Genomic DNA, 200,844 nt, shown 5'->3' on the forward strand with positions numbered 1-200,844 from the left:
CGAGACCACAAACGTCGGGTCGCCGTAAATCGAGAGCTGCGGAAGAACCTCTCCCACAGTGATATCCGTCGTCAAAGTCATCGTCACTCCTTCACCGCAGAAACCGCAGACACAGAAACCGGCTGCCAGGCGTACAGAGTCCAGGGAGTTCCCCCGGTCTCGTCGTCTCCGGGGAAGTCGAGGTAGATCGCCTCCACCTCCATCCCGATCGACACACTCGACGGATCGATACCGCGCAATTCGCCGAGCATCCGCACACCCTCGGGCAGTTCGACCAGGGCCACGACGAACGGCAACGACCGACCAGGAACCTTGGGGGCGTGGTGAACGACAAAGCTGAAGACCGTTCCCCGACCTGACGCGACCACGTAGTCGGTCTGCTCCGACTTGTCTTTCCAGATCGCGGGCACCGGCGGGTGCTGTACCGAACCATCCGCACGCAGTTGAATACGCAACTCGTGTGCGGCGACACCGTCCCAGAAGAACTGTGTGTCGAGAGACGCCGTCGGGCGCAGCATCCGAGATGCGTCCAGGTCCGCAGGCACGTCAGTGGAGGAACTCTCGCTGACTGGCGGCGCGAACTTCAAGATCCGGAACATCATCTCCGAGACCAGTTCCTCGCCGACCCGCCAGAAGCTACGGGTAGTGAAGAACCACCCTTCACCAAGACCTGTCTTCTTAGGTCCCACAACGTCTTCCAACACCGAGGAGATGGTGACTTCTTCACCCGGCTTCAAGTAGCGGTGGTAGATCTGATCGCAGTTGGTCGCGACGACGGAGGTGAATCCGGCCTCGTCGAGGATGTCCGTCATCCGGCCCAACGGATCGTCGGCTTCTCGAATTGCCCCCAGACCGCGCATCGTCCATACCTGCGCCATCGCCGGCGGTGCGACTATTCCGTCGTGTCCGGCGGCGCGGGCGGCCGATTCGTCGACATAGATCGGGTTCTCGTCACCGATCGCCTCGACCCAGTTGCGGATCATCGGCAGGTTCACGGGGTCCCGGCCGGCGCGAGGAGCGCTTGGCCCGTCCTCTCGAACCCGCTCGGCAGCAGTGAGAATGGGATCTGACACGATTTGTTTCCTATCTCGGAACGCGAGGAAGCTTCAGGCCGGCGGTCGCAATCAGTTCGCGCATCACCTCGTTGACTCCACCGCCGAAGGTGATCACCAGGTTGCGCTTGATCTGCATGTCCAACCACTCCATGAGATCAGCAGTTTCGGGATCGATCGGATTTCCGTACCGCCCGACGATCTCTTCCGCCAGTCGACCGACCCGCTGGATACGCTCGGTCGCAAACACTTTGGTTGCCGAAGCGTCGGCGATATCCACCGAATCCGAATCACTCGACGCCACTTGCCAGTTGAGCAGCTCGTTGAGGCGGTACGTCGCATGAATTTCGCCGAGCGCGCGCCGTACGTCAACGTGATCAAGCAGGTTTTCACGCTTGGCCCAATCGAAGACGTGGTCGTAAATCCCTGCGACACGACCTGCCGGACCGAGCATGACGCGTTCGTGGTTGAGCTGCGTCGTGATCAGGCGCCAGCCCTGATTCTCCTCACCCACAAGCATGTTCGCCGGAACGCGAACGTCCTCGTAGTAGGTAGCGTTGACATGATGCGCACCGTCGCAGGTGATGATCGGGGTCCAGGTGTAGCCGGGATCTTTGGTGTCCATGATCAGGATGGAGATGCCGCGGTGCCGTGAATCGGCAGACCCTGTCCGCACGGCGAGCCACACGTAATCGGCGTCATGCCCGCCGGTGGTGAAAATCTTCTGGCCGTTGACGACGTACTCGTCGCCATTTCGTGCCGCCGAAGTGCGCAGTGCTGCAAGGTCGGTGCCGGCTTCCGGTTCGGTGTAGCCGATCGCGAAATGCACTTCACCGGCGAGGATCGCGGGCAGGAATTTCTGCTTCTGCTCCTCACTGCCGTACTTCTGCAGAGTCGGGCCGACGGTCTGCAACGTCACCGAAGGCAGTGGGACATCCGCCCGCACAGCCTCGTTGACAAAAATCTGCTGCTCGACTTCACCGAACCCACGTCCGCCGAACTCCACCGGCCAGCCGACGCCGAGCCAGCCGTCCTTGCCCATACGACGGATGACCTCGCGATAGGTAGGGCCATGCCGCTCCACGCGCATGATCTTGGCCTCTTCGGGCGAGATCAGCGTCGAGAAGTAGCGTCGAAGTTCAGCTTGCAATGCGCGCTGACTGTCGGTCAGATCGATGAACACCGGGCCCCCACGAGGTCGAGTCGCTGCGAAGCACCGCCGAGCAGGCGTGCCAGGTCTTTTGCAGTCGAGTAGTAACGATGAAGTGGATACGTGACGTCGACGCCCAGACCGCCGTGCAGGTGGTGAAGCACCTGCATCGTGGCAGGCACTTCTTGGGCGATCCAGTACGCCATGACGTCGAGGTCCGACTGGGCGTCCAGGCCCTCCGACACGCGCCAGGACGCCGACAACGCCGCGACGTGAAGGGTCCGGGAGGTGACGTACGCGTCGGCTATCTGTTGTGAGACTGCCTGGAACGTGGCGAGCGGCTTACCGAATTGCTCACGCGAGCCGACATGTGCCGCAGTTAGATCGACGGCGCCGGACACCAAACCGTCTGCAACGGCTCCGATGCTTGCCGTGGCGATCCGGTACAGCGTCTGGACGGCTTCCTCGCCGGCACCGAGAAGTTCACCGACGGCCTCGTCCAGGGTGACTGCGAACTCCGGACTGCCGGACGCACTGGGAGTCGGCGTCAATGCGACGCCGGCGGCGGTCGGATCGACGAGAACGACTCCGGCGTCGGTGGGCACAAGGATTCTGTGTGCGCTCGCCGCGAAAGGCACGGCAAGCACCGTCCCGCTGACGCGATACCAGTCGCCCGACTGATGGGCGGTGGTCGACGGCTGTGCCGGGAACTGCTGACCCGGCTCACCGAGCGCCGCGGTGAACACCCGTCCGGCGCCGACTCCGGTGAGCAATTCGTCCTGTTGAGCGTCGGTCCCCAGAGCGACTATGGGGAGTACACCGAAGCCGAGGGTTGCGAGAGCCGGAATTGGAGCGGCGGCCCGGCCGACCTCGACGAGGAGGGAACCGACGTCGGCGACGGAGAGTCCCTCGCCGCCCAGACGCTCGGGCAGGGCCAACGTGAGCAGGTCGGCATCGGCGAATGCCGCCCAGAGCGCGTCCGGCTCCAGTTCGCGGGCAAGGAGCGCGGTAGCCACCTCGGCTACCGCTTCCTGGGTTTCATCGGGAGTGAAGTCCACGCTGGCAATCCTGTCTCTGATGTAGAACGTGTTCTAGTTGTATCACCAACGTGGACATTTCTAAAGGCCTCTACTCACGCCGTCTAATCACGGGGCAGGCCCAGAATTCTCTCCGCGGCGACGGTCAACAGAATCTGCGTAGTTCCGCCGGCAATCGACAGGCATCGCGTGTTGAGGAACTCACGCGAGAGCGGACCCTCCACCCATCCGGCCGGGCCACCCAATTCCATGGCGAACTCTGCGACATTCTGACGCTGGCGCACGCCCACCAGCTTGCGGACGCTCGACGCCGGGCCCGGATCCTGACCGTCCAATTGCCGCAGTGTCGTGCGCAATTCCAGCAACGAGCCCACCATGGCGGTTCCGATCAGCCCACCGAGCTTGTCTGCAACCACAGGATCGGGATCGCCCGCCAGCTCGAGCAATTCCTCCATCGCACCGCCGAGCGAAGAGCCACCGCTCATTGCGACCCGCTCGTTGGCGAGGGTCGTTCGGGCCAGTTTCCAGCCTCCACCGAGCTGGCCGACGACGCACTCGTCCGGGACGAAGACGTCGTCGAGGAAGACTTCGTTGAACAGGGCATCTCCGGTGATCTCGCGCAGCGGCGAGATTCGAATCCCAGCCGTCTTCATGTCGAGAAGGAAGTACGTGATGCCCTTGTGCTTGGGAACCTCGCGATCGGTCCTGGCGAGGCAGATGGCCCAGTCAGCTTCACGCGCAAGCGAAGTCCAGACTTTCTGGCCGTTCAGCTTCCAACCGCCGTCGACCTTTTCCGCGGTCGTGCGCAGTGCCGCAAGATCCGAACCTGCGCCGGGTTCACTGAAGAGCTGGCACCAGGTGATCTCGCCCTTGAGCGTCGGAGTCGCAAATCTTTCGATCTGCTCCGCACTGCCGTGCTCGAGGATGGTCGGCACTGCCCACCAGCCGATCACCAGATCGGGTCGGCCGATACCGACGGCCGCCAACTCTTCTTCGATCAGAATCTGTTGCGCGGCCTTGGCGCCCCGGCCGTACGGCTTGGGCCAGTGCGGCGCAAGGTAGCCCGATTCGGCCAACGCGTTGCGCTGCTCGGATTCGGGCAGCGCCACCAATTGCGCTACCTCTTCGCGAATTTCGGACCGGTCGGATTCGAGCTCACTCAAGTCGATCTGAAGGTGACGCCGTGCGCCGCCGATCGTCAATTCCGCGACGCGTGCGCGCCAATGAGACGATCCGCCCAGAATCTGCCGGAGCGACAGTGCTCGACGAAGGTAGAAGTGCGCCTCGTGCTCCCAGGTGAATCCGATGCCGCCGAGCACTTGAATGCAGTCCTTTGCCGTGTCGACAGCGGCATCCAGCGACACCGCGGCGGCCACTGCTGCGGCGATCGGAAGTTCGTCGCCCGACTCGGCAGCGACCGCACCATCCCAGGCGACGGCTCCGGCATTCTCTACGCGACACAGCATTTCGGCGCAGATGTGTTTGATCGCCTGGAACGAGCCGATGGGCTTTCCGAATTGTTCGCGAATCTTCGCGTACTCCACCGCAGTACGCAGGCTCCACGCCGCAATTCCGGCAGCTTCGGCAGCCCCAAGTACCGCCGCTAGGTCGGAAACCGATCCTGGCGCAATGTCATCGAGGATTCGGTCGGCATCGACCGTCACTCGATCGAAGGAGACTCGCGCCAGTGGTCGCGACTTGTCGATCGTGTCGACCGCTTCGTAGGTCACGCCTTCGCTGTCTCCGTCGACGAGAGCCCAGACGACACGCGAGCCTTCGTCTTCGGACACGACGCCCGCCGACACGAGTACCGATACGCCTGAATCGCCGCCCCAGGCGTAACCTCCTTCGCCATGAAGCTCGATGCCGCCGGACGCATTCGCCGTTGCCGCAACTGGACTTTCGTCCAATACGACGGCACACGGCAGCGCACCGTCGGCGAGCGTTTCGGACCATCGCTTGGCAGCGGGCGACGAACTACGCCCCACCACCAGAGCTGCGAGTGCAGTCGTGAGAACAGGACCCGGCACGAGTTCGATTGCCGCCTGCTCGAGCATTGCTGCGAGATCGACGATTTCGGCCCCGGCTCCGCCTACCGCTTCGGGAACGGCGACCGAAAATATCCCGAGAGACGCGAACTCGGACCATTTCTCCCGCCACGAAACTGCTGGTCCACGGCGTACCATGTCCATCGGCGTGGCCGAGCGAGCCCAGGCCTCTATCGATTCCTGGACCGCCCGCTGTTCATCGGTCGTGGCGATTGTCACAACTGGTTCCCGCCTCTCGATAAGTGACACAATTGTTTAGAACGTGTTCTAATATGACACCTGGCCAAGAGTCAAGGCGCGAAGGAATTTGTCGATGACCACAACATCCCGATCCCGCTCCAACGCGGTTGCTTCTGCAACGCTCGGGGACGACGATCTCAGCTCCAACGCGCAACGTGAACGCCGCAAGCGGATTCTCGACGCAACACTCGCCTTGGCGTCCAAGGGGGGCTACGAGGCTGTTCAGATGCGCGCCGTGGCCGAGCGTGCCGACGTCGCAGTCGGAACGCTCTATCGCTACTTCCCGTCCAAGGTTCACCTACTGGTGTCCGCCCTGGCACGCGAATTCGAGAAGATCGATTCCAAGGGCAAGATCCCGCCTGGAACCAGTCCGCTCGAGCGGATGCAGCTGATCCTCAGCCTCATCACCCGCGCGATGCAGCGCGATCCGCTCCTCACCGAAGCGATGACTCGCGCGTTCATGTTCGCCGACGCCTCCGCAGCGGCCGAGGTCGATCAGGTGGGCCAGTTGATGGACCGCCTCTTCGCACGAGCGATGACCGAAGAGGAGCCAACCGAAGAGCAGTTGGCGATCGCGCGCGTGATCTCCGATGTGTGGCTGTCCAATTTGGTGGCATGGCTCACGCGACGCTCTTCGGCTACCGATGTCGCCAATCGACTGGAATTGACGGTTGAACTGCTGCTCGGTGACGGAACTCGGAAACCCGAATAGACATCCTTTGTCGCATCTGTCATTTTTGCACTGATCGGCCGGAAACGTATCGAGCCAGGAGTCGCTGCATCACCTAGATTTGAAGAGGTGAGCGCACAAGATCTGTCCATCGAACTCCGCCGAGCGCTGTCAGGCGTGGCACGCACGCCGCGTCTGCTCGTAGCCTCCGACTACGACGGGACGATGGCACCCATCGTCGCCAACCCGGACAAGGCGTATCCCCGGGCGGAAACGGTGCGTGCGCTTCGCTCTCTCGCCAGCCTCGCGTCGACGACGGCTGCCGTGATCTCGGGCCGCGCCCTCAAGGATCTGGCTGCGCTGTCCCGACTTCCCGCCGAAGTGCAATTGGTCGGCAGCCACGGCTCCGAGTTCGACATCGGATTCGTTCACGCGATCGACGCCGACGCCAGGAAACTGCTCGACGAGATCGTCACCGAGTTGGGCCGAATCGCCGCCGACACCCCTGGGGCAACGGTGGAGAAGAAGCCCGCCAGCGTTGCACTGCACGTACGCAACACCAGTGCCGACGACGCCGAGAAGGCGCTCATCGCCGTCCGCACCGAATCGGCACTCTGGCCAGGCGTTCAGGTCACCGAGGGCAAATCGGTGGTCGAGTTGGCTGTCATCGCCACCGACAAGGGGCACGCACTCGACTTGATTCGCCATCAGGACGGCGCAACCGCTGCCGTCTTCATCGGCGACGACGTGACCGACGAAAAGGCGTTCAGCAGGCTTCAGGGGCCGGACATCGGAATCAAGGTCGGCAGCGGGGACACCGTCGCCGACTATCGCGTCGACAGCACCGAGGACGTCGCTGCCGCTCTGGCATTCCTGCTCGACGAGCGTCGTACGTGGCTTTCCGGCGCCGACGCTCCGCCCATCGAGCGACTCTCGATGCTCGCCAGTCCGCGCACCGTCGCTTTGGTGACCCCGGATGCGACGCTGACCTGGTTGTGTCACCCGGAACCGGATTCAGCGGCCGTCTTCGCACACCTTCTCGGCGGAACCGGGGCCGGCCACTTCTCGGTCGGGCCTCGACGCACAGCCTTGCCGCTGAGCCAGAAGTACATCGACAGCACGATGACAGTTCAGACCCGCTGGGCGAGCCTGTCCGTCACCGACTACCTCCCCCACGACGTCCCACAGGGACGAACCGACCTGACCCGCATCATTTCCGGTCAGGCCGACGCGATCGTCTCGTTTGCACCCCGTCCCGAGTTCGGCCAGGGTCAGGTCACGCTCGAGGTCGTCGACGAGGGCATTCGGGTCCTCGGCACCAACGAGCCGTACGTACTCCGCTCCCCCGGCGTGCTGTGGAACATCGCCACCGACGGAAACCAGCAGACCGCCCACGCCATCGTCGAGCCGTCCAAGGGTGACGTCGTCCTCGAATTGCGCTGCGGAACAGAAGAAATCGGCCCTTCCGACGTTCCGGAGCTGGAGCGTCGAGCGACCTCGGAGGCCTACTGGTCCGATTGGGCCAAGACGCTCGAACTCCCGAAGCTGAAGCCGGACTTGATGAAACGCTCTGCACTGACCTTGCGCGGGCTGGTCCACGCCGATTCGGGTTCCATCATGGCTGCCGCGACGACGTCCCTGCCGGAAGAGATCGGCGGAGTCCGCAACTGGGACTACCGCTATTGCTGGTTGCGCGACGCCGCCCTCACCGCAACAGCTCTCGTGAGCGTCGGATCCACCGACGAGGCCGAGAACTACCTGGACTGGGTCCACCGCGTGCTCGAAACACTGCCGGGACCCGAGCGCCTGCACCCCCTCTACACGCTCTACGGGACTTCGCTACCGCCAGAGGCCGTCATCGATTCACTCCCCGGATACGCCGGCTCCCGGCCGGTCCGCGTCGGAAACGCCGCGAATCAGCAGGTTCAACTGGACGTGTTCGGCCCGATCGTCGAGCTCATCGTCGAACTGGCGAATGCACGCGAAAAGGCCGGTGATCCCGATCCTTTGAGCGACCGCGACTGGGAACTGGTGTGCGCCATGGTCGAAGCAGTGCAGCGGCGCTGGTTCGAACCCGATCACGGCATCTGGGAAATTCGCGACAACCCGCGCCACCACGTCTATTCCAAGGTTATGGGCTGGGTCACCGTCGACCGCGCCGTCGATCTTGCGACCCGCTTTTCTCGCGAGGCTCTGCCGGAATGGGCGGAACTGCGTGACCAGATCGCCGACGAAGTACGACACAAAGGCTGGAAGGACGACGTCCAGTCGTACACCGCGGCCTACGACGGCACCGATCTCGACGCGGCGACTCTGCACATCGGACTGTCGGGGCTGATCGATCCGACGGATCCGCGCTTTGCAGCGACCGTCGTAGCCACCGAGGCCGAACTACGCAGCGGCTCAACGGTATACCGCTACCATCACGACGACGGCCTGCCCGGCATCGAAGGTGGATTTCATCTCTGTGCCGCCTGGCTCGTCGAGGCATACCTACTGATCGGGCAACGCCTGCAAGCAGAGGCACTGTTCGACCAGTTGGTCGCGGCAGCGGGTCCCACCGGACTGCTCGCGGAGGAGTACGACCCCATCGCGGAACGCTCACTGGGCAACCACCCCCAGGCGTACAGCCATCTGGGCTTGTTGCGCTGCGCCCAACTCCTGGCGTGAGCGCTACCCCTTGATCCGACCTGATGTTCGCCCGGCCAGTAGTTCGGTGTCGAGCATCTCGACTATCGGAACGCCGGATCCGGACGGCGACATCAAGAGCGCACCGGCACGCCGGCCCTTCTCTTCCTGGGGCTGGCGCACCGTTGTGAGTGATTCACGCAGCGCCTCGTCAACGCCGTCGAATCCGGTGATCGACAGTTGGCCAGGTACATCGATGCCCTGCCAGCGCGCCCAGTCCAAAGCGCCGAGAGCCAGCACGTCGGTGGTGCAGACCAGTGCGGTGATCTCGGGGTTGGTCGCGAGAGCTTCCGCCGCCGCCGAGTGCCCGGACTGCGATGTGTGGACGTACCGCTCGATCACGGTGAGTGAGAGTGGGTCCATGTCGGCCGCCACCATCGCGTCGCGCACTCCTTCGATCCGCTCACGCTGGACGTGGAAGTGTGGGGACTTGAGTCGTTCCTGGCTGACGACGCCGTCCATCCGGTCGCGCCCCAGCCTCATGCAGAGCACGCCGATGTCACGGTGTCCGAGACCGATGAGGTAGTCGGCGACCTTGCGCATGGCAGCGCGGTCGTCGATGCCCACGAGGGATGCACCGGGAATCTCGCGGGGCTGGTCGCAGACGACGATCGGAATGTGACGCTCGAGCACGGCGGCAAGATACGGGTCGTCGTCGGCCACGGAGTAGACGACAAAGCCGTCGACGCCCGCCTGCTGGACCACGGCCGCAGCATCCACCTCGTCGCGCCCGGGCCCGGCCGGGATGAGCAGCAAGCCCTGGCCGGCGTCCTCACATGATTCCGAGAGACCGGCCAGGAAGCTCATGGCAGCCGGGTCACGGAACGAATAACTGAGTGCTTCGGTAAGCAGGAGACCGACGGCGCCGGCTTTGCGAGTTCGCAAGGAGCGGGCGACCGGATCAGGTCCGGGGTATCCGCGTCGCTTGGCCGCTTGGAGCACTCGATCCCGCAGCTCGACGGAGAGCTGATCGGGTCGGTTGTACGCGTTCGAGACTGTAGTTCTCGACACATTGAGCTCGGCGGCAAGCGACGCCAAAGTGGCTTGACGGCGTGGCTGACGGGACCGGGGCATAAACGGACGTTAGCCGTAGTGCCCGCAGACGGCGCGTTGGGGCTGAACCGAAGGTGAACTACCAGCGACTATGCGCTAATGTGTAACGGTAACGGTTTCCAATAGCATTTAGCCCAGCCTTTGTTCAGGAGAAAAGCACGTGCGTTCGTCGTCGAAATTCCGCACCGCCACCGCCCTCGCGGCCGTCTCGGTCGCCGCAGCATTCGCGCTCACCGCGTGCAGCTCAACCTCCTCGAAGGACGACAGCATCACCGTCGTCGCATCGACGAACGTGTGGGGCGACGTCGCGCAGGCCGTCGCCGGCGACAAGCTGACCGTGACGTCGATCATCAACGAGCCGTCCGCGGACCCGCACTCGTTCGAGGCGACTCCCGCCGATGCCGCCAAGATCACCGACGCATCGCTCGTCGTCTACAACGGTGGCGGCTACGACCAGTTCATCACCGACGTCCTCGACGCAGGCAAGGGCGAGCAGAAGACGGTCAACGCCTACAACCTGCTCGACGGCGGCATCCACGCCGGCGAAACCGCGGGCGAATCGCATGACGGTCACACCCACGGCGCAGTCAACGAACACGTCTGGTTCGACATCCCGACCGTCGACGCCGTCGCACATTCGGTGGCCGATCAGCTGAGCGCTCTCGATCCGGACAACGCGGCGACCTACGAGGACAACGCGAAGGCATACAGCCAGAAGCTCGCCGGCGTCACAGCGATCACCGATTCCATCGCCGCTGCCCACGCAGGCGCACCGGTGGCGCAGACCGAGCCGATCGCGCACTACCTCCTGGTCGCAGCTGAACTGAAGGACGCAACTCCCGAAGAGTTCACCAGTGCCATCGAAGACGGCAACGATCCTTCACCGGCCGCAATCGCCGCAACGCGCCAGCTCCTCTCGGAGAAGCAGGCCCGCGCACTGGTCTACAACATCCAGACGCAGGACAAAGTGACCCAGGACATGCGCACCACAGCCGAAACCGCCGGCGTGCCCGTCGTCGAGGTTACGGAGACTCTCCCCGAGGGCCTGGACTACATTCAGTGGCAGACGCAGACCGCGGAGTCGCTCGCAAACGCCCTCTCTGCCCAGTAATTATTTGCCCCACCATTTCCGAGAAGAACCGATCGGCTTGTGACAGAAACTTCCGCGAATACTCCTGTGCCCCCTGGTAACACCGTGCCTTCTGGTAATTCCGCGCCTTCAGAGGCCTCCGTGCCCGCTGTGACGCTGAAGGACGCTCGATTGTCCTTCGGCGCCCGCACATTGTGGGACGGGCTCGATCTCGAGGTACAGCCAGGTGAGTTCATCGCCGTACTCGGGCCGAACGGGTCGGGCAAGACCTCGCTCCTGAAGATTCTGCTGGGCCAACTACAACTCAGCGGCGGTAGTGCACAGATCGTCGGCACGCCGGCACGGGCCGGGAACTCACACGTCGGGTACATCCCGCAGCAGAAATCGATCGACGACGGCCTCCCGCTCCGCGGCCGCGACCTGGTCGGCCTCGGCGTCGACGGTCACCAGTGGGGTACGGGCCTACTGCGTCGGGGTCGTCGCCGCAAGATCGTCGACGACGCCATCGCACAGGTCAGCGCCCAGTCGTTCGCCGACGCTCCCATCGGTTCCATGTCCGGCGGTGAGCAGCAGCGACTGCGGATCGCACAGGCTTTGGTCGGCGACCCGCGGATACTGTTGTGCGACGAGCCGCTGCTCAGCCTCGACCTCGCCAACCAGCACCTGGTCTCGACGCTGATCGACAAGCGGCGGCGCAGCCATGACACCGCGGTGCTGTTCGTGACGCACGAGATCAATCCGATCCTGCCGTTGGTGGATCGAGTGCTCTATCTGGTGGACGGTAAATTCCGGATCGGGACGCCGGCCGAAGTGATGACGTCCGAGGTTCTCTCGGATCTGTACAACACCGACGTTGAAGTGTTGCAGGTTCGTGGCCGCCTCGTCGTGATCGGCACCGGAGACGCCATCGACGCGCTCGGCAGCGCAGGCGGACTACGCCCGGGAGAAGGCGTTCACCATTCTGATGAGGATCACCACCAGTGAGTAACAAGTTCACCGACGCGATGTCGCGGATGTTCGACGTGTCCGCCACCGTCGACCTACTGCAGTACGACTTCGTCCAACAGGCGTTGATTGCCGGTGCCATCCTCGGATTGTTGGCCGGCATCATCGGGCCGCTGATCGTGAGCCGTCAGATGTCGTTCTCGGTGCACGGAACGAGTGAGCTGTCACTGACGGGCGCATCCGCCGCACTTCTCGTCGGTGTGGGCGTCGGCTTCGGTGCCATCGTCGGATCCGTGGTCGCGGCAGTGCTGTTCGGACTGCTCGGAGCCAAAGCGCGCGACCGAGATTCGGTGATCGGCGTGATCATGGCTTTCGGCCTCGGCCTGTCGGTGTTGTTCCTCTGGGCGTACGACGGTCGCACGGGAACCAGCTTCTCGTTGTTGGTCGGACAGATCGTGGCGCCGGGAAACAGTGGTCTCGAACTTCTGCTGCTGTGCGCGGTCATCGTGATCGGCACACTCGGATTCATCTACCGCCCTTTGCTGTTCGCAAGCACCGACCCCGAAGTTGCTGCAGCTCGCGGTGTTCCGGTCCGGGCACTGTCGATCGTGTTCGCAGTGTTGGTCGGCATCACCGCAGCACTCGGCGTACAGATCGTCGGTGCTCTGCTGGTGATGTCGCTGCTGATCACCCCCGCAGCGGCCGCCGCGTACGTCACGGCAAGCCCACTCAAGGCCACGATCCTCTCCGTCGTGTTCGCCGAACTGGCAGCCGTCGGCGGCATCCTTCTCTCGCTGGCCCCCGGCGTTCCCGTCTCGAGTTTCGTCACCTCGGTCTCGTTCGTGATCTACCTGATATGCCGACTCTTCGGATCCGCACGTCGCAAGAATGCCGGACGGATTCCGGCGCAGGCCTGAACACCGAGAGCCCATACCTACCTAGAATCGAGGTATGGGCTACAGCGTTGATCTGAACAGCGACCTCGGCGAGGGCTTCGGAGCCTGGACCCTGGGCGACGACGACGCCATGCTCGAACTTGTCACCAGCGCGAACATCGCCTGCGGATTCCATGCCGGCGACCCGACAACGCTGTTGGCGACTTGCGAATCCGCCGCCGCCCGCGGCGTCCGGATCGGCGCGCAGGTGGGGTACCGAGACCTCGCCGGTTTCGGCAGACGCTTCATCGACGTGTCCCCGAAGGACCTCACCGCCGACGTCATTTATCAAATAGGGGCACTCGACGGTTTGGCTCGTGTCGCCGGATCGCGGGTCACGTACGTCAAACCCCACGGCGCGCTCTACAACGCAATAGTCCATCACCGACGGCAGGCGCGGGCCGTGGTCGCCGCCGTCGTTGCCTATGACAGTTCGCTACCTGTTCTCGGACTACCTGGTTCGGTGTTTCTGGAAGAGGCGCGCGAGGCCGGTCTCGACGCGGTCGCCGAGGCTTTTGCCGATCGTGCGTACACGGCGGAAGGCACCCTGGTCCCCCGCACCGAGTCGGGCGCCGTTCTGCACGACCCGACGCTTGTTGCAGAACGGGTTCGGCGAATGGTCGTCGACGGCGAGTTGGACGCAGTCGACGGGAGCACGTTGAAAGTCGCTGCCGCATCGGTGTGCGTGCACGGTGACAGTCCGGCAGCCGTCGACATGGCCGTGGCAATCCGTGCTCTCCTCGAATCTTCCGACGTCGAGATCACGCCGTTCACATGATCACGATCCTGCCCGCCGGTGAATCCGCAGTCCTCGTCGAGTACGACGAACTGCCGAGCGTGCTGGGCAACTTCAGGGCTCTCGACGCCAGTCGGATCCCCGGCGTGATCGACCTGATTCCCGCGGCGCGAACCATCTTGATCGAGTACGACAACACGATCACCGCGCACCAACTGGTGGAGAAATGGGTACGTGGGGCCGTACCGATCGAACTCACAGCAGACGAGAGCGGGTCTGCTGTCGAGATTCCGGTCCGCTACGACGGCCCCGATCTCGTAGAGGTGGGCAAGCTGACCGGACTCGGGGTCGACGGTGTGATCGATGCTCACACGTCTGCGTCGTGGACCGTCGCGTTCATCGGTTTCGCCCCCGGCTTCGCGTATCTGACCAGCAACGAGAGAAAGCTCGAAGTTCCACGTCGATCGGACCCGCGCAGGCAGGTCCCGGCCGGTGCAGTCGGGTTGGCCGGACCGTTCTCGGGCGTCTACCCGCGTAGCTCCCCGGGCGGCTGGCAGTTGATCGGAACGACGGAACTGTCGGTGTGGGATGCCGAGCGCCGCCCGCCGGCGCTGCTTCTACCCGGCACCACAGTCACCTTTGTCCGTGCATGATTTTGGTGCAAGCATGATTTTGGTGTCTTCACCGCGCTGTTGCGGGACAATGGATTCATGGCCTGGCTCGAGGTTGCGCGTACCGGCCCGCTCGCCACAGTTCAGGACCGCGGGCGGAGAGGCTACGGCGCTCTCGGGGTCGGCAGATCCGGCGCCGTCGACATGATCTCGCACGACAGCGCTAACAGACTCGTAGGCAACACTTTTCGAGCAGCAACCATCGAAGTCACCGCTGGGGGTTTCGCTATGCGGGCCGTCGGTTCGATGACGGTGGCAGCGACAGGCGCGCGGGTGCCGCTGGCCGTCGACGGACGGCCGGCACCTGACTACGCGAGCATCCATCTGGGTAGTGGCAGCATTCTCGAATTGGGTTACAGCACAACCGGGTTGAGAACGTACATCTCTGCACGCGGTGGCGTCGACGTCCCGCAGGTACTCGGCAGCAGATCCACCGACACGCTCTCCGGACTCGGGCCGCCGCCGCTCGCCGCCGGCGATCTGCTCCTCCTCGGGGCCGAGGAAGGGACGTGGCCCACCGAAGAGTTGATTCCACCGCCCGCACCTGCACTCGGCGCGGTTCCGATCGAGATCACGCTCGGCCCCCGAAATTCCTGGTTCACCGCCGCATCCGTTCACGCGCTCCTTCACACCACGTGGAAAGTCACCGAACACACCAACCGAGTCGGGGTCCGGCTACAGGGCCAAGGGCCTTTGCATCGCTCACGCACCGGGGAATTGCCGAGCGAAGGCGTCGTGACGGGATCCATCCAGGTGCCACCAGGCGGCCAGCCCGTCGTGTCCCTCGCCGACCATCCCGTGACCGGCGGATACCCGGTCATCGCCGTCGTTTCCGACGCCGGGATTGCGTCGCTGGCACAGCTGCGGCCCGGCAGCACCATTACCTTCAAGGCCACTACTCGGCCGTCGTAGCGCTGATAGTCTCAGCCGCGCCAGCAATGCTGCCGGCGGCGCTCGGCCGTCGCCAGAACCTGAAGGACTGTCACACTATGAGCCCTAAGAGCAGCACACTTGCTCTCGGAATAGCGTCACTGATCACTGCTGCACTCGTCTTGTCCGGATGCAGCAGTTCGGAAAGCGGCGACGCCGTCTCCAGTGATACCAACACCAGTGAGACCACTGCTTCCGAAAGTTCTGCATCCTCGCCGTCTGCCGCTGCCGCGACGCCGACTTTACGGGACGGAACACCGTTCATCGGTGAGCGGACGACGATCGAAACCGGCGACGACCCCGAAGCGCCGAGCATCAGCGTCAGCCTCCCGCCGAGCTGGACTCACGGCGAGAACATCCCTGCCGGCGTTACGGACGCATTGTCCAGCAACAGCCAGGAACCCAGCGGTTTCATGCCGAACACCACGGTGACGGTCGAAAATCAAGGCACCGCAACAAAAGACGAGGTTCTTGCCGCTGCGCGTGAAACGATCGCCACTCTCGACGGGTGGACCGAGGTGAAGTACACCGAGATCGACGTCGACGGACAGCAGGGTTTCCGCCTCTCCGGAACTTGGACCGCCCCAAACCTGGACGTTCCGCTCTACGCCGTCATGACGGTCGTCGCTTACCAAGCCGACGACAACTCGCCGGTCTACCTGGTCAGCTTTGCAAACCAGTTCACCGACACGACGAACATGCAGACCTCCAACCAGGTGGAAGAAATCAACACCTCGATCGAATTCGGCTGAGCACCTGATGGTTTGAATACCCGATCTCCGAACAACCGCGGCGGGCCGAGACTACGACAGTCTCGGCCCGCCGTTTCACAACTCTCGCCTAGCTCGAACCGAACAGGCCGCTGAGGGAACCGAGGCCACCACTCAACGAGCCGAGCGATCCGATTCCGCCACCGGTTCCGGGGCCAGTGGGATCAACCGGATCAACGGGATCGACCGGGTCAACCGGATCGACCACATCCGCGGCGCGGACAGTGATGGACGGGCCCAAGTTGGCGAAATTCGCACTCGACTGGAATCCGTTGCCCATCACCGTGGCACCTACCGCCAATCCACTTCCGTACACGGTTCCCGGCGCACACGAAGCAGTAACCGTGTAGCTGGTCTTCATGGTCACCGGTTTGCTGCCGTTGTTGATCCAGCCGGCACTGGTCACCTCGAGCGTCGTGGGTGTCAGTTCCGGCGTTTCAGTGGTTTCGGTCATCGTCCCGCCAACGTGAAACTTCGTGACCTTCGCCGAGCCCGGGACAAAGGTCGAGCATGCGGCATGCGTCTCGGTGAACCTGCTGATATACCCGTCGATTCCGCTCTTCTTCGACACTGTCGTGTAGGTGATCGTGTCACCGATCTTCGGCGACGCATTGTCCACGGTGCGAGTAAATGTGTAGGCACCGGAAGTTGCTGTCTCGGCAGTCGCGACTCCCGCACCCAGCGCGCTTGCGCCCACAGCAAGAGCAATCACCCCCAAACCAGCTCCAACGGTGGACAGACTACGATTCCTGGATCCAAACTTTGCCACGAACAATCTCCACTCTGTGTGGTTCCAGGACAACCGAATTCATTGATTACTGGAACTTGTTGCAAACCGACTCTCGAAGTACGATACAGTCGACCTGGACATTCGCCCAGCTTTTCGTCGAAATAGTCGACAATCAGTTAACGGCAGGCAATCGACACCGAAAAAGTCCTCTTAATTCGGACTTTTCCGCAAATTCTGCCGAACTGATACATAGGCAAGCGTCCGATAGGTTTCAATGGTTACCGCGGCGCAACCTTTGAAGAGTCATCCCATCGCCGTCAGCGTGAACCCCTCGAACGGAGAATTTCATGTCACGTTTTTCAATGCGCAAAACACTCACCGGAATCGCAATCGCTGCACTTGCCACCAGCGGACTCGTGATGACCGCAGGCACCGCGAGCGCCGATGCCACCCACCCGTCCGCGGCAACGGTCAACTCCTCCAACGTCCGAATCACCAAGAGCATCGTGGGCGACGGCGAAGTTGCACCCGGCGGCAAAGTCACCGTGCGCACGGTCATCTCCACAACAGGCCACCCCGAGCGTTACGTCGACCAGTTCGTCGACCGCTACCCCGCCACGTTCAAGTACATCCAGGGCACGGCAACGGTCAACGCGTGGCACTTGATCGGCGGTCAGAAGACCGAATCCGTCACGCCTTCGGTTGACACTGCCGCCCGAACCGTGAATGTGCCCAGCACCGGCTGGCTGATCTCACCCACCGGAAGCAAGACCGTGACGATCGAGGCGCAGTACCTCGTCGCCGACGATGCACCGATCGGCTCGTACCAGGAAATGTCGAGCTCGATCGGTATCTCGACGTTCAATACCGAACAGAACATCAGCGGCGTCTACGCCAAGATCCGCGCCAAGAACCCCGGCGAGGCGGCCGCATCGGGCTCGGCAGATCTGGGCTTCGGCTCTTCTGACGGCGAGGGCGGAACCGGTTCGGCCGGATCCTCCATCCTCGACAACCCGGCCGGCTTCATCTCCGACATCATCAGCGGTGTCCTGGCCAACGGCAGCTGATTCACTCGCTCCGCCTGCTCCACCTGTAAACACTCCGTCGGGGAATGTGTTCGAGGGTGGCATCGAGTCTTCGGACTCGGTGCCACCCTCGATCTTTTGTGGCGATCACACTCCGTCGCGCCTGCATCAAAGAACCAAATAGGAAAGCATTACCTAAGTCATTCGCGGTATGATCCACCGATGAGTTCCACAGGATTTCCGTACTGGGCTGTGCCGGCAGGCCGGTACGTTCCGCTCCCCTTCTCGATGACGACGTCCACCATCGGGCGTGATCAGAAGCGCGCGTGGCGTGAGATCCGCCATCCCGAACACGAACTCCTCTGGGGCGCTTCCGGCGAGATGAGCGCGTACATCGACGACGTTCGTTGGCAGATACCACCGACGGTCGGCATGTGGATTCCGGCTGGAACTCCACGGCGCATCACGCTCGGCGCATCCACCGAGGCTCGTTTCACCTATTTCCGGCCCGAGTCGTTCCCCCACCCGTGGACAAAACCCGCGATCATCGGCATCGACGACGTCGTCAAGACGATGCTCATCCATCTGCACCAGCGAAATATGCCTACCGAGGCTCGCTTGCGCGCCGAATCCGTAGTCTTCGACACGCTCGCGCCCATCGAGGCGGCTGATGTCGCAGTACCGATGCCCGCCGATCCCCGGGCCCTCGCCGTCGCACGCCGCCTGATCGCCGACCCCGCCGATCAACGCGGGCTTGCCGATTGGGCCTACGTGGTCGGCGGAAGCCCCCGCACCCTGAGCCGCGTGTTCTCTCAAGGCACGGGGATGTCCTTCACCGAGTGGCGAATTCAAGTTCGCGTCCGCGCTGCGATGTCCTATCTCGCTGCGGGCGTTCCTGTTTCGACGGTAAGCCGTCGCGTCGGATACGAAACCCCCAGCGCCTTCACCAGCGTGTTCCGCAAGGTCACCGGACGCACACCGAAGAACTACTACTCGGACGCGTGCGAGTTGTCAGCCTAACTGGTCAGAACCCGTTCATCTTCGAGACCAGTTCCGCGAAAGCATATTTGACGCTCAGCGACGTGGGTGACGCCAAGGCCATGACTCGCGCCAGACCGAGCTGCTGAATCAGCCTGCCGTCCTTGACTGCCGGCAGGTCGGCAAACAACTTGTCCCCCATCAATCCGGGTAGCCCCTGACCACTCGCGTCGTTGAGCACGATCACGTCCGCGTCCAGTTCGTTGTACTGTTCGCGCGATGCAGTCACCGACCCCTGGGTGTCGCCGCACAGCTCTGCGCTTCCGGCCGACTGCTTCAGTCCGAGCTGGGACATCAGGATGACTCGGCCGTCGTCAGCGCAGTAATTGGTGAGGCCGTCGATGTTTCCCGAGAGGAAGGTCAAGGTTTTCCCGTTCAGATTGGGGGATCCGGCAGCCAGGTCGGCTATGGAATCGTCAGTTTCCTCGATCAGCTCGGCAGCCCGCTTCGGTTGGCCGAGTACTGATCCGATGGTCGACAACTGTTCCTGCCACGTGGTCGCCCATGCGGTCTCCTTGAACGGAATGGTGGGTGCGATCTGGGAAAGACGTGCATAGTCGTCTTCGGTGATTCCCGAGACCACTGCGATGATCACGTCCGGCTCCAACGCCAGGATCTGCTCGAACGGCACACCGGACGTGCTGTCGAGCAACGTGGGTTCGACATCGCCCAACAATTCTTCGTCCCACGGCAGGATGCCGTTCTCCAAGCCTGCCCCACTGAACGACTCCATGGCGACGGGTGTCTTGCCCAGTGCGAGGACCGAATCCTGGCTGTTCCAGCCGATAGTCACGATCCGCTGAGGTTCGGTCTCGATGGTGGTCGACCCGTACGCGTGATCAACGGTGACCGGCAGCGCGCCGGCCTCGGCCAACTGCGTCGTGCCCTCCGACGCTGTTGACTCGGTGCTGCTCTGGCAGCCTGCGAGCAGGGCAATCGCGGCCAACGCAGCCACTATTCGGGTAGTGCTCTTCATCTTCTGTCAGCTCTCTTCGCAAACGTACTTTGTTTCGACCAGCCAGGTATATCGAGACCCGATCCCGGTAATGGGGTGTCGATACTCCATCTGGCCGCTGCCGCGTAGCCCTTGGCATCTGCGAGCACTTTCCGCACTCGCACCGGCTCTACCGTAGAACTGCACAACGAGTGTTCAGATCTGGGCGAGGAGTTTCACGAGTGTCAGCGCTGCCCGAAACTCGTTCCGGTCCGATGGAGATGATCCGAGTCGGATCATTCTCCGCCGGACGCGGCCCGCGACTGGTTGCAGCCGTCACCGGGCAGGCGTCGTATCAGGTAGCTCAAGCCCTCATCCCGGTGCTGATCGGCACCGTCGTCGACCGGGCAATCGGAAAGTCCGACAGCACAGCACTTCTCGTGTGGCTTGCGGTGCTGTGTGCTCTGTTCGTGGGACTCGCTCTGTCGTGGCGCATCGCAGTTCGCCTGAACACGCAGGTCTTCGTCTACGGCGAACACGACCTACGACTGAATGCTGCCAGACGAATACTCGATGCCAGGGGGATGAAAGCTCAGCGTTCGACCGGTGAGGTTCTCACCATCTCTACCTCGGATGCCTCACACGTCTCGGGCTTCTCCTGGGTTGTCGCCGAACAGGGCTCGGCATTTGCGGGGCTCGCCGCGGCAGTGATTTCGCTTGCCTTCGTCTCGTGGCCGCTCGCACTGATCGTCGTACTCATCACCGCTGCGCAGCTCAAATTCATCCACAAGATCAGCGGTCCGTTGGACGAGCGCGTGTATGCAGAGCAGAAGAAGGCAGCCGAGGCAGGCATGCTTGCAACGGATTTCACGCTGGGACTGCGGGTACTGAAGGGTTTCGGGGCTGAACCCACCGCCCTGTCGCGATACGTCAACGCGAGCCGGGAGTCGATGAAGGCAGCGATCCGGACGGTCAGAGCAATGTCCAGCCTGACCGCGCTCAATTCCGGGGTCTCCGCGTTGGTGCTGGCTTCGGTTGCGCTTGGAGCCGCGTGGATGGCGCATCAAGGCACGATCACCGTGGGCAACTTCGTCACCGTTGTCGGCTTGAGCAGAGTGATTGCCGGTCCGATGGAAACGCTGGGGTTCTTCGGTGCCGAACTCGCTGCCAAGCGAGGTTCCGCGCGCAGACTTTCCGAACTGTTGGCCGAGCCACACCTGATCGAATCGCTGGCCGCCACGGCCACGACCGAACCTGCCAGAAGTGGAGACGCCCTATTGATTTCGGCGGACAACGGAACTGTCGTCTCAGCTCGACGCGGAGAAGTGGTGGGCGTGCGCGCTGACGATTCCGCCGACCGACTGGCACGACAACTCGCCTATCAGACCCCGCTCGCCCCCGACTCTTACTTCGTATTCGGCACCGATGCAACCGACCTCGGCCCGGACGGAGTTCGTGATCAGGTGTTCGTCTCCGCCCATGAAGGAACCGTGTTCACCGGCACCGTCTTCGACAATCTGGCTGCACCGAACGTCGACTCGTCGGCAATGACGTCATCTGCGCTCGACGACGTGTTGACGCATCTGCCCGACGGCCACCTCTCCGAGGTAGGCGAGCAAGGAAAGAAACTCTCCGGAGGTCAACGCCAACGCCTTCTCCTCGCCCGCGCTCTCCATCAACCCCAGCCGATCCTGGTCCTCCACGAACCCACCACTTCCGTGGACTCTGTCACCGAGCATCGAATTGCACACTCGCTGAGAAACTTCCCCGACAAGGCCATTCTGGTGATCACCTCGAGCCCGACCCTGCTCCATTCGTGTGACCGTGTCGTCACGATCGACCACGGCGTTCGGGAGGGAGAGTCGCTGTGACCGATACCCTTCCGGATGCATCTGCTGTTCCGGTTGTATCTGCCCTGCCGATCGCGTCGACCAAGCAGACCGTCCGCGCATTGATCGCACTGCTTCGGCCACGCAAGCGAGCGCTCGCACTCACGACCGTCGTGCTTCTCTCTGCTACGGCCTGCGGCCTGTCCACCCCGGCACTGCTCGGACTCATGGTCGATGCGGTCACGGAGGGCAAACCGTTTGCCTCACTCCTGCGTATCACCGCGTTCATGCTCGGCGCAGCGGCAGCAGGGGTTGCGCTGACCTGGTGGAGCACACAGCTTCTGGCGAACGTCGCGCAGAACGTGCTGGCCGATCTTCGTGAGGACGTGTTCGCCGCCACCCTCGCGCAGCCGTCGTCACTGGTCGAGGATGCCGGAACCGGTGATCTGATTTCCCGGGTCTCGGGCGACGTCGAAGCGGTAAACACCGTCATCGCGCGAGTACTACCCGCCACCGTGTCTGCCCTGTTCATGATTTCACTGACGCTTGTCGGTGTGGGAGTGATCGATTGGCGCTTCACCGTGGCAATCGTTGCCGTTGCGCCGATTCACTATTTCGCTCTTCGTCATTTCCTCCGACGCTCCGGACCCGTCTACCGACGCTCTCGCGCTGCGCAGGCCAGGCGGGGACAACAGCTCATCGAAACTCTCGGAGGCGCAGGCACTGTCACTGCCCTGCGGCGAACAGACGAGCACATCGACCGAATCGCCGAGACCTCCGAGCATGCCATCAGCTTCGACATGCAGGCAGTTCGCCTGCGCACCAACTTCTTCGCCCAACTCAACGGCGCCGAACTGCTCGGACTGGCCGCCGTCCTGAGCGTCGGCTACTGGCTCGTGACCACAGACTCGGTGTCCATCGGGGCCGCTACCGCCGCCGCCCTCTACTTCCACAGTCTGTTCAGCCCCATCGCGGTATTTCTCTCGAACATCGACGAATTGCAGGATGCGGGTGCCAGCCTGGCTCGCCTGATCGGAGTCACCGCGATGCCCGGGCGGCCCACGAGCATTCCTGCCTCGGCTCGGTCCGAACCCATCGGCGTCGAGGTGGACCGGGTTTCCTACTCGTACGACAACTCCACCCCGGTGATCGATTCGATCTCGATCTCGATCGCACCGGGGGAACGAATCGCCGTCGTCGGAAGCAGCGGCGCCGGAAAGACCACGCTCGCCAAACTGATTGCCGGCATCATTCCCGTCGGGGACGGGCGAATCACCGTCGACGGCACACTGATTGACGGCCTGAGTGATGCCGAACTTCGGCACGAAGTCGTCCTCGTCAGCCAGGAAGTTCACGTGTTCGTCGGGACGATCGCCGACGATCTCCGGTTGTGTGCACCAGATTCGGACGATGCGAAGATCGCCGAAGCCGTCGACACGATGAAAGCTCAATGGATTCATGAACTTCCGGACGGACTCGAGACCAGGGTCGGGGCCGGTGGGTACCAGTTGACGGCGGCGCAGGCACAGCACATAGCCCTCGTCCGACTGGCTCTGCTCGATCCTCCCGTCGTCATCCTCGACGAGGCGACTGCCGAAGCCGGAACCACCGCAGCCGGTCTACTCGATCAGGCAGCCGAGCTCGCAGTCGCCGGCAGGACCGCCGTGGTGATCGCACACCGGCTGAGCCAAGCAGTCCGCGCCGATCGCATACTCGTCATGAGCGGTGGCCGCGTAGTCGAGAGCGGGACACATGACGAACTGATCGGCGCGGACGGTTCCTACGCTGCACTGTGGGAAGCCTGGTCGGTACGGAGCTAGAACCCCGCCAGACTCACCCGAAAGCCGTTACAACTCAGCTGCTACGACGCCTGCGGGCGATGTCCGCCAGGACGACTCCGGCGGCAACCGAGGCGTTGAGCGACTCGACCGGACCGGCCATCGGAATCGACAGGATCGCGTCGCAGTTCTCGCGGACGAGGCGCGAAAGGCCCTTGCCCTCGGAACCGACCACGATCACAACGGGACCGCTGCCGTCGAAATCGTCGAGAGTGGTGTCGCCCTCGGCGTCGAGACCGACGACCTGAACACCCTTCGATGCCCAGTCCTTGAGCGTGCGGGTGAGGTTGGTTGCCCGAGCAATCGGCAAACGAGCGGCAGCGCCGGCGCTGGTACGCCAAGCGACAGCACTCACGCTCGCGCTACGACGCTCCGGAATCACGACGCCGTGTCCACCGAAAGCTGCGACCGAGCGCACGACGGCACCCAGGTTGCGGGGATCGGTGATGTTGTCCAGCGCGACGAGCAGCTGCGGCTCGGCATGCTTGCGTGCCTCCGACAGAAGATCGTCCGGGTGCGCGTAGCGGTACGGCGGAACCTGCAGGGCGATGCCCTGGTGAAGACCGTTGGCGCTGAGGCGATCCAGATCGGTGCGGGGGACCTCGAGGATCGAGATGCCGGCATCCGCAGCGAGCTGAACGGATTCCTTCAGTCGATCGTCGCTCTCGGTGCCGACGGCGACCCACAGTGCAGTCGCCGGAACGCCGGCGCGTAGGCACTCGACCACCGGGTTGCGTCCGAGCACTGTCTCGGGACCGTCGAGAACCTTGCGGCCCGGACCCGGACGGCCACCGCGGCCCTGCTTCTCGTCGGCACGTGCGGCGCGCGCTGCACGCTTTGCCGCGGGATGCTTGGTGCGTGCCTCGGCGGGCGGCGTAGCGCCACGCCCTTCGAGACCGCGACGGTGCTTACCGCCGGAACCGGCAACCTGGCCCTTCTTGGTGCCGCCCTTACGGACTGCGCCGCGCCTGCTCGAGTTTCCAGCCATTGTTACTGCCCTGCCTTAAGGGACCATTCGGGTCCGTCGGGAGTATCGGTTACTTCGATACCCGCCTTGATGAGGCGATCGCGGACCTCGTCCGCCACCGCCCAGTTCTTTTCCGTACGTGCCTGCTGCCGACGATCGAGATCGGCCCGCACCAACACGTCCAAAGCTTCCATTGCCGTCTCGGTGTCGCCACCGGACTGCGTCCAATGCTCGTCGAGTGGGTCGACGCCCAGGATCGCGAGCATGGCCCGCACCTGGCCGGCAGCCACCCGAGCCGCGTCGAGATCACCGGCAGCGAGCGCGGAATTACCCTCGCTCGCCTTGCCGTGAATCTCGGCCAACGCGATCGGCACCGACAAGTCGTTGTCGAGAGCCGCCGCGAAACCTTCGGTCCACGTACCGAGTTCGACGCCGCCCGCACGCTTGTGTGTGCGCAGGACGAACGACTCGAGCCCCTGGTAGGACTTCGCACTTTCGTCCAACGCCTCGTCCGAGTACTCGAGATTGGAACGGTAGTGCGCACTACCGAGGTAGTACCGAAGTTCTTGCGGACGAACCTTCTTGAGCACGTTCGGCACCGAGAGAACGTTGCCCAACGACTTGGACATCTTCTCGCCACTCATCGTGACCCAGCCGTTGTGCAACCAGTACTGAGCGAAATCGTCGCCGGCGCACTTGGCCTGCGCAATTTCGTTCTCGTGGTGCGGGAAGACGAGATCGCGTCCACCACAATGGATGTCGAATGCCGCCCCGAGATAGAACTCCGCCATGGCCGAGCACTCGAGGTGCCAGCCCGGACGGCCGGGTCCCCACGGTGTCGGCCACGAGGGCTCACCGGGCTTGACGGCCTTCCAGAGGGTGAAGTCGCGAGGATCGCGCTTGCCCTCGGCCGCACTCTCGCCCTGATGAACGTCGTCGAGTTTGTGGCCGGACAGTGCGCCGTACTCGGGGTAGCTCTGCACGTCGAAGTAGACGTCGCCGCCCGCCGCGTACGCGTGGCCGTTCTCGATCAGACGTTCCATCATCTCGACCATCTGCGTCACGTGGCCGGTGGCCCGTGGCTCGATGGACGGTGGCAGCACACCCAGTTGGTCGTAGGCCCACGTGAACGACCGCTCGAACGTCGCCGCCCACTCCCACCAAGGTCGACCGGCGCCGGCGGCCTTGTTGAGAATCTTGTCGTCGATGTCCGTCACGTTGCGCACGAAGGCAACGTCGTTGCCGTGCGCCAACAGCCAGCGTCGCAGCACGTCGAAAGCGACGCCGCTACGAACGTGTCCGATGTGAGGATCGCCCTGAACTGTCGCCCCACACAGGTACACCGATGCATGTCCGGGGGCCAACGGAACAAAATCCCGAAGGGCCCGCGTACCGGTGTCGTATAGGCGCAGGGTCACGACCAGCGATCTTACCTGTCGTGTTCGGTTGTCATGACCAACGCGGTGGCCATGGCGGCGATCCCCTCGCCGCGACCGGTCAAGCCGAGGCCGTCCGTGGTGGTCGCGGACACCGAAACAGGCGCGCCGAGAATGTCCGAGAGCACCTTCTGTGCCTCGTCGCGACGTGGCCCGATCTTCGGACGGTTGCCGATGACCTGCACCGCGGCGTTGCCGACGGCGAACTGGTTCTCTTCGAGCAGTCGGCGAACCTCGGCAAGCATTCGAGCGCCGCTCACGCCGTCCCATTCGGGCCTGCCGGTGCCGAAAACCGAACCGAGGTCACCGAGGCCCGCCGCAGAGAGCAACGCGTCACACAGCGCGTGGACGGCGACGTCGCCGTCCGAATGGCCCGAGCACCCGTCTGCTTCCTCGAACAGCAACCCGGCCATCCAGCAAGGACGACCGACCTCGATGGGATGAACATCCGTGCCGAGACCGACGCGCATCTAATTTCCGTCCTGTGAATCCGCACTCAACGCTGTCTCCGAGCTCAGGAGCGCCCGTGCAAGGACCAGGTCGAGCGGAGTGGTGATCTTGAAGGCGAGGGCGTCGCCGGGAATCGTCTGCACCGAAACACCGAGACGCTCGACCAGAGCGGCGTCGTCGGTCGCGGCGACGTCACCGGCGTCGTACGCACTGCGCAGGACGTCGGTGGAGAATCCTTGGGGAGTTTGAACCGCACGCAACTCCGAACGCAGAGGCGTACCGGTGACTGCGCCGAGTACGTCGACCGACTTGATCGTGTCGGTAACCGGAAGTACCGGGATGACAGCGGAGCTGCCGGCTCGGAGAGTGTCGACGACGCGCGCGATCAACGCCGGCGGTGTCAATGCCCGTGCGGCATCGTGCACGAGTACAAAATCTGCGTCGCCGGCAGCGCTGAGGCCGGCTCGAACCGAATCGGTTCTTTCGGCACCACCGCCGACGACGTCGACGTCCGCTGCACGACCGAGGTCGGCTACGACGGATTCGACCAGTTCAGGCGGCACAATGACAACAACGCGGTCGATCGCTCCGGATTTCCGGAGTCCATCGACCGCGCGTGCAAGCATGGTGCACCCACCGAGTTCGACAAATGCCTTGGGCAATTTCTCGCCCAATCGCACTCCCCGACCTGCGGCAGGTACCAGGGCTACTACTGCCACTGTCAGCTTTGTTGTGTTGCAGTCAGGACGCGGCCGCGAGGACCTCGTCGAGAATGGTCTCTGCCTTCTCGGTGTCAGTGCCCTCGGCGAGCGCGAGCTCTCCGACGAGAATCTGACGAGCCTTGGCGAGCATGCGCTTCTCACCAGCGGAAAGTCCGCGGTCCTGCTCACGACGCCACAGGTCACGAACAACTTCTGCAACCTTGTTCACGTCACCTGAGGCAAGCTTCTCGAGATTTGCCTTGTATCGACGAGACCAGTTGGTGGGCTCTTCGGTGTGCGGTGCTCGCAGAACCTGGAAAACCTTGTCGAGGCCTTCTTGGCCGACCACGTCACGAACTCCGACGTACTCTGCGTTGTCTGCAGGAACCCGTACTGTGAGATCGCCTTGAGCGACCTTCAGAACCAGGTACTCCTTCTGCTCACCCTTGATGGTGCGGGTTTCGATAGCTTCGATCAGCGCCGCACCGTGATGGGGGTATACGACGGTGTCTCCGACCTTGAAAATCATGTGTCCCGTGCCCCTTTCGATTCCACTAGTTTAACACGTGAAAGAACCGACCACTCATCAACTGTGCAGGTCAGGGGCATCCTTGCTCGAGCGTAGGGGTTGACAGGGCTTGTTGTACGTGCATTCAACTGGTCTGGAGCACCCCTGCGTAACGGACTGAAAGCCCACGCAGACAACCGTTGTGGCGACCCGACGGCCAGCCCGCGGGACCTTATCTACTACTCTGCCTAGTGGAGTGCGAACCTGACGCCGTGGAGGACAAATCGTGACTGCTATCCGTAAGCCGACTCGTCGAGTCGCTACCGCCATTGCACTGGCTGCAGGCGCAGCCATCGCGCTGTCCGCTTGCGGTTCCGGACAGGTGAGCCAGACCGCCGTCCAGCAGGCCGCCGTGAACGGCAACAGCGCCGACCTCGGTGAGATCGCACTGCGCAACGTGCACATCGCTTACCCCTCGTCCGAGGAGTACAGCATCGAGCCGGGCGGCAACGCCGTGCTCGCGTTCACCGTCGTGAACGACAGCGCCGAGACCACGGACAAGCTCGTCAGCATCACCACCGATTACGCAGCACGCGTCATCGCAGGTGAAGAGGTAGGTGGCTTGACGATCAAGCCGCAGACGTCGCTGCAGGCCGGTCAGTTGCCCGCAGGCGAAGGCGCCGCGACCGAGGCCGAGACCCAGATCAAGAACAACGAAGAGAACGACGACGCACCCGCTGCGCTCTCTCTCGTCGTTCTGCAGGACATCAAGGCAGGCGTTCGCCCCGGCTTGACCGTCCCGATCACCTTCAAGTTCGAGAAGGCCGGATCGGTCACCGTCGACGTACCTGTCGACGCCGGCCCGCAGCTCGAGCGCAACGAGTCGGACAAGTCACCCGACGTTGCAGAAGCTGGGCACTGAGCCTCGAATTATCAAGGCGCACAATGCGCCTCGCAGAACAAATTCAGAATCACACCAGAGGCGGGGTCCATGTCGGACCCCGCCTCTAGTCTGTCCCGGTGGCCAAAGTGAAATCGAACTACCGCTGCTCCGAATGCCAGTCGGTAGTGCCCAAGTGGGTCGGTAGATGTCCGGACTGCGATTCGTGGGGCTCGATGACCGAGGTCGCCGTAGTGGCACCCGTCGCCAGTCGCGCCGGCGCCTCACTCGCCAAAGCAGGATCAAGCGCCGTGCTGCCTACGACGCCGGCCACACCGCTGACACAGATCGACAGCACCTCGACGCAGGCCAAACCCACGGGGATCGGTGAGTTGGACCGCGTCCTCGGCGGTGGCGTCGTACCGGGTTCGGTGGTGCTGCTCGCGGGCGAGCCCGGCGTCGGAAAATCGACGCTACTTCTCGAGGTCGTCTACCGCTGGGCGATGCGCAGCGCGGATGATCGAGCGTTGTACGTCACGGGCGAGGAGTCTGCCGGTCAGGTTCGGCTTCGGGCAGATCGCACCAACTCTGTCCACGAACGGATGTATCTGGCGGCCGAATCCGATCTCGCGACCATCCTCGGCCACATCGAGCAGGTCAAACCGACACTGGTCATCGTCGACTCGGTGCAGACCATGCTTGCTGCCGACGTCGACGGGGTCGTCGGCGGCGTGACTCAGGTCAAGGCCGTCACCAGCGCCCTGACCTCCCTGGCCAAGGCCAGTGGAATCCCGGTGCTTCTGATCGGCCACGTCACCAAGGACGGCGCCGTCGCCGGTCCGCGCTCGCTCGAGCATCTCGTGGACGTGGTTCTGCACTTCGAAGGTGACAAGCACTCCACCCTGCGCATGGTCCGCGGCGTCAAGAACAGATTCGGTGCGGCCGACGAGGTCGGATGCTTCGAGCTGAGCGAGCAGGGCATCAACGAGATCAGCGATCCGTCCGGCCTGTTCCTGCATCACCGTGAAGAAGCTGTGGAAGGCACTGCCGTCACCGTGATGATGGACGGTAAGCGACCTCTACTCGGTGAAGTTCAGGCGCTCGTCGCCGCCACGCCGCTACCGACACCCCGCCGAGCCGTCAGCGGGCTCGACACCGCCCGTGTGGCCATGGTTCTCGCCGTGTTGGAACGCCGCGTCGGAGTGTCGATCTCGAAGGCCGACGTCTACGCCGCGACCGTCGGCGGTATGCGGATGACCGAGCCGGGTGCCGATCTGGCTCTCGCCATTGCGGTCGCTTCCGCCGTGAAAGCCAAACCCGTCCCCAAGGGGCTCGTCATCCTCGGCGAGGTCGGACTCGCCGGGGAGGTTCGACGGGTTGCCGGGGTGAACCGACGGCTGATCGAAGCTGCCCGACTGGGATTCACCAGCGCCATCGTGCCGGTCGATTCCGGCCCGAACATTCCCGGCATGCGCGTCAACGAAGTGGCGAATCTGGCCGAGGCACTGGCCTACGCCGGATTGATGGGCGGCAAACAAGCCCCGTCTCGCCCCAAGCTCACGCCGGTGAAGTGATCGTCGTTCGGCCGACTACCTCGTCAGACCGACGAGGTGCCGAACGGGGACGTCGGTTCGCCGTCCACGAACTCCTTGGTCTTGGCGAAGTGTTCCGAGGTGATGGTCAGAAACAGTCCGCGGGAGGTTCCCACCACCGTGTCCGGATCCGCTGTCGGACCTTCGACGATCACCGCTTCTGCACTGGTGTAGACCTTGCGGCGTACAACACCGTCGATGCGAGCCCGGAATTCGAGCACCGATCCCAACGGGATCGGCCGGGCGAAGTCGATCTCGAGGTGCCCGGTCACCACCGGCGAGCCGAGAGCCATACATGCCATACCTTGAGCCTCGTCGAATGCCGTCGACAGAATGCCGCCGTGAATGACACCTGGACCGCCCTGATACTTCTTGGCGACCTCCAGACGACCGGTCACTTCCAGTCCGTTACCAGCCCTGAAACTCATCGCCATTCCCGCAGGCTGGTCGTCGCCGCAGCCGAAGCATTTCGACCAGTGCTGAGGCAGCTTCTCGCCGGCGGCCGGAAAGAATTCGACCGGCTCCGGGACAGTCAGGTCATCAGGCAGGGTCCAGGTACTACTCATGGATAGGTAATCTAAACGGGGATCCGTCCGGCGCAGGCATCGGACCCGACCGAAGTGACATCGACCTCAGCAGGGAGTTTCTCAATGATCAGTGCGATGGCGGACACACAGTCGTCGTCGGCATTGCGAGAGACCATCGCCAGGTTGGCGCCGGGTACCGCTTTGCGAGACGGGCTCGAACGAATTCTGCGCGGCCGTACCGGCGCGCTGATCGTCCTCGGATACGACGAGGAAATGGAAGCGCTGTGTGACGGCGGATTCAACCTCGACGTGGAGTTCGCACCGACCCGATTGCGCGAGCTGTCGAAGATGGACGGCGCGGTTGTCCTCTCGACGGACGGCACACGCATCGTGCGTGCCAACGTCCAGCTGGTTCCCGATCACAAGATTCCCACCGTCGAATCCGGCACGAGGCACCGCGCTGCCGAGCGCACGGCAATTCAGACCGGCTATCCCGTGGTCTCGGTCAGTCAGTCGATGTCGATCGTCAGTGTGTACGTCGGCGGCATCCGGCACGTCATCGACGGCTCGGCCACCATACTTTCGCGCGCCAACCAGGCCGTCGCGACGCTCGAACGATACAAAGCGCGACTCGACGAAGTGACACGGCAACTGTCGGTCGTCGAGATCGAGGATTTCGTGACTCTGCGCGACGCGTTGACCGTCGTACAGCGCTTGGAAATGGTTCGCCGCGTGTCGATCGAAATCGAACAGGATGTCCTCGAGCTCGGCACCGACGGTCGCCAGTTGGCACTGCAGCTCGAAGAACTGGTCGGCGACAACGACATTGCACGTCAACTCATCGTTCGGGACTATCTTGCCGGTCCCGAACCCATCGGCACCGCGGCGATGGACAACGTCCTCGTCGCACTCGATCGCGTCACCGACGCCGATCTACTCGATCTCACGACTCTTGCGCGTGTTCTCGGTTATCCAGGCACGATCGAAGCTCTCGACACTCCGATGACTCCTCGCGGATATCGCGTGCTGATGCGTGTACCTCGATTGCAGTTCCATCAGATCCACCGGTTGGTCGGATCCTTCGGCACTCTCCAGTCGCTGCTGGCCGCTACGGCTGCCGATCTGCAGTCGGTCGAGGGCATCGGCGGGCTGTGGGCTCGTCACATCCGTGAGGGACTTTCCCGGCTCGCGGAGACGTCGATCACCGGATCCTTCAACTAGCGGGCCTGTTCGGGCTTGCCCGCGCTCATGCGATGTTGAACGGCTCCGGGGAGCTTCGCAGTGCACCGAGCTGCCCGACAACCGTGTAAGCGCCTGCGCCCACCGGATTGCGCTCGGGGTTCTGCGCGGTCGCGCACTCGGGGGTCGACGTCGTGGCCGACCAGGCGACCTTGAACGCAGCTTGCTCGCCGGGCGCGAGATTGCGTACGTCGGCTGCGGGCTGTGGGTAGCAGTCGACGTTGGACCACAACCGGGTCTTGCCGTCGATGCTGTAGACGAGCACCTGCTGAAGGCCGCCCGCCAGATCTCGATCACAGGGTGCCGAACCGATGTTGGTGATGACGATCGTGAACGACGGCTCTTCGCCGGGAGCGAAGGTCGCCTTGTCTGCGGTGGCCTTGACTGCCAGCGACGAGTCGGCGCACTGACCGGCCGGGACCGGAGCCCCGGTGGTCGACGAAGAGGAAGAAGACGAAGACGATCCCGAAGCCTGCGTGCCCGAGCCACCTGATCCACCGGCAGCGCCGCCACCCGAGCCACCGCCACCGTCCGGCGCGTTGGAGCCGGAAGGGTTGGGGGTGAAGGAGACGTCCGTCGTCAGCGAGGAACTCGCAGCGGCCGAATCGGCCTCCGGGGTATCACTTCCACCGCCGAAGAGGGCGGATGCCGCCCAGATGATCAACGCCAGTGCAATGACGGCGGCACCAATGGCCAGCGCCCGGCGACGCCAGTAGATCTCGGGGGGCAGTGGTCCATTAGGTTCCAACACGGACTCAACGGTAGTTGGCGCAGGGTCCACTAACCGTCAGCTGAGGCGGCGTGTCGGTACCCATTGTCTGCTGCCAGGTACCACTGCCCCGGAAGATCTAACCCTCGACGGTCTCGACGCTCTCGCCGATGTCGCCGACCGCGCCCTGAACTCGCATGTGACCGTCGGACAACGTGTACGTGACGCCGACGATCGCGCACGCACCCTTGTCCACCTTGTCGGCGATGATCCGCGACCTCTGCATGATCAGCGAGCCGGTCTCCACGACGTGACGGCCTTCGAGTTCGTCCACGGTGGACAAGCCCTCGTTGCGGCCCATCAGGATGGACGGAGCAACACGCTCGACCACACTGCGGATGAATCCGTCGGGAACTGCGCCCTCGTCCAGGGCGTCGAGCGTTGCCTTCACGGCACCGCAACCGTCGTGCCCGAGGACGACGATGAGCGGCACGTTGAGCACGTGAACCGCGTACTCGATGGAACCGAGCACCGAATCGTCGAGCACGTGACCTGCAGTGCGCACGACGAACATGTCGCCGAGACCCTGGTCGAAGATGATCTCGGCGGCTACGCGCGAATCACCGCAACCGAACAGCACCGCTGTGGGGTGCTGCCCATCGACGAGTTTCGCGCGGTCCGCGATTCCCTGGCTGGGGTGAATGGACGCGTCGTTGACAAATCGCTCGTTGCCTTCGCGAAGGGACTTCCAAGCGGAAATGGGGCTTGATCGTGGCATTCACTCATTGTGCACCCGCCGCATTTCGGGCTCTCGCCGGGAAGGTTGCGTGGACGCAAACGAAAGTTCCGCGTCGACATTCGCGCCCGGTGATGAAGTGGCCGAAATGGAACTTACTTCAGAGTCAGTTTCCTGATACCGTCTCCGAACGTGACCTGGAGCACTTCGAGCTCCCTAGTGTGATCGAAGAAACCCGACCAGAACGATTCGGCCGGAGAGGGGGATGGCGTGAGCACCGAAGCTACGACGACCGGGAATGGAACAACCGGGGAAACAACTGCTGTCTCCCCCGCCAAGACGAACATGTTCTCGAACCTGCTCTCCGAGATCGGACTGCTCTTCACCTTCACCGTTCGCGTGTGCGTTGCGGCGTTCACATCTCTTCGACACAAGCGCCTCGCCTGGCGTGAGGCGCTCGACCAGATGTGGTTTCTCGCCCACGTCACCTCGGTCGCGTCCGCTCTGGTGATGATTCCCCTCGGTGTCGGGGTAGCACTGCAGATCGGTGCGCTCGCAGATCAAATCGGCGCGGGTGCGTACAGCGGTGCCGTCGTCGCGTTCCTCATCATCGGACAGGCCGGCCCCCTGGTGTGCGCCCTGATCATCGCCGGTGTCGGCGGTTCCGCAATCTGCGCAGATTTGGGAGCGCGAACGATACGCGAGGAAATCGATGCACTCGAAGTGCTCGGTCTACCCGTGCTCGAACGCCTGGTCGTACCCCGGATGATCGCCATTGCCGTCGTCTGCCTCCTACTGAACTCGATAGTTCTCGTAATCGGTTTGGGCGCAAGCCTCTTCGTTCACGTCCTGATACTCGACGGCAACGCACAGAGTTTCCTGCGCAATCTCGTTCAATTCAGTCAACCCAGCGACTTCGTCGTCTCCGGCATCAAAGCCGTTGCCTTTGCTCTCATCTCGGGAATCGTGGCCTGCTACAAGGGCCTGACCGTCAAGCGCGGAGCTCAAGGCGTCGGCGACGCAGTCAACGAGACCGTCGTGCTCTCGTTTGTCCTCGTGTTTGTCGCCAACCTCGCAATTACTCAGTTCTACCCACTGTTCGTCTCGGTGAAAGGTGCCTATTGATGCACCTGCCCATCGCAATTCGTGCCAAGCGGGTCAGTTCGCGGACCGTCGACGGCCTGAGTCGACTCGGCGATCAGTTCACGTTCCACGCGCGTGTCATCACCTCGATTCCCGCAACCCTCAAGCGCTATTGGCGTGAAGTCGCCCGTCTCGTCGCCCAGGTGGCATTCGGTTCGGGCACCCTGCTCGCCGGAGGCGGCAGCGTCGTCGTGATCTTCGCGATCTCGTTCTTCGCCGGTTCCCAGATCGGACTCGAGGGCTACCGCGGACTCAACCTCGTCGGCCTCGCACCGCTGTCCGGCGTGATGTCCGCCATCGCGAATACTCGCGAGGTGGCACCACTCGTTGCCGCAATCACCCTGGCAGCCAAGGTCGGAACCGGATTCACCGCGCAGCTCGGAGCGATGCGGATCTCCGAGGAAATCGACGCGCTCGAAGTCATGGCGATTCCCTCGCTGCGGTACCTGGTCACCACCCGAATGATCGCGGCGCTCATCGCGGTGGTCCCGCTGTACCTGGTCGGCCTGTTTGCTTCGTACATGGCAACGGCGCTTGCGGTGATCCGGGTCAAAGGCCAGTCGGAGGGAACGTACGGCTACTACTTCAGTCTTTTCCTCTCTCCCAACGACATCTGGTTGTCCTTGATAAAAGTCATGGTGTTCGCGGTCGTCGTGACCCTCGTGCACTGCTACTACGGTTACACCGCGACGGGTGGACCCGAAGGCGTCGGACGAGCCGCCGGACGAGCGTTGCGCACCAGCATCGTCTTCCTTGCATTCACCGACGTCGCGATGACCATTGCGCTGTGGGGACTCAAACCTCACGTACCCGGGCTGACCGGATGATCGTCACGAATTCCAGCCGAATCACCCTGGCACTGCGGGGTTTACTCGCCGTGGTCATCCTGATCCTCGCCTACGTCTTCTTGTTCAGCAGAGGTACGGACTCCACCGGTTCCACACCGCAGGTCAGTGCTGTCGTCCCCGCCAGTGCCGGTGCGCTGCGAGTCGGATCCTCGGTACAGTACCGCGGCGTCGTCGTCGGCGCTGTGGCCGAGATCGAGCCGGGCACCACCGCTTCGACTGTCTCACTCGCGATCGACGAGGGAGCGTTCGAGGACATACCGTCGACAAGTCAGGTGCGACTGATGCCCCGCAACATCTTCGGTGACTTCTTCGTAGACTTGATTCAACCTGACGGACTCTCGCGTGGTCCTGCTCTCGTGCCGGGTACCGAATTGGTATCCGATCAGTCCGAAGTCGCGGTCCAGCTCTACCAATCGATCTCACGGATCTACTCGCTCGTTTCTTCCCTCGACCCCGCCGACATCAACGTCGCACTCACGGCAGTCTCGGACGCGTTGAGCGGCAAGGGAAACCAGATCGGCGAATCGCTCGATTCAGTCCACCAAGCGTTGGTCGGTGCGCAGCCCGTCATCGACGGACTCGGTGACGACCTCGACGACATAGCCACCCTCGCCGACAGTCTCTCGACGAGTGCGCCGGACATGCTCGCCGCATTCGAGAACTCCATCACCACATCCAAGACCGTCGTCGAGAAATCCGACGGGTTGGCGGGGCTTCTGCGTGCCGGCACCAGCACGGGAGCTGCTGCCACGAGTCTGATCGGTGACAATCGCGACCGCATGATCACCTTGGTCGACGACGCCGATTCCCTGACCGGCGCAATCACTTCGCGGCCGGACCACATCACCACCTTCTACAACGGCCTGCGCAATCTCACGATCAAGCTCCCGCCCGCGTTGGCGCATGGTCCGTGGCTCAGCACCGATCTACGGCTGTCCGTCACAGATCTGTATCCGTACGGAAAGACCGACTGCCCACAGTACGACGGAACCCGCGGACCCAACTGTCCTGCCGCCGCGACCGCGTTCGGCGGAACCGTCGGCCCGGTCGGCAGCCCTGCCGAACAGTCCCTGATCTCGGCTCTCACCCAGGGCGGTACAGCTTTGGACACTCTCGTGGCGGGGCCGGTATTTCGCGGCACGACGGTGGTGGGCGGATGAGCGTGAAGAAATCTCTGATCAGGTTCGGACTGTTTGCTGCACTGTCGATTCTCGCCACCGTGGTTGTGGTGAGCACCCTGATCAACCCAGTCTCCGGGTCGAGTTCGCAGTACCGGGCCGTCTTCGTCAATGCCTCCGGCCTGGTCACCGGCAGCGATGTTCAGATCGCCGGGGTGCGAGTAGGGCGCGTCGACAGCGTCGAGCTGGTGAACAACCAAGCCGTCGTCGGCTTCGAACTCGAATCTGCACAACGTATTCCGTCCGACGGTCGCGCTGTGGTGAGGTACGCAGACCTGTTGGGAGCGCGAACAATTTCGATCGAACCCGGACAGGCCGAACGCGCAACAGGCAACTACCTCTCCCCCGGGGCCACAATTCCCGTGGAACAGACTCAGCCGGCGATCGACCTCACCGACATCCTCGGCGGATTCCGTCCCCTGTTCGACGCACTTGACCCCGCAGAAGTCAACGAGCTTGCCGCACAGGTCGTCCAGGTATTCCAAGGACAAGGTTCCACCATCGAAAGCCTGCTGGAGCGCACTGTTGCCGTCACCGAGAACTTGACGTCCCGGGACGCGATCTTGGACCAACTACTGAACAACCTCGACCGGGTCCTTACCGTGACCACGACGAATCGACCCAACTTCGTCGAGATGATCAACACGCTCGACACACTGGTCGGCGGTTTGGCACAGGACCGCCAACAGATCTCGGCCGCAGTGGATTCCGCAGGCGCACTGACTTCTTCACTTCAGGACTTGGTGACGGGCGTGGAACCGGACTTGGCTGGCGCGCTGACTTCGATCGATCAGTCGGCTCGCGTCGTCGTCGACAATCGTGAGTCGCTGGCGACCGGTATCACCGCTTTCGATCAACTGTTCACCCAGTTGGGGATCGCGATGAGCTACGGAAGCTGGGCGAACATCTACATCTGCAACTTCCGGCTCAGCGCGCTGGACCAATCGGTGACCCTCGGCGGCCCCGAGCGTTCGGCGGTGTGCCGATGAACTGGCTCACCGTCAAGAACCCGGTCCGCAACGGAATCATCTGCATCCTCGTCGGAGTCGGTGTGGTTCTGGCCGCACTCGTTGTCCCTCAACTGATCTTGAAGGTCAAGACCAACGAGTACCACGCCGTCTTTGCCAACGCCACCGGGTTGACGCAGGACGATCCGGTCAACGTCGCGGGAGTCCCGAGCGGGGTGGTCACCTCGTTGGCGGTCAGCGGCAACTCGGTTGAAGTCACCTTCCGACTCGACGACGGCGTCACTCTCGGCGAAGACTCCCGTGCGGACATCAAGATCTCGACTCTGCTCGGCCGACGCTCGCTCGACGTCACTCCGAACGGATCGCGCTCGTTACCCGCAGGTTCGACCATCCCCATCGAGAACACGAGCGTTCCGTTCACTCTCGACGATCTCGGTCGAGGAGCACAATCCACGTCGGAAAACCTTGATCTGCAACAACTGCGAAACATGCTGACCGTGGTGTCCGACAACTCACCGGACGATCCCGAACTCATTCGCCGCTCACTCGAGGGAATCGACGCACTCTCCGGAGTAGTCAACGACAACGACGTTGCGCTCCGTTCCCTTCTCACCGGAGCGCAGCAGACGACCGCAACACTGATCGAGCAGAAGGACACTCTGGAAACCCTTCTGGGGAATGCGGATCTGGTGATGTCCACGATCGCCGACCGGCGAGATGTGCTGAATGCGCTTGTACAAGACCTGAATCAGTTGAGCACCACACTTGCCCAGTTCCTGGGCGACAACCAGGCTTTGATCGACTCGGTCATGGGAGACATCCACGTGGTGACGGGAGTTCTGTCCGAGAACGAACAATCACTGACCACACTGCTCGACAACTTCGCCCCCAGCGTCCGCTACGTCACCAACGCGACCGGTAACGGCAACTGGCTCGACCTCAACTCGCCCTCCACCCTCATCCCGGACAACTGGTTGTGCGTCGTCGGGCTCGTTCAGGGGTGTCGATGACCACGACCGTCAAGAAACTCGCCGTGCTGGCAGCGATTGTGATCTGCGCGATCGGTGCCGTCCTGTTCGTCACGCGTGACGAACACAGACTCACTCTCACCGCCGAATTCACCTCGACCGACGCTATCTTCACCGGGAACACAGTGACGATTCTGGGAGTTCCCAGCGGGAGGGTCGAGAGCGTCACGCCGGAAGGGTCCCGGGTACGAGTGGCGCTGAGCCTGCCATCCGGAACACGTATACCCGCCGACGCGCAGGCCTGGGTCCTGTCTCCCTCGGTCATCAGTGACCGCACGATCGAACTCGGGCCCGGCTACGAGGACGGTGAGTTCCTCACCGACGGCGCGGTGATCCCTCTCGAACGCACTCACTCCCCGCTGACGTGGGACCAACTCACCGCATCGGTGAACGAATTGACGGTGGCGCTCGGCCCTGGCGCCGACGGCGGCGGGATCGGTGACCTCATCGGAGAAGGCGCCCACGCGTTGGACGGCAACGGGCAAGCATTCAACGATGCCGTTCGGTCCATCTCACAGGCCAGTTCGGTACTGGCGGGTGCAAGTCCCGACATCTCCGAACTGGTGAAGAACCTGAACACCCTCGTGCAGTTGATCGCGGACAACCAGACCAAGGTCGACTCCCTGTCGAACTCGGTGACAGTCACCGCCCGCACGTTCAGCGCCCAGCGAGAAGACATCAGCGGGGCGCTCGATTCCCTGACCACGTTGCTCGGACAGGTCTCAGCGCTACTCGCCGAACACGGCGAGGCGGTCACCGCCGATCTGGGTACGCTCGCACAGTTGGCCGGTGCAGTCGCGACCAAACAGGATCAACTGCGCGAGATCATCGAAACGGCACCAACGGGATTCGAGAACGTCGCCAACCTCGTCACCGAAGAAGGCCGAGCCAGAGCACGATTGAACGTCGCCACCGATCTCTCACAGTTCGACACGACGCGAGAACTGTGCGAGAAGATGCCGATACCGCTGTGCACAGGGCCGGGAATCGTCAATCCCATCGAATTTCCTTCGGCAGGCAGCTCCGACCTGGCACGCATCCTCGGTGGGGGCAACTGATGGCGTCGAACAAGTCCGTAGTGAGCGTTGTCGTGGCACTTGTCATCGCGGCGCCATTGACCGGCTGCAGTCTCAACTTCCAGCACCTCCCCCTCGGACGCGGTCTGCCAGGAGAGTCGTACCCGCTGAACATGGAATTCGTCGACGCGTCGTTACTTCCCGTCGGCGGTGAGGTGCGGATCGGCCAGGCAGTGGTCGGCAGAGTCATGTCGATGAGCGCGCAAACCTTTGCAGCCGTGGTACATACCGAAATCGCGTCGGACATCGAACTACCTGTCGGCACCCGCGCTCGGATCGAACTGTCGACCCCGATCGGCGATGCGTTCGTCAACCTCGAAGTTCCGGTCGATCCAGCGGGCCCCATTCTCGAACCAGGTTCCACCATCGAGCGATCGGAGACCGTGCGCGGACCCGATGTCGCACAACTGCTCGGCGCCGTCGGAACTCTGTTGAACGGCAGTGGGTTGGCGCAGGTCAAGAACATCGTCAGTGAGGCTGATCAGATTCTCGACGGCAGGGAGGAGACGATCCGCGATCTGCTTGCACGCCTTGACACTTTTCTCGGAACACTTGACGACCGAAAGGAATCGATCAATTCGGCACTGGATTCACTGAACCGGCTCAGCGCTCTGATCGGAGACGAGAGCGCCACCATCGACGAAGGCTTGCGCACACTCACACCCGCATTGGGCGTGATCGCCGACCAACGACAACCGCTCCTCGATCTACTCGACGAAACCGATCGGCTCAGTACCGCAACCAATTCCGTACTCGACCAGTCGGCCGACCAGATTTCCGAGATCACCGGACGACTGTCACCCATCCTCGACCAGTTCTCGGCAATGGGGCCGACACTGGGTGAGACGATGGCCAACCTGGACAACGCAAGAGTGCTCCTCGAGCGTGCCAGCCCAGGCGATTACGTGAACATCGACCTCGACGTCGATGTCGAGGGCACCGTGACCGGAGTGCTCAACGAGATAATCCCGGGCGCCGCACCGCCACTGCCACCTCTGCCCGCCTCCGATCGGGAACTGCCGATCACGACACCCCTGCAAGGAGGAACGCGATGAAGAACCGAACCGTCTATTTCGAGATCGCCGCCTTTCTCCTCATCGCGGTGGTCAGCACGACGTACGTACTCCGGCAAGTCGGTGCCGGAGATCCGTTCACCGGAACCTTCTCGGTCATCGTCGAATTGGAGAACGCGGCCGGAATCGCTCCCGGTTCGGAAGTGGCCTATCGCGGAGTCACCGTCGGCGACGTCGAGTCGGTGGAGGTGGACTCTGCCCAGGACCTCGTCGTGATGACGTTGAGCATCGCCGCCGACAAACAGATCCCCAACGATTCGCATGTGGCCATCAGCCAGGACACCGCCGTTCCGGTATTGAAAGTTCAGTTGTCCTCGCAGACCGACGGCGGCCCGTATCTGGTTGAAGGTTCCGTCGTTCCGACTGAGCGCACTTCGATCCCGGTCGCGTTGGGAACCGTGATTGCGAATTTCAACGCTGCTGCCGACACCGTCGATCCGGCAGACCTGCGAACCCTCTCGCACGAACTCGGCGAGGGATTGAACGGATTGGGTCCGGATCTGCAGGCGCTCGTCGACAACTTCGACGTGCTCGCGCGCACTGTCCAATCCGATCAACCGCGTGTCAACACACTCGTCGAGAACTCGCGCTCACTGTTCACTGCGAACGAGGAAAATGTTGACGCTCTTCCCGAAGTTGCACTCACACTTCGCCAATTGACAGATCAGGTACGAAACTCCGATCCGCAACTGCGCACACTCCTCGATCGAAGCCCGAGTGTTCTCGACAATCAGATACTGCCTCTCATCGAACAGAGTCGTGAGCCGTTCAGTCTGCTGTTGGCCAATTCTCTCGTCTCCACTCAGATCGTCACTGCACGGATGCCCGCCGTCGATGCCTTGTTGGTGGTGGTGCCCAAAGGATTCGAGAAGTTCGGAAGTATCGTCAAAGACGGACGGGCACAGCTTGATCTGATCACAGCACTCGGACCGGTCTGTATCTACGACACGCCCCGGCGATCGGTACAGGACACCTCACCGACCACGCTCGACAAGAACCAACACTGCGCGGACCAGTCGGGCCGGATCCAGAATCGCGGATCGCAGAACGTCCCCACCGGAACTGGAACGATCGACGGGGTTGCTGAATACGATCCTGCCCTCGGAACGGTCGCAGCCGGTGACGGAACGTCGATTCGTCTGGGCCTCAACGGTGGTCAGAACACCGTTCTCGGTGACAACTCGTTTGCCGCACTACTAGTACAAGGAACGCAATGATCGAGACAACCGAACCCCAGACGCCCACAATCGTCGACAAGCCCAAGCGGCTTCGCAAGCAGACCGTAGCGATCGTTGCCGGCGCCCTGGTCGTGGTCGCGGCGCTCGGATGGGGCGCATTCGCGACCTGGCAGAAATCGGTCGACGAAAACGCGCGTACCAGCGCCCTGGACAGCGGACGGCAATTCGCCACTGATCTTGCGACGTACAACTTCCAGAACCTCGATCAGAATCTTTCCGTGGTCCGTGACAATTCTGTCGGCGAATTCGCCGGTCAGTACGCCCAGGTGGCAGCCAACCTGCAGAACATGATCGTGCAGTATCAGGCGACCTCGTCCGCTCAGATCATTTCAGCCGGGCTGGCGAGCAGTGATCGCGACAACGCCGAGGTGCTCGTGTTCCTCGATCAGACGATCACGAACACCAACTCCCCCGATCCGAGAATCGACCGCAACCGGATGCAACTTTCGCTGGTCCGCGAGGACGGCGAGTGGAAACTGAGCAACGTGCAGTTGTTGTGACCCGGCGGTCGGGCGTCAAAGACAGCCGTGTCGGCGACTGCCGATAAAGTGGCCCCACAAGTCGACGTCTCCTTCGTCGACCGGGAGCGCAGGTTCGAGGAGTGTGTCGGTAGCAGTGGCAGTGGAATCTTCGGTGCTGCTGAAGTGGTACTCCGAGACGGCTCGCGACCTGCCGTGGCGACGCGAGGGCGTCAGTGCCTGGCAGATCCTGATGAGCGAGATCATGCTCCAGCAGACGCCGGTGGTGCGCGTTGCGCCAATCTGGGAAGAGTGGGTCGAGCGCTGGCCGGTGCCGTCGGCGATGGCAGCGTCGAGCCAGGCAGAGGTGCTTCGCGCGTGGGGCAAACTCGGTTATCCACGACGCGCGCTGCGGTTACACGAATGCGCGGGCGTCCTCGCTGCCGAGCACGGTGACGTGGTCCCGGAAGACGTCGATACCTTGCTCTCGCTACCGGGAATCGGTTCGTACACCGCCCGCGCCGTCGCGTGTTTCGCCTACGGACAGCGAGTGCCTGTGGTGGACACCAACGTACGACGCGTAGTTGCGCGAGCCGTCCACGGCAATGCGGAACCCGGGAACCCGTCCAACACGCGAGACCTCGCCGACGTCGCGGCGCTGCTGCCGAGGACGCGTGCGCGCGCCGCCACCTACAGCGCAGCTCTCATGGAACTCGGTGCACTGATCTGCACGGCGCGGACCCCGAACTGCGAGAACTGCCCTTTGCCGAACTGCGCGTGGGTCGCTTCTGGCAAACCGGCACACACTGGACCACCCAAGAAGGTGCAGAAGTTCGCGGGCACAGATCGCCAGGTTCGTGGAAAATTGATGGCCGTTCTTCGCGAGAGTCACCGTCCGGTCGAGCGCGCGCAACTCGACATCGTCTGGCCGGCCGATCCGGGTCAGCGTGACCGTGCGTTGCATTCACTGCTGGTCGACGGACTGGTCGAGCAGACCGACGACGGCCTGTTTGCGCTGGCCGGAGAGGGTACGGCTTAGCCGACTCGCAGCGGGGTGCATTCTTCGGCTGTGGGTTCGTCGGTCTGGAGCGGTGCGACTTCCGGATCAGAACGCCGAAGTACAGCAGGAACGGCAGGCACCACTGGATCGCAAGGCGCAAGTGTCGGAATCTGTAGGGCAGCGCCGGGCGGGGGCCCGCTGGTGGAGGTCGCCGACTCGGCGCCGATGTTCGGGCTATCCGTGGACACCGCGCGCGACCCGTCTGGGGACAGCGCGATCAGCAACCCCGTCAACATGAGTAGAAGCGGCAGTACTATTGCCGCCGCCCACCGGACCCTGTTGACGGGCCGGGCAGCCATGCCGCCACCGGACCGAACTTCGCTTCCGCGATCAGCCGCTACCAGCGCAGCCCCTATCGCCAGTTGGGTCCGCTCGCCGAGAAACAGGAAGCCGAGACCTGCCAGTTCAGCGGCTTCCGCGGACGGCTGCCGAGAGTCTTCCTTCACGAGCATCGCGACGAGCATCTTGGGCACAGGGTCTCGTTCGGCGACGAGGAGGTCCAATGTCGCAGCAAATGTCGAGCTGTCCGCAAGCAACTCGGCCGTGTCGTAACGATGCGCCGAGTCCACGACGCCTGCTCTCGGGTCGACGGCCGCGATCACGGTCTCACTGCCGTCCGGCCAGAACGCGAGAATCGGCGAAACACCAATGAGAGCGTCGACCGTCCGCAGGTAGGCAAGCCGTGCGTCGAGACCGTTGACCAACTCGATGTTCTCGAAAGGACTGGAGGACAACGAATCCGAGACAAGTTCGCGCACGTCCGCACGCTCGCACATCACTCCGACGACGGTGGGGCACAGATTCGAGCGCAGAGCTCGACCGGTGGCGACCTCGGCCGCGGAGGCGAGTGCGCGCGCCGACGCTTGCGGAGAGGGAACAGTCCCGTCTGCACCCCAGGGGTGACGGAACTCGTCGATCGAGCCAAGAAGGGGTGTGTCCGCATCTACGAGAGCTGTTGAAATTGACTGATTTTCGAATACAACGCCCAGGCTTTCACGCACTGGATCCTCCATTGACTGCTACTGACTGTTACGAGTGTTGCCATTCCTGCGAAGCTGTATCAGAACGTCAGGCCACCGACCGCCATTGCACCTGGTTCCAGCACCACATCCACCGGCGCTCGGCCGTCGACCGTGACGCGATACGTCCCCGGTAGCAGTCCGACAAACGAGAAGTGACCCTCGAACGGTTTCACCGTCCGCGCTGTCGCGTGCCCGCATTGATCGACGCCGTCGATCACCACCGCCTCCGAGATGCCCGATGTCACCAGACCTGAGATTCGTCCATCTGCCGAGACAGCAGCCCACTGGCTTCTCTGACCACCAACAGAAATCCCGTACGGATCACACACTCCCGGGGTGGTCGCCACCCGCACCGTGACATCGCCCGACCGCACGCGAACCGCCCCCCGATCTGCGGTGACCAGTGCAGCGATCGGTAGACCGTCGGCGTCTTCCCGCTTTCCCGCAGTCATCGTCGCCGTTCGGGTGAAGTACCGGTCCGCTTCCAGATTGCCTATCAGGCAATGTAATCCGACCTCGTCGACACCCGAGCCGTCTCCGCAGTAGTCAGGCACGGACGGCAGAACGAAACCTCGAGGCACCGGAAGTTGCACGACTACGTCGGAGAGCGGGTTGCCCCGGACACCGATGTCGATGACATACGTCACCGGATCACCCTCTCGGACAATGCCGTTGGACGGGCCCGAATCGAGCCCTGGACCGTCAGCGGGATCGAAGGGCGGTGCACCGTCAATCGCCGTCAGCTCGACGGTGAAGGGACGCACGAACTCTCCCTCGGCCGCCAATCGAACATCCGACTGCATCGGCAGCAAGCCGAGCGCAGCAGCGCCGACCGCCAGAGCTCCGGTCACGACAACTATGCCGATACCTCGCACTCCTCGGCGCCACGCTCTCGGCCGGAGTCCGACGACAACGGCCTTCGACCGCACCTCTGACAGACGAGTTCTCACGACGCTCCTTCGATGTCTGACTCTCGGGCCTCCGACAGGCGCTCGCGGCCACATTTGGCGAATCCCGAGCTACGTTCAATAGAAGTCGCTCGAGGGACTCGAAAGCCAATGGTGACGGCGTGATTGTGTGGGTGAACTTCTCTCAGCCGGGGTGAATTCCCGGGTGAATTGCCCGGGATGGCACGCTCTGGATTCGCACCAGCTACGCTCCTCCCTGTAGATAGATGGATCGAGACAATCCGCCCAAACTCTTCAATCATTGCAGGGCGCGAAAGCAGAAAGGGTCCGCGTTGATGTTCGGGATGGACGGCCACGACTGGGCAGCTATTCCCGAAAGGCGCACCCTCGCGACGTCGATTCCCCGGCAAGCGCTCTTCGACAAACTTGACCGACGTGCCGCGCTGACCATCGTCCGTGCACCGAACGGCCACGGGAAATCGTCGTTGATCGCATCGTGGCTGCGCGCCCATTTGGCATCCGAACGAATACTCGTCTGGGTCTCGGCCCCACGGCCCTCGTCGACACTCGAAGATTTCTGGGCCGTTGTCCTCGATCGAATCCACGCTGCCGGAATCGCACTGCCCGACGTCGACGATCTCGCCGATCCTTTCACCGCTGTCGCCAAATCCCTGAACGCCCTCAGCCGCCCCGTGCTGCTCGTGCTGATCAGGCCGGATCTGATATCGGAACCAGAGTTGGACGATCAGTTGATCGAACTCCTCGCCCTCTGTCACAACCTGGACCTCGTGGTCACGCTCTCGGGCTTCGGCATGTTCTCCGAGCCGTACCTGCTCGACACGGACCACGAGGTGATAGGCGCGAGTGAGCTGTTGTTCACGAGAGCCGATACCGCCCATTTGCTCGCACAAGCTGACGTACACACGACTGACGGTGATGCCGAACAAATCACATCCCTGACAGGTGGGCTGCCAGCGCTGGTTCGTGTCGCCGTTCCCGCCGTCCAGACATCGGGTAGCCGCAACCGCGAGCAGATGATCAGGAAGAACATCGCGCAGGCGATCGACGACTACGTGAACAAATCCGTTCTCATGACCGCTGATCATGTGGAACAACTCGAGTTCCTGCTCGCGACGGCCTTTGCGCGATCGATCACCGTCGACATCGCCGCCATGCTGTTCGAGTCCCAACACCCTGAGGATGGCGAGACCGTTCATCAGATTCGCGTGCGCCTGGAGATACTGGAGACAGCCGGGTTGTTGTCACGGGTCGAGACCGAAGCCGAAGAAACCTGGGAGCTGCCTCCCGCCATTCGTCGATCGATACTCGCGCACCGAAAGCGCGCTGGAGTCGATCCGGCGCAACGTCTTTCGTTCCTCGCACACAACCGACTCGACCACGGTCATCACGCGTCGGCGCTGGACTACGCGGTCGAGGCACAGAACTGGACCCTGGCAGTAGACATCGTCGAGCAACACTGGGTGACGATGATCGTCCACAATCTGGACTCGGTTCGCTCTGCTCTCCAACGGATTCCGGCGGAAGCTGCGGACAAACACTCTGCCGTGGAGGCGGGGCGCGCACTGTTCACGATGCATCCGAGCGAGCGCTCGACGGTAGTCGACTTGCTACCCGAATCGCCGGCAGAACTGTGGGCTCTCGGCGCTGAATCCGGCGCGAAGGACGCCTTGAGCATTGCCTGCGTTCAATCGATCATGCTCAGGATGGCAGGCGAGTACGGGCTCGCAGCAGAAACCACCAGGCGCCTGTCTCATCTCAGTCGCAGTGCGCTGGAGAACAACCCGGAAGCGGTCAGCGCACAGCTCCCTCTCATGCGACTTCAATGGGCGATCAATTTTCAATTGAGCGGCAGGTTCACAGAATCCACGATCAAGGCTCGAATGGCGTACCACGGCGCCCTGTCTCATGGAGTCGACTTCATCGCTCGTAACTCTGCGGGAAGTGCCGCCCTGAATTGGGCGCTGGCTGGTGAGCCGCGGCAGGCCACACACTGGTCCGAACTCGAACAGAAGCATCCGGACCCCGGCGGTTGGCTCGAACCTGTGGTCAAGATCGCCGGCCTGACAGCACGGGCGCTCACTGCTCTCGACACACTCGACTTCGACGACGCACGTCTCGCATTGACCGAACTCGGTCTTCCGTCCGACACCGAGGAACTGTGGGCATTCGTCGTCTATGCGCATTGCCAATTCGCCTTGACCTCCGGCGACCACACTGCGGCACTACTGTTGCTCCACAATGCGATCGAAGCACATTCCAAGCAGTACACGGCTACATCTTTCGCGCTTCCTCTGTTGCAATCCGCAGAGATCGATCTCTTGCTCGCTCTCGGACAGGGGAACAATGCCGTAGCACTGGCCAAGGAGATCATCGATCCTGCAGCCAACCCGTGGACGCTCACGTCGGTGGCGCGTTTACGTCAGCGGATCGGCCAGAACGAGGCCGCGGTGGCGCTGTGTCACCAGTTCGACTGGTCTGGCGTATCCTATCCGCGGGCACAGATGGAATCGCTTCTGGTGCAAGCGGTTGCCCACTCCGAGCTGGGTGAGCCACGCCTCGCCTCTCAGGAGTGGTCCAGAGCGTGCAGCATCGCGGATCAGACCGGACTTCTACGTTCGTTCGCGACCATCGCATCGTCGGACGTCGAGAAACTCGAATCGATGGCCGAAACGAAATCGCGTGCACTGGCCGAATTCTCGAAAAGGGCTCCTGCGGAATCTTTTCCGGAATTCGTACATATCGTGGAGCTGACCGAACGCGAACAGAAAGTCCTCTCACTCCTGGCGCTCGGCATGGGGTCGGCTGCGATGGCCGACAAACTGTACGTGTCCGTCAACACCGTCAAGACTCAACTGCGCACTCTCTACAAGAAGCTCGACGTACACAATCGAAACGAAGCGATCACGAGGGCACGCCAACTGCGCTTGCTGTAGTCGGGGTCGGATCTGATTTCGGACTACATTCTGTAGGCATGAGCACCGATTCCTGCGTCTTCTGCAAGATCGTCGCGCTGACCGAGCCGGCGATTCTCGTTCACGAGAGCGAGACAACTCTCGCATTCCTCGATGCACGGCCGGTGAGTCGCGGACACACCCTGGTGGTCCCCAAGCGTCATGCAGAGAACCTCGATGCTCTCGAAAGTCACGAAGGCGCAGAGATGTTCCGCGTCGGCACGCTCATCGCCGGAGCTCTACGCCGCTGCGACATCGCCGCTGACGGAGTCAACTTTCTCGTCAACGACGGGCGTGCCGCGGGCCAAACCGTGTTCCACTCGCACCTGCACGTCGTCCCCCGCCATCGCGGCGACAAGGCGAAGTTCGCTGCCGGACTCCTCGCCAGGCGAGCCGTCGAGCTGGAGCAGGTGGGCGCGTCGATCCGAAGTCAGCTCACGGTCTGAAGGAATTCCGTCACCACTTCGCGATAGCGCTGCGGTTGATCGTCGTGGACCAGGTGGCCTGCATCGGCAATACGTACGTACCGAGTTCCCGGCCTCTCGGCCATCTCTCGCATCTGTCCCTCAGGGGTGATGGTGAACTCTCCCTCGATCAGCAAGGTCGGCACCTCGATCGCCTTCCACTGATCCCAGAAATGCCTCGTGCCCCACTCCTCCGAGATGTCGCGGAAGGTCGACACGTCGCCGTGCAGGTACCACCCGTCGTCGCGGCGGTCGAAAGAATCGAGAAAGTACTGGCCGGCGACGGGGCCGAAGAATTCCTTCATCGCCTCCTCGGAAGCAAACGGCTGCGGCCACGCCGAGATCATCTGCGCCCAGTCCGCAGCGGTGCGTCCACGAAAGTCCGGGGCCATGTCTTCGAGGACCAGCGCACAAACCTTTTCGGGATGCGCGGCGGCGAAGCACCACGCATGCAGAGCCCCCATCGAATGACCGATCACGATCATCGGCTCCTCGATGGACGCAACCGCCGATGTCAGGTCCTCGACGAATGCCTCGGTAGTCAGTGCCGCTGGCGCCGGCCTGCCGTGACCGGCAGCGTCGAAGGTGTAGACGTGGCCGAACTCGCGGATCCACGGCACCTGGCGTCGCCACGTTCGGGAGCTGCCCATGAGGCCGTGCAACAACAGAATCGGTTGTCCCGTTCCACCTTCGTCATGCAACACGAGTGTCACGGTACGCGGTGAAGGTGCGCGGGTAATGTCGCTTGCATGGCAGTCGTGAAGATCAATGCAATCGAGGTCCCCGAGGGCGCCGGCCCCGAACTGGAGAAGCGCTTCGCAGCACGCGCTCACGCAGTCGAGAACTCCCCGGGCTTTCTCGGATTCCAACTCCTCCGCCCCACCGCCGGTGAGAGCCGCTACTTCGTGGTGACCCAATGGGAGTCCGAGCAGGCGTTCGCCGATTGGCGTGACGGCCCCGCCCGTGAAGCCCATTCCGGCGAGCGCGCGAAGCCCGTCGCTTCGGGTGCGTCGTTGCTCGAATTCGAAGTTGTCCTGGACGTCGCCGCAAAGAGCTGATCTCGAGCGATTGTGCCTGCCTTGGCGGGCACAATCGACGGTCATCTCGGCTTCACGCGTTGACACGGTGCGGGCTGTAGTGCAAAAGTTCGCATGTAAACGCGATGGTCCGACAGGAATCCGGTGAAAGCCCGGAGCGGTCGCGCCACTGTAATTCGAGGTGAAGTGCCTTTTTCGGCACGACAATTTCGACAGCCAGACACTTCGGCCATCGCATGGACCTAGGGGACGCGAAAATCCCAGGAGGCTTCGATGGCTCTCGCCTATTCTCCCGATACGTCGATCGATTCGACTCGTCTTGCTTTCCTCGCCGCTGCAGTAGTTCTGTTCGCGATGCTGGCTCTCTACCTGGTCGGATTCGACCAGGGCGCTATCTCTCGCACCGGCATGTACATGCATGAATTGATGCACGACGGTCGACACTTGATGGGCCTGCCGTGCCACTAGCCGACAATTTCACGAAGCTTCTCATTCGTGGTTTGTTGGCTGGTCTGATCGCAGGCATCCTTGCCGGCGGAGTTGCATTCGTGCTGGGTGAACCGCACGTCAACGCTGCCATTGCGATCGAAGAAGCCAACAGCGCCACCGGTGAGGTTTCCGGCGAAGCCGCTGGGCATTCGCACGGTGACGAAGAAGAACCACTGGTGAGCCGCGACGGGCAGCGCGCCGGGCTGTTCCTGGCCACGGCGCTTGCCGGACTGGCACTCGGGGCGATCTTCTCGGTCGTTGCCAATTACGCTCGACGACTCACCGGAATGTCCGGGCCGTTGTTGGCGATCACCATCGCCGTCGGTGGTTGGCTGGCTATCGAGGCTGTCCCCTTTTTCAAGTACCCGGCCAATCCGCCGGCCGTCGGAGATCCCGACACCATCAACCAGCGCACACTGCTGTGGCTGGCCGCCGTGATTCTCGGGCTGCTGTCCGTCACCGCGGCAGCAGCGGCGGCAAAGGCAGTTTCCGGGCACGAGTTCCTCAGCGTGCGCATCGCTGCTCCGGTGGCTGCGTTCCTGGTGATCGCCACGATCGGTTACGTCTCGCTTCCCGGCATCAACGAGGTGGGCGAGGACTTCCCGGCAACTCTGCTGTGGGAGTTCCGACTTTCCTCGCTCGCTACGCAGGCGACGCTCTGGCTCGTACTCGGGTTGGCATTCGCCTTCCTTACCGAGCGCGCGACCAAGAACACCGAAGTAGCAAAGAAGTACGCCCTTCGCTGAACCTGCTGTGCGCCTTTATTAACCTCCCGCGGTTAATAAAGGCGCACAGCAGTTCTTTTTCAGCTCAGATGATGCACTTCTTGCAGTCCGTACACCGGCGTCGGGATGCCCTCGTAACGCGCCTTCAATTGCAACGCCAAGTACAGCGAGTAGTGGCGCGACTGGTGCAGATTGCCTCCGTGGAACCACAGCGCTTCCTGCTGCGTCGGCTTCCACATGTTGCGCTGCTCGCCTTCCCACGGTCCCGGATCCTTGGTGGTGTTCGACCCCAGGCCCCACACCTTGCCGACCTTGTCGGCGGTGTCCTGACCGATCAGATCCGCCACCCAGCCGTTCATCGAGCCGTAGCCGGTCGCGTAGACCACCACGTCGGCAGGCAATTCCGTACCGTCTTCGAGAATCACGCTGTTCTCGGTCAGCTCACGAACATTGCCGTGCGCGAGCTTGATGTCTCCATTGGCAACCAGTTCGGCAGCGCCGACATCGATGTAGTAGCCCGAGCCACGGCGTAGGTACTTCATGAACAGGCCCGAACCGTCGTCGCCCCAGTCGTGCTCGAAGCCCGCCTTCTCGAGGCGATCGTAGAAATCCTTGTCGCGCTCACGGATTGCGTCGTACACCGGGATCTGGAACTCGTGCATGATCCGGTACGGCAGCGAACCGAACGTGAGGTCCGCCTTGTGTGTCGTCATGCCGGCGGCCAGTGCTCGCTCCGAGTACAGATCGCCCAAGCCCAAATCCATCAGCGAATCCGACTTCACGATGTGCGTCGAGCTGCGCTGCACCATCGTGACGTCGATACCGTTCTCCCACAGTGCGCCGCAGATGTCGTGCGAGGAGTTGTTGGCCCCGATCACGACGACCTTCTTGCCCACGTACTGATCCGGGCCGGGGTGCTTGCTCGAGTGGTGCTGATCGCCGAGGAACTTGTCCTGCCCGGGGAACGTCGGAACGTTGGCCTTGCCGGACATACCCGTCGCCATCACCAACTGCTTGGGACGCAACGTCAGCTTCTCGCCGTTGCGGTTGACCTCGACGGTCCATTCCTGGGTCTTCTCGTCGAACGACGCAGAGGTGCAGGTCGTGGAACTCCAGTACGGAACCTCCATGACCTTGGTGTACATCTCGAGCCAGTCGCCGATCTTGTCCTTGGGCGCGAACACCGGCCAGTTGTCGGGGAACGGCATGTATGGCAGGTGGTCGTACCAAACCGGATCGTGCAGGCACAGGGACTTGTAGCGTCCGCGCCACTGATCGCCGGGTCGCTCGTGGCTGTCGATCACGATGGCCGGTACTCCGAGCTGACGCATCCGGGCGCCGAGCGCGATGCCGCCCTGGCCGCCGCCGACGATCACGACGTAAGGCTGTGTGGTGTAACCGAGTTCGCGGTCTTCGATCTCCTTCTGCTCGGCCCACGTGATGCGGTTCGGGTCTGCCCCATGCTTGGCGCCGCGCGGACGACGAGTGCCCTTACCTTCTTCGTACCCCTTCAACTCCTGCAGCGACGTCAGCAGGGTCCAACCTTCATCTCCCTTCAAACGAAGGTGTCCGTGCGCGCGACCGGTTGCAGTCTCGAACTCGATCCAGGCTGACGTGACGCCGTCGGCTTCGTCGGGTGTCTCGGTGGTCCGGAATCCCGAAGGATCGGTGTCGTCGAGACGCTCGGAGAGCATGTCGGCAATCTGCTCGCGACCTTCGACGGTCTTGATGTTCCAGGTGAACGACACCAAGTCGCGCCAGAAGCTGTCGAGTGCAAATTTGCCTGCCACACGCTCGATGTCACGAGCCGCGAGGGCCGACTCGAAATCCGCCAGCCAGGCGTCGACGCGCTCCTGAGGTGTCACCGCCGTCAACTTCACCTCGGGGGTGACTGCGGAATCGATGGTTTGCGTCATCACTTCTCCTTGTTTGTGAATGTGACACACAGCACATCCCATAAGTGGCCCCGGTCACAAGCGTTGCAGTCTGTTGCAATCAGTGGACGCGGTGCCGGCGTCCGACACCGGTTGCCCGCACCGATGTGCGGGCAACCGACTCACCCCTCAGCAGGCTTGAATTTGCCGAGTCCCAGCGACTGAAATCCCACGACGTAGAACAACGTCCACAACACGGCCCAATCCACGAAACCCAGTGCATTGCCGTGTAATCCGTCGACAACTGCCGGCTCGTGAAGAATGTGCTCTGCTGCAAAGCGGTAATAGAACAAGAATGTGACCACCGCGAGCACAAACGTGAGCAGCGCGCGGATCGCCAGGTTGACCCCGTCCGCAAAGCCCGTGGGTTTGTTACCGAAGGCGTTGGCCCAGAAGATCATCCAGAAGGCCCAGCACACACCGAGCTGCGCCGGGAACTGATGGACCACACCACCCAACTCGGCAACGGCATCGCTTCCCACCAACACCTTCACGACCGGAAGTGCCACGAAGTACAAGCCGGTTCCGACGGCGAAGTTACCGATCGTGGCTGCGAGCGCCGTCTTACCGCCGCCGCCGAACAGTCGCCACGGCCAGTTGTCGAGCGTCTGGCCAGTCAGGATCACAACCACCACGACGCAGTAGAACCACCCGAGCACGGTGTCGACGGTCATCAACGGATCCGTGGCGGACAGCGACACGGACGGCAAACCGAACACGAAGTACAGCGCCAGCGTCGGGACGGCGACAAACGCGATCTCACACAAACCCACCAACGGCTGCTTCATCCCCAGTGAAGTCCACGGCCAATGCTGCCAGTTCAGGACCACCATCACCCAGGTCCCGAAGCCGAAGAGTACGAACAGCGCACCCGCGAAATATCCGAGGCCGCCCTCACGATCGGCCGCGAAATCCGGGTACAAACTCCCCAAGCCGTTTGCCAGGAGCCACGTCACCACGACGGCGAAGACCGCGGTCGCGACCATGATCGCCAGGCCTTTCGCCGGCTGCGGGAGTCGGTCGAAGCCGGCGAACTCGCAATTGAAGCCGATGAACACCACAAAAAGGATTGCCCAGAAAAGCGCCGCGTTGAACGGCAGAGGATAGAAACTCCAGGGACTGGTGGTCGGATCGGCGAGCAGGTACCAACTCGCAACCGCCAGCACGAGAACGATCACGAGGTTCGCGATCCCGAACCCGATCCAGCGGCGTGACGGTTGTCGGCTCGGCGTGGCCGGTTCCGTGGGTGTGTCGACTGTAGCGGTCATGTTCCCTCTCCCAGATTGTCTCGCAAGATGATTCGCGAAGTGGTTGCGCAACTATGGAGCCGTCGCGCGGGACATCGGGAGGGTTGCCGAGGGTTGCAACCGCTGCCCCATTCTGCGGAATTGCAACACGGTGCAACCCTTCCGCATTGTGGTCGCCGTCACATACAAATCACTCACCGGTTCCCAGGCAACCGGTTCACTGCTTACGAGGAGAAACTGCATGAGCATCACGGGCAAGGTAGTACTGGTCACCGGCGCCGGCCAAGGCATCGGACGCGGAATCGCTCTCCGCCTCGCCCACGACGGCGCCGACATCGCGTTGGTCGACCTCGACCAAACCAAGCTGGATGCGGTTGCCGACGAGATCAGACAGATCGGCCGTCGTGCAACGACGTTTGTCGCCGACGTCAGCGATCGCGCGCGGGTTCACGCAGCCGTCGAACATGCACACCAGGAATTGGGCGGATTCGACGTCATCGTCAACAACGCGGGAATCGCTCTCGTCGGCCCGATCTCCGATGCGACGCCGGAAGAGGTCTCCAAGATCTGGAGCGTCAACGTCGACGGTGTCCTGTGGGGAATTCAAGCTGCAGCAGCAAAGTTCCAAGCTCTGGGTCAGCGCGGAAAGATCATCAACGCGTCGTCCATCGCCGGCCACGACGGGTTCGCCATGTTAGGTGTTTACAGCGCAACAAAATTCGCGGTCAGGGCCCTCACTCAGGCTGCGGCCAAGGAATACGCGTCCGACGGAATCACCGTCAACGCGTACTGCCCCGGCGTCGTGGGCACCGACATGTGGGTGACGATCGACAAGAGGTTCGCCGAGTTGACCGGTGCGCCAGAGGGCGCCACCTACGAGAAGTTCGTCGGCGGAATTGCGCTGGGTCGAGCTGAAACCCCCGACGATGTCGCCGGTTTCGTCTCGTACCTTGCCGGGCCCGATTCCGACTACATGACCGGTCAGGCCGGTCTCATCGACGGCGGCCTCGTCTACCGCTGACCGCGGTGTCTTCACTGAAAGCGGTGTCTTCGCTGAAAACGGTATCTTCGCTGAAAAAGCGGTTGCCCGAGCCCGCGATGCCGCCCGGCGAGGATCCTCGCGACTACGCGAGGACCCTCGCCGCGGTGTACGACGCGACGATGGCCGGAGACCGCGCACCGGCCCGCCCCAGGGACGTGGTCCGCCAATCGTGGCAACGCCTGCGCGAGTTAGGTATCGACCCCGAACACAACCGGGTCGAACCGTCCATGGACGTCGCCGAACTCGATCTCCGTCGTCGTGAGTCCGGACTGTACGACGTGCTCGACGACGTGACGCGTGGACTCGAATCGGTTACCGCGAGCGGTGAGAACATCATGGTCGTCGCAGATCTTCGCGGAACTGTTCTGTGGCGCAGCGGGTCCCATCGAGTACTGGACCAAGCTGCGCGTCTGGGATTTGTCGAGGGTGCGAACTGGGCCGAGGACAGCGTCGGCACCAACGCCATCGGAACGGCATTGGTGTCACGACAGGCGGTTCAGATCTTCTCGGCGGAACACTATGCGCGCAGCCATCATCCGTGGACCTGCGCGGGGGCACCCATCCGCGATCCGCGGGACGACCGTGTCATCGGCGTCGTCGACATCAGTGGTCCCGCCAAGACCGTCCACCCCACCACACTCGCTCTGGTCGACGCCGTCGCACGCCTCGCGCAATCACACCTGCGCGACAAGCATCGGGACAATCTCGATCAATTGCGTTCTGTTGCAGGGCCGATGCTTGCTCGTAGCGGATCACCGGCATTGGTGATCGATACTCATGGCTGGGTAGCGGCGGTCGATGCGCTACCTCATCGCTCGCGCGTGCTGCTCCCCGCGGCTCTGGCTCCCGGCAGGACGTGGTTCCCCGCTTTGGGTCTGTGCGAACTGGATCCACTTCCCGGCGGGTGGGTGGTCCGGCCGATCGCCACCGGCGAGAAAATCAGTGCGCCCACGGTGCATATCGATCTGCGCGATTCCGAGAACATGTCGGTGACCGTCACGTCGGGGTTGGGCGAATGGGCCTACTCCCCGACCCAGCGGCATGCGGAGATTCTGTTTCTCCTCGGATCCGAGAGGCGTGGACTGACCGCATCGCGGTTGGCGCAGGATCTTTTCGGTGACCCGGCCCGCACGGTGACCGCGCGGGCCGAGATGTCGCGTCTGCGCAAGAACCTTGCCGGAGTTGTTGCAGCGCAGCCGTACCGGTTCGTCGATGCAGCGCACGTCACGCTTTCCTGCCCCGACGACGGTGCACATCTGTTGCCGTTCTCGAGCGCCCCGGCAGTTCGTGCCGCTCGCCTTACTCAGGCCGGTTCGGAGGCCTGAGTAAGCAACTGCAGAAACACCTCTTCGGGTTGAGCGCCGGATACTGCGACCGCACGGTTGGCGACGAAGAACGGAACGCCGCTGACCTGCAGTTGGCGGGCCATGGACAGATCTTCGCGAACAGCCTCGGCTGCGGCATCGGAGCCCAGTTGCTCGCGCACGACGTCGGCGTCGAGGCCGACGCTCACGGCCAGCTCGACCAGCACCTCACGGTCGTCGATCACCTTGCCGTCGCTGAAGTGCGCTTTGAACAGCGCTTCGAGGAGTTCGTTCTGCCGCTCACCCGCGAGATGCAGCAACCTGTGCGCATCAAAGGTGTTGGCGGCGATCACGGTGTCGAAGTCCAAGGTCAAGCCGACCTCGGCTGCCGTCGCGCTGACGTGGGCGAACATCTGACGTACCTGATCAGGCGCCATCCCCTTCATCTCGACCAAGGCGTCGAGTTCGGTTCGTCCCTCTCCCACCGGGGTGTCCGGAGCGAGCTGGTACGAGCGCCAGATGACGTTGACGCGGTCCTTGTTCTCGAAACGATCCAGAGCCGAAAGGAACCTGGTCTTTCCGATGTAGCACCACGGACAAGCGACGTCAGACCACACTTCGATGGTCACGTCTTGGTCAATCACGATTTGATCAGTCACCGAAGGTGCAACAACGAACAGGGCCGGGATTAGTCCCGGCTCGCGTCACGAGGTCACAGAATCACGTGACCAGACCACACCGGAACGCGATCAACGACGCACTCACCCGGTTGGGCACACCGAGCTTGGCGAACAACGAGGAGATATGCGTCTTGACGGTGGTCTCACCGAGGTACAGCCGCTCCGCGATGACGCTGTTGGCCGCGCCTGTCGCCAGGATTGTCAGCACTTCGCGCTCACGCTCGGTGAGCGAAGCGAGGGGAGTCAGGTCGGGTGTTTGCCGACGCGGCGCCGAGGCCACGATGGCACGTAGAGAATCGGAGCTGAACAACGAGTGGTCCGACGCCACCACCCGTACTGCCTGCTGGAACGCGTGTGGGGCCGCGTCCTTGCTCAGGAAACTGTGCGCGCCCGCCTCGACCGCTTGCACGACCATGTCGTCGACGTCGAAGGCGGTCATCGCGATGACCTTCGGCGGATTGCTCATGGTCATCAACTCTCGGGTGGCCTCCAAGCCACCGACGCGTGCCATCTTCAGATCCATCAGCACCACGTGCGGACGAAACCGAGTGACCTTGGCTGCGACCTGATCGCCGTCCTCGGCCTCGGCAACCACCACGATGTCCGGCGCTGCTTCCAGGATGTCTTTCATTCCGCGCCGAACCCAGGCGTCGTTGTCGACGATCAAAACTGTGATGCGCGAGTCAGCGTCCATAGTGCGCTCAGATTACCCAGAGCCCCCGACAGTCGGAGGGTGGGAGGGTTACGACGACCAGGGCACCCAGCAACTGACGAGGAAATCGTCCCCCAGCGCGCCTGCCTCCACCTTGCCGCCGATTTCTCTTGCCTGTTCGGCCAACCCGCGTAGGCCGGACCGTGAACCGATCGACGTCATGGGTGCAAGCTCGCTCAGCTTGTTGCGTGCGAGGATACGAATTCCGTCGTGCGGCGACCCGGTCACCGAAATGACGAGCATCTGGTCGCTCGCGTACTTCTGGACGTTGGTCAACGATTCCTGAACAACGCGATAACAGACGTGGCCCGCCAGCATTCCGACATCACCCGGGAGCAACTCCGATTCGAGACGGCAGTGAATGCCCGCGGCGCGTGCACCGTTGACCAGATCGCCGATCGCGTCGATCCCCTGGTGCCCGCCGTGTTCGCGGCGATCACCGCTTCCCCTGAGCACTCCGACGATTCCCTTCAATTCGTCCAAAGCCTCGTGCGCGGTGGTTCTGATCATCGCAGCGGTGTTGACGACCTTCTCGGGATTGTCTGCCGCGCTGACCTGTAACCCACCGGCGAACAACGAAATCCGGCTCAAACTGGCCGCGATCGTGTCGTGCATGTCGCGCGCGATCCGCGTTCGTTCCTCGGTGCGAATCATCTCGTCGCGCATCACGTCTGTTTTCTCGGTGGCAAGATCCCGTACGTGCTCTGCCTCGACGAGTTCGGTTCTGGTCCGAATCAGGAGCGAGAGCGCCACGACGATGCCGACCATGACGGCTGCGACGAGCCACGGGATCCAGATGGCGACGTCGTATTGAACAACCGCCGAACCATCCTTGGGTTTCATCGTTCCCATCGTGAGAACGGAGTACTCACGATTGCGAAAAGCGTCGTAGGTCAACGAAATTCCGCACGCGACGAAGACAGCTGCCGCAGCGGCAGCAAGCCGAGGCCCACGCGCGATCCGAGCAACGGCGAACAATGCGATGAGCGCCGCCGTCGCATCGGTGGGGAAGAACAACGGGCCGACCAGCGTGATCGCCAGAACCACCCAGGGATACTGATGGCGCCACACAAGCGATATCCCACCGGCCACGCCCAGGACGAACCCGATACCGACCAATACCGGTGGCATATTTCCCGACGCGCCTGCGATGCCCACCGTCATGAAGGAACAGAAAAGGCTGAACGCGACAGCGGCGGTAGTCCATACGCGTCGTCGCACAACGGTTCCTTTGGTGGTGATCACCGAGCAAGCGTATCCACCGCCACCGACGCCTCGAATCAGCCGAACGGGTGGACGAACCGCCAGGCTCCGACCGAAAGGATGAGGCGGACCGATCTTTCGACCGAAGCGGTGAGCAGTCCTCACATCGTTGACTTGTGCCATACCAACTCTCGAAAGGCGCACATCATGCGATCACTCCGCACTCCCCTCGCCCTCCTCGCCGTCGGCGCAGCCCTGTTCGCAACCATCGCCTCGGGCGAGACCGACGAAGCGAAGAAGGTCGACGACAACGGTTCTTCCGCCGCACCTGCGGCCGCCTTCGGAATCGGTGACGTCGTCGAACTGGGCGACTGGCGCGTCCAGGTACACGGCGTCGTCGATCCCTACGTCTCGACCAATCAGTTCATCACCGCTGATCCCGGAAACCGCTACGTCGTGGTCGACACCGAGGTCACCAACAACAGTGACAAGCCGTCGACGGTCTCGTCGATGATGTGCTTCGAACTGCAGGACTCGGCAAACAAGTCGTACAACATCACGTTCACCGACAGCAGCACTTCGAGTGTCGACGGAGAGCTCGCGCCGGGCGCTGCCAAACGAGGCGAATTGGCGTACGAGGTCCCCGAAGCCGCCACCGGTCTGCGCCTTCAGTTCAAGTGCGATCTGTTCTCGTCCGGCTCGGCAACCATCAACCTGTCGTGAACCGTCCGGGCGATCTGCTGCTGAATCCGTGGGCACTGGTCTCGGTGGCCGTCATCTTGATCAACGACCACGTACTCAAAGGGGCATTCGGGAACACGATGACGGGCAAGCTGTCCGACGTTGCCGGGGTGTTCCTGCTTCCCCTGCTTCTGCTCTCGGTTCTCGAGGTGCTCAGGCGAAGTCTGGTGGGGCGAGCAGCGATCGCCTGGTCCATCGCAGTCACGGGGATCGGCTTCGCCGCCGTGAAGGTGATATCGCCGATCGGCGACGCATACGAGTGGGTGATCGGGTTTCTCCGCCTGACCGCAGGAGGATTCCGCGGAGATCTCTTGCCGATCCTGGTCTATCGCGATCCCTCGGACCTGTGGGTGCTCCCGATCCTGTTCGCGAGCTATCTGGTCGTCACACACCACCGCACTCGGGCGCCGGAGGGGGCGCCCGAGCGCGAGATGATCAGTCCAGGGCCGCATCCAACGTGATGTCGACGCCGGTCAGTGCCTTGCTGACCGGGCAGGTTTCCTTGGCCGCCTGGGCAACCTTGGCAAAACCGTCGGCGTCGAGGCCGTCGACCTCGGCGCGAACGGTGAGCTTGATTCCGGTGAGCTTGAATCCGACCGTGTCGGGGCCGAGTGACACGTCCGCGGTGATGTCGAGGCTCTGGGGGGTCCCGCCGGCCTCGGCGATCAGGGCCGACAACTGCATCGCGTAGCAGGACGAATGCGCCGCGGCGATGAGTTCCTCGGGGCTGGTGGTTCCGCCGGCCTCCTCAGCTGCGCGCTTGGGGAACGACACGTCGAAGGTGGCGACGCCCGAGCTGGTGAGTTCCACCTGTCCCGATCCGGCCTCGAGGGTGCCGTTCCAGGCGGTGCGTGCGGTACGAGTTGGCATTGCTGTCCCTACTTCCGTCTTCACATGATTCGGTGAACGCCTTGCGATCACGAACCTACCCGCGATACGTGAAGTCACACCTACTGTTTCGGGCGGGACTACCCGAGGAGCGTCGCGGACAGCAGTTTCTCGACGCGGGCCTGCGCGGAGTTCTCCGAGGAAAAGTGCACGATTCGGCCGATGTCGAAGACCAGTCCGAGCGCCGCGTGAACGAGGAACCGCGCTTGGACGATCGTCAACTCCGGACGCGCCTCGACACACAAGTGCGCCCACTCCTCGACGTTCAAACGCTGAATGTTGCGCAACTCGGTCCGTGATCGATCCGGCAAGCTGCCGATCTCGGCAAAGTACACGGCCAACAGTTCGCTGGTTCCGAACGAAACCTCGACGTACATCTTCGCCAACGTCTCGACGGCCGCGAGAGGAGTCTCCGACTCAGCCAACGCCGAGCCCAACGTCATAGTCAGACGATCGGACGCACGGTGGAAGGCCGCAGCAAGAAGGTCGGCCTTGCTCGCGAAGTGCCGATACACACTCGACGCGTTGATACCCGCCGCGGCACCGATCTCCTCGATGCTCACGTCGTGGTAGCCGCGCTGATAGAACAGCAACACTGCTTCCTGAAGCAGCACTTCGCGTTTCGACGTCCGTACGAGGCCTGTTTTGCGTTCGGACGCCCCTGCCCTCGCGCCGTCCTCCTCGGCAGCGGGCAATTCGACGCCGATGACGGACCAGCATGCCGCAAGAATCAGCGCTTCGATCTGCTTGGCGGACAACGCGGATCGATGACCGGTGATACTGGCGATCACACTGAGCACGGCGGGCGCGATGAGTTCTACATCCGCCGGGTCGAGTTCCGGACGAACCGCTGCCAGCGGCTCGGCGATCCGAAGATTGAGCGTGCGCATTCCCACCCGCAATTGCTCACGATCCTCGTCGACCAGGTACCTGCCCTCCCATCGGTAGAGCCCTCCCCGGCGCCGATTCTCGATCGTCGCGCGGATGACACCCACCATCGTGGAGTTCAACTGCTCGCGTGGATTTTCGTTTCCGTGCACAGCTGGATCGCTGGCATCCAACAACGCCTGCGTCAGGTTGTTCACGGTGTAGACGAACAGGGCGTATTTCGTGGGGAAATGACGATAGAGGGCCGGACCGGAAATTCCGACCTTCGCTGCGATCTCGTCGATGCCCACCGCGTGGTAGCCACGTTCGCTGAATGCTTCCGCAGCAGCGGCCGCGATTTGCGCCTTCCGATTCTTCGGACGCGTCCGTGGTGCAGGGTCGCCGCCACGCACGGAGACGCGTGTCTGTCCGGGCACCTGACCCTCCACTTCCGTTGCTTTCTCTTGCACTGCCTTCGTCCGCTGCACCGCACTTCCACGGGCGCGAGTCCGAACGGATCATGTTAACCGTCGCGAAGGTCGCAATTCGCGCCCGGTACTGCTTCACCCGAAACCCTACAACGCAGTTGTAGCGGCGGACGGATTCCGGAAAAAGAGTCTTGACACCCGCTCTCTCAGCGGTGTTATGTTAGTGACGATTCGCATAACCTCGCACGTAGTCCGCTGGCGGGCTCGTTCCCTGCGGCGTGAAGTTTTCTTCGCCCGCAAGAGGGTTCGATGCCGAATGACCGACCGTAAGAAAGTAGTTGTGAGCAGATGATTCGCACTCGCTTCACCGAAATGTTCGGCGTTGACCATCCCATCGTGCAAGGGGGCATGATGTGGGTGGGACGGGCAGAACTTGTTGCGGCCACGGCAAATTCCGGCGCCCTCGGGTTCTTGACGGGCCTCACTCAACCCACACCGGAAGACCTCGTCAAGGAAATTGCTCGAACCCGCGATCTCACCGACAAGCCTTTCGGCGTCAATCTCACTATTCTGCCGTCGATCACGCCGCCGCCGTACGCCGAATACCGCCAGGCGATCATCGAATCCGGGATCAAGATCGTCGAAACCGCCGGTTCCAATCCGATCGATCATCTTCCGCATTTCAAGGACGCGGGCGTGAAGGTTATCCACAAGTGCACTGCAGTTCGACATGCGGTCAAAGCCGAGAGACTGGGCGTCGACGCCGTCAGCATCGACGGCTTCGAATGCGCCGGGCACCCAGGCGAGGACGACATACCAGGGCTCATTCTGATTCCGGCGGCCACGCAGCAACTCACGATTCCGGTGATCGCTTCAGGCGGAATCGCAGATTCACGTGGACTCGTCGCGGCGCTTGCGCTCGGAGCAGACGGCGTCAACATGGGAACTCGCTTCATGTGTACCGCGGAATCCCCTGTCGCACAATCGGTTAAAGAGCAGATTGTCGCAAACACCGAACGCGACACCAAGCTGATCTTCCGGACGCTTCACAACACCGCGCGCGTAGCCGCGAATGCGATCAGTGCCGAGGTCGTCGACATCGAAGCACATGGCGACGCGCAGTTCAGCGACATTCAGCATCTGGTAGCCGGAGCCCGCGGACGCAAGGTCTTCGAGGACGGCGACCTCGATGCAGGCATCTGGTCCGCCGGACAGAGCCAAGGATTAATCAACGACATCCCGACCGTCGCCGACATGATCGACCGCATGGTCTCGGAGGCCGAACACCTCATCACCTCACGGCTTTCCGGATTCGTCACCGCTGTGAGCGCGGCATGACCGCCACCGCCGAGACGGGCTTTCGCTCCGAAATCACCGACGGTGTACTGCGATTGACCTTCGACCGCCCGAAGCGGATGAACGCGATCGATCTGCCCACGATGACTGCTTTCGCAGCTGCCGTCCACGACGGCGGCGCAGACCCGGCCGTTCGCACCATCGTCATCACCGGATCCGGTCGAGCGTTCTGCACCGGAGCCGACCTCGCCGCAGCGGCCGTCAACCCCGCAGACCCGAAAGTCGTCATGGATGCGGCGACGTCGCTGATTCGCGCCATCACCAGCGCCCCGGTCCCGGTGATCGCCGCGGTCAACGGCCCGGCCGCCGGCGTCGGCGTGTCCATCGCTCTAGCCGCGGACCTGACGTACGCCGCATCGAGCGCCTATTTCCTCCTCTCCTTCGTCAACATCGGCTTGATGCCCGACGGCGGCGCCAGTGCGTTGGTACCGGCAGCGATCGGACGCGCCCGAGCGGCCGAGATGGCATTGCTGGGCGAGCGAGTTTCCGCCGAGGACGCAGAGCGGTTCGGGCTCGTGTCCCGCACCGTCGCCGACGACGCGTTCGACGCACTCGTCGACTCCGTCGTCGATCGCACGTCGAAGGCTCCCCGACGCGCCCTCGAACTCACCAAGCGCGCACTCAATGCGGCGACACTGGACCGCCTCGATGCTGCGCTGGAGCTCGAAAATACCGGTCAGGCAGAACTTCTCACTGGCGAGGACTTCAAAGAAGGCGCGATGGCGATGCTGCAGAAACGCGCGCCCCACTTCAAGTAATCACTGCGAATTTTCGTTAACAAAACCACTGTACGAATCGACGGCTCACTGTAGCCTGAGTCACACAATCACCCACGCATGAGAGGAACCCATCGATGGCCTCCACCGATGCAGTCTCCGAGGCGCAGCGTTCACGCCGCACCAACTGGAACAATCAGATCGCCAGGCATGCGCAGATGATTCCCGATCGCACCGCACTGCGATTCCTGGGCGATTCCATCACCTGGAGCACCCTCGACGCACGCGTCGAGAAGCTGGCGGACGCTCTTGCCCGACGCGGCGTCAGCTTCGGCGACCGCGTGCTCATCCTGATGCTCAACCGCCCCGAATACCTCGAGGTCGTGCTCGCGACCAACGCACTGGGCGCCATCGCTGTTCCGGTGAACTTCCGTCTGACACCACCCGAGGTCGCTTATCTGGTAAACGACTCCGGCTCCAAAGTCATTGTCGCCGAAGGACCGTTGGCTCCGTTGGCCGGAGCTGCGCGAGCCGCGTCCGAGGGTATCGACATCTCCATCACCGTAGGCGCCCCCGCCGAGGGTGACAGCCTGAATTACGAGGACTTGATCAGCGAAGAGGGCGAGTCGCACGCGTTCGTCGACATCCCGGACGACACTCCTGCACTCATCATGTACACCTCGGGAACCACCGGTCGCCCCAAGGGCTCGGTGCTCTCCCACTCCAACCTGTCTTCGCAAGCATTGACCTGTATCAGGGCCTTCCACCTGTTCAATGCCGATTCCATCGGCTTCTGCGCGTCGCCCATGTTCCACATCGCAGCCCTCGGTTCCATAGCGCCGAGCCTGCAACTCGGCACGACCACGGTGATCCATCCGGTCGGCGCATTCGACCCGGGTCAACTACTCGACATCCTGGAAGCCGAGAAGGTCACCAGCTTGTTCCTCGTGCCCGTGCAATGGCAGGCCGTGTGCGCCGTACAGAAGGCGCAACCGCGAGCACTGTCGCTGAAGAACATCTCGTGGGGCGCCGCACCGTCGTCCGACACGATCCTGCGGGCAATGGCCGAAACCTTCCCGGACGCATTCAATGTCGCGGTCTTCGGTCAGACCGAGATGTCGCCCATCACTTGCGTTCTCGACGGCGAGGATGCGATTCGTAAGCTCGGATCCGTCGGTCGGGTCATCCCGACCATCTCGGCCAGGGTCGTCGACGAGAACATGGACGACGTGGCGCCCGGTGAAATCGGTGAAATCGTCTACCGCGGGCCCACGATGATGAGCGAATACTGGAACAACCCCACCGCCACCGCTGACGCCTTCCACGGTGGATGGTTCCACTCCGGCGATCTCGTTCGAGTCGACGACGAAGGCTTCGTCTACGTCGTGGATCGCAAGAAGGACATGATCATCTCCGGCGGAGAGAACATCTACTGCGCGGAGGTGGAAAACGTCCTCTACGAACACGAATTGATCGTCGAAGCGGCCGTCGTCGGCCGCCCCGACGCCAAGTGGGGCGAGGTGCCCGTAGCGATCGTCGCGATGGCGCCAGGTTCAGCCGTGGACCTGACCATCGAGGAGCTGAGCAGCTTCCTCAACGATCGTCTCGCGCGCTACAAGCACCCGAAGGACATCGTCGTCGTGGAAGCACTGCCGCGCAATGCAAGCGGCAAGGTCGTCAAGGGTGAACTGCGAGAGAAGGTTCGAGCGGTCGACGCAGTTTCCTGACTTCACACGCAAACGGGCGGCACCTCCAGCGAGGTGCCGCCCGTTTGTGTGTGCCCGTCAAGCACTCGGCGAATGCAACTTCCGATGCAGTTCTCGCACCAGCGGAACCAACTCCGGCACCGGGCCTTCGACCGGGACGTTCGGCGCAACCTCGTTGACGGACAGAGACTTCACCGGCGCCGGGGACACACCCCACTCCGCGAGCCAGTCGCCGAGTTGAGCCGAAGAGCAGATGTAGACGATACGTCCGAGGCCCACCCACGCGTGCGCGGCCGAACACATCGCGCAGTGCTCTCCCGAGGTGAATACCGTTGCCGTCGAACGCTCTTCCGGCGTCAGGTACTGAGCCGCCCACCGAGCCAGCTCGAACTCGGGGTGGCGAGTGTTGTCGCCGCCCGCGATCCGGTTTCGGTCCTCCGCCAGAAATGTTCCGTCGGCCGCTGCCAGGACGGAACCGAAAGGTTCGTCGCCGGCATCCAATGCTTCCGTTGCCAATTCGATGCAACGACGCAGGTGACCCAGTTCGATGTCGTTCATGTGTACGCCCTCTCCCGTGATACACGAAACGGGCGGCACCGGTGAGGTGCCGCCCGTTCGTTACCTACTCTGCTGTACTACTCTGCTGCGCTTTCGCTTTCGCCGGCCTTGGTCAGCTCGATCGGCGGTGCGTCCGGCACGTCGATCGGCTTCTTGGTAGGCGTGAACGTGAACTTCGCGTCCTCGCCCGAGCCTTCGCCGTCCCAGTTCTCGACGTCGACGAGCACGATGTGGCCGGGTCCGATCTCTCCGAAGAGGATCTTCTCGGACATCTGGTCCTCGATCTCGCGCTGGATGGTGCGACGCAGCGGTCGTGCACCCAGTACCGGATCGAATCCGCGCTTGGCCAGAAGCGACTTGGCCTTGTCGGTGACCTCCATGGCCATGTCCTTGTTCTTGAGTGCCGCCTCGACGCGAGCGAGCATCAGGTCGACCATCTGAACGATCTGCTCGTTCGTGAGCTGATGGAAGACGACGATGTCGTCGATACGGTTCAAGAACTCGGGACGGAAGTGCTTCTTCAGCTCGTCGTGAACCTTGAGCTTCATGCGCTCGTAGTTCGACTCCGTGCCCGTTCCCGAGCTGAAGCCCAGGCCGACTGCCTTGGAGATGTCCGACGTACCGAGGTTGGACGTGAAGATCAGCACCGTGTTCTTGAAGTCGACGGTACGTCCCTGACCGTCGGTGAGACGGCCGTCCTCGAGCACCTGCAGGAGGGTGTTGTAGATCTCCTGGTGTGCCTTCTCGATCTCGTCGAACAGCACGACGCTGAACGGCTTGCGGCGCACCTTCTCGGTGAGCTGGCCGCCCTCTTCGTATCCGACGTACCCGGGAGGGGCACCGAACAGACGCGAAGCGGTGAAGCGGTCGTGGAACTCGCCCATGTCGATCTGGATCAAGGCGTCGTCGTCGCCGAACAGGAAGTTGGCGAGCGACTTCGCGAGCTCCGTCTTACCGACACCGGACGGGCCGGCGAAGATGAACGAGCCCGAGGGACGCTTGGGATCCTTCAGACCTGCACGCGTACGACGGATCGCCTTCGAGACGGACTTGACCGCCTCTTCCTGGCCGATGATCCGCTTGTGCAGTTCCTCTTCCATGCGGAGCAGACGAGTGGTCTCCTCCTCGGTGAGCTTGAAGACGGGGATACCGGTCCAGTTGCCCAGAACCTCGGCGATCTGCTCGTCGTCGACCTCGGCAATGACGTCCAGGTCGCCCGCACGCCACTGCTTCTCACGCTCAGCGCGCTGAGCAACGAGGGTCTTCTCCTTGTCCCGCAGGTTCGCAGCCTTCTCGAAGTCCTGCGCGTCGATCGCGGACTCCTTCTCGCGACGCGCGTCGGCGATGCGATCGTCGAATTCGCGCAGGTCCGGCGGTGCAGTCATCCGACGGATGCGCATTCGCGCGCCCGCCTCGTCGATGAGGTCGATCGCCTTGTCCGGCAAGAAGCGGTCGTTGATGTAGCGGTCGGCCAGCGTCGCCGCTGCCACGAGAGCACCGTCCGTGATGGAGACACGGTGGTGAGCCTCGTAGCGGTCACGAAGACCCTTGAGGATCTCGATGGTGTGCTCGACGGTCGGCTCGCCCACCTGAACAGGCTGGAAACGACGCTCGAGGGCAGCATCCTTCTCGATGTACTTGCGGTACTCGTCGAGCGTGGTGGCACCGATGGTCTGCAGCTCACCGCGAGCAAGCTTGGGCTTGAGGATGGAGGCCGCGTCAATAGCGCCCTCGGCCGCGCCCGCACCCACGAGGGTGTGCAGCTCGTCGATGAACAGGATGATGTCGCCGCGGGTGTTGATCTCCTTGAGAACCTTCTTCAGGCGCTCTTCGAAGTCACCGCGGTAACGGCTGCCGGCCACGAGCGACCCGAGGTCGAGCGTGTACAGCTGCTTGTCCTTGAGGGTCTCGGGGACCTCACCGTTGACGATTGCCTGAGCCAGGCCCTCGACCACAGCGGTCTTACCGACACCGGGTTCACCGATGAGAACCGGGTTGTTCTTGGTACGACGCGAGAGAACCTGCATGACGCGCTCGATTTCCTTCGAGCGGCCGATGACCGGGTCCAGCTTGCCTTCGAGGGCAGCTTGCGTCAGGTTGCGACCGAACTGGTCGAGCACGAGCGAGGTGGACGGCGTGCCGGCCTCTCCGCGGGTGCCACCGGTTTCGGTGGGCTCTTTGCCCTGGTAGCCCGACAGCAGCTGGATGACCTGCTGGCGGACGCGGTTGAGATCGGCACCGAGCTTGACCAGAACCTGGGCTGCTACGCCCTCACCCTCACGGATGAGACCGAGCAGGATGTGCTCCGTACCGATGTAGTTGTGTCCGAGCTGCAGCGCTTCGCGCAGACTCAGCTCGAGGACTTTCTTGGCGCGCGGTGTGAAGGGGATGTGACCGGACGGAGCCTGCTGGCCCTGGCCGATGATCTCCTCGACCTGGCTGCGGACTCCCTCGAGGGAGATACCCAACGACTCCAACGACTTGGCTGCGACACCTTCGCCCTCGTGAATGAGGCCGAGAAGGATGTGCTCCGTGCCGATGTAGTTGTGGTTGAGCATCCTGGCTTCTTCTTGAGCCAGGACAACAACGCGCCGCGCGCGATCGGTGAACCTCTCGAACATCGCTCTCCCTCACACTCTCCGGCGGGCAGGTTCGAGACCGGATGTCTCGTCCCTGGTCGCCGCGTTTCGCTCCGGCACTACAGACTGATCGCCTCGCCGGTCAGCGGACTGACGTCCACGAATCGACAAAGGTTGCACGACCCCACTTATTACTCTAGAGGGCGCGAAGTCCACCTGCTGCTCCTCCACCCGATTGGCGGCGGAAGCCGGACTGCTTACCGTTCACAACGTCGCAGCTGAGGGAATCGTTTCCCGGTTCCTGTACGCCTGAAGCGAACAGCGATTTTCGACGCCTGATCAGCCGAATATCGGGAGTACCCGAGCGCACGGCACCTCACGCGGATTCGACGGATCCAGCGCGTTGAGCGTCAGAGTCGCCGTTCGCTGAGACGCCACCAGCGCGATGTGATCCGACAGGTCCTGCTCGCAACCGTCCTGAACAACTATGTTCGACGCGTTCGACGCGGCCAGTATTCCGCTGCTGTACGGAACGACCACTTGATCGAACCGAGTCACGATGTTGGTGTACTCGACGTCATCGGAGTAGACGCCCGCGTCGCGCAGTTCGGTGACGAAGGTGGCGTTGTCGAAATCCGGTCCCCCGATGCCTTCCGGCGGCCCGACCTCCGAGCCGTCCCACAACGGAGCGATGGAGACGATCTTGGAAACCTTCGCGTCGCCGCCGAGAAACTTGACGTAGTACGCACTGACCGTCGTCCCCTGAGAGTGTCCGATCAGGTCGACCTTCGAGGCACCCGTCGCAGAGAGAACGTCGTCGACGAAGTCCGACAGCTGCCCTGCGCTGTCTCCGAGTGGTGCGAGACCGCCGGCTGCGGAAATCGGCCACGGCTGGTCCGTTCGATTCCCGAAGGTGAGCGCAAAAACGCAGTGTCCCTCGTTGACCAGTACGGGTGCGAGTACGCCCCAATTGGTCTGACGGTTGGCCGCCGTCCCGTGCACAAGGACGACTGGATCAGGATGAGCAGCGGAAGGCGTGCACGAGAAGTCGTTGGTGCCAGGGGCCGATCCGCCCGGGTTGGTCGCTTCGAGGGCGATTCCACTGAGGAAACCGGACGGAACGGGAAGAGGTTCGTTCGCCGACGCAAGAGACGGCGCGGACGCGGCCACGGCCCCCGCCACAGCGAGAGCGCCCACGCATGTTCGAATCCCCACCGAAGGCCTCCGCAAATTGATCAACCCACGACGGGCAATACCGAGTTGCACGGTACCGGCCGCTGATGCGCGGGGTCGAGTGCATTGAGAGCAAAAGTCGCGGCGCGCAGCGATGCCGCGATTGCCAGGTGATCGGAGATGTCTTGCTCACAACCGTCCTGGACGACGATGTTGGTGGCGTTCGGCCCAGGCTCCAGCCCATTTGTATACGGCAGCACCAGTTCGTCGTAGCGGGTCGTGATGTTCGTGTAGTGAACACCCGGCGCGTAAACGCCTCCCGCACGGAGATTTTCGATGAACTCCGAGCCTGCCCCCATGTTCAGACATGCCTTGCAGATCGGGAATCCGGCCTGCGCTGCCTCGGATACCCCGAGTTCGCGAAGGCTGCGGCCGACACTTGCCTGCTCGTTTCCGAGCGTCCCCTTCCACAGCGACGCCACCGAGACGATGTTGTCCACTTTATCGGCACCACCGAGGAACTTCGCGTAGTACCCGTTGATGATGGTGCCCTGGGAATGTCCGATCAGATCTACCGATGTAGCACCCGTGGCATCAAGTACTTGATCGACGAAATTCGACAATTGTGCTGCGCTGGAAGGAATTTCCTGCATTCCGCCGATCGCCGACAACGGCCACGGTTGCTCGGGGAAGTTGCCGTATGTCAGCGCGAAGACGCAGTAGCCCTCGTTGGCGAGCAACGGCGCATAGGTGGCCCAGTTGGTCTGCCTGTTTCCACCCGTTCCGTGAACGAGCACAACCGGATTGGGATGTTCGGCAGTCGGTTTACACGAAAAGTCATTGGATCCCGGAGCTGAACCGCCAGGATTTCCCAACTCCTGAGGAACACCGGCAAGGAAGGCATTGGGCACGGGCAGCGGAGCCTGAGCCGAAGCCACGGAGGTGAACCCGACGAGCATCAGAGCGGCAAGAACCACGCCCCCGAACAACCTGTTTCTGTGCACGACCGACTCCTCTACGAGAGATGCGAACCGTGCAGACGCTAACAAACTAGAACGCGTTATCAATCCGTTTCGGCAAAATGCGCCCGAATCCATTCGCGATCCATTTCAGACGGCCTTTTCGTAGGCTCGGCGCACCTCGGTGGAAATACGACCGCGGGCCGAAATCTCGAAGCCGGCCCCCTTGGCCCATTCGCGGATGGCGGCACTCTGATCGCGGTCGGCAACTGGGCGAGACTTGGCCACCGATCCGTTGGCCGATTTTGCGGAATTCGACTTTCTCGCATGGGGAATCCACTTTTTCAGTGCATCGCGCAGTTCCGCGGCGTGGGCGGCGGTGAGATCGATTTCGTAAGCAACTCCGTCGACGGAAAACTCCACAGTTTCGTCGGCGGGCGATTTATTGTCCAGATCGTCAACCATCGTGACAACAACCTTTTTCACCACGACCATTCCTCCCCAGATCCTTCGATAAGCAGCGACAATAGCACCTGGACAAACGTCCTGTCTTGGCTCGCCAGGATGATTGGGACTTCTCGCCGCCGGGTATGCCGATCGACTTGTCTTGCGACAAAGACAGTGCCGATACATTCTTTGCGGCGCATCGGGGGATGCATCCAGACGGGGGAATCATGACAGACGACGACTCGAGAAAAGACCTCTACCGAGCGCAATCTTCGCCTCCAAGAACGGCACTCTCGCCAGCATCGCTTACAGCGGACCCACGAATTTCACCATCTCCGGACGCCCTGCGATCCGGTACACCGCAACCGTCACAAATATCCCGGCGGACAACGAATGCGATCCGCCCTCAGCACAATTCGATGTCGTCACCACACCCGGATACTCCACAGCCGAGGTCATGGTCTTCCTTGTCCAGTCGGATCAGGGACTACCTGACGCACTCAACCAGGGCACGATCGACCAAATCATCGCAACAATTCGAGAGTCCGAAACTCGGGCGACCGCGCATGGATGAATCCTTTGCCGCAGGCGAATGTCGTTGGGAACTATCGAATACCTTGGGAGCGCCCCAACTGAAAAAGGTTCGGCCGCAACATGTGCGGCCGAACCTTGATCGAAGTAAAGCTAGCGAGCGGACGGACGAACGATCGGGAAGAGGATCGTCTCGCGAATACCGAGACCAGTCAAAGCCATCAGCAGTCGATCGATTCCCATGCCGGTGCCGGTGGTCGGCGGCATGCCCTGTTCCATCGCGGCGAGGAACTCCTCGTCCAGCACCATCGCTTCGTCGTCGCCTGCCGACGCGAGGCGCGCCTGGTCGACAAAGCGCTCACGCTGGATGACCGGGTCGACCAGTTCGGAGTAGCCGGTCGCCAATTCGAATCCGCGGATGTAGAGGTCCCACTTCTCGGTGACACCCTTCTTGCTGCGGTGATCACGGGTCAGGGGCGACGTCTCGACCGGGAAGTCACGGACGAACGTCGGCACGTACAGCTGATCGCCGCACTGGTGTTCCCACAACTCCTCGACGAGCTTGCCGTGGCCGTAACCCTTGTCCTTGGGAACCTCGAGGCCGACCTTCTCCGCCAGAGCGAGAAGCTCGTCGACCGTCGTATCCGGCGTGACCTCGGTGCCGATGGCAGCCGACAGCGACGGGTACATCTCGAGAACCTGCCACTCGCCACTGACGTCGTACTCGGAACCGTCGGCGAGGGTGAGGACCTGCGTGCCGAATGCTTCCTGCGCAACTTCCTGGACGAGTTCACGAATCATCTTCGCGGAATCGTCGTACGTGCCGTAGGCCTCGTACGTCTCGAGCATCGCGAACTCGGGCGAGTGAGTGGAGTCGACGCCCTCGTTGCGGAAGTTGCGGTTGATCTCGAAGACCTTCTCGATACCGCCGACGACGCAACGCTTGAGGAACAGTTCCGGCGCGATACGCAGGTACAGGTCGATGTCGAGGGCGTTCGAGTGCGTGACGAACGGGCGAGCTGCCGCGCCGCCGTGCAGCGTCTGCAGCATCGGCGTCTCGACCTCGAGGAAGCCGCGGCTCTCGAGTGCATTGCGCAGCGCACGGACAACTGCGACGCGCTTGCGGGCGTTGTCCCGAGCCTCGGGGCGAACGATCAGATCCGCGTAGCGCTGACGCACCCGGGACTCTTCGCTCATTTCCTTGTGAGCAACCGGCAGGGGGCGCAGCGACTTGGACGCGATCTGCCACGCGTCGGCCATCACGCTGAGCTCGCCGCGACGGGAGCTGATGACCTCACCGTGGATGAAGACGAAGTCGCCGAGGTCGACGTCGGACTTCCAGGCAGCCAGTGCCTCTTCGCCGACGCCGGCGAGGCTGATCATGGCCTGCAGCTGGGTACCGTCGCCTTCCTGCAGAGTCGCGAAGCACAACTTGCCGGTGTTGCGCATGAAGATGACGCGGCCGACGACGCCGACCAGCACACCAGTCGCCGTGTCCGGCTCGAGTTCCGGGTACTCCGCGCGGATCTGCGCGAGCGTGTGGGTGCGATCGACCGAAACCGGGTACGCCTCCTGCCCCTGCGCGAGGATCCGTTCACGCTTCTCGCGCCGGATACGGAGCTGCTCGGGGGTGTCGTCGACTGGCTGGGCTTCTACATCACTCACGGGGTACAAGACTACTGGGCCGTGTCCACCGCGTTTGTTGCTGGTAGCACCGCGGCCACCGCGAGCACGATTCCCGACAGCAGGTACAGCCCGACCCGAACGTGATTCCACATAGTCCAACCCGCCTCGTACGACGCCCATGCGGCCGCGTCGGTAGTGCTGACCGAGGCAAACGCGTCGTTGCGAGGGACGTGGTAGATCGCGGTCACCGCGAAGGACGCGAGCACCCCGACGCAACCGACGACAGCAAGGACCCAGCCGTCCGGTCTGGAGATCGCTGCCCAGATTCCAGCGGCGATCGCGGTGAGCGCCGATCCGACCAGCGGCAGCATCAACGCACTACGCGGCGCTTCGACGTTGATCGCCTGCATCGACGTGATCGCGGTATGTGCATCGACCGACCGCAGAGCGGGCATCACGAAGGACGAGAAGGCAAACAACGCACCACCGGCGACGAGCGCGCCGAGCGCAGTCACCCCGAGCAGCAGCTCCAAGAAAATCTCGGATTTCTTCACGACCAGACCCCCGTTCGGGCAGCCTCGGCGGCAAAAGTGGTGAAATCTCGAGCGGGTCGTTCCAGGACCTCTTCGACGACGCCGGTCACACTTTGATTTCGTCCGTCGAGAACCTCGGCAAACAGGTACCTGAGTAACTCCACGACGTCACTCGGGACGCCGACCTCCGCCATGCCGTCGGAAAACTGTTTGAGTCCAATTCTTTCGAATGTCACGAGACGACCCGACGCCGTCGAAATCGCATCCACCGCCGCCGCGAAAGTGAGCAACTCCGGACCTGTCACCTCGAGAACTCGGCCAAGGAGGTCGGTTCGAGTCAATGCGGCCACCGCCACGTCGGCGAGATCGTCGACGTCGATGAACGGCTCCCCCACCTCACCGACCGGAAGTGCCAGGTGGCCTTCCCGAATCGGATCGAGTAGGTACCCCTCACTGAAGTTCTGGGCAAACCAACTGGCCCGCACCACAGCCCATTCCAGACCGCTGTCGGCGAGAACCTGCTCGGCTTTCTGCGCCGCCGGTTCACCGCGCCCGGACAGGAGCACCATGCGACGAACCCCTTCGCGGTACGCAAGCTCCGCGAACTCCTCGATGTGGGCGCTCGATTCCGGAACAGCCAGATCTGGCGCATACGTCACATATGCCACGTCGACGCCGGACACTGCTGGCTGCCACATCGTCTGATCGTTCCAGTCGAAACGCGCCCCGGATGTTCTCGATGCAATTCGGGTACGGATTCCCACCGCCGTCAGCCTCTGCGCAACGCGCGCACCGGTCTTGCCGGTACCACCGATCACTACTGCCGATTGAATGTCGCTTGTTGTCGTCATGCACTCATTCGACCGCGGAGCGTCAATACGATCCATAGCCGAAGGTCGCAAAAACATACGCCAGCGTCTACGGTCGAAGCATGGATGCATTGTCGATGATGCTGGCCGGATCGCGGGCGGAGGGCGCTTTTCTACTGCGCTCGCTGCTCGATCCACCGTGGTCATTACGTATCGAGGACCACGCACCGATCACCGTGCTGGTTCTGGTTCGAGGCAGCGCGGTCGTCGTCTCCGACACCGGACAGACAGAAGATCTCGAGGCCGGCGACGTTGCACTGTTGCGCGGCCCCGATCCGTATACGGTCGCCGATCACCCGGACACACCAGTCCACGTACTGATCGACGAAGCACAGAATTGCGCTGCGGTCGACGGCACAGCACTCGAGGACATGTCGGTTCTCGGCGTTCGCACCTGGGGCAACTCGACCAGTGGTCAGACCGTCATGCTCACGGGCACATACCGTTTGGACTCCTATGTCAGCCGTCAGATCCTCGACAGCCTGACACCCGTCGCGGTAGTACGACGCAGCATCGAAACCGCGCCGATGACAAACCTTCTGGAACAACAAATCGCCGCGGACGGGCCAGGACAGGAAGTGTTGTTGGACAGGCTCCTCGACCTGGTTCTGATCTCGGCGGTCCGTACCTGGTTCGCGGCGAACCCGGATCGATCGCCGCGATGGATCAAGGCCTACGAGGATCCCGTCATCGGGCATGCCTTGCGGCTCATACACAATCGGCCGGAGCACCCCTGGACGGTCGCGAGCCTGGCCCAGGAGACCGGCTGTTCGCGAGCGGCCTTCGCGCGCCGGTTCACCAGCCTCATGGGGCTCGGACCTGTCGGCTATCTGACCGACTGGCGACTGTCCGTGGCGGCGGATCTACTCGCAGACCCGGCACGAACGGTGTCGTCGATCGCGCGAGAAGTGGGCTACTCGAGCCCCTTTGCCCTCACAACCGCGTTCACCCGTCATCACGGAATGAGCCCGAAGATGTACCGCCAGACCCGCTGTGCGCCTTTATTAACCGCCCGCGGTTAATAAAGGCGCACAGCAAATACCTCAATGAGCCGAAACCGCCGCCAGCTCGCGGGAGCAATGACGAACTCCGCTCAGCGCACCGAGCAGGCCGGCGGCCTTGATCGCCTGGTACCCGCCCACGAGATCGGTGGCCTTGTGCAGGCCCAACTGCTGCAACGACGCTGCGGCCAGGCTCGAGGTGTAGCCCTCGGAGCAGACGATCACCCACTCGACGTCGTGGTCAGTGGCCAACGCGAGGTGTGCGCTGCTGGTGGGGTCGAGGCGCCATTCGAGCACGTTCCGCTCGATCGCGAGTGCACCGGGAAGAGTTCCCTCGATGGCGCGCTGCGCCTGCGGGCGAATGTCGACGAAGATCGCGCCGCGATGGAAGGCTTCGGTGAGCTGGAAGACGTACATACGATCGATCTGTGCGCGAGCGTCGTCGAGCATTTGGTCGATGGTCATTTGGTGCCCCCCTCGGGCAGGTCGGTCAGCTCGGTACGGGTGCGGCGAAGTGTCCGGTGATCCGTCACTTCGTAGAAGGACATTGCCGTCAGCGGCGGCGAGTAGGCGTGAACGCTCAGAGTCGGTGCATCAGAGCTGATTTCGATCGGAGCACCGGGAGCATCCGTCGAACGCACGACATCGTGAACCCATCCGAGCGGGAACGAAGCCTGGTCGCCGGCGTCGAGCTGGCGTTCCACCAGGGCGTCACCGGCCCAACGGAATTCGGTGAGCGAACCACTGAGGACGGTCAAGGCACCGAACGAGCCTGCGTGGTCGTGCAATTCGGTGTTGCGTTCGGGCACCCAACTGATGAGCCACACATCGACGTCGTCGTCCGCGTGCAAGCGGGTGGACCAACGGTCGAGCGTCGGGAAGGTGTCGGGGATGAGGTGATCGAAACGGCCGTCGAGCACGCCGTTTGCTCCCTCGTCGGTCAGACGCAGCAGATCGGCCGGGCGAAGGCGGGTAGGCAACGACGCACCACTCGGACGGCGTCCGGACGCCCCACGATTAGCGCTACGACCTGCGGAAACAGCACGATCAGCAGCGAGAGTCGGGGTCAAAACAGAGAGATCTGCAGAATATGTGGATAGCACGAGCTAGCTCCAAGGAATGTGAATTGGTCAAGGCAGCGGTCAGCCTCGACAACACTCCTGAGCACCCATGCAGCGATTCACGAGCACCATTGTGGCATAACTTTTGCAATCGCGAAACCGCTGGAACGAAACCATCGATCAGGCGACGGGTCGTCGACCGGATCCACGACGCGCCTGATTGCGCTCGAAGACCAACCTCAGCCCCTCGAGGGTGAGGTCCCGTTCGAGGTGATCGATGGTGTCGGACTCGGGAATGATCAGCGGTGCGCTGTCCCCGGTCGCGATCACGGAGACGTCGTCACCACCGAACTCCGGTAGTTCGTCGCGGACGCGGTTGACCAATCCGTCGACGAGGCCTGCAAAGCCGAATACCGCACCGGACTGCATGCATTCGACGGTATTCTTGCCGACCACCGAACGCGGGCGCACCAATTCGACCTTGCGCAGCGCAGCGGACTGCGACGCCAAGGCATCGGTCGAGATCTCGAGTCCGGGCGCGATGCAGCCGCCCAGAAACTCACCCTTGGCGGAAACGACGTCGACACAGGTCGACGTACCGAAGTCCACGACAATGCACGGCCCCTCGTAAAGATGGTGAGCGGCAAGGCTGTTGACGATCCGGTCGGCTCCCACCTCTTTGGGGTTGTCCACCAGCAGTGGCACACCGGTGCGAATACCCGGTTCGACCACCACATGGGGAACGTGACCCCAGTACCGCTCGAGCATCACACGGATTTCACGCAAGACGGACGGCACTGTCGACAGCGCCGCAACGCCGGTGATCTGATCGACATGAGAACCCAACAGCCCACGGAAGGTCAACGCCAACTCGTCGGCAGTCATCCGAGGATCGGTTCGCATTCGCCAGTCCTGCAACAGCTTCGAATACTCACCAGTCCCGGAGAACAGACCGAGAACGATGTTGGTGTTCCGGACGTCGACCGTGAGCAGCATGGATTACACCAGGCTGGATTCGCGCGAGGCCTCGAGCGTCGACAGCATGCGTGGGGTGATCAGACCCGAACCCTCCGGCGCGTGAGCCGGGTCGGAACCGAGTTCGATCTGCTTGTTGTCGGCATCGACGAAGACGACGCGCGGGGAGTACTCCTTGACTTCCTGCTCGTTCATCACGCCGTAGGCGATGAGGATGACCAGGTCGCCTGGCTTGACCAGATGCGCTGCCGCACCGTTGATTCCGATGACACCGGTTCCGCGCTCGCCGGCAATGACGTACGTCTCGAGACGCGCACCGTTGTCGATGTCGACGATGCACACCTGTTCGCCTTCGAGGAGGTCTGCGGCGTCCATCAGATCCTGGTCGACGGTGACGGAGCCGACGTAATGCAGGTCGGCGTGAGTCACGGTGGCGCGGTGGATCTTCGACTTCATCATCGTGCGAAACATATCCAGGTCCTTACTCGTGAAAAGTGCTCAGTGAGACAGCAGGTCGTCGATGGCGTCGGCGGATGGGTCGGTGTCACGCTCGAGGAAGCCGGTTCCCACCGCGACACCGACGTTGTCGATCAAACGGGTGGTTCCGAGCTTGGCGGCCACCAACAGTCGACCGTCACCTCGCTCGGGCGCGGGGCCCAGATCGACGCCCCGAACCTCGAGGTAGTCGACCTCGATTTCCGGAACAGCTGCCAGAACAGCGCGTGCGGTTTCCAGGATTGCTTCCGCTCCCCCAGCCGCCGCGTGTGCACCGGCGATCAGAGCGGCGGACAGCGCGACCGCTGCCGCGCGCTGGTTCTCGTCGAGGTAGCGATTGCGAGAGGACAACGCGAGACCGTCGAACTCGCGAACCGTCGGAACTCCGATGATCTGTACATCGAAGTTGAGATCCCACACCATCTGACGGATGAGCGTCAGCTGCTGGTAGTCCTTCTCACCGAAGTACGCGTGATTGGGTGCCGCGATCTGCAGCAACTTCGCCACTACCGTCAGCATTCCCGCGAAGTGAGTGGGGCGCGCTCCGCCTTCGAGTTCGCTACCCAACGGGCCCGGCACGACGGTGGTGCGCTGGCCCCGCGGGTACATCGTCTTGGCGCTCGGCGCGAACACCAATTCGACGCCCTCGGCGCGCAACAGGTCGAGATCCGCATCGAGAGTGCGCGGGTACGCGTCCAGGTCTTCACCGGCACCGAACTGGAGCGGGTTCACGAAGATGGAAACGATCACGACGGCGCCGGTGACCTTGGCCTGACGAACCAGTTCGATGTGGCCGGCATGCAGCGCACCCATCGTCGGAACGAGCGCCACCTGACGCCCGACACCTCGAAGTGCCCGCGAGACGCGCCGAAGCTTGTCCGGATCGTGGTGCACCGTCAGTTCGCCGCGCTTGTATCCGCCCTGCAGATCACTCACGACGGTCACCTCCCGTTTCAGTCAAGATGTCGAACAATTCGGTGGGGGCGCCCACCCTCTGGGCCGATCGCAAGGACATCGCCCGATAGCCGGCAGCGAGCTCCGGATCCAGGTCTGTCATTACGCGCAAATGTGTGTCGACAGCAGCAGCGTCGCCGCGTGCCACCGGGCCGGTCAACGCCGAGGGACCGCGTCGTAGCGCGTTGTCCAAGGCCGCCGACAGCAGCGGCTGCAGGACTCGCTCGGCCACTCCACCCGGATCGCCGTCGACCAACTGCTGACCGAGCAGCTCGTCACCTTGCAACGACGCTCGCAGGGCCTCGACGGCGTCGACCACGAGCGTGACCAGGTGATTACTGCCGTGAGCCAGTGCGGCGTGGTAGAGCGCGCGGTTCTCCTCGCGCACTCGGACGGGCTCGCCGCCGATCTCGAGGACCAGTGACTGCGCGATCGCGTAACCGATGTCGTCGGCAGCGGTGATTCCGAAGCATGCCGACGACAGCCGTGCGGTGTCCTCGTCGTGACCGGTGAACGTCATCGCCGGATGGATAGCCAGGGGTAGTGCGCCCAGTTCGGTGAGTGGAGTCAGGATCGCGATCCCGTTGGCACCGGACGTATGGGCGACGAGCGTGCCCGGCTTGACGGCATGGGTGGCCGCCAGACCTCGAACAAGATCCGCAAGTTGATCGTCAGGAACGGCGAGAATCAGCAACTCGGAACGAGCTGCGACGTCGGCGGCCGGAAGAATTTCGGTATCGGGAAGCCGCTTCACAGCGCGGGCAACCGAGGCGCTGGAGACGGCGGAGCAAGCGCTGACAACATGACCGGCTCGCTCCAATGCGGCACCGACAGCTGTTCCGACCCTGCCTGCGGAGACAATTCCTACCGTCAATCGCGCAGGTGCAGGTCCATTAGTGATCCCGAAGGAAGTCACCGGATTCCTCTCGTTCGTTCCAGTCCCGCTCGGCGGGTACCAGACGTTCTGCGTCCGAGGATATCCTTCGCCCGAACCGTCATGCCATGGCCGGGCGAGTGATCTGCGACTCAGTCCTCTCGGCGACGGCGTCGGCCGGAGCCTTCGGACGGGTTGTTCGAACTCAGGTTTGCCATGATTTCGGCGACGGTCAATCCGTTGGAATGAGCACCACTGGCGGCATCTTCCGGAGCGGCACGGCGACGACGTCGCGGCTCCGCGTCAGGCTCCGCAGCGGATTCGGGTTCAGCTTCCGCGACAGCTTCGGGAACAACCGCGCGAACAACCTCGGGCACCTCTTCGACGACAGCGTCTTCGATGACGGCATCTTCGATGTTCGGGGCCTGGGCGGGAGCCTTGACTTCAGGCTCGACCGGCGCGACCGGCTCCGAATCCTTCTTCACCGGAACGTCTTTCACCGTTCGTGTCGGCGAGGAACTCACCGGAGAACTCGGTACTTGGTTCCCGCTCTGGGGCTTCTGCGTCTCTTGTGGCTTCTGCGTCTCTCGAGACTTCTGGGTCGGGATGACGCGCGGCGCCACGAAGCTGCTGTCACGCCACGACGTCTCCGCGAACACGACGGTTGTCTCAGCAGTCACCGGATCGTCGTTGGGCGAAGCCAAGCCGCCGACGTTCGGTGCCGGTTGGCTGGGCCCGCTCTGGCCGGCGCCGGGAACGTACAACCCCGACGGTGCCGGCTGGTACGCGCCGTACGAACTACCGCCAAGTTCCGGCACTCGCGTCGAATCGGTCTTGAGCGCGGTCTGTTCGGGCAGCAGCCCACCTTCGAACAGTGCTTCGAGGTTTCGGCGCAGCGCCACCAATTCGGCGCGCAACCCGGCCAGCTCCTCCGCGTCCGCGGTCACCTCACGTCGCACGCGACCTTCGACGCTCAGTTCGTACTCGCGTCGAGCAGAAATTTCACGTTCGAGCTGCAGTTCGTACACGGTCTGCAGATCAGCAACCTTGGCTTTGTCCAGTGCCGACTCACGCCGATACTTGGTCATGGCGATAGCGCCGAGGGTGGCTGCCCACAGAGCGACGACCAGACCCACCCGAAGAAGCTGAACGCTGTTGCTGAAAATCAGAAACAGCGAAGCAATGACAGCAAGTGCCAGAAGAGCAGCAATGATCATCTGGCTCGCGCTGCGCTTGCTTCGGCGCGCAGACTTCGATCGACCAGAATTTGTCATGGTTGCCAGGGTACTTGCCGAGACCGGGGTCGCCACGTACCTCGGTGGGTGATTTGCCGACCAGGCTGTCAGTGCGCAGGCTCGTCAGGTGTATCTTCCGGCGTCTTGCAACAATGTTCGAGCCACAGAGCTGCCGCTACCAGCGCAATTGCGGCGCCCAACCCCACCCACGCGCCCGGCGTGTCGGAGGCTACGGCCTGCAGAACCGAGCGCTGTGGGATGAGATACACCAGCACTCCGACCCAGACACCGACGGTAGCTGAACCGACCAAAGCGGATGCTTTGGCCAATGCCAGCGCTCGGGCGGCGGTGATCGGATGAAGCTGTCTGAGCCCGTCGCCGACCTGCCGGTTCTTGACGCGTGAACGAATGACAAAAGCGAAGACGGCCTCGGCAACGGCCACGAAGTACAGCGACGCTCCCGCATAAACGGGGATCGGCGGCATCGAACCGTAGAACACGCGAATCAGAATCCAGGTGGCCACGGCCGCCACTGCGGCGAGTACCGCGAGTTCACTGATCCGGGTCGGCTTCAAACCCTTGTCGTTTTCGGTCACCGCGCAAGCACCACATCGGTAGTGCGGACACCTTCGCGCTCAGTGCGATCGAGGCCGTCGAGAATTTGTGCCACCGGCAACTTCTGGCCGTCGACGATCAGCGTCGCGTCAGGCTCGACGTCCAGCCAAGGAACGAGAACGAATGCCCGAAGATGCGCGCGCGGATGCGGAAGTGTGAGCACGGGATCGGAACTGACGACGCCTTCGCAGTCGACTACGTCCACGTCCAGGCTCCGTGGCCCCCACCGCTGTTCGCGCACCCGGTCTGCGGCTTCCTCGAGAGCTTGCGAGCGGCGAAGCCATTCAGCGGCATCGGCTTCGGGATCGTCGACCACCACCACCGCGTTGTAGAAATCCTGCTGCTCGACGCCACCCCACGGCGCGGTCGAGTAGACCGGTGAGACAGCAACGACGGCGCTGCCCAACCCGTCGACAACGGACTGCAGGTGAGCCACGCTGTCGCCGATGTTGGAACCGATCGACAGAACAGCGCGCGTCATGCCGATCGGGTCCGATGTGCGACGACGGCGACGTCCGCAAAAACCAGCGGAATCGGTGCCGACGGTTTGTGGACAACAACCTCGACGCTCTCGACTCGCGAATCTTTCATGACGTCGTCGGCGATCTCAGCGGCGACGGTCTCGATGAGATCGCGCGACGGGCCGGCGACTACCGCTGCGGCGGCTTCCGCCAACTCGCCGTAGTGCAGGGTCTGCGTCAGGTCGTCCGACGCCGCGGCGGGAGCCAAGTCCATCCATACGGTGATGTCGATGAAGAAGTCCTGACCGTCACGCTTCTCGTGGTCGAACACTCCGTGATTGCCGCGAACCTTCAGTCCGCGCAATTCGATTCGGTCCCCCATGTCAGGCCCTTTCTCGTCCACGGTTCCAGGCGTCGACCACGGCAATGGCGTCGAGCGAGGCTTGTGCGTCGTGCACCCGAACTCCCCAGGCGCCTTCGCGCGCTGCAAGGGCGGAGACCACGGCCGTCGCAGTCTCGCGGCCACCGGGTGGACGCGGATTGCCGTCGGGATCGCTGAGCAGAGACCCGAGGAACCGCTTTCGGGAAGCGCCGACCAGTACCGGGAATCCGGTCGCGTTGAACTCGGGTAGTGCACGCAACAGTGCCCAGTTGTGGTCGGCGTTCTTCGCGAACCCGAGGCCGGGGTCGAGGATGATCGACGACGAATCGACCCCTGCCTTCAACGCCAGATCGACCTGCGACAGCAGTTCGTCACGGACGTCGCGGACCACGTCGTCGTAGTGATCGGCGCTGCCACGATGGACGTAGTCGCCGGCCGAGCGCCAATGCATGAGGATCCAGGGCACTCCGGCGTCGGCCACAACGGACGCCATGTCGGGGTCTGCGCGACCGCCCGATACGTCGTTGACGATGCCTGCGCCCGCTTCGATCGCGGCGGCGGCGACGGAAGCACGCATCGTGTCGACGCTGACGCGAATTCCGGCTGCCACGAGTTCTTCGATCACCGGGGCAATTCGGTCCGCCTCGAGTTTCGGATCGACACGGGTGGCTCCGGGACGCGTCGACTCGCCGCCGACGTCGACGATGTCGACGCCGATGCGTTGCAGTTCGAGCCCGCGAGCGATCGCCGCGTCACGATCGAGAAATTGACCGCCGTCGGAAAACGAATCGGCGGTGACGTTCAGAATCCCCATCACGACCATCCGGGCCGGATCGCTGCCTGCAACGGGAGCCGCGGACATCTTGCTCACTTACGCAGGATGAGGTCCAGCGCTTCGGACCGCGAGGCCGCGCTGGATTGCAGGAGCCCACGAACCGCAGACGTGGTCGTGCTGGCTCCGGGCTTGCGGATACCGCGCATCGCCATGCACAGATGCTCGGCTTCGATGACGACGATGGCTCCGCGCGGGTCGAGCTTGCGCATCAAAGCATCCGCGATCTGACTGGTCAGGCGTTCTTGAACCTGCGGACGCTTGGCGTACAGGTCGACGACGCGCGCGAGCTTCGACAAACCGGTGACCTTGCCCGACTTTCCCGGGATGTAGCCAACGTGAGCAACACCGTGGAAGGACACCAGGTGGTGCTCGCACGTCGAGAACATCGGAATGTCTCGCACGAGCACCAACTCCTGGTGACCCTCGTCGAAAGTTGTGTTCAACGCGTCGTCAGGTTCGGAGTACAGACCCGCGAAGATCTCCTTGTACGAGCGCGCAACCCGGGCCGGCGTATCGAGCAGTCCTGGGCGCTCCGGATCTTCACCGACCGCGATCAACAATTCCCGTACGGCAGCCTCTGCCCGCGCCTGATCGAACGGGCGGCCCGTTCCGAGCGACACCAGTTCACTGGCCACATCATTCACCGACAACCGAACTCTCCTCGAGAATTGTTCACAGGTCCCCCGCCGCAGAGCCTAGTGGCGCAAGGTCAGCGAGATCCGTCCGGTCCGTCCCAGCGAACGGTGCTCGGCCCCTCGTCCTCAGCCGAATGGTGCGGCGGAGGAGTTTGCGGCTGTTCCGGTGAGGGGCTCTGCCACTGGTTTTCGCCGGTCGGGTTTCCCCGGTTCGGATCGGCGAAGGGTCCACTGTCCGGGTACTGCACCGGGTAATCGGGCTGCGCGGGGTAACGGCGGCCGGGATGCGGCTGCTCCGGGTACGCCTGCTGCCCCGGGTGCGGTTGACCGTACTGCCCCTGATCGGGCTGGGGCTGACCGTGTTGGGGCTGACCGTACTGGCCCTGCGACTGGTTCGGCGGGGTCGGATTCTGTCCACCGGTGTACCCACCCGACTGCTGTCCGGGGTACGTCGGCGACGGGTTCTCACGCGGAGGCCAACCCGGTGCCGACCATCCGGCGGGCGCTCCGTAGTCGGGCGTACCCGGTTGCGGAGTCTGCTGCGGAGCACTCGGCTGCGGGTACGAAGGCTGTGCGTAGCCGTTCGAGGGTCCCTGGTTGCCGTTGTTGGGGAGACCACCGTTGGGGACACCGCTGTTGGGTGCACCTGCCTTGACGAGAACAGGTGCGGCAGCGGGCTCCGGCCAGGTTTCGCCGCGCTCGATCGCGAGTTCGCGAGGAGTCTTCACCGGCGGACGATCCGAAGGCGTGCGCCCACCGAAATCGTTGAAAGCCGTGATGCGCGGACGCTTTTCGACGCCGGCAAGGATCTTCTCGAGGTCCTTGCGAGTCAACGTCTCACGCTCGAGCAGTTCGGTAGCGATGAGGTCGAGCGCATCGCGGTACTCGTTGAGGATTGCCCACGCTTCGGTGTGCGCTGCCTCGATGAGGTTGCGCACCTCTTCGTCGATTTCACGGGCGATCTCGTGTGAGTAGTCGGACTGAACGCCCATCGAACGGCCGAGGAACGGATCCCCGCCCTCCTGTCCGTAGCGAACCGCGCCGAGCTTGGCACTCATGCCGTATTCGGTGACCATCGCGCGGGCGATCTTGGTCGCCATGTCGATATCGGACGACGCTCCGGTGGTGGGCTCGTGGAACACCAACTCCTCGGCGGCGCGTCCACCCATTGCCATGACGAGACGAGCGATCATCTCCGAACGCGTCATCAAACCCTTGTCGTCCTCTGGCACGGTCATCGCGTGGCCACCCGTGCGACCGCGAGCGAGGATCGTGACCTTGTAGACCGGCTCGATGTCAGGCATTGCCCAAGCAGCCAGCGTGTGACCGCCCTCGTGGTACGCCGTGATCTTCTTCTCGTGCTCGCTGATGATGCGACTCTTACGCCGCGGTCCACCGACAACACGATCCACCGATTCCTCGAGCGAGGCTTCGGTGATGACGGTTCCGTTTTCGCGTGCGGTGAGCAGCGCAGCCTCGTTGATGACGTTGGCGAGATCAGCACCCGACATTCCGACGGTCCGCTTGGCGAGACCTTCGAGGTCGGCGTTGGGATCGATCGGCTTGCCCTGCGAGTGCACGCGCAGGATCGCGCGGCGACCGGCGAGGTCGGGGGCGCCGACCGGAATCTGGCGATCGAAGCGTCCCGGACGCAGCAGTGCGGGGTCGAGGATGTCGGGGCGGTTGGTTGCGGCGATCAAGATGATGCCGGTGCGATCACCGAAGCCGTCCATCTCGACGAGCAACTGGTTGAGTGTCTGCTCGCGCTCGTCGTGTCCGCCGCCCAGGCCTGCGCCGCGCTGACGACCGACGGCGTCGATCTCGTCGACGAAGATGATGCAGGGGCTGTTCTGCTTGGCCTGCTCGAACATGTCGCGAACACGCGAAGCACCGACACCGACGAACATCTCGACGAAGTCAGAACCGGAGATGGTGAAGAACGGGACGCCGGCTTCGCCTGCGACAGCGCGAGCGAGCAGCGTCTTACCGGTTCCGGGAGGGCCGTACAGCAGCACACCGCGCGGAATCTTGGCGCCGAGTGCCTGGTAGCGAGCCGGGTTCTGCAGGAAGTCCTTGATCTCGTACAGCTCTTCGACAGCCTCGTCCGCACCGGCGACGTCGGCGAACGTGGTTTTCGGCATGTCCTTGGTGAGCTGCTTGGCCTTCGACTTACCGAATCCCATGACTCCGCCGCGACCACCGCCGCCCTGCATCCGGTTCATGACGAAGAAGAAGATGCCGAACAGAATGATCATCGGCAGCACGAACAGAAGGATCGACGTCAGCCAGCTCTCCTGAGTGACCGTCGTGTTGAACTTGTCCGCACCGGCGCCTTCGACCTTGTCGAAGATTTGCTCCGACGCACTCGCGGGGTACTTCGCCAGGATCTGCGTCTTACCGTCGGTGGCGTCGTTGCCGTTCTTGAGCCACAGACGAACCTGCTGCTCACGGTCGTCGATCTGCGCCGACTCAACGTTCTTGGCGTCGAGTTGGGAGATCGCGACCGAGGTGTCGACGGTCTTGAAGTCGCGGGTGTCGTTGCTGAAGTAGCTGAAGGCATAGATCACCAACAGCACGACGGCTACGAGTAGCACGTTACGGAACACAGTCTTACGGTTCATACAGGTCGGCCGATGTGGCCGGTCCTTTCGAGAGTGCGGGTCTGCCAGGTCGCCTTCCGGCTGCCAACCGGACACCTGCAGGTTACCGCGATCGGCCCCATCGATGCCCGCCAGCGGCCGTGCCGCTTGGTTGGAACGGTCGTCACTGTGTTCAACGTGCGCATTGCCGATCAGGTTCCCGGGCTACGTCGCAGCACAGTTTCCTGTGAGCGAACATGCTCATAGTGGTTATCGTGCGCTTTTCCGACGCTTGTCCGTCGTTATTCGTCAGGCCGTGTCGGAGAGGATTCCCGCAACAGCGTCAGCGGCGCCCGATTGGTCACCGTCGATGATGCGGTGAGCGAGATGATCGAGTCGCGCAGACAGTCGAGCCGAGGATTCGGGCACGTCCGCCTGCTGGGCGATGGTCTCGTCGAGGTCAGCCAGTAAGCCACCTCCGGCCAGGTGCCTGACGCAGCGCCATGTCTCGGCGAAGTTTCTCGCGGTCCCGTCGTCGGTCAACATCGCGACCCGAAGCGCAGCGTTGGGATTCGACGCCGCCGCCCGAGCCAGGCCGGCCATGATCGCCTCCCTGGCGGCAGTCAGTTCGTCGACGGTTCGGTCCTGTAGCCGCACTCCCGAGTCCGCAGAGCGGCCCGCGTCGGGCGTCGGAGCTTCACGAATCACTGCACCGTTACCGTGCTGAATTTCGACTCTGCCCCGAATCTCGAGGGCCACGAGCGCTTGAGCCAGCGACGCGCGACTCACGCCGAGTTCGGCAGCCAGGCTGCGTTCGGGAGGAAGCCGATCGCCGGGCGAAAGGCCTTGAGCCTCGATGAAATTCGAAATGTGCTCGGCCAACTGCTCGTACAGGCGCGGACGCTTCAATCGTCCGGGCAGGCCCGAGCGCGAGCCGGGCGATGACGTCGAATTCATACCTCGGAGTGTACTTGACAAATGGAGCAGTGGCAGAGAGGCTAGGCCAATTCCAAGTGATGCAGACCACAAGCTGGTCGCGAACGGATTGAGAGTTCGATGGCAAATGTCATAGCCCTGTCAGTACTTGTCCTGGTGTTCGTCATATCCACCGTGAGGTCGGTGAACATGGGTGCGCTCGCCCTGGTGGCTGCCTTCGTCGTCGGAACACTGGTCTTCACCGTCGATACCAGCGAGATCCTCGACGGCTTCCCGGCCAGCCTCTTCGTCATCCTGGTCGGCGTCACCTACCTGTTCGCGCTGGCCAGAAACAACGGCACGGTCGACTGGATCATTCACGCGGCAGTCCGCGCGGTCAGAGGACGAGTGGCCCTCGTGCCGTGGGCGATGTTCGCGGTGTGCGCAGCCGTGACCGCCATGGGCGCGGTCAGTCCCGCTGCCGTCGCCATCATCGCGCCGGTGGCAATGGGCTTCGCCACCCGCTACCGGATCCACCCCATGCTGATGGGCTTCATGGTCGTCCAGGGCGCAACGGCGGGCAGCTTCTCCCCTATCGGGATCTTCGGCGTGATCACCAACGACGTCATGCGTCAGAACGGCCTCCCGTCGAGCCCGGCCTTGCTGTTCGTCTCGACCTTCGCGGCCGCGGCCGTTGTTGCTGCCATCGCGTACGTCTCGTTCGGCGGACGCGCGTTGATTGCGCGCGGCGCCTCCGAACGCGTGCTCGTCAACGCAGTCGGCAATGCGTCTGGCGGGAGCGACACCATCACCGGTTCGGGTTCCGGCGACAGCTCGAAGGGTGGCGGCAAGTCCTCGGGTGGGACCGCTCCGCACGAGGGAGCACTCAACCTCGAGCGCCGACTCACCTTGCTCGGACTGGCGTCGCTTGCACTCGGCGCCTTGGTGTTCGACCTCGACGTCGGATTCACCGCACTGACCGTCGCGGTACTTCTCACCCTGATCTTCCCTGCCTCCGCCCGCGGCGCCGTCGACAAGATCAGCTGGGGCACCGTGCTCCTCATCGGCGGAATCGTCACGTACGTCGCTCTTCTGCAGAACCAGAACACCGTCCAGTGGCTCGGGGATTCGGTTGCACACGTGGGGATTCCACTTCTCGCGGCGTTCTTGATCTGTCTGATCGGCGCGATCGTGTCGGCGTTTGCATCCACCACGGGAATCCTCGGCGCACTCATCCCTTTGGCAATTCCATTCCTCATGACCGGTCAGGTCAATGCAACCGGTCTGGTCATCGCGCTGGCAATCTCCTCGTCTCTGGTCGATTGCAGTCCGTTCTCGACCAACGGCGCGCTGGTGGTCGCGAACGCCGCTCCGGAAGAACGCGACGTGGTGTTCGGGCTGACGATGCGGTGGGGCATGACCATCATGGTGGTGACGCCGATTCTCGCCTGGCTGCTGTTCGTTGTTCCATGGTCCGTCTGAATCTTCGCTCAAAGAAAGGGAACTCGCGATGAACAGCGAATCCACACTTCTGCGCTCCCTCGACCCCCGCATCTTCGACGATCACGGAGCGGCGGTCAGTTTCGGCGAAGGCGCAACCCTCTCTCGCGCCGACTTGTTTGCCGCCGCCACCGCGGTCGCCGATCAAATCCATGGTGCACAGCGAGTGGCAGTACAAGCCGCCGCCGGCCTCGAGACAGTGGTCGCCGTCGCCGGCGCACTGATCGCCGGTGTTGCCGTGGTCCCGATCCCGCCGGACTCCGGCCCGCTCGAACGTCAGCACATCATCGCCGATTCCAAGGCCGAACTGATACTCGGAGAAGGGCCGACGGATTCGAGTATCCCGTTGATTCCCATCGATATTCACGCGCGATCCGCGACGTCCTATCCCGAACCGAGTGCGGCAGCTACTGCACTGATCATGTACACCTCGGGAACCACCGGAGCTCCGAAAGGCGTTGTCCTCTCGCGAGCATCGATCGCAGCGGATCTCGACGCGCTCGCTCATGTGTGGAATTGGACGCCAGAGGACACACTCGTCCACGGACTGCCCCTCTTCCACGTCCACGGGTTGATTCTCGGCGTGTTGGGCGCCTTGCGCGTGGGTTCGCCGCTGATTCATACCGTCAGACCAACTCCGGATTCGTATGCCGCAGCGGGTGGCTCGTTGTACTTCGGTGTTCCGACCGTCTGGTCACGCGTGTGCGGTGATCCCTCGGCGGCAGCAGCATTGCGATCCGCGCGCTTGCTCGTGTCCGGAAGTGCACCACTTCCGGTTCCATTGTTCGAGCGGATGAAATCGCTGACCGGGTTGGCTCCCGTCGAGCGCTACGGAATGAGTGAAACCCTCATCACCGTCAGCACGACGGACGACGGCGAACGTCGCCCGGGTTGGGTCGGGCACGCCGTTCCGGGAGTCAGGACGAGGTTGCGCGGCGAGAACGGCGAACTGTCGGCGCACGACGGAGAGCAGCTTGGGCAACTGGAAGTTGCGGGCGCCGTTCTCTTCGACGAGTACCTCGGGAACCCCTCGAAGACAGCGGAATCCATGACCGAAGACGGCTGGTTTCGCACCGGCGACATCGCGGTGATCGACGACAGCGGATTCCACCGCATCGTAGGTCGCGAGTCGGTCGACATGATCAAGTCCGGTGGATACCGCATCGGTGCCGGCGAGGTGGAACAGGCACTTCTGGCATACCCCGGCGTTCGCGAGGCCGCCGTCGTCGGTGTGCCGGACGACGATCTCGGACAGCGCATAGTCGCGTTCATCGTCGGCGACGTAGCCGACTGCGCTGTGGTTTCGGACTTCGTCGCCGAATCACTGTCGATCCACAAGCGCCCACGCCAGGTTTGTCTGGTGGACAGCTTGCCGCGCAACGCTATGGGCAAGGTCCAGAAGAAGCTGCTGACGCCCTGAAGGTGTGCTTGTTTCCCTCGAAGCGTGCTCGCTCACTGCCTGGTGACCACGACGACAGCATCAGCCATCCGATCGTGGAAGCCGCGGACGTCCGGTGCGCTACTGATCGAAACGATGATCGCGATCGAAATAGCGACTGTTACCAGAGAACCGAGAATGCTCGCGACACTGCCCAACGACATCGAATTCAGCATGCCGACGAGCTCGTCACCACTACCGAGCATGGCCAACGCCGAAACAGCCGATCCGAGGTACATGGGGATCACGAATGCATTCCGTTTGAAGGACTGCGTCAGGGCCGGACGCGCACCTCCTACCGAGCGAACGCCTATTCCGAGGGCGAGTTTGCCCAGGGTTACCCCGAATGCCGACTCTCCCCATACGAAGTACACGATCGAACCGATCCCGATCAGCAGGCCAATCAGACCCGAACTTGTCCGGTAGGAATCGAAGTCGAATCCGTTTCCGAGCGTCGCGGTGGAGATCATTCCGCCGACGACCGACACAACTGCGAGAATGGCAAAATCGATGAACCGCGCGGCAACTCGTATCCCGGCTCCGGCCGGCCGAAACCCACCAGGCGGGAGTGGAACGCCGGTCGGCGCATACCCCGGGTTCGGTTGCGGCACGGCCGGTGGCGGTGCGGCCAGTTGCACGGGGCCGCTACCGGAGCGGGATTCCGGTGCGTTCGAGATGAAGGTCTCGGTCGCAGGTTCGGTCGCGGGTTCGGGTTCGGGTTCGGGTCCGAGTAGACCGAATTGCCCAGCAGCCCTTCGGTCCAACGCCGCATCCACAGCCGGATCACCCAGCGCTTCGAGCCACGTCACAAGATCGTCGTACGTCGACGGATTCGCAGCAATCGCCGGCCGCAACTCCGGCGAACTCGACGCAATCTCGAACAGCACCGCCGCCGGAGTCCGCGGATCCGCAGCCTCGAGAGCACGTCCCGAAGGCTGAACGGGCACCGGCGCAGGCACGGGCACACGGCCAGGTTCAGGTTCAGGTAGACCGAATTGCCCAGCAGCCCTTCGGTCCAACGCCGCATCCACAGCCGGATCACCCAGCGCTTCGAGCCACGTCACAAGATCGTCGTACGTCGACGGATTCGCAGCAATCGCCGGCCGCAACTCCGGCGAACTCGACGCAATCTCGAACAGCACCGCCGCCGGAGTCCGCGGATCCGCAGCCTCGAGAGCACGCCTCGAAGGCCGAACGGGCTGTCCGAGATTCGGTATCGCAGCTGTAACCGTGGTGGCCGACGCGAACAGTTGCACCCCCGCATACAAATTCCGAACAGCCGGTGAGACTGTGAGAGCGAGAGCAACCAGAACCACCAGCATCGCCATGGCGAGATCGAATATCCATGCACTGTAATATATTTCGCCATACATGGCCGACTGCACCACGAGATGAGCGATCATCAGGACGAGCAAGCCGAGACAGACTCCGAGACCGACCTCGCGTGACGGGCGAGGGTCGAGCGAAAAATACCGAAGCGACAGTGATCTGACTCCGACAACGGCAAGAATCCCGAAGAGTATCGCGAGAACTGCGAGCACTAACGCATCTCCCCACGGCACGATGCCAAATTGCGTTGCTGCCATTGCGATCTGAGAGAATCCAACACCGAAGCTCCACACCGCGATCAACAGCATGCCGTTTCGTGCCGCTGCGAGCCAGACGTATCCGGGGTGCGTCCCGTCGCCGACGGACGCAACACCGAATGGAATGAATGTAATTGCGGCTGCGGCAATCAAGAACGTGATGCCGTAGTAGGGACTAGCCGTGACCGTGTGGAACAGCTCGACACTTGTGCCCTCGCTGATCGAGTGGAGTAATCCGGCTGCGAGGAGAGCGATGCCGAGCGCGGCGATGGTGAGGCGCCAGGACGCAAACCGTCTGGCGAGACCGACTGCCGCAACACCCACCACGACGATCGGAACGGCCGACGACACGAAGAGAACGATCAGGCTCTCGAATGTCTGCGGCCCGTCGTAATATCGGTAGCGACTGACGGAGACCAGGATGTAGATCAGCGCGAGTAGCGCCGAGGCCACTGACGACCCCCAAGCCACAAACACAAGCGGCTTCACCAACGCCAACCATCGCGGCGCGGTTCGAGGGTCGATGCGAATTTCGGCCGCGCGCGGTTGAGCTGCGAGCAGGGCGCCGGCAAGCCCGAACCACGCTCCAGCGCCAACCCCGTTGCCGGTGAAAATACTCGAACTCTCACTGAATCGGAACATTCCACGAATGACGTCGTAGACGACAAGACCCACAACAGTGGCAATGAGGGGTCCGTTGGCCACCAGACGCAGCACACGTATCTGCCCGACATTCCAATTCGGCCCGAGCATTCCGAGTCGCGCCACGTACGGCAGTAACAGCGACGCCAGCGACAGCAGTGTCGGCAGAACCAGAAGCAGCACAAGAGCACTCGAACCGACGCGGGCTATTCCGACGGTCGCACTCCACGGTAAGAAGAGCGACACGAACAGCAGTGCCGCGGCTGTCCCGTCGCGGGTGTAGTCACCGATCCGAATATCCACGAACGCAGATCGCGTCGGTGAATAGCTCTGTGGCGGTGGATACATGCCGTGCGACTGGGGCGAACTGCTTATTGATGGTTCACCGGGTTGACGCGAGTTGTCTTCGGTCATTCGCCAAGCTCCTCAGATGTGGGAAGTGCGCCGAACGGGTCAGGCACTATCGCCGATATTTGGTGGTCCCCGACGAATCGCGATCGTTGCTGACGATCTTGGCGAAGCATTGATCGTTGGCAATCCGCTTCGAATCGCACCACCCGTTGGCCGCATCCGCATCCGCAAACGTCAAGCCTGCGACGGTTATCCACCAACCCCGGAGATCGAAGGTCCGCCATTCGTCACTCCAGAGCAGACGCACCTCCGGATACATGAGACGAAGTTCGAGATGCTGTCGCAGGATCTGGGCAGCAGTCCAATGCACCTGAGCGCCATTGATATCCGCCGCATCGAGTCCGACCCGCTTGGAGGAGATCTGAGCCACCCACCTGTTCGCGAGGTCACCGATCACAAAGGGGGCGATCGGCGTCGGCCTGAGCCCGGAGGGCGTCGAGACTCGCAGATTCGACGTCGCCCGTTGTCGGCTGCGCGCTACGTGTGGGTCGGATCGGCGTATTGGTGTCACTTCGCGATGCCGGCCCGGATGTCAGGCTGGTATCACTCGTCCCGTCGTCCTCGCATTCGACGAGTTGAGCACCTGACGCTCTCGAATTGGTCAGACTCGAAGACTCACCGAGAGTGTTCGGCAGCCTCCAGAAGCTACCGAGGTCGTACAGGAACTCGCGCTGGATCGAGTTCGTCGTGTTCGTCCCATCGGTTCGGGGAAGATAGATCGGCGCATCGGAGAAGTCGAACACCGCCGATGCAACGCTCTGGCCGGTGTCGGTGATCGATACACGAAGCGCGTCGGTGGAGACGATGTCTCCGCCGGGACATGATGCTTTCATTTCCATTAGAACGACGAGACCCTCTGCCTGCGTGCGGTATTCAACCGGCGTCAGGGTCGGTGTCCGTCCGCATTTCGTGACGTACTCGTTGCCTCCGTCGAATTCAGGGACAGCGGGCAGCCTGCCCGGTGCTCCTGACGGTCCGCCGGTCGGTGGGTAGTAGAGGAATCTGTCATTGGAGATCGAGGCGAGTCCGTCGTGGGCCTTCGACCAAGACCAGTGGTTGGTGTGGGAATCGAGGGACCAACTGACAGAGCCGTCGTCGAGTTCGACGGCGAGTACCCTGCCGTCGTTAGGATGGACGAGAATTCGCTCACCGTCCGAGACCGAGTAAGAGAAGTAGTCGCCGATCTTGGTCGACCACAACTGTTCCCCGGTGTCGATTCGGTAGGCCGAGAGCGTGTCCGAGTCGTTGCCCAACACGATGTCGCCGACGATCCGGCGTAGCGAGAAGTGGTCTCCGCCGATGACCGACCACAGCTCGGTGCCGTCGTTCATGTCGTAGGCACCGTGCGAGCCGATGTACGGACGAGATTTCGATGCCGAGACAAGCCACGGTGATGCCGGTGCGTCTTCGTCAACTCTAAATCTCTCGGCACCGTCACGGTCGGACACGATGCTGGAGTATCCGTCCGACGCAAATGGCATCGCACAGAGGACGCCGGCAAAACCTTGTCCTGGAAGTGCCTCGTAGCCACTCAGATTCGGATTCGAAAGCAGTGCGCCATCGACCGCGTTGAGCGCCGTAGATCCGATGCTCGAGTAATAGACGATGCCGTCGACGATCTCGAACGAATGCGAATCGCCGGATCCGACGCAGTCGGTTTCCGGTGGAGTTGTCGTTGTCCACGCCGCATCGAGGTCGGTGGGGGTTCCGCGCGAAATCACCAGCCCGGACTGGCTACCGCCGACAGTGAAGACCGCTCCGTCGGAGACCTCGACCAAGGTGGCCGTATCGGTGTCGACACTCGAACGAATCGCCCCCGAGTCGAGCGAGAAGGAAACGACTCGAGCTGTTCCACCAGGGTTCCTGACGACACAAGGTAGGGCTGCATCGATCGCGGCGGTCGCACACGACACCGTGCCGGCGACCGGCGTTTGCCATCGAATGGATCCGCTCTCGGCGTCGACTGCAACAAGTTGGGACTGCTGGCCCTGCTGTGGACCGACCGTAGTGATCAGAGTCTGTCCCACGTCGATGAATCTCGCCGTTCCATAGCTCGCACCGAGCGAATCCGGCCACAGAAATCTTCCGCCCGGCAGAACCTCGTCAACGTCCAACGACCACCCTGGCGTCGGCTGCGTCGGGTAAGTGTTGACCAGCTGGCCTGCCACCGGTCCATCGGTGTCTCCCGACCGGAGAATCGTGACAACGGTGACGGCGCCTGCGGCGAGGGCCGCGACGGCGGTAAGGGCTGCAACGGCAACAATCCATCCTCGGCCACGAGATCGAGAGGGCGGAGGATGTCCGGCAACCGGAGCCTGCGGTGGTGAAGGCGGGGGTGGTGGGGGAGGTGGGGGCGGGGGCGGCAACGTCATCGGTTGTGTCTCCCTCTGTCGATCATTCGTCCGCTAGGCAAAGCACTACGACAGGACTCTCTTTGCGAACCCAATCGGCGGTGCACGAAGATGTGGACGTGCCGCGGCTGACTACCCGGTGAGTGGCGCTGCTCGAGCTGCATGAGACCGGACTGACGTATGTCTCGCTGGTCCCGTCGCCCTTGTCTGCCCCGAGCCTTCGTACGACGCAGTCACCTACCGAGGCATTGGCGATGACCGACGCCGTGTCGCTTCCGCTGTACGTCGGCGCCACCGTCCGGGATGTGGTGGTCGCATACGTCGGATAAGTCGTACTCGACGATTCAGATGTGTAGTAGAGAGAAGACGCGCTGTCGTAGTCGTCGAACGCGCGGGTGACTGCATTGGCAATGAGAAACATCCACACGATCGACAGCACCAGAAGCGCGGTGAAGATGTAGCCGATGACCAGACCGGCGATTGCAAGTCCTCGCCCCTGCTCACCGGTTCGTTTGATCTGCGCCAGCGAAATGTGGCCGAGCACAATGCCGACCGGCGCCAGCACGAGCGCCCCGACCAGGGCGGCAATTGCGAGGCCGTTTGTGGTCGGAGGTTGGTACAGAACGCCCTGCGGTTGGGCACTCCAGTACTGCTGCTCCCCACCAGGCGGGGGCGGTGGTGGCGGTGGCGGTGGTGGCGGAAGGGTCACCGAATAAGCCGTCGATAGCGCATTCCGTGAATCTAGCGACGCCTCGGAGACCTGTCTGTCGTCCGTTCGGCGGACTGATGCAGAGGTGCCGAAATGTGAAGAGTTCTAACCGGCGAGCAGGCTCAGCCGCCGTAGACCTCGGGGTCCAGGGTGCCGATGTACGGCAGATCGCGGTACCGCTCGGCGTAGTCGAGGCCGTAACCTACGACGAACTCGTTGGGGATGTCGAAGCCCACGTCGCGGACGTCGACGTCGATCTTGACCGCATCCGGCTTGCGGAGCAGGGTGACGACCTCGAGCGAAGCGGGATTACGTGTCTTGAGGTTGCGCATCAGCCACGACAGCGTGAGACCGGAGTCGATGATGTCCTCGACGATCAGCACGTGGCGACCGGCAATGTCCTTGTCGAGGTCCTTGAGGATGCGGACGACACCCGAAGACGAGGTCGAGGATCCGTAGGAGCTCACGGCCATGAATTCCATCTGCGACGGGATCGGCAGGGCGCGGGCGAAGTCGGTCATGAAGAAGACCGCTCCCTTGAGGACGCCGATCAGCAGGAGATCCCCTTCGGGGGCGCCTGCCGGGTAACGCTTGGCGATGTCCTCAGCCAGTTCCGCCGTTCGTGCACGGATCTGTTCTTCGGAGATCAGTACCGATGCGATGTCGCCCTCGTACACGCGTCAAACCCTTCGTCGGTCTTCGAATCCGAGGATCAGCCTGCCACGTCGCCGGGCCGCCACCAACCTCGCCTCCGGTGTTCCGCCCCCGATCGCGACGCCGCCTTGCCCCCGCCAGTCGGTCACCAGGGCGTCGACTGCGCGTAACTGTTTGTCCGTCAATGCTTTTGCGCCGCCCTGCAGGAGCCAGGCCCGCAGAGCGCGTCGACGGATTGCGGTGGGCGCTTCGGCAAGTGTGTCCACTTCCACTTCTCCGTCGACGACAACCCGTAGGAGTAGGGCTTCGGCGTACTCGTCGAGCGACTCGCCGTCCTCACGCAACTGCGTCGCGGTTCGGGCCAACGCTTCGGGAACTCCCCCGCCGAGAATTTCTTCGAGCAGCGGCAACGCCTCGTGCCGCAGACGCACGCGAGTGAACTCGGGATTGTTGTTGTGCGGGTCCTCCCACGGCGTGATGCCCAGGTCGACGCAGGCCGCCCTGGTCACCGATCGCCGGATGCCGAGTAGCGGCCGTCCCCAGGGAGCGTCGAATGCAGCCATACCTTGAATCGATCGCCCACCGGACCCGCGCGAGAGTCCGAGAAGCACGGTCTCGGCCTGATCGTCGAGCGTGTGTCCGAGCAGAACCGGGAGGTCAGCCCTCGCGTCGCGTAGGGCGTTGTACCGAGCCTCACGCGCAGCGGCCTCGAGACTCCCACCATCGGCTACGTCGACGGTCAGGACCGTCGCGGTCCGGCAACCCAGCGCCAGCGCCTGGTCTGCGGCCGAGCGTGCGACGGCATCGGAACCGACTTGCAGGCGATGGTCCACGATCAACGCGTCGACCGAATCGGCTTCCGCCACCGCTGCTGCGGTCAACGCCAATGAATCGGCGCCCCCGGACAGGGCGACGACCACACGGCGCCGCGGCTCGAATGCGAGCGTCCACGCCCGCACGGCCTGTCGCAGCGCCAGGAGGGCAGGCGTCTCAGGCAGCAGCATCTAGCCGAGAACGCGCTTTACCCACGCGTCGGGATTGTCGATCTCGTCGAGCAACGGCAAGGTCTCGGGCCCGGTCCAGATGGTGTTGAACTGCTCCATGCCGACCTTGAGAACCACCGCGTCGACGAAGGCCTTGCCGCGCACGTACTGCGCCATCTTGGCGTCCATGCCGAGAAGCATCTTGATGATCCGCTGCACGGGGTTGGACTTGCGCTGCCGACGCTTGTCGAAGGCCGCGCGGATCGTTGCCACCGACGGCACCACGGCGGGGCCGACGGCGTCCATCACGTGGTCTGCATGCCCTTCGAGGAGGGTGCCGAGTACAAGCATCCGATCCAGCGCGTCACGCTGAGGCTCCGCCTGCGAGGCGCGCAGCAGCCCGATGATGCCGCCCGCCGTCGCACCGTCACTGGAGTCGGGTTCCTTCCGCGAGCGCAGCTCTGCAGCAAGGCGCCCGACAACGTCGGTCATCGACTCGTCCACCGTCGCACCAAGCGTTTCGACGGATTCCTTCATGTACTCCGCGAGCCACGGCGAGGACGAGAACTGGACCCGGTGCGTGACCTCGTGCAGGCAGACCCACAACCGGAAGTCACTCGGGTTCAGCCGAAGGGACCGTTCGACGGAGACGATGTTCGGTGTGACCAGAAGCAGGGTGCCGTGCTCGCCGGTGAACGGGTCGTACTGCCCGAGGATCGCCGAAGACAGGTACGCCAGCATGGCGCCGGCCTGCAGGCCCGCCGGCTTTCCGACGATGAGATTGCCACTGCCGTCAGGGTCGGCGCCGGTGAGATGTGCCATCGACCGCGAGGCCGCCGTGATCCACCCGGCCCGGTCAAGCACGTCAGCGGCCGGGACCGGTAGACCGTCGGCCAGCCCGGTCACTTCACGAACCGGCAGTTCTGCGCGCTTGGACGCTTCGGCGAGTTCTGCGGTTGCCGTCTCGGCCGTGTAGCGAGACATCGCGGGGCCGCCGCGCGCCAGTTTTATCCCGGCTTTGGCGGCAAGACTCCAGTCGACGGCACCACCGAGCGGAGCCGAGGCTTCATCATCTTGTGGAGTCTTTTCGGCCACTATTGGCACCCGCAATTCCTCAATGCTCCGGCAATCGCGTCCAGGGCAGGACGGCTCACTTCTGGCGGCCGGTCATTGGACATCAGTGCGAAGGTGAGCACTCGCCCGTTCTGATCGACCACGAACCCTGACAACGCGCTGGCCGTCGACAGAGTTCCCGTCTTGGCCCGCACCCAACCCGCACCGGTTCGGTTTCCGGACGCGTAGCGGTCGGACAAACTTCCTGTTCCGCCGGCCACCGGAAGGTAGTCCAGCAGGGGGCGCAGTTTCGGATCACCGTCACCGGCCGCAGCCGTCATGACGCGATCGAGTACCTGAGCGGGAATGAGATCGTCGACGGACAGTCCGCTGGAATCGTGCAGCGATACACCGGTGTAGTCGAACCCGGCCGCCTGCAGGGTCTTGCCGGTCGCGTCGACTGCTCCGGTGAACGAGGCTTCGATTCCGGAGGCAATCGCGACCTCACGCCCGATGGTCTCTGCGAGCACGTTGTCGGAATGTTCCATCATCTGCAGCAGTCGGTCGCTCAGCGGCGCCGACTGCACGGTGGCGATCGGCTTGGCACCGGCAGGCGCCGCGCCGAGACTCACGTTGGCGGGATCGACACCGAGCGCCTGAGCGAGCACCTTGCCCGCGTCCAATGCGGGAGTTTCCGAACGCGGCGACTCGTCTTGAGTGCCGTCGTACCGACCACCTTCGATCATCACCGATTCGATCGGGGTGATGTAACCGGCCGCGATGTCCGCGGGGAACCAGCCGGTGGCCATGTTGTCGCCCTTGAACAAGCTCGAGTCCACCACGACGCTGTTCACCGGCGTACCGGCAGCCTTGATCTGGTCGACGAGATCCGCGATGTGCGCTGCGTTGGCGTAGTACCCGCTCTGCCCCTTCGGCGTCGCCGTCAGCGTCGGGTCACCGCCGCCGACCAGAACGACCTGCCCGGGGCTCGTTCCGGGCACCACCGTCGTGGACAGCCGGTGGTCGAGCGGCAACTTCAGCAGTGCCGCCGATGCGGTCAGCACCTTCGTCGTGGACGCGGGCGTCATCGGCGTCGACGGGTCCGTGCTCCAGAGAATGTTTCCGGTGAGCGCATCAGCGACTACTCCGGTGAACTTCCCCAGATCCGGGTTGGCCACGGCCGGGCCGATCGCCGCTGCGATTCCCGACGCGCTCGGGATCGGTGCGTCCGTCGGGACGGGCACCACCTGGGGTGACGGCGTCACGAGCGCAGGCTGAGGCGACGTAGTCACGGTCGTGCTGCCCGCGGTGTCGTTCGACGTACCGAGTTTCACGACGACAACTCCGGCGACGGCCAGTACAACCACTGCACCGACCGCCAGAAGGATGCGGAAGTTACGCCGTCGACTCTCTTCCAACGAGCCGATCTTCTTCTTTCCTTGGCCCGCCAACGCCCCTCCGTCTGTGCTCTGCCTACTGGGTGGTCAGGCAACCTTATCCTTGACCCGATATCCTTCCGACGAATCATTACCGACACGACAGCGAGGAATCGGCGTGGAGTTCGACGTCACCATCGAGATCCCCAAGGGTCAGCGCAACAAGTACGAGGTCGACCACGTAACCGGTCGCGTCAAACTCGATCGCTACCTCTACACAGCTTTCGGCTACCCGGCCGACTACGGCTTCATCGAAAACACCCTGGGTGAGGACGGCGATCCGCTCGACGCCATGGTCCTGCTCCCCGAGTCGGTCTTCCCCGGCGTCATCGTCGAGGCTCGCGCAGTCGCGATGTTCAAGATGGTCGACGAGGCCGGCGGAGACGACAAGGTCCTCTGCGTTCCGGCCGGTGACCCCCGCTGGGATCACATCCAGGATCTGGGTGACATCTCACAGTTCGAGCTCGATGCGATCAAGCACTTTTTCGTCCACTACAAGGACCTCGAGCCGAACAAGCACGTCGAGGCAGCCAACTGGGTCGGCCGCGCCGAGGCAGAGGCCGAGATCGAGGCTTCGATCAAGCGTCTCGCTGCCAACGGCGGTCACTGAGCTCGAGTTCTCAGGCCTAACGAAAATCCCCGCACATCGGAAGATGTGCGGGGATTTTTGTGCTGTTTTTACTCGCCCTTGCAGTTCCTACTCACCCTTGCAGTTCCTACTCACCCTGGAAGACTGGCGGGCGCTTCTGGAAGACGGCGGTGATGGCCTCGGTCAGATCCTGCGAAGGCAGGAACGCCGCGTTCCAGGCTGCGACGTAGCGAAGGCTGTCGTTCACGCTCGCGCTGCGGCTGTGATCGAGCACGTCCTTGATCCCGTGGACGACGAGCGGCGGGTTGAGCGCAATCTCCTTGGCGGTCGCGCGCGCCGCTGCCAGTACCGCGTCGGCATCTTCGAAAACGTCGTTGACGAGGCCGATCTTCTCGGCGCGCGCTGCGTCGATGTCCTTGCCGGTCAGAGCCAACTCACGCAGGTGTCCGTCGCCGATGATCGCGGGCAGACGCGCGAGGCTGCCCATGTCTGCGACGATCGCGACCTTGACCTCGCGGATGCTGAACTTGGCATCGGCACTTGCGTAGCGGATGTCCGCCGCCGTGATCAGGTCGACGCCGCCGCCGATGCACCAGCCCTGCACAGCTGCGACGACGGGCTTGCGGCAATCTGCGACGGCATTGATGCCCGACTGCATGCGCTTGATCATGTCGTGGAACTTGGTGCGCGGGCCTGCCTGAGCCTTGTCCGCGAGGACGGCACCGAATTCACCGCTCATCGCCGGCAGGTCCAGTCCGAACGAGAAGTGCTTGCCGGAACCGGCGATGACGATTGCACGCACCTCGGGGTCGGCGTCGAGGTCGGCGAAGATTTCGGGGAGTTCACTCCAGAAATCCGGCCCCATCGCGTTGCCCTTGCTCGGCCCGATCAGCGTCACCTGGGCGATGTTGTCTTCGCGCTCGACGGTGAACGCATTCCAGCTCTTCTGTTCAGTCATTACTCAAGAGTAACTAAAGGTCGGGCTCAGCCGAAGACCGCTGCCTTCATCCGAAGATTCCTGCCTCGTCAAGTACCAGTACGACGAGGGTGACGGCCATCAGGGCGAACATGATGAGCATCGCCATCCTGGCCGCCCGCTCACTGGTCGGTGGGAAAACGCGCTGCGCCGGATGCTCGGCCACGTACTCGGACAAGGACATGGTCCTGGCACGTGAGCGTGTCGGATTCTGTACCGCTGCTGTTGTAGCCATGTCGGTGATCCTTTCAACTACGCAATCTCAGTCAGGTACCCCAAAGGTGAAGTACCCGACTGAGTTCGACTTCTCCAATGTAGACCCGCAGATCGAAGAAGTCAGCGTGAGTTTGGTGCGAATTACCTGAGAGTCAGTCCACACAGGGAATGCCGCCATTCGCGTCGGCCCGGATGGGTGATCCCTGCGCTCCCGTATCGGGAACGGTGCCGGCGGATACCGACGAGTCCGACTGCGCCGGAGCGGCCGAGAACACGGTCTGCGCATTGTCCTCACCGATCAGTACAGACACTGATTCGGCCGCTGCCTGCTCGTTAGGCACTGCGGCCACGCCCAACTGCTCGGCCAGCGCCTCTGCGACGGCTTTGGCGCCGACTCCATAGCTGACCACCGACTTTGCCGTCGCAGCTGCGGTGCTCACCTCTCCGACTTCGACTCCCGACGCTTTCATCGCCGCTGCCAACGCGGCACCCAACCCGTCCGTCGCGGTTCCGTTGCGGATGTCCACAACTTCGTTCCCGGTCGAGACAGCAGTGTCCATCGCAGGTGCAGATGCCGAGTCACCTCCCGCGAAGATCCGCGACACTTCACTACGCAGACGCGCCGGATCGACCATGTTGACGTCCTGGCCGTCGACGGTCTCGTATCCCTCGATGGGCAGGGTGTAGAAGTCGATGTTCCCACCTGCGAGAGCGCTTGCCTGAGAAGCGAATCGGACGGGATCCATGGCAGAATCGATCACCACGTCCTTCTTCACCACGTCAGCCAGTGCCGTCATCTTCGGAATGTTTCCGATGACGCCGGAGCCCTTCAAGTTGGCGATCACCGCGCTGATGAAAGCCTGCTGCCGGTGGGTGCGATCCAAGTCCCCGTTGTCCAGGCCGTGGCGTTGACGGACAAACGAAAGTGCCTGTGACGGATCGAGAGTCTGAACTCCGGCCGGGAAGTTGGCGCCCGAGAAGTCATCCTGCACCGGATTGTTGAGGCACACCTGAACGGGGCCGATAGCCGAGACGACGTCGTAGAAGCCCATCAGGTTCACTTCGGCAAAGTGATCGATCGGAACCTTGAGCAGATTCTGCACGGTGGTCAGTGTCGACCGTCTTCCGACTTCACGCGCTTGTTGCTCTCGTGCAGCAGGATCCGTCACACCGTCCGCTATGAGTTTGGCGTCCGCATCAGCCTTCGCCATTCCGTACGCTTCCTTGATCTTGGCCATTCCGTAGCCGGGTACCGCGACGTAGTCGTCGCGTGGGATCGCCACTGCACTGGCCTTGCCGCCATCGCCCGGAACATGGAGCAGGATAAGCGTGTTCGTGTTGTATCCACCCACATCACTGTCCCCCGCATGCAGCTTGTCGGTGACGAACTCAGCCGGCAGGTCGCTGCCGTCCATCGCTTTACGACTGTCGAGCCCGATCAACAAGATGTTGGTATCCCCGTCGAGCGAACTGCCGGCGTCGTCACCGAGGGCGGAGAGCGCGTCCGATCGATACAGCCCCGACGTGAGATCCGACTGCACGTACCAGCCGATTCCGACGCCCACCAGAATCGTCGTCGACAGGGACGCCGCCGCCAGCTTGCGCCCCACCGAGAGCGTCGACCGCTGCGGTTGACGCCTACGCCTGTGTCTGGTTGCCGAGTGTCGAGGTCGCGGTTCCACGGCCGACACGCTATCCAGCGTTCCTGAGTAGAACCTGTCGATACCGGACACGGCTGGTCATTGGCTGAAAAAACGCTGAGAATGAAGTCCGAATAGGGCAAATCTGCTCTAGGCTCCGCCCTGTGGACCGCCGACGCTTCCTCAGTGCCCTCGCAGCAGCAACTCTGACCGGAACCGCCGCGGTGACCATGGGAACCGCTTGTTCGTCACGTTCGGTCGGGACGGCAATCGCTGCAGCCGACGAACCAACCGACCCCGTCCCTGTCCCGGATCTCCCGCCTGCCTTGTTGCCGCCTCCACCGCCGTCTGCCCGGGTGCCGCTGCCCGCCGGCGGATCGTTGACCGCGTTACCCGGCGGTGGGGATCTGTTTGCCCTGACGGTTGACGACGGAGCCAGCTCCGAAGTCGTGCGCCTCTACACACAGTTCGCAAAAGACACCGGCATCCGTTTGACGTACTTCGTCAACGGGCAATACAACTCGTGGACCGAAAACGCCGGACTTCTCAGACCGCTGGTCGAGAGCGGACAAATTCAGCTCGGCAATCACACCTACTCGCACCCGGATCTGACGTCCGTGTCGAAGCAGCAGATCGCAGACGAGCTGACGAAGAACGGCACGTTCCTGCGCAACACCTACGGCGTGGACGCGGCGCCGTACTTTCGGCCGCCGTACGGAAGGCACAACGCGACAGTCGATTCCGTGGCCGCGAGCGTCGGCTACACCGTGCCCACCCTCTGGTACGGATCACTGTCGGATTCTTCGTTGATCACCGAGGAGTACATCCTCCAAATGGCGAACCAGTACTTCAATCCGGGGGCCATCGTGATCGGGCACCTCAACTATCTGCCCGTGACCCACGTGTATCCGCAACTGGTGGACATCATCCGGAGCCGAAACCTGCGGATTGTCACGCTCAACGATGTTTATCTGAAGCCGTGACGCCGTGGTGACCGCAGCCGACAACGAGGTCCCGGCCGAAAACACGGCTCCGTCCGTGAAACAACGCACCGAGGCCTGGCTGCTCGCGGACATCACCGAGGAACCCGCCGGACATCTGGGGCCCCACCGGATGGCGCCGAAGAAGGAGAAGCGCCACCCGTGGTGGAAGGTGATGTGCCTGACGGGTGTCGATTACTTCTCCACTCTCGGTTACCAACCCGGTATCGCGGCACTGGCGGCCGGCACGTTGGCTCCCATCGCGACAGTCGTATTGATCCTGCTGACACTCTTCGGCGCTCTACCGGTCTACCGGCGAGTGGCTCGCGAGAGTCCGCACGGCGAGGGTTCGATCGCCATGCTCGAGAAGCTGCTGCCCAAGTGGCGCGGCAAGATCTTCGTTCTCGTGCTTCTCGGCTTCGCGGCCACCGATTTCCTCATCACTATGACGCTCTCGGCTGCCGATGCCACGGCGCACCTCGTCGAGAACCCTTTTGCTCCAACCTTTCTCTCCGGACACACCGTCGCCGTCACCCTGGTTCTGCTCGCGCTCCTCGCTGCGGTCTTCCTCCGCGGATTCACCGAAGCGATCGGTATCGCGGTCGGATTGGTCGCCGTCTATCTCGCCTTGAACGTGGTGGTCATCTCCGTAGGTCTGTGGCACATCGCGACCGCGCCGTCGTTGGTCACCGACTGGACGCGCGCCATGACCACCGAGCACGGAAACCCGGCGATGATGATCCTGATCGCGCTGATCGTCTTCCCGAAGTTGGCTCTCGGTCTGTCCGGCTTCGAAACCGGCGTCGCGGTCATGCCGCAGATCAAGGGCGATCCGCACGACACCGAACAGAATCCACGTGGCCGCATCAAAGGTGCGCGGCGCCTGCTCACCACGGCGGCGCTGATCATGAGCGGATTCCTGCTGACGTCGAGCCTGGTCACCACCATCCTGATCCCAGAAAACGAGTTCCAACCCGGAGGCGCTGCCAACGGTCGCGCGCTTGCCTTTCTCGCCCACGACTATCTGGGTGAGATCTTCGGAACCGTCTACGATCTCAGCACGATCCTGATCCTTTGGTTTGCCGGTGCGTCGGCAATGGCAGGGTTGCTCAATCTTGTTCCGAGGTATCTCCCCCGCTACGGCATGGCGCCGTCGTGGGCCCGCGCCGTGCGTCCGCTGGTCCTCGTGTTCAGCGTCATCGCCATCACTGTCACGATCTACTTCGACGCCGGTGTCGACGCTCAGAGTTCCGCGTACGCAACCGGCGTCCTCGTGCTCATCTCGTCGGCGACCGTCGCCGTTGCACTGTCCGCTCGTAAGCACGGTCAGCGAAAGCTGTTCGTGGGGTTCAGTTTTGTCGCAGTTTTGTTCGTCTACACGACGATCGCGAACATCTTCGAACGTCCAGACGGTGTGAAAGTGGCGTCGTTCTTCATCGCCGCGATCATGGTGGTGTCCTTCCTTTCCCGGATCTCGCGAGCCTTCGAACTACGGGCAACCTCCGTCGAATTCGACGAGACCGCGCTGCAATTCATCGCCGAGGCAGCCGAGAAGGGTTACCTCGCGATGGTGGCGCACGACGTCGACCGTCTCGACGAGGACGAGTATCGGCAGAAGGAATCGCAGCAGCGCGCCGAAAGCAACATCCCGGAGGCGGAGTCGATCATCTTCATCGAAGTCAACGTCACAGACTCCTCCGAATTCAGCACCGACCTCCTCGTCCACGGCCGACAGCGCGGTGAGCACCGGATTCTCTGGGTCGACAGCCCTGCCGTCCCCAACACCATTGCGGCGGTTCTCCTGCGGACGAGAGACATCACCGGCGTGATTCCCGACGTCTACTTCGAGTGGACGGAGGGAAACCCGATCATGTACCTGCTCCGCTTCCTGTTCATCGGTGAGGGCGAAACCGCTCCCGTGACCCGTGAGGTCCTCCGCCGCGCCGAACCCGACCAGTCCCGCCGGCCACACGTCCACGTCGGTTGACGCGGCAAACGATGAGCAGAGGGTTGGTCCAGGCCATGCACCAGGGAAGATCGCACAGAAAGAAGTGCTGCGTGCCTATATTCAGGCGAAACTCGCGGATATCACATCTTGCGTGCGAGGCTCGCCCTGAAACCCATTGCGATGGTGCGGATCTATAGGACGATCGGCCCCCGCTGCACCCACACGTCGAAGCGACTGGCTATCGCAGGTTCGATTCGTCTGTCACCAAGCGATAAAGAACGTATCCAGAAAACACTATTATGGAGACGACGCAGAGTACGAGCATGATGTCGAAGAAGATAGTCATGTTTCCCCTCATGGGTTCGACCAGAATCGATTCGTTTATCCCCGCGAAAGTTTCTCCGTGAAATTGTCCTGTTCCGCAGCTCCAATCGTGTGAAGGCGATAGCGCCTCACCACCCGAGGCACGGCTCAGCACTCCTGTGGAGTCGGATATGTGGCGGCATCGTGAGCAGAAGCAATGGGCGAGGTTTCTCCGACAGTCAATCGTTCACCGTTTCGCCGCTTCCTCACAGCCGCGGTGATCAGTTCGGCCGGCTCGTCGGTGACAGCGGTGGCGATGCACACTTGGGGCGCCCACCTCGTCTACAGCCCAACGCGTTCCGGCTTGGACCGCTTCATGCTCGGTCCCGCCGAACACGTCGGCCAGATTCTTCCTGCCGCCCACAGGACGGCGCGCCGCGACAGCAACACCCACCACTAAAGCCAGTGCCGTATAGAGCGCGATCACACCATGAAGGCCACCGCCGATCTACCGGGAGCGCCCGACGCGAACTCCGCTCTTGCCGGTCTCGGCACTGAACAAGTCTCAGCCAACCGACGGCACTTCGGTGATGGCGTCGGCGGTCACGAGCATGTCGATCTCGACGCTGTTGGTTCCGTCGCCATCGGTGACGCGCACAGTTACCCCTGCCAGAGCCATTGGTCGTCGTGCATTTCCGCCCAGAATTTCAATTCAGATAGCGACTTCCATCGAAACTGGTTGTTACACAGTCACTTAAGAAAGAGAACTGACACAACTTGAAAGTTACCGGTGAGATATTTCCACTGTTACCGATCGCCATCCGAGCAACAAACCACGGTCCATCGGATCCCCGTCGCATGACGAAAGACGTGCGGGCCGATCCACATGATCAACTGTCTGCGCCGCCTCGGATGTCGCCGCGGTGCAGGGACGCGAGTTCGGCGAGGTGAGTTCCGACCCGATCAAGCGGGACACCGACCGTGACGAGATCGCGAGAACCTCGTCCTGCACCTATCCCACCGTATAGGTCGGCAGATGCACACAATGGCCTAACGTCGACCACGTCCAGCGCCGTCGTCTCGACAGCAGGACCCACACCACCATCAAATGCCGAGAGCTGCGTGCATGGTGCGATATTGAGCGTCCTTTTCGCCCTTCCGGACTTACCCGTGGACGTGCAGACTCATACAGTTACTGTGGACGCGTAGTCACACTTAGTTTACTGTGGGCACGTCTGAGATAGATGCCACAAAGGAGCCCGAAATGCAGTTCCTAACACCTCGTCGCACGCGGCGTAACGCGCCATCTGTCCGGTTAACTCCGGGGCGCAATACCGTCAACGAACATCGCGATTACCACGACACTCTGCGCACACTGTCCGAGGCATCCTCGACAGGGCTCCACTTCGAGGCGTTCAAAGACATCGCCTGGAATTCGCCCGAGTTCGCCGCCCCCGCGGACGACCCAAGATGGACACTCCCCGCGGTCGACCCCTTGTCCCACACCGACTGGTACCGCGCGCTCTCACCCCAGGAACAACGGCGGGTTGCCCGGATTCGGCTCGCATCTATAACAAAGACCGGCTCCCAGTTCGAGCAACTGCTCCTTCTCGGCGGTACCCAGTTCTTGATGGGCCTGGCGAACGAGAACCCCGAATTCCGCTACTTCATGCACGAACTCACCGAAGAGACGCACCACATCCAGATGTTTCAGGAGTTCACCAACCGGGTGGCTCCGGAGGTCCACGGTGCCCCAACGTGGCTTGTCAAGGCCTTCCCCCTGGTCGGTTCGCTGGGATCGCTGTGGCCCAGTTTCTTCTTTCAGATCATCCTCGCTGGAGAGGAGCCGATCGACCACATCCAGAAGAGCATCATGCGCGGCGGTGGCATTCACCCGCTCACCGACCGCATCATGCAGATCCATCTCGCCGAGGAAGCACGTCACATCGGGTTCGCCCATGCATGGTTGCGCCATCACGCTCCGCGCATGAGCCGATTCAACCGCCTCGCACTCGGCCTCACCACGCCTGTAGTCATGCGCATAGGGTTTTGGTCCATCGTCGTCCCGAGCCGGCAGGACGCGACGTTGCTGGGTATCCCCCGCAATGTTCTGCGCGAGACCTATTCGATGCGCAACCCCGATTTCCGGCGACTCCTTGCAGAGTCCTGCGCAGACGTCCGGAGCCTCGCCGACGCCAACGGAATGCGCACCCGGTTCACCCTCTGGTCCTGGCGGCTTACCGGAACCGACGGCCGGCTGTCGCGTTACCGCAACGAGCCGTCGAGGGCCGCGGCTTGACGATCTGCAACCCGCGACGCAGCTGCCCCTCTCCCACTTCGACAGACAGCTGCGTTACCCACTCACCGCGGTCGAGGCAATGGCGCACAGATATCAGCGCGCCAACCACAGGCCCACACCTGAATCGCCCCATCGAAGTGTAGGAAGCACATCCACCAAGGCGAACCAGCGACATCAGTGCCAGCGGACACGACCCAGGCTGCAGGATTCAACGCTGAACAAGTTTCAGCCGACCGACGGCACTTCGGTGATGGCGTCAGCGGTCACGAGCATGTCGATCTCGACGAGATTGGTTCTGCCGGCATCGGTGACTCGCACGGTAGTTCCGGCCAGCCATTGCCCGTCGTGCATTATCGCCCAGAATTTCGAAATACCGTCCAGGTATCCGGACATGTACAGGGCGGACGTTTTCACGCGCATGCTCACATGATCAGCGCGCGATGCTCCCCCACGTCCGAGCGGGAGCGCCCGGCCGATGTCTTGTGCACTACTGGACAGTGTCCAGTGAATTCGGAGTGTGTCTGAGACACCGCGCGGGAGATATTCGGCACTAGCCGTCGTGCGCCGTGATCCGCTGCTGCGGCATTCGCGTTATCGCGACGCCCTGGTCAAGTGAACGCGATCACGTTAGATTCGTAACACGGTCTGGTTGGGGAACCCGAGGATCCGAGAGGTTTTGAAATGATCGCAGGTGGCTGGATTTGGTTTTTACCGTTGCCATGGGAATGGCGAGTAGCGCTCTCGAAAGCGGTCCCGTGCGAACTCGGCGGTACCCAATGTTACTTCTGACGTGAGTGAAGGGTCCGCGAATGAATTGCTTCGTCGGACCCCTCAAACACCTCCTTTCAGTTGTTGGTCACTGCCAGGCCCTTACCCACAGGATTGGACTGAGCGGCGATCTCGGCCTGCACTGCCGAGAACTTGATGTACTCGGCCAGATCTACGGCGGCTACATCCACCCGGCATCCACCCTGGACAACGTGCATTTGATTGTCTCGCAATGGAATACGGCTACCGGTACTCCTTATCATGCGATGCAGTTCAAAACCTCCGTCACTCCCGCCGGCCCCGTGTACACCGTCGGCGGCGCAATCGGCGCCCGCTACACACAACTCGGCGCAGAAACGTCCTCTCTCGGCGCACCGACCGGCGACGAACAGACGCTGTCGAACGGGCGGGTACAGGATTTCGAGCACGGCCGCATCTACTGGAGCGCCGCGACCGGGGTATGGGAAACGTACGGGTTGATCGCGCAGAAGTACCTCGATCTCGGCGGACCCACCAGCCCGTTGGGGTGGCCCACCAGCGGTGAACTCGGCACGCCCAACGGAATCGGCCGCTTCAACCGCTTCACCGAAGGCAACATCTACTTCAATCCCCAGGCCGGCACCCACTGTGTCTACGGCGCCATCTTCACCGAATACGGCCGCCACGGCTACGAAGGCGGACGATTCGGATTCCCCATCACCGACGAATACTCCACCCCCGAGGGCCGCCGCAACGACTTTCAAGGCGGCTGGATCGCATGGATTAGCGCCACAGGTCAGGTAGTGACATCGTGATGTTCGACCTCAGCTGGCCCCCGCTGTATGTCTTTGTGCTCCAACGTATTCGGCGTAGCAGTGAGGGCAATGCGGTCACGGCATGTGATCGACCGCCAGATCACTCACAGGGCAATACATCGAGCCAGCAATCGAGGTGCCCATGCATCGCCGTGTAGGTGTTCTCGCTCTGATTGCGGTCGTTGCCGTCCTGATTGTCGTGGCGGTCTCGTTCTATTCCTTCGGCGGCGACCCGACCGAATACTGCCGCGCCCATGCGCCACGTCCACCAGCATCGGGTGTGGAACAAACCCTGCCGGCGGAGGGGCATTGGACTGCTTTTCCGATTGCAGGAGCCACCTGCACCTGGAATATCTCCGGCGACGTGCACTACGTGACCTCGATCATCCGATGGGGGCCGACACTGATGTTGCTCGGCGCCGTCGCCGTGTCCATCGCATCCTCCTATTTCATCGCAAAAACCCTCTTCGCTAATCGCCAATAGTTGGCAAGTACCTGTGAATCAATCCGAGAGGATAGGCATGCGCAGAAACATCAAGAGTGCTACACGACGCCGGAAACTGTGGACGACCTGCGTGAGAAGAACCAATACATCGAACCGGCCGAAGTCCTAAGAGCAATAGAGCGATTGTACGAATCACTGGTCAGCCAGATACCGCCGACTTCCTGACCAGTCTCGCCGGTCTACGGTCTCAGCCAGACCAAATCTGTTGCACGATCATCCACAGCCACTCACGGACAGGCTGCGGAAACGGGCTCCAGTACAACCACCAATTGTCCACAACGAACCTTCCTCAATTGTGCTGTTGCACTGAATCAGTGACGACCCGGCGGGTTGACTGGCGGATGTGCAGTATTCGAAACGTGCAGTGTTCCTTCACAGCAATTGCGGTAACTCGAATTCGATCGTTGTCGGAGCCAGGCCGAACTCGGGATATGACACGGTGATCCACAAGGGGCCCTGAGGGGGCGGGCTGAGAAAGTATTCGCCGCCGGTGGTGATGCCGAACAGGTTCTCGGCGATACCACGCCATGAACGGCCACTGTACAACCACGGCTCATTCGGGTCGTCGGGGTAGTCGCCGGGGTGGGTCGAGTTCGCGAGAATCGGCCCGGTGATGGTGTCGACAATGAGTCGAATTCTGTGCGGTTCAACGGGTTTGATCCGGGATCCGAAATTCATCTGTTCGTTGCTCGGCTGGGCGAGGGAGGGCATCTCCTCGGGCGTGGGTTCGTGCGCTACGACATGGAATGCGAGCCCAGTACGAAATAGCTGCAGGTTGGTCAACCGGAGATCGAAGCCGGGGTCGGCGGGGAACGGTAGGGATATGTCGTATGAAGCGCGAAGGTTGAAATCGGCTTGCGGGAGTCGCCGCCAGTCGGGGAGATCTCGGCTACGAATCAGTTGTTCGGTACGAGATCGTTCAGGACGGTTCAGGGCATCGAGCTTCTCCCTCAGTACCGGGTCCGGAATTTGTTCGCCAGCCAGCCGCAAGACCTGACCACTGCGCAGTACGTGCGCATCCCACTGCGGAGTGGACCGTACGTAGGCGAAATTGATACGTTCCGACATCTTGTGATCCTCTCGCCGCCGGGTGTTACAAGATCGTATTCCGCCGCCGACCGGCTGCAGACTCAGCCAGACCAAATCTGTTCCACAATCATTCTTTACGTTGGAGGACCATGGAAGGATGCTGAGATGCGTACGTTGATCGCAGCGGGGGCTGCAACCTTCTTGATTGGTGGTCTTATCTGCGTTGGCTTCGTGCTTTGGTGGCTCGGACAACCGACCCATTGCTCTTCGTACGCACCTCTGACATCGCAGATCACGGATCCGACCAACTTACCTACGATCTCCCTCTGCCCTGGCAGTGATGAGAGCCCGACGCTGTATCTCATCGTCGGGCCACTGGCCAGCGCTGCGGTCGGAGCGCTCACTGGGTTCGTTGTCTGGCGCAGCGGAGTTCAGTTGTCGCGCACCCGGTAATTTTTACCCTTCTCACTACCGACCTCGCGGCCTTGTGCTGAAGCGGCATGTGCTTCACCAACCCAAATTCACCACGTATGGAAGCGATACCGCAGGTTGTCGACTCGATGCGCTCGGCGACGACCTCGACGAACTGCTCTCCTATCTAGACGCCTGGTCCGAGGCGATCGTCGATGCCAACTCCTACCCCAAGCGGATTTCCGGGATCTACTACCTCGGCGGTGGCCCGCACGGTTCCGGGTTGACCATCGATATCGCAGCTGATCTGTACGAGGGCAGGGCGTGAATGATGGCCGTAACCCATTCTCAGCTAGGCCAAATCTGTTGCACGATCATCCACAGCCACTCACGGACAGGCTGAGGAAACGGGCTCCAGTACAACCACCAATTGTCCACAACGAACCTTCCTCAATTGTGCTGTTGCACTGAATAAGTGACGACCCGGCGGGTTGATTCCGTCAGCGGACTTGTCGAGCGCAAACCTTTGAATGCTGGATGTCTGAGTCCGCCGTCGGTGCACTCCCGGTATTCCACTTCGCACACCTAAAGCGGTCCAAATCCGCGTTACCAGACCAGCGCGGCTCACGGATGGACGGACGTAGCACGATAACGGTAGCCATCCTGGTGCGCGTCGGAACCGTACTGCGCAACAAGGTCCTCATATTCAAGGTCCACTAGCTGGCCTGGAGTCAGGACGCGGTACCCAGTCGCCACAATCTCGGAGTAGAACACCCAACAACCGCCGGGAATTTCGGCTGCGTCGAGTACACCCCAGCCTTCCTCGGCGTGGAACTCACGGACGACTGCGCTTGCCCGGAGCGGCGGCGGGTCCTCGAACGTGGTTTCGGCAACGAGGTCCGAATCCGTAATCTCAGTGATGGTGCCGTCGGGATCGATGTTCCAGGCTGTGGCCCCGGTGAATGTCGGCTCTCGCCCCGGAAAGCTCTGTGGGCCGAAGACCGAGATACCGGACGCGATGACCGCCAATGCCGTCAGCGCATATCCCCATCGCCGGGAATTTCGGGAGCCCATGGCATGGACGCTACAGGCACTACTACGCCTAGTAGGGGCTGCTCGAATCGTGGGTCGTCGAGCACGGCGTCTATGCGGCAGTCGGCAACAATCTGCGCGATTGCCGCTCGTCCGCAGCGATGGTGGCGAAATGTGGATGATCGTCGTTTGTTTCCTGGAGCAGTGGGTGGCCGCAATCTCGTCTTCCACGCATCCTCGAGTGCGGCTCGTAGAACCGGTCCCGGTGATGGCCGAAGGAATGTACGAATGCGCCAGGCGGTGATGCCGAGGGCAATGGCGATCGCGAGAGCGAGCGCCTTGGCTGGATATAGGCCCGCCGGCGACAGTCATGATCGGGTTTTTCCTTCTAGAGATTCCCGGTCTGGAGCCTCGCCGGTTGTCGCCGGTGGGGCTCCTGCGTTGTGTGGGTCAGCTCGTTACGCCGCGTTAAGAACCTGAAAACTCGGTGAGCAAACCTTCCTTTCCCAGGTGAAGCGGCGGATTATCGAAGTGGTCGCGCATCTGGTTACCGCGCGGCATGTCGAGCGCGCCTGAAGGCACAACGGGCCGGGAGGTCACATGCTGCTACATCAATCGATCGGGTTGGAGCGCTTCAACGAACTACCGCGGCAGAAGGCAGTTCACGCATTGTTCGAGTGCTGCTGCTCGCTGACGTGGGCCGGGTGGGTCAGCGACGGACGTCCGTTCGCCGACCACGCGGAGATCCTCTCGCGCGCCGAGGACGCGATTCTCAACCTCTCGGACGAGGACGTCGAACGCGCCCTGCAATGCCATCCACCCGTAGGCGTGCGCAAGAACAGCGTGCCGTCCCACCTCGAGCAATGCTCGATCTGGGTTCCGGACGACGCCGTCATGGCAACCATCTATCGCGCCGGCGAGGAGTACGAGCGGAACTTCGGCTTCCGGTATCTGTGGTGTTCGCACGGCCACGACGCCGACGACCTGCTCGAGAACATCGGCCAGCGCATGTCCAACGAACGGTCCGTCGAGCGCAAGGTCTGCGTCGACGAGCTCGCCAAGATCACGCGGACGAGGATCGAGCGGATGCTGGGACCCGAGGACGGCTATCCCGAGTACTGAAAAGAAAAGCGGGTGCAGCGCTTTCGCGCCGCACCCGCTTTCATGCTCTGAATCGATCAGAGATCGAACTCGGCCGGAGAGATTCCGACTGCAAAACACATGTCGCGTACGACGCCGCGCTCGTGCTCGTCGAAGTTGCCGTCCGCGCCGCCGATGATGATGCCGATCTGGATGACCGCGCGGGCCTGATCCTGCTTCGACTTGAGCTTGGCGATGGTCGCGGTTGCCTCGACCTTGCCGAACTCGTAGTCCGAGGACAGCTTGCTGCAGTACCAGTCGAACTGCTCACGAAGCTCGTCCGGCGGGAAGACCGCGAGCGACTCGTTGCTCATGATCAGCGCGGCGGTCTTCTGACGCTCCGACGGATCGATCGAACCGTCTGCGGCGGCGATCAACGCGCACATTGCCATGCTCGCGTTCTTGAATTCCTTGTTCTGGAACTGGCTGGTCTTTGTCTTGAGCTGGCCGTTCATCTCCTGAGCCTTAGCCTTCAACTGATCCCAGAATGCCATGAGTCTCCTCGAGTATTGCCGCCACACACCGCGCGTGGTCGTACCACCACTCTGCCTGTGTGCTCGGCAATCCGCCATCGGCCGCTAGGTGCGGTCGAACACTGCCAGAATTCGCGACTCGGAGATCGGGTCGAGCACGTCCGGGGTGAAGTGCCATTGCGTGCGGGTCCACGGATCGTGAACCTCCGTCTGCCCTGCTGCCGAAAGATGTTGGCACCCCTCGGACAGCGCGGCGACGGATTCTTCCGCGAAGTTCGACTCGTCCTCTCCGACAATCAGTATCGACAAACCGATTCCCGGTCCGCGTTCGGCGAGGAACATGATGGTCTGTGCGTCTTCGGCGGAATATCCGTGCGGGAAATCGCTGAGGATCAACAGTCGTAGGGAACTCGGGCCATCTGCGACGCCACTCATTCGCGCGAGTTCGCCCATGTCGACGGCTTCGGCGAGTGCCCGCAGACGCGCTGAGATCTCGGTGTGAGTGGTGATGACCGGCCCCGCGAGCATCGGTGCCAGTCGGTCGGTCAGTGGCGTGAGCGAGCCGGTCAGGTCGACGACGTCGAGTAGCGGCATCGGGCCTGCTGCCATGACGCGCACGGTGACGGCACTAATCAGACCGAGCGCTGCTTTGCTCGACGTACTGTCCACCCAGATGGGCCGACGCAGTGGGAGCGGGACGCAGTAGGGAACGGTGAGCGTGCCGCGGTCCGGAGCCGACAGCTCACCCAGACGCATTCCGTCGCTGACGGCTGTGATCTGGGCCGGATCGGTTGTACCCGCCCAGGATACCGACTTCCACGACGCCATCGACCGTGGGAGCACGCCGTCGATCACGCCGAGTTCGTGCGCAAGCTGAGCGCTGTCGCGGGCGTGATTGTCCCGCGCGAGTGAGACGAGGTCGTCGTGACGCTTCTGTGCGGCATCGCGCGCCGCCACTCCCGCTGCCGAGTTCCGCAACGACGGATCTGCGACGGCAGCGGTCAGATCTTCGTCCAAACGGGAAAGCGCGTACTCGCTGCTGGAGACGAAGGAAGCGGCAGATCGTGAGGCATCCTCGAAGATCATCCACGCGCGCTCGAGGCCGCGGCCCACCTCCAACGGCTCCACCGCGGAGTCCCACGCGGGCGCGGCTGTCGGGGCTGGTTGTGCCGGCTCGTCGTCCACCTCGACGCCGTGCACCGAGATCAGTTCCGCCAGACCACCCGCATAGCCCTGCCCGACGGCCCGGATCTTCCAGGCACCGGACTTTCGGTACAGCTCCCAGCAGATGACCGCTGTCTCGGTACCTGCGGTGGGGATCGCGAATTCGGCCAGGACCGAACGGGATTGATCGCTCAGGGTGGCGGAGAGCCCGGCCGTGCGAAAGGCTCCCGCGGCCGTCGCTGCCGGATCCACGCTCACGATGCACAACACGGCCGCCGCATCGGGGTGAAGTCGATCGAGTTCCACCCGAATGCCACTCTCGTCGAGTTGCACTCCAGCGGTGGACGGTTGGTTGTAGAAAACGAAGTCCGCGGACGTCAATGCCCGCAGGTTCGCGTCCGCTACCAGCGCCGACACGTCGAACGGCGTCTGGCTCTCGGCTCGAAACGTCACCACGGGCGCCTGCAGCGGCGCGTTCTGTCCGGGAACAAAAGTCATACCCACAGCAGCGAACTATGCCATGACCGGGCTCTCTCGGTCAGCCTTGCACGTCCGCCACCACTAGATCGGCCACCGCGGTCATCCCAGCGTCCGTGAAGTGCAAGCGCTGCGCCGTCGACTCCGAGAACAGGCCTTCGAACCAACGCTGATCTGCACTCGCACATGCGTCGTGCCCGCCGGCGATGCTCGCCGCCGCAATGTCGACAGTGCGCACACCGTGGGCGTGGGCGACCTCGTCGAACTTCGTGTTGTAGCGAGCGAAGTAGTCCATGAACCAGGATGCGTCGGCGTCTGAGAACGGAATGTTCGGCCAGCATCCGCGAGAGGAGATCATGCCGCCCTCTCCGATCAGGTAGATGCGAGCGTTAGGCGCGCGCTGCGTGACCGCAGTCAGGATGCGATCCAATTCTCCGGCAGCCCGGTCGATTCCGGATTGGGCGACGGAATTCGCGAGCGGGTCGTACCGGCATCCACGATCGGTTCCTGGCCCCGGAGCGACGCACAGGGGGCCGAGGAAGATGCTGTTGGAGTCGTTGCCGCCGATCGAGATGGTGATCAGGTCGGTGTCCGGGTGAACGGCATCGAGTTGGACAGGCCAGTAGTTCGGAATCAGCTGTGGAGTGTCGATGATGTTCTCGGCGCGTGCCGCGCTGCAAGAGACGTCGGCGAACTCCGCGACCTCGAGTGCCCGAGAGATCTTGCCCGCGAAGTTCTCGTACGAACGCGAACAGGCGTCGGGGTACATCGGTTCCAGCCTTGGGCCGGAGGCGCGGGAGTCACCGAGGGCGACGTACTTGATCCCGGTGCCGGATACACCTGACAGCGTTTCCGACTGCGGCACCGAAGCCTGCGCGATCCCGGTGCTCACGATCGCCAGCACAACGCCTGCGACAGCCGCCGCCCGACCGAGAAGTTTCCCTCGAATGATCATCTACTGTGCCAAGTCCTCTCGCGCACGGCCGCTCGACTGACGGCTCGACATGCCGCATGAGGTTAACGCACAGAGGGGGAAACGATGTCCGGTTCGACGGACGGCGATCGAAATCACCTACCGCCGAACCGGATTCATCTCGACTATGCAGTCTCGACTCAAGCAGTGAGGAAACGGCCCAGCTGCGGCGCAGCTTCTCCTGCGTGCTTGGCCTGGATACCTTCACCGATGGCCTGCAGCTTCCATTCACCGTTCACGCGGTACACCTTTGCCATCACCATTCCGGTGAAAGCCATGCCGCCCTGGAGCGTGTATCGAGCGAGCTCGGAGTTGGTGGTGCTGTCAACGAGACGGCAGAACGCGTTGGAGACCTGCTCGAACGTGTGTCCGCGGTACGAGGTCACGGTGAAGATCACGGTGGTCACGTGAGCCGGGACCCGCTGCAGATCGACGAGCATGACCTCGTCGTCGCCGTCTCCGTCGCCGGTGAGGTTGTCACCCATGTGACGGACCGAGCCGTCCTTGGACGTCAGCTGACCGTAGTAGCAGACGTCGACGAGGTTGCCGTCGGCGTACAGGAGTGCCGAAGCGTCGAGGTCGACGTCGGCGGTACGGCTTCCGAACAGGCCGCTCTTCTTGATCGGATCCCAACCCAGACCCATCTGGATCATGGTGAGCGCGACGCCGCCCTCCTTGCGGAGTGTGACCTTCTGTCCCTTGGTCAGGCTGACGGGGCGTCCCTTGACCAGGCTCACCTCGGGCTGCTGCGCCGGCGGCTGGTTCTGCACGGGAGGCGCCGGGGGTGCCTGGTTGTACGTCGGCTGCTGGTTGTACGCAGGCTGCTGCGCCGGCGGGTAGGCCGGCGGCGTCGGTCCCTGGTTGTAGGCAGGCGGCTGGTTGTACGCGGGCGGGGCCGGCGGAACCGGCGGCGCGTTGTACGAAGGCTGCTGCTGCGGCGGCTGGTTGTACGCCGGCGGTGTAGGAGCGACGGACGAGGGCGGGGTGATCGGCGCCGGAGCCGCGACCGGAGTGGGCGGCGGCGGCGCGGGCGCATCGTCGACGGACACACCGTGATCGGTGACCAGCGCGGCAAATCCACCCGCGTACCCCTGGCCGACGGCGCGCACCTTCCATGCACCCTGGCGTCGGTACACCTCGAGCGCGATGACGATGGACTCGGTGGTGAGGCCGTCGATCACGTACTCGTACAACACGTTCCCGGCCGCATCGGAGACCCGAGCGGTCGGTGCAGCAGTGCGCCCGAAGTTCGACGAAGCGTCGTCGAGCGTGATGACTGCGCGAACCTGCTCGATATCGGCGGGTACGCCGGCGAGTGAGACTCGGAGTGAGGCAATGCCACCCGGGTTGGGTACCAATTGCACGCCGGGTCCGGTCGGCTGGTTGAAGAAGACGAAGTCGGCGTCGGAACGAACTTTTCCGTTGCTCGTCACGAGGAGTGCAGACAGGTCAGCGGCCGCAGCCAGCTGAACCGAGACAACTACATCCGAGACGTCCAGCGGGCCGTTCTGCCCTTTGGCAAGCGATACAGACAACTAAATCCCCTTCATAGAGAGCGTGTATTACCCGAGCGCGGAAGAGAACCACCGCAAGATCTCCGCGCTCGCTGCGATACCGGACCTTTCTGTCACAGTAACGGTCGGCCGTTGCCAATTCAGTTCTTCCAGCTCACCGTGCCTGGGCCTGATCGCGAAATCGGAGTATTCGAGCATGCCCGCATCCAATGCGCCGTCACCAGCCGAGATCACGACGGCGGACTGATCCAGATCACCCGACTCGACCAGTCTGCGGCGCACCTCTGCCAGCGCGCGTGACTTCGAGACAGCGTCGGGCATCGTGTAGATCTTCCGGCCTTGACGAGAGACGTTCCAGCCCCGCGCCACACACCAGTGATTCCATTCGGTCTCGAATTCACTCGGCATCACGGCCAGATCTACGACCAGGTACGGAAACAGATCGTCGGCAACACGAATGGAGCTGACCCAACTCGAGTCGATGCGCGATTCCAGTTCCGCCTGAACCTGCGGCAACTCGGCGCCGGCCTTGCGGGTCGAACGGTCGATCTCGTTTCGCCACTCGCGATCGGCTTCGCCGTCCACCAGGATGTTTCCGCCGTTGCTCGTGATCGCGTACTTCCACGGTCCGCCGGGGAGATCGATCCGCTGAAACTGTGCGATGGTCCGGGTCGTTGTCGGAATCACCGGAACCCGCGAGCTGAGCGCGGTCAGCAGTTCGATCGATTCGACGCTCATGTGCGAGAGCGGACCGCCGTTGTAGTACTCGACGCACAGCGGGCTCGGTGCCGAATCCAGGTCGGAGCCACTGGGATCGCCGCCGATCGCGGCCTGCGAATAGATCATCGTGCGGTCCAGATCCGTGGCGATCAGGACCTGGGACGCAGCGGTGTCCACACGGCTCACGTGATGTCCTTGATCAGGCCGACACACGAGTAGGCGAGATCCGGGACGACCTCGACCGGGACCCCACGGGCCTGTGCCAACAACCGGATGTGTGCGTGCTCCGGGGCTTCGAGTTCGCGCACCAGAACCTTCCAGGGAAGCCGGCGCAGCAGCACCCTGGTTGTTTCTCCGACACCGGGTTTGACGAAGTTGACCGTCGAGATCCCGTACTCGGCCTGCACCTTCTCCACCGACTCCCAACCGGCCCAGGTCGGCGTCCGATCGGAATCGAGCACTGCAGCAAGAGAATCCGCTGCGTCGCCGCGAACCGAATCGAACTCGGCCGAGACCACGTCGAGCAACCTGTTGGAAACGTCGACGTCGGCGAGGTCGGCGTAGAACTTGGCGCCGTGGAAATCGCCGGGCCCGATGAGGGTGTCGTTGAGGACAGTTCGTGAGACCAAGCCGGACACCGTCGAATTGAGGCACGCCGACGCGATCAGGAAGTCGTCACGGGTCCCGTACGTTCGCACGCAGTGTCCGGGGTCGGCGAGAACAGCCAGATCGGAGTCGAACTTCGCTCCGCCTGCCTCGTGGTACTCCGTCAACGCTGCGTCGAGTTCGCGGGCGATGGCGCCCTTGCCCGTCCAGCCGTCGACGAAGACGACGTTCTCCGAGTCGTGATGGTGCGCAAGATAATCGAGTGCGACGGAATCGATTCCTTTGCCACGGACGATGGACACCGCATAGTGCGGCAACGTCAACCCGCGGGTCTGCTGGGCCCAGCGCCGCATCAGAATCCCGATCGGTGTTCCGGCCCGGGCGAGTGAGACCAGCGTGATGTCACTCCCCCGCTCGGCCAAGACCAGGTCCATCACGGTCCCGACAGCGCGCGCCAACCGTGGAGCGCTCTCGGCGAGCACCGTCTCGAAAAGATCCCGGTATGCCTGATCGGGTTGGTACTCGATGGGAAGAGACTCGGCATAGTGCGCCTCACCCGACTGAATACGCTTCTCGCGCACGGATACATCCGCTTCGAGATCCACGTGCGAGAGATCCTTGAGCAGCCACTTCACTTCGCCCGGCGCGTACGAACCGAATTCGGGCCCGACCAATGGTTCGTTCATGACGAGCTCCCTGCTCTGGAATCTCGCAGCGCCGACGGATCGGCCCCGCGAACGGTGGCGACCAGGACGTCGGTGCCGGAGTTCCGCAACACCTCGACCACTCCGTCCATCGCCGTCAACCGATCGGTGTCGGCGGGCTCGTCGATGACCAGCAACGCAAGGGCGTCGACCGCCGCATCAGGCCACTGCGCGTTGTAGACGTATCGGGGTTCGTTCTCGCCCAGTTCGGGCGCCGGAAAGGTGAACCCGCGACGCAGCGGGTATCCCGGCACGTCAACGACGTAGGCGGGTGAACGCGTCGTGGTCTGGTAACGAACTGCTCGCCCAGAGCTTTCCAAGCCCGCAGCGATGCGCAGTGGCAGGTACATCAACTCCTCGTGACCGATCACGATCACAGCACGCGACGCGTCGATCGACGATTTGAGAATGGACACCGCTGCCTCGACGGCTGACTCGAATGCCGCGGTGTCGCCGTCGAGAAAGCCGTGCCTGCCACCGTCGGGGACATGTGCCGGCCACGGCAGATCCATCTGAGACAGCGTGCCGCGGCGATCACCGATCGGATTGAGATCCGGAGCATCCAGCGCCGTGACGCGCTCGGTCAGGCCGTCGGGCAGGACCGTCGAACCCGAAGCGAGAGAGACGTAGTCGATTCGTACATTCAACTCTGCCGCCGCGGCTTCGCCGGCGACTCGGTGTTCCTCGGTTCTCATGTCCACCAGCGAGGCCACGACGTAGCGGCTTCGCGGGCATTGCCCGTGCAGCGCCCGGATGGCATCGATCGCGGTGGCGCCGGTGGAGATCTCGTCGTCGACGAGGACCAGAGGCAGGTCGTTCTCGAACAGTTCGGCGGACGTCGGCTGCATCAGATGGCTCGTGGCGTGCGAGTGCCCCTCCTCGAACCCGGCGAGCGTCGTAGCACCTGGTACGTCGCGACGAGTCGAGTGCAGGTAGCAGTGAGCGCGCAGACGGGCCGCAACGCAATGACCCAAACCTGTTGCGGTTTCGGCAAACCCGAGCACGACGACGTCGACACCCTCACCGAGGGTTGTCCGCACCAGATCGCCGAGGTCGTCGGCAGCACCGATGACCACGGACGGCTCGGTGGGCACGTGCTTTCCCAGCACAGTGGACACCAGCAGGTGAGCGCGACGCGGATTCCGCCGAAGACCCGGGATCACCAGATCGGGCACCGAATGCCCGAGCGACGAATCACCGTGAACGAGGTCCAAGCCGAATTCTGCTGTAGCCCAGGGAACGTCCCGGGACTGGACAACCTCTGTCATCGATCGACCAACGCCGTCAGCAACTCGACGAACGTGATTCCCTTGTTGGTCACACCGAACACGTGAGCTCGGAGCGCAGTCTGATGGGCCCAATTGCGGTGCGGCTTCATCTCGTTCATCTTGTTCCGGTAGCCGGACGCCTGAACTCCCCCGGCGTCGGCACCGAGAATGTCGAGGGCATCGTGATATTCCTCGTGCGTGACAGCGGACAGTGCATTGACCGCTGCGACGTGCGACGGGTGGATGACCGTCTTGCCCTGGATTCCGTTGGCTCGGTCCAGCGCGATCTCACGGAGCAGACCGTCGAGGTCGCGGCTGACGAGATGCTGACGGAACCGGACGGCGTCGTGTTCCTCGAACGGGGTGGCGCGCAGCATCGGCCGGAACATGCGTTCGTGATCGGCGAAGTACTCCCACACGGGCCCGGTGATGACAAAACCCGAACCGTCCGCGCGCCCGAGATAGTTGACGATGTCGGCGATGACGTCGACCACCACGCGCACGTCGTAGATGGTCAGATCGCGGTCACGACGGATGCCGAAAGTGCTGCACATGTCGGTGGCGCCGATGCGGACGGCAAGGATTCGATCGCGGTGTTGCGCGAGAATCCCACTGATGGTGCGCAATTCGAGATCGCGAGTATCGCGGTGCACAAGCGCGGGTGATTCGAGTACCGGCATCGCGTAGAGATGCTTGCCCAGCAACTCGGATGCGTCCGCGACGGCGTCGAGGAACACAGGGCCGGACTCGCTGCCGAACTTCGGGATGACGAACCCGGTGAGCGCGGCGCGCCCCTCGGTCAACGACGCGGCGACCTTGTGGATGTCCGCGACTTCACGAACCCGCACGAACAGCAGCATGCCGACGGCGTCGGTGGACGCGATCTTGTCGAGAGCGTCAACCGCGTTCGCTCGCGCTGACTCCACCTCGTGATCCGCGACGGCGTCCTCGAGATCGAGCACCATCGAGCTGACGCCCTCGGACGCACGCTTGACCACGATGTCGGCCAACCCGGCCCGGGTGGCAGGAACGTAGAGAGTTGCACCCAGAGCAATCGCGAGCAGATCCCTCTCGTCGGAATCCGCGAACGATCGAGGCGCATGCAGGAACAGTTGCTCCCGCACGTCATCCTCGAGATGTTGAAAGTGCTGCATTTCTCTTCTCTCTGTAACCGCAATCAAGTCCATGAAACGACCCCCTGTGACAACGCGTCGGGCAACTCCGATCCCCCGATCGGCCCGACCATTCAGTTTTTGCCGGCTCGCGCCCGCATCTTCTCGACAACTTCGGTGATGAACGTCGATACCGAGTCCAGCTGTAATACATACGACCAGTAGTCCGGATGAGTTCCCGACAGTGACGCACTCGCTCGCTCGATCCTTGCTAGTTGAGCATCGAGTACGGAGCCCCACTCCGCCACCAACCCTTGGTTAACAGCGAACATCTGGGCGTCTTTCAGCCGGAAACGAACCTCACGTTCCTTTTGGCTCGGATCTGCCCGGACTGCACGCAGAGTAGCGAGACGGTCCGTCACGGCGTCGGCACACGCTTCGGCGTCGGCGAGGTGCACGCGGGCTTCGGCCATCAACGCCAGTGCATGTTCGGGGTTTCCCGCAGCCAGCGACTGCTTCGCTTCCTTGAGATCGATGTCGGCCTGATCGATATGCGCTCGGCTGCGACTGCTGTTGTCGACGAGGTCAGCGGAACTCGCGGCGTTGAACTCGCGCAGCAATGCGGAGTACGCCGGATCCAGGCGGTCCACTCGAGTGCGCACTGCCGACAACCTGGTCGAAACGGAGGAGATCGTCATCTCGGCACGGTGCTGGGTCGACGGGGCTTCTGCCAATGCTTCCTCGAGCGCCGATACCGCTTCGCGGACACTCTCGGCCCGCGTGCGGACTGCGTCGGCGCGACCGGATGAGCGCGCATTGTCGAGCGCTGCAACCGCGTCGTCGAGGTGTTCGGAGGCCGTCACCACCGACGGGTACTCGCGATAGCGCTGATCGGTGGCAGCCAGTTTTTCCCGGACGGCGTTCGCCAGGGTTCGGGCCTGTTGGCCGAGGACGGGAATGGCGGACATCGTGACCGTCGCCTGCTCGAGGTGCGCACGATGCCCGTTGTAGAAGGCGTCGACGCCCTTTGCCGCCTCGACGAGTTCGGCTACCGACTTTTCGAACGCCGCCCGAGCACCGTTCGGGTTCTGGTGGAGTACCTGATCGTTGCCATAGCGCTCGGATGTGTCGAGGTAGTCCGACGCAGCCTGGAAGCACCGATCCCGAACGGGTTCCCACGCAGCGCGCAGCCCTCGCTCGGGGTACAGCTCGGCGGAAGCGTCGACTGCTGCCGACGCGATGGTCTGCCGCTTGTCCATGTCGAGGAACGCCGAAACCATGGCCGTCTGCGCCTCCCGCGCACGACTGACCGACTCCCCCACTCTTGCCCCCCGATTGAAGCGCTCCGACCATCTTCCCACCACGATTGAATCCTACGGGTCCAGCACTTCGCTTCTCGGTTCGTAATTCTGCTGTTACGGCGAACACACCGGAACTGCGGTTAGGGTGGTGGAGGTAAACACACTCCCAAGACGACTTCGCGTCGTAGTGGGCCTTGTCTCTCCTCTTGAAAGGACCCCTGAATGGGCGTCAGCTTGACCAAAGGCGGCAATGTCTCTCTCACGAAGGAGGCCCCGAACCTGACTGCAGTGGTCGTCGGCCTGGGCTGGGACGCGCGTTCCACCACCGGAGCTGCTTTCGACCTCGACGCCAGCGCAATCGGCGCAGGCTCGAACAAGAAGGTCCTCTCCGACCAGCACTTCATCTTCTTCAACAACCTCCGTTCGCCCGACGGCTCGATCGAGCACAAGGGTGACAACACGGACGGCGAAGGCGAAGGCGACGACGAGCAGATCGACGTGAACCTCGCAGCGGTTCCCGCCGAGGTCGAGAGCGTTGTCTTCCCCGTCTCGATCTACGACGCAGAAGCTCGCTCGCAGTCCTTCGGCCAGGTCCGCAACGCGTACATCCGCGTCGTCGACAAGTCGAACGGCAACGAGCTCGCTCGTTACGACCTCTCCGAGGACGCTTCCACCGAGACCGCCATGGTCTTCGGTGAGCTGTACCGCAACGGTGCAGAGTGGAAGTTCCGCGCAATCGGCCAGGGCTACGCGTCCGGCCTCGCGGGCATCGCGCGCGATTACGGCGTCAACGTCTGATCTTCGCTCTCGACGAGCTGACTCGGGGAAGGTTCCGCAGTAGTCTGTGGAACCCTCCCCGTTTTCACGTTCGGATGCGGTGAGAGACCGCTTGCAGTAACCACTCTGCATTGACCAACTAGAAAGGGCCACGCTCCGTGGTACTGCGAATATTCGGTTTATCCATCGCAATTTCGATCCTCGCGATGATCGTTGCGTTCATCTACGGCGGACCCGAGGCACTGTTCCTCGTCATCATCCTGTCGATTCTGGAAATCTCGCTTTCCTTCGACAACGCCGTCATCAACGCCACTGTTCTGCAAAGAATGAGTGAATTCTGGCAGAAGATCTTCCTCACCATCGGCGTCATCATCGCCGTCTTCGGTATGCGTCTGGTGTTCCCACTCGTGATCGTCTGGGCTGCATCCGGTCTCGGTCCCGTAGCTGCACTCGACCTCGCGCTCAACCCGCCGCCGGACGGTGCAGCGTACTTCCCCGGCACGAACGAGCCGAGCTACGAAACCATCCTCACGGACGCTCACCCGCAGATCGCTGCCTTCGGTGGCATGTTCCTGCTGATGCTCTTCCTCGGTTTCATCTTCGAAGAGCGTGAGATCACCTGGCTGTCTTGGCTCGAGAAGCCCCTCGCTCGCATCGGCAAGCTCGATCAGCTCTCCGTCGTCGTGGCCGGCATCGTCCTGGTACTGAGTGGTTCGTTCCTCGCCGCTGACGACAAGGTCTCCACCGTCATGATCTCGGGCGTTCTGGGCATGATCACCTACATCGCGGTCAACGGCTTGGGTGAACTGTTCAATCTGCCGGAAGAAGGCGAAGAGGAAGAAACCGCCAAGTCCGGCGGCCCCACGCAGCTCGCGAAGGCGACCGGTAAGGCCGGCTTCTTCCTGTTCCTCTACCTCGAGGTCCTCGACGCGTCCTTCTCCTTCGACGGCGTCATCGGCGCATTCGCCATCACGGCAGACCCGATCATCATCGCCCTCGGCCTCGGCTTCGTCGGCGCGATGTTCGTCCGTTCCATCACGGTCTTCCTGGTCCGCAAGGGCACGCTCTCCGATTACGTCTACCTCGAGCACGGTGCGCACTGGGCCATCGGCGCTCTGGCCGTCATCTTGATGGTGTCCATCGGCGTTCACATCAACGAGATCATCACCGGCCTGGTCGGTGTCTTCTTGATCGGCGCTGCTTTCATCAGCAGCCTCATTCGCAACAAGCGAATCGCGAACGAAGATCCGAAGTTAGACGAGAACACTCCGGCAACTGTCTGACGTTCTTTTCACGAAACGCCCGCGACCAATTGGTTGCGGGCGTTTTGTTTGTTATGCCTGAATTGAAACTCTCTGCATTCCCAGCCGCGCGCCAATTGTTCAGCCGCGCGCCAAATTCAGCCTGCGGCTGAACAATTGCCCTGCGGATTCGAAACCACACAAAATTCGATCTGCCCCTGGACAATCAAGATGCGAAATCCGACTGTGCACAGCGATGAGGGGAAATTCGTGGAAGACCAATTTCTGTCCAAAGGCCAGAACATCGAGCTCCCCGACGAACTCGATCAGATCGACATCGTGATCACCTGGGACAATACGGAATTCGGTGTCGATGCCTCGGCATTGCTTCTGGGTGCCGACGGAAAAGTCAGGTCCGACGCGGACTTCGTCTTCTACAACCAACAGGAATCTGCTGACGGCTCGGTTCGCTATCTCGGCCGCCGCGAAGCCGAATCCGGTCCGCACGAGCGCCTCCTCGTCCACCTCGCTGCTGTACCCGATCAGGTCGACGCGATCGCTTTGATAGGCAGCGTCGACACCGGCTCTTTCGGCGACCTCGGCAAACTTGCGCTCCAACTGGTTGATTCCGGTGGCTCTCCTATCGCCGAATACGTCACCGCCGACGCGTCCACCGAAACCGCATTCGTCTTCGGCCAGGTCTATCGACGTAGCGGGAAGTGGAAACTTCGCGCAATCGGCCAAGGTTGGGCATCAGGCCTCGCCGGGCTCGCCGAAGACTTCGGAGTCGACGTGAGTGAGGATGCCCCCGTCGAGGAGCCTGGGTCACCTGAGCTCGAGGCAATCCAACCGATATCGGAACAGGAACCGTCAGTCACAGAGCCCTCAACGCCCGCGAAGCCCGTCCGACAGCGTGGTGTTCGTACAGCGAAGCCGGTGCCCAAGAAAGCCCCACTACCCGAATTCAAGCACGCAGAGTCCGAGGCCTGGCAACCTGCACGACTCTTCTCGGTGATCGGCGTCGGAACCGGTGAGGAACAAGAACGACGCACAACGTCGGCATTGGTTTCCACGATGCAAGCGGTTCCATTGTTTGCGCGGGCGGTTTCGTCCCGCGTGGGCGCGCCGGCCGGCTCGTTCGAGGGCTATGTCGAAGTTCCCTACGTCAAAGGTGAATCTCGGGTGATCCCGGATGCGGTGTGGCGCATCGCCCGCGGAAGCCGGCTCTGGACCGGCTTGCTCGAGGCAAAGACTGGAGCAGGCACCCATACCCGAGAGCAGCTCGAAAACTATCTCGACGTCGCCAAGAAGAACAAGTACGACGTCGTGATCAGCCTCTCCAACGACTTGCCTGCCGGCGCCGGCGAATTACCCGTCGAGGTGGACAAGCGCAAGCTCACCAAAGTTGCGCTGCGGCATCTCTCTTGGGCAGAAGTCATCCACGAGGCTCGGATGGTGCTCTCGCACGGCGGAATCGACAATCCGCTGCAAGGTTGGATTCTCAGCGAATTTCTCCGGTACATCGAACATCCCAAGTCCGGGGCCGCGGAGTTCGTCGACATGGGTCGGCACTGGGTATCGATACGCGATTCCGTGAGCGCCGGAACTCTACGTCCTGGAGATCCGAAGGCAGCGGCGGTCGCTCAGTCGTGGATCGCGCTCGCGCGGAACCTTGCGCTGCGGTTCACTGCAGATCTCGGTGTCGTCGTCAAACACGTGTTGCCCCGTCGGGTGGTCAACGATGCGGATGCGCGTACCGCGCTGACGGTCAACGAATTGGCGAACGACGGCACCTTCAGCGCCACCCTCCGAATCCCCGACGCAGCCGGAGAGCTACGGGTTACTGCTGATTTGAGAACCAACAAAGTGAGCTGCAGTACAACGGTTTCTGCACCAGACGAAGGCACTTCGGGAAAACGAGTCACCTGGGTTTTGCGTCAGTTGAAGAATGCTCCTGCCGAATTGTTGGTCGAAGCGTTGTTCACCGGCCCGGCCTCGTCGACTTGCGAGACCGTTGCATCCGCGCGCACAACGCCACGTCTGTTGACAGACAGTCAAGGCGGCCAACTCAGTTCATTCGTACTGACACAGTCCTTCACACTCGGCAGCAAGCGTTCGGGTACTGCTGCGAGTTTCATCAACAGTGTGACCAGTTCGGCCGAAATCTTCTACTCCGAAGTCGTTCAACCGCTCCGTGAATGGGTCCCCGCCGCCCCGAAGGCGTCCGATCTCCCTCGTGAAGAACAAGTCGACAACGAAGACTGACAATGAACGAGATAGTCATAGAGCGCGCAACGGACGAGGACGCCGCGGAAATCCTTGTTCTACAACGCTGTTGCTGGGTTTCGGAAGCAATCTCCAACAACAGCATGGACATACCCCCGCTCCACGAGGACCTACCCACGGTCCGAGCCTGGGTTCAGGAGTCGACTGTCTGGACCGCACGACGCGGCGGCCGACTCGTCGGGGCCGTGCGAGGAACCGCGGACGGAACCGCATGGCAGATAGGGCGCCTCATGGTGGCACCGGACTTGGCGGGCAACGGCCTCGGCCGACGCCTCTTGCAGCACGTGGAACAGAACGCTCCGGAGCACATCACCCGTTTCGAGCTGTTCACCGGAAGCAGGAGCCTGCGGAACATTCGCCTGTACACCCGAGCGGGCTACTCCCAATTGCCGCCGGACCCAAGCCACATCCCCGGAGTCGTCTACCTGTCCAAGCCGAACGCCATCAACTCCGACTGAACGGCGATACTGACTTCTGTGATGAACATTCGCGTCGCAGCGCAGACAGACTTGCCGTTCTTACGTGAGCACGACTCGCACGTCGCTGCCGAGGAACTCGCGTCAGTGGTCCAACGCGGCCGGATACTCGTCGCCGAGGACAACGGTAATCCAATCGGCTGGCTGCGCTGGGGCTTGTTCTGGGACGAGATTCCGTTCATGAACATGCTGACCGTCCTGTCTTCGAACCGCGGCCAAGGCATCGGGCGCGCTTTGGTCACAGATTGGGAAAAACGCATGAGCCGCGCGGGACACTCGCAGGTCCTCACCTCCACACTCGCCGACGAATCAGCCCAGAACTTCTATCGCGCAATGGGATACACCGACGCGGGAGTTCTTTTACTCCCAGGCGAGCCCTCCGAAATCTTCCTACGCCGAGACCTCGAGCCTGCGCCCGATCTGACCGATCCCCACATTACCCGCGAGTAATATATGGTGGTCGTCGCACCGCGATCTCAGGGTGGGGCGCGGCACACCAATGTGGAGGACGAGTATGTCGTCAAGGGTCTTATCTCGCACAGTTGTCGGAGTACTCGCGGTTGCACTGACAGGCGTCGGTGCACCGGCAGCACTCGCGCAGCCGGCTCTTGCCCAGTCCCCTGATGACAGTTTCTACAGCTACGAGGGCGCGGCGCCTCTCTCGTCGTATGCTCCAGGCGCGGTCCTCGAGACTCGCACCGTGCCGTACACCATTCTCAACATCCCGACCCCGATACAGGCAGTGCAGGTTCTCTACCGATCAACCGACGCCCTCGGTCAGCCGTCGGCCAACGTCACCTCGATCCTGCGCCCGGCCAACGCTCAACCGGACAAAGTTGTTTCGTACCAATCCTTTTACGATTCACTGAACCCCGACGACAGTCCGTCGCGGGCTATCGCGGGCAACACCCCGATCGGAGATTGGACGCCGAGTGGGCGTAATTTCAACGTCGGCGGAACCTTCACGTCCATCGAGGCAGCCTTGTTCGGGCCGCTCTTCGCCCTCGGCTACACGATCGTCGTCCCGGACACCGAAGGCCCGGATGCAAACTTCGCTGCCGGACCCGAATACGGGATGATGACGCTCGACGCTCTGCGTGCGGCCAAAGATGTCCCGGAAACCGGAATCACCGACGACGCAGAGATCGCGCTGATGGGGTACTCCGGCGGAGCGATCGCCACCAACTGGGCTTCGATCCTCGCTCCCGCGTACGCACCGGAGATCAACGATAACTTGATCGGTGCCGCGCAAGGCGGCGTGCTGGTCAATCCGGCCAACAACCTTCGCTACGCGAGCGGAAGCATCGGGTGGGGCGGCGTCGTCGGCATGGCCATCGTCGGCGTTGCGCGTTCGTACGACATCGATTTCGGAAAGTATCTCAGTGACCGTGGACGCGACGTCATGGCTCGACTCGAAGACGCGTCCATCGGCAATGTGCTGGCACAGTATCCCGGACTGACCTGGCAGGATCTGGTCAAACCCGAGTACGCCGATCCCAATTCGGTTCCCGAGTACGTCGATGTCGTGAACAAGATCAACATGGGCACCGCGGCGACACCGACCATTCCGATGTTCATCGCGCAGGCGGCCAACGGCACCATCGAGGGCACCCAACCCGGCGGCCCCGGTGTCGGAGCGGGAGACGGCGTGATGATCACGGGCGACGTCCGCACCCTCGCACGCAAGTACTGCGACGCCGGCCTGGCGATTCAGTACGACCAGTACGACACCATCAGCCACTTCCTCGGCGCCATGCTCTGGCTCCCCGGTGCGCTCGCCTGGGTCGACGACCGCTTGAACGGCAAGCCTGCACCGTCCAACTGCGCGAACATTGCACCGGGGAACTCACTTGCGCCGCAAGAACATGCGCGCTGACTGACAGCGAGCCTGAATCTACTTCGACGGTTCCACCTCCCACCGAACGTGAGTCACCAACGGTTCAAGGCTAAGTCGGCTGACGGCGGATTCCAGGAGTCCGTCGTCACGCTCCGCGGCAGCCAGTTCGGCCACCACCCGCACGCGGTCGCTGTCCGGGATGTCGAAGGACTGCACTGACCGGAGCTGAAACTCGGGCCTCGAAATGGACTGCACGGTAAGACCTCTGATGTGAGCTTCGGCGTCGCCGTGACAGGTCACCTCGAAGGTGTAGTCCGCGGGCGGTTCTTCGCGTCCGGTTCGGGCAGGCTGGTGATCCATCATCCGACCCAACGGCCTCAACAGCGTGTTCGCCAACATGATTGCGCCGGCACCGAACACCGCGACCCAGTACATTCCGCCGCCTGCCAGTGCGCCGACGGCGGCAGTGGCCCACAGAGTGGCGGCAGTGTTCAGGCCGGTGACCGACGCACCCTGCTTCATGATCACTCCAGCACCGAGGAAACCGATCCCCGAGACGATCTGCGCTGCGACGCGCGTCGGATCAGCGTCCGGGCCCTGAAACCCGTACGCGCCCATGATGACGAAGAGCGTCGCACCCAAGCTCACCAACGCGTTGGTTCGCAGACCCGCCATCCTTGCGCGCCATTGCCTTTCGATCCCGACGGCAGCGCCGAGGACGAGCCCGAGCGCTATCCGCACAAGGATGACGTGGATTTCCACGGTGAACTCCTAGAGCCAGGTCGCGAATCGACGAATGAACATTCCCTTGGCCACCTGCGTGACGACGCAGTATGCCCCGAGGGTGAGGACCAGCCACGGGAAGTAGTTCCACGGCAGTGAAACCAACCCGAGGGAATGACCCCAGGACGTGAACGGGAACACCAGCGCGAAGACGCAGGCAGCGCCCGTACTGAGCAGTACCGGCAGCGATGCACGCGACTGGATGAACGGGATCTTGCGGGTGCGGATCATGTGAACGATCAGCGTCTGCGAGATCAATGACTCGATGAACCAACCCGATTGGAACAGCGCTGCATGCTCGGGAGAGTTGGCGGCGAACACGAACCACATCAGCGCGAACGTCGAGATATCGAAGATCGAACTGATCGGGCCGATGAACACCATGAACCGGCGAAGGCTCTTGGTCTCCCACTTGCGGGGCTTCGCGAGGAAGTCGTCGTCGACACGGTCCCACGGGATCGTGAGCATCGAGAGATCGTAGATCAGGTTCTGCAACAACAGAACTACGGGAATCATGGGGATGAACGGCAGCAGGGCACTGGCGACGAGCACCGAGAAGACGTTCCCGAAGTTCGACGACGCAGTCATCTTGATGTACTTCTGGATGTTTCCGAAGGTACGACGCCCTTCGATGACTCCTTGTTCGAGTACACCGAGGTCCTTCTCCAGCAAGATGATGTCCGCGGATTCGCGGGCGATGTCCGCCGCTGTGTCAACGGAGATGCCGACGTCCGCAGCCCGCAGTGCGGGTGCGTCGTTGACACCGTCACCGAGGAAACCAACCGTGTGGCCGACCCGGCGCAGCGATTCGACAATGCGTGCCTTCTGCATCGGATCCGTCTTCGCGAATACGGTTGTCCGCTGCACCAACTCGTCGAGGGCGTCGTCGCTCAACGCTTCGATCTCGGCGCCGGAGACCACGGTCCCCACGTCGATACCGACTTTGCCGCAGACGGTTTCGGCGACCAGTTCGTTGTCACCCGTCACTACCTTGACCGCGACTCCGTGGCTCGCGAGGGCTTCGATCGCCCCGGCCGCAGATTCCTTCGGCGGGTCGAGGAATGCCAGCAGACCGACCAGGGTCATGCCCTCTTCGTCGGCCGTCGAGTACTCGCGGCGCTGCTCTTCGACGACTGTCTTGGTTGCCACCGCAAGCACTCGCTTGCCTTGACCGTTCAGCTCCGCGACCAGACGGTCGACTCGGGCCAGCCATCCCGGTGTCAATTGGTGGGTCACCCCGTCCAGTTCCACCGATTCACAGACCGAAAGGAGCTCTTCCACTGCACCTTTGGTTACGATCAGATCGGCGTCTCCGTGGTCGACCACCACGGAGAGTCGACGGCGCTTGAAGTCGAAGGGAATCTCGTCCACCAACCCGTGCCGACGCGAGATCTCCTCGACCACTTCGGGACCGGCGGCCTCGATCACCGCGTCGTCGAGAAGACTGCGCAATCCGGTCTGATTCACGGAATTGACTGCCGCTAGCCGCAATACGTCCTCGGACTTGCGTCCGGCAGTATCGAGATGCTCACCGAGAACGATGCGGTCCTCGGTGAGAGTTCCGGTCTTGTCCGTGCACAGAACGTCCATGGCACCGAAGTTCTGAATCGCGTTGATCTGCTTGACGATCACCTTCTTGCGCGACATGTGGAGCGCACCCTTGGCCAGGTTCGCCGTCACGATGAGCGGCAACATTTCCGGAGTCAACCCCACGGCGGTGGCGACGCCGAAGAGTAGTGCTTGGCTCCAGTCCTTGGTCAGCCCGTTGATGATGAACACCGCGGGAACCATGATCAGCATGAACTTGATCAGCAGATAGCTGACGCTGCGCACCCCGACGTCGAAGCTGGTTTCGGGTCGCTTGGACGCCAATTGTGCTGTCATGGCACCGAAGTAGGTCCGCTTGCCGGTGTGTACCGCAACGGCGGTGCCACTGCCCGACACGACGGAAGTACCCATGAACCCGATGTTCTCGGCTTCGAGCAGCCGATCGACGTCGATCCCCGACGACGGGTCCGCCGACTTCTCGGCCGGCATCGATTCACCGCTGAGCATGGACTGATTGACCTGTAGATCCTTGGCCCGGATGATGCGGACATCGGCCGGGATCATGTCGCCGGCGGCAAGCTGGACTACATCCCCCGGCAGTAACTGCTCGATCGGAATCTCAGCCGTGACCACGGTGTTGTTGATCTTGCGGGTGGCCGCGACGGTCGTCGTAACCATCGCCTTGAGCGCCTCGGCGGCGCGACTCGAACGGTATTCCTGCCAGAACCTCAGTGAGACACTGACAAAGATCATCAACCCGAGAGTGATGATGCCCTCGTAGGAAGGACCGTCCTCGGGGTCCGCCCAGACCACGTCGGTCCCGACCATGATCAGGGCGAGGAATACCAGGATCAGGATGAACGGGTTCTTGAAGGCTCCCGCGAACTGCACGATTGCCGGCGCCGGGCGGTCGTGGCGGACATCGTTGCGCCCGTATTGCCGACGAAGATCGTCGATCTGATCGTCACGAAGGCCGTTGGCCGTCGTGGTCAGATCCGCGAGAACGGTGCGCGTGTCCGAGGCCGAGAAGTCGACCAATTCCTGTGCGCTTTCCTTTGCCAGGACTGTTGAATGTGTTTGTTGTGCACTGTTTCTCGTGGGCCGTGGCCGCAATGCGAGAACGGAAAATGACATGACGAATCTCCTCGGCTGCCCGAACACGCCGGACCATGCCAGTACATGAGGGCAGCAGAATGCGCTGAGCGACAATGGAAGTCGTCAGCGGTCGCGGCAAAGCCGCGCAGATGAAGCCGAGGATGCAAAGAGTCAGTGACTGAAGAGCAAAAGACCGGGGTGAGCATCGTCGGCAAGAACAGAAGGATGGGTCGAATATCGACTCGGCGGGTCGTCCACGATGGTCACCTCCTGAAAGTTCGGGGCGTCCGATGACGCCACACAAGTACATGCGCACAGCACACGCCAGGAGAACCGAATATCGACGTACTCTCGCCTTCGCCGGAAGAAACCGGCATCAAGCTGCGAAAACACCTCCACGTCCGAGTTTTGGCACTGCACGACGTGTCCCGATCAAGAACGGGAAGCCACTTTGGATCACCCCTTAAGCCGGGGAGATCTGTCCTAACCTTGGGCGTCTCTCGACGTCGTGAGATCAGTGGCCTGTGTTCGTGCAGAAGCCTCACCTAACGAGGTACTGCACCCAGAGGGTAGTTCTCAAATCTGTTGCCTGTCAACCGAGCAACTCAGACGGCGGACAATCCTGCCCGTGCGACGGCGCCGGCGAAGAGTGCCGTCACGGCGGCACCCATGACACTCTGATCAACCTCTTCCGGATCCACGGAGTGTTCGAGAACGAGCCCGGATATCAACGCCATCAACGAGATTGCGGTTGTCCGCACGTCAAAGGAATCGTCCACTCCCCATTCACGGGCACGTTCGCCGATCAACTCCACGAGTTGGCTGCGCAAGTGGCGACGCTCACGTAAGTACGCCTGAGCGATCTGCGGATCACGCCCGGCGAGCACTCCGAATTCGAGGACGAGAAGCGACCACCCCGGGTCGTCGACCATCCACGTGGCAATGGCCTCGCCACCTTTGCCCGCCGCGTCGGACGGGTTCATCCCGGCAATCTCGGCGAGCACCCGGCCGGCCAGTTCGAGAGACCGTTGCGCGAACAGTTCGGCGAACAGATCCTGTTTCGACTCGAAGTTGGAGTAGACAGCCCCCTTGGTGAAGCCCGCTCGGCGAGCAACTTCAGTGAGACGTGCAGCACTGAATCCGCGCTCCGCAAACTCTTCCGCCGCAGCGTCGAGCAGTCTTTGCCGCACCACGTCACGTCCGGGGCGGGTTACCGGAGTCCAGTCCGGTTGACGAGATTCAGTCACGATACCTAGAGTATTCAATACCTCGGGTATTGACAAGCTCTTTACTTTCGACAAGATCAGGACTCTTTCGTGACCACTACGCATCCGGCACACGCCGCACCAGACAACAGCTCCACCCACGACGAACACCACCACGACAATCTGCTCGTGAAGTACGGCGCACCCAAGGTGATGGCCGCGTTGTTCGTCGGCGTGCTCCTGCTGCAGATGGGCTTCATCCTCAGCTACGTCGCCGCCTTCCATCAGCCGACTCCGCGAGACATCGAAATCGCGGTCATCGCCGATCAGGGCACACCCGACGGCATGGATCAGCAGATCGCCGACAAACTCAACGCCATCGACGGCAGCCCGCTCGACGCTCAGGTGGTCGACAGCACGGCGACCGCTCGCCGCATGATCAACGACCGCGAGATCCAGGGCGCGTTTGTCATCAACCCGGCCGGACCGGACACCCTGATCACCGCGAGCGCGGGCGGCAGCTCCATCGCTACGTCACTCGAAGCGGTGTTCACGAAGGTCGAGGCGACGCAGGACCGACAGTTCGTCGTCCGCGACGAGATCCCCGTCGGAGCCCACGACAACCGCGGCCTCTCCGGCTTCTACCTCTCGGTCGGCTGGGTCGTCGGCGGCTATCTCCTCGCGGCAGCCATCGGACTGTTCATCGGTGCGCCGAAGACTCTCCGCCAGGCAAGCGCACACACGGGCGTGATCGCGATCTACTCGATCATCTCGGGAGCCCTCGGCGCCCTCATCACCTCACACGTACTCGGAACCTTCGCCGGCCACTGGTTCCCGCTCTGGATCCTGGGAACAGCCGTGGTGTTCGGCACCGCCATGTTCACACTCGGATTGCGCGCCGCCATCGGCGTTCTGGCAGTCCCGCTGGCTATCGCCGTCTTCGTGATCCTCGGCAATCCCAGTGCGGGAGGCGCATTCGGCTCCAACGTGATTCCCTCGTTCTACGCCGCCATCGGCCGGTGGATCACACCCGGCGCCGGCACCGAAGGCGTCCGGAGCATCGTCTACTTCAACAACGTCGGCGTCGGCCAGCCTGCTCTGACGCTGTTCCTGTACGCACTGATCGGTGCGGTCATGCTGTTCGGCTTCACGATCCGTCGTAACCGAAAGTCCACCGACACGACGCCGACTCCAGCTGTGGCGAACGCCGACTAGTCCTAGTCTGAACTCATGACGAGCCTCCTCCACCCCAACGCCTCGCACGTCGCCGAAACACTGATCTCGCGGGGTCACCACGGCGTCATCGTCACGCAGCCCGACGCCACGCACACCGCGGCCGAGGCAGCGGAAGCCGTCGGGGTGGAGGTAGGCGCGATCACCAAGTCACTGGTGTTCCTTCTCGACGACGATCCGGTCCTGCTGCTGGTCTCCGGCGCACATCAGGTGAATCTGAAGGCCACCGGCGAACGCCTCGAAGGCAAGCTCACGCGGGCGACGCTGGAGATGGCGAAGTCCGCGACGGGCCAGCCGATCGGTGGGGTCGCTCCGCTCGGGCATCCCACCAACCTGCCGACGTACATCGATACCGCCCTCGAGCAGTACCCCGAGTTGTGGGCAGCCGCCGGGCACCCCAACACCGTCTTTCGCACGACGTACTCCGAACTCCTCCGAATCACCGCCGGCCTCGCCGTCGACATGGACTGAAGCACTTCAGCCAACCCGGTCCGAAACCACTCAGACGTGCGTCCACCTATAGTTGGACGCACCATGTGCACTGCAACCAGGACCCCGGCCGGCAACCACTGGCGTCGACGGCACGTAGATCTGTGCCGCACCGACGCCTGTCTGTGTATGCCGAGCGCAGTCACCTCGACCACACCGCACACCTCGAGTTCCAGCCGGAGAGTTCCCGTTGTCTGACAAGCCGAATGCCGTTTCCAGCCACACCACCCCCGACGTCCCCGAAGTAGCAGCGACGCCCGAGTTGTCCACCGGCATCTGCGCCGGTGACTACCGCGCTGCGCTTCGCCGCCACCCCGCCGGTGTCACCGTCGTGACCCTCGATTCGGGTACCGGCCCGGTGGGTTTCACCGCCACCTCGTTCTCGTCCGTCTCCCTCGAGCCGCCGCTCGTCTCGTTCAACATCGCGGAGACGTCGTCGAGCATCAATGCACTCAAGGCAGCCGAGTCCTTGGTGATCCACCTTCTCGGCGAACATCAGCAGCATCTGGCCCAGCGCTTTGCGCGTAGTGCCGATCAGCGTTTTGCAGACGAGTCACTGTGGGCAGTGCTCGACACCGGGGAACCGGTGCTGCACGGCACCCCCAGCTGGATGCGCGTCAAGGTCGACCAGTTGATCCCTGTCGGCGACCACACGCTGGTCATCGGACTCGTCACGCGGGTTCACGCCGAAGAAGACGACGAATCCGCTGCCGCACCGCTGCTCTACCACGAGGGCAAGTACTACCGCCCGACTCCGTTAGGTCAATAGACAACTGTGCGCCTTTATTAACCGCCCGCGGTTAATAAAGGCGCACAGCAAGTTAGAGCGCTACGTACTTGGTATCGAGATACTCGTCGATACCCTCGGTTCCGCCTTCACGGCCGAAGCCCGATTCCTTCACCCCACCGAACGGCGCGGCAGCATCGGAGATCGCGCCGCGATTGACGCCGACCATGCCGGTGTCCAGCTTGGCCGAGACGCGCATCGCACGGTCGATGTCGCGGGTGTAGAAGTACGCCACGAGACCGTACTCGGTGTTGTTCGCAGCCGCGATCGCTTCGTCTTCGGTGTCGAAACCGACCACTGCCGCAACGGGTCCGAAGATCTCTTCCTTCAGCAGGCGCGCGTCGGCGGGCACCTGGTCGAGGACCGTCGGGGTGAAGAAGAACCCGGGGCCTTCGGGTGCCGATCCACCGGTACGAACGCGAGCACCCTTGGACACGGCGTCGTCGACGAGTCCGGTGACGGTTGCGAGCTGCTTGGTGTTGATCAGCGGTCCGATGTTGGTGCCCTCGGCGTCACCGGCGCCCACCTTCAAGGCCGCAACCTTGGCGGTGAACTTGTCGGTGAACTCTTCGCGCACCGAGTTGGCGACGTAGATGCGGTTGGCCGCGGTGCAGGCCTCGCCGCCGTTACGCATCTTCGCGAGCATTGCGCCGTCGACAGCTGCGTCGATGTCCGCGTCGTCGAAGACGATGAACGGTGCATTGCCACCGAGTTCCATCGACGTGCGGAGCAGCTTGTCAGCAGCATTGCGCACCAACAACTTTCCGACGCCAGTGGAGCCGGTGAAGGTGACCTTGCGCAGACGCGCATCTTCCATCAGCGGTCCACTGATGGAGGCCGCGTCGGACGTCGGGAGGATCGAGAGCACACCGTCGGGCAGACCGGCATCGGCGAACACCTGACCGAGGAGCTGCATGGTCAGCGGCGTGTCCTCGGCGGGCTTGACGATGATGGTGCAACCGGCAGCCAGCGCCGGTCCGATCTTGCGTGTGCCCATGGCGAGCGGGAAGTTCCACGGGGTGATCGCGAGGACCGGTCCGACGGCTTCCTTGGTGACCAGGATGCGACCGTTGCCGGCCGGAGCCTGCGTGAAACGTCCGCCGATGCGTACTGCTTCCTCGCTGAACCAGCGCAGGAATTCGCCGCCGTAGTTGACCTCACCGCGGCTCTCTGCCAACGACTTACCCATTTCCAGGGTCATCATCAGCGCGAAGTCCTCGGCGCGGGCGTGCAGCAATTCGAAGGCGGTGCGCAGGATCTCGCCGCGTACACGTGCCGGAGTGGCCGCCCAGTCTTCCTGCGCCGCAGCGGCGAGGTCGAGCGCACGGATACCGTCGGCAGCGGTGGCGTCGGCTACCTGGGCGAGTTCCTCACCCGTTGCCGGGTTGTAGACCGCAAAGGTCTTCTCGGCCGGGACGAGCTTGCCGCCGAGCCAGAGACCCTTGGGTACCGAGTCGAGAAGATCCGAGACGTTGGACATGTCAGTTCCCCTGTGCTGCAGTGCGGATGGCGGTCTCGAGGACGGTCAACGCGTCGTCGAGCAGCTCTTCGGAGATGACCAGCGGCGGGAGCAGACGGATGACGTTGCCGTAGGTACCGCAGGTGAGGATCACGACGCCGGCAGCGAGGCATTCGGCGGCGATCTTCTTGGTGATGTCGGCGTCCGGCTCCTGCCCACCGGGCTTGACCAGCTCGATGGCGAGCATGGCGCCGCGACCGCGAACGTCGCCGATGACGTCGAGTTCCTTTGCCAGTACGTTCATTCGGCCGACGACGGTCGACTCGATGGTGCGTGCGCGGCCACAGAGGTCGAGCTCACGCATCTGGTCGATGGACGCCAATGCAGCGGCGCAGGCGACGGGGTTACCGCCGTAGGTGCCACCGAGGCCGCCGGGGTGGACAGCGTCGATGAGCTCGGCGCGGCCCGTGACAGCGGCGAGCGGCATGCCGCCTGCGATGCCCTTGGCGAGCGTGACCAGGTCGGGGACGATGCCCTCGTGATCGCTGGCGAACCAGGCGCCGGTACGAGCGAAGCCTGCCTGAACCTCGTCGGCGATGAAGACGACGCCGTTCTCCTTGGCCCACGCGACGAGCGTCGGGAGGAAGCCTTCTGCGGGAACGATGAATCCACCCTCACCCTGAATGGGCTCGATGAGGATGGCGGCGGTGTTGGCAGCGCCGACCTGCTTCTCGATCATCGTGATGGCGCGCTGTGCGGCCTGCTCACCGGTGATCTTGGAGCCGTCGACATTGAGGCCCTCGCGGTACGGGTAGGACATCGGGACGCGGTAGACCTCGGGGGCGAACGGACCGAAGCCGCTCTTGTACGGCATGGACTTCGAGGTCAGTGCCATCGTGAGGTTGGTGCGGCCGTGGTACGCGTGGTCGAAGACGACGACTGCGTCGCGACCGGTCGCGTGACGGGCGATCTTGACGGCGTTCTCGACGGCTTCTGCGCCGGAGTTGAACAGGACGGAACGCTTCTCGTGGTCACCGGGGGTGAGCTCGGCGAGACGCTCGGCGACCTCGACGTAGCCCTCGTACGGAGCGACCATGAAACAGGTGTGGGTGAAGTGCGCGACCTGATCCTGAACTGCGGACACGACGGCCGGGTTGGAGGCGCCGACGCTGGTCACCGCGATACCGGCACCGAGGTCGATCAGCGAGTTGCCGTCGACGTCGACGATGACTCCGCCGTCTGCGTCGGCGACGTAGACCGGGAGGGTGGATGCGACGCCGGCGCCGACGACCTTCTTACGGCGTTCGGCGAGCGCAGCCGAGCGCGGGCCCGGAAACTCCGTGACGATGCGACGCTCCTGCGGAAGCCGGTATTCGATTGCACTCATGTGACCACCCTCTCGGTTGTGTATTGCATTCGAGTATGCGACGCGCGAAGCATCGCAAGCACTGCCGAAATGGATACCCGGAGCTCCAGGGCTACTCCATATCGGCAACGACAGCTAGCCTTGATCAGGTGACGGTTCCGATCTCGTGGCTCTTGCGCCAGAAACACCTCTCGCTGGCTCTGCTCACCGACCGAGCAGCTGCCACCCACCCCGTCACGTTCGCGCAGGCCACAGAGCTGACGGACCCCACCCCGTGGCTTTCCGGCGGCGAATTGGTGCTCACCACCGGGCTGGCACTGGTGGGCGCGGACGCCACCGACTACAGCGAGTACATCGGCCGTCTGGCCGCCGCAGAAGTATCGGCTCTGGGTTTCGGGACCGGCCTTTCCCATGAGAGTGTGCCCGCAGACCTGATTGCCGCCGCCCGAAGCCGCGGACTCCCCCTGCTGGAAGTGCCGTTCACGACCCCCTTCGCGGCCGTCACGCGCGCGGTGATGACTCGCCTGAGCCAGCAGGAATACGAATCGGTACTGCGCGCGGCAGAAGTACAGACACGCATCACCCGAGTTGCACTGCGCGGTGGCGTGTCGGCCATCGTGCGTGAACTGGCTACCGCCACAAAAACTTCGGTGGCGTTTGTCGGAGATCGGATCACCGCGGTGCACCCGGCAAACCAGAAGTCGTTGATCACCGAGGTTCGCGCGGTCGCGGCCACCACCCGCGATCCCAACGCTCCGGCGTCGATCTCGCAGAGCACACCCGAACGGACGCTGACACTGTCCCCCGTCGGCGTCACCGACAGCTGGCACGGCTACCTCGCCATGGCGGGCGCCGGGCCCCTGAGCAATATCGACAGAGTGTTGCTCGGGCATGCGGTCTCGCTGCTCACTCTCGAACTCGAGAAACCGGTTCGACTACGGGCCGAGCGAACTCGACTCAACGCCATGGCTTTCGGGCTCTTACTCGACGGCCGAATCCCCGAAGACAGTGTGCCGTCGTATTTGGACGAGGCAAGCGACACGCACGGCAACATTCGTGTCGTCCACGTTCGCGGATCCGGACTCGGCCCAGTTCTTCGCGAACTCGACAACGCTCTCGCGCGAGCAGGCCGGCCGTTGTTCGCGCAATCCGAGGACGGTTCGCTGACCGTCCTCCTCCGCGGAACCGACACAATCGACACCGCCAAAACACTACTGGCGCAGCTCTCCCCCACCGAAGCGAAAGCCGTGCGTGCCGGAATCAGCACCCCTCACCGTCTTCTCGACGCACCCCGCGCACTCGTCCAGGCCCGCGCCGCGGCCAACCTCACGACGGCTACGGCGCGTATTCTCGAGTTCGACGCTCTGAGTGGTTCGACGATTCTGGCATCCGAGTCTGCCCGTGAGGCATTGATCGCCATGGCTGCGGACACCATCCCGGTGCTGACGGAACACGACCAGGCACACGGAACCGCACTGGCCGCGTCTTTGCGCGCCTATCTCGAGGCAAACGGCCAATGGGAGTCGGCTGCAGCCGAACTCGGTGTTCATCGGCACACCCTCCGAGGTCGCATCGCACGCATCGAGGAACTGCTGCAATGCGACCTCGGGCAGGCCAGGGTCAGAGCCGAACTGCTGCTATCGCTACTCGCCTGGGAGGGCCGCTGAACCCTCCGCGGCGTGTACCGAAGCGAAACTGGACGCACCGCGAACGAGTAGTTCGAGTTCGGCGTCGACCGTGCAGAGACGGGCGGTGTCCAGCGCTCCACTGCGGCTCACACTCGACATCAAAGCCGTGAACCGGCGCACCGCTTGCGGATTGGCGGCGGTCCACAGCTCGACGACCTCCGGAATACCTTCTCCGAGCGCTCCGGACACGAGGTCTGCGAAACGCGCCGTCAACCTGGCGTGGACGGCAGCGCTGCCCATGACCTCCCAATGCGAGGCACCGACGGCGACGTCGACGCCGCCGAGAACATCGCCCAGGTCGAGAGCGTCGGAGAGTTCCCGATAGATCGCGGCTGCGGCCGCGGCCGTCGTATTCTCCTGCAGTGCAATGTCTGCCAGGGCGAGCGCTCCGAAAGACGCCTCGATGCGCTCGCTTGCCGACAAACCGTCGGTGAGTTCCCGCACCGGGGCTGCCCACCGATCGATGTCGGCGCGCGGGTTCACGGTGAACCGGCCGGCAGCACCCGGGCGGCGCAACACCCAGCTCATTTCGGATTCCAACAGCTGCTGCAAGCGATCGAGAGCCTTCAGCTGTTCGGTGGCACTGAGATCGGAGTTCAGGATTTCACGTCGAAGGTCCTCCGTTCCAAGCACTTCGCTGACTACGGCGTAGGCCAGAGCCGCTTCCGGACTGCGAACTCCGAGGTGTTCCTCGAGCCGGAACAGCACGCCGGGGCCGACGCGGTTGACCAGTTCGTCGACCACCGAGGTGATGATGATGTCGCGGCCCAACCGATGTGCGCGGACTGCGTCCGGTGCGGCCTCGACGACGGAGAGCGGGAAGTACTGCGGGAGACGATCGGCGAAGATCTGATTGTCCGGGACCGTCGATGCGCCCAGTTCCGCAGTCAGTACGTTCTTCGACTGCGCCACCAGCACAGCAAGTTCCGGCCGCAGGAGACCCTGCCCGGCACGCGCCCTGACCGCCAGCGCCTTGGCGTCGGGCAGAGATTCTTCCAGTCGCTTCATGGCGCCCGCCGAGACGAGGTTCTCGATCAACCGTTCGTGCTGATCGAGTAGGGCGGGAGCGCGGTGCTCGGCCAGGCTGATCGCGAGGGTCTGATCTTCGCTGGCCTCGAGTACCGATGCGGCTACCTCGTCCTGGGCCGCCGCAAGTAGTTCATTGCGCGAGGTCGCGTCCAACTCTGCGAGTGCGATCTTGATGTTGACCTCACGGTCCGAGGTAGCCACGCCTGCCGCGTTGTCGATGAAGTCGGCGTTGATTCGTCCTCCGCCAGCGGCATATTCGATGCGGGCACGTTGGGTGAAACCCAGGTTGCCGCCCTCACCCACCACGGTTGCACGCAACTCGTCAGCGCTGACGCGAACTGCGTCGTTGGACGGATCGGCCGCGTCGACGTTGCTTTCGGTCGACGCTTTCACGTAGGTACCGACGCCGCCGTTCCACAACAGGTCCACCGGAGCACACAGGACCGCTCGGATCAGTTCCTGCGGGGTCAAGTTCTCCTCGGTGATTCCGAGGGCCGCACGCGCCTCGAGCGGAAGGCGGATCGACTTCGCGCTCCGCGGCCAGACGCCACCGCCCGGCGACATCACGGTGCGATCGAAGTCGTCCCAGGACGAGCGCGGCACGGTGAAGAGGCGAGCGCGTTCGGCAAAGCTCGTCTCGGTGTCGGGGTTCGGGTCGATGAAGATGTGGCGGTGATCGAATGCCGCGACCAAACGGATCTTGTGCGAGAGCAACATTCCGTTGCCGAACACGTCGCCGGACATGTCCCCGATACCCGCGACGGTGAACGGATCGGTGTCGACATCGAGGTCGCGCTCGGCGAAGTGCCGTCGTACCGCCACCCAGGCGCCGCGAGCGGTGATGCCCATCGCCTTGTGGTCGTAGCCGGCCGAACCGCCGGAAGCAAAAGCGTCGCCGAGCCAGAAACCACGCTCGACGGCGATGCCGTTCGCGACGTCCGAGAACCGTGCGGTCCCCTTGTCTGCTGCCACGACGAGATAGGAGTCTTCACCGTCGTACTCGATTACTTCTGCCGGGTGTACCGCAGCGCCGTCGACGATGTTGTCCACCACGTCCAGCAAGCCGCGAATGAAGGTGCTGTACGACTCCTGCACCTGCGCCGGAGTCGGTGACGACGTGCCCCGAACCACGAACGCGCCCTTGGCACCCGAAGGAACGATCGGGGAATTCTTCACGCTCTGGGTCTTCATGAGGCTCAGGGCCTCGGTGCGGTAGTCCTCGTATCGATCCGACCAACGCAGGCCGCCACGGGCGACGGAGGAACTACGCAGATGAACGCCTTCGACATTGGGTGCGCTGACGTAGATCTCGCGGAAGGGAACGGTCTTCTGCGGGGTGGAGAGCAACTGCGAGTCGATCTTGAACGACGCGTACGGCAGCGGGTCGCCGGACTCACCACGCAGGTACCAGTTCGTGCGCAGAGTCGCCTGCAGGAACGAACGAACGCCGCGCAAGACGCGATCCTCGTCGAGAGTGTCTGCACCGTCGACTGATTCGTCGATGGCCGCCGCCGCGGTGGCCACTGCTGTCTCCCGCAATCCTGCTACGGCGGGATCGAAACGCGCAGTGAAGAGTTCGATTGCCTGCCGTACGAAGCGTGGCTTCGCTGCCAACACTCCGACGATGTAGCTCTCGGACAGCCCGATACGAGCCTGAGCGAGGAAACGGCACGCAGCGCGCAGCAACTCTGCGTCGCGCCACGTGATGTCTGCTCGTCCGATCAGACTGGAGAATGCGTCCATCCGGGTCTGTTCGGCGATGACGGCTTCGAAGGCGTCCGCCATCTTCTCCAGCGCACTGCCGTCGAAGGTGCTCGGCTCGAAGGTGAAGTAATGCGCCGAACCCAGAACGGTCGGAAGCGGGCGGTGCGTCGAAACTCGGAGTCCGAGAGACTCGAAGTTCTCGCACAGATCGGAGAGGGAGGGCTCTCCGGACGGCCACAGCACCACACAGGTCAGATCGTCACTGTTCAGGTTGTCACCCTGACGGAAGACGAGTCGCTGGCCCGCTGCGGCCAATTCGGCGACCAGTTCGAGCGCCGGGTCACCGGATCGATCACCGCCTGCCGGTCTCGATTCTGCAGCTGCGGTCTTGGTCGCCGATGATGTGCTCGCCATTGAACACCCTCCTGGAAATTATTGGATCCGAACACTTTCCAGTGTTGCGTGGATCACCGGAAAGAGGTCGTGCCCGATAGGAGTACCAACCCCCATCGGGCACGACATTTCGGCAGTTGCGGTGAGCTCAGTCGCCCAACCTGATCGGAGCAAGCTCCTCGAACACGTCGCCGGGTCCGGGATTCTCGGCAGGCGCAGCGCCGCCGAGATGGTTGACGACGCCCCATACCGCGTTGATCGCGGTCTGGATCGCGCCCTCAGCCCAGCCGGCGGTCCACGACACGTCGTCACCGGCGAGGAAGATTCCCCGATGACGCGGTTCGAGATCATTCTGCACGAAGTGGGAGAACAGGCGCTCCTGGTAGCGGTAGTGCCCCGGAAGGTTCGCCTTGAATGCGCCCATGAAGTCGCGCTCGGTTTCCCACGACAGCGTCACCGGGCTCGAGATGATGTGGCTGCGGAAGTCAACGCCGGGGTAGATCTCTTCGAGAGAGCGCAGCATGATGTTCATGCGCTCGGTGGCGTCGAGCGCCAGCAGCTTCAGCGAATCGTCCGACCAGGTGTACGACAAGCAGATCAGGCCTGGCTTGCCCTCGCCTTGATCCAGCAGGTAGGTGCCGCGACTCATACGGTCGGTCAGTGTCATCGACACCGAATCACGGCCGGTCACGGGGTCCTTGTCCTTCCAGAACGGGCGGTCGACGAGAACGAACACCTTGGTCGAACCCATGTAGTGAGTTCGCTCGATCGCAGTCCAGTGGTCGATCGGGAACAGATCGTCGTCACACCTGATATTGTTCAGCAGCATCCAACTCTGCACTGTCACAACGGCACTCGCATACGTGCGAATGAAACCTTCGGAGTCGGTGACCGTGATGTTGCCGGGCTCGGTACGCCGGAGTTCGGTGACGCGGGGACGCGTCTCACCGTCGTTGAGCGAAGCGACCGTAGTACCGGCAGGCCAATGCGCCATGTGCGCCGGGGCGCGGTTCCACAACCGCATCGGCAGCTGCTGCGATCCACCGACGATGCCGCGGTGGTCGTCGTCGGCGGCCGTGATGACCACACGAAGGATTTCGAGGATCGAATTGGGGTAGTCGGTATCCCAACCGCCCGTACCGAATCCGACCTGTCCGAACACTTCCCGCATGTGGAAGGACTTGAAGTGCTTCGACGCGGCGAGGAATCCGTAGAACGTCTGGTCGTCGTAGCGCACCACGAGGTCGTTCCAGATCCGCTTGATTTCTGCGGTGTCGCGGTCACGAATGGCCTGCTGCAACGGAATCAGATCGGCATGCTCTTCGAGAGTGCGCTGCCAGGCCTGCGCCACCTCGGTGTAGATCGGCGGCAGATCCTCGAGAGTGTGCGCGTAGTGGCTCTCGCCCTTGAGATCGATGACGGTGCTCGGCGTGACCTCGGCAAGGGGATTGGGGAACTCTTCGGTCTGCAGACCCAGTTCGTTCAGGTAGTGGAACAACGTCGTCGACGATGGTGGGAAACGCATTGCGCCCATCTCGGCGACCACCCCGGGGTGCCCGTCGAACTCGACCGACCGCATCCGGCCACCGATCTGATCAGCTTCGTAGACAATCGGTTTGAGACCGATCTTGAGCAACTCGTAGGCCGCGATCATGCCGGAGAGTCCGCCACCGATCACGGCAACCTCGGTACCCAGTGCCAGGTCGGGCACCGAGCCGAGTCCCGCCGGACTGGAAACGTAGTCGTCGTACGGGAACGGAAAATCCGGTCCGAACATCGTGAGGGGCGGCTGCTTGCCGGGTTCCGAGGAACTGTCCGGAGCTACTGGGATGGTCATCTACGGTTCTCCTTGGAGACAGTCGTGACAGGAAGGTCTGGATACAGATCGAGGCGTCGATCGTCGAGATGTGTATTGAGAGTGCGCGATTGCGCGACGGTGGCGGCGGCGATGTCCGCGAAGAGCAATTCCTGGTCGCCGCCGGCCCTCGCCAACTCGGCACCGTCTGGTGCGATGGCGCACGAGAGACCGCAGTAGGTCAGCTCGGTTTCGGCACCGCAGCGATTGACGTAGGTGACGAACATCTGACTCTCGTAGGCGCGGGCCGGAACCACTTGCTGCGCAATGTGTTCGTAAGGAGTCATCAAGCCTGTCGGCACGATGAGCCATTCGGTACCGGCGTCGGCATGGGCCCGAACCGCTTCCGGAAATTCCACGTCGTAGCAGATCAACAACCCGCAGCGGATGCCCTCGAAATCGAACCCGACCACTAGGGTCTCACCTGGCCGGAAATGTTCGCGGTCGAGCGTGCCGAACAGGTGCGTCTTGCGGTAGTGCGCAAGCGAAGTGCCGTCGCGGTCCACCACCTGCACACTGTTGTAGACATCTCCCCCGTCGAGTTCGGGGTAGCCGTAGACGACTGCGATGCCTGCACTTCGAGCAATCGCGGCGACGGAATCGAAGATGGGGCCGTCGGCCGGTTCCGCGCGTAGCGACACCAGTTCGCCGATGTCGTAGCCGGTTGCGGACATCTCCGGCGTCAGCAGGATCTTCGCACCGGATGCTGCAGCCTCGCGGGCAGCAGTGTCGATTGCAGCGAGGTTGAACTCCACCGACGCAAAGGTGTCCGGGGTGGTGAGCGGACCTTGGAACAGGCCAACTCGAACTGAATCGACATGCATGGTGCGCTCCTTCAGGAGTTCCGTGACGCCAATTTTCGACGGTGTGTGTGACGGGGACAACTACCAGCGTGACGGGTGCCGCCAATCATGTCAACTCTTGTTTCCTAAGAATCAACATTCGCGGATTCGAGTCTCACGAAGACGACGCGCGGGGCCCTTCCGGCAATGCCGGATTCAAGACCCACAGAACCTTCGCCAGAACCGAGCCTTCGGCCTGAAAACTATGGTTGTGCGTCGGCGTGAATGTGAAGGAATCGCCCGCCGCAAGTACGACGTCTTCGGCATCGACGGCCTCACCGTTCGGATCCGTCCGACCGCCCTCGAACGAGACCCGCAAGCCGCCCTCGAGCACGTGCACGAAGTTCACGTCGATCGGCAGACTGTAGAACTCCCGACCACTTCCGCCGCCTGGTTCCAGCTCGCCGAGCAGCACCTGAATTCGACGCTCGTTGGTAGGCGTGAGCAGGTACTCCGTCATCTTTTCGCCACCGAAGCTGATTTGCGGCATGGCGTCGGCGCGGACTACTTCACCGGCGGACGCATTCTCGAACAGGGATCCGACGGGGATCTCGAGCACCGCGCACACCTTTATCAGGGTCGCCACCGACGCGTTGACGTGATCGCGCTCGAGTTTCGAGAGATACCCCTTGGTCACACCACAGGCCTCGGCCAGGTCGTCGAGGGTCAACCGCTTCGATTGACGTGCCGCCTTGAGCCTCGCCCCGATGCGCGGTCCGACCGGCTCGACCGCTTCCTTCGCCTTGGCCACTGAACCCACTCCTTCACGACCGCCGTGTCCCTTTCAGGAAACAGGGGTTGACAACCGAGCCTCTTGAAGAAACCATACTTGCTCAGAGAGCTACATCACTGAAGGGCGCCCGGTGTGCGCCGAATCGAGAGCAGGGACCTCTGCACATGGCTACCAACAACCCCGGATCGTTCATCGGACCCGTCGACGCCACGCGCGTCCCCCGCTACGCCGAGCCGACCACCTTTGCGCGTCTCCCGCGCCTGGACGAGGTCTCGCGCGCCGACGTGACGATCCTCGGCATCCCCTTCGATTCGGGTGTCAGCTACCGCCCCGGTGCCCGGTTCGGTCCGGGCCACATCCGCGCTGCGTCGAAGCTGCTGCGTCCGTACAACCCGGCGCTGAAGGTCTCGCCCTTCGCCAATCAGCAGGTAGCCGATTTCGGCGACATCGGCGTCAACCCCTTCGACATCCAGGAAGCTCTCACGACGGTTCAGTCCGCCGTCACCGACCTGCGCGCCGACGGTTCCTCCGTGCTCACGCTCGGCGGCGATCACACCATCGCACTGCCGATCCTGCGTTCACTGGCCCGCGATCACGGCCCGATCGCCGTCCTGCACTTCGACGCTCATCTCGACACCTGGGACACCTACTTCGGTCAGCCTTTCACCCACGGCACCCCCTTCCGCCGCGCCAGTGAAGAGGGCCTGATCGACATGGAGCGTTCGCAGCACATCGGCATCCGTGGACCGCTCTACAGCGAAAAGGACCTCGAAGACGACCGCGTCCTCGGCTTCCAGGTGATCCGCAGTGACGACTACGAGGTCGACGGTGTCGCCAGCATCGTCGAGCGCATGCGTAAGCGCCTCGACGGTGGGCCTGTGTACGTCTCCGTCGACATCGACGTACTCGATCCCGCCCACGCTCCGGGCACCGGAACACCCGAAGCGGGCGGCATGACCTCTCGCGAATTGTTGAACACACTGCGTGGGTTGGTGGGACTCAACGTGGTCGGCGCCGACATCGTCGAGGTAGCGCCGGCGTACGACCACGCCGAGATCACCGGTATCGCAGCGGCCCACGTCGCTTACGAGTTGCTGTCGGTGCTCGCACTAAATCGCTGAAGCAGCACAACGGTATCCGTCGTGTGATGCATCTCGGGGTTCGCGGGAAGATCACGTTCCCGCGACTCCGAGACCAACACCTTCCAACCATCGGTGAACAGCGACTCCACGTATTCGGGTGTATGGAGCATGGCCCGATGGTGCTCGGTCGGCGACTCGTGAGGTGAGTGGCCCACGATCAGCAAATGCCCATCGGGCGCGACCAGATCTCCGAGAGCACGGAACAATTCCCCGCGCGCGGGTTCGAGCATGTGGAAGAACTGCGCGGACACCAGATCGAACGAGCGCCCCTGCGGATCCCACTTCGTCAGGTCGGCTTCCAGCCATTCGATGTCGACGCCTTCGCCCTCGACGTGAGCCTGAGCGCGACCGAGCGCAACCGACGAGATGTCGGTGCCGGTGACCTTCCACCCGCGACGCGCCAACCACAAAGCGTCGGCACCTTCGCCGCAACCGACGTCGAGTGCCGTGCCCGGTTCCAGGTCGGAGGCTTCGGCAATCAACTGTGGGTTGGGATTTCCGCTCCAGCGCGCGGGGCGTTCCTCGTACAGCGAGTTCCAGAACTGTGCGTCCGCCTTGGCGTACGGATTCTCGGTGGTATCGGAGTTTTCGTGGTGATTGTGGTGTTCGTGGCTCATGCACCCAGGATGAACGACCCTCCACAACTCACGCAACCATCTTTGCTGAAACAGCAACTTCTCCATTTCGACGCCCTGCTAACGTCACGTCGTGGCCGGTGGATTTCCCGTGTTTCGTCTCTACTGCAGCTCAGCGGGCCCATACGTTTTGTGTTGTGCGCATTTCCCCGAGTTCACCGGTTCGAACTCGGACGAAGAGTTCAGCGTCCAGCAGAGCTTCGACCGCGCAGTCGAGAAGATTCTGCGCGATGCATCCTTCGAACCGACTACCTTGACTTTGGTCGGCGAGCAGCAGGGCTATCCCGTCGGAGACCGACTGTTCGATACGACAGTTCCGCGTACCGGAACCGTCTCGTACGCGTTCCAAGAAGCCGGACCGCCGTGGATCGTTCTCGGCCTTGATGTTTCGGCGGACGAATTCTGGTCCGAAATCGACGACGACGCAGACCTCCACGGTCTCGGCCCCACCTCCCCGTTGAGGTCAGTTCCAGCAACCGTGCTCACGGAGACCGGGTGGCCACGACGAAGTGACCTCGACTCCCCGTGAACTGAACCAGAACTCCAACCTTCGTGAAATCGAACAAAAATCCGCCCGATTTTCGTGAGGATCGACCGAGATGCCCGTCACGTCCTACGCCAAGATTTAGCGGTCACACTCGACTGCGCCCTCACGATTCACTCCCGGGCCCCGGCTCCTTCACGGAGGCACAATGAAACACCGCTCCTATTCGACGCTTGCCGCGACCGCGGGGCTCGCGCTCGTATTGTCGGCTTGCAGCTCGGGAGGCACGTCCTCGGGCTCCGGCGGCGGTGAGCCTCTGACTGACGGAACCTTCCGGTACGCGTTGCAAGGCGATCCGGGTGCACTCAACCCGATCATGTCCGGCTCTGCGGCAACCGCGGAAATTTCGAAGCTGGCGTACGACTCCCTGGTCTACCAGGATCCTGAAACCAGTGAATTCAAACCATGGTTGGCCGAGAAGTGGGAAGAAACGCCGACCTCCGCGTCCTTCACCATTCGTGAAGGCGTGACCTGTACCGACGGGTCGACGCTGACTGCACAGACCGTCGCGAACAACATCAACTTCGTAGCCGATCCAGCCAAGGGTTCACAACAACGCGGCACCACAGTTCCCATCGGCGCTTCGGCCACTGCCGATCTCGCCACCCGCACCATCACGGTAACCACTCCGGCGCCGACCCCGTTCCTCCTCCTCACCATCAGTCGCCTCCCGATCATGTGCGATGCCGGACTCGAAGATCCGACCGCCTCGAACAACAAATCGCTGGGCTCCGGCATGTTCGAAGTCACCGAAGTCTCGGCCAATGACCACTACACGTTCGAGCGTCGTGACGGTTACAGCTGGGGGCCCGACGACACCACCTCCGACACACCGGGTGTCCCCAAGACAGTCATTGCTGTCATGGCACCCAATGTCAGCACCGCAGCAAACCAGCTTCTCTCAGGCGAACTGAGCGCATCTCCGATCGCCGGTCCGGACAAGGATCGCATCGATGCCGCCAATTTCGACTCGGTCCAGCGCCCACTTCCCGCCGGTCAGATGTACTTCAATCAGATTGCGGACAATCCGACCAGTGATCCCGCCGTTCGAAAAGCTCTCGTCCAGGCTGTCAATCTCGACGATCTCGCTGAAGTCATCACTGGCGGCCAGGGCACCCGTGCAACAAGTCTTGTCTCCGTCGAGCCCCGAGCCTGTGTGTACGACTCTGTCGCAGGCAACATTCCGGACTTCGACCTCAGCGCAGCAAAGGCAACACTGGACGCTGCAGGTTGGACCGCCGGCTCCGACGGCAAACGAAGCAAGGACGGAAAGCCGCTGACCCTCCGCCTCTTCTACGCTGCCGGCGAAGATGCGCGCAGCGCGGCAGCCGAGCTCACCCAGTCGGCATGGTCCGACCTCGGTGCGACCGTCGAGGTGACAGGAGCCGACCAGACCAAGGTTGTCGACGTCATGCTCAGTGGCAAGGACAACAACCAGTGGGACATCGCGTGGATCCAGATCAACAATTCGGTTCCCAGCGGGTTCGTCCCGTTCTTCTCCGGTCCTGCTCCGGCAGCAGGTAAGAACTTCTCTTCGATCAACAACCCCGCCTACGAAGCAGCCGTTGCCAAGGCATCCGGCTTGACCGGCGAAGCAGCATGCGCGGAGTGGGCAGACGCCGAGTCACAGATCACCAAAACGGTGTCCGCAGTCCCGTTTGCAGATACGGTCTTGAGCTTCTACTTCAACAAGGCCGGACTCGCATTCGGTAAGACCTTCATCGGTTCTGCGTTGCGCCTCTACCAGTAGGCCGGTCGACCGAACGCGGTGCGTCAACGAGATACGTCAGATCATTGTGATCTGACGTATCTTGTTGCCACACCGATCGTCTCGTTGTCGAGTTCGACGTAGGTCAGCTGAGGAATGCTGGACGCAAGTTCAGTGAAAGCCCACTTCGCAACGTTCTCGAATGACGGACTCGTCCAGAGCGTCCGTGTCGACAAACCATCCACGTTCTCCGAGTTGGTCGTCCTCGAACGAGAACGCCACTCGCATCGTCACGCGAAATCCCTCGGCAGGCATCAGCGGCGGCAAGTTCTTCGCGTCCCGCACCGGTGCCGGAAGCCCCTGCCTCACAGCGAATGTACGACGGATCTCGATACTGAACATGCGCACCAAGGTATCAATGTTCATCACAATTCTATGAGCGGACCAATCGCGCAATCGCGTCGTTTGCTTCTTTGATCTTCGCGTCCGCCTCGGGCCCACCGGCAACAGCGGCTTTGACGACGCAGTGGCCGATGTGGTCCTCGAGCAGGCCCATGGCCACCGCCTGGAGGCCCTTGGTCATCGCCGACACCTGCGTCAGGATGTCGATACAGTACTTGTCCTCGTCGACCATGCGCTGCAGGCCGCGAGCTTGCCCTTCAATGCGACGCAGACGCGCCAGGTAGTCGCCCTTGGCGGTGATGTAGCCGTGCGAATCTCCCGTGCAGCACACATCGCCGGTCGCATCACTGCCTTGGACACTGTTTGGAGCGCTGCTTGGCGCACTGCCAACTTCTGTCGCTTCCGACATTCGATGTCCTCCTGTTCGTCAACGCGTGATTTCGCAACAATTCTCGTTACCGGGGCGATGTGCGGAGACTCTTCGACTTCCGTTGTCTTGCAGAGCAATCACTGCGCACATCGCCACGCATTTCGCTACTGCACGAACAGATGGATGCATGGCGATTGCCCATGCCCGTTTTCCCGTTGCTGCGAAACTCATTCGGTTTCAGTGCCCGTGGTGCGCGTGGCTCGAGTGTTCGGCCCCAGACGTGGTCGCATTGTCGGCCGTCAGCGTGAATTCCGCCGTACGCACCACTCCGCCGTGCTTGAAGTCCAAAAACAACCGGTAATCCTCGGCGCTCGGCATGTTGGCGTAGAAGGTGATTGCCGGTCCGGCCGGCGTGACACCGTCACCGGGGTAGCCGTCCGGATGGACATGGAGATAGGCGAGGTCGGAGGCACGCAACGCGACCAGATGCCCGTATGCGGCAAGGTAGGGCTGCAAGTCTGTGACCGGGATTCCGTCACGACTGACCGAGAGCGTGAGCTTCGATGTCTGGCCGGCATGGGCCGCGCCTTCGAGGGAGACGGTATAGCCGTCGACCGTCGTGGCGGCAGTAGCGGCGGGCAACGGCCGAGGATCGTAGGATCCGGCGACGCGCACATCCGCACTGAGCGTGATTCCGTCACCACCGTCCGGAGTGAAATCAGCGAATACTCGATAGTCTCCCGCATGATCGAAATCGACTGACACATGCCAGTTTCCGTTCTCGTCCAATTCGGGATGCACGTGCTGGAATCCGGTCAGGTCCAGACCGACCACGATCAGATGCAACTGCTTGTCGTGGGTGTCCGTGTACCGGATCAACGGAGTTCCAACCGGATCCAGGATCCGGAACTGCAAGGGGACATGGTTGCCGACGGCCGCCTCCGACGTTGCCAATTCCAGTGTGTAGCCGTTGTCGCTGAACATCTTGCCCTCCAAAGTTTGGGTCGGCAGCACTTTCGTTGCCGTCTGCGTCAGGTTCTGCACTCCTTGACATCGAACCTGTTGCAATTTGTACCATACCCCCCTAGGGTATGCAACGAACTACTCGAACACCCTGAATTCACTCGAAGGAGATCCGATGCGCATCTACGCAGAGCGCCGGCCGAATGAGTTCCAAGAGCAGCATTTCCCCGTGCACCCCAACGAAGCGCTGCGCCGATGTCACCCAGGCCCGCTTACGACACCCCTTGACCACACAAGCATCACCTATACCCCGTACAGGTAAGGAACTCAGAATGTCCACACAACCGAAATCCACCCGTAAGTGGTGGGCGTTGGCGTTGATCGCCGCCGCTCAGTTCATGGTCATCATGGACACCTCCATCATCGGCGTCGCTCTCCCCCAGATGCAGAGCGATCTCGGCTTTTCCCAAGAAGGCCTGACCTGGGTCTTCAATGCGTACGTCATCGCGTTCGGCGGGCTACTCCTCCTCGGCGGCCGCCTGTCCGACCTGTTCGGCGCCCGCAGAGTGTTCTCCGCTGGTTGGCTGATCCTGCTGATCGGTTCCGTTGTCGCCGGTGCCGCCGGTAACGTCGCCGTCGAACTTGCGGGCCGTGCAGTCCAGGGCGCAGGCGCCGCACTCATCGCGCCGTCGGCGCTCACCTTGCTGATGATGCTGTTCGGCAGCACGCAGAAAGAGATGACCAAGGCGCTGTCCATCTACGGCGCTGCCGCCCCGGCCGGCGGTACGGCCGGCGTGTTCCTCGGCGGCGTCATCACCGAATACACCAGCTGGCCTTGGGTGTTCTACCTCAACATTCCCATCGCTGTCATCGCGCTGATCGCTACTCCCCTCCTGATGCCGAACGCACCGGCACGTACCGGGTCGATCGACTTCCTCGGCGCACTCGCTGTCACCGCAGGTCTTGCTGTCGGAGTCTTCGGCATCGTCAGAGCGCCTGATGTCGGATGGGGATCCGGGCAGACGTGGCTGGCGCTCGCCGTTTCGGCCGCTCTGTTGGGTGCATTCGTATTGATCCAGTCGAAGCGTCGGGAACCTCTGGTGCGTCTGGGAATCTTCAAGGCGCCCAACCTCGGTGCCGCGAACATCGCTCAGCTCGTGCTCGGCGCCGCCTGGATACCGATGTGGTTCTTCCTGAACCTGTACCTGCAGCAAGTGCTCGGATACAGCGCCTTCCCGGCCGGTGCGGCGCTGCTGCCGATGACGATCTTCGTCATGCTCGGCATGGTCGTCGTGGCACCACGGGCCATGGCACGCTTCGGTGCAAAAGCGATGATCGTGACCGGATTGCTGGTACTGGGAATCGGTTTGGGTTGGATGTCGTTGATCCGGCCCACCGGCAACTTCTGGGTCGACGTACTGCCGGCGTCGCTCGTGGCTGCGGCAGGTATGACGCTGGCGTTCATTCCCTCACTCGGTACGGCGATTTCGGCTGCACGCCCGGAAGAGGGCGGATTGGCTTCCGGCATCGTCAACGTCAGTTACCAGGTCGGCTCGGCTGTCGGCCTCGCGGTGATGACCGCGATCGCAGCAGTGTTCGGCGCTGATCAACTCGGTGACCTGACGGAGTTGACGAACGGTTTCTCCGCCGTGTTCCTCGGAGCAGCCGCCATCGCAGTGGTTGGCGCAGCAATCACCGCGGTCGTGATGCGGTCGACCAAGGTCGACGATCCTCGAACCGTTCAATCCACCGTCAATTCTTGACCAACTCCGGTGGTGGGTTCGGCCGGCTGTCACCAGCCGAACCCACCACCGGCGGAACCACTTAGGACTCGTTATGTCGCGCCTTGCTTCTCTCACGCCCACCACCGCTGTCGGTGCATCGAAAGACCTTCTCGCCGAACTCGTGAACCGTCACGGACAGGTCGGTGACATGGTCGCGGCGATGGCTCATTCGCCCGCTGTGCTGGGCGGCTATCTGCAACTCAGCCGAGCAATGAAGCGAGCGAAACTGAGCCGCAAGATCACCGAGCGAATCTCTATCGCTGTGCAGGTCCAGCAAGGTTGCGCTGTTTGCCTCGAAGCCCACGTGGCCGCCGCACACGCCAACGGCGTCGAGGCGGACGAGATCGAGCGTGCCCGCGCGGGCACCTCGGCCGATCCCGCCATCGCGGCAATGATCGACCTCGGACTTCGCGTCTATCGGGAGCCTGCCTCGATTTCAGACGAACACATCACGGGCCTTCGAGCGCACGGCTACGGTGATCGCGAGATCGCCGACGTAGTCGGAATCGTCGCCCTCAATGTCCTGACCGGAGCTTTCAATCTTGTCGCGGGAGTGAAACCAAATGAACCGGATCGCTAAGTCCGCACCGGAACGGAACAGCCTGCGTCTGTTCTTGATTCGCGACTATCGCCTGCTCTTCAGCGCCCAGATCATCGCGCTGTTCGGCACCGGGTTGGCGACGGTTGCGCTAGGTCTACTCGCCTACGAACTCGCCGGACCGAGCGCCGGAGCCGTGCTGGCCACCGCGCTGACGATCAAGATGTCCCTGTACGTCGTGATCGCTCCACTCGCGGCGGCGTACGTAGACCGGTTGCCGAGACGGGCTTTCCTCGTTGCCCTCGACGCCATTCGCGCAGCGGTCGTGATCGCATTGCCCTTCGTCAGCGAGATCTGGCACATCTACGTGCTGGTAGGTGTTCTCCAAGCTGCGTCGGCAGCGTTCACTCCCACGTTCCAAGCGGTCATCCCTGACATCGTGACCGACGAGGCCGATTTCACCCGCGCACTGTCGGCATCGCAGGTCGCTTACACGATGGAAAGCCTGCTCAGCCCTGTTCTTGCCGCGGTCGCACTGTCCTTCATGACATTCAACCTGTTGTTCGTCGCCACCTCCGTGGGCTTTGCGGTCTCGGCACTGCTCGTGCTGGCCACCCGAATCCCCAACGCTCGCCGAAGTACTCACCGCAAGGCGTGGGATCGGATCGCGTCGGGGGTGCGAATCTTCGTGACCACGCCGCGACTGCGCGGCATCATGGCACTCAATCTCGTGGTGGCAGCAGCCGGATCGATCGTGGTGGTCAACACCGTCAACTACGTCCGCGACGAGCTCGGTGGAACCCAATCCGACGTGGCGTGGATGCTTGCCGCGTCAGGCACCGGCACGTTGGTGACCGCGCTGCTTCTTCCACGCGTTCTCGACAGAACCGCTGAACGCACTGTGATGACAGCAGGTTCCGTTGTCTTGGTCGTCAGTGCCAGCGCGGCAGCAGCCCTCGCCGTGGCGGGTGTATTCACGTGGATGCTCACTGCCGCAGTGTGGGCACTCGTCGGCGCCGGGATGGCCATGATCGTCACGCCGACCGGAAAAGTACTTCGGCGCTCCGTCGACCCCGCAAGTATTCCGGAGGTGTTCGCAGCCCAGTTCTCCCTGTCGCACCTTGCCTGGCTTGTCACCTATCCGATCGCCGGATGGGTTGGTTCGAGCGCGGGATTTGCGGTCACCTGGAGCATCCTTGCAGCGCTTGCCACGGTGGGAGCCGTTGCAGGATTTGCACTTTGGCCTCGGGAGACAGTTGCTGAATTGCCCGTCCAAGCGACGTACGAAACCACGCGAGGCGAATGCACCTTGGCGGCTACCCAGTGCTCGTGCGCTCGCGCCGTCTGATGTCGACGGTCCGACTGCCCCCGACAGGGCTACAACGAAAGTGGTGGTGCAGCCATCGCCTGCACCACCACTTTTCGCTCAGCTCACGTCGGCATACTTCCTGGGATTTGCGTCGAACCGAGGACCACATCCCTTGCAGCAGAACCAGTACCGATTTCCTTCGAAGTCACGAAACAGGCCTTCCGCTTCGGCACGCACCTTCTCGATCACGCTGCCCGGCATGACCCGACATTCGACGAGTTCACTACTGCCAGCGGTGAGTAGGTCTTTCCCACCGGTCGGCATCGCCGAACCGACAGCGCCGACATCGCCTTTGGCGTCAGACTTCGGGGTGTTGCCACAGCCACAACTGCTCATTGGGATTCCTGTTCTTTTGCTGGACGGATGTGGCCCGGAAAGCGAGCCCGACACAATCAATATACCCCCTATAGGTATATTAGAGATAACTTGAAGGTCTGCGCGTACAGCATCTCAGCACATAAACCATTGCAGGAGAACGAATAATGCGTCCCCAGTCTCGGATCACCTACAGCATCATGACACACTCAACCTTATACCTACCGGGGGTATAGGGTAGGTCTGGCATCGACCATCCATGTCCGCGTGGTCGTCGACGAAGAGGAGCAATGAAGAACTGGAAAGCAATCGGCAGCAGCCGATTCGCCGTAGTTGGAGCTTTGCTGTTGGTCGGCATGCTTTGGGGAAGCTCGTTCCCCCTGGTTGCTGTGGCAGCACCAACTCTCGGCGCCGTCGGCACGACGCACGGCCGCTTCATTGTTGCAGCGTTGGTTCTCGCGCTGATAACTGCTTCCAGCAGATCGACCTGGCGCGCGGTCGGTCATCGGTTTCCTGCATTCCTACTGCTGGCTGCCCTCAACGTCGCTGGGCCCCTAGCACTTGTCGCAACTGCGATCGTCGGCCTCAACTCGTCGACGGCGTCGATCCTGAATGCCACGACTCCGATGTTCACCGTATTCGTCGCCGCTTTCTGGCTTCGACAAAAGATCACCTGGCGAAAACTCTCGGGGGTCGCGATCGGCATCGTCGGCGTCTCGGTGCTTGTCGGCGGAATTCCGTCAGCGATCGACAGTCGCGCAATGCTGGCCATTGGCGCATCTTTGACCGCGGCGCTGCTGTACGCAGTCGGAGGTGTCTACGCACGAAAGTCGTTCCAGGACACTCCACCCCTGCCGCTGGCCCTCGGCCAACAACTTGCCGCGGTCGCCCTCTTGGTGCCGGTGTCCGCCGTCGCTCCCCCTCCGGGGCCCATAACCGTCGGCCCACTCATCGCCGTGGTAGCCCTGGGGCTGGGGGCTACCGCCGGTGGCTACCTGGTCTACTTCTGGATAATTCGTCAGGCGGGTCCAGTCGCGGCATCGGCCGTCACTCTTCTCGTTCCGATTTCGGCATCAGCCATCGGAGTGCTGTGGTTGAACGAGCCTGTTACCTTCGCGCTCGTTGGCGGTCTTGTCATCATTCTTGCCGGAGTCGGCTTGCTCCTGGATCTTCCACCGACGCGAGATCCATCCCGCAGGGTTGCCCCGGGGCGGGCGGCTAGCGCGGACAAACGGCCGGTCAGCGGCTGATCGGAGCAGTCCAAAGTCCGACCAGCGCATCGACGAGATCGGTCGTGAAGTCCTCCCATGACGTGACCGCGTCCGGCCCCTCTTCGGCAAGCGTGCGCTCACGTTCGGCGAACATGTGCACGATCGCATTGCGTCCGATGTCCGCGCGGGCGCGTCGAACACTCATCGGCATGTCGGCCAGACAGTCAGAGAGTCCCCGAAGCGTCTCCTGCAGGGTGGGCGAGGCCAGTACCTCGTCGTAGACGATTTTCCGCAGGACCGGGTCGGTGAGAATCTGCGCGCTGAACCGCGCATACCAGGTCGGGCCACCCATTTCGGCGTAGTGATCGGTCGACGCCCGAACCAGACACGAAATCCAGTCACGAACATTTGTGGACCCTTCGATCTCACGCAGCAGTTCGCCACGGTTCTTCTCGACCTGCTGGGAATGCTTGTTCACGATCGCGCGGACCAGATCGGTCTTGGTTCCGAAGTGATATCCGACGGCAGCATTGTTGCCCTGACCTGCCGCCTCGCTCACCTGACGGTTCGAAACCGCGAAGACTCCATGTTCTGCGAACAACTGCTCGGCGACGGCGAGAATGCGGTCTCGGGTTGCAGCAGAGCGCGCGGAATTTGCGGCGCCGCCGACATCGGCCGACGCGTCCTCAGTCCTCGTAGTCATGGACACCATCATCCTCGACCATCCGAAGCTGCTCGGCACCGGAGATATTCGTCACGATCGGAGACACAGCCTTCCGTTAAGTCAGTCAATTGATTTAACTTTAGTTCAAGCAACTGACTTAAACCATTATTCGTTCTTCCTCCGATGGAGTTACCGCAATGTCGTCAACCACTTCACCACCACCGACAACGCCGCCACAGACAACGAAGTCGCCAGCCACCACCGCAGTGGTGGCTGTTCTGGCGTTTTCCGGCATCGTCGTCTCGCTCATGCAGACGCTGGTGATCCCGATCATCCCGCATCTGCCCGAGTACCTGAACGCGCCGGCGTCCGATACCGCGTGGGCTGTGACCGCCACGCTGCTCGCAGCTGCCGTCGCCGTCCCGACCATGGGCCGCTTGGGCGACATGTTCGGCAAACGGCGTCTACTCCTGATCAGCATGGCGCTGTTGGTCACCGGTTCGGTGGTCGGAGCACTCAGTTCGAGCGTTATCCCCCTCGTTGCCGGCCGAATCCTGCAGGGCCTTGCTGCCGGCGTCATTCCGCTGGGCATCAGTGTGATGCGCGACGTGCTTCCGCCCAAGAAGCTCGCCGGCGCTGTTGCGATGATGAGCGCTTCACTGGGAGTCGGTGGCGCTCTAGGTCTTCCGATCGCGGCTTTGATCGCCGAGTACGCCGACTGGCACGTCCTGTTCTGGGCGTCAGCCGTGCTCGGCGCTCTTGCGGCCGTTCTTGTTGTCGTCCTGGTCCCCGAATCGACGGTTCGCACAGGTGGCACGTTCGACTTCGGCGGGGCAATCTCGCTCTCAGCCGCCCTCATCGCTCTACTACTGGCCATTTCCAAGGGTGGCGACTGGGGTTGGACGAGCACGCTCACGCTTTCCTTGTTCGGCGCCGCGATCCTGATATTCGGATTCTGGGCTTGGTGGGAACTACGCACCCCCAAGCCGCTGGTGGATCTACGCGTATCCATCCACCGCCAGGTGCTCTTCACCAACCTCGCATCGATCGTGTTCGGGTTCGCGATGTTCGCCGCCAGCATGGTCTTTCCCCAGGTAGTCCAGTTGCCTGAAGTCACTGGTTACGGCCTAGGCGGTTCGATGCTCACCGCGGGTCTGGTCATGGCTCCCTCCGGCATCATCATGATGCTGATCTCTCCGCTGTCCTCACGTATCACCAATTCGCACGGCCCCAAGGTGACGCTCATGCTCGGCGCCGTTGTCGTCGCAATCGGTTACGGCATCGGCATTTTCGCCATGCACTCGATTTGGGAACTGATCGTGATCGCCGTGATCATCGGCGCCGGTACCGGTATGGCTTACGGCGCGATGCCCGCTCTCATCATGGGGGCTGTTCCTCCGTCCGAGACCGGTGCAGCCAACAGCTTCAACACCCTGATGCGCTCCCTCGGTACATCATTCGCCAGCGCCATCGCGGGTGTCGTCATCGCCCAGATGACCATGTCCATCGGTGGGGCAACGCTGCCGTCGGAGAACGCTTTCCGCGTCGTCATGGCCCTCGCTGCCGGATCCGCCGTCGTCGCACTCGTCCTGGCCGGTTTCCTCCCTCGGTTCAACAGCTCCAACTCCCGCAAGGAGATTGGTAGCCAGCACACCGATACGTCCCCGACCTCCTCGAAGGAATCCGTTCCGACACACTGAGCCAGCGCGCAATACACACTGCGCTGTACACACAGCCCGGCCCCGGCGGAGTCCAACTCCGTCGGGGCCGACGCGTTTCACACATTTTGCTGTTGATACACCTGCGGACGACAGTTTCGTGACATGCTCCGTTGAGATGGGTGCTCGTTCGATACTCGGGGAAAGGATGCCGCGATCGCCGCTCCTCGTGCTGACGTAGCCCTTGCTGTCGCCGCCGCTGCCGTCCTGGGCATAGGCGTCGGTGTCCTTCTTGCCGATGTCGTCGCCGGCCTGGCTGCAGGTGCGGGTGCTGCAGTGGTATTTCGGTTTGCTCTTCGGATGATCAATACCCGAAAGTGAGCGTTTGCCGAGGGTCCTACTTCAGGACACGGATCGCCGAGCCCGGAAGGATTCCGCTCGACGGCGGGTAGATCGACGTTGCGCCGTTGAAGAACATGTGAGCGGGAGTCGTGGATACCGGCAGCAGGTCGATGTCGTTAAACAACGCGCGCTCACTTTCCTCCCAGACCTTGCAAGACTCGTCACCGGGAAGAAGCGAAGCCTCAGTGGACAATTCGATGTACTTCTTGTTGTCGAGGGAAGCGAAGTTCACTCCTTCAGGTTTGGGCGGGCCGGTGAAGTACTTGGCAAAGATGCTCGGCGTATCACTCCCCAGCGTCAAACCGATGGAAACGTCCCACGACGACAGGTCGGTGGTGCTGAATGTGTTGGCGATGACAAAACTGTAGTCGCCGCCGGTCAGTTTCACCTTCGCGCCCAGTCCTTCCCACTGTGTTGCCACGTATTCCGCGGCGGCAGAGTTCGTATCGCGTGAGTTGTTGAAAATCACGTTGAGGGCAAGCGGTCGACCGTCCTTCGTCAGGATGCCGTCGGGACCCGCGTTCCAACCTGCGTCGGACAGCGTTTTCTTTGCTGCATCGACGTCGAAATCGGGGATCGTCCCTTCGACACTGTTGTAGTCGCAGGCAAGGGGTTCCGAAACCGCGAGGGCGCGTGCGCGGGTTCCTTTACCGCCGGTGGTGATCTCGGTGTAGTCGTCCAGGTCTACTGCCTGCACGAGGGCCTGCCGTACAGCACGGTCTGCCGTGGGTAGGGCCGCGAAATGATTGAAGATGAACTCGCCGGACAACGTGGTGTAGGTCTTCGAATCCAGACCCGCGGCCAAGACTCGTTCTTCGTCCGAACCGGTGACCGCTGCGGCATTCACTCCGCCGGTGAGAACAAGATTCGCCGTCGTACTGGGATCGGTGACAATCTTGATCGTCACTGTCTTCGGCACTCCGAGAGTGTCTGAAGTGGTCTCGCCGTTCGGACTCCAGGTGTAACCGTCGCGGCGTTCCATCGTGATGTGATCGTTCGGAACAACTTCGGTGACCTTGAACAGACCCGTTCCGTTGCTACTCGAACGGATGCTGGCCGGGTCTTCGAGCGTCGCAGCGCACGGAAGCCGCAACGCGCCGATTCGAGAGAGCAGGAAGGGCGCTGGTTCGGCGGTAGTCACCGTCAGTTCGTCACCGTCCGCTGAGGCCGAAGTCGACATCGGCACAGTGGATCCGCGTAGCGGTGAAGCGTTTTCAGGATCCATGACCCAGTTGATGTCATCGGCCGCGGTCTGTGCGGTGAAGGAAGTGCCGTCGGCACAAGTGATGCCCTTCTTGAGCACGAACTTCAGCGTGTTCCCTTCTTCACTCCAGCTCTCCGCCAGATAGGGACGCACAGTGCGTGTTTGCGCGTCGATGTCGATCAACGAATCGTACGAGTACGCGTTCACGATCTGAGTCGACGTAAGGTTGGTGATCAGAGGGTGCAGATTTCCGGGATCGGCGTTGATGACAGTCGTGAAACTGCCGTCCTTTGCATACTCACCGACTGAACCTCCGGGACTGGATGCGCCGCCACACCCGGCCAGGGTGAAAACGCCAACGCTGATAACTGCTGTCGCGGAGACAGAACGGGCTTTCATACGAGCCGCCATCTACTAGGAGTTGCCATGGCGACAATCGTGCGGGACTGACGTGGTCTGTATCTCGTTGAAGTTCCCCATACAGTCGGCCGTACTCTGTTCGATTGTCACTATCGACCGGACAAGCGCAGACGCTAAGTACGACGCTGCCGTTGACGGTGATTCGCGACGTTGATTCGGTTGCCGCACAACGCCGGCATGCAGTATCGGCGTCGCCCTCCCCTGCTCGTATCGACAAACACCCCGTTGCACGTCGGCGATGCGCATGGACGGAATCGTTCGTACCCCAATGTGCGCAGAGTCCCCAGCAACGAGTATCCGATCAACAACCTGAGTTCACCCGCGAGATCGATTGTGTTGTCCGGTACTGCATTCCACCGATAGCCGTTCTGGGAATCTGGCGTAAGTCGAACGTGATGCGGGACGGCCTGGAGAAGTTGATGAGTGCGATCGACTAGTTCGCCGGTAGTCGGAGCATCGAGAACCGAACGAATTTCCTCTCTGAGCCCCTGAACGTCCGCAAGTTCACCGCTGGTCGGCCCGCGTCCGTTGCGGAGTGCGTCCGGCGAGAGTCCGTGTTCACTCAGTAGATCCCGAAGCGTCTGGGAGTCTGGCAACGCGTCACCAGCCTCCACCCACACTCGGGGTGAGGTGTTGACCAGGTCCGTCGCAAACGACGCACCGGATACGTAATCGTCTAAAACTACTTGCATCCCTTACCTCCCTGCTTTACCGTAATTGAATAACCTAACTTTACACCTTACGGAGGCGGCGGGATGGAACACTGCGCAGACCACGGACTGCCCGAGATACTCCTCGACACCCACAACCGATTACGCCGCGCCGGCACCGTGGCGTCGGGGACACCCGTCGTTGCAGCCGAGCTCTACTGGTCGATCGGAGCGCTCGCCCAATGCCTGACCGCGATGGACGAGGTCATTTCACAACTGGGAATCAACGCCCGAAAGCAGTTGCGAGCTGGAAAGTTCGATGTCCAGAGCGGACCGTTCGAAGGACAACCCGACGCTGCCCTGCTCACCGCAGTTCTTGCGCTCGCCCGAGCATCGAGCAGTTGCGAACCAGTTCAGACGGCAATCGGCAATGCCCAGATCGCGGTGAGCGATCTCGTCGTCGCGAGGACTACCAGCGCCTGACACTCGGGCGGGCCACCCGCCCCAGTAGAGACTGTATGGTTGGTTTTCGGCATCCGCCGAGAGCGTCGAACAGCAGGGACCGGGTTTTCACTGTGAGTACAGGGACATCAACGATCTACGAGGACAGGACCGTCCGGATCGACGATCAGGGCGTCACGATCCGCCACTACTACTTCCCGTTTGTCAGCAAGTTCGTCCCGTACTCGCAGATCGAATCCGTCGACCTCGGAGTCATGTCGTGGCTGAGCGGGCGCCTACGAATTTGGGGAACAACAGATTTCAGCTCGTGGTACAGCCTGGATCTTTCACGTCCGTGGAAGGAGACTGCGGTGGTACTCACCCTCACCGGCCGTGGAGCACCCTCGTTCAGTCCCAAAGACGCAGACCGAGTCGACGCCGAAATCCGCAGTCGCATCGGATCGCACGCCGCGGACTGACTAGCGGAACTCGGATTCGACGGTGACGATCTCACTCCAGTCGGTTCGATCGAACAACCGCGCCAGCGCAGTGAACAGAACTTCCGGGTCGACGACGCTCTCGGGTGAGTGCACACCGATCCGATCCGAAATCGTTCCGTCGGCGAGCCGGGACACCACCTGAGCAAGGCCGAGCGCCAAGGGGATTCCGGTTGCACCGGCCATGTCCGACAGCAACTCCGACACCGGTGAATCGTCTGCAATCCGGGCCACGACGCGCATCTCTCGACCTTCGAGCGCCCCTGTCGCCGAGGCGAAGAACAACGGCAAGGATCCGTGGCCGGCGCGCGTGAGCATTCGAGGCGCAGCACGGATCATCCGTCCGAGCGAAGGCTTGCCCAATTCTTCAGCGGCCGAGTCGAGATCGATTCTCCCCTTGTCGATGTCGGCGCGGAGAACGTCGAGAAACGCCACGGTTTCCGGTGTGATGACCATCAGATTTGCCGAATGCCCCGCAGGATTGATGGTCCGATGAAACATCACCGGCTCCGGATGCCCGACCACGTAAGCGTTCCCCCGACGTCCGCCGGGCAGTTCGAGTGCGATGGAACGCAACGGTTCTTCGTTGACGATTCGCCCCGCACGAACCACCGGAACCTGGCCGCTGATCTGCTGCATCCAGTGAACGGCGGCTGCACTCAATGTGTCCACCGACTCGTCCTCGCCCTCGACATCAACCGGCCAGGCTGTATACAGATCGTCGACCACGTCCAATCGCGAGACTGCCATCGCGGCCAGGAGGTTACTCATCCCGGGACTTGCGCCCATGCCGACTACCGCACAGATTCCGGCTCCCCTCGCGGCACAGTCCAATTCCAGCATGTCGACGGCCGGCTCCCAGTCGTCGCAGATGTCGAGATAGTGAGTCCCGGTCCCGATCGCTGCCTGGAGAATGCCGACGCCGAAACGGAAAAACGGTCCGACCGTATTGACGACCACGTCTGCGCCGTCAAGCAATTCACGTAGCGTGCGACCGTCCGTGACGTCGATGCTGCGCGCCTCGACTTCCGCTGACGCCTGCGCCAGTTCAACTGAAAGACGCTTCGCAGCATCGATATCGCGATCCGCGACTACTACCTTGCCGATTCCCGGCAATGTTGCGGCCAGACGAACTGCTGCCGAGCCCATGGCACCGGCACCACCCAGTGCGACAACCGTGATTCCGTCAGCCATGAATTCCCTCCAAAAATGCAGTCTGATCCGCTAGATAGCCGGGAGCGAAGATCGAACGGGGAGCAAGGACGGCCACCAGAGCGGACCTCACTTCCGAGTCTTCGAGATCCTTGTCCACGATCGAATGCGTAGCGTCGGGGTACTTCTTGACCACCAATTTCCCTGGAGTGTCCAACAATTCGCGATACACCCTTTCGGTATCAGCCACGTCGACGTTGACGTCTTGTCCGCCGATGATCAAGAGCACCGGAACCTTCACGGTTTCGAGATCGGCTCGCGCATCCGAGAGGTAGTTCTTTCGGATGAAGTTCCACCGGTCTTCGGTGAGACCGTCGGCCTCGCCGGAGGCCACGAGATCGTCGAACGATGCATCACGGGCCAACTGATCCAAGTTCTTCGCACGATCGACCCGCGCTTTCTCGAACTCGTCGGCCGACGCATTTCTCTCGGAAAGTTCGGCTAGGGTATTGAATTCGCCTTGTTGGAGCCAGTTGATCGCGGGACCCACGGCAATGACGAACGCTACGTCCGGGTCGAGGTTCACCACCTTGGGCATCACCCACCCTGCCTGGCTTGCACCCCACAGACCGATCCGAGACGGATCGATATCCGAACGTCCCCGCGCCCACTCGATTGCCGCTTCCGTTTCTGCCGCGCGATCGTCCATGCTCTGGTCGAGCCAATTGCCCGGTGCCCCATTCACCCCCGGCTTGTCCCAGGAGAGTGACGCGTACCCCGCCTTTGCGAACGCCTCCCACACCGGTCGATAGAACGTCTCATGTGTTGCATCGACCGGGCCGTCTCCGTGGACGAAAACCACGAGCCCGAAGGGACCGTCACCGTGTTCGGGCAGTGCAAGGACTCCCTGGAGCGGCACCGATCCCCCGGTGATCGTCACTTTTTCCTCACGGATGTCATAGGTGTTCTGGTACAGCGTCCAGCCCACCAGAGTCGCGATCAGAACAACGACCACCGCCAGGGAAGTAACCATCCACCTGCGTAAACGAGGCTTACTCTTGCCCTCGCTCATCGATTCCGCTGCCATCTTCCCGCCCTAACGTACGAATTTGAAACGATCGTATTGCATTCGATAGTACAGTTGTGGGCGAAGATGTCGAGAAGCGAGGAAAGGACATGGCGATGACCGACAGGGACGTCGATGTACCCACGAGGATCTTGATCGAGGGACTACTGCGCACGGACGGAACTGTCGACGGGCACACCCTCTATGCCACCGCCGACGCCCTCGGCAAAACTGATCAACAGGTTCGGCTGTGCATCAGGCGGTTGGTCACCGAGGGGAAGTTCACTCAGGAAGGTCGCGGGCGACAGGCCACGCTACGAGCAACGCCGAAAGCCCTGCGCGAGATGGAACCCGACGTCGAATTCGTTCGGCTGGCCTATCGACAAGACCGCGACACTGTGACGCCGTGGGACGGGTACTGGCACCTGGCCGGATTCGCAATTCCGGAGTCGTCACGGAAAGGGCGAGATGCGCTGCGCACCAGGGTCGTTTACCTCGGCGGCGCGCTCGTCCAGGGCGGTCTGTACGTCTCGCCGCACGCCTGGGAACCGTATATTCGCGATGCGGCCGCCGAACTCGACGTCGAACAGCACCTGTCTTCTCTCACCACTCGAGATCTGAAAGTGGGCACTCTCGAAGACCCCGTGAAGATTGCCGCGCAGTTGTGGCCACTGGACCAGATCGCTGACGGATACGAACGGCTACTCGACATAGCGACCGCACGCCTGCACAAACTGCAGAACAGTCCGGGTACCGATGCTGTCACGATGACCATCGAACTCGCGGCGGAATTCACGCGAGCCATGGAACCGGATCCGCTGTTGCCGCCGGAACTACTGCCCACCAACTGGATCGGCACGAGGGCTCGGTCGATCACTGCGCAGTGCTGGACGCTTCTGGCACAGGTGGACGGTGCCGACGAATTACCGTCGCTGTTCCACCTGTACGCAGATGCAATCGGTGACGATCAGGACGCAAGCGTGCGCTGACGGGGCGGCAGTCCGAAACGCCCGAGAACCTCGTCGACTGCGGTGGACGGTGTGACAAGTCCGCGATCCTGAAGCCACGGAATGGTGCTGTCCACCAGATGCTCGAGCGTGCGAGGCAATGCGAGAGGCAGCAACGTAACGCCGTCGGCGACCTCCGCAGCTCGGATATCGGCGATCAAACTGCCGAGACCGGAAGGCGTTCCGACGTAATGAAGCGAAACGGGAACCCGCGGCGAGGTCAACGCGCTGTCCAACTGCGCAAGCTCCTTACGAGCGGAGCGAGCCTCCGGCGCGATCAGAATCTCGAGATCGACCAGCACTGCGACGCTGTCGGGATCGCGTCCTTCTTCAGCGACGGCAGCGCGTATCCGTGCGCGTTCGAGCTGTGCCTCACGCAGATCCGCAGCGCGAATCCGAACCACATTGGTAGGGAATGAAGCCAAATCGAGAGCCTTTTCACCCTCGGTGAGGTCCACCCAGTAGTCGCCGCCGATGATGGGCAGGTTGCCGGGTGCGCCCTCAGCGGCCGGATGGTGACCGGATCCGGTCAACTCGACCGCTACGTGCAGAGAATGCGAAGCGAGTGAAGACATGTGAGACCTCCGAAAATCAGAAAAGTATGGGATGAGCGAGACGAATCGTCAGCTCGAACACATTCCTGAAGAGGTGCGGCACAGATCGACATGGCGACGGCACCACTGACCGAGAGTGATGCTCACTCTCGAAGGGGTGGCGGGAAAATCCGCTGGTGCCATGGCTGCCATGCTAGTTGTCCGTTCGAGTTTTCGGGGACCGAGCTCAGCTCAGACGCACTCGGCTGCGCCGGCATTGTCGTCTGCGGCTCCGAGGAAGGGGCGGGTCTCGGGCACAGGGTTCCACGCACCTGCCGTCTTCGCGTACTTCCAATCACGCTGATTCGAAACCAGGATGTTCACGGCGTCGACCAACCGCGTCACGTCGTCCGAGCTGCTACCGAGGCCGAGGCTGGCGCGAACTGCACCGCCGGAGAGGCCGAGGCGCGCGAGAACCGGATGTGCGCAGAAGCGACCGTCGCGAACTCCGATGCCGTGCTCGGCGGAGAGGAATGCGGCGATCTCGCCCGCTTCGAATCCGTCGACGGTGAAGGTGACGATTCCGACGGCGTCGGGAGCGTCGTTCCACAGTCGCACGAGTGAGACGCCCTCGATGGCGGACAAGCCGTCAGTGAGCTGGGCGGTGAGCGCCTTCTCATGCTCGGCGATCACGTCGAAGTCCAGGGCGTGCAGGGTTTCGCAGGCGGTCGCGATGGCTGCCGCACCGAGCACGTTGGGGGAACCCGCCTCGTGGCGTGCGGGCGCGCAAGCCCACTCGGTGGATTCGATGGTCACCTCACGCACGGCGCCGCCGCCGGCGAGGTACGGCTGAGCTTCGTCGAGCCAGTCACGGCGGCCGACGAGAACGCCGGCGCCGAAGGGCGCGTACAGCTTGTGGCCCGAGAACGCTACGTAGTCGACGCCGCATTCCTGCAGGTCGATGCGACGGTGGGGAGCCAACTGAGCAGCGTCGACGAGGATACGTGCGCCGCAACGGTGAGCGATGTCAGCCAAACGTGCAATCGGCAGGATCTCACCGGTCACGTTGGAGGCCCCGGTGATTGCGAGCAGCGCGGCAGGCTTGGTGCACAGTTCACCGATCAGACGCTCGATCGTTTCTTCGATGGTGTCTGCGGCGGTGACGATACGAGCGTCGTTCCACGGCAACAGGTTTGCGTGATGCTCGACGTCGAGGACGACGGTGCTGCCGGGGACGCACTGCGCAAGCAGGTTCAGCGAATCGGTGGTGTTCCGGGTGAAGACGACAACCTGATCGTCGGCACAGTTCACGAAACGAGCAACGGATTCACGAGCGTTCTCGTAGGTGAGCGTGGAGATCCGGGACGCGTAGCCGGCACCGCGGTGGACGCTGGCGTACGTGGGCAACAATTCGGCGATACGGTCGGTGACCTGGGCCAATGCCGGCGCGCTGGCCGCGTAGTCGAAGTTGGCGTAGGAGCATTCGCCGCCCTGAACCAATGGAACCTGCAGGTCGGCACCCGAAACCTTGGCAATCGCGGTGGTGCAGCAGGTGTCGGCACTCAATACAGCAGTCATCGAAGACAATCCTCACGTTCAAGGACTCGTTCGTCGGGAGATGGCCCCGGAAGAGTCCGCGCTTGCCGCATTCGTTTTCGAACGCAGCCGGGTCGTCACCCGGAGCACCCCACCGCGGAGGAGGGTTGCCGACCAGCAAGCCGGGGCTGAACACTGGTACTCGTGACCTGGCAACGAGGATGGCAGGAACCTCCCGCGCTTGTCAAGACGAAGCTGCGAAGACCGTCGTCACGGCGCGATCGTCCGGCAGGCGAGGTGGAGCGCAAGCCTGGTTTCCGGATCGGCCAGATCGACCGAGAGAAGGCGCTGAATTCTATCGATCCGACTCGATACGGTGTTGCGGTGCAAGCCCATTCGGGTTGCGGTGTGAGCCAGAGACGATTCTTCGTCGAGGTACGTCGACAGAGTCTCGAGCAACTCTCCATTGGAATCGCGTAGCGGTGCGAGCAATGCCGCGGCCGCAGGCTGGAAGGTGTCGGTTCGCGTCCACGCCAGCAGCAACTGCGCCAGCCCGAGGCGGTCCGCGTGCAGGAATCGACCTGTTTGAGATCGGGAACCGGCGAGCCGAGCGGCATCCCCGGCCTCCGACAGGGACGAACCGATTCCAGCCGGACCGTCGTGTGCGCGTCCCACACCTACCCAGGTCTCCATCGTGGGTTCCAACCTGGCCTGAGCTGCACGGATGCACTCGGCGATCCTGGTGATCGCCTCCGGTCGCGGCTCGCCTGGCAGAGTCGTCCACGCCGCCCAGCCGTCAGCCTGTTCCACGACATTGGCGTCGATTCCCTCGGCGGCGAGAGCATCTGCAACCTCGCTGCGTCTTGCCACCAGGTCGACCTCACCGACCGCCAGGACTTTGATGCCGATGTGCCATCCGTCCAGCATCCAACCCGCGTCGAGTGCGCGCCGGAGCAGTCCGGGTGTGGCGTCTGCTGACGTGTCGATCAGTTCACCGAGCAACGCGCTACGCCGGCGCGCTTCACGCTCGTCGACCATGCGCGCAACGGCCAGTCGGTGCCCGGCAGCCAACGAGGCCACGTCGAGAACCACTGAGAGAGAAGCCTCTTCGACGCTTTGACGCACCGGGAGCAGCACCGCCAGCCAGGGCTCTCGGGCTGCGCCGGACATCACCGGGCACGCAATCAGGACCCCGCCGGAGTCCAATTCGACCGTGGTGGGCGCCCCGCGACCCGACAACATACCGGCAGCTGCTCGATCAGCGTCTGACAACAGGTCGGCGCCGGTCATCGGACGTCCGGACGAGTCCAGGAGAAAGAATGAACGCTGAAAGGTGTTCAGTAGCACCGACAGAAGATTCTCGACGCTTCCTCCGGCTCGTTGGCCCGCGTGTGTCGCCCGCAGTACTGCGTCGGCCATCACCGCCCGCGAATTCGAGAGAAGATCACGAAGATCTACGCTGAACTGCCACGGGTCGGATACTCCGAGCACCACCAGTCCGAGCCGATCGGCAAGCAACGAGAGATTCGCATCCTCCGCCGCAGTGCTGTGCACAGCGACCACCTGGCAGCCGGTCGCCGCTGTGCGCCGAAGGAGAGCGTCGAATCTCCACTCCCCGATGTCGATTCGATCGAGAATCACCAGAACTGATCCTGAACTCGCCGCATCCGACACGGCCTCGGCCGACTGTGCCGATTCCCCGGTGAGTGCTCCCACTGTCGTCACGACGGGATCACCCTCCCCGGCCAGTCGATACAGCCCGACAAAGGCCGGGTTGTTCAGCAACGCCGAAACACTCGCGCTCATCGCGCCTCCATCAGCACTGCGTCGTGGTCGATCCCGAATGCCCGCGGGCCGACAACTTTCAATCTGCCCACTTCTTCCGCCCACCACTGTGGACCGGGAAGAACCAACACGGCCACATCGTGCCCCTGGTGCACGGATTCACACGAGACGAAGGCGCCGGTCCGCACGTCGAGCAACGTCACGATGTCCGGGCACGTTGCAATCATCTCGCCGTCCAACGCGACGGTCAGGAACTCACTCTCGAATTCGACTCGTATCACCGCAGAATCGTGTTCGAGAATCACGCTGCCCCGACGATCGCCGGTGTCCGGACGACTACGACGGACCGCACGCACCCGGCCAGTCCCCATTACCAGGGCCCCGGAGCTCTCCGCGATCTCCTGCCAACTGCCCAGGGCCCCGATGTGCTGACCCAGTTCGTATGCTCGGGAGAGAGTTCCCGGAATGCACGCCTCCTGCACCGTCCGCGCATCGATCGACGCGATCGCCAGAGCGCCCCAACCGCTGGTTCTCCCGATCAACGACCGCACTGCTACCTCGGCGCCGAGCACATCCACTCCGTCGACGACGGTAATGAGGCCGCCGGGCCGGGCGAGTGTGACCGGGCACAATTCCAACCCGGCTGCGGCGAGAGAGAAGTGATCGAGCCGCGGCATCGCTCGACCCAGCAGGTCCGCGTCGACCACGGGAATTCCCAACGCCAACGCCGCCGCAATGCCGGAGAGAGCGTTGAGTCCACCGCCTTCGAAAGTCATCACCGCGGTCGGACGCTTCCCGGTCCAGCGCGTCAAAGCTGCTGCAGTATCTGCAAACTCACGCCCGGAGGGCAATTGCTCCTCCAAAGCCAGGGCCGATCCGACGATTCCCACCGGCATCACCAATGCCTCCTCCGGCAACTGGTCCGGCGCGATGACCTCCACCGAAGTAGACGTCATCAGTGGACGCAGCATTTCCACGAACAGGCGTGGATCGCCGCCCCCGCCGCAGCCCAGGACCACCGCCCCCGCTGCGATCGCGTCGAGGTCGGCCTCCCGGACCGCGTGCAGCCTGCTCACGGCTCGCTATTCTGCCAGTACAGGTTGCTCGAGTGTCTCCACCGGCAGGAACGGGCGATCGAGTCCGAAACTTGCCGGACCGAACACCGCCAGTGCCTCCGGGGTTCTCATGATGGGTGGGGTCGCGATCCCGATGACCGCAACGCGCTGCCCGTACCGCAAGCCCTCGGTGGTGATGGGTTCGGCGGTATCGGCCTCGACGATGCAGATAAGGTCTGGCACGATCGCCACCATCACTCCGGATTGCACGGCGATCAGATTCTCGTTCTGGAACTGAACTTCCAGCTCTTCGTCTCCGACGCCGGCGATCCGCACCGAACCCCGAGCGAACCCCTCATCGGTTCGCCGGTCGACATCGATCACCTTGCCGTGAAAGAGAACTCGCCCGTATCCGTAGAGCGTGTCGGCGAGACTGTCGACAAGCGCCTGCACCGGGTCCACCCGCTGCTCACGTGAAAGTCTGATGGACCGGCCGATGGTCATGGCCAACGACAGAGTCCGTGGGATCGCCGTCCGCTTCACATCTGCACCCGTCATCGAGTACTGCGCGATGTGCGCCATCCCACCGAACCTCGACGTCACCCCGCGGGCGAGGCCCTCCAATCTGCTGTTGTCACTTCCGGTGTCGAAGATTGCCACCTCGTCGTGCTCGTTCGCCATGGCGAGCGGACTCGCCGAAATCCCGTACACCGAGAAGGTTTCCATCTCGAGCTGAGGAAAGGCTCGCCCCATCCCGTCGGCGTCGACAACCGGCAGTCCGCGCCGCGCTGCCACCAGCAACGGAATCATCGAATTGATCCCGCCGCACTCCATCGGCATCGTGGCATCTGCAGTTCGCCCCGTGTGCTTCTCCAATGTGATCAGCGCCAGCTCGGGTTCGGTTCCGCGCGGCATCTTCTCGACCACGACGGTCGGTGCACCCATCTGCGCGACGGGGATCACCCACGCGTCGTCGTCGAGCTCCTCCGGATCCAGAATCGTGATTTCACCGGCCTCACCGAGCGCCTGCGTGACCAACATCTTGCCGACGAACGGATCTCCCCCGCCGCCGGTGCCCAACAAGGCTGCGCCCCTGGCGAGGTCGTCGAGATCCGCCGTTCGTAGTGTCCAACTCATCGTGAGCCCTCCTGACCGGTGGAGACCAAACCACTGTGCAGTGCCAAGTCACCGACTGCCTTCACTCGAATACGTGTTGCGTTGCCCGGCAGATACGGAATCGGGACCTCGTCGAACTCCACGATCTGCACCGACTCGGGCCGTGCGCCTGCGGCGACTGCCCGATCGATCGCCTCCTGGCGAGCATCGTCGGCAAAAACCTGCCGGTGCCCGTTCCGCACCGCTTCGACTCGATCTACCTCACCACTGACCTGCGCAATCGCAGCGCCGATCGCATTGGCAACATCGAAGCGCTCAGGACGAATCACCGTTCCCAGGCCCGGGAGTTCACGCTCCAGCAGTACCGATCCCCCGCCAACCGCCACAACGGGAAGTGGATCCGACGTGGTCCGCATCTGTTCCACGGCGTCGGCGACTCGGCGCGAGATCCGGTCGAGTGCCGTCGACACCAGGCCGCGGTCGAGGTGCGCCACCGCACTGCGATCTCCGACGTCGGCCAAGCCTGCCGCGACGGCTATGTCGGTGGCCGTCAACGTGTCACCGCCGAATACGAGTGCCCGTGAACCCAATTCGTATCCCACAGATTCGGGTCCGACTGTGAGTCCGTCTGCATCCACCAGCGAACCACCACCGATACCGATCGAGAAGACGTCCGGCATACGGAAATTGGTCCGTACCCCCGCGACCGTCACCTCCGTGGTGGCTTCTCGCGGGAAACCGTTGGTCAATACGCCCACGTCGGTAGTGGTACCTCCGATGTCGATCACCGCACAGCTGGCCAGACCGGACAGCACAGCGGCGCCTCGCATGGAGTTGGTCGGTCCCGATGCGAAAGTCGCCACCGGATAACGCCTTGCGTACTCGATGTCCATCAAGGTTCCGTCGTTCTGGCTCAGGTACAGCGGCGCGACAATGCCGTGCTCGACCAAAGATCGGGCAAGACCGTCGACGATGTGATCGGCGAGCTCGCGCAGCGCAGCATTGATGATGGTCGCGTTCTCCCGCTGGAGTAGACCCACTCGACCGATCTCGTGCGAGAGCGAAATTGCGACGTCGAGGCCGAGTTCCTCACGCACGATCTCCGCGGCGGCCGCTTCGCATTCGAGATTGACCGGAGAGAACACCGAAGATATTGCGACCGAACGAGTACCGCTGCGAGCCATGGCGGCGGCATGGCGGCGAATCTCGTCGGGGTCCAGCGACGAAATACGACGACCGTCGAACTCGTGCCCACCGTGAGCGAGGTAGCGCCTTCCTTGCACAGCGGAGACCAGGTCTCGCGGCCACCCCACCATCGGCGGAAGCGCCGCGGTCGCCGGAAGCCCCAATCGCAGAGCCGCTGTCGGTGCAAGTCCGCGTTGCTCGATGAGAGCGTTGAGAAAGTGCGTCGTGCCGATCATCACTGCTTGAACAGCGCTGGGAGAGAAAGAGTACTGCTGCTGCAGCGCCGTCAGAGCTCCGCCGATTCCGCCGGTGATGTCCTTGCTGGTCGAGTGTTTGACATGCCCGATGACGGTGGTCCCGTCCATCAGGACCGCATCGGTGTTCGTACCACCGACGTCGATTCCGATTCGCATCGCGAACTCCCTTCTACAGTGTGTGCCGTGCTAGTGCGTGAGCGCAGATTTTCCCGAAGTCTCTTGCGGCGCTTCGGTTGCGGTGCGTCCGACTCCGCGAATCAGGCCGAGTCGACCCGCGACGACGTAGAGAACGAAGGCCGAGGCCACCGCGTTGATCGACGGCAGGCCGAAGGTGCTGTAATGACCGATCAGCGCCGAGACGATCCAGATCACCAGCGTGGCCGGTACCCAAGTGGGTGCCGAGTTCGGGAGGGTACCCGCAGCTCGACTCTCCTCCAGATCCTTGCGCCATGTCTTGACGATGAAGTATTCCGCCACCATGATCCCGGCGATCGGCGGGAATCCGACGCCCAACAGGATCAGGAAGTCGGTGAACGAGTTCAGGATTCCGGCAGCCGCGAGGACCGAACCGGTGATGCCGACAACTGCTGTGACAACTGCGCGATTGATCCGTCGACCGAACACGACGTCGATGAAGTTCACGACGCCGAGCCCCGAGCTGTACAGGTTCCAGTCGTTGATCTTGAAGGTGCCGAGAACGATGATCAGAACGCCGACCCAACCGACCGACGAGAGAATGATCGTGGCGATGTCGGAACTGCGAACGGCATGGGCAAGGAGAACACCGGTCAGCCCGATCACGTATTCGCCCAATGTTATTCCGACGAGCGTCTGCTTCACGACATCGCCTGCCGTGCGGTTGAAGCGCGTCATGTCAGGTGTGATCACTGCTCCGGCAATGAAACCGCCTGCGACGATGATAGTTCCGGCGAGGAAGCTGAGCTCCGGCCCGGCTGGAGCAGATGTCATCAGATCTGACAGCGAGTGATTACGCAGTTCGGCGATGACGGCCCAACCGACCAGGATCAGGAACAGCGGAACGGTGATATTGGCGATCAGTTGCATGGATCCGAACCCGCGAAGGACTATCGCGGTGATCAGGAGACCGAAGGCCAAAGCCCACGCCCACTGCGGCAGAAACGGCATGATTCCGTGCAAACCTGATGCAGAGACAGCAGATTGAATGCCGAACCAACCGATCAGGCTGACCCCGATCACCAAACCGATCACCGCGGAACCTGCGTGCCCGAATCCACACCAGCGTGCGACCACCGATGTGTTGAGCCCTTCACGAACCCCGATGATGCCGATGAAAATACAGACGACCTCGAGAATCACCGCCCCGACTGTCAATGCCCAGAAGGCATTCCAGAACGTCATACCGTAGCCGAGCGTCGCACCGAGCAAGAACTGTGCGAGTGCCGATACCTGACCGAATCGCTGTACTGCCACCGAGAACCACGAATATCGTGCTTCGTCGGGAACGCGGGTGAGCGCGTAGTCGTCACCGTCGGACACTTCACCGCCGGCGGCGGTCGTTGACGTGTTTTTCATGACGGACTCCTCGAATAGTTGGGAAGTGTTCTCGGAGAAGACGGTACGAATGTGGCCAGGGTCACGCCTATGGGCGAATTGGCGTTTCTTCGTGTTACGACAATGCATTTCGCACAGTCGTCATTTCACACAGTCGCCAAATGGCACGGGTCTAACGCAACGCGTATCCGCCGTCGGGGTACAGCGTGGAACCCGTTGTGTACGTGTTGGTGAAGAGATAGAACACCGCTTGTGCAATCTCGTCTTCGTTCCCGACGCGGCCGAGCACGTTGTTCTCGGCGCTCCAGGTGAACGCGGCCTCCCGAACCTCCGCCGGGCGCTGAGCCCACAGATGCCCGTCGATGGTTCCGGGAGCGACAGTGTTGACGCGGATCGGCGACAGTTCGACCGCCAGCCCCCGCCCGAGCCCCTCGATTGCCGCGTTGGCTGCAACGTATGCCGCGGCAGCTGCGGGTGGCCGCACACTGGCAGCGCCGGACATGAGGACCACCGATGCGGTGGGTGTCAGCTTGTCGAGCGCAGCGTGCACGACGCGGTACTGCCCCCAGAACTTGGAGGTGAACGGCGACGCCGCTTCCTCGACGCTCTGTTCACGGAACGAGCCGACCTGGTAATCGGCAGCCGTGGTGAAGAGAGCATCGACGCTGGGGATGTTGGTGAAGAACTCTTTCACCGAGTCGTCGTCGGAGGTGTCGACGGTGAACCAGTGCGCAGCCTCACCCAGCTGCGCGGCCGCTGCTTCGAGCTTGGATGCGGTTCGGCCACCGAGAACTACCTGCGCGCCGGCGTCGACGGCAAGCTGCGCCACTCGCAGCCCGATGCCTGTTCCGCCGCCGATCAGTACGACGGTCTTGCCTGAGAGAGGAGAAGGTGTCGTTGTCATGCAGCGACTGTAGGGCTCACCGAATTGTCCCGACATGTGCAGAACGCACAGATTTCACTACGGAACAGTGCTAAGTATCGAGACTTAGCTGGTAGAGGACACCGCCCCCGGGGATCTCGCTTGACGACGTTTGCTGCGTCGAAACTGCCTTCACATGTACTCCTCCTTCGAGTTCGCTTGTAACAAAACAACTCCCACGACCGAAAATGTCGGTGAACCACAACAGCGAAGGGAAGTAACGACTATGGGATCAGCAGACGTCATGGCCTGGCTCGCCGAGGGTTACCTCGCCGGCGATCCGATTCGCTATCCGCTCTACGTCGGATCGATGTTCCTCGCGATGCCGTTCCAACTAATCGGCGTAATTCTGGGTCACCCCTTCTGAATCGTCACATCAGGCCAGGGCGGACGACGTAGAACGGCCAGAGTTGCGATCACTGCGGCCGCCAACCCGATGAACTCCCCCATCAAAGCCGCCCTGGTGTGATCGACGGCCGGTGACCACGACGGCTCACCCTCGTGGATCGAGAACACTCCCACTGGCACCGGTATCGGGTCGCGGCGCCACCGCCGGTGTAGACGCGAAACCGTGATGATCGTCGATCCGTCGCTGGTCTGGTGCGGTTCTCCGAAGATCATCGAGGTCCCGGAATCCGCCCGAAGTCGCTCCACCGCATCACGAATCTCCATGATCTCCATCGTCGCACCGAAACAGCAGCCCTGTGCGAGTATCGGTCGATGGCAGAGTGGTGGAATCCGAGCAGGCGCGTCGAGCGATGGTGGCAGACGATCGTGCTGGTTTGGCTACTCGTTTTCTTCGGCCCAAGCACCATCGACAAGGTCATCACAGAACCCACAGCTTGGAATTGGACATTCCTCGCAATCTGGCTTTTCGCGACGGTCGGGTCTGCTTACTACGCAGTCCAAGCCTGGCGAAGCAGGAACAAACCTCAGTCGGTGTGGTGGGAAGGGACAACTGCCCCCACCGAAATCCCTGCCGACGACGTCCGTAGCGCACTCGCGTCGACAGACGACCGCATTCCCGCAATCAAGGCACTACGCGAACTACATCCGGGCTTGGGCCTGAAGGATGCGATGGATCTGATCGACGCCCAGCGGGGCGAACAGGGCCCGCAACACCGATAGTTGCGACCATCACAATCACAGTTAGGTATCGACACCTGACCGCCACGATCGGGCAAGCACGCCAGGAGTTAACCACCTGACAGACAGGCTGTTTCGCCTAGTTTGACAAATGTGGTCAATCGGTGAGCGTCGACTCGACCGATTCAACTCACCGTACCAATCGAATTCGCCGTTCAGCATTCCACTCATGACCCAATGCCACTATTACCCAACGATTTACAACCGGAACTACGGCATCCAGTGAGAACTTTCGCGACAGTGCAGCATCTTTCGTCCAGTTGAGTTGACCGAAACTTGACGTTACGTTGAATTTCAAAACAATAGCCCGGTCTTGACCTGCGATGGTGTGAGCGAAACGCCCACCTACGCGTGACACGTGGCCGCACTGATGGGCGCTGTGAATGCCTGAACGTTCGAGGAGTGGAATGACTGCGGTCAAAACTGCGTGGCGTGAACTACGGAAACCCGTGTTCATCCCCGCGTCGATAGTGATCTTTGCCCTGATCGCCTTTGCCGTGATCTACGCGGGAACAGCCGCGGACGCTTTCGAAACACTCAACAACGTGATCAGCGACGGCGTCGGCTGGTGGTACATCCTCTCGGCCACCGGTTTCGTGATCTTTGCGCTGTACTGCGGAATCAGCCGCATCGGCAACATCCGATTGGGACGTGACGACGAGCAGCCCGAGTTCGGGATGCTCTCGTGGTTCGCGATGCTCTTCAGCGCCGGCATGGGCATCGGGCTCGTGTTCTACGGAGTAGCCGAACCACTTTCGCACTACGTGACCCCACCCGTCGCCGGGCAGATCGCCGGATCCACGGACGCCGCAGCCAATCAAGCAATGGAACTGACGCTGTTCCACTGGGGCCTTCATGCATGGGCGATCTACGTCGTCGTCGGCCTCGGTCTGGCGTACATGACCTACCGCAAGGGTCGTCCGCTCTCGATCCGTTGGTTGCTCGAGCCGCTCCTCGGACGGGCTCGCATCGAAGGAAAGATCGGCCACGCCATCGACGTCGTCGCCATCGTCGGCACGCTGTTCGGTGTCGCGACGTCGCTGGGCTTCGGTGTCCAGCAGATCTCGGCCGGCCTCGACTACCTCGGCTGGGTGGAGACCGACAACTGGTTGGTCATCACCATCATCGTCATCGTGACGGGCATGGCGACCTTCTCGGTCGTCTCCGGTGTCACGAAGGGCCTCAAGTGGCTCTCCAACATCAACATGATGCTCGCTGCCGCGCTGGCACTGTTCGTCCTGATTCTGGGACCGACGCTGTTCCTCATGCAGTCGTGGGTGCAGAACCTCGGCGGATACGTCCAGGCCTTGCCCGAACTGATGCTGCGTACGTCCCCGTTCGCCGAAGACGGCTGGCAGGGTGCATGGACCATCTTCTACTGGGGTTGGTGGATGAGTTGGGCACCGTTCGTCGGCATGTTCATCGCGCGCATCTCACGCGGCCGCACCATCCGCGAATTCGTCTTCGGTGTGCTGCTGGCCCCGACGCTGGTCGGTTCGTTGTGGTTCACGATCTTCGGTAACTCCGGCATTCTGCGTCAGCGCAACGAGGGCACGATGCTCGACGCATCCGGCGCAGTGGACACCAACACGTCATTGTTCACGCTTCTCGACGGACTTCCGCTCGGAACGATTTCGAGTGTTCTCGCGATCGTCGTGATCGTGTTCTTCTTCGTCACGTCCGCGGACTCCGGCTCGATCGTCATCGACATCCTCGCGACCGGTGGCAGCTTGGAGACCTCCAAGATCACGCGTGTCTACTGGACGTTCCTCTCCGGTGCCGCGGCCGCAGTTCTCCTCATCGTGGGTGGCAGTGGATCGCTCACGGCGCTGCAAACCGTTGCCATCGCCACGGCGGTACCGTTCTCGGTCATCATGGTGCTGGCATGTCTGTCGATGCTGAAGGCGTTCCGATACGAGGTCGCTTCAGCACCACGCTACCTGCGGGTTTCTACAAATGCCTCGGCATCGACCGACGTTCCGCAACCCACCGAAAAGCGGCTCCGCGATCTGAAGATCTCGTCGACCTTCGCCGGGCTGACCCCGTCACAAAGCGGAATCATGACGGATCCCTCCGACGCCCACATGCTCGTCGCGGTCCACGAAGTTCCCGCCCATGCGGTCAACATCGACCCGGATACCGGCGCCGTCGACTTCTCCGAGGAATCGAAGGTCGTCGATCCGCTGGGCGGAGAGGTGTTCGACACACCCGAGTTCGCCGACTCGGCAGAAGGCCACGCGCAAGCTGCCAGTACGGACTGACCGGCACGTTCGGCATGTTGCATTAGGCATATCTGTTCACCAACTCGCAAACTTGTCATGAGACTTTCAACTCGACAGTTCGCAGGACTCTAAGTTTCGTGAGTAGAACAGGACCAACGGGTTTGCCACTCCAGTCGCAGTCGGAGACGGAACAATCTTTCGGGATTCCGTCCGTATTCCTACGGTCGGCGCATGCACCTGCGCCGCGCACGCTCATCGACATCGTGCGGGCCTCAGCCGAGGCCAACCCGGAAGCACCCGCCATCGACGACGGCGACACCACACTGTCGTACTCGGAGTTGCTCGACGAGATCGAGCTCGGTGCGCGCTGGCTCGGTGATGCCGGCGTCGGCGCAGGTGACCGCGTCGGAATCAGGATGCCGTCAGGTTCGCGTTCGCTGTACGTCGCGATCCTGTCGATCCTCGCGGCGGGCGCCGCCTACGTTCCCGTCGACGCCGACGATCCGGAAGAGCGCGCCGAGTTGGTGTTCGGCGAGGCGCAGGTAGCGGCGATCATCACCGGCGACGGAATCCAGCCGGGGACGGCGCCGAAGCGGCTCGAACATCCACCGGTTCGCGAACCCGAACCCGAGGACGACGCCTGGATCATCTTCACCTCAGGATCCACGGGCACCCCCAAGGGCGTCGCGGTCACTCACCTCAATGCCGCTGCCTTCGTCGACGCCGAGGCGCGCATGTTCCTCCAGGACGAGCCCATCGGGCCTGGTGACCGCGTCCTCGCGGGACTCTCCGTGGCATTCGACGCGTCCTGCGAGGAGATGTGGCTCGCGTGGCGCCACGGCGCCTGCCTCGTCCCGGCTCCTCGTTCGCTGGTTCGCAGCGGCATGGACCTCGGCCCGTGGCTGGTCTCGCGTGACGTCAGCATCGTCTCCACTGTGCCGACGCTTGCGTCTCTGTGGCCGGCCGAGGCCCTCGAAGCCGTTCGACTCCTGATCTTCGGCGGCGAAGCCTGCCCACCCGAACTGGCAGAGCGCCTGGCCGTCGAGGGCCGCGAGGTCTGGAACACTTACGGCCCCACCGAGGCAACCGTCGTCGCCTGCGGCGCACTGATGGACGGCAAGAGTCCCGTCAGCATCGGCCTCCCCCTCGACGGCTGGGACCTTGCCGTCGTCGACGCCCAGAGCAATCCCGTCGCGGTCGGTGAGGTGGGCGAGCTGGTGATCGGCGGCGTCGGCCTCGCCCGTTACCTCGACCCCGCGAAGGACGCCGAGAAGTACGCGTCGATGCCCTCTCTCGGGTGGGAACGCGCCTACCGAAGCGGCGACCTGGTCCGGCTCGAAACCACCGGCCTGATGTTCCAGGGCCGCGCAGACGATCAGGTCAAGCTCGGCGGCAGGCGCATCGAACTCGGTGAGGTCGACAACGCCTTGCAGAACCTGCCGGGTGTGAGCGGCGCTGCCGCAGCCGTGAAGAAGACGGCAGCCGGCAACCAGCTCCTCGTCGGATACATCGCCAGCACGGATCCCGACTTCGATCTCAAGGCCGCTCATGCACTGCTCAGCGAGCAGCTACCAGCAGCCCTCGTGCCGCGTCTGGCGTTGATGGACGAACTTCCGACGCGTACGTCAGGCAAGGTCGACCGCAATGCGCTGCCGTGGCCCTTGCCCGGCGCCGGTGAAGATGCGGGGGCCGCGTTGGGCCTCGACGGCACCGCTGCCTGGGTTGCCGGCCTGTGGGGATCGATCCTGGGCGCGCAGATCACCGGACTCGACGACGACTTCTTCGAAGTGGGCGGCGGATCCCTCTCTGCGGCTCAGCTGGTAACCGCCCTGCGCGAGCGGTTCCCCGAAGTGACCGTCGCACAGCTCTACGACCACCCACGGTTGGGATCGCTCGCCGAATATCTCGACGAATTGGCACCCACCGAAACTGTGGAGCCGCGCATCGTCGCTCCGACACCCTTGAAGACTCAGCTCGCGCAGATCGCCGTCACCGTTCCGCTCACGACGCTCACCGGACTGCAGTGGGTGACGTGGCTGGCGATCGCGAACAACGTCCTCGGCTGGTTCGTCGACGTCAGCTGGGCGCCCACGGTCTCGTGGTGGTGGATCCTGTTGGCGTTCATCGTGTTCATCACGCCGATCGGCCGTATGACCATCGCCGTCGTCGGGGCGCGCCTGCTCCTACGCAAGTTGGAGCCAGGAACGTACCCGCGAGGTGGTAGTGAACACCTGCGTCTGTGGATAGCGCTCCGACTCACCGAAGCCAGTGGCGCAGCAAACCTTTCGGGCGCACCGTGGATGCTCTACTACGCCCGCGCCCTCGGCGCCGACATCGGCAGCGGCGTCGATCTCCACACACTTCCTCCCATCACCGGCATGCTCGAACTCGGTGACGGCTGCTCCGTCGAACCCGAAGTCGACCTCTCCGGCCACTGGATCGACGGCGACGTCATTCACATCGGCGAGATCAAGATCGGCGACGGCGCCTCCGTCGGTTCACGCTCGACGCTTCTGCCCGGCGCGCGTATCGGTCGCGACGCCGTCGTCGAACCCGGATCTGCGGTGTTCGGCCGAGTGAAGGCAAACCAGCAGTGGGCCGGCTCCCCCGCCACCAAGGTCGGGAAAGCGAATCATCCTTGGCCGGCCGAACATCCGAAGCGCGCACCCGGCTGGGTGCCGGTATACGGCGTCACCTCGGTCTTCCTGGCCGGTATGCCGATCTTCGCGCTGATGGCCGGGATCGCATTGATCGGTTGGTGGATTCGCGACACCGACACGCTCGCGAGTGCAGTGCTCCAATCGCTGATCATGCTTCCCGTCGCGACCATCCTGAGTTTGCTCGTCTTCGCAGTCGTCACCCTTGTGGCCGTTCGTCTTCTCTCGATCGGGCTGACCCCCGGTTACCACCCTGTCCGCAGCCGCATCGGCTGGCAGGTGTGGGCGACCGAACGCCTGCTCGACTCGGCCAGAACCTTCCTCTTCCCGCTCTACGCGAGCCTGCTGACACCGGGATGGCTCCGCCTTCTCGGCGCCAAGATCGGCAAGAACGTCGAAGCCTCCACCGTGCTCCTCCTTCCCAAGTTCACGACGGTCGCCGACGGCGCATTCCTCGCTGACGACACCATGGTTGCGAGCTACGGCCTCGGCGGCGGCTGGATGCACATCGAACAGGCGAAGATCGGCAAGCGCGCGTTCCTCGGCAACTCCGGTATGACCGCCCCCGGTCGACGCGTCCCCAAGAACGGTCTGGTGGCGGTTCTGTCGGCTACCCCGTCCAAGGCCAAGTCCGGATCATCGTGGCTGGGTAGTCCACCGGTACGTCTGAGAAGGGCTGCCGGAGACACCGACGCCGCCCGCACGTTCAATCCGCCCATGCGCCTCAAGATCGCCCGCGGAGTGGTCGAAACCTGCCGACTGATCCCCGTCATGGTCACGTTCGGCATTGGTCTCGGTGTTCTGTTTGCACTCGAAGCACTGGTCGGCGCAGTCGGATTCTGGTTCGCGGCTCTGCTGAGCGGCGTAATTCTGCTCGTCGCCGGAGCAGTGGCGGGCGCGATCACCATCGCCGCCAAGTGGATCGTCGTCGGACGCATCGCCAAGGTCGAGCATCCGCTGTGGAGTTCGTTCGTCTGGCGAAACGAGGTAGCCGACGCCTTCGTCGAGACCGTCGCGGCGCCGTGGTTCGCTCGCGCGGCGACTGGTACGGCCGTACTGAACATCTTCTTGCGTGGACTCGGGGCCAAGATCGGTAAGGGCGTTTGGTGTGAGTCGTACTGGCTACCCGAGGCAGATCTTGTGACTTTGGGCGACGGAGCGACAGTGGAACGGGGGTGCGTCGTGCAAACTCATCTCTTCCATGATCGGATCATGTCCATGGACACCGTCACTTTGGGAGCAGGAGCAACGCTGGGACCGCACTGTGTCGCGCTACCCGCAGCCGGCATCGGCGCGGGAGCGACGGTAGGGCCTGCATCTCTGGTGATGCGAGGTGACACCGTTCCGCCCTCCACCCGCTGGCAGGGCAACCCGATTGCACCGTGGGTGGCGTCGTGAAGCCGAACCGAATGCTCGAGGAGCCGATCGATCCGTACCTGCCGCTCAACGGCAACCGCGGGTACCGCGTGTCCCGGTACGAACTGGAACTGACGTACAAGGTCTTCAGCAACCGTCTCGCCGGCAAAGCTGTCATCACCGCTGTCACCACCGAGAGCCGATCCAAGTTCAGCTTCGACCTCGCACAGAACCTGCAGGTGTCCAAGGTGTCCGTCAACGGTGCCCGCGGCACCAAGTACGCGCACTTGAACAACAAGCTGATCCTCACGCCGTCTACCAAGATCCCCGCGGGCGGTGCCCTGTCGGTCACCATCGCGTACAGCGGCAACCCCGAGCCGATCAAGAGCCTGTGGGGCGAAGTCGGCTGGGAGGAACTCGACGAAGGAACTTTGGTCGCAAGTCAGCCCAACGGCGCGGCGTCCTGGTTCCCGTGCGACGACCATCCGATTTCCAAAGCGTCGTACCGAATCTCGATCACCACCGATTCCCCGTTCTATGCCCTCGCCAACGGCAAGCTGATCCGCAAGCAGACCCGTGCGAGTCAGACGACGTGGGTCTACGAGCAGACCGAACCGATGGCAACCTACCTGGCAACCATTCAGATCGGTCAGTACGAGCACCGACAAGTGAGCGCCGGGCCGGTACCGGTCTTCGCCGTTCACCCACCTCGGCTGCGCGCAGCGTTCGACGTCGACTTCGGGCGCCAACCCCAGATGCTGGAGGTCTTCGGAAAGCTGTTCGGCCCGTATCCCTTTGCCGACTACACCGCTGTGGTCACCGACGACGAACTCGAAATCCCCATCGAAGCGCAGGGACTCTCGATCTTCGGAGCCAACCATTGCACAGGCAGGCGCGGTTCCGAACGTCTTGTCGCACACGAGCTTGCCCATCAATGGTTCGGCAACAGCCTCACTCTCGGGCAGTGGTGCGACATCTGGCTGCACGAAGGCTTTGCCTGTTACGCGGAGTGGATCTGGTCCGAGAATTCCGGTGGTCCGTCCTCGAACCAACTCGCGACAAACGCCTATCAAGGGCTCGGGCGTAAATCTCAGGACTTGATCGTCGCCAATCCCGGTCCTGCCCTGATGTTCGACGATCGAATCTACAAGCGGGGCGCATTGACTCTGCACGCCCTGCGCGGCGTTCTCGGAGACGAGAAGTTCTTCGAACTGATCCGTCAGTGGACCACGAAGCATCGGCACAGCACGGTCAGTACCGAGCAATTCACCGATCTCGCTTCACGTTTCACCGACACTCCATTGCGCCCACTGTGGGATGCATGGCTGAATCAGCGCTCTCTGCCTCGTCTCTGACGCTCTCTCACCGCGATATCACCACGCCGAAACATTCCGAATGCGCCGATTAGCTTTGTCTTACCTTTACTATAGAGGTGGGCCGAGGGACGACCCCGACAACACAATTCTCAGGGCACGCTTCCTCGACAGGTAGATCGGGGGATCGATGTTCGTTGTATTCACAATATGTTTCGTAATCGGGGTCGTCGCCCTGATCGGAGCCTTTGCCGTCGGCGAGGTTGCAGATCTGGGCGGCGGCCACGCAGACGGGCTGCCATTTCTGAGCCTGACAACCTTGGCCACAGCACTTTTCGGCTTCGGCGCCGGCGGCGTAGCTGCCACTCTCGCGGACGCTCCGACATTGGTAGCGGCGATTGCAGCACTCGCACTCGCCGCCGTTCTCGTTGTCGTCACGCGCGGCCTACTTCTCCCCTATCTCATTAAGCAACAAGATAATTCGCACATCGGACGAGCTTCGTACTCCGGGCTGTTGGGCACGGTCACCCTCACCATTGCAGCCGAAGGTTGGGGAGAAGTCTCGTTCGTCGACGCCGAAGGCAATCGCGTGCAGGCCAAGGCCGTCAGTGCACAGCCGATGGCGCTCACCACCGGCACCACCGTCTACATCGCCGATGTAGACGATCAATACCTTCACGTCGTCACGGTTGACGACGCGATCTAAGGACTCGATACATGCTGCCAATCATCATCATTGCGGTTGTAGTCGCAGTAATCATCTTCATCGTTCTCCCCGCGATCTACGTGAAGAACTACGTCAAGGTCCCGCCGAACGAAGTGGCGGTCTTCACCGGACGAGGCAAGCCGAAAGTCGTCCGCGGCGGAGCCCGGTTCAAGATTCCGGGAATCGAACGCGTCGACATCATGTCGCTCGAGCCGTTCAACGTCAGCATCAATCTCAAGAATGCGCTCTCCAACGACGGTGTTCCGGTCAACGTCGAGGCAGTCGGCCTGGTACGAATCGGTTCCGCCGACGAAGCGGTTCAGACAGCGGTGCAACGATTCCTGACCTCCGACCTGGACGAACTCCAGCAGCAGATCAACGAAATCCTCGCCGGCAGCCTGCGCGGAATCACCGCAACCATGACGGTCGAGGATCTGAACTCCAACCGCGATTCGCTCGCACGCAGCGTGGTCGAGGAGGCAGGCGGCGACCTCGCACGCATCGGCATGGAAGTCGATGTCATCAAGATCGCGGGAATCTCCGACTTCAACGGCTACCTCGAATCGCTCGGTCAGCGCCGCATCGCCGAGGTCAAACGTGATGCCGCGATCGGAACTGCTGAAGCAGAGCGTGATTCGCAGATCCAGTCGGCAAAGGCGCGACAGGCAGGCTCCGTCGCACAGGCCGAGGCCGACACTGCGATCGCGAGTGCAAATCAGAAGCGCGACGTCGAACTCGCTCGCCTTCGAGCACAGACCGAAGCCGAGAACGCCGAAGCCGACCAGGCCGGACCACTCGCGCAGGCAACGGCCGAGAAGGCCGTCGGCATCGCACGTGAGCAGGCCGAGGCGGCCCGCGTCGAAGCTCGCACCGAGGTCGAGCGTCGTCGCGCCCAGCAATCGGAAGCGGCATTGCAGGCAGATGTCATTGCACCGGCCGAGGCCGAACGCCAAGCCTCCATCGCACGCGCAGAGGGTGAGCGACAGGCCGCGATCCTCCGCGCCCAGGCACAGGCCGAGTCAGCAAGGCAGGCCGGCGGGGCTCAGGCCGATGCACGAAAGCTCGTCGCCGACGCTGTTCGCTCCGAGCAGCAGGCTGATGCCGACGGCCTTCGAGCACGTCTGGAAGCCGAAGCTGACGGCCGCAAGGTAGCGGCCGACGCCGTTCGCGCCGAACAGCAGGCCGAAGCGGATGGTTTGCGCGCCAAGCTCGAAGCCGAGGCTGCCGGTAAGCGTCAGATCGCCGAGGCGCTCAATTCCTACACCCCGCAGGCCGCGCAGTTGCTCACTCTGCCTGACGTTCTGGCAGCACTGGTCGACGCCACCGCAGCAGCAGCGAAGCCGGTCGGCGACATCGATCGGATCTCCATCGTCGGCGGCAGCGACGGGGCGCAGGGTTCGATCGGCTCGATCCTGGGCATCAGTCCCCAGGTGATTGCCGGTGTCATCGAAACTCTCGAAAGCTCAGGCGTCGATATCACCGGTTTGCTCAACGGCCTGAACAAGACCGCATCGGTTCCGGCCGGTTCGGTACACAATTCGGTCCACAGTTCGGAAAACGGTTCCGCAACTGTAGACGCGTGATTTCGCCCCGGTCCGCCGACTCTCGCAGGGGTCGGCGGACCGGCTTCACGCGCTCGGCAGGTGTGAACGCGACTTGAAGAGAATCAGAATCAAGCAGGCAGCGGCGGCGGCTGATCCGAACAGCAGAGTCACCGTGTAGCTCAGTGCCGGAATGCTTTCCGACAGCATCGCCAGCAACGCAGGCACCGCGAACCCGATGTAGGTGATCGAGTAGAACACCGCGGTCAATCCTGCCAGATCGTCCGGCCCCGCGATTCGCTGGATCTCCAGCAACCCGGACACCAGTGCCATGCCGTACCCGCAACCGAGGATCGCTGCAGCCACGATCGCGATCGCCACGGTCAGCGTCGACGCAACCAGAGCAGCACCGGCCATACCGACCACCAGAAACACCAGAGCCACAACGGCGCCACGAGCACTGCGGTCGGTGTCGATTTTGCGCCCCAACGACTGAATCGCGAATCCGCATGTCAGCGCGACCATGCACAGCAGAGCCGAAAAGGCCACGGGCGCATCGCCACTGTGCCCGGTCATGAGCGCCGGAATAACTGCATACGCGACACTGGCGGCACCGAACACCCACGGCGCCAACGGAACAACGACGTAGAGGAATCTGCGGTGACCTGCCGAGGGGATCTTGAGGTCGTCGATCAACCTGCGACGGTCGGATTTCGCCTGTGCCGGTCGTGTTTCGGGCGCACGCCACAGCGCCATGGCGGCGAGGACGGTGATCGCGATGTGCAGCACGTACGCCAACACACTCGGCATGGGCGCCCACTGCGCCAAGATTCCCGCAGCACCCGCTCCCAAGGCGAAGCCCGCGGTCAGACTCATCGCTGCTCGCCGAGCACCTGCGCCTTCCGACGCCGTCGGATCCCAAGGTTGCGTGGACAACTCCTTGACCCAGGAGCCGCCGACGGCCATACCGATCCCCAAGGCGATGCCACAGAGGATTCTTCCCAGGATGAGAGCAGCGGCGGAGTCCGCCCCGAAAGCGAGCAGCGTCGAACCGGCGATCGCGATGATCGGCGAGGGGAGCATGATCGGGCGTCGACCCAATCGATCGGACAGCGGGCCGCCGAGCAGCAGGGCCGGCACAATTCCGACGACGTAGGCGAAGAGGAAGAAATCGACCATCACCGGCGAATAGCCGTGGTCGAGTCGGTACATCACCAGCAGTGGGGTGAATTCGTTTCCGCCCCAGGCAGCGGCGAACATACTGGCGGCAACGGTCAGCCACAGCCACTTTCCGCCGGAGATGCGTTCACCCTCGAGACGAGTTTCGGCCGCGGTCCCAGCGCCGATCGTTTGGGTGCTCATCACAGAGTTCCTTCGAAGCCGAGGCCGTGGACCTGGCGCATGTGTGTGAGGACGGCAGTGTTGTATCCGTCGGCATCGCCTGTGTCGACGAGGTCGGTAAGCGCGGTGTGATCGGCAAGGATGCGCGAGAGTTGGCCGGGGTCGCGTGAGATCGACCGGGCTGTCATCCGTCGTTGCCTGTCGCGCAGACTCGCGTAGAACGAGTCGAGCAAAGGGTTCCCACCGGCGGCAACGATCATCTTGTGGAAGTCGGCATCGATTGCGCTGAACGCGGCCACGTCCCCGCGATCAGCAATCTCACGTTGCTCGATCAGATTCGCGCGCAACGCTGCGACAAGCGCTTCCCGTGCGTGCGGTCGGACCGACACCACTCGAACGCTCTGAGTCTCGACGAGCTGTCTGGCACTGACTACGTGTTCCGCTTCCCCATCCGCGACCGGGACGATCAGCGCCCCCTTCTTCGGATAGAGGCGCATCCAACCTTCCGACTCGAGACGCAGAAACGCCTCACGCACCGGCGTTCGGCTCACATTGGTCCGTGCAGCGATGTCACCCTCACTGATCAGCTCCCCGCCGGCGAGCTCGCCGGAAAGGATCAGCTCCTTGACTTCGCGGAAGACGGTTTCGGAAGCGGAATACAACATAGACACAAGATGTATTTATACTCCACGCTGGCGCAACGCAGACATCCGGGTCGCCGATCCGAACATCTCGGTCCGATGCGGCATCGATCCAGTTAGCATTGCAAGGTGCCAGACAGAAGAGGAATCAGTTCGCGATGAATGGCGCACGCTCCAGCCTTCGAGGACTGATGCACTCATGACATCGCAGATGAAGTCGATGAGGACGCTGACCCGCGAGTGGTTGATTCTTCCCGATCAATACGACCGCTTCACTCGCTATCTCCGCGACAACGGCCTCACGACCGCCACCCGGCTATTACTTGGCATCATTGTCATCGGACTGGGAGTGTGCGCACTACTGAACAGATTCAGCCCTGCCGGTCCGACAAGCACGATTGCGCTGTTCTTCAATACTGCTGTCGTGATCTCGTGCTTCGTAGTCGGAGTCTCATGGTGGGTCTTCGGCCCCACAAAGCGTCGCTCGTTCGGTTTCGTGGTCTTCTGCGACATCGCGGTCACGATCTCCGTCGTTGGAGATTCCTCCCAGCTCGCACGATTGCTCACCTGTGTCATTTTTGCTCTGGTCGGCATCTACATCGCCTACTTCCACAACCCGAAGTTGCAGATCGCGCACATAGCTTTCTCGCTTCTTGTGATCGCGGTGGCTGCGCAGCCAATTCTGTTCGGGCCGGATCGCGATCCAGCCCTTGGTGTTTCGAAAGTACTGGTCGTCATCACCGCGTTGGTGGTCTGCGCATTCATCTCGCAGATCGTGCTGACGATGCTCAGCATGGATGCTTCCAGTTCCGACCTCGATCCTCTCACCGGCCTCTTGAACCGTCGTGGCCTCGACCGCCACGTCGAGAAGGTACTCGAGGGGTTCCAGCGTCAAGAATCTGCGGCACTACTCGTGATCGCGATCGACATCGACCGGTTCAAGACGATCAACGACGTGCACGGCCACGACGTCGGCGATCGCATCATTCTCCGGGTATCGCAGCGGTTATCCGCCTGGGCACACGCTGATGCTGTCGTCGCGCGGGTCGGCGGCGACGAATTCATCCTCGTTCAAAGACTTTCCGTGCCAGCCATCGGACCGATGCTCAACTCGATCGGACCGGCAATGCACTCGAATTCCGACGAGATACCGTCGACTTCGAGCATCGGAATCGCCGTGCGTACCCACAAATTCGTCGCCGGAGAAGACCGCGCAGCAGCGTTCACGGACATGCAGAAAGTCGCCGATTCGGCGATGTACGAAAGCAAGAGACTCGGCGGCGGACGCGTTCACACGATCGTCACCACCGCCGGCAGGTAGCAGTACGCACAATTTCAGTAGTAGACCGGCCCTGGCACTCCTCCACCCGCTGCCACTGCGTCACCGGTGATCGCGATGCTTCGCGGCGATGCCAGGAAGGTCACGACGTCGGCTACTTCTTCGGCATCGATGATCCGATGTATCGAGTTCGTCGCGATACCACGCTCCACCTCTGCCTGCGAGCGGCCGGATTCTTCCGACTCGCGCGTAATCCGTGCGGTCAACCTCTCGGTCCTCGTCACGCCCGGATGGACGACGGTGACGTTGATTCCCTTGGGGCCCAGCTCGTCCGCAAGATTCTTGGTCAGTGCAGACACACTGACGTTGCGGATCGTGTGGGCGATCGAAGTGGCCTGTCTGGCACCCAAACCGCTGATGTTGATGATCCGACCCCAACCCTGATCAATCAGATACGGCGCCACAGCGCGCGCAGTTCGCAGGTACCCCAGCACTTTCACTTCGACTTCGTCTCGCACGACGTCGTCGGTGGTCGCCTCGAAATCCGTCGGCTTTCCGGCGCTGAACGGCGTCGCTGCCGAATTGACCAGAATGTCGACACCGCCGAACTCCATTACCACTTGCCGCACCGACGCCTGAACCGCGTCGTCGTCTCGCGTATCCGTCACGACTCCGATCGCACGAATTCCGAACTCCGAAACCAAATCTCGTGCAACGCTTACGACGGTTCGCTCAGTGCGCGCGAGTATCGCGATGTCGACCCCTTCAGCGGCCAGACCTCTGGCGATTGCCAGACCGATCCCCTTGCTACCACCGGCAACGATCGCACGCTTTCCAGACAAGTGAAGATCCATACCTGCGACACTATCCAACAGGCGGTCCCCGATCTCTACGAAGAGGGATCGGGGACCGTCGGAATCATTCCTGTGTCTCAGACCATCAGATCCGCGTACAGGTAGACGTTGTCGGCGTAGTTGCCCACACCGTCCTCGAATTGCAGTTCGCCGCCGCAGGTTACGACTGCCAACTTACGAGGGCCCTCCGGGCCGGCCAGCACGCTTTCCTCCACACCATCGGCCTTCGGGCGCGTCGTCACCGCAGTCACCTTCCACGACGTGCTCTTACCCGTCGCGTCGGATGTACGGATCACTTCACCCGGCTCGATCGTGCCCAGGTCGAACAGCGCGCCGTTACCCTGGCCGGTCAGATTGACGTGTCCGGCAATCAAGGTCGTGCCGGTGGCGGAATCGAGAGATGCACCGTCGAGCCAGATTCCGACGTTCTTGACGTTCTCCGGCGGAGTGAGAACTCCTTCCGGCACGGTGGCGTCCACGATCGGCGCCTGAACACCGACCGGGTCGAGCGAAAGGGTGTTGGGAGTCATCAACGCATCCGTAGGCGTTGCCGGATTCGCGGAGTGCGACATGACAACTCCCGGACTCGGCGGGATCGCAGCATCGTCATCGGAGGATCGCAGGCCGACGAAGGCCATGGAAGCACCGGCGACCAACACCGCGATGAGAGCCAGAATGAACGCGACACGACGCCCTTTGCCTGGACTCGCGGGCTGATCGTGGTTGGGATCGTCGTATGGATTGGATGGATTGGGATCCGACTCGTACATGGTCATCGAACTGTCTCCTGCGGGATGAGGCGCCCCCGGCACCTCGTGCGAATTGACGCCCCCTGCGTCTGATCAATGTCGGCACCGATCACACGAAGCGTGATCGGTGCCGACGTCTACTACACGTGCCTGGTGTCAGGATCGCTTGCGGCGGAGAGCAACTGCTCCGGCAGCAGCCATTCCGACAAGCCCGAGGCCCGTCACTGCGACGGCGACGTTGCGGCCTGAATTCTGTTCAGCAGCACCACCGTCGATGGCAACCGGGCGGGGGCCAGTGGCCGGCTTCGGAGCCGACGGCGCCGGAGTTGCGGGAGTTGCAACCGGCTGCGACGGAACAGGTGCACCCGGAACTACAGGCACGATCGGCACAACCGGCACGATGGGCACGATCGGAACAATCGGCACGATCGGAACGACCGGGGTTGCAGGCGTCGTGGTGGCCGGTGTGGTCGTTGCCGGTGTGGTTGTTGCCGGTGTGCTCGTTGCCGGTGTCGTCGTGGGTGCTGCTGCATATCCGACGCTGGCAGATGCATTCATCGAAGCCGGCCGAACGGTGTCGAACGACGCGAAGATCTGGCACTGTGCGCCTGCCGTGTTCCAGTGCAGGTTCTCGACCGAATCCGGAATGACGCTTGCAGTCACCGAGTAGTCCCCGCCGGCCGCAGCGGTGAGGCAAAGATCAACAGCAGTCGGTGCGTCGCCGCGGCCGTCGACCGTCAGTTGATTTGCAGTCAACGTCGCCTTGGCGTTGTCACCACAGACGGTCAGTTCGGTGCCCGCCGAGGACTGAACAGTGATCGGCTTCCGGTACATATTCGTATTCAGGGTGAAAACGGCAGTCTCGCCGGCCTTCAGAGTCCCCGTCGCGGGTGTCTTGCGAACGAGGTCGAGCGTCTGCGTGACGTTCATGATCTCGACGATGCGAGCTCGCTCGTCGTCTCCGATGTTCCTGTCGCACAGGCTTTTGAAATCGGCCATCAGCGGATTGTCGTAGTCCGAGACACACCACACAAGCGTCTGCCGCGCCGAACGTGCATCCTCGCTGCTATTTCCCGAAACGACACCGTCGAGTTTGGCGGGATTCTGCAGCAACCAACTGATGACAGCGAGATCGTCGGCTGACAGATCGGGATTGCCCGAAGACGGCACCGTCGCACCCATCTCGTCGTTGTGCTTGTCAACCGGCAAACCGTTCTCGTCGACACCGGCACACGGATCGAGATCGAAGTCCGTGCAGTACATCCATTCCGACTTCGCAATTCCGTCGACGTCGCGGACACCGCAGACCGGAGCATCCACCGCGGCCGAGGTACCCCGATCGGTGGTGCCGTACATCGGCACGATGTTGCCGTCGTTGTAGTGATCCAGCCGAATGCCGGAGATGTCGAGCATCTGCTCCGAGGGCGTGTACTCGGTGCCCTCACACAACCCGGCGGTGAACGCCGGAGCGGCCGCGGTTCGCACCGGCATCGGCGCGGACACAGCTGGCGAAGCAAAAGCAACGCTACTACCGGCGACCGCTACGGCAATAGCTGCAGTTAGCGAGAGCCGGAGAACAAGCGGCCTACGCCGTGAACCAGACACAGTCATCAAAGCTTCCCTTTCAAGACATTTCGGTAGCGGGACGGTTGCCTGGATTCCCAATACCACGCCACCCAGCGCTCACTTCCGAGAGGATCAGCCGATCACTTTTGGCAATCAGCCAGTTACTGAATGGCAATGTAGTGCATGTTTCAAGAAAGATCACCCAATCGTCGAGCACCCAGGGCGCAGCTTGGACATTCGGATGACGAGTTAGCCATGAAGGTGACTGAACCTTTGTCCAACCGCACAACAATCGCGATCCCCCCAAAATCTGCTCATCCAACCGCGACGTTCCCGACATTTCGCCAACGCTAGCCAGTCGGTAACTTGGACATTCTGGGGAAACTCACAGGAAGGGGCGTTTTCAGCTCGCGCGCAAAAGAAGGGGCCCGCTATGCGGACCCCTTCGCCGGAAACTTCCAACCGAGACTGCTTTGTCGGGATTCGGGCAACTTGTAGATGCCCCAGAACAATCTCCACTCACATTGTGTGATTTGCCTCACATTCAAAGAATCTGTTGGTTTTGTTCACACCCTGAACCAATCTTTTGGTCCTCTTTGCGTCGATTATCCAGATCTCCGACGGCGGAACCCTGCCCTGCCGGAGAGCGGAGCACGGCCTCGGATCAGTCTCGGACCGGAGGCGCCTTCCTCGTGGTAACCGCAATGCGATTCCACGCATTGATCGTCAAAATGACGCTGATGAGCTGAGCCAGTTCCACGTCCGAGAATTCGCCGGCAGCCTCGCTGTACACCTCGTCCGGAACGAAACCGTCGGTGAGGACTGTCACGGCCTCGGTCAAGGCGAGCGCGGCACGTTCACGATCGGAGTACATCCCTCGCGCTTCTTCCCACGCGTTCAGTAGGTAGAGCTTCTGCTCCGTCACGCCGACCTTTCGTGCGTCGCGAGTGTGCATGTCCAGGCACCATGCGCAATGATTCAGCTGCGACGCACGCGTGAGGACCAGCTCGACGAGCGTCGGCTCCAGCCCCTTGCGTGCAGCGGCATCCAACGCAATCATCGCCTTGTAGACCTCGGGCGCCAGCTTTGCGATATCCAGTCTTTGTCCTGTTGCTGTAGTCATAACTCAAACGGTAATCCCGGAAAGACCCGGAAACATGGTTCAATCCGGTGGTGAATTCGTGGGCCAATCTTGGGTTCGATCTACATATCGAGCTGCCACAGGGAATCGGGGTTCGCGCTGCACTGCTTCAGACCCTTCGCGACGCGATCGACAGTGGACTGTTGAAGCCCGGCACCAGACTCCCACCTTCCCGCACCCTCGCGCTCGACCTCGGAGTTGCCCGAAACACCGTTGCGGACTGCTATGCCGAACTCGCCGCAGCTGGGTGGCTTGTCACACGGCCTGGTTCCGGGACCCTGGTCGCCACGCTCGCCAGCACACACACCCGCGAGGTCGAGCCATCACCGACTCGACGACGCTGGACCTACAGCCTTCTCCCTGGATCGCCCGACGCGTCGGCGTTTCCCCGCGCTGCATGGATTTCGTCCGCCAGACGTGCTTTGACCACCGCGCCGACCGACGCGTTCGCGACTACTGATCCCAGAGGCCGAGTCGAACTCCGAAACGCCCTCACCACATACCTGAGCCGCACCAGAGGCGTTCGCGTCGATCCGAACTGCATTGTGATCAGTGCCAGCTCGGGTCACGGGATCTCCCTCCTTGCCCGCGCACTCGGAGGAACGATTGCGGTCGACGCTTTCTGCCTTCACCTGCACCGGCAGTTGCTCGCCGACGAAGGGCTGCTGACAGTTCCCATATCGGTTGACGAATCAGGCACTTGCACAGACGAATTGGCGTCTACATCTGCTGAAAGTGTTCTGCTGACGCCGACCCATCAGTTCCCTCTCGGCGGTCCCCTCACACCGGCGAGGCGCGCGACCGCTCTCGAATGGGCCACGACTACGGGCGGCGTCATCATCGAGGACGACTACGACGGCGAATTCCGTTACGACAGAAAACCTGTCGGTGCACTCCAAGGAATCGCACCGCAGCACGTTGCGTACCTGGGCACTGTCAGCAAGACACTGTCGCCGGCAATTCGCATCGGATGGATGGTGTTGCCGGACAGGCTGATCGAACCTGTCCTCGCAACAAAGGGACCCTACGAACGCTGGGTAAGTTCAACGGATCAATTGACCTTGGCGGACTTCATCGAATCCGGAAGATTCGACAGCCATATTCGAAAGATGCGCACCTCGTACCGACGACGACGCGATCAACTGGTTGCGACACTTGCGCAGCAAGTACCCCAGGTCAGGGTCGAGGGGATCTCCGCGGGACTTCACGCTGTGATCCGTCTGCCCTCCGGCACCGAACAATCTGTTCTTGCAGCGGCCCGGGCGCGCGATCTCGGGCTCGAAGGGCTTTCGGTCTTCCGACATCCCGACGTGTCGTCAGTCGGCGGTGACGGCATCGTCGTCGGCTACAGCACGCCGACGCAGTCGCAGTACTCGAGGACGCTGGACGTGCTCTGCGAGGTGCTACAGGCAGCTCTGCGATAACGCCTGTCGGATCTGCCCATCCGCTCACCTGCCCTGCCCTGCCCTGCCCTGCCCTGCCCTGATGGAGTGAACGTACCGTTCCCCTCGCCTAAGAGGGTGAGCGTGTCGTTCACTCGATCCCGGACGGGGTGGTGAGTCGGCTGTGCTCCCGCCCCTGATGGTGCGAACGGTACGTTCGGTCGATCTGAGGCGACGAACGTACCGTTCGCTCGAAGTCGGGGGTGTTTTGGGTACGAGAAAGCCCCCCAACCAGTACTGGTTGGGGGGCTTCTCTAATGTGTGTTCGGCGGTGTCCTACTCTCCCACACCCTGTCGAGTGCAGTACCATCGGCGCTGAAGGGCTTAGCTTCCGGGTT

General features: G+C 62.5%; 186 protein-coding genes, 1 rRNA gene and 3 riboswitches (1 of these 190 only partly in view). Of the genes, 80 read left to right on the forward strand and 107 right to left on the reverse strand.

Annotated features, from left to right (window positions below):
* From PCS43_RS05650 to PCS43_RS05670, 5 genes are all read right to left on the reverse strand, one after another.
* Positions 1 to 81, reverse strand: partial view of a MaoC family dehydratase gene (locus PCS43_RS05650; RefSeq protein ID WP_020968404.1) — the beginning only. 360 nt of this gene lie to the left of the window's left edge; the window shows 81 of its 441 coding nt (coding positions 1-81); it begins with the start codon at positions 79 to 81; the stop codon falls past the left edge of the window.
* Between the two features lie 2 nt (positions 82 to 83).
* Positions 84 to 1,076, reverse strand: a complete 993-nt coding sequence (locus PCS43_RS05655; RefSeq protein WP_054187923.1) for a bifunctional MaoC family dehydratase N-terminal/OB-fold nucleic acid binding domain-containing protein — start codon at positions 1,074 to 1,076, stop codon at positions 84 to 86.
* Between the two features lie 7 nt (positions 1,077 to 1,083).
* Complete coding sequence (locus PCS43_RS05660) at positions 1,084 to 2,235, reverse strand: acyl-CoA dehydrogenase family protein (protein ID WP_007734012.1); 1,152 nt, start codon at positions 2,233 to 2,235, stop codon at positions 1,084 to 1,086.
* Positions 2,220 to 3,260 carry an acyl-CoA dehydrogenase family protein gene (locus PCS43_RS05665; protein ID WP_209911302.1) on the reverse strand — a complete coding sequence of 347 codons (1,041 nt, stop codon included), beginning with the start codon at positions 3,258 to 3,260 and terminating at the stop codon, positions 2,220 to 2,222. The genes PCS43_RS05660 and PCS43_RS05665 overlap by 16 nt, the downstream gene beginning before the upstream one ends.
* An 83-nt stretch (positions 3,261 to 3,343) precedes the next feature.
* Positions 3,344 to 5,506 (reverse strand): acyl-CoA dehydrogenase, encoded by a 2,163-nt coding sequence (locus PCS43_RS05670; protein ID WP_042920534.1) that lies wholly within the window; start codon positions 5,504 to 5,506, stop codon positions 3,344 to 3,346.
* Between the two features lie 94 nt (positions 5,507 to 5,600).
* Here PCS43_RS05670 and kstR point away from each other — a divergent pair, with 94 nt between their 5' ends.
* Together kstR and otsB are read left to right on the forward strand one after the other, a co-directional pair.
* Positions 5,601 to 6,239, forward strand: coding sequence for a cholesterol catabolism transcriptional regulator KstR (kstR, locus tag PCS43_RS05675; RefSeq protein ID WP_003945752.1), 639 nt, complete (start codon positions 5,601 to 5,603; stop codon positions 6,237 to 6,239).
* Positions 6,240 to 6,326: 87 nt separating this feature from the next.
* On the forward strand, positions 6,327 to 8,867 hold the full coding sequence (gene otsB / locus PCS43_RS05680; RefSeq protein WP_003945932.1) for a trehalose-phosphatase: 2,541 nt from the start codon (positions 6,327 to 6,329) through the stop codon (positions 8,865 to 8,867).
* Positions 8,868 to 8,870: 3 nt separating this feature from the next.
* Here otsB and PCS43_RS05685 read toward each other — a convergent pair whose 3' ends face one another.
* The gene (locus tag PCS43_RS05685) at positions 8,871 to 9,959 is read right to left on the reverse strand and encodes a LacI family DNA-binding transcriptional regulator (RefSeq protein WP_003945452.1); all 1,089 of its coding nucleotides are present in this window, start codon (positions 9,957 to 9,959) and stop codon (positions 8,871 to 8,873) included.
* A 139-nt stretch (positions 9,960 to 10,098) separates the two neighbouring features.
* Between PCS43_RS05685 and PCS43_RS05690 the strand changes: the two genes are divergently transcribed.
* The 7 genes from PCS43_RS05690 (at position 10,099) to PCS43_RS05720 (ending at position 15,997) form a co-directional block, all read left to right on the forward strand.
* Entirely contained in the window at positions 10,099 to 11,049 is a 951-nt protein-coding gene (locus PCS43_RS05690) for a metal ABC transporter solute-binding protein, Zn/Mn family (RefSeq protein WP_209911299.1), read from the forward strand.
* An 84-nt stretch (positions 11,050 to 11,133) separates the two neighbouring features.
* Positions 11,134 to 12,012 carry a metal ABC transporter ATP-binding protein gene (locus PCS43_RS05695; RefSeq protein WP_209911295.1) on the forward strand — a complete coding sequence of 293 codons (879 nt, stop codon included), beginning with the start codon at positions 11,134 to 11,136 and terminating at the stop codon, positions 12,010 to 12,012.
* Positions 12,009 to 12,890 (forward strand): metal ABC transporter permease, encoded by an 882-nt coding sequence (locus PCS43_RS05700; RefSeq protein ID WP_209911291.1) that lies wholly within the window; start codon positions 12,009 to 12,011, stop codon positions 12,888 to 12,890. The genes PCS43_RS05695 and PCS43_RS05700 overlap by 4 nt, the downstream gene beginning before the upstream one ends.
* 34 nt (positions 12,891 to 12,924) lie before the next feature.
* Positions 12,925 to 13,686: a LamB/YcsF family protein gene (locus PCS43_RS05705; RefSeq protein WP_209911288.1), complete on the forward strand. Its 762-nt coding sequence runs from the start codon at positions 12,925 to 12,927 to the stop codon at positions 13,684 to 13,686.
* Positions 13,683 to 14,297 (forward strand): 5-oxoprolinase subunit PxpB, encoded by a 615-nt coding sequence (gene pxpB / locus PCS43_RS05710; protein WP_083197630.1) that lies wholly within the window; start codon positions 13,683 to 13,685, stop codon positions 14,295 to 14,297. Before PCS43_RS05705 ends, pxpB begins: the two co-directional genes overlap by 4 nt.
* Before the next feature lie 57 nt (positions 14,298 to 14,354).
* Positions 14,355 to 15,227, forward strand: a complete 873-nt coding sequence (locus tag PCS43_RS05715; protein WP_209911285.1) for a biotin-dependent carboxyltransferase family protein — start codon at positions 14,355 to 14,357, stop codon at positions 15,225 to 15,227.
* A gap of 77 nt (positions 15,228 to 15,304) precedes the next feature.
* Positions 15,305 to 15,997, forward strand: a complete 693-nt coding sequence (locus tag PCS43_RS05720) for an LpqN/LpqT family lipoprotein (protein ID WP_039973380.1) — start codon at positions 15,305 to 15,307, stop codon at positions 15,995 to 15,997.
* A gap of 88 nt (positions 15,998 to 16,085) precedes the next feature.
* Here the strand turns inward: PCS43_RS05720 and PCS43_RS05725 are convergent, their stop codons facing one another.
* On the reverse strand, positions 16,086 to 16,727 hold the full coding sequence (locus PCS43_RS05725) for a hypothetical protein (RefSeq protein WP_209911282.1): 642 nt from the start codon (positions 16,725 to 16,727) through the stop codon (positions 16,086 to 16,088).
* Between the two features lie 365 nt (positions 16,728 to 17,092).
* Here PCS43_RS05725 and PCS43_RS05730 point away from each other — a divergent pair, with 365 nt between their 5' ends.
* Together PCS43_RS05730 and PCS43_RS05735 are read left to right on the forward strand one after the other, a co-directional pair.
* Positions 17,093 to 17,812: a hypothetical protein gene (locus PCS43_RS05730; RefSeq protein ID WP_003945935.1), complete on the forward strand. Its 720-nt coding sequence runs from the start codon at positions 17,093 to 17,095 to the stop codon at positions 17,810 to 17,812.
* A gap of 180 nt (positions 17,813 to 17,992) precedes the next feature.
* Complete coding sequence (locus PCS43_RS05735) at positions 17,993 to 18,790, forward strand: helix-turn-helix domain-containing protein (RefSeq protein WP_031332820.1); 798 nt, start codon at positions 17,993 to 17,995, stop codon at positions 18,788 to 18,790.
* Positions 18,791 to 18,794: 4 nt separating this feature from the next.
* Here the strand turns inward: PCS43_RS05735 and PCS43_RS05740 are convergent, their stop codons facing one another.
* Positions 18,795 to 19,784 carry an iron-siderophore ABC transporter substrate-binding protein gene (locus PCS43_RS05740; RefSeq protein WP_003945426.1) on the reverse strand — a complete coding sequence of 330 codons (990 nt, stop codon included), beginning with the start codon at positions 19,782 to 19,784 and terminating at the stop codon, positions 18,795 to 18,797.
* 200 nt (positions 19,785 to 19,984) lie between these two features.
* Between PCS43_RS05740 and PCS43_RS05745 the strand changes: the two genes are divergently transcribed.
* Together PCS43_RS05745 and PCS43_RS05750 are read left to right on the forward strand one after the other, a co-directional pair.
* Positions 19,985 to 21,613, forward strand: a complete 1,629-nt coding sequence (locus PCS43_RS05745; RefSeq protein WP_209911279.1) for an ABC transporter transmembrane domain-containing protein — start codon at positions 19,985 to 19,987, stop codon at positions 21,611 to 21,613.
* Positions 21,610 to 23,391, forward strand: a complete 1,782-nt coding sequence (locus tag PCS43_RS05750; protein ID WP_209911277.1) for an ABC transporter ATP-binding protein — start codon at positions 21,610 to 21,612, stop codon at positions 23,389 to 23,391. Before PCS43_RS05745 ends, PCS43_RS05750 begins: the two co-directional genes overlap by 4 nt.
* 34 nt (positions 23,392 to 23,425) lie before the next feature.
* Here PCS43_RS05750 and rlmB read toward each other — a convergent pair whose 3' ends face one another.
* The 5 genes from rlmB to carD are packed head-to-tail and all read right to left on the reverse strand — an operon-like array spanning position 23,426 to position 27,492.
* Positions 23,426 to 24,397 (reverse strand): 23S rRNA (guanosine(2251)-2'-O)-methyltransferase RlmB, encoded by a 972-nt coding sequence (gene rlmB, locus PCS43_RS05755; protein ID WP_209911272.1) that lies wholly within the window; start codon positions 24,395 to 24,397, stop codon positions 23,426 to 23,428.
* A gap of 2 nt (positions 24,398 to 24,399) precedes the next feature.
* A complete protein-coding gene (gene cysS / locus PCS43_RS05760; protein ID WP_003945830.1) occupies positions 24,400 to 25,794 on the reverse strand; it encodes a cysteine--tRNA ligase in 1,395 nt (464 codons plus the stop codon).
* A gap of 11 nt (positions 25,795 to 25,805) precedes the next feature.
* Complete coding sequence (gene ispF / locus PCS43_RS05765) at positions 25,806 to 26,282, reverse strand: 2-C-methyl-D-erythritol 2,4-cyclodiphosphate synthase (protein WP_047269647.1); 477 nt, start codon at positions 26,280 to 26,282, stop codon at positions 25,806 to 25,808.
* Positions 26,283 to 26,981 (reverse strand): 2-C-methyl-D-erythritol 4-phosphate cytidylyltransferase, encoded by a 699-nt coding sequence (gene ispD / locus PCS43_RS05770; RefSeq protein WP_003945606.1) that lies wholly within the window; start codon positions 26,979 to 26,981, stop codon positions 26,283 to 26,285.
* 22 nt (positions 26,982 to 27,003) lie between these two features.
* Positions 27,004 to 27,492 (reverse strand): RNA polymerase-binding transcription factor CarD, encoded by a 489-nt coding sequence (carD, locus tag PCS43_RS05775; RefSeq protein ID WP_003945666.1) that lies wholly within the window; start codon positions 27,490 to 27,492, stop codon positions 27,004 to 27,006.
* 265 nt (positions 27,493 to 27,757) lie between these two features.
* Here carD and PCS43_RS05780 point away from each other — a divergent pair, with 265 nt between their 5' ends.
* Both PCS43_RS05780 and radA read left to right on the forward strand, forming a co-directional pair.
* Positions 27,758 to 28,393 (forward strand): lipoprotein, encoded by a 636-nt coding sequence (locus PCS43_RS05780; RefSeq protein WP_007726888.1) that lies wholly within the window; start codon positions 27,758 to 27,760, stop codon positions 28,391 to 28,393.
* 98 nt (positions 28,394 to 28,491) lie between these two features.
* Positions 28,492 to 29,925: a DNA repair protein RadA gene (gene radA / locus PCS43_RS05785; protein WP_003945739.1), complete on the forward strand. Its 1,434-nt coding sequence runs from the start codon at positions 28,492 to 28,494 to the stop codon at positions 29,923 to 29,925.
* Between the two features lie 23 nt (positions 29,926 to 29,948).
* Here the strand turns inward: radA and PCS43_RS05790 are convergent, their stop codons facing one another.
* Positions 29,949 to 30,509 (reverse strand): PaaI family thioesterase, encoded by a 561-nt coding sequence (locus tag PCS43_RS05790; protein WP_003945494.1) that lies wholly within the window; start codon positions 30,507 to 30,509, stop codon positions 29,949 to 29,951.
* Between the two features lie 96 nt (positions 30,510 to 30,605).
* Between PCS43_RS05790 and disA the strand changes: the two genes are divergently transcribed.
* The gene (gene disA / locus PCS43_RS05795; protein ID WP_024487741.1) at positions 30,606 to 31,691 is read left to right on the forward strand and encodes a DNA integrity scanning diadenylate cyclase DisA; all 1,086 of its coding nucleotides are present in this window, start codon (positions 30,606 to 30,608) and stop codon (positions 31,689 to 31,691) included.
* A gap of 25 nt (positions 31,692 to 31,716) precedes the next feature.
* Here the strand turns inward: disA and PCS43_RS05800 are convergent, their stop codons facing one another.
* Positions 31,717 to 32,460 carry a DUF4232 domain-containing protein gene (locus tag PCS43_RS05800; RefSeq protein ID WP_007726893.1) on the reverse strand — a complete coding sequence of 248 codons (744 nt, stop codon included), beginning with the start codon at positions 32,458 to 32,460 and terminating at the stop codon, positions 31,717 to 31,719.
* Positions 32,461 to 32,557: 97 nt separating this feature from the next.
* On the reverse strand, positions 32,558 to 33,196 hold the full coding sequence (locus PCS43_RS05805) for a carbonic anhydrase (protein WP_003945421.1): 639 nt from the start codon (positions 33,194 to 33,196) through the stop codon (positions 32,558 to 32,560).
* 228 nt (positions 33,197 to 33,424) lie between these two features.
* Between PCS43_RS05805 and PCS43_RS05810 the strand changes: the two genes are divergently transcribed.
* The 10 genes from PCS43_RS05810 (at position 33,425) to PCS43_RS05855 (ending at position 43,203) form a co-directional block, all read left to right on the forward strand.
* Positions 33,425 to 34,279 (forward strand): MlaE family ABC transporter permease, encoded by an 855-nt coding sequence (locus PCS43_RS05810; RefSeq protein WP_003945667.1) that lies wholly within the window; start codon positions 33,425 to 33,427, stop codon positions 34,277 to 34,279.
* Entirely contained in the window at positions 34,279 to 35,124 is an 846-nt protein-coding gene (locus tag PCS43_RS05815) for an MlaE family ABC transporter permease (protein ID WP_003945610.1), read from the forward strand. The genes PCS43_RS05810 and PCS43_RS05815 overlap by 1 nt, the downstream gene beginning before the upstream one ends.
* Positions 35,121 to 36,305, forward strand: a complete 1,185-nt coding sequence (locus tag PCS43_RS05820; protein WP_003945917.1) for an MCE family protein — start codon at positions 35,121 to 35,123, stop codon at positions 36,303 to 36,305. Before PCS43_RS05815 ends, PCS43_RS05820 begins: the two co-directional genes overlap by 4 nt.
* On the forward strand, positions 36,302 to 37,312 hold the full coding sequence (locus PCS43_RS05825) for an MCE family protein (protein WP_050656749.1): 1,011 nt from the start codon (positions 36,302 to 36,304) through the stop codon (positions 37,310 to 37,312). The genes PCS43_RS05820 and PCS43_RS05825 overlap by 4 nt, the downstream gene beginning before the upstream one ends.
* Positions 37,309 to 38,301 (forward strand): MCE family protein, encoded by a 993-nt coding sequence (locus PCS43_RS05830; RefSeq protein ID WP_063892124.1) that lies wholly within the window; start codon positions 37,309 to 37,311, stop codon positions 38,299 to 38,301. Before PCS43_RS05825 ends, PCS43_RS05830 begins: the two co-directional genes overlap by 4 nt.
* Positions 38,298 to 39,377: an MCE family protein gene (locus tag PCS43_RS05835; RefSeq protein ID WP_037132219.1), complete on the forward strand. Its 1,080-nt coding sequence runs from the start codon at positions 38,298 to 38,300 to the stop codon at positions 39,375 to 39,377. The genes PCS43_RS05830 and PCS43_RS05835 overlap by 4 nt, the downstream gene beginning before the upstream one ends.
* Positions 39,377 to 40,450, forward strand: coding sequence for an MCE family protein (locus tag PCS43_RS05840; protein WP_058227253.1), 1,074 nt, complete (start codon positions 39,377 to 39,379; stop codon positions 40,448 to 40,450). Before PCS43_RS05835 ends, PCS43_RS05840 begins: the two co-directional genes overlap by 1 nt.
* A complete protein-coding gene (locus PCS43_RS05845; protein ID WP_042923604.1) occupies positions 40,447 to 41,685 on the forward strand; it encodes an MlaD family protein in 1,239 nt (412 codons plus the stop codon). The genes PCS43_RS05840 and PCS43_RS05845 overlap by 4 nt, the downstream gene beginning before the upstream one ends.
* Positions 41,682 to 42,206 (forward strand): hypothetical protein, encoded by a 525-nt coding sequence (locus tag PCS43_RS05850; RefSeq protein WP_158171008.1) that lies wholly within the window; start codon positions 41,682 to 41,684, stop codon positions 42,204 to 42,206. Before PCS43_RS05845 ends, PCS43_RS05850 begins: the two co-directional genes overlap by 4 nt.
* Before the next feature lie 115 nt (positions 42,207 to 42,321).
* On the forward strand, positions 42,322 to 43,203 hold the full coding sequence (locus tag PCS43_RS05855; RefSeq protein ID WP_209911269.1) for an A/G-specific adenine glycosylase: 882 nt from the start codon (positions 42,322 to 42,324) through the stop codon (positions 43,201 to 43,203).
* Here the strand turns inward: PCS43_RS05855 and PCS43_RS05860 are convergent.
* The gene (locus PCS43_RS05860) at positions 43,200 to 44,225 is read right to left on the reverse strand and encodes a hypothetical protein (RefSeq protein ID WP_270923002.1); all 1,026 of its coding nucleotides are present in this window, start codon (positions 44,223 to 44,225) and stop codon (positions 43,200 to 43,202) included. The two genes, PCS43_RS05855 and PCS43_RS05860, sit on opposite strands and share 4 nt — an antisense overlap.
* 59 nt (positions 44,226 to 44,284) lie before the next feature.
* A complete protein-coding gene (locus PCS43_RS05865) occupies positions 44,285 to 45,196 on the reverse strand; it encodes a hypothetical protein (RefSeq protein ID WP_209911263.1) in 912 nt (303 codons plus the stop codon).
* A gap of 224 nt (positions 45,197 to 45,420) precedes the next feature.
* Between PCS43_RS05865 and PCS43_RS05870 the strand changes: the two genes are divergently transcribed.
* Positions 45,421 to 48,108: a helix-turn-helix transcriptional regulator gene (locus tag PCS43_RS05870; RefSeq protein WP_209911260.1), complete on the forward strand. Its 2,688-nt coding sequence runs from the start codon at positions 45,421 to 45,423 to the stop codon at positions 48,106 to 48,108.
* Between the two features lie 38 nt (positions 48,109 to 48,146).
* Positions 48,147 to 48,572 carry an HIT family protein gene (locus tag PCS43_RS05875; protein ID WP_003945905.1) on the forward strand — a complete coding sequence of 142 codons (426 nt, stop codon included), beginning with the start codon at positions 48,147 to 48,149 and terminating at the stop codon, positions 48,570 to 48,572.
* Here PCS43_RS05875 and PCS43_RS05880 read toward each other — a convergent pair.
* Positions 48,557 to 49,294, reverse strand: a complete 738-nt coding sequence (locus tag PCS43_RS05880; RefSeq protein WP_042453393.1) for an alpha/beta fold hydrolase — start codon at positions 49,292 to 49,294, stop codon at positions 48,557 to 48,559. The genes PCS43_RS05875 and PCS43_RS05880 overlap by 16 nt on opposite strands.
* A gap of 45 nt (positions 49,295 to 49,339) precedes the next feature.
* Between PCS43_RS05880 and mhuD the strand changes: the two genes are divergently transcribed.
* The 3 genes from mhuD (at position 49,340) to PCS43_RS05895 (ending at position 50,862) form a co-directional block, all read left to right on the forward strand.
* Positions 49,340 to 49,648, forward strand: coding sequence for a mycobilin-forming heme oxygenase MhuD (gene mhuD, locus PCS43_RS05885; RefSeq protein ID WP_007726927.1), 309 nt, complete (start codon positions 49,340 to 49,342; stop codon positions 49,646 to 49,648).
* 88 nt (positions 49,649 to 49,736) lie between these two features.
* Positions 49,737 to 49,875: riboswitch (cobalamin riboswitch) on the forward strand.
* 25 nt (positions 49,876 to 49,900) lie between these two features.
* On the forward strand, positions 49,901 to 50,095 hold the full coding sequence (locus PCS43_RS05890) for a CbtB domain-containing protein (RefSeq protein WP_003945915.1): 195 nt from the start codon (positions 49,901 to 49,903) through the stop codon (positions 50,093 to 50,095).
* Positions 50,086 to 50,862, forward strand: a complete 777-nt coding sequence (locus PCS43_RS05895) for a CbtA family protein (RefSeq protein ID WP_073512054.1) — start codon at positions 50,086 to 50,088, stop codon at positions 50,860 to 50,862. The genes PCS43_RS05890 and PCS43_RS05895 overlap by 10 nt, the downstream gene beginning before the upstream one ends.
* A 59-nt stretch (positions 50,863 to 50,921) precedes the next feature.
* On the opposite strand, the gene PCS43_RS05900 is transcribed toward PCS43_RS05895, so the two are convergent.
* Together PCS43_RS05900 and PCS43_RS05905 are read right to left on the reverse strand one after the other, a co-directional pair.
* The gene (locus tag PCS43_RS05900; RefSeq protein ID WP_003945504.1) at positions 50,922 to 52,757 is read right to left on the reverse strand and encodes a flavin-containing monooxygenase; all 1,836 of its coding nucleotides are present in this window, start codon (positions 52,755 to 52,757) and stop codon (positions 50,922 to 50,924) included.
* Between the two features lie 140 nt (positions 52,758 to 52,897).
* Positions 52,898 to 54,043, reverse strand: a complete 1,146-nt coding sequence (locus PCS43_RS05905; RefSeq protein WP_209911258.1) for a hypothetical protein — start codon at positions 54,041 to 54,043, stop codon at positions 52,898 to 52,900.
* Between the two features lie 220 nt (positions 54,044 to 54,263).
* On the opposite strand from PCS43_RS05905, the gene PCS43_RS05910 reads away from it, so the two are divergent.
* Together PCS43_RS05910 and PCS43_RS05915 are read left to right on the forward strand one after the other, a co-directional pair.
* The gene (locus tag PCS43_RS05910) at positions 54,264 to 55,043 is read left to right on the forward strand and encodes an acetoin reductase (protein WP_054826788.1); all 780 of its coding nucleotides are present in this window, start codon (positions 54,264 to 54,266) and stop codon (positions 55,041 to 55,043) included.
* 77 nt (positions 55,044 to 55,120) lie between these two features.
* On the forward strand, positions 55,121 to 56,389 hold the full coding sequence (locus PCS43_RS05915; protein WP_209911783.1) for a GAF domain-containing protein: 1,269 nt from the start codon (positions 55,121 to 55,123) through the stop codon (positions 56,387 to 56,389).
* Here the strand turns inward: PCS43_RS05915 and PCS43_RS05920 are convergent.
* The 3 genes from PCS43_RS05920 to PCS43_RS05930 all read right to left on the reverse strand — a co-directional run bounded on the left by PCS43_RS05920 (position 56,368) and on the right by PCS43_RS05930 (position 59,146).
* Positions 56,368 to 57,012 carry a DsbA family oxidoreductase gene (locus tag PCS43_RS05920; protein WP_270923003.1) on the reverse strand — a complete coding sequence of 215 codons (645 nt, stop codon included), beginning with the start codon at positions 57,010 to 57,012 and terminating at the stop codon, positions 56,368 to 56,370. The genes PCS43_RS05915 and PCS43_RS05920 overlap by 22 nt on opposite strands.
* 76 nt (positions 57,013 to 57,088) lie before the next feature.
* Complete coding sequence (locus tag PCS43_RS05925) at positions 57,089 to 57,742, reverse strand: response regulator (RefSeq protein WP_209911251.1); 654 nt, start codon at positions 57,740 to 57,742, stop codon at positions 57,089 to 57,091.
* 48 nt (positions 57,743 to 57,790) lie between these two features.
* Entirely contained in the window at positions 57,791 to 59,146 is a 1,356-nt protein-coding gene (locus PCS43_RS05930) for a sensor histidine kinase (protein ID WP_054781748.1), read from the reverse strand.
* Between the two features lie 24 nt (positions 59,147 to 59,170).
* On the opposite strand from PCS43_RS05930, the gene PCS43_RS05935 reads away from it, so the two are divergent.
* Positions 59,171 to 59,686 (forward strand): DUF4352 domain-containing protein, encoded by a 516-nt coding sequence (locus PCS43_RS05935; protein ID WP_003945701.1) that lies wholly within the window; start codon positions 59,171 to 59,173, stop codon positions 59,684 to 59,686.
* The gene (locus PCS43_RS05940; RefSeq protein WP_042923589.1) at positions 59,683 to 60,165 is read left to right on the forward strand and encodes a hypothetical protein; all 483 of its coding nucleotides are present in this window, start codon (positions 59,683 to 59,685) and stop codon (positions 60,163 to 60,165) included. The genes PCS43_RS05935 and PCS43_RS05940 overlap by 4 nt, the downstream gene beginning before the upstream one ends.
* Here PCS43_RS05940 and PCS43_RS05945 read toward each other — a convergent pair.
* Complete coding sequence (locus PCS43_RS05945; protein ID WP_007726950.1) at positions 60,140 to 60,574, reverse strand: OsmC family protein; 435 nt, start codon at positions 60,572 to 60,574, stop codon at positions 60,140 to 60,142. The genes PCS43_RS05940 and PCS43_RS05945 overlap by 26 nt on opposite strands.
* A gap of 98 nt (positions 60,575 to 60,672) precedes the next feature.
* Complete coding sequence (locus tag PCS43_RS05950; protein ID WP_039972781.1) at positions 60,673 to 61,896, reverse strand: TetR/AcrR family transcriptional regulator; 1,224 nt, start codon at positions 61,894 to 61,896, stop codon at positions 60,673 to 60,675.
* Between the two features lie 339 nt (positions 61,897 to 62,235).
* Between PCS43_RS05950 and PCS43_RS05955 the strand changes: the two genes are divergently transcribed.
* The 3 genes from PCS43_RS05955 (at position 62,236) to fadD5 (ending at position 65,686) form a co-directional block, all read left to right on the forward strand.
* Positions 62,236 to 63,225 carry an NAD(P)H-dependent flavin oxidoreductase gene (locus PCS43_RS05955; RefSeq protein WP_209911248.1) on the forward strand — a complete coding sequence of 330 codons (990 nt, stop codon included), beginning with the start codon at positions 62,236 to 62,238 and terminating at the stop codon, positions 63,223 to 63,225.
* Positions 63,222 to 64,001 (forward strand): enoyl-CoA hydratase, encoded by a 780-nt coding sequence (locus PCS43_RS05960; protein ID WP_003945899.1) that lies wholly within the window; start codon positions 63,222 to 63,224, stop codon positions 63,999 to 64,001. The genes PCS43_RS05955 and PCS43_RS05960 overlap by 4 nt, the downstream gene beginning before the upstream one ends.
* A 95-nt stretch (positions 64,002 to 64,096) precedes the next feature.
* On the forward strand, positions 64,097 to 65,686 hold the full coding sequence (gene fadD5 / locus PCS43_RS05965; RefSeq protein WP_003945871.1) for a fatty-acid--CoA ligase FadD5: 1,590 nt from the start codon (positions 64,097 to 64,099) through the stop codon (positions 65,684 to 65,686).
* Between the two features lie 57 nt (positions 65,687 to 65,743).
* On the opposite strand, the gene PCS43_RS05970 is transcribed toward fadD5, so the two are convergent.
* The 9 genes from PCS43_RS05970 to PCS43_RS06010 form a co-directional block, all read right to left on the reverse strand.
* A complete protein-coding gene (locus PCS43_RS05970) occupies positions 65,744 to 66,223 on the reverse strand; it encodes a nucleoside deaminase (protein ID WP_209911245.1) in 480 nt (159 codons plus the stop codon).
* A gap of 77 nt (positions 66,224 to 66,300) precedes the next feature.
* The gene (locus tag PCS43_RS05975) at positions 66,301 to 68,844 is read right to left on the reverse strand and encodes an ATP-dependent Clp protease ATP-binding subunit (RefSeq protein WP_003945604.1); all 2,544 of its coding nucleotides are present in this window, start codon (positions 68,842 to 68,844) and stop codon (positions 66,301 to 66,303) included.
* Between the two features lie 297 nt (positions 68,845 to 69,141).
* Positions 69,142 to 69,999 (reverse strand): esterase/lipase family protein, encoded by an 858-nt coding sequence (locus PCS43_RS05980; RefSeq protein WP_209911239.1) that lies wholly within the window; start codon positions 69,997 to 69,999, stop codon positions 69,142 to 69,144.
* 38 nt (positions 70,000 to 70,037) lie between these two features.
* Positions 70,038 to 70,979, reverse strand: a complete 942-nt coding sequence (locus PCS43_RS05985) for an esterase/lipase family protein (protein ID WP_007726972.1) — start codon at positions 70,977 to 70,979, stop codon at positions 70,038 to 70,040.
* 105 nt (positions 70,980 to 71,084) lie between these two features.
* On the reverse strand, positions 71,085 to 71,423 hold the full coding sequence (locus tag PCS43_RS05990) for a histone-like nucleoid-structuring protein Lsr2 (protein ID WP_307848877.1): 339 nt from the start codon (positions 71,421 to 71,423) through the stop codon (positions 71,085 to 71,087).
* A 264-nt stretch (positions 71,424 to 71,687) separates the two neighbouring features.
* On the reverse strand, positions 71,688 to 71,840 hold the full coding sequence (locus PCS43_RS05995; RefSeq protein ID WP_167548962.1) for a hypothetical protein: 153 nt from the start codon (positions 71,838 to 71,840) through the stop codon (positions 71,688 to 71,690).
* 225 nt (positions 71,841 to 72,065) lie between these two features.
* Entirely contained in the window at positions 72,066 to 73,577 is a 1,512-nt protein-coding gene (lysS, locus tag PCS43_RS06000; protein WP_003945834.1) for a lysine--tRNA ligase, read from the reverse strand.
* An 11-nt stretch (positions 73,578 to 73,588) separates the two neighbouring features.
* Complete coding sequence (locus PCS43_RS06005; protein WP_054826783.1) at positions 73,589 to 74,092, reverse strand: anthrone oxygenase family protein; 504 nt, start codon at positions 74,090 to 74,092, stop codon at positions 73,589 to 73,591.
* Positions 74,089 to 74,922, reverse strand: a complete 834-nt coding sequence (locus PCS43_RS06010) for an NAD(P)H-binding protein (protein ID WP_209911232.1) — start codon at positions 74,920 to 74,922, stop codon at positions 74,089 to 74,091. The genes PCS43_RS06005 and PCS43_RS06010 overlap by 4 nt, the downstream gene beginning before the upstream one ends.
* Before the next feature lie 80 nt (positions 74,923 to 75,002).
* Here PCS43_RS06010 and PCS43_RS06015 point away from each other — a divergent pair, with 80 nt between their 5' ends.
* A complete protein-coding gene (locus tag PCS43_RS06015) occupies positions 75,003 to 75,962 on the forward strand; it encodes an AraC family transcriptional regulator (RefSeq protein WP_209911227.1) in 960 nt (319 codons plus the stop codon).
* Between the two features lie 21 nt (positions 75,963 to 75,983).
* Here PCS43_RS06015 and PCS43_RS06020 read toward each other — a convergent pair whose 3' ends face one another.
* From PCS43_RS06020 to PCS43_RS06085, 14 genes are all read right to left on the reverse strand, one after another.
* Positions 75,984 to 76,406, reverse strand: a complete 423-nt coding sequence (locus PCS43_RS06020; RefSeq protein ID WP_003945445.1) for a rhodanese-like domain-containing protein — start codon at positions 76,404 to 76,406, stop codon at positions 75,984 to 75,986.
* Positions 76,403 to 76,921, reverse strand: a complete 519-nt coding sequence (locus PCS43_RS06025) for a cysteine dioxygenase (RefSeq protein ID WP_007726989.1) — start codon at positions 76,919 to 76,921, stop codon at positions 76,403 to 76,405. The genes PCS43_RS06020 and PCS43_RS06025 overlap by 4 nt, the downstream gene beginning before the upstream one ends.
* 261 nt (positions 76,922 to 77,182) lie before the next feature.
* A complete protein-coding gene (locus tag PCS43_RS06030) occupies positions 77,183 to 77,998 on the reverse strand; it encodes a type III pantothenate kinase (protein ID WP_007726991.1) in 816 nt (271 codons plus the stop codon).
* 3 nt (positions 77,999 to 78,001) lie between these two features.
* Entirely contained in the window at positions 78,002 to 78,448 is a 447-nt protein-coding gene (gene panD, locus PCS43_RS06035; RefSeq protein ID WP_003945761.1) for an aspartate 1-decarboxylase, read from the reverse strand.
* 27 nt (positions 78,449 to 78,475) lie between these two features.
* Positions 78,476 to 79,408, reverse strand: a complete 933-nt coding sequence (gene panC, locus PCS43_RS06040) for a pantoate--beta-alanine ligase (RefSeq protein ID WP_175280118.1) — start codon at positions 79,406 to 79,408, stop codon at positions 78,476 to 78,478.
* A complete protein-coding gene (locus tag PCS43_RS06045) occupies positions 79,401 to 80,342 on the reverse strand; it encodes a Rossmann-like and DUF2520 domain-containing protein (protein ID WP_209911224.1) in 942 nt (313 codons plus the stop codon). Before PCS43_RS06045 ends, panC begins: the two co-directional genes overlap by 8 nt.
* Before the next feature lie 110 nt (positions 80,343 to 80,452).
* Entirely contained in the window at positions 80,453 to 81,574 is a 1,122-nt protein-coding gene (locus tag PCS43_RS06050) for a DUF6779 domain-containing protein (protein ID WP_197486205.1), read from the reverse strand.
* A 68-nt stretch (positions 81,575 to 81,642) separates the two neighbouring features.
* Positions 81,643 to 82,110 (reverse strand): DUF3180 domain-containing protein, encoded by a 468-nt coding sequence (locus PCS43_RS06055; RefSeq protein ID WP_209911780.1) that lies wholly within the window; start codon positions 82,108 to 82,110, stop codon positions 81,643 to 81,645.
* Between the two features lie 17 nt (positions 82,111 to 82,127).
* The gene (gene folK, locus PCS43_RS06060) at positions 82,128 to 82,631 is read right to left on the reverse strand and encodes a 2-amino-4-hydroxy-6-hydroxymethyldihydropteridine diphosphokinase (RefSeq protein ID WP_003945848.1); all 504 of its coding nucleotides are present in this window, start codon (positions 82,629 to 82,631) and stop codon (positions 82,128 to 82,130) included.
* Positions 82,628 to 82,993 (reverse strand): dihydroneopterin aldolase, encoded by a 366-nt coding sequence (gene folB / locus PCS43_RS06065; RefSeq protein WP_042923559.1) that lies wholly within the window; start codon positions 82,991 to 82,993, stop codon positions 82,628 to 82,630. The genes folK and folB overlap by 4 nt, the downstream gene beginning before the upstream one ends.
* Position 82,994: 1 nt before the next feature.
* Positions 82,995 to 83,855 carry a dihydropteroate synthase gene (folP, locus tag PCS43_RS06070; protein ID WP_020968349.1) on the reverse strand — a complete coding sequence of 287 codons (861 nt, stop codon included), beginning with the start codon at positions 83,853 to 83,855 and terminating at the stop codon, positions 82,995 to 82,997.
* Positions 83,856 to 83,860: 5 nt separating this feature from the next.
* Positions 83,861 to 84,478 carry a GTP cyclohydrolase I FolE gene (gene folE, locus PCS43_RS06075; RefSeq protein WP_019746783.1) on the reverse strand — a complete coding sequence of 206 codons (618 nt, stop codon included), beginning with the start codon at positions 84,476 to 84,478 and terminating at the stop codon, positions 83,861 to 83,863.
* Between the two features lie 59 nt (positions 84,479 to 84,537).
* On the reverse strand, positions 84,538 to 87,084 hold the full coding sequence (ftsH, locus tag PCS43_RS06080) for an ATP-dependent zinc metalloprotease FtsH (protein WP_209911221.1): 2,547 nt from the start codon (positions 87,082 to 87,084) through the stop codon (positions 84,538 to 84,540).
* Between the two features lie 267 nt (positions 87,085 to 87,351).
* The gene (locus tag PCS43_RS06085) at positions 87,352 to 87,999 is read right to left on the reverse strand and encodes a FadR/GntR family transcriptional regulator (RefSeq protein WP_070161950.1); all 648 of its coding nucleotides are present in this window, start codon (positions 87,997 to 87,999) and stop codon (positions 87,352 to 87,354) included.
* A gap of 99 nt (positions 88,000 to 88,098) precedes the next feature.
* On the opposite strand from PCS43_RS06085, the gene PCS43_RS06090 reads away from it, so the two are divergent.
* Together PCS43_RS06090 and PCS43_RS06095 are read left to right on the forward strand one after the other, a co-directional pair.
* Complete coding sequence (locus PCS43_RS06090; RefSeq protein WP_064688651.1) at positions 88,099 to 89,439, forward strand: SLC13 family permease; 1,341 nt, start codon at positions 88,099 to 88,101, stop codon at positions 89,437 to 89,439.
* A 28-nt stretch (positions 89,440 to 89,467) separates the two neighbouring features.
* The gene (locus PCS43_RS06095; protein ID WP_209911218.1) at positions 89,468 to 90,877 is read left to right on the forward strand and encodes an acyl-CoA synthetase; all 1,410 of its coding nucleotides are present in this window, start codon (positions 89,468 to 89,470) and stop codon (positions 90,875 to 90,877) included.
* Between the two features lie 32 nt (positions 90,878 to 90,909).
* Here PCS43_RS06095 and PCS43_RS06100 read toward each other — a convergent pair whose 3' ends face one another.
* The 8 genes from PCS43_RS06100 to dacB form a co-directional block, all read right to left on the reverse strand.
* Positions 90,910 to 93,537, reverse strand: a complete 2,628-nt coding sequence (locus PCS43_RS06100; protein WP_209911215.1) for a DUF7937 domain-containing protein — start codon at positions 93,535 to 93,537, stop codon at positions 90,910 to 90,912.
* A 46-nt stretch (positions 93,538 to 93,583) separates the two neighbouring features.
* Positions 93,584 to 93,904 carry a hypothetical protein gene (locus tag PCS43_RS06105; RefSeq protein WP_245361535.1) on the reverse strand — a complete coding sequence of 107 codons (321 nt, stop codon included), beginning with the start codon at positions 93,902 to 93,904 and terminating at the stop codon, positions 93,584 to 93,586.
* 16 nt (positions 93,905 to 93,920) lie between these two features.
* Entirely contained in the window at positions 93,921 to 95,906 is a 1,986-nt protein-coding gene (locus tag PCS43_RS06110; RefSeq protein ID WP_245361534.1) for an outer membrane protein assembly factor BamB family protein, read from the reverse strand.
* A gap of 22 nt (positions 95,907 to 95,928) precedes the next feature.
* Complete coding sequence (locus tag PCS43_RS06115) at positions 95,929 to 96,594, reverse strand: DUF4190 domain-containing protein (protein ID WP_020968343.1); 666 nt, start codon at positions 96,592 to 96,594, stop codon at positions 95,929 to 95,931.
* A gap of 122 nt (positions 96,595 to 96,716) precedes the next feature.
* Positions 96,717 to 97,271: a hypoxanthine phosphoribosyltransferase gene (gene hpt / locus PCS43_RS06120; protein WP_003941159.1), complete on the reverse strand. Its 555-nt coding sequence runs from the start codon at positions 97,269 to 97,271 to the stop codon at positions 96,717 to 96,719.
* A 3-nt stretch (positions 97,272 to 97,274) separates the two neighbouring features.
* The gene (tilS, locus tag PCS43_RS06125) at positions 97,275 to 98,252 is read right to left on the reverse strand and encodes a tRNA lysidine(34) synthetase TilS (RefSeq protein WP_209911212.1); all 978 of its coding nucleotides are present in this window, start codon (positions 98,250 to 98,252) and stop codon (positions 97,275 to 97,277) included.
* Entirely contained in the window at positions 98,253 to 99,326 is a 1,074-nt protein-coding gene (locus PCS43_RS06130) for a zinc-dependent metalloprotease (RefSeq protein ID WP_019746776.1), read from the reverse strand.
* Entirely contained in the window at positions 99,326 to 100,735 is a 1,410-nt protein-coding gene (dacB, locus tag PCS43_RS06135; RefSeq protein ID WP_007727020.1) for a D-alanyl-D-alanine carboxypeptidase/D-alanyl-D-alanine endopeptidase, read from the reverse strand. The genes PCS43_RS06130 and dacB overlap by 1 nt, the downstream gene beginning before the upstream one ends.
* Positions 100,736 to 100,838: 103 nt before the next feature.
* Between dacB and PCS43_RS06140 the strand changes: the two genes are divergently transcribed.
* Entirely contained in the window at positions 100,839 to 101,330 is a 492-nt protein-coding gene (locus tag PCS43_RS06140; RefSeq protein ID WP_003941181.1) for an inorganic diphosphatase, read from the forward strand.
* A 106-nt stretch (positions 101,331 to 101,436) separates the two neighbouring features.
* On the opposite strand, the gene PCS43_RS06145 is transcribed toward PCS43_RS06140, so the two are convergent.
* The 3 genes from PCS43_RS06145 to PCS43_RS06155 form a co-directional block, all read right to left on the reverse strand.
* Complete coding sequence (locus tag PCS43_RS06145) at positions 101,437 to 102,267, reverse strand: crotonase/enoyl-CoA hydratase family protein (RefSeq protein ID WP_209911208.1); 831 nt, start codon at positions 102,265 to 102,267, stop codon at positions 101,437 to 101,439.
* A 46-nt stretch (positions 102,268 to 102,313) separates the two neighbouring features.
* Positions 102,314 to 102,520, reverse strand: a complete 207-nt coding sequence (locus tag PCS43_RS06150) for a hypothetical protein (protein WP_124568973.1) — start codon at positions 102,518 to 102,520, stop codon at positions 102,314 to 102,316.
* A 133-nt stretch (positions 102,521 to 102,653) separates the two neighbouring features.
* The gene (locus PCS43_RS06155; protein WP_228232425.1) at positions 102,654 to 104,183 is read right to left on the reverse strand and encodes an LCP family protein; all 1,530 of its coding nucleotides are present in this window, start codon (positions 104,181 to 104,183) and stop codon (positions 102,654 to 102,656) included.
* 122 nt (positions 104,184 to 104,305) lie between these two features.
* Here PCS43_RS06155 and PCS43_RS06160 point away from each other — a divergent pair, with 122 nt between their 5' ends.
* The 4 genes from PCS43_RS06160 to PCS43_RS06175 all read left to right on the forward strand — a co-directional run bounded on the left by PCS43_RS06160 (position 104,306) and on the right by PCS43_RS06175 (position 109,671).
* Positions 104,306 to 105,124, forward strand: a complete 819-nt coding sequence (locus PCS43_RS06160; RefSeq protein ID WP_209911205.1) for a polysaccharide deacetylase family protein — start codon at positions 104,306 to 104,308, stop codon at positions 105,122 to 105,124.
* 4 nt (positions 105,125 to 105,128) lie between these two features.
* Complete coding sequence (locus PCS43_RS06165; protein WP_007727027.1) at positions 105,129 to 107,108, forward strand: amino acid permease; 1,980 nt, start codon at positions 105,129 to 105,131, stop codon at positions 107,106 to 107,108.
* Positions 107,109 to 107,589: 481 nt separating this feature from the next.
* Positions 107,590 to 107,832: a hypothetical protein gene (locus tag PCS43_RS06170; RefSeq protein WP_003941172.1), complete on the forward strand. Its 243-nt coding sequence runs from the start codon at positions 107,590 to 107,592 to the stop codon at positions 107,830 to 107,832.
* Between the two features lie 804 nt (positions 107,833 to 108,636).
* Positions 108,637 to 109,671 carry an AurF N-oxygenase family protein gene (locus tag PCS43_RS06175; protein ID WP_209911202.1) on the forward strand — a complete coding sequence of 345 codons (1,035 nt, stop codon included), beginning with the start codon at positions 108,637 to 108,639 and terminating at the stop codon, positions 109,669 to 109,671.
* A gap of 225 nt (positions 109,672 to 109,896) precedes the next feature.
* Here the strand turns inward: PCS43_RS06175 and PCS43_RS06180 are convergent, their stop codons facing one another.
* Positions 109,897 to 110,091, reverse strand: a complete 195-nt coding sequence (locus PCS43_RS06180; protein WP_209911199.1) for a hypothetical protein — start codon at positions 110,089 to 110,091, stop codon at positions 109,897 to 109,899.
* Positions 110,092 to 110,705: 614 nt separating this feature from the next.
* On the opposite strand from PCS43_RS06180, the gene PCS43_RS06185 reads away from it, so the two are divergent.
* Together PCS43_RS06185 and PCS43_RS06190 are read left to right on the forward strand one after the other, a co-directional pair.
* Positions 110,706 to 111,233 carry an LGFP repeat-containing protein gene (locus tag PCS43_RS06185; protein ID WP_051649620.1) on the forward strand — a complete coding sequence of 176 codons (528 nt, stop codon included), beginning with the start codon at positions 110,706 to 110,708 and terminating at the stop codon, positions 111,231 to 111,233.
* Positions 111,234 to 111,375: 142 nt separating this feature from the next.
* Entirely contained in the window at positions 111,376 to 111,717 is a 342-nt protein-coding gene (locus PCS43_RS06190; RefSeq protein ID WP_042922694.1) for a hypothetical protein, read from the forward strand.
* A 393-nt stretch (positions 111,718 to 112,110) separates the two neighbouring features.
* Here the strand turns inward: PCS43_RS06190 and PCS43_RS06195 are convergent, their stop codons facing one another.
* A complete protein-coding gene (locus tag PCS43_RS06195; RefSeq protein ID WP_209911196.1) occupies positions 112,111 to 112,806 on the reverse strand; it encodes a hypothetical protein in 696 nt (231 codons plus the stop codon).
* A 463-nt stretch (positions 112,807 to 113,269) separates the two neighbouring features.
* Here PCS43_RS06195 and PCS43_RS06200 point away from each other — a divergent pair, with 463 nt between their 5' ends.
* A complete protein-coding gene (locus PCS43_RS06200; protein ID WP_054826767.1) occupies positions 113,270 to 113,506 on the forward strand; it encodes a hypothetical protein in 237 nt (78 codons plus the stop codon).
* Between the two features lie 296 nt (positions 113,507 to 113,802).
* Here the strand turns inward: PCS43_RS06200 and PCS43_RS06205 are convergent, their stop codons facing one another.
* Positions 113,803 to 114,252: a hypothetical protein gene (locus PCS43_RS06205; protein ID WP_080961075.1), complete on the reverse strand. Its 450-nt coding sequence runs from the start codon at positions 114,250 to 114,252 to the stop codon at positions 113,803 to 113,805.
* A gap of 558 nt (positions 114,253 to 114,810) precedes the next feature.
* On the opposite strand from PCS43_RS06205, the gene PCS43_RS06210 reads away from it, so the two are divergent.
* Entirely contained in the window at positions 114,811 to 115,332 is a 522-nt protein-coding gene (locus PCS43_RS06210) for a 2-oxo-4-hydroxy-4-carboxy-5-ureidoimidazoline decarboxylase (RefSeq protein ID WP_007727034.1), read from the forward strand.
* Between the two features lie 56 nt (positions 115,333 to 115,388).
* Here the strand turns inward: PCS43_RS06210 and PCS43_RS06215 are convergent, their stop codons facing one another.
* The 9 genes from PCS43_RS06215 to PCS43_RS06255 form a co-directional block, all read right to left on the reverse strand.
* Entirely contained in the window at positions 115,389 to 115,844 is a 456-nt protein-coding gene (locus tag PCS43_RS06215; protein WP_003941110.1) for a tellurite resistance TerB family protein, read from the reverse strand.
* A gap of 84 nt (positions 115,845 to 115,928) precedes the next feature.
* On the reverse strand, positions 115,929 to 117,485 hold the full coding sequence (locus PCS43_RS06220) for a TerD family protein (protein WP_209911193.1): 1,557 nt from the start codon (positions 117,483 to 117,485) through the stop codon (positions 115,929 to 115,931).
* A gap of 40 nt (positions 117,486 to 117,525) precedes the next feature.
* Positions 117,526 to 118,419: an SGNH/GDSL hydrolase family protein gene (locus PCS43_RS06225; RefSeq protein ID WP_007727037.1), complete on the reverse strand. Its 894-nt coding sequence runs from the start codon at positions 118,417 to 118,419 to the stop codon at positions 117,526 to 117,528.
* 158 nt (positions 118,420 to 118,577) lie between these two features.
* Entirely contained in the window at positions 118,578 to 119,972 is a 1,395-nt protein-coding gene (locus PCS43_RS06230) for a TerD family protein (protein ID WP_039972770.1), read from the reverse strand.
* 27 nt (positions 119,973 to 119,999) lie between these two features.
* Positions 120,000 to 120,857 (reverse strand): HAD family hydrolase, encoded by an 858-nt coding sequence (locus PCS43_RS06235; RefSeq protein ID WP_442972510.1) that lies wholly within the window; start codon positions 120,855 to 120,857, stop codon positions 120,000 to 120,002.
* Positions 120,854 to 121,963 (reverse strand): cysteine protease StiP family protein, encoded by a 1,110-nt coding sequence (locus tag PCS43_RS06240; protein WP_003941082.1) that lies wholly within the window; start codon positions 121,961 to 121,963, stop codon positions 120,854 to 120,856. Before PCS43_RS06240 ends, PCS43_RS06235 begins: the two co-directional genes overlap by 4 nt.
* Positions 121,960 to 123,249: a phosphoribosyltransferase family protein gene (locus PCS43_RS06245; RefSeq protein ID WP_047269680.1), complete on the reverse strand. Its 1,290-nt coding sequence runs from the start codon at positions 123,247 to 123,249 to the stop codon at positions 121,960 to 121,962. The genes PCS43_RS06240 and PCS43_RS06245 overlap by 4 nt, the downstream gene beginning before the upstream one ends.
* The gene (locus tag PCS43_RS06250; protein ID WP_042950575.1) at positions 123,246 to 124,403 is read right to left on the reverse strand and encodes an HpcH/HpaI aldolase/citrate lyase family protein; all 1,158 of its coding nucleotides are present in this window, start codon (positions 124,401 to 124,403) and stop codon (positions 123,246 to 123,248) included. The genes PCS43_RS06245 and PCS43_RS06250 overlap by 4 nt, the downstream gene beginning before the upstream one ends.
* A 92-nt stretch (positions 124,404 to 124,495) precedes the next feature.
* On the reverse strand, positions 124,496 to 125,641 hold the full coding sequence (locus PCS43_RS06255) for a hypothetical protein (RefSeq protein WP_007727045.1): 1,146 nt from the start codon (positions 125,639 to 125,641) through the stop codon (positions 124,496 to 124,498).
* Between the two features lie 243 nt (positions 125,642 to 125,884).
* Between PCS43_RS06255 and PCS43_RS06260 the strand changes: the two genes are divergently transcribed.
* From PCS43_RS06260 to PCS43_RS06285, 6 genes are all read left to right on the forward strand, one after another.
* Complete coding sequence (locus tag PCS43_RS06260) at positions 125,885 to 126,460, forward strand: TerD family protein (RefSeq protein ID WP_003941199.1); 576 nt, start codon at positions 125,885 to 125,887, stop codon at positions 126,458 to 126,460.
* A gap of 137 nt (positions 126,461 to 126,597) precedes the next feature.
* Positions 126,598 to 127,722 (forward strand): DUF475 domain-containing protein, encoded by a 1,125-nt coding sequence (locus PCS43_RS06265; protein ID WP_029254390.1) that lies wholly within the window; start codon positions 126,598 to 126,600, stop codon positions 127,720 to 127,722.
* 228 nt (positions 127,723 to 127,950) lie between these two features.
* Positions 127,951 to 129,945 (forward strand): TerD family protein, encoded by a 1,995-nt coding sequence (locus PCS43_RS06270; protein WP_042922784.1) that lies wholly within the window; start codon positions 127,951 to 127,953, stop codon positions 129,943 to 129,945.
* Between the two features lie 2 nt (positions 129,946 to 129,947).
* Entirely contained in the window at positions 129,948 to 130,424 is a 477-nt protein-coding gene (locus tag PCS43_RS06275) for a GNAT family N-acetyltransferase (protein ID WP_042922718.1), read from the forward strand.
* A 21-nt stretch (positions 130,425 to 130,445) separates the two neighbouring features.
* Positions 130,446 to 130,892 (forward strand): GNAT family N-acetyltransferase, encoded by a 447-nt coding sequence (locus tag PCS43_RS06280; protein WP_270923004.1) that lies wholly within the window; start codon positions 130,446 to 130,448, stop codon positions 130,890 to 130,892.
* Positions 130,893 to 130,956: 64 nt separating this feature from the next.
* Positions 130,957 to 132,318, forward strand: coding sequence for a lipase family protein (locus tag PCS43_RS06285; protein ID WP_209911190.1), 1,362 nt, complete (start codon positions 130,957 to 130,959; stop codon positions 132,316 to 132,318).
* 18 nt (positions 132,319 to 132,336) lie between these two features.
* On the opposite strand, the gene PCS43_RS06290 is transcribed toward PCS43_RS06285, so the two are convergent.
* The 3 genes from PCS43_RS06290 to PCS43_RS06300 form a co-directional block, all read right to left on the reverse strand.
* Positions 132,337 to 133,041 (reverse strand): MgtC/SapB family protein, encoded by a 705-nt coding sequence (locus tag PCS43_RS06290; RefSeq protein WP_003941187.1) that lies wholly within the window; start codon positions 133,039 to 133,041, stop codon positions 132,337 to 132,339.
* 9 nt (positions 133,042 to 133,050) lie between these two features.
* Positions 133,051 to 135,744 carry a magnesium-translocating P-type ATPase gene (mgtA, locus tag PCS43_RS06295; RefSeq protein WP_042452033.1) on the reverse strand — a complete coding sequence of 898 codons (2,694 nt, stop codon included), beginning with the start codon at positions 135,742 to 135,744 and terminating at the stop codon, positions 133,051 to 133,053.
* 347 nt (positions 135,745 to 136,091) lie between these two features.
* Positions 136,092 to 136,265, reverse strand: a riboswitch (M-box (ykoK) riboswitch).
* A 45-nt stretch (positions 136,266 to 136,310) separates the two neighbouring features.
* Complete coding sequence (locus PCS43_RS06300) at positions 136,311 to 136,895, reverse strand: TetR/AcrR family transcriptional regulator (RefSeq protein WP_037129354.1); 585 nt, start codon at positions 136,893 to 136,895, stop codon at positions 136,311 to 136,313.
* Between the two features lie 126 nt (positions 136,896 to 137,021).
* On the opposite strand from PCS43_RS06300, the gene PCS43_RS06305 reads away from it, so the two are divergent.
* The 3 genes from PCS43_RS06305 to dszD all read left to right on the forward strand — a co-directional run bounded on the left by PCS43_RS06305 (position 137,022) and on the right by dszD (position 139,401).
* Positions 137,022 to 138,125, forward strand: a complete 1,104-nt coding sequence (locus tag PCS43_RS06305; RefSeq protein WP_003941129.1) for a membrane protein — start codon at positions 137,022 to 137,024, stop codon at positions 138,123 to 138,125.
* Between the two features lie 15 nt (positions 138,126 to 138,140).
* Complete coding sequence (locus tag PCS43_RS06310) at positions 138,141 to 138,614, forward strand: YbaK/EbsC family protein (RefSeq protein ID WP_209911187.1); 474 nt, start codon at positions 138,141 to 138,143, stop codon at positions 138,612 to 138,614.
* A gap of 208 nt (positions 138,615 to 138,822) precedes the next feature.
* Positions 138,823 to 139,401, forward strand: a complete 579-nt coding sequence (gene dszD / locus PCS43_RS06315; RefSeq protein WP_003941189.1) for an NADH:FMN oxidoreductase DszD — start codon at positions 138,823 to 138,825, stop codon at positions 139,399 to 139,401.
* A 52-nt stretch (positions 139,402 to 139,453) separates the two neighbouring features.
* Here the strand turns inward: dszD and PCS43_RS06320 are convergent, their stop codons facing one another.
* Both PCS43_RS06320 and gabT read right to left on the reverse strand, forming a co-directional pair.
* A complete protein-coding gene (locus tag PCS43_RS06320) occupies positions 139,454 to 140,899 on the reverse strand; it encodes an NAD-dependent succinate-semialdehyde dehydrogenase (RefSeq protein WP_042922728.1) in 1,446 nt (481 codons plus the stop codon).
* Between the two features lies 1 nt (position 140,900).
* Positions 140,901 to 142,265: a 4-aminobutyrate--2-oxoglutarate transaminase gene (gene gabT / locus PCS43_RS06325; protein WP_209911183.1), complete on the reverse strand. Its 1,365-nt coding sequence runs from the start codon at positions 142,263 to 142,265 to the stop codon at positions 140,901 to 140,903.
* A gap of 128 nt (positions 142,266 to 142,393) precedes the next feature.
* Between gabT and PCS43_RS06330 the strand changes: the two genes are divergently transcribed.
* Positions 142,394 to 143,911, forward strand: a complete 1,518-nt coding sequence (locus tag PCS43_RS06330) for a PucR family transcriptional regulator (RefSeq protein WP_064074534.1) — start codon at positions 142,394 to 142,396, stop codon at positions 143,909 to 143,911.
* Here PCS43_RS06330 and PCS43_RS06335 read toward each other — a convergent pair.
* The 4 genes from PCS43_RS06335 to PCS43_RS06350 form a co-directional block, all read right to left on the reverse strand.
* Entirely contained in the window at positions 143,888 to 147,079 is a 3,192-nt protein-coding gene (locus PCS43_RS06335) for an NAD-glutamate dehydrogenase domain-containing protein (protein ID WP_209911179.1), read from the reverse strand. The two genes, PCS43_RS06330 and PCS43_RS06335, sit on opposite strands and share 24 nt — an antisense overlap.
* 127 nt (positions 147,080 to 147,206) lie before the next feature.
* Positions 147,207 to 148,895 carry a flavin monoamine oxidase family protein gene (locus PCS43_RS06340; protein ID WP_007727084.1) on the reverse strand — a complete coding sequence of 563 codons (1,689 nt, stop codon included), beginning with the start codon at positions 148,893 to 148,895 and terminating at the stop codon, positions 147,207 to 147,209.
* Positions 148,892 to 149,737: a carbon-nitrogen hydrolase family protein gene (locus PCS43_RS06345; RefSeq protein WP_050655995.1), complete on the reverse strand. Its 846-nt coding sequence runs from the start codon at positions 149,735 to 149,737 to the stop codon at positions 148,892 to 148,894. The genes PCS43_RS06340 and PCS43_RS06345 overlap by 4 nt, the downstream gene beginning before the upstream one ends.
* 133 nt (positions 149,738 to 149,870) lie before the next feature.
* Complete coding sequence (locus tag PCS43_RS06350) at positions 149,871 to 150,506, reverse strand: helix-turn-helix domain-containing protein (RefSeq protein WP_007727089.1); 636 nt, start codon at positions 150,504 to 150,506, stop codon at positions 149,871 to 149,873.
* A 146-nt stretch (positions 150,507 to 150,652) separates the two neighbouring features.
* Here PCS43_RS06350 and speB point away from each other — a divergent pair, with 146 nt between their 5' ends.
* Positions 150,653 to 151,609: an agmatinase gene (speB, locus tag PCS43_RS06355; RefSeq protein WP_003941134.1), complete on the forward strand. Its 957-nt coding sequence runs from the start codon at positions 150,653 to 150,655 to the stop codon at positions 151,607 to 151,609.
* Here the strand turns inward: speB and PCS43_RS06360 are convergent.
* A complete protein-coding gene (locus PCS43_RS06360) occupies positions 151,573 to 152,247 on the reverse strand; it encodes a class I SAM-dependent methyltransferase (RefSeq protein ID WP_209911176.1) in 675 nt (224 codons plus the stop codon). The genes speB and PCS43_RS06360 overlap by 37 nt on opposite strands.
* 91 nt (positions 152,248 to 152,338) lie before the next feature.
* Here PCS43_RS06360 and PCS43_RS06365 point away from each other — a divergent pair, with 91 nt between their 5' ends.
* Together PCS43_RS06365 and PCS43_RS06370 are read left to right on the forward strand one after the other, a co-directional pair.
* A complete protein-coding gene (locus PCS43_RS06365; RefSeq protein ID WP_230359464.1) occupies positions 152,339 to 152,794 on the forward strand; it encodes a hypothetical protein in 456 nt (151 codons plus the stop codon).
* Positions 152,795 to 152,957: 163 nt separating this feature from the next.
* On the forward strand, positions 152,958 to 154,559 hold the full coding sequence (locus PCS43_RS06370) for an ABC transporter substrate-binding protein (protein ID WP_003941166.1): 1,602 nt from the start codon (positions 152,958 to 152,960) through the stop codon (positions 154,557 to 154,559).
* A gap of 129 nt (positions 154,560 to 154,688) precedes the next feature.
* Here PCS43_RS06370 and PCS43_RS06375 read toward each other — a convergent pair whose 3' ends face one another.
* From PCS43_RS06375 to PCS43_RS06385, 3 genes are all read right to left on the reverse strand, one after another.
* Positions 154,689 to 154,943 carry a hypothetical protein gene (locus PCS43_RS06375; protein WP_245361530.1) on the reverse strand — a complete coding sequence of 85 codons (255 nt, stop codon included), beginning with the start codon at positions 154,941 to 154,943 and terminating at the stop codon, positions 154,689 to 154,691.
* A gap of 7 nt (positions 154,944 to 154,950) precedes the next feature.
* Positions 154,951 to 155,328, reverse strand: coding sequence for a metal-sensitive transcriptional regulator (locus PCS43_RS06380; protein ID WP_063892149.1), 378 nt, complete (start codon positions 155,326 to 155,328; stop codon positions 154,951 to 154,953).
* A 198-nt stretch (positions 155,329 to 155,526) separates the two neighbouring features.
* Positions 155,527 to 156,273, reverse strand: a complete 747-nt coding sequence (locus PCS43_RS06385; RefSeq protein WP_218960286.1) for a hypothetical protein — start codon at positions 156,271 to 156,273, stop codon at positions 155,527 to 155,529.
* Positions 156,274 to 156,584: 311 nt separating this feature from the next.
* Here PCS43_RS06385 and PCS43_RS06390 point away from each other — a divergent pair, with 311 nt between their 5' ends.
* The 3 genes from PCS43_RS06390 to PCS43_RS06400 all read left to right on the forward strand — a co-directional run bounded on the left by PCS43_RS06390 (position 156,585) and on the right by PCS43_RS06400 (position 159,922).
* Positions 156,585 to 158,015, forward strand: a complete 1,431-nt coding sequence (locus PCS43_RS06390) for an MFS transporter (RefSeq protein WP_020968303.1) — start codon at positions 156,585 to 156,587, stop codon at positions 158,013 to 158,015.
* A gap of 73 nt (positions 158,016 to 158,088) precedes the next feature.
* Positions 158,089 to 158,616 (forward strand): carboxymuconolactone decarboxylase family protein, encoded by a 528-nt coding sequence (locus PCS43_RS06395; RefSeq protein WP_020906029.1) that lies wholly within the window; start codon positions 158,089 to 158,091, stop codon positions 158,614 to 158,616.
* Positions 158,600 to 159,922 carry an MFS transporter gene (locus PCS43_RS06400; protein WP_209911172.1) on the forward strand — a complete coding sequence of 441 codons (1,323 nt, stop codon included), beginning with the start codon at positions 158,600 to 158,602 and terminating at the stop codon, positions 159,920 to 159,922. Before PCS43_RS06395 ends, PCS43_RS06400 begins: the two co-directional genes overlap by 17 nt.
* A gap of 78 nt (positions 159,923 to 160,000) precedes the next feature.
* On the opposite strand, the gene PCS43_RS06405 is transcribed toward PCS43_RS06400, so the two are convergent.
* Positions 160,001 to 160,279: a YHS domain-containing protein gene (locus tag PCS43_RS06405; RefSeq protein ID WP_003941173.1), complete on the reverse strand. Its 279-nt coding sequence runs from the start codon at positions 160,277 to 160,279 to the stop codon at positions 160,001 to 160,003.
* Positions 160,280 to 160,548: 269 nt separating this feature from the next.
* Between PCS43_RS06405 and PCS43_RS06410 the strand changes: the two genes are divergently transcribed.
* Positions 160,549 to 161,508, forward strand: coding sequence for a DMT family transporter (locus PCS43_RS06410; RefSeq protein ID WP_209911168.1), 960 nt, complete (start codon positions 160,549 to 160,551; stop codon positions 161,506 to 161,508).
* On the opposite strand, the gene PCS43_RS06415 is transcribed toward PCS43_RS06410, so the two are convergent.
* On the reverse strand, positions 161,498 to 162,172 hold the full coding sequence (locus PCS43_RS06415; protein ID WP_047269737.1) for a TetR/AcrR family transcriptional regulator: 675 nt from the start codon (positions 162,170 to 162,172) through the stop codon (positions 161,498 to 161,500). The genes PCS43_RS06410 and PCS43_RS06415 overlap by 11 nt on opposite strands.
* A gap of 158 nt (positions 162,173 to 162,330) precedes the next feature.
* Between PCS43_RS06415 and PCS43_RS06420 the strand changes: the two genes are divergently transcribed.
* Positions 162,331 to 163,833: an MFS transporter gene (locus tag PCS43_RS06420; protein WP_209911165.1), complete on the forward strand. Its 1,503-nt coding sequence runs from the start codon at positions 162,331 to 162,333 to the stop codon at positions 163,831 to 163,833.
* A 355-nt stretch (positions 163,834 to 164,188) separates the two neighbouring features.
* Here PCS43_RS06420 and PCS43_RS06425 read toward each other — a convergent pair whose 3' ends face one another.
* Together PCS43_RS06425 and PCS43_RS06430 are read right to left on the reverse strand one after the other, a co-directional pair.
* Positions 164,189 to 165,796, reverse strand: coding sequence for an ABC transporter substrate-binding protein (locus PCS43_RS06425; protein WP_209911161.1), 1,608 nt, complete (start codon positions 165,794 to 165,796; stop codon positions 164,189 to 164,191).
* A 134-nt stretch (positions 165,797 to 165,930) separates the two neighbouring features.
* Positions 165,931 to 166,509, reverse strand: a complete 579-nt coding sequence (locus tag PCS43_RS06430; RefSeq protein ID WP_209911158.1) for a CGNR zinc finger domain-containing protein — start codon at positions 166,507 to 166,509, stop codon at positions 165,931 to 165,933.
* A gap of 63 nt (positions 166,510 to 166,572) precedes the next feature.
* On the opposite strand from PCS43_RS06430, the gene PCS43_RS06435 reads away from it, so the two are divergent.
* Together PCS43_RS06435 and PCS43_RS06440 are read left to right on the forward strand one after the other, a co-directional pair.
* Positions 166,573 to 166,950: a hypothetical protein gene (locus PCS43_RS06435; RefSeq protein WP_209911155.1), complete on the forward strand. Its 378-nt coding sequence runs from the start codon at positions 166,573 to 166,575 to the stop codon at positions 166,948 to 166,950.
* Positions 166,951 to 167,042: 92 nt separating this feature from the next.
* Positions 167,043 to 167,387 carry a hypothetical protein gene (locus PCS43_RS06440; protein ID WP_039972777.1) on the forward strand — a complete coding sequence of 115 codons (345 nt, stop codon included), beginning with the start codon at positions 167,043 to 167,045 and terminating at the stop codon, positions 167,385 to 167,387.
* Here PCS43_RS06440 and PCS43_RS06445 read toward each other — a convergent pair whose 3' ends face one another.
* Together PCS43_RS06445 and PCS43_RS06450 are read right to left on the reverse strand one after the other, a co-directional pair.
* Complete coding sequence (locus PCS43_RS06445; protein ID WP_007727131.1) at positions 167,388 to 168,599, reverse strand: saccharopine dehydrogenase family protein; 1,212 nt, start codon at positions 168,597 to 168,599, stop codon at positions 167,388 to 167,390.
* Positions 168,592 to 169,590: an alpha/beta hydrolase family protein gene (locus PCS43_RS06450; RefSeq protein ID WP_007727133.1), complete on the reverse strand. Its 999-nt coding sequence runs from the start codon at positions 169,588 to 169,590 to the stop codon at positions 168,592 to 168,594. The genes PCS43_RS06445 and PCS43_RS06450 overlap by 8 nt, the downstream gene beginning before the upstream one ends.
* A 143-nt stretch (positions 169,591 to 169,733) precedes the next feature.
* On the opposite strand from PCS43_RS06450, the gene PCS43_RS06455 reads away from it, so the two are divergent.
* The gene (locus PCS43_RS06455; protein WP_209911152.1) at positions 169,734 to 170,612 is read left to right on the forward strand and encodes a PaaX family transcriptional regulator C-terminal domain-containing protein; all 879 of its coding nucleotides are present in this window, start codon (positions 169,734 to 169,736) and stop codon (positions 170,610 to 170,612) included.
* Here PCS43_RS06455 and PCS43_RS06460 read toward each other — a convergent pair.
* The 8 genes from PCS43_RS06460 to PCS43_RS06495 all read right to left on the reverse strand — a co-directional run bounded on the left by PCS43_RS06460 (position 170,591) and on the right by PCS43_RS06495 (position 180,534).
* The gene (locus tag PCS43_RS06460; RefSeq protein ID WP_003941149.1) at positions 170,591 to 171,205 is read right to left on the reverse strand and encodes a hypothetical protein; all 615 of its coding nucleotides are present in this window, start codon (positions 171,203 to 171,205) and stop codon (positions 170,591 to 170,593) included. The two genes, PCS43_RS06455 and PCS43_RS06460, sit on opposite strands and share 22 nt — an antisense overlap.
* A 210-nt stretch (positions 171,206 to 171,415) precedes the next feature.
* On the reverse strand, positions 171,416 to 172,741 hold the full coding sequence (locus PCS43_RS06465; RefSeq protein ID WP_003941108.1) for an aminotransferase class V-fold PLP-dependent enzyme: 1,326 nt from the start codon (positions 172,739 to 172,741) through the stop codon (positions 171,416 to 171,418).
* 53 nt (positions 172,742 to 172,794) lie between these two features.
* Positions 172,795 to 172,909: riboswitch (SAM riboswitch) on the reverse strand.
* 60 nt (positions 172,910 to 172,969) lie between these two features.
* Entirely contained in the window at positions 172,970 to 174,505 is a 1,536-nt protein-coding gene (locus PCS43_RS06470; RefSeq protein ID WP_209911148.1) for a PucR family transcriptional regulator, read from the reverse strand.
* Positions 174,502 to 175,560 carry a DUF917 domain-containing protein gene (locus PCS43_RS06475; RefSeq protein ID WP_209911144.1) on the reverse strand — a complete coding sequence of 353 codons (1,059 nt, stop codon included), beginning with the start codon at positions 175,558 to 175,560 and terminating at the stop codon, positions 174,502 to 174,504. The genes PCS43_RS06470 and PCS43_RS06475 overlap by 4 nt, the downstream gene beginning before the upstream one ends.
* A 6-nt stretch (positions 175,561 to 175,566) precedes the next feature.
* Positions 175,567 to 176,676, reverse strand: a complete 1,110-nt coding sequence (locus PCS43_RS06480; RefSeq protein ID WP_050655919.1) for a DUF917 domain-containing protein — start codon at positions 176,674 to 176,676, stop codon at positions 175,567 to 175,569.
* Positions 176,673 to 178,253, reverse strand: coding sequence for a hydantoinase/oxoprolinase N-terminal domain-containing protein (locus PCS43_RS06485; RefSeq protein WP_209911141.1), 1,581 nt, complete (start codon positions 178,251 to 178,253; stop codon positions 176,673 to 176,675). The genes PCS43_RS06480 and PCS43_RS06485 overlap by 4 nt, the downstream gene beginning before the upstream one ends.
* Positions 178,254 to 178,283: 30 nt before the next feature.
* Complete coding sequence (locus PCS43_RS06490; RefSeq protein WP_209911136.1) at positions 178,284 to 179,651, reverse strand: purine-cytosine permease family protein; 1,368 nt, start codon at positions 179,649 to 179,651, stop codon at positions 178,284 to 178,286.
* Between the two features lie 151 nt (positions 179,652 to 179,802).
* Complete coding sequence (locus PCS43_RS06495; protein WP_054828021.1) at positions 179,803 to 180,534, reverse strand: SDR family oxidoreductase; 732 nt, start codon at positions 180,532 to 180,534, stop codon at positions 179,803 to 179,805.
* A gap of 244 nt (positions 180,535 to 180,778) precedes the next feature.
* Between PCS43_RS06495 and PCS43_RS06500 the strand changes: the two genes are divergently transcribed.
* Positions 180,779 to 180,919, forward strand: coding sequence for a hypothetical protein (locus PCS43_RS06500; RefSeq protein WP_003941170.1), 141 nt, complete (start codon positions 180,779 to 180,781; stop codon positions 180,917 to 180,919).
* On the opposite strand, the gene PCS43_RS06505 is transcribed toward PCS43_RS06500, so the two are convergent.
* Positions 180,907 to 181,233: a hypothetical protein gene (locus PCS43_RS06505; RefSeq protein ID WP_054828022.1), complete on the reverse strand. Its 327-nt coding sequence runs from the start codon at positions 181,231 to 181,233 to the stop codon at positions 180,907 to 180,909. The two genes, PCS43_RS06500 and PCS43_RS06505, sit on opposite strands and share 13 nt — an antisense overlap.
* Before the next feature lie 39 nt (positions 181,234 to 181,272).
* Here PCS43_RS06505 and PCS43_RS06510 point away from each other — a divergent pair, with 39 nt between their 5' ends.
* The 6 genes from PCS43_RS06510 (at position 181,273) to PCS43_RS06535 (ending at position 191,535) form a co-directional block, all read left to right on the forward strand.
* Entirely contained in the window at positions 181,273 to 181,680 is a 408-nt protein-coding gene (locus PCS43_RS06510; RefSeq protein WP_054828023.1) for a hypothetical protein, read from the forward strand.
* Positions 181,681 to 182,105: 425 nt separating this feature from the next.
* Positions 182,106 to 183,959 carry a BCCT family transporter gene (locus PCS43_RS06515; protein ID WP_007727149.1) on the forward strand — a complete coding sequence of 618 codons (1,854 nt, stop codon included), beginning with the start codon at positions 182,106 to 182,108 and terminating at the stop codon, positions 183,957 to 183,959.
* Between the two features lie 122 nt (positions 183,960 to 184,081).
* Entirely contained in the window at positions 184,082 to 187,975 is a 3,894-nt protein-coding gene (locus PCS43_RS06520; RefSeq protein ID WP_047269705.1) for a Pls/PosA family non-ribosomal peptide synthetase, read from the forward strand.
* Between the two features lie 11 nt (positions 187,976 to 187,986).
* Entirely contained in the window at positions 187,987 to 189,288 is a 1,302-nt protein-coding gene (locus PCS43_RS06525) for a M1 family metallopeptidase (protein WP_050655931.1), read from the forward strand.
* 148 nt (positions 189,289 to 189,436) lie between these two features.
* On the forward strand, positions 189,437 to 189,952 hold the full coding sequence (locus tag PCS43_RS06530; protein ID WP_064443044.1) for a DUF1449 family protein: 516 nt from the start codon (positions 189,437 to 189,439) through the stop codon (positions 189,950 to 189,952).
* Between the two features lie 11 nt (positions 189,953 to 189,963).
* A complete protein-coding gene (locus PCS43_RS06535) occupies positions 189,964 to 191,535 on the forward strand; it encodes a flotillin family protein (protein ID WP_003941083.1) in 1,572 nt (523 codons plus the stop codon).
* Positions 191,536 to 191,580: 45 nt separating this feature from the next.
* On the opposite strand, the gene PCS43_RS06540 is transcribed toward PCS43_RS06535, so the two are convergent.
* Complete coding sequence (locus PCS43_RS06540) at positions 191,581 to 192,855, reverse strand: MFS transporter (RefSeq protein WP_070161580.1); 1,275 nt, start codon at positions 192,853 to 192,855, stop codon at positions 191,581 to 191,583.
* On the reverse strand, positions 192,855 to 193,499 hold the full coding sequence (locus PCS43_RS06545; RefSeq protein ID WP_007727164.1) for a GntR family transcriptional regulator: 645 nt from the start codon (positions 193,497 to 193,499) through the stop codon (positions 192,855 to 192,857). The genes PCS43_RS06540 and PCS43_RS06545 overlap by 1 nt, the downstream gene beginning before the upstream one ends.
* Positions 193,500 to 193,674: 175 nt before the next feature.
* Between PCS43_RS06545 and PCS43_RS06550 the strand changes: the two genes are divergently transcribed.
* The gene (locus PCS43_RS06550) at positions 193,675 to 194,796 is read left to right on the forward strand and encodes a GGDEF domain-containing protein (RefSeq protein WP_125050252.1); all 1,122 of its coding nucleotides are present in this window, start codon (positions 193,675 to 193,677) and stop codon (positions 194,794 to 194,796) included.
* Between the two features lie 14 nt (positions 194,797 to 194,810).
* On the opposite strand, the gene PCS43_RS06555 is transcribed toward PCS43_RS06550, so the two are convergent.
* The 4 genes from PCS43_RS06555 to PCS43_RS06570 form a co-directional block, all read right to left on the reverse strand.
* Entirely contained in the window at positions 194,811 to 195,608 is a 798-nt protein-coding gene (locus tag PCS43_RS06555) for an SDR family NAD(P)-dependent oxidoreductase (protein ID WP_054187853.1), read from the reverse strand.
* A 77-nt stretch (positions 195,609 to 195,685) separates the two neighbouring features.
* Entirely contained in the window at positions 195,686 to 196,384 is a 699-nt protein-coding gene (locus PCS43_RS06560) for a class F sortase (RefSeq protein WP_007727173.1), read from the reverse strand.
* 129 nt (positions 196,385 to 196,513) lie between these two features.
* Positions 196,514 to 197,968 (reverse strand): hypothetical protein, encoded by a 1,455-nt coding sequence (locus tag PCS43_RS06565; protein ID WP_238565165.1) that lies wholly within the window; start codon positions 197,966 to 197,968, stop codon positions 196,514 to 196,516.
* Between the two features lie 619 nt (positions 197,969 to 198,587).
* Complete coding sequence (locus PCS43_RS06570) at positions 198,588 to 199,046, reverse strand: carboxymuconolactone decarboxylase family protein (RefSeq protein WP_007727180.1); 459 nt, start codon at positions 199,044 to 199,046, stop codon at positions 198,588 to 198,590.
* 47 nt (positions 199,047 to 199,093) lie between these two features.
* Here PCS43_RS06570 and pdxR point away from each other — a divergent pair, with 47 nt between their 5' ends.
* Positions 199,094 to 200,488, forward strand: a complete 1,395-nt coding sequence (gene pdxR, locus PCS43_RS06575) for a MocR-like pyridoxine biosynthesis transcription factor PdxR (protein ID WP_007727183.1) — start codon at positions 199,094 to 199,096, stop codon at positions 200,486 to 200,488.
* A 281-nt stretch (positions 200,489 to 200,769) separates the two neighbouring features.
* On the opposite strand, the gene rrf is transcribed toward pdxR, so the two are convergent.
* Positions 200,770 to 200,844 (reverse strand): 5S ribosomal RNA (gene rrf, locus PCS43_RS33415); the annotation flags it as partial.

The organism is Rhodococcus sp. C-2, assembly GCF_027854095.1.
Classification (GTDB): Bacteria; Actinomycetota; Actinomycetes; order Mycobacteriales; family Mycobacteriaceae; genus Rhodococcus_F; species Rhodococcus_F qingshengii.

Coding starts and splice junctions, on each gene's coding strand:
- kstR (WP_003945752.1), top strand. CDS start 5,601: ATGACCACAACATCCCGATCCCGCTCCAACGCGGTTGCTTCTGCAACG.
- PCS43_RS05685 (WP_003945452.1), bottom strand. CDS start 9,959: ATGCCCCGGTCCCGTCAGCCACGCCGTCAAGCCACTTTGGCGTCGCTT.
- PCS43_RS05705 (WP_209911288.1), top strand. CDS start 12,925: ATGGGCTACAGCGTTGATCTGAACAGCGACCTCGGCGAGGGCTTCGGA.
- pxpB (WP_083197630.1), top strand. CDS start 13,683: ATGATCACGATCCTGCCCGCCGGTGAATCCGCAGTCCTCGTCGAGTAC.
- PCS43_RS05715 (WP_209911285.1), top strand. CDS start 14,355: ATGGCCTGGCTCGAGGTTGCGCGTACCGGCCCGCTCGCCACAGTTCAG.
- PCS43_RS05720 (WP_039973380.1), top strand. CDS start 15,305: ATGAGCCCTAAGAGCAGCACACTTGCTCTCGGAATAGCGTCACTGATC.
- PCS43_RS05730 (WP_003945935.1), top strand. CDS start 17,093: ATGTCACGTTTTTCAATGCGCAAAACACTCACCGGAATCGCAATCGCT.
- PCS43_RS05735 (WP_031332820.1), top strand. CDS start 17,993: ATGAGTTCCACAGGATTTCCGTACTGGGCTGTGCCGGCAGGCCGGTAC.
- PCS43_RS05740 (WP_003945426.1), bottom strand. CDS start 19,784: ATGAAGAGCACTACCCGAATAGTGGCTGCGTTGGCCGCGATTGCCCTG.
- rlmB (WP_209911272.1), bottom strand. CDS start 24,397: ATGGCTGGAAACTCGAGCAGGCGCGGCGCAGTCCGTAAGGGCGGCACC.
- ispF (WP_047269647.1), bottom strand. CDS start 26,282: ATGCGCGTCGGTCTCGGCACGGATGTTCATCCCATCGAGGTCGGTCGT.
- carD (WP_003945666.1), bottom strand. CDS start 27,492: ATGATTTTCAAGGTCGGAGACACCGTCGTATACCCCCATCACGGTGCG.
- PCS43_RS05790 (WP_003945494.1), bottom strand. CDS start 30,509: ATGAGTAGTACCTGGACCCTGCCTGATGACCTGACTGTCCCGGAGCCG.
- disA (WP_024487741.1), top strand. CDS start 30,606: ATGGCGGACACACAGTCGTCGTCGGCATTGCGAGAGACCATCGCCAGG.
- PCS43_RS05805 (WP_003945421.1), bottom strand. CDS start 33,196: ATGCCACGATCAAGCCCCATTTCCGCTTGGAAGTCCCTTCGCGAAGGC.
- PCS43_RS05815 (WP_003945610.1), top strand. CDS start 34,279: ATGCACCTGCCCATCGCAATTCGTGCCAAGCGGGTCAGTTCGCGGACC.
- PCS43_RS05820 (WP_003945917.1), top strand. CDS start 35,121: ATGATCGTCACGAATTCCAGCCGAATCACCCTGGCACTGCGGGGTTTA.
- PCS43_RS05825 (WP_050656749.1), top strand. CDS start 36,302: ATGAGCGTGAAGAAATCTCTGATCAGGTTCGGACTGTTTGCTGCACTG.
- PCS43_RS05830 (WP_063892124.1), top strand. CDS start 37,309: ATGAACTGGCTCACCGTCAAGAACCCGGTCCGCAACGGAATCATCTGC.
- PCS43_RS05835 (WP_037132219.1), top strand. CDS start 38,298: ATGACCACGACCGTCAAGAAACTCGCCGTGCTGGCAGCGATTGTGATC.
- PCS43_RS05840 (WP_058227253.1), top strand. CDS start 39,377: ATGGCGTCGAACAAGTCCGTAGTGAGCGTTGTCGTGGCACTTGTCATC.
- PCS43_RS05845 (WP_042923604.1), top strand. CDS start 40,447: ATGAAGAACCGAACCGTCTATTTCGAGATCGCCGCCTTTCTCCTCATC.
- PCS43_RS05850 (WP_158171008.1), top strand. CDS start 41,682: ATGATCGAGACAACCGAACCCCAGACGCCCACAATCGTCGACAAGCCC.
- PCS43_RS05870 (WP_209911260.1), top strand. CDS start 45,421: ATGGATCGAGACAATCCGCCCAAACTCTTCAATCATTGCAGGGCGCGA.
- PCS43_RS05875 (WP_003945905.1), top strand. CDS start 48,147: ATGAGCACCGATTCCTGCGTCTTCTGCAAGATCGTCGCGCTGACCGAG.
- mhuD (WP_007726927.1), top strand. CDS start 49,340: ATGGCAGTCGTGAAGATCAATGCAATCGAGGTCCCCGAGGGCGCCGGC.
- PCS43_RS05890 (WP_003945915.1), top strand. CDS start 49,901: ATGGCTCTCGCCTATTCTCCCGATACGTCGATCGATTCGACTCGTCTT.
- PCS43_RS05900 (WP_003945504.1), bottom strand. CDS start 52,757: ATGACGCAAACCATCGATTCCGCAGTCACCCCCGAGGTGAAGTTGACG.
- PCS43_RS05905 (WP_209911258.1), bottom strand. CDS start 54,043: ATGACCGCTACAGTCGACACACCCACGGAACCGGCCACGCCGAGCCGA.
- PCS43_RS05910 (WP_054826788.1), top strand. CDS start 54,264: ATGAGCATCACGGGCAAGGTAGTACTGGTCACCGGCGCCGGCCAAGGC.
- PCS43_RS05915 (WP_209911783.1), top strand. CDS start 55,121: ATGCCGCCCGGCGAGGATCCTCGCGACTACGCGAGGACCCTCGCCGCG.
- PCS43_RS05925 (WP_209911251.1), bottom strand. CDS start 57,742: ATGGACGCTGACTCGCGCATCACAGTTTTGATCGTCGACAACGACGCC.
- PCS43_RS05930 (WP_054781748.1), bottom strand. CDS start 59,146: ATGGCACAAGTCAACGATGTGAGGACTGCTCACCGCTTCGGTCGAAAG.
- PCS43_RS05935 (WP_003945701.1), top strand. CDS start 59,171: ATGCGATCACTCCGCACTCCCCTCGCCCTCCTCGCCGTCGGCGCAGCC.
- PCS43_RS05945 (WP_007726950.1), bottom strand. CDS start 60,574: ATGCCAACTCGTACCGCACGCACCGCCTGGAACGGCACCCTCGAGGCC.
- PCS43_RS05955 (WP_209911248.1), top strand. CDS start 62,236: ATGATTCGCACTCGCTTCACCGAAATGTTCGGCGTTGACCATCCCATC.
- PCS43_RS05960 (WP_003945899.1), top strand. CDS start 63,222: ATGACCGCCACCGCCGAGACGGGCTTTCGCTCCGAAATCACCGACGGT.
- fadD5 (WP_003945871.1), top strand. CDS start 64,097: ATGGCCTCCACCGATGCAGTCTCCGAGGCGCAGCGTTCACGCCGCACC.
- PCS43_RS05970 (WP_209911245.1), bottom strand. CDS start 66,223: ATGAACGACATCGAACTGGGTCACCTGCGTCGTTGCATCGAATTGGCA.
- PCS43_RS05975 (WP_003945604.1), bottom strand. CDS start 68,844: ATGTTCGAGAGGTTCACCGATCGCGCGCGGCGCGTTGTTGTCCTGGCT.
- PCS43_RS05995 (WP_167548962.1), bottom strand. CDS start 71,840: ATGACCTCGGCTGTGGAGTATCCGGGTGTGGTGACGACATCGAATTGT.
- PCS43_RS06010 (WP_209911232.1), bottom strand. CDS start 74,922: ATGACGACAACAAGCGACATTCAATCGGCAGTAGTGATCGGTGGTACC.
- PCS43_RS06015 (WP_209911227.1), top strand. CDS start 75,003: ATGGATGCATTGTCGATGATGCTGGCCGGATCGCGGGCGGAGGGCGCT.
- PCS43_RS06020 (WP_003945445.1), bottom strand. CDS start 76,406: ATGACCATCGACCAAATGCTCGACGACGCTCGCGCACAGATCGATCGT.
- PCS43_RS06030 (WP_007726991.1), bottom strand. CDS start 77,998: ATGCTGCTCACGGTCGACGTCCGGAACACCAACATCGTTCTCGGTCTG.
- panD (WP_003945761.1), bottom strand. CDS start 78,448: ATGTTTCGCACGATGATGAAGTCGAAGATCCACCGCGCCACCGTGACT.
- PCS43_RS06050 (WP_197486205.1), bottom strand. CDS start 81,574: ATGACAAATTCTGGTCGATCGAAGTCTGCGCGCCGAAGCAAGCGCAGC.
- folK (WP_003945848.1), bottom strand. CDS start 82,631: ATGACGCGCGCTGTTCTGTCGATCGGTTCCAACATCGGCGACAGCGTG.
- folB (WP_042923559.1), bottom strand. CDS start 82,993: ATGGGGGACCGAATCGAATTGCGCGGACTGAAGGTTCGCGGCAATCAC.
- folP (WP_020968349.1), bottom strand. CDS start 83,855: ATGTCCGCGGCTCCCGTTGCAGGCAGCGATCCGGCCCGGATGGTCGTG.
- ftsH (WP_209911221.1), bottom strand. CDS start 87,084: ATGAACCGTAAGACTGTGTTCCGTAACGTGCTACTCGTAGCCGTCGTG.
- PCS43_RS06085 (WP_070161950.1), bottom strand. CDS start 87,999: ATGAATTCGACGTCATCGCCCGGCTCGCGCTCGGGCCTGCCCGGACGA.
- PCS43_RS06090 (WP_064688651.1), top strand. CDS start 88,099: ATGGCAAATGTCATAGCCCTGTCAGTACTTGTCCTGGTGTTCGTCATA.
- PCS43_RS06095 (WP_209911218.1), top strand. CDS start 89,468: ATGAACAGCGAATCCACACTTCTGCGCTCCCTCGACCCCCGCATCTTC.
- PCS43_RS06100 (WP_209911215.1), bottom strand. CDS start 93,537: ATGACCGAAGACAACTCGCGTCAACCCGGTGAACCATCAATAAGCAGT.
- PCS43_RS06110 (WP_245361534.1), bottom strand. CDS start 95,906: ATGACGTTGCCGCCCCCGCCCCCACCTCCCCCACCACCCCCGCCTTCA.
- tilS (WP_209911212.1), bottom strand. CDS start 98,252: ATGCTGCTGCCTGAGACGCCTGCCCTCCTGGCGCTGCGACAGGCCGTG.
- PCS43_RS06145 (WP_209911208.1), bottom strand. CDS start 102,267: ATGACTGAACAGAAGAGCTGGAATGCGTTCACCGTCGAGCGCGAAGAC.
- PCS43_RS06150 (WP_124568973.1), bottom strand. CDS start 102,520: ATGGCTACAACAGCAGCGGTACAGAATCCGACACGCTCACGTGCCAGG.
- PCS43_RS06170 (WP_003941172.1), top strand. CDS start 107,590: ATGGGCGAGGTTTCTCCGACAGTCAATCGTTCACCGTTTCGCCGCTTC.
- PCS43_RS06175 (WP_209911202.1), top strand. CDS start 108,637: ATGCAGTTCCTAACACCTCGTCGCACGCGGCGTAACGCGCCATCTGTC.
- PCS43_RS06180 (WP_209911199.1), bottom strand. CDS start 110,091: ATGCGCGTGAAAACGTCCGCCCTGTACATGTCCGGATACCTGGACGGT.
- PCS43_RS06185 (WP_051649620.1), top strand. CDS start 110,706: ATGCAGTTCAAAACCTCCGTCACTCCCGCCGGCCCCGTGTACACCGTC.
- PCS43_RS06190 (WP_042922694.1), top strand. CDS start 111,376: ATGCATCGCCGTGTAGGTGTTCTCGCTCTGATTGCGGTCGTTGCCGTC.
- PCS43_RS06195 (WP_209911196.1), bottom strand. CDS start 112,806: ATGTCGGAACGTATCAATTTCGCCTACGTACGGTCCACTCCGCAGTGG.
- PCS43_RS06205 (WP_080961075.1), bottom strand. CDS start 114,252: ATGGGCTCCCGAAATTCCCGGCGATGGGGATATGCGCTGACGGCATTG.
- PCS43_RS06210 (WP_007727034.1), top strand. CDS start 114,811: ATGCTGCTACATCAATCGATCGGGTTGGAGCGCTTCAACGAACTACCG.
- PCS43_RS06215 (WP_003941110.1), bottom strand. CDS start 115,844: ATGGCATTCTGGGATCAGTTGAAGGCTAAGGCTCAGGAGATGAACGGC.
- PCS43_RS06220 (WP_209911193.1), bottom strand. CDS start 117,485: ATGACTTTTGTTCCCGGACAGAACGCGCCGCTGCAGGCGCCCGTGGTG.
- PCS43_RS06225 (WP_007727037.1), bottom strand. CDS start 118,419: ATGATCATTCGAGGGAAACTTCTCGGTCGGGCGGCGGCTGTCGCAGGC.
- PCS43_RS06240 (WP_003941082.1), bottom strand. CDS start 121,963: ATGAACGAACCATTGGTCGGGCCCGAATTCGGTTCGTACGCGCCGGGC.
- PCS43_RS06245 (WP_047269680.1), bottom strand. CDS start 123,249: ATGACAGAGGTTGTCCAGTCCCGGGACGTTCCCTGGGCTACAGCAGAA.
- PCS43_RS06250 (WP_042950575.1), bottom strand. CDS start 124,403: ATGCAGCACTTTCAACATCTCGAGGATGACGTGCGGGAGCAACTGTTC.
- PCS43_RS06255 (WP_007727045.1), bottom strand. CDS start 125,641: ATGGTTTCGGCGTTCCTCGACATGGACAAGCGGCAGACCATCGCGTCG.
- PCS43_RS06260 (WP_003941199.1), top strand. CDS start 125,885: ATGGGCGTCAGCTTGACCAAAGGCGGCAATGTCTCTCTCACGAAGGAG.
- PCS43_RS06275 (WP_042922718.1), top strand. CDS start 129,948: ATGAACGAGATAGTCATAGAGCGCGCAACGGACGAGGACGCCGCGGAA.
- PCS43_RS06280 (WP_270923004.1), top strand. CDS start 130,446: ATGAACATTCGCGTCGCAGCGCAGACAGACTTGCCGTTCTTACGTGAG.
- PCS43_RS06285 (WP_209911190.1), top strand. CDS start 130,957: ATGTCGTCAAGGGTCTTATCTCGCACAGTTGTCGGAGTACTCGCGGTT.
- mgtA (WP_042452033.1), bottom strand. CDS start 135,744: ATGTCATTTTCCGTTCTCGCATTGCGGCCACGGCCCACGAGAAACAGT.
- PCS43_RS06310 (WP_209911187.1), top strand. CDS start 138,141: ATGACGAGCCTCCTCCACCCCAACGCCTCGCACGTCGCCGAAACACTG.
- PCS43_RS06320 (WP_042922728.1), bottom strand. CDS start 140,899: ATGTCCAACGTCTCGGATCTTCTCGACTCGGTACCCAAGGGTCTCTGG.
- gabT (WP_209911183.1), bottom strand. CDS start 142,265: ATGAGTGCAATCGAATACCGGCTTCCGCAGGAGCGTCGCATCGTCACG.
- PCS43_RS06335 (WP_209911179.1), bottom strand. CDS start 147,079: ATGGCGAGCACATCATCGGCGACCAAGACCGCAGCTGCAGAATCGAGA.
- PCS43_RS06340 (WP_007727084.1), bottom strand. CDS start 148,895: ATGACCATCCCAGTAGCTCCGGACAGTTCCTCGGAACCCGGCAAGCAG.
- PCS43_RS06345 (WP_050655995.1), bottom strand. CDS start 149,737: ATGCATGTCGATTCAGTTCGAGTTGGCCTGTTCCAAGGTCCGCTCACC.
- speB (WP_003941134.1), top strand. CDS start 150,653: ATGGCTACCAACAACCCCGGATCGTTCATCGGACCCGTCGACGCCACG.
- PCS43_RS06360 (WP_209911176.1), bottom strand. CDS start 152,247: ATGAGCCACGAACACCACAATCACCACGAAAACTCCGATACCACCGAG.
- PCS43_RS06370 (WP_003941166.1), top strand. CDS start 152,958: ATGAAACACCGCTCCTATTCGACGCTTGCCGCGACCGCGGGGCTCGCG.
- PCS43_RS06375 (WP_245361530.1), bottom strand. CDS start 154,943: ATGAACATTGATACCTTGGTGCGCATGTTCAGTATCGAGATCCGTCGT.
- PCS43_RS06380 (WP_063892149.1), bottom strand. CDS start 155,328: ATGTCGGAAGCGACAGAAGTTGGCAGTGCGCCAAGCAGCGCTCCAAAC.
- PCS43_RS06385 (WP_218960286.1), bottom strand. CDS start 156,273: ATGTTCAGCGACAACGGCTACACACTGGAATTGGCAACGTCGGAGGCG.
- PCS43_RS06390 (WP_020968303.1), top strand. CDS start 156,585: ATGTCCACACAACCGAAATCCACCCGTAAGTGGTGGGCGTTGGCGTTG.
- PCS43_RS06395 (WP_020906029.1), top strand. CDS start 158,089: ATGTCGCGCCTTGCTTCTCTCACGCCCACCACCGCTGTCGGTGCATCG.
- PCS43_RS06400 (WP_209911172.1), top strand. CDS start 158,600: ATGAACCGGATCGCTAAGTCCGCACCGGAACGGAACAGCCTGCGTCTG.
- PCS43_RS06405 (WP_003941173.1), bottom strand. CDS start 160,279: ATGAGCAGTTGTGGCTGTGGCAACACCCCGAAGTCTGACGCCAAAGGC.
- PCS43_RS06410 (WP_209911168.1), top strand. CDS start 160,549: ATGAAGAACTGGAAAGCAATCGGCAGCAGCCGATTCGCCGTAGTTGGA.
- PCS43_RS06415 (WP_047269737.1), bottom strand. CDS start 162,172: ATGACTACGAGGACTGAGGACGCGTCGGCCGATGTCGGCGGCGCCGCA.
- PCS43_RS06420 (WP_209911165.1), top strand. CDS start 162,331: ATGTCGTCAACCACTTCACCACCACCGACAACGCCGCCACAGACAACG.
- PCS43_RS06425 (WP_209911161.1), bottom strand. CDS start 165,796: ATGAAAGCCCGTTCTGTCTCCGCGACAGCAGTTATCAGCGTTGGCGTT.
- PCS43_RS06430 (WP_209911158.1), bottom strand. CDS start 166,509: ATGCAAGTAGTTTTAGACGATTACGTATCCGGTGCGTCGTTTGCGACG.
- PCS43_RS06435 (WP_209911155.1), top strand. CDS start 166,573: ATGGAACACTGCGCAGACCACGGACTGCCCGAGATACTCCTCGACACC.
- PCS43_RS06445 (WP_007727131.1), bottom strand. CDS start 168,599: ATGGCTGACGGAATCACGGTTGTCGCACTGGGTGGTGCCGGTGCCATG.
- PCS43_RS06450 (WP_007727133.1), bottom strand. CDS start 169,590: ATGGTTACTTCCCTGGCGGTGGTCGTTGTTCTGATCGCGACTCTGGTG.
- PCS43_RS06455 (WP_209911152.1), top strand. CDS start 169,734: ATGGCGATGACCGACAGGGACGTCGATGTACCCACGAGGATCTTGATC.
- PCS43_RS06460 (WP_003941149.1), bottom strand. CDS start 171,205: ATGTCTTCACTCGCTTCGCATTCTCTGCACGTAGCGGTCGAGTTGACC.
- PCS43_RS06465 (WP_003941108.1), bottom strand. CDS start 172,741: ATGACTGCTGTATTGAGTGCCGACACCTGCTGCACCACCGCGATTGCC.
- PCS43_RS06470 (WP_209911148.1), bottom strand. CDS start 174,505: ATGAGCGCGAGTGTTTCGGCGTTGCTGAACAACCCGGCCTTTGTCGGG.
- PCS43_RS06480 (WP_050655919.1), bottom strand. CDS start 176,676: ATGAGTTGGACACTACGAACGGCGGATCTCGACGACCTCGCCAGGGGC.
- PCS43_RS06485 (WP_209911141.1), bottom strand. CDS start 178,253: ATGCGAATCGGAATCGACGTCGGTGGTACGAACACCGATGCGGTCCTG.
- PCS43_RS06490 (WP_209911136.1), bottom strand. CDS start 179,651: ATGAAAAACACGTCAACGACCGCCGCCGGCGGTGAAGTGTCCGACGGT.
- PCS43_RS06495 (WP_054828021.1), bottom strand. CDS start 180,534: ATGACAACGACACCTTCTCCTCTCTCAGGCAAGACCGTCGTACTGATC.
- PCS43_RS06500 (WP_003941170.1), top strand. CDS start 180,779: ATGGGATCAGCAGACGTCATGGCCTGGCTCGCCGAGGGTTACCTCGCC.
- PCS43_RS06505 (WP_054828022.1), bottom strand. CDS start 181,233: ATGGAGATCATGGAGATTCGTGATGCGGTGGAGCGACTTCGGGCGGAT.
- PCS43_RS06510 (WP_054828023.1), top strand. CDS start 181,273: ATGGCAGAGTGGTGGAATCCGAGCAGGCGCGTCGAGCGATGGTGGCAG.
- PCS43_RS06515 (WP_007727149.1), top strand. CDS start 182,106: ATGACTGCGGTCAAAACTGCGTGGCGTGAACTACGGAAACCCGTGTTC.
- PCS43_RS06525 (WP_050655931.1), top strand. CDS start 187,987: ATGCTCGAGGAGCCGATCGATCCGTACCTGCCGCTCAACGGCAACCGC.
- PCS43_RS06530 (WP_064443044.1), top strand. CDS start 189,437: ATGTTCGTTGTATTCACAATATGTTTCGTAATCGGGGTCGTCGCCCTG.
- PCS43_RS06535 (WP_003941083.1), top strand. CDS start 189,964: ATGCTGCCAATCATCATCATTGCGGTTGTAGTCGCAGTAATCATCTTC.
- PCS43_RS06540 (WP_070161580.1), bottom strand. CDS start 192,855: ATGAGCACCCAAACGATCGGCGCTGGGACCGCGGCCGAAACTCGTCTC.
- PCS43_RS06545 (WP_007727164.1), bottom strand. CDS start 193,499: ATGTTGTATTCCGCTTCCGAAACCGTCTTCCGCGAAGTCAAGGAGCTG.
- PCS43_RS06550 (WP_125050252.1), top strand. CDS start 193,675: ATGACATCGCAGATGAAGTCGATGAGGACGCTGACCCGCGAGTGGTTG.
- PCS43_RS06555 (WP_054187853.1), bottom strand. CDS start 195,608: ATGGATCTTCACTTGTCTGGAAAGCGTGCGATCGTTGCCGGTGGTAGC.
- PCS43_RS06560 (WP_007727173.1), bottom strand. CDS start 196,384: ATGACCATGTACGAGTCGGATCCCAATCCATCCAATCCATACGACGAT.
- PCS43_RS06565 (WP_238565165.1), bottom strand. CDS start 197,968: ATGACTGTGTCTGGTTCACGGCGTAGGCCGCTTGTTCTCCGGCTCTCG.
- PCS43_RS06570 (WP_007727180.1), bottom strand. CDS start 199,046: ATGACTACAGCAACAGGACAAAGACTGGATATCGCAAAGCTGGCGCCC.